Origin of the sequence: Ramlibacter tataouinensis (assembly GCF_001580455.1) — a bacterium.
GTDB classification, from domain to species: Bacteria; Pseudomonadota; Gammaproteobacteria; order Burkholderiales; family Burkholderiaceae_C; genus Ramlibacter; species Ramlibacter tataouinensis_B.
Genome location: NZ_CP010951.1, coordinates 2,218,512 through 2,441,407, shown reverse-complemented (window position 1 = coordinate 2,441,407; position 222,896 = coordinate 2,218,512). Strand labels below are relative to the sequence as shown.

Here is a 222,896-nt window from a genome sequence, read left to right as displayed (position 1 = left end):
GGCTGGGAAAGTACTTGAGGGCATCCTCGCTGTCGGTCGCGTTGATGGATTCCCCGATCTGCTCGCGCGAGATGCTCTCGGTGGTGGTGGGAATCTGCGTGGGCAGCGAAGTGGGCCGGTTGGCGACGATGGTGACGACGCCGAGCTCCTTGACCGGCGCAGGGGCGTTCTGCGCCGCCAGGCCGAGGGGAAAGGCCACGGCAATGGCCGCAGCGATGCGATGGATTCGCACGGGAAACTCCTGATGGGGACGACCGCCGGCCGCACGGAACGAACCCGAGGCAACCGGAGCGAAGCGGATCAGGAAAAGAGCGGGGGCCCGCGCGCCGGCAGCGGCGCACGCGTGAGGCTGGCCAGCTGGGCCGACACCAGCGGCCGCAGCGCATGGCCCAGGGCGGCGACGGCGGGAGGCCGCGCGTGGGTCGTGGCGGGGGGTGCCGAAACACCGGTGCACAGGAAGCACTTCAGCGTGTGGTCTGCCGCGTGGTGGTCCTGCTCGCCGCCGCCCTGCGGGTTGGTTTGAACCGGACCGCCATGGCTGGTGCAGATCGAGTCCATGCCGATGTCCATGGCCTGCGCGGACTGCATCCAGGGCGCGATGCCTGCGACGACGACGAAAGCGACGAACCAGACCAGCACGGCGCTGGTGATTCGTCGCTTCAACGGGCTCGCTTGCATGGAACCGATTATGCAAGGCCGTCCAAGGATGGCCTTGCGAAACATCAAGTCGCCGTCAGTACCAGCCGGCCGCGGCGAGCTGCTCCTTGACGAACTGGTTCTGCAATTGATGACCCAGGGGCGTCGGATGCACGGAGTCGGCGTACAGGAACCCGCTGGTGTCGCCCGGGATGGTGCTTGCCGTGGTGCAGGCGAGCGAGGAGCCCTGCAGCGGATTGGCCGGCGAGGTGGTGCTGCACGCCGGCGTGGTCACATTGCTGAGGCCGTATCTCGAAGGATTCGCGGTCTGGTCGCGGCCCCGCGCGTAGACATCCACCTGCACCACCGTCGTCGCGGTGCCCGCCAGGCCCGCGGCCAGCTGCGAATTGAAGGTCGTCACCATCTGGTTGACCAGCGCGCGGGTCTGCGCGTCGGCTGCCAATGCGAAGGGTGTCTGACTCACATCCGGCAGGTTCACCACGACGACGTACTTGGCGCCCTTGGCCAGGATCTGCGTCTTCACCAGCCCGGCCAGTTCGGCACCGGCCTGGCCCATGGCGGTGACGGCCGCGGTCGCCGCCGCGTTCACGGCCGCGGCGCCTCCGGCGGCCACGGCCTGCTGCGTGGCGGTGGGCCAGCCCGCCGCCACGGCGGCGCCGGCAGCAGCCGCGCCCCCGCCCGCGGCGGCCGAGACGCCGTTGATGTTCATGAATGTGTCGTTGCCGCCCGCCATGACGGTGACCAGCTCGCTGCCGTTGAAGCTGCCGCCGGTCTTGGCCAGGTGCGCGGCGATCTGCTGCGTCACCGGCACGGCCGTCAGGCCGATGTTGACCTGGTTGAACGGGGCCGCCTGCAGGGTCGCGCTGCTTGGCGCGAACACGTTGCTGACCCGCGCGCTGCCTTGTGCATAGTTGGTGCAGGCCGGTGTGTTGGTGACCGGCGCACCCGTGAAGCCCGGCACGTTGGGCAAGAGGCCGGTTTGCGCCGGGCAAGAAGCGGGCACCTTGATGTCCGACGCGAGCAATTCGGTCCAGATGCGCGCGCTGGCGCTGTTGACGGTGAACTTGCCGCCGCCCGCCGCCGCGACGGTGCCGACCTTGTAGGTCCCGACGTCGCTCAGGCTGTCGCCGAAGGACACCAGCGAAGTGAAAGGCACCCGCGGGCTGGGGACGATGTCCCCGCCACCGCCGCCGCAGGCAGCCAACACCACCGTCGCGGCCAGCGCTGCCCATCTCGTCCTGTTGAACGCCATCTGATGCTCCTTGTTAGGTTAAAGCAATGGTTCACAGCTAGAACGCAGCATCGTAGCGGCACGGCAGCAGGCGTGTTAGAGGAATTCGTCCTGGACGCGGGGCGGCAGTTCGTTATGAGCTGGCCGCCCATGAGAAAAGCGGCCGCGCGGGCCGCTTTGTCGTTGCGAAAAAGGCGGCCCCGCGGGCCGCCGTTGGCGCTTACTGGAAGGGGGTCCACCAGTTGCCGGACGCGACCACCAGGCTCAGCAGCTGGATCTCGCAGTCGTAGTAGCCGGTGGTCAGGTTCTTGGCGTTCCAGCCCCACATGGCGTCCAGGAAGCCCTGGAAGCGCGCGTCCACACAGGCGCCGGCGCAGATCGGGCCGTTGTAGGCCGCGCTGTTGCCGCTCGTCAGCTTGGTGCCGTCCAGCGCGTAGCCGGTACCGATGTTCGTCGGGTCCCCGCCGGAAGAGCGGTTGAAGAAGTCGATCATCTTGCCGGTGACCTGGCCGAAGCGCGTATCGCCGGACAGCACAAAGTCCGAGGAGAAGCGCCACGGGTTACGACAGGCGTTCCACCAGTAGTAGCCTTCCTTGTCGTTGCCGTCGCCGATGTAGCCGGTCGAGGGTTGCGGCGCGGCTGAGTTCGTGTTCATCACGAAGTCGGGCATCAGGCCGGCCGACGGTGAGTACACCGTCTGCATGCGGTTGAGCAGCTCGTAGGCCTTGTCGACCGCGCGGTCCCACAGGGCATCGCCGGTGGCGGCCTTGTAGGCACGGAAGTGGCCGATCATGTAGTCCGACGTGCGGTTGTTGGTCGGCGACGGCAGTCCGCGGGTCGAGCCGTCCTCGTTCATGTTGAAGAACTTCATGGCGTTGACCGTCGCCTTGCCTTCTTCCAGGTAGTTCCACTTGCCGCTGGAGCCCCACTGGCGGTGGGCCATCAGCAGAGCCATGGCGATGTCCTGGTCGCCGTCCATCGCGTTCCAGCCTTCGCCGCCCGAGCTGCCGTCGGCGTTGAGGCGCCAGTCCATCAGGTACTTGGCGGACGCGTCGCGCGCCGCCAGCCCATAGGCGGGGCGGGCACGCACCACGGCCAGCAGGCCGTCGAAGATCTTCTGCGCTTCGGGGTCGTGACCGTGGAACACGACCGTGAGCAGCATGCCGTAGCCCATGCCCTCGGACACGGTCAGGAACTGCCGGTTCGAGAACTGCACGGCGTAGCCGCCGGCCACCACCGAGTCAGCGCGCACCACGTTGGCCGCCTTCCAGGCGTCGTAGTGCTTGGTCAGCATGGCGTCCATCGTGGCGTCGCTCTGCGACGGCTTGATGCCGGCGACGTACTTGTTCAGGCGCGAGCCGAACGGATAGCCGGTCGCCGGGGCGGCCTGCGCAGGTGCTGCAGCGGCAGCGCTTGCCGCGGCCGTCGGGGTCGAGACCGACACCGGAAGATCCGTTGCTGCGGCAGCGGCAGCGCCAGTCGTGGTCGAGCCCGTCGAGCCTCCTCCGCCACCACCGCAACCGGTCAGGAAAGCGGCAACTGCAGCAGAACCAGAGGAAAGAAAGAGACGTCTTCTCATTTGTTCAACACCTGTAAGCAAATGGCCTCCATGCCGGCGCGAACGCCAGCCCTTTGGGCCTGTTGAAGATGAGCTGTGGCTTGACGGGCCGGACTTGAAATACCGTTGCTGCCCCGTCTGGCAGCGATGGCGGTGTGCCGGCTAACCTCAGCGCGATGACTAGACTGTAGTAGGAGACGTCCGACAGCACACCCCTCACGGCGCCTACAAACGTAAGGAATTGCTGAGAATGTTCGACCACAAGAGCCCGAGCTCAAGGCCGCGGTAAAGGGCAGGCAAGCTCAGTTGTGCCGCCCGAAAACGGGCCATGTAGGCCGCGGCTGACAAGGGTTTCCCCTTGAGCATGAGCTCCCTGCGGAAGAGCTGGGAAGGTGCCGCCGGCCGATGACCCACGGCCGAGCTGATTGTGACCAAGCTCAGCCGCAAAACTTACAAAATGGGGAGCTGGCTCAGCGGCAAATGGCTCTGCAGTGGGCCTCTACAGGCCGCAAAATCCGATTCGCCATGAAGGCTTGGACCAACACCGAACTCAGCTATGGCAGCGTCGCAGTGCTGCTGCACTGGGCCATGGCCGCGCTGCTGCTGCTGCTGTTGGCGATGGGCGTCTACATGGTTGGGCTGCCCGAGGTGGGCTTCGACCGGGAAAAGATCACGTTGATCCTGGTGCACAAGGCGCTGGGCCTGCTGGCGCTGGTCGCCGTGCTGTTGAGAATGGCCTGGCGCTCGGGCAATCCGATGCCTGAGCTTGCCGCAGGCCTGCCCGACTGGCAGCAGCTGAGCGCCCGTGTGGTTCACCTGCTCTTCTATGCGCTGATGCTGGCACTGCCCGTCACAGGCTGGCTGATGTCCTCGGCCGGCGGCTACCCGGTGTCGTTCTTCGGAGTCTTCGAATTGCCGGACTTCGTGGCGGTGAACCAGCGCAACTTCCAGATCTGGATCGTGGTGCACCGATGGCTGGGCTATGCGCTCGCGCTGTTGATCGTGGCTCACGCCGGCGCGGCGCTGCATCACGCCTGGGTGCGGCGCGACGACACGCTGCGCAGGATGCTCTGAATACTAGAGAGCGCCTGGGGCGAAGCTCATGCGCTAGTGCGCTCCCGCCATGTCCAGCGCAAAGCGCGCCACGTCACGCAGCACCTTCGCCGAGGCCTCGTTGGCCGCTTGCACTCCGGCGCCGGGCGTCTTCTGGCGCATCGGCTCGCGCTGCGCGATCTCGCGCGTCGCGAGCAGGTTGCCGCTGACCGCGTCCAGCCAGCGCACGCGCAGCGCGAGTCGCGCCTTCGGCGGCTCCTCGCTGAAATCCTGCGTGAGTTCAATCACTTCGGTGCGCAAGATGTAGGAGGCCGGGCCGCCATCCGGCGGCACGATCACGCGGATGCAGCCGGTGGCCTCCAGCGCGCGTACCAGCAGCGGGTGCAGCATCTGCGCCGGCCGCTCGGCCCACTCGTTGCTGCTGAAATAGGCGATCTGGTGCGGCTGCTGGGTGTAGGCCATGCGGGTGGTGTCGTACGCGGGCCGCGACTCGGGCCGCTCGACCCGCACGAGCGGTGCGCGGCAACTGGCGCGCGGGATGTCCTGCGGCAGGGTGTCCAGCATGGCGATCGCCAGCGGCGCTTCCGCCGCCGGCGCCAGCAGGGAGGAGCAGCCGGCCGCGAGCGCCGCCGCGCAGAGGGCGAGCCCGGTCCGCACGGCTGGCCCCCGGGTCATTGCGCCTCACCCGGGCCGGGCGTGCGGGCCTCGCCGCGCAGCAGGATGGCCGGATTGCGGCGAATCCGTGTCGCCGTGTCGTTCAGCGACGCGCTCAAGTCATCGAGCCGCGTGACGGTGCGCTGCGCCTGCGGCAGGGTTTGCGTCTGCAGAAAGCGCACGGTCTCGTCGGTGTTGGCGGTGAGCCGCTGGAGCTGGGCCACCGCCGACTGCGCTTCGGGCAGCAGCTGCGTCTGCAGCGTGCCCACCGTCGCGGTGCTCGATTGCAGCAGCGGCTGCAGCTGCGCGCTGGCGCGCTCGGCGTTCGCGATGATGGCGTTCATCTTCTCGTTGTTGGCCGCCAGCGTGCGCGTGACCTGCTGCATCGCAGCGAGCGACTCCTTCATCGAAGCCAGCGTCTGCGCATCCAGCGCCGACTGCAGCAGCGCCGTCACCACCTGCACGTTCTGGTTCAGCTGGGTCATGGCGGCGTCGAGGTTGACCAACTGCGCGGGCCCCGCGGCGATCACCGGATACGGCTGGCCGGGCGCCGCGGCCAGGGGCGCGCCGGCCGGCCCCGTGTCTTCCAGGTTCACATAGACATAGCCGGTGAAACCGCGCGCCGCGAGGCCCCGGCCGGTGATGGTCGCCACCGTCGCGGCGCTGACCGGCGTGCCCTTGCGCAGCTCGACGAGCACACGCACGTTGCGCGGATCCGAAAGCCGCACCTCGCTCACATGCCCGACCTCGACGCCGTGAAACTCCACCGGTGCGCCGGCGATCAGCCCGGAGACCGGTTCGCGCGAATGGATCTCGTAGCGCACGTAGCCGGTCGTGGAGAACACCCACCAGCCGACGACCGCCGCGGCGATCGCCAGAAGGATGACCGCGAACACGATCTTCGCGCGCGCCTCGACACTGTTGGCCATGCCGCATCCTCCATGGAGACCCTGAGGGTGAGGCGATCCAGTATAGAAGTAGCAGGCGACGCCTGCGCGAGGGAACCCGCCCATGGTTGAGCTCGTGCCAAGTCCGCAGCCCGGGCTAAGGGCTGTCCACACTAGCCGCATCGTCCAAGGGGCGGCAAGAATCCGCCGCACCCCCAAACGGAGAAATCGAATGACTGTCTGGACCCTTGCGCGGCGCATCCTTGCGGCGCTTTCACTCGTTGCCTTCGCAGGCACCGTCCCGGGCGCCCTGGCGCAGGCGGTGCCAAAGCGGACCGAGATCGGCGCCCGGCCCGAGTCGATCATGTGGGTCGGCAACAGCTTCTTCTACTACAACAACAGCATGCACGGCCACTTCGGCCAGCTCGCGAATTCGCTGAACGAGAAGCCGGCGCTGCGCAGCACCTCGGTCACCATCAGCGGCTCGGGCCTGGACTGGCACGACATGGAGTCGCTGGTGCGGCCGAACGGGCTGGGCCGCTATTCCTTCGTCGGCGACAACGAGATCCGCTTCAATCCGCCCGGCCGCATGTACGACACCGTCATCATGATGGACTGCAGCCAGTGCCCGGTGCATCCGCAGCTGCAGCAGGCGTTCCACGACACCGTCCGCAAGGATGCGGAGATCCTGCGCAAGCAGGGCATCCGGCCGGTGCTTTTCATGTCCTGGGCCTACAAGGACAAGCCTGAGATGACGCAGCAGCTGGCCGAGCAGTACACCAAGGCGGGCAACGACAACGACCTGCTGGTGATTCCCGCCGGCCTGGCCTTCGCCAAGGCGATCGCCCGCAAGCCGGACCTGGAGCTCTATGTGGCGGACAAGCGGCACCCGAGCTTGGCCGGCACCTACCTCGCCACCGCGACGGTGTATGCGTCGCTGCTGAAGAAGAGCCCGGTGGGCGCCAAGTACACGGCCGGCCTGAGTCCGGAAGTGGCCGCACTGCTGCAGCAGGCGGCCTGGGATGCGGTGCAGGAGTACTTCTCCGGGAAGTAGCGAGCTGAGGGCGACTCGGTCAAACAGCAGTCGCCGAGCGTGGTCGTCGCCTGATAGCCCGAAGGTCCCATTGCGCCGGCCCGCGCCCGGCAGGAGAGTGGGCTTTCCCAGCCAAGAACACAGCGCCATGGCGAAGAAGGTCAAGCGAGACAAGGCTGCCCGCGAGGACAGCGCCGTACCGACCCGCAAGTTGACGGCTGGTGACTACGAGGATGAGCTCTACCGGCTGCATGTGGAACTGGTAAAACTGCAGCAGTGGGTTCAGGCCAGCGGCAGCAAGATCTGCGTGGTGTTCGAAGGCCGCGACGGCGCCGGCAAGGGCGGCACCATCAAGGCAATCACCGAGCGGACGAGCCCGCGGGTCTTCCGGGTGGTGGCTCTGCCGGCTCCCACCAATCGCGAGAAGACGCAGATGTACCTGCAGCGTTACGTGCCCCACCTGCCTGCGGCCGGCGAGGTGGTGATCTTCGACCGCAGCTGGTACAACCGCGCCGGCGTCGAACGCGTGATGGGCTTCTGCACCGAAGAGCAGGTGCAGGACTTCCTGCAGGCCGTGCCCTTGGTGGAGCGAGCGATCGTCGACTCTGGCGTGCGGCTGTTCAAGTACTGGCTCGAGGTGAGTCCCCAGGAGCAGACGCGTCGGCTCACGGATCGCATCGAGGACGAGCGCAAGATCTGGAAGCTCTCGCCCATGGACCTGCAGTCCTATGGCCGCTGGTACGACTACTCGCGGGCACGCGACGACATGTTCAAGGCCACGGACACCGAGTTCGCCCCGTGGCTGGTGGCGCGTACCGATGACAAGCGGCGCGCACGCCTGAACATCATCAGCGACCTGCTCTCGCGCATCCCCTACCAGCCTGTCAAGCGCGACAAGGTGGTGCTGCCTAAGCGACAGAAGGCCGGCGACTACCGCGAGCCGGACTACCCCTACCGCTACATCGCGGAAAGGTTCTGACGGTGCCGGCGATGGAGCGCGACCTGTCGACACTGCTGGCGGGCACGCGAGGCGGACCCACGCTGCTGCAGTGGGTGCGCGCCTACCAGGCGCAATGGCTGGTGCCCGATCTCATTGCCGGGGCGACTGCAGCGGCGGTGGTGATTCCCAAGGCCCTGGGTTACGCGACGATCGCCAGCCTGCCAGTCCAAGTGGGCCTCTACACCTGCCTGGTTCCGATGGCGGTCTACGCCTTGCTCGGCACATCGCGGGTGCTGAGCGTAAGCACCACCACGACGATTGCCATCCTCACGGGCGCGGCCCTGTCGCAGGTGGCGCCGTCGCTGGAACCCGCGGGCCAAGTCGCTGCCCTGGCGACACTGGTTTTGTTGCCGGGCGCCATCTTGTTCGCCGCCGGATTGCTGCGACTGGGCTTCGTGGCCGATTTCATCTCCGAACCCGTGCTGGTTGGCTTCAAGGCCGGCGTCGGCATCGTCATCATCCTAGATCAGTTGCCCAAGCTGCTCGGGCTGCATTTCGACAAGGGCAGCTTCCTGCACAACGTCCTCGCGATCGTGCAGGGCCTGCCGGGAGCGTCAGTGCCCACGGTCGCGCTGGCCCTGGCCATGGTGGCCATCCTTGTGGGGTTCGAACGCTTCGTGCCGCGGGCACCGGCGCCGCTGGTTGCGGTGGTGATCGCCATCCTGGCCATGAAGTACCTGGAGCTCGGGCGCCTTGGCATCGAAGCGGTAGGCACCGTGCCGACGGGCCTGCCCGCGCCGACCGTGCCGGACTGGCACCTCGTGCAAGCCTTGTTGCCGGCCGCCGCGGGCATCGCGCTGATGAGTTTCACCGAGACGATCGCAGCGGCACGGGCATTTGCGGGCAGCGGCGAGCCCACGCCGGATCCGGACCGCGAACTGGTCGCCACGGGCGTGGCCAATGCGGCCGGGGCCCTGCTGGGCGCCATGCCCGGTGGCGGCGGCACTTCGCAGACGGCAGTGAACCGCCGTGCCGGCGCGCGCTCGCAGTTGGCCGGCCTGGTCACGGCGGTGCTCGCCCTGGGCGCCATCCTGTTGCTGGCCCCCTTCATCGCAGCCATGCCGCAGGCCACGCTGGCCACCGTGGTGATTGTCTATTCGGTTGGCCTCATCCGGCCATCTGAGTTCCGCGCGATCCGCAAGGTTCGCCGCACTGAATTCGCCTGGGCACTCGTCGCGCTCGCGGGCGTGGTGCTGCTGGGGACCTTGCAGGGAATCGTCGTGGCGATCGTCGTGTCACTGGCGGCGATGGCCTATCAGGTGTCCAACCCGGTGGTGCACTTGCTGGGGCGCAAGCCCGGGACCAACGTGTTTCGCCCGGCCGCCCCCGGCAACCCAGATGACCTGCGCTATCCGGGCCTGCTGCTGGTGCGCCCGGAGGGGCGCATCTTCTTCGCCAACGCCAGCCGCGTGGGCCAGCAGATCGTGCAACTGATCGCGCAAGAGCAACCGCAGGTGGTTGCGCTGCATCTGCGGGGCGTGTTCGACCTCGAGTACACCGCGCTCAAGATGTGGACCGAGGCCGAGCAGCGCTTGCGCGAGGCCGGCGTCACGGTGTGGCTCGTCGGCCTCAACCCCGGCGTGCTCGCGATGGTGCGCAATTCCCCGCTCGGCGAGGCACTCGGCGAGCACCGGATGTTCCACAACCTGGAGCAGGCCGTGGCGCACTACCAGGCGCACTACCTGAAGGCGGCATCGGCGACGGCCTGAGCTGTCTCCGGCGTGCCTGTCCTGGCGCGCTGCGCGGTCGATCGAGCAAAGCCTGCGTGCCCTGGAGCCTGGGTCAGGGTGACGCCGTCGCCGGAATCAAGCGCGAAGGACCCGCCCATTGGGCATCGCCGCAATGCGGCCGTCCTCCACCTTCAGTTCGCCGTTGACGAAAACGCTGCGGATGCCGCGTGATGGCCGGATCGGATTGGCGTAGTCCGCGCAGTCGATCACTTCGTCCGGCGAGAACAGAACGAGATCAGCATGCGCTCCCGGCTTCCGCACAGTCGCGATCGACTGCAGGGGCGTCGGCGCCTGCTCTTGAAAGGCCGCCAAAAGCCCTTATCATTAGCACTCGCCGCGGTTGAGTGCTAGCAGCAGAGCTAAGCAACCGCCCGATCAGTTAATAAGCGCTAACTTTCGTTGGCGCTTTTTGATGTCCTTCCGTTTCTGAACAAGGAGATGCAATGAAACTTCGCCCTCTGCACGATCGCGTGATCGTGAAGCGCCTGGAAAACGAAACCAAGACCGCTTCGGGCATCGTCATTCCCGATAACGCCGCCGAGAAGCCCGACCAGGGTGAAGTCCTGGCCGTGGGCCCGGGCCGCAAGAACGACAAGGGCGACCTGATCGCCCCGAACGTGAAGGTGGGCGACCGCGTGCTGTTCGGCAAGTACAGCGGCCAGACCGTGAAGGTCGAGGGCGACGAGCTGCTCGTCATGAAGGAAGACGACCTGTTCGCGGTCGTCGAGAAGTAATCAGGCACAGCATTTAGGAGCTAATAGAAATGGCAGCTAAAGACGTAGTTTTCGGCAGTGACGCCCGTCACCGCATGGTCGAGGGCGTGAACATCCTGGCCAACGCCGTGAAGATCACCCTGGGTCCCAAGGGCCGCAACGTGGTGCTCGAGCGCTCCTTCGGCGCCCCCACCGTCACCAAGGACGGCGTGTCGGTGGCCAAGGAAATCGAACTGAAGGACAAGCTCCAGAACATGGGCGCGCAGATGGTCAAGGAAGTCGCTTCCAAGACCAGCGACAACGCCGGTGACGGCACCACCACCGCCACCGTGCTGGCGCAGGCCATCGTGCGCGAAGGCATGAAATACGTGGCCGCCGGCATGAACCCGATGGACCTCAAGCGCGGCATCGACAAGGCCGTGACCGAGCTGGTCGAGCAGCTCAAGAAGCAGTCCAAGCCGACCACGACCTCCAAGGAGATCGCCCAGGTCGGTTCGATCTCGGCCAACAGCGACGAGTCGATCGGCAAGATCATCGCCGACGCGATGGACAAGGTCGGCAAGGAAGGCGTGATCACGGTCGAGGACGGCAAGTCGCTCAGCAACGAGCTGGACGTCGTCGAAGGCATGCAGTTCGACCGCGGCTACCTGTCGCCCTACTTCATCAACAACCCCGAGAAGCAGAGCGCGATCCTCGAGAACCCCTTCGTGCTGCTGTTCGACAAGAAGATCAGCAACATCCGTGAGCTGCTGCCCACGCTGGAGCAGGTCGCCAAGGCCAGCCGTCCGCTGCTGATCATTGCCGAGGAAGTCGAAGGCGAAGCGCTGGCCACGCTGGTGGTCAACACCATCCGCGGCATCCTGAAGGTCGTGGCCGTCAAGGCGCCCGGCTTCGGCGACCGCCGCAAGGCCATGCTGGAAGACATCGCCATCCTCACCGGCGGCAAGGTCATCGCTGAAGAAGTGGGCCTGACGCTGGAGAAGGTGACGCTGGCCGACCTGGGCCAGGCCAAGCGCATCGAAGTGGGCAAGGAAAACACGATCATCATCGATGGCGCCGGTGCCGCTGCCGACATCGAAGCGCGCGTCAAGCAGGTCCGCGTCCAGATCGAGGAAGCAACCAGCGATTACGACCGTGAGAAGCTGCAAGAGCGCGTGGCCAAGCTGGCCGGCGGCGTGGCAGTGATCAAGGTCGGCGCCGCGACCGAAGTCGAGATGAAGGAAAAGAAGGCCCGCGTCGAAGACGCCCTGCACGCCACGCGTGCGGCGGTGGAAGAAGGCGTGGTGGCCGGCGGCGGCGTGGCGCTGCTGCGCGCGCGCCAGGCGCTGGGCGACAAGGTCAAGGGCGACAACCATGACCAGGAAGCCGGCATCAAGCTGGTGCTCAAGGCCATCGAATCGCCGCTGCGCGAGATCGTCGCCAACGCCGGCGACGAGCCGAGCGTGGTGGTCAACGCGGTGCTGGGCGGCAAGGGCAACTACGGCTTCAATGCCCAGAACGGCCAGTATGGCGACATGATCGAGATGGGCATCCTGGACCCGACGAAGGTGACGCGCACCGCGCTGCAGAACGCCGCCTCGGTCGCTTCGCTGATGCTCACGACCGAAGCCATGGTCGCCGAGGCGCCCAAGGACGAGACCCCGATGCCTGCCGGCGGCGGCATGGGCGGCATGGGCGGCATGGGCATGGACATGTAATCAGGCAGAAGGCGCGCAAGCGCTTTCCTGCTGGCGTCCACGCCAGACAAAAAGCCGGTCGAAAGACCGGCTTTTTTCATGCGCGCCCGCGGCGCCTTGGGCAGTGCTTACTGCTGGCCGGGAGCGGATTGCGGCAGCGGCGGCACGTCAGCCGGCGGCTGGCCGTATTCGTTGGCGCCGGGCTGCCCGGGCTGGATGGCGAAGTAGATCAGGACCAGCCAGCCGATCACCGGGATCAATCCCAGCAGCATCCACCAGCCACTCTTGCCGATGTCGTGCAGGCGGCGCGCGCCCACGGCCAGGCTGGGAATCAGGAACACGAGGCTCGCCAGGCTTTGCAGCGTCCAGCTCACGATTCCGAGCACGAACAGCACCACGAACTGCGCGAGCGCGAAGTACCAGAACTCGGGTCGGTCGGCGCGGCCGCCGAACTCCGCGAATTTCTTGAAGCAGGTGATGACGGCCTTCTTGATGTCTTCCATTCCTCACTCCTCTCTGTACACGGGCAAATGCCCGGGCGCATGATACGAGGAATGGATTAGCGAGGCGAGCCCCCCGCAGCGCCCTAGCCGGCCCGGAGCCTGCGCAACAGGCCGGCCGTCGACGGGTCGAGCCCACTTTCATCGCCGTTTTCCAGCCGCGGCGCGATGTCCTTGGCCAGCACCTTGCCCAGCTCCACGCCCCATTGGTCGAAGCTGTTGATGCCCCAGATCGAGCCGCTGACGAACACGCGGTGCTCGTACAGGGCGATGAGCGCGCCCAGGCTCGCCGGCTCCAGCCGATCGAGGACGAAGAAGGTGCTGGGCCGGTTGCCCGGAAACTCGCGGTGCCCGCCCGCGTCGTGCTTGCCCTGCATCAGGGCCTGCGCCTGCGCCAGCGCGTTGGCCAGCAGCTGGCCGTGGTGGTCGGCCAGCGTGTGGGCGGCCTGCCGCACGGCGATGAACTCCACCGGCACCACGTCCGTGCCCTGGTGCAGCATCTGGAAGTAAGCGTGCTGGCCGTTGGTGCCGGGCTCGCCCCATAGCACCGGCGCGGTCGAGCAGCCCAGCGGCCGGCCCATGGCATCGACCCGCTTGCCGTTGCTTTCCATCTCGAGCTGCTGCAGGTAGGCCGGCAGGCGCCGCAGGCTGCTGTGGTAGGGCGCGATGCTGCGGCTGGCAAAGCCGTGGAAGTTGCGGTACCAGACGTCCATCAGGCCCAGGCGCACCGGCAGGTTGGCGGCCAGCGGCGCGCTGGCGAAATGCCGGTCCATCTCGTGGGCGCCGGCCAGCATGCGGCGGAAATGGTCGGCGCCGATGGCGATGGCGATCGGCAGGCCGATGGCCGACCACATCGAGTAGCGGCCGCCCACCCAGTCCCAGAAGCCGAAGGTGGTCTCGATGCCGAACTCGCGCGCGGCGCCGACGTTGGTGGTGAGAGCGGCGAAATGCCGGGCGATGTCCTGCCCGCCCTGCGCCTCGAACCAGGCCTTGGCCGAGCGCGCGTTGGTCATGGTCTCGATGGTGGTGAAGGTCTTCGATGCCACCAGGAACAGCGTGCTGCGCGGTTGGACCGCCGCGAGCACGGCGGCCAGTTCGTGCCCGTCCACGTTCGAGACGAAATGGAAGCGCTTGCCGGGCACGGCGAACTCGGCGAGCGCGGTCACGGCCATCTGCGGCCCCAGGTCGGAGCCGCCGATGCCGATGTTCACCACATCCGTGATCTGCGCGTCACCGCGCACCCGCTCGGCGTACGCCAGCATCGCCTCCAGCGTTTCGTGCACTTCGCGCAGGTCCGGGTCCAGGCTGGCGCCCCGGGGCGTGCGCAGCAGCCAGTGCTTGACCGCCCGCTGCTCGGTGTTGTTCACCTTGTGGCCGGCGAACATCGCATCGCGGTGCCGCTCGAGCATGCACTCGCGCGCCAGCTCCAGCAGCATCACGCGCGCGTGGGCATCGACCAGGTTCTTCGAGAGGTCGGCAAAGACATGCGGCGCCTGCTGGCTGTATTCCTCGAATCGGCCCGGGTCGGCCCGGAAGGCCTCGCGCAGGTCGAGGTGGCGAGCCTGCCTGTCGTAGTGGGCACGCAGCATGGCCCAGGCCAGCGTGCGATCGCAATGCGGGCGTGAAACGCCGCCGTCGGCATGATCCATGCGTGCATTATGGGCAAGGCCCGCGGGCATGTGCAGGCCCGCGCGGCTCGGCGGCGCACCTTGGCCGCCCCGAATCGTTAAAGTATGTGCTCCTCCTTCACGATAGGCACATGAGTTTCGACCTCGTCATCTTTGGCGGCACCGGCGACCTGGCCTGGCGGAAGCTGATGCCTGCGCTCTTCCAGGCGTTCCGGCATGGCTCGCTGCCCGAAGGCGGCCGCATCATCGGCCTGGCCCGCGACGACCTCTCGGACGACCAGTACCGCGCGCTGATCCGTGAGCGCTTCGACCAGGTGGACCTGGCCAAGCGCCCCAGCGCGCAGGAATTCGACCGTTTCGCCGCGCTGCTGCACTTTGTGCGCGTGGACCTGTCCCGGCCGGCGGACTTCGAGCGGCTGGCCGGCGTGCTGCGCGAGCGCGGCGCCGACACCGTGGTCATGTACCTCGCCACCGCACCCTCGCTGTTCACCGCCGCCTGCGAGCAACTGGCCGCCGCCGGGCTGAACACCGCCAACACCCGCCTGGTGCTGGAAAAGCCCCTGGGCCACGACCTCGAATCGAACCGGGCGATCAACCGCGCGGTGCGCGCGGTGCTGGCGGAGAACCAGATCTTCCGCATCGACCATTACCTGGGCAAGCCTTCGGTGCAGAACCTGTTCGCGCTGCGCTTCGGCAATGCGCTGTTCGAGCCGCTGTGGCGCCGCGATCACATCGCCAACATCCAGATCAGCATCGCGGAGTCACTGGGCGTGGAAAGCCGCGGCGCGTTCTACGACAACACCGGTGCGCTGCGCGACATGGTGCAGAACCACGCGCTGCAGCTGCTGTGCGCGATGGCGATGGAGCCGCCGATCAACTCGCATGCGGACGCGATCCGCGACGAGAAGCTCAAGGTGCTGCGGGCCCTGAAACGCTGGTCGCCCGAGTCGCTCGGCCAGCACGTGATCCGCGGCCAGTACGGCCCCGGCACCATCGCGGGCGACAAGGTGCGCGGCTACCGCGAGGAGCCGGGCGTGAACCCGCAGACCACCACCGAGACTTTCGTGGCCCTGCGCGCCGAGATCGCCAACTGGCGCTGGGCCGGCGTGCCGTTCTACATCCGCACCGGCAAGCGCCTGGCCGCCGGCGACGCGCGCATCGTGGTGAACTTCCAGCCCACGCCGCACCCGATCTACCACACCCCCATCGGCGCCGTGAACCGGCTGGTGATCCACCTGCAGCCCAAGGACGGCCTCGAGCTGCACTTGCTCGCGCAGGGGCAGGACGGGCGGCATGTCCGGCTCGGCGCGCAGGCGCTCACGCCGGTGCACCTGGACCTCGATTTCGACAAGCGCTTCGGCTCCGGGCGCGTGGGCGCCTATGAGCGGCTGCTGCTGGACGTGATCGACGGCCGGCTCAACCTGTTCGTGCGCGCGGACGAGCAGGAGGAGGCCTGGCGCTGGGTGGAGCCGGTGCTGCATCACTGGCGCCACGAGCATTCGGCGCCGCGCCCGTACGCGGCCGGCACCTGGGGACCGAGCGCGGCCAGCGCGATGATCGCGCGGGACGGCCATTGCTGGAGCGAGGAATGCTGATGCCGCCCGTGCCGGCTACTTGTCTGCCGGCATGAGGTAACGCACGCCGGGCTTGAGTTCCTCGTAGATCAGGTAGTGGGTCTGCGACATGCCCAGCGCCGCGTAGGTGGCGTGCGCGGTGGCGTTGTCCTTCTCGACATAGAGGCGGAAGCCGCATACACCCGGCTCGGACTGCGCCAGTTCGCGCACGTGCTCGTAGAGCCGGCGGTACACGCCCTGCCGGCGCCAGTCCGGCGCGACGTACACGCTCTGGATCCACCAGAACAGGCCGTTGCGCCAGTCGCTCCACTCATGGGTGACCAGGAGACAGGCGACCACGCGCCCTTCGTGCTCGGCGACGATGTAGAAGCCGAGCGAGGGCGTGGCGATCAGGCGGCGCACGCCGGCATCGATCACCTCGGGAATCAGCGCCCGGCCTTCGGTTTCCAGCGCCATGGCGGCGTTGAAGGCGGCAATCGCGCCGGCATCGCGCGGCTCGCCCTTGCGCAGGGTGAGCGTGGCCTCCTTCTTCACAGGCGCCCCTCCTCCACCGCATGGCAGGCCACGCGGATGCCGCGGATCTCCAGCAGCGCGGGCCGCTCGGCCTTGCAGCGCGCATTGGCGTGCGGGCAGCGCGGATGGAAGGCGCAGCCGGCCGGCGGATTGAGCGGATTGGGCACCTCGCCCTGCACCGGCGTGCGGGCGCGGCCGGTGTCGTGCATCTTCGGGATCGCGTCCAGCAGCATGCGGGTGTAAGGATGCCGCGGCTGGCTGAACAGCTGGTGCTTGCCGGCCAGCTCCACCAGGCGCCCCAGGTACATCACGCCGACCTCGTCGCTCACGTGGCGCACCACCGCCAGGTTGTGCGAGATGAAGAGGTAGGTCAGGCCCTGCTTGCGCTGCAGGTCCTTCATGATGTTGAGCACCTGCGCCTGCACGCTGACGTCGAGCGCCGAGGTCGGCTCGTCGCACACCAGGAAGTCCGGCTGCGTCGCCAGCGCCCGCGCGATCGAGATGCGCTGGCGCTGGCCGCCCGAGAACTGGTGCGGATACTTCTCCATGTCCTCGGGCGACAGGCCCACCGAGGCCAGCAGCTCGCCCACGCGCTGCCCCAGTTGCGGCTCGCCGGTGATGATGCCGTGCTCCTTCAGCGGCTCGCCGACGATGTCCTCCACCCGCCAGCGCGGGTTCAGGCTGGCGTAGGGGTCCTGGAAGATCATCTGGATGCGGCGGCGCAGCTGGCGCCCCTGCGCCGTGCGGTAGGCCGCGTGCGCATCCTGGCCATCGAAGACCACGCTGCCGCGCGAGGGCTCGTACAGGCCGACCAGCAGCTTGGCCACGGTGCTCTTGCCGCAGCCGGACTCGCCGACCAGGGCCAGCGTCTTGCCACGCTGGATCTCGAAGCTCACGCCGTCCACCGCCTGCAGCACCTGGCGCGGCTTGCCCTCCAGCACGCGGTTGAGCAGCGGCGGCGACACATCGAAGCTGCGCGCGAGATCGCGCGCCTGGACCAGGGGCTCGCCCATCGCGTTGCCTCGCACGCCGGTCACGTCATTGAAGGCCTTGCCCGCGGGCGCCTTGGCTTCCTGGGACAGCCCGGCGGCGCTCATGCCGTCACCTCCGCGCGGGCGTCGTGCAGCCAGCAGGCCGCGCGCGTGGCGCCGGCATCGAGCAGGTCGGGCCGCTCGCGGCTGCAGCGCTCGAAGGCGCGCGGGCAGCGCGGGTTGTAGGCACAGCCCGGCGGGATGGCGTTCAGGCGCGGCATCGCGCCGTCGATCTGGTGCAGGCGCTCGCGGTCCACCGTGATGTCCGGGATCGCCGCCATCAGGCCCATCGAATAGGGATGCGCGGGCTTGTTGATCACCTCGTGCACCGGGCCGATCTCGGCGATGCGCCCGGCATACATCACCGCCACCCGGTCGCAGGTCTCGGCGATCACGCCCATGTCGTGGGTGATCAGCATGACGGCGGCGCCGCGCTCGCGGCACACGCGCTTGAGCAGCGAGATGATCTGCGCCTGGATCGACACATCGAGCGCCGTGGTCGGCTCGTCGGCGATGACCAGCTTGGGCTCGGCGGCGAGCGCCAGCGCGATCACCACCCGCTGGCGCATGCCGCCGGAAAACTGGTGCGGGAAGTGGTCGATGCGCTCGCGCGCCGCCGGGATGCCGGTGTCTTCCAGCAGGCCGATCGCGCGCTGCCGCGCCTCCGCGGCACTCACCGGCAGGTGGGCCTGGATCGTCTCGATCAGCTGGCGCCCCACCGTGTAGAGCGGGTTCAGCGAGGTCAGCGGGTCCTGGAAGATCGCCCCGATCTTGCGCCCGCGGATCTGCCGCATCTGTTCCGCCGGCAGGGTGTCGATGCGCTGGCCCTCCAGCAGGACCTGGCCCGAGGCAATGCGGCCCGGCGGCTCCAGCAGGCCGATGATGGCCGCGCCGGTGAGCGACTTGCCGGCGCCGGATTCGCCCACCACGCCGAGGATCTCGCCCGGCGCGATCTCGAAGCTGATGTCGTCGAGCGCGCGCAGCGTGCCGCGCCGGTTCGGGAACTCGACGACCAGGTTGTCGACTTTGAGCAGCGTCATGTCACTCCGGGTGTCATCTCAGGCGCGGATTGAGCGCATCGCGCAGCCAGTCGCCCAGCAGGTTCACCGACAGCGCGATCAGCACCAGCATCGCGCCCGGGAACACGGTGATCCACCAGTTGCCGGAGAACAGGAACTTGTTGCCCACCTGGATCAGCGTGCCCAGCGAGGGCGAGTTGGGCGGCACGCCCACGCCGAGGAAGGACAGCGTCGCTTCGGTGATGATGGCGGTGGCGACCTGGATGGTGGCCAGCACCATCACCGGCCCCAGGATGTTGGGCAGCACGTGGCGGCGCATGATGCGAAGCGGCGCCACCCCGGTGACCCGCGCCGCCTGCACGTACTCGCGGTTGCGCTCGACCAGCGTCGAGCCGCGCACGGTGCGCGCGTACTGCACCCAGCCGCCGCCGCCGGCCAGCGAGATGGACAGGATCAGCACAATGAACACCACGATCTCGCTGGCATTCGGGAACAGCGCGCGCCCGACCCCGGCGATCAGCAGGGCGACCAGGATCGCCGGGAACGACAGGATGACGTCGCACAGGCGCATGAGGAAGGCATCCACCCGCCCGCCGGCGAAGCCCGCCAGCAGGCCCAGGCTGACTCCGATCAGCACCGAGACGACCACCGAGGCCAGCCCCACCAGCAGCGAGATGCGCGCGCCGTACATTAACGCCGACAGGATGTCGCGCCCCTGGTCGTCGGTGCCCAGGAAGTACTTGGGGTTGCCGCCCTCGGCCCAGCGCGGCGGCAGGAAGGCGTCCCCGAGCTCCAGCGTCGCCAGGTTGAAGGGCTCGTGCGGCGCCACCCAGTTGGCGAACACCGCTGCGAACAGGCAGACAAAGGCCACCAGCGCCGCCACCACCGCCACCGGCGAGGTGCGGAAGCTGTAGCCGATGTCGCTGTGCCAGGCCCGGCTGAGGAAACCCGGAGTCGAGGCCGGAGTCGTGGCCTGCGTCACTGCTGCGGATTGACGGTGACGAATCTCCACATCATCCCGTTGTCGGGCCATTGCACCAGTTCGATGTTCTTCTTGACGCCCCAGTTCAGCGCCTGCTGGTGCAGCGGGATGTGGCCGATGTCGTCCTGGTGCAGCTTGATCGCCTCATGGATCATGTCGTTGCGCTTCTTCTGGTCGGTTTCGGAGCCGATCTTTTCAGTCAGCTCGTCCAGCTTCGGGTTGCTGTAGGCGCCCAGGTTGAACTGGCCGCGGCCGCCCTCGCCCGGCGTGCTCATGATGGCGTACAGCACGTTGTGGGCATCCACCGTGCTGGAGGTCCAGCCCAGCATGTAGAAGCTGGTGTCGCGGCGCAGGATCTTCGGGAAGTAGGTGCCCTTGGTCTCGGCCTCGAGCTTGATCTTGACGCCGACGCGGGCCAGGTTGGCCGCCACCGCCTGGCAGATCGCCGCGTCGTTGACGTAGCGGTCGTTGGGGCAGTTCATCGTCACCTCGAAGCCCTGCGGGTAACCGGCTTCGGCCAGCAGCTTCTTGGAGGCCTCGGGGTCGTACGCAAAGCGCTTGTTGAGGTCGGGGGCATGACCGTTGACCTGCGCCGGGAACATCTGGGCGATCGGCGAGGAAGCGCCGCGCATCACGGTGCGCTTGATGCCCTCGACGTCGATGGCCTGGTAGAAGGCCTGGCGCACGCGCTTGTCCTTGAAGGGGTTCTTGCCCTTGACGCTGGAGAACTGCAGCTCGTCGCGCTTCTGGTCCATGCCCAGGAAGATCACGCGCAGCTCGGGGCCCTGCATCACTTTCAGGGTGGACGCGGTCTTGATGCGGTCGACGTCCTGCACCGGCACCGGCTCCATCACGTCGACCTCGCCCGAGACCAGGGCGGCGACACGGGTGGCGTCGTTGCCGATCACGTTGAAGATCACCTCGTCGACGTTGCCTTCGATCTTGCCCCAGTAGTTGCCGTTGCGAACGAAGGTGGTGCGCACGCCCGGCTGGCGTTCGCGCAGGCGGTAGGGACCGGTGCCGTTGGCGCGGAACGAGGCGGCGTTCTCGATGCCCTTGCGGCGGTCCACCGGCCGGGTGGCCTGGTTGGTCTCGCACCACTTCTTGCTCATGATGTCGAAGTGCGTGAACAGCTCCGGCAGGATCGGGAACGGCGTATTGGTGACGATGTCGATCGCATGGTCGTTGAGCTTCTTGATCTCCTTGATCGGCCCGACGTAGGTCTTCATGTCGGAACCGTCGGCCTTGGCCCGCTCGTAGCTGAAGATCACGTCGTCGGCCGTGAACGGCGTGCCGTCGTGGAACTGCACGCCCTTGCGCAGCTCGAAGTGCCACACCGTCGGCGAGGTCTGCTTCCAGGAGGTGGCCAGCGCGGGCGCCAGCTTGTAGTTGCGGTCGCGCGTGACCAGCGGCTCGTACACGTTCTCCGTCACGCTGAGCTGCAGCGACTCATTCAGCGAATGCGGGTCCATCGACAGGGCGTCGCCCTGGTTGCCGATCTTCAGGGTCACGGCACCGGCGGCGAAACTGGCGGCGCCGAGCGCGGCTGCCAGCGCGGCGGTCAGGAGGGATGGCATGTGCTTCATGGTTGTTTCCTCTTGCAGTGAGATGAATCGTGTCAGTTGGAAAGGGGCATGGACTGCTCGACCAGGCTGGCATGCAGCGCCGAACCCAGCGGCAGGATGTCGTCGTTGAAGTCGTAACGGCTGTTGTGCAGGAAGGAATTGCCTTCGCCGCCCTGCCCGATGCGCAGGTACGCGCCCGGCTTGGTCTGCAGCATGAAGGAGAAGTCTTCGGCGCCCATGCTCGGCTCCAGGTCGCGCACCACGTGCTCGGGGCCGACCAGGCTCTCGGCGACATCGGCCGCGAAGTTGGCCTCGTCCGAGGTATTGATGGTGGCCGGGTAGATGCGCTCGTACTTGACGGTGGCCGTCGCGCCCAGCCCGAGCGCCACCGCGCTGCAAAGCTCGCTGAGGCGCCTTTCCACTAGGGCCTGCACCTCGCTGTCGAAGGTCCGCACCGTCCCCACCAGGGTGGCGCTGCCGGGAATCACGCTCATGGCGTGCAGGTCTCCGGCCTGGATGCCGCACAGGCTGATCACGGCCTCGTCGATGGGCCGCACGTTGCGCGAGACGATGCTCTGGACCGCGGTGATGATGTGGGCCGCGACGACCACCGGATCGACCGCCAGGTGGGGGTGCGCCCCGTGCCCGCCCCGGCCAGTGATTTCGATGGTCAGGCGATCGGCCGCCGCCATCATCGCGCCGGGATTGATGCCGATGGTGCCGGGCTTGAGCGCCGGCCAGTTGTGCATGGCATAGACGGCCTCGACCGGAAAGCGTTCGAACAGGCCGTCCTCGATCATGTGGCGGGCGCCGGCAAAGCCTTCCTCGCCCGGCTGGAACACCAGCACCGCGGTGCCGTTGAAATTGCGCGTTTCGGCCAGGTAGCGCGCGGCGCCGACCAGCATGGCGGTGTGGCCGTCGTGGCCGCAGCCGTGCATCAGGCCGGCCTTGCACGACCTCCAGGGGAAGTCATTGTGTTCGGCCATGGCCAGCGCATCCATGTCGGCGCGCAGCCCCACCATGCGGCCGCTGGCGGTGTCGCGGCCCCGGATCACACCCACCACGCCGGTCTTGCCGATGCCGGTGTGGACCTCGTCCGCGCCGCACACCTTCAGTGCCTCGGCGACCCGCCCGGCGGTGTAGACCTCTTCGAAGCCCAGTTCCGGATGCGCGTGCAGGTCGCGGCGCAGCGCCACCAGATCCGGCAGGAACTGGGCGATCTGGGCGAAGGCACGCCCGTTGGCTTTCAGTCGGGGAGCGAGCATCAGTGTCCCCTGGCATCCGAGACGCGCAGGCGCGGGTCGACGGCGAAGTACAGCATGTCCACCACCAGGTTGATGATGACGAAGATCAGCGCGATGAGGCACAGGTAGGCAGCCATCACGGGAATGTCGGCGAAAGTCACGGCCTGGATGAACAGCAGCCCCATGCCCGGCCACTGGAACACGGTCTCGGTGATGATCGAGAACGCGATCAGCGTGCCCAGTTGCAGGCCGATGATGGTCATCACCGGCACCAGGGTGTTCTTCAGCGCGTGGCCGAAGTGGATGGCGCGGTCCGTCAACCCGCGCGCGCGGGCGAACTTGATGTAGTCGGTCCGCAGCACCTCCAGCATTTCGGCGCGCACCAGGCGCATGATCAAGGTGAGCTGGAAGATCGCCAGCGTGATGGCCGGCAGGATGATGTGGACCCAGCCGTCCCGCGTCATCAGGCCGGTGGACCACCAGCCGAGGCGCGTGACCTCGCCGCGGCCGAAGCTGGGCGCCCAGCCCAGGATCACCGCGAACACCAGGATCAGCAGGATCCCGATCAGGAAGGTCGGCAGCGACACCCCCAGCAGCGACAGCGTGAGGAACACCTGGCTCATGAAAGTGCCGCGCCGCAAGGCGGCGTACACGCCCATGGGAATGCCGATGACGACCGCCAGGGCGGCCGCCACCAGCGCGAGCTCGAGCGTGGCGGGGAAGCGCTCCCCGATCAGGCGCGAGACCTTGGCGCCCTGGCGCAGGCTGAGGCCGAACTCGCCTTGCGCCGCATTGATCAGGAAATGCCAGAACTGGACGAAGAAGGGCTGGTCCAGGCCGAGGTCGCGGCGCAACTGGGCGATCTGCTGCGGCGTCGCGTCCTGGCCCAGCAGGAAGACCACGGGGTCGCCCACGTACTGGAACAGCATGAACGCGATGAACGCCACTGCAACCATGACGATGGCAGCCTGGAACAACCGGCGCAGGATGAACGCAAACATCTTTCTCGCATGAGGAAGGCGAAAGGATGCTAGCAGAGCAAGTCCAGTGCCGGACAGAGGGGTTTACGCTTGGCGTCGTCCCGGGCCAAGGGGGTTACTACGCAGTCGAACGCCGATTGAGCTGGACGCCCTGGCCGGCACTGCCGGGCCGCCCAAGAAAAAAGCCGCCCGAAGGCGGCTTTCAAGTTTCTTCCTTGTCTGAAGCTGGCGCGAGGCCAGCGTCAGGATCAGAAGCTGTGACGGATGCCGATGTCGAAGCCGTCGGACTTCGTGTTGGCAGCGGTCGTGGCACCGTTCAGAGCCTGGGAAGCGCCACCCGAGTTGTCGAGGCGAGCGTACGTGGTGTACAGGGCCGTGCGCTTGGACAGGTTGTGGACGTAGCCGATGGCGAACTTCTTGATCTCCGGCTTGGTGCCGATGTCGTACTCGTAGGTGGAGTAGGACAGGCGGATTTCGCCGGCGCCCACCGGGATCAGGCCACCGATCAGCCAGCCCTTGCCGTCAACGTCACCGGCGGTGGCGGTGCCGATGCTGTCAAAGCTGTACTGGCCCATCAGCTTGGCGAAACCGAAGTCCCACTGGCCGCCGACGTTGTTCTGCTCGACGTCGCCAAACGCGTAGTTGGTCTTGCTCATCGAGAAGGCCACGTTGAACGGGCCAGCCGCGTAGCCGACGCGGAAGCCGCCGCCGGTGCCGTCGCTCTTGGTGTTGCGGGTGACGGTGCCAACGGTCAGGGTCGAGTTGTCGTTGTTCTCACCCATGTAGTACTGGGCTTGGCCATAGAAGCCGCCAATATTGCCGGGCAGGAAGTAGCCGATGCTGTTGGAAGCACGGACGGCCGTCGGAACGACGACCACGCCGGTGGGCTGCGCACCCGCAGAGCCGATGGAGTTCAGCGTCTGGGTGGTGCCGACGCCGTTCGTGCCGAACGGATCGAACACGGTCAAGTTGAAGAACTGCGGCGTGTAGTCACGACCCAGGCGCAGTTCACCCCAGCCGCCAGCCAGGCTGACCGTGGAACGGCGGTTGAAGGTCAGGCCCTGACCACCACCGATACCGGCAACGGCACCGCCGGTCGCCTGGTTGTTGGTGTTGGTCGCCGAGCCGGCGCCGTTGTCGTTGTTCACGCCGGCTTCCAGCCAGAACGAAGCGGACATGCCGCCACCCAGGTCTTCCGTGCCACGGAAGCCCAGACGCGAGCTGTTGTAGCCGGAGTTCGTCAGTTGGCTCTTCTTGCTGCCGCCAACGCCTTCGCCCTTGCCGTAGGCGTAGGTCGCGTCGACGATGCCGAACAGCGTCACGGACGATTGGGCGGAGGCCGCGCCAGCGGCAGCCAGCACCGCCAGTGCAATCAGGGACTTTTTCATGCAAGTTTCTCCAAGGTTAAACATAGGGCTCCGGTTTCGAGGGGTCACTGCTCACATAGACGGCTGCGCTCCCGCCGGATCCCCGGGCCAACCTCCTTTTCGGGAAGTTGCATGTATTCCAACAGAGCATCTTTTCTTTCGCAAAGTATTTGGCTGAGGTTGACTTGCTTTCGTTGCACACAGGCAACAGAGACTGAGCAGTGCGTGGAACTGCCGCAACAGTCCGGTTTGTCGTTCCGCATGGCGAAAAATGGGCTTGACGCCGCTCAGTCGCGGGCCGGCGCCGCAGTGCTTAAACTTTGCCGATGGATCTGCTTTTGACCGCCGCCGACAGCGCCCTCCGCACCCTGTTTTCCAAACCACGGGCGGCGCGGCCCTGTCCCGTGGTCCCGGGGGACGAGACGAACCTGGGGCCCAGCGAGCGGCGCCACGCCGCCGCCCTGATGCGCGTGAACCACGTGGGCGAAATCTGCGCGCAGGCCCTGTACACGGCGCAGGCGCTGTCCACGCGCAACCCGGCGCTGCGCCGGCATTTCGAGAAGGCCTCCGCCGAAGAGACCGATCATCTGGCCTGGACCGCGGAGCGGATCAAGGAGCTGGGCGACCGCACCTCGCTGCTCAATCCACTCTGGTATGCCGGCGCCTTCGGCATCGGCCTGCTGGCCGGCCGGATCGGCGACAAGGTCAGCCTCGGCTTCGTGATCGAGACCGAGCGCCAGGTCGAGGCCCACCTGGAAAGCCACCTGGACCGGCTGCCCGAGGGCGACCACGCCTCACGCGCGATCGTGGTGCAGATGAAGGAAGACGAGGCCGCGCACGCCGCCAACGCCCTGGACGCCGGCGGCATCGAACTGCCCGCGCCGGTCAAGGGCCTGATGCGGGCGGCCGCGAAAGTGATGACCTCGACCGCGCACTACATCTGAGTGCGCGTGGCTCTGCCGCCTAGGCGGCGAGGACGTCGAAACTGGTGGTGATCTCTGCGGTCTTTGCCAGCATGATGCTGGCCGAGCAGTACTTCTCGTGACTGAGGGCCACAGCGCGTTGCACCGCCTCTGCCGGCAAATCCCTTCCGGTCACTGTGAAGTGCATGTGGATCTTGGTGAATACCTTCGGTTCGGTCGGCGCGCGCTCGGCGGTGAGCTTGACCGAGCAGCCACGCACGTCGTGGCGGCCGCGCTTGAGAATCAGCACGACGTCGTAGGCCGTGCAGCCGCCGGTGCCGGCCAGCACAGTTTCCATCGGGCGCGGCGCCAGGTCCTGCCCGCCGTTCTCGGGCTTGGCCGCATCGGGCGCGCCATCCATCATCAGCACATGGCCGCTGCCGGTTTCGGCAACGAACCCCATCCCGGAGCGGGCGCCCGTCGTCGCCCCCGTCCAACTCACCGTGCACTCCATCACGCTCTCCAAATGAGGATTCTTGTCGGTGTGGCGTAGCCTCCACACCCGAACCCGGACTGCTGCAACGCAACAAATCTCGGGCTATACTGGTTTCGCAGCATAGCGATTCCGCTGTGCCCTGGTGGCCGGCAGCAGCACTGCCCGCGCACCGCAACGCTTGTCTCCTCCACCTCCCTTGGTGGATTTAGCCCCCGTGCCGCGAGGTCCGGGGGCTTTTTTACGGGCCACTATGATTCTTTCGTTATGAGAAAGCAGCTCCAGCCGGCCGACTACCTGAAAAAGATCCTCACCGCACGGGTGTACGACGTGGCGGTGGAGTCCGCGCTGGAACCGGCGCGCAACCTCAGCCGGCGGCTTCACAACAAGATCCTGCTCAAACGCGAGGACCAGCAGGCGGTCTTCAGCTTCAAGCTGCGCGGGGCCTACAACAAGATGGCGCACCTGGCGCCCGAACAGCTCAAACGCGGCGTGATCTGCGCCTCGGCCGGCAACCACGCGCAGGGCGTGGCCATGGCCGCCCACCGCATGGGGGTGCGCGCCGTCATCGTGATGCCGGTGACCACGCCGCAGCTGAAGGTGGAGGCGGTGAAGGCACTCGGCGGCGAGGTGGTGCTGCACGGCGACAGCTATTCCGATGCCTACGACCACGCGGTCGAGCTGGAGAAGCAGCAGGCCCTGACCTTCGTGCACCCCTTCGACGACCCCGACGTGATCGCCGGCCAGGGCACCATCGCGATGGAGATCCTGCGCCAGCACCAGGGCCCGCTCGATGCGGTGTTCGTCGCCATCGGCGGCGGCGGTCTGATCTCCGGCGTGGCGAGCTACATCAAGTCGGTGCGGCCCGAGGTCAAGGTGGTGGGCGTGCAGATGACCGACTCCGACGCGATGCTGCGTTCGGTGGCGGCGAACAAGCGCGTCACGCTGCCCGACGTGGGCCTGTTCGCCGACGGCACTGCCGTGAAGCTGGTGGGCGAGGAGACCTTTCGCATCGCCCGCCAGCTGGTCGACGAATTCATCACCGTGGACACCGACGCCGCCTGCGCGGCGATCAAGGACATCTTCGTCGACACGCGCAGCATCGTGGAGCCCTCGGGCGCCATGGCGGTGGCGGCGATCAAGGAGTACGTGGCCAAGCACAAGACGCGCGGCGAGACCTACGCGGCGATCCTGTGCGGTGCCAACATGAACTTCGACCGACTGCGTTTCGTGGCCGAACGCGCCGAGGTGGGTGAAGAGCGCGAAGCCCTGTTCGCCGTCACCATCCCCGAGGAGCGCGGCAGCTTCCGGCGCTTTTGCGAACTGATCGGCACCCTGCCCGGCGGACCGCGCAACGTGACCGAGTTCAACTACCGCATCAGCGACGAAAAGGTGGCGCACGTGTTCGTGGGGCTCACCACGCACGGCAAGGGCGAGTCGGGCCGGATCGCCGCCAGCTTCACCCGGCACGGGTTCGAGGCGCTGGACCTCACGCACGACGACCTGGCCAAGGAGCACATCCGCCACATGGTGGGCGGGCACTCACCCCTGGCGAAGGACGAGCGCCTGCTGCGCTTCATCTTCCCGGAGCGCCCCGGCGCCCTCATGAAGTTCCTCTCGCGCATGCGGCCGAGCTGGAACATCTCGCTGTTCCACTACCGCAACCAGGGCGCCGACTACGGCCGGATCCTGGTCGGCATGCAAGTGCCTCAGGCGGACGGAAAGGCCTTCCAGGCCTTCCTGGACGAGCTGGGCTACCCGTACGTAGAAGAGACCAGCAACCCGGTTTACCGCCTGTTCCTGCGCTCGTAGCGCCGGGAAGGCGCTAGTCTTTCTTGCGCAGCGGCAGCTCGAGGGTCAGCGCCGGCGGGCCGCCGGGGGTCGCGCCCAGCGCGACGCGGCGGGGCTCGACCGATTGCAGGACCAGCCCTTCGTCCACCTGCGCGCCCACGCGATAGGGCCGGGGCGGCCTGCCATCGACCGCGATCAGGGCGGCGGTGCCCTGCTGCGCGCGCCCCGCGACCACGCCCAGCAGGCTGAACCGGCTGGCCAGGCTCGGGGCTGCGGCGGCGGCCGGCGCTTCGGGGCTGGAGCCCAGCAAGCGCGCCACCGCGGCGGGATCCACCGGGGCCGAGGTGCGCGCGGCCGTGGCCGGAGGAACGACGGGGCCGCCATCGATCAGCTTCATCGCCCAGTACACGGCACTCGCCGCGACCAGGCCCCAAAGCATGAAGGTACCGCCCGCGACGGCCCACCTGTTGCCCCAGTTGCTCACCATGCGGCGATTATCATTGATGCGACTGTCCAGAACCTGTTGACATGAAGCAATTGCACACCTCATGGCGCCGCGCGGCGCAAGCCGGCTTCACCCTCATCGAACTGATGGTGGTGTTGGTCATCATCGGCGTCCTCGCGGCCCTCATCGTGCCCAATGTCCTCGACCGGGCCGACGACGCGCGGGTGACCGCGGCCAAAACCGACGTGAACAACCTGATGCAGGCGCTCAAGCTCTATCGCCTGGACAACCAGCGCTACCCGACCGGCGAGCAGGGACTGCAGGCACTGGTGGCCAAGCCCAGCGCCCAGCCGGCGCCGCCGAACTGGAAGCCCTATCTCGAGAAGCTGCCCAACGACCCCTGGGGGCGGCCCTACCAGTACCTCAACCCCGGCGTGAAGGGTGAGATCGACGTGATGTCGCTCGGCGCCGACGGCCAGCCCGGCGGCGAGGGCAAGAATGCCGACATCGGTTCCTGGCAATAGGGCTAGACATACGCCGCGCGCACGCGGCTTCACCCTGTTCGAACTCCTGATCGTGGTGGCGATCATCGCGATCGCCAGCGCGGGCGTGAGCTTTGCCTTGCGTGATTCGCAGGTCACGCTGCTGGATCGCGAAGCAAAGCGCCTGGCGGCGCTGCTGGAGTCGGCGCGCGCGCAATCGCGCGCCAGCGGGGTGCCGGTGCGCTGGCGCACGACCGGGGATGGCTTCCGTTTCGAGGGCGTGGTCGCCGGCACGCTGCCGGACCACTGGCTCGCGGAAGGCACGCACGCGCAGGGCCCGGCGGTGCTGGTGCTCGGCCCGGAGCCGATCATCGGCCCGCAGGCGGTGGTGCTGATGTCTGCGGCCGCCCCGGATGTCAGCGTCCGCATCGCCACCGACGGCCTGAGGCCCTTCGCCATCGAAACGCCGGGCGCCGCGCCATGATTCGCCACCGAGCGCCCTCCCGCGGCTTCACGCTGATCGAAGTCCTGGTCGCGCTCGCCATCGTCGCCATCGCGCTGGCCGCCGGCCTGCAGGCCACCAATGCGCTCACCAGCAACGCGCTGCGGCAATCGTCCGTGCTGCTGGCCCACATCTGCGCCGAGAACGAACTGACAAAGACCCGGCTCACGCGCCAGATCCCCAACATCGGCGATTCGACCGAGCCCTGCATCCAGGCGGATCGCGAGTTCACCGTCGGTGTGACGGTGCGGCCGACGCCCAACCCGAACTTCAGGCGCGTGGATGCCCAGGTGTTCGAGCAGGGTGCGCCGGTACTGCGGCTGTCCACCGTGGTCGGGAGGAACTGATGGCTCGCGCGCGCACCCGGGGCTTCACTCTGGTCGAACTGCTGATCGCGCTGTTCGCCATGGCCTTGCTGGCGATGCTGAGTTGGCGCGGGCTGGATGGCATGACGCGCGCGCAGACGCAGACCGAAGGGCGCGCCGATGAAGTCCTCACGCTGCAGGTGGGGCTGGCGCAATGGACGGCGGACCTCGATGCCATGACGCAGCTGCGCGGCCGGACGGCGCTGGACTGGAACGGCCAGGTGCTGCGGCTCACTCGGCGCAGCAGCGCCGGCCCGGCCGACGGGGTCGTCGTGGCCGCCTGGACCCACCGGCTCGTGAACGGCAGCGGCATGTGGCTGCGCTGGCAATCGGCGCCGGTCACCACCCAGGGCGAGCTGGACCAGGCCTGGTCGCGCGCCGACCTGTGGGCGCGCAACCCCGGGACCGAAGAGCGCGCGCGCGAAGTCGCGGTGACGCCGCTGGAAGACTGGCAGCTGTTCTATTTCCGCCAGAACGCCTGGACCAATCCGCTGTCGAGCGGCGACACCCAGGGCCCCGCCCCTTCCGCACCGCCACCGGGCGCCGCGGTGAGCCAAGCCGGGCCGGGACCGCTGCCCGAGGGCATCCGGCTCATCCTGGAGCTCGCGCCGGGCCAGGCTGTGACCGGCACCATCACGCGCGACTGGGCGCGGCCGGCATCATGACGATGAAACGCACGCAGGCCGGGGCCGCGCTGCTGATGGCGATGCTCACCGTGGCACTGGTCGCGACCTTCGCGGCGGCCGCGCTGTGGCAGCAATGGCGCAGCGTCGAAGTGGAAACGGCCGAACGCGCGCGCATTCAGGCGAGCTGGATCCTCACTGGCTCACTGGACTGGGCGCGGCTGGTGCTGCGCGAGGATGCGCGCTCCGGAAACGTGGACCACCTGGGCGAGCCCTGGGCGGTGCCCTTGGAGGAGGCGCGGCTGTCGAGTTTCCTGTCTGCCGACCAGGGCGTCAGCAACGCCGACATCGGCCCCGGGGTGATGGATGCCTTTCTTTCCGGCACCGTCACGGACCTGCAGTCGCACCTGAACGTCAACGACCTGGTCGAGTCCACCGGTACGCCGCGGGAGGCGTCCCACACCATCTTCGCGCGCCTGTTCGCGATCCTCAACCTGCCCCAATCCGAACTGGACAAGCTGGCGGAGAACCTGCGTTTTGCAGTGGTGGCCGCCAGCACCAGCCCGGGGGCGGCGCAGGCGCCGCTATTGCCGCAAGGGGTGGCCCAGCTGGCCTGGCTCGGCGTGAGCCCCGACACCGTGGCGGCGCTGTCGCCGTTCGTGACGATCCTGAACACGACGCAGCCGACCCCCGTGAACCTCAACACCGCGCCCGCCGAAGTGATCGCCGCGGCCGCCGGGGTGCCGCTGGCGCAGGCCCAGCAACTGGTGCGCGAGCGCGACGGCGCGCACTTGAAGAACTCTGCGGAAGCGCAGCGGGTCCTGGGCACGCTCACGCCGGATCGGCTCCAGGCCCTGGGCGTGAGTTCGAGTTTCTTCGAAGTGCGCGCTCGCCTGCGCCTGGACCAGCTGGTGGTGGAAGAGCGCGCCGTGCTCCAGCGCGTCAACCGGAACGACGTGCGCGTGATCCAGCGCGAGCGGGTCGTCGTGGATCCCAATGCGCCGGCGCAACTTGCTGCCGCGCGCCGCTAGCGCGCCAGCCTTTCTACAATCCCCACACATGAGCGCCCTCATCGTCGCCCTTCCAGCGCACCCGGTCAGCGGTGCGACCGAGTTCGAGTTCGCGCTCACGCACGACGGCAGCGCCGTCGCCAGCCACGGTGCCGCGCAGGCGTCGGTGCTGCCGGCGCCCACGCGCGCGGGCAGCGAAGTGGTGGCCCTCGTACCGGTGCGCATGCTGTCCTGGCACCGGGTCGAACTGCCCAAGGGCGTGAGCCTGCGCTCGCCCCGCCTGCGCAGCGTGCTCGAGGGCCTGCTCGAGGACCAGCTGCTCGACGAGCCCGAGGCGCTGCACTTCGCACTGCAACCCGAGGCGGCCGCGGACGCGCCGCTGTGGGTCGCCACCTGCGATCGCCAGTGGCTGCGCGGCGCGCTGCAGCTGCTCGAGGCGGCGGGCCGCCCGGTGTCGCGCATCGTCCCTGAATTCGCGCCCGAGGGCAGTCCGGCGCTCCATGCGATCGGCGAGCCCGAGGACGCCAGTCTGGTGCTGGCCGGCGCCGATGGCGTTGCGCTGCTGCCGCTCGCCACCACGGCGCTGGCGCTGCTGCCGCCCTCCCTGCCGGAAGACACGCCCTGCGTCGCCGAGCCGCCGGTAGCGGCGCTCGCGGAACAGGTGCTGCAGCACGCGCCCATCCTGCTGCAGCCGGCGCAGCGCTGGGTGCAGGCGGCGCAGTCCGCCTGGGACCTGGCCCAATTCGACCTGTCCAGTTCAGGACGCTCGCGCGCGCTCAAGCGGATGGGCACGGTCTGGGCCGACATGCTGGCCGCGCCGCAGTGGCGGCCGGCGCGCTGGGGCGCGGCGCTGCTGGTCGTCATCAACCTGGTGGGCCTGAACGCTTGGGCCTGGCGCGAGCGGGCGGCCCTGAACGACAAGCGCGAAGCCATGGGCCGGGCCCTGACGCAGACTTTCCCGAACGTGAAGCTGGTGGTCGATGCCCCGGCGCAGATGGAGCGTGAAGTGGCCGCCCTGCGCCAAGCCACCGGTGCGACCTCCGGACGCGACCTGGAGGCGATGCTGGCGGCCCTGGCCGGCACGCTGCCGCCGCAACGCACGCCGACGGCCCTCGACTACGCCAACGGCGAGCTGCGCACCAAGGGCATTTCGCTACAGCCCGATGAGATCAAGGCGGCCACCTCCGGCCTCAAGTCGCGCGGCTACGCGGCAGCCCAGAGCAGCGACGCCCTGGTTCTCACCTTCGAGGCGCAGCCATGAACGCGCGCCTCCAGGCCTTGCGCCGGCGCTGGGCCGCGCTGGCAAAGCGCGAGAAGACGATGGTGGTGGCGGCCGCCACGGTGGTCGGTGTCGCGCTGCTGTGGATGCTGGCGGTCGGTCCGGCCCTGTCCACGCTGCGGACTGCGGACGCGCAGCGGCGCACGCTCGACGCCCAGTTGCAGCGGATGATCGCGCTGCAGGCGCAGGCGCAATCGCTGCAGGCGCAGCCGAAACAGAACCACGACGAGGCCGTGCGGCAACTCGAGGCCGCGGTCCGCCAGGGGCTCGGGGCCTCGGGCCGGATGGCGATCCAGGGCGAACGCGCGACGATCACGCTGACCGGCGCGGCCCCGGACGCGCTCGCGCAGTGGCTGGCGCAGGCGCGCCTGAACGCGCGCGCGATACCAGCCGAAGCCCACCTGGTGCGCAACGCCGGCGGCGCGTGGGACGGCAGCCTGGTCCTGACCCTGCCGTCGAAGTGACCGCCCCTGCCACGACAGCGCCGGCACGCGCCTCCTGGACCTGGGCCTTCGCCGGGGCTGCGCTGGGCCTGGCGCTGGCGCTGCTGCTCTTCATTCCCGCGAGCTGGCTCGGCAGCCGCATCGACGAGGCGACCGCGGGGCGCCTGCAATTGAGCGACGCGCGCGGCACGCTGTGGACCGGCTCCGCGCAGCTGTTGCTGACCGGGGGCGCGGGCAGCAAGGCTGAGTTGGCACTGCCGGGCCGCATCGACTGGCACGTGCGGCCACGCTGGAACGGGCTCGCGGTCGAATTGAATGCCCCCTGCTGCACCATGCGACCGGTGGCCATGCGCCTGAAACCGGGATGGCGCGGCGTCGCCGTCGAAGTCGATGATGGGCAGACCCAATGGCCGGCCGCCTTGCTCGCCGGCCTGGGCACGCCCTGGAACACGCTTCAGCTTGACGGCGATTTAACTCTTTTAACGCAGAGCCTTTCAGTAGAATGGATCGAAGGCCGGATGGCCCTTGCCGGACGAGCCGAATTGCGGGCGCAACGCCTGTCGTCGCGCCTGTCCACCTTGAGGCCGATGGGCAGCTATCGCATCACCCTCGTGGGAGGCGCCACGCCGACACTGCAACTCGAAACGCTGGAAGGCAGCCTGCAACTGAGTGGCAGCGGCCAGTGGATCGGCTCGCGCCTGCGTTTTTCGGGCGAGGCCACCGCGGCCCCGGACCGGGAGGACGCGCTTTCGAACCTGCTCAATATCATCGGCCGGCGCAGCGGCGCGCGCTCCATCATCTCGATTGGGTAGGGCCCGTCAAAGTATGAAGAACCACCCCCGCTCCCCCTTCGCCCGTTCCACCGCGCTGTGCCTGGCCTGCGCCCTTGCCGCGAGCGGCCCGGGACTGGCGCAGCCCCAGCCACAGCAACAGCGCCAGCGCGCATCGCGCGAGCCCGTGACCCTGAACTTCGTCAACGCCGAGATCGAGGCGGTGGCGCGTACCATGGCGGCGATCACGGGCCGCAACATCGTGGTGGATCCGCGCGTGAAGGGCACGATCAACCTGAGCACCGACCGGCCGGTGCCGCCGAACGTCGCGTACAACCAGTTCCTCGCCGCCTTGCGGCTATCGGGCTTCACGGTGGTGGAGTCGCAGGGCCTGCTCAAGCTGGTGCCCGAGGCCGATGCGAAGCTGCAGACCGGCGCCGTGTCGGCCGGGCCGCCGGCCGGCGGCGCGCAGATCGCCACGCAGATCTTCCGTCTGAGCTACGAGTCGGCCAACAACCTGGTGCCCATCCTGCGCCCCTTGATCAGCCCGAACAACACGATCAACGTGAATCCGGGCAACAACTCGCTGGTCATCACCGACTACGCCGACAACCTGCAGCGCATCGGCCGCATCATCGCCGCGCTGGACGTGACCAATGCCACCGACGTCGACGTCATCCCGCTGCAGCACGTGCTGGCGGTCGACGTCGCTCCCGTGGTGCAGCGCCTGATCGATGCCAGCGGCGCTGCCCCGGCAGCGCCCGGGGCACCCGCGCCAGCGGTCGGTGGCGCCGACGGGACGCGCGCCACCATCATTCCGGAAGCGCGCAGCAACGCGCTGCTGGTGCGCGCGCCCAATCCCGCGCGCCTGACCCTGATCCGCTCGCTGGTGCAGAAGCTGGACCAGCCGGCGGGCCAGAGCGCCGCCGGCAACATCTGGGTGGTGTACCTGAAGAACGCGGACGCCACGCGCCTGGCCGTGACGCTGCGCGCCGCGCTGTCGGCCCTCGGCCCGAGCGGCACGGCGGGTGCGGCGGGCGGAGCGACGGCCGCGCCCACGGCCAGCGTGGTGCCGACCGCCGCCACCGCGGCCGGCGCCGCCACCGGGGCGGCCTCGCCGCAGGCCACGGCGCCCACGCAGCCGGTGGGCCAGGTGCAGACCGGCGGTCAGATCCAGGCCGACCCGGCCACCAACGCGCTGATCATCACGGCGGCGGAGCCGCAGTACCGGCAGATCCGCGCCGTGATCGACATGCTCGATTCGCGCCGCGCGCAGGTGTACGTGGAAAGCCTGGTTGCCGAGGTGAGCACCACCCGCGCCGGGCAGTTCGGCATCCAGTGGCTGACGACGGCCAACAGCGGCGGCGGCACGGTGGGCATCCTGGGCACCAACTTCACGCAGGGCGGCACCACCAACCTCCTGGACCTGAACATTCAGGCGGACGCCACGAACCCGACCAAGCCCCAGCCGGGCTTCAACATCGGCACGGCCCGCCAGATCGCGGGACGGTTCATCCTGACCTCGATCGCGAACTTCCTCCAGAGCACGGGCGACGGCAACGTGCTGGCCACGCCCAACCTGCTCACGCTGGACAACGAGGAAGCCAAGATCGTGGTCGGCCAGAACGTGCCCTTCGTCACCGGCCAGTTCACCAACACCGGGGCCGCCCAGGGTTCGGTGAATCCGTTCCAGACCATCGAGCGCCGCGACGTGGGCCTGACGCTGCGCGTGCGCCCGCAGATCAGCGAGAACGGCACCATCAAGATGCAGCTGTTCCAGGAGGTCTCCACCATCGACCAGACTTCGGTCGGTTCGCCCACGGGCCTCATCACGAACAAGCGCTCGCTCGAGTCGAGCATCCTTGTGGACGACGGTGCCATCGTGGTGCTCGGCGGCCTGCTGCAGGACCAATACTCCAACAACGACCAGAAGGTGCCCTTGCTCGGCGACGTGCCGATCGTGGGTGACCTGTTCAAGACCCAGACGCGGCAGCGCGTGAAGACCAACCTGATGGTCTTCCTGCGCCCGGTGGTGATCCGCGACAGCGTGCAAAGCGACGCGATCTCGCTGGACCGCTACGACCTGATGCGCGGCATGCAGATGCAGGCGCAGCCGCCGCAAAGCATCGTGATCCCGGTGAACGAGTCGGCGATCATGCCGCCGCCGCCGGCGCCGGCGCCCGCGCCGGGGACCGCGCCCGCCGCTCCCACCGCACCGGCTGCGCCTCCGATGCCGCTGCCCCCGAGCAGCACGGCCCCAGCCGCGGGGCGGCCTGTTACGCAGTCGGCGGTGCCGACGCCGCTCGGACGCTGATTTCGTCAGAATCGGCCTGATGCGATATCCGCTGCCCTACGCGTTCGCGCGCAGCCACCAGTTGCTGCTCGAAGAGGACGGCGCCCAGCTGGTGCTGTGGCATGCCGCCGCGCCGGCGACGCCGGCCCTCGGCGAGGTGATCCGCAAGTTCGGCGTGCGCGCCCTGCAGCCGCTCGACCCCGCCGAGCTGGCCCAGCGCATCAGCGTGGCCTACTCGCAGGGCGAATCGAGCGCCGCCACCATCGTCAGCGAGGTGCAGAACGACGCCGACCTCTCGCGCATGATGCAGGAACTGCCGGCGGTGGAGGACCTGCTGGAGACCAGCGATGACGCGCCCATCATCCGCATGCTCAACGCCCTGTTGACGCAGGCGGCGCGCGACGGCGCGAGCGACATCCACATCGAGCCGTACGAGCGGCATTCGAGTGTGCGTTTCCGGGTGGATGGCACCCTGCGCGAAGTGGTGCGGCCCAACCGGGCGCTGCACGCGGCGCTGATCTCGCGCCTGAAGATCATGGCCGAACTCGACATCGCCGAGAAGCGCCTGCCGCAGGACGGCCGCATCTCGCTGCGCATCGGCACGCGGGCTGTGGACGTGCGCGTGTCCACGCTGCCCAGCGCGCACGGCGAGCGCGCGGTGCTGCGCCTGCTGGACAAGAGCGAGTCCAAGCTCAGTCTCGAATCGGTCGGCATGACCGGCGACACGCTGCACCGCTTCCTGGCCCAGATCGCGCAGCCGCACGGAATCCTCCTGGTGACCGGCCCCACCGGCTCGGGCAAGACCACCACGCTCTATGCGGCGCTGAGCCGGCTGGATGCAACCAGCAGCAACATCATGACGGTGGAAGACCCGATCGAGTACGAACTGCCGGGCATCGGCCAGACGCAGGTCAACGCCAAGATCGACCTCGATTTCGCCAAGGCCCTGCGCGCCATCCTGCGCCAGGACCCGGACGTGATCATGATCGGCGAGATCCGCGACTTCGAAACCGCGCAGATCGCGATCCAGGCCTCGCTCACCGGCCACCTGGTGCTGGCGACCCTGCACACCAACGACGCCGCCAGCGCTGTCACGCGACTGACCGACATGGGCGTCGAGCCCTTCCTGCTCAGTTCTTCGCTGCTGGGCGTGCTGGCGCAGCGGCTGGTGCGCAAGCTCTGCCCGCACTGCCGTGTACAGACCAACGGCACCTGGACGGCCAAGGGCTGTCCAGAGTGCGGGCATACGGGCTACCATGGGCGCACCGGCGTGTTCGAATTGATGGTGGCCAGCGATGGGATTCGCGCGCAGATCCACAGCGGCGCGCCGGAAGCCGAGATCCGGAGCAAGGCGCTCGCGGCCGGCATGACGCTGATGCGTGACGACGGCGAGCGCCTGGTCCGCGAGGGCATGACCTCACGCGAGGAACTGGTCCGGGTCACGCGCGAATAGCCAACCGCGCCCTTGCACTGCGCAAGGAGAGAAAGGCCCCATGTTGGATCCGGTGAAGGCCTGGCACGAGGAACACATGTACTTCAGCCGGCTGCTGCGCCTGCTGCGCAAGGAAGTCGAGGTGTTCCACGGCGGCGACGCGCCGAACACCCAGCTGATGCTGGACATCATTTCCTACCTGCGCGAATACGCCGACCAGTACCACCACCCGCGCGAGGATGAGGCCTTCCGCCGCCTGGTCGCCTTGCGCCCGGACCGGCAGCTGCCGCTGGCGCGCCTGATGCAGGAACACCGCGTGATCGCCCGCGCCGGCGATGAGCTGGCGCGCATGCTCGAAGAGATCGATGCGGGCGCCATCATCCAGCGCGCCGACATCGAGGAGGCGGCGGCCATCTTCCTGGTCTATTACGGCAACCACATCGCCAGGGAAGAAGAAGACATCCTGCCGCTGGCCGGCCGCCTGCTGCAGGAGCCCGACTGGATCGCGGTCAAGGATGCCGCGCCGGCCGGCAACGACCCGCTGTTCGGCGCCGAGCCGCTGGAACGCTTTCGCGACCTGCGGCGCCGCATCGAGGCCGAGGCGGCCTAGCCGCTTCCTGTGGCGGAGCCGAGCGCTCGTTCGGGGGCGTGCGGCTGTCCCGGCAGATCGATCGGTATGTAGCGTCGCCCGGGCTCCTCATCGGGCGGCGGCGCCGTCGGCTTGGGATCGCCCGGCTGCGGATCAGGATTGTTCAGCGGCGGAACGTTCTCCGGCGCCGGGACATCGGGAGGCATCACTCAGCCCCGCTGCGTGCTCGGCCGCTTCGCGCCCAGGTCGCTGCGGTCGTCCGGAAGCTCAGGCTCGCCCTGCTCGTCGAAATCGATGGGATGGGCATGCTCCGGCAGGCCGGGACGGCGGCTGATGTCGGTCGCCTGTTCGAGCTCGGCCGCCTCCGGCGACCCTGGTTCGGGCTCGGGAATCTTCTGCTGGGGAAAGCGACGCGTCATCGCATCGCCCAACGGGGTGGAATCGTCTGGCATGTCCGCTCTCCTTTCAAGCCATTGTGGGGAGCGGCCGGCGGCGCATTGTTCAGCGAGCGCCGCGTGCGCTTGTCGGATCCGGCTGTCGGACTGAATAGCGCGAGCTCAGGGATTCCAGTCATCGCCGCCGGCATCACCGGCCGCAGCGCCGCCGGCGTCGTCCCAGCCGACGTCATCGGCGATGCCGAAGTTCTCGCCGCCCATTCCGGTGTTGAGCTTGCGCCGCATGCCTTCGTCGATGGCGTCGAGGTCGGGCGGAATGCTGCCCGTGCGCTGGCCCTCCGGCGCCGGCTGGCCTTCTTCCGCCAAGATGCGCCGCCCCAGCTCGTGCGCGGCCAGCGCGCCGGCGCCCACCGCCAAGCCGGCGCCCAGTCCCCGCATGATCGTCGGCCCTTGGCCCGGCGCATTCGCCGCTGCCCCTGGCCCGGTCGTGGGTCCGGTCTGCTCATGGGGAGCCGCCGGCCGGGTCGCTTCGCCGGCGCTGCCGCCTTCCAATGCCCGGACCGCCGCGCCGGCGCGGCGCATCACCAGGGCGACGACCACGACGGCCGCGACCAAACCGCCGAGGCCCCAGGCCAAGCCGGTGGCGGAACGGCCGGCACTGTGGCCGGGGTCGGCGCCGGCCGGCGCGGGCGAAGCGCCCCCTCCGGTCGAGCCCCCGCGCGGCGGCGCGTTGATCTGGTTCTGCAAGGCCTGCACCGACTCGGGCCTGGCGAAGGGCAGCCCCGGCGCGAGCCTTTCCGCGGCGGACAACTCGGCGCGTGCGAGGTTGAAGTCCTTGTCGCGCGCGGCCAGTTCCGCCTTGACGTAGTGCGCCCGCGCGCTATCCGGATGCGCCTTCAGCACCTGGTCGATCAGGCCCTGCGCCTTCTGCAGCTCGCCGCTGTTGGCTGCCTGGTAGATCTGCGCCAGCGTGGGCTCGCTGTCGGCCCGCTGCGCGCCGGCGCTGAGGGCGAACCACGAGAGCAGAAACACGCCCAGCAGCCCGATGAGCCTGGATGCGAACTTCATGTCGGCCTTCCTTTCGTCGAAAGGACAGGACCTTGATGCTCTGCGCCGCGCTGGCCCGGCCGCGTCAGGGTGGCGCGACAGCATTCGTAGGGAAAGGTCGGCTGAGCCGGGGCGATTTGACGCGTCCGGACCGTCCCGCTACCCTCCGCTGCCTGGACCACACCGCGCCCTCGCGGGCGAAAGGGGACTTGCCCATGCCCGCCACCTCCTCGGCGCTGCCTGCCCTGTTTGCCTCTTCCCGCCTGCACTACGCGTGGGTGATGCTGGCGCTGACCTTCCTGTATTCGGTCTTCATCACCTCGGCCCTGGGCGTGCCGGCGGTGCTGATCCTGCCGATGTCGCGTGAGCTCGGCTGGAGCATCGGCGAGCTGGCCGCGCCGCAGGGACTGCGCCTGGCGATCTTCGGGCTGTGCGCGCCGCTCGCGGGCGGCCTGATGCTGCGCTACGGGCCGCGGGTCATGACGGCGATCTCCGGGGCCCTGCTGCTGGCCGGCATGCTCATGTCGATCACCATGACCAGCAAGTGGGAGCTGTGGCTCGGCATGGGCATCCTGCTCGGGCTGGCCCCGGGCATCACCGCGATGCAGCTGACGGCGGTGGTGCCGACGCGCTGGTTCGTCACGCACCGCGGACTGGCGGTCGGGGTGCTCGGATCCGCGGTGGCGACCGGCACCCTGATCTTCATGCCGCTGGCGGCGTGGATCAGCGAGGCCTGGAGCTGGCGCGTTGCGCTGCTCGTGCCCACCATCGGCGCGACGCTGACCTGGTTGCTGTTCCTGTGGCTGGCGCGCAATCGCCCGCAGGAAGTCGGCCTTCAGCCGCTGGGCGCCGAAGCGCCGGTGGCGGTGCCCGCCGCTCCGACGGCGAACTTCCTGCACCTGAGCCTGCGCGCGCTGGCGGCGGGCGCGAAAAGCCGCATGTTCTGGCTGCTCGCGTTCACCTTCGGGATCTGCGGGGTCTCCAGTTTCGGACTCACGCAGGCGCACCTGGTGCCCTTCTGCAACGACATCGGCGTGCCGCTCGGCGTGTCGGCATGGCTGCTGGCGGTCATCGCGGTGTGCGACATGATCGGCACCATCGGCTCGGGCTGGCTGGCCGACCGCTACGACAACCGCTGGCTGCTGGCGGTCTACTACGGCCTGCGCGGCGTGGCGCTGGTGTGGCTGGTGTATGCCGACGTGTCCACCATCGCGCTGCTCACGTTCGCGGTGATCTACGGGCTGGACTTCATTGCCACCCTGCCGCCCACGGTGCGCCTGACGGTGCAGTCCTTCGGTCCGGACATGGGCCCCGCGGTGTTCGCCTGGGTGTTCGCATCGCACCACGTGGCGGCCGGCTTGATGGCGGTAGGCACGGGCATCAGCCGCGATGCGATCGGCACTTACGCGCCGGCCTTCCTGCTGGCGGGGGTGCTGTGCATCGTGGCGGCGGTGAGCTTCCTAGCGACGCGCAGGCCGCGATTGGCAGCGGCAGCCTGAAGCTGCGGCGAAGATCCGTGGAGCGGGAAAAGAGTCTCGAACTCTCGACCTCAACCTTGGCAAGGTTGCGCTCTACCAACTGAGCTATTCCCGCGGGGTCGAAGAAAAAGCCCGCGTGGGCTTTTTCTTGAATTGGTGGTGGCCTGGGGCGGAACCACCGACACGCGGATTTAGACGCGCCCGATCGACTGAGTGGACGCTGCCTGCAAGTGGACTACTTGTTAGCCACGCCCGCTGCGACCGGGGCCATCGAAGCAGACGCTGGCGTTGCGGGCGTTGCGGGCGTTGCGGGCGTTGCGGGCGCGAGGGTGCTCGTTTTGCCCATGAGCACCGTGATGAGAGACGGATAGTCGTACGCCGCTCCGGTACCGACATCCACCGCCGCGCCGATTACGCCTCCGAAGAGGAGGTTGCCGAAGGCCATCGCCTTGGTGCCGGACTTTGCCGAAACGAGACCAGGTTCATGGGCCTCTTTGGTACAGTGCACCGCCAAATCTTCATAGCTTCTTTGAACGGTGGTGGAGCCTGGTGTCGTCACGAACCAAGCACCCTTGTCGTTCGAAAGTTTGCAGGTCGCGCCCGAGACAACACCCGAATCGTTGCGGGTCTCGACGGAGACCGGTTGATTCTGGCCGTTAACGATTGAGGCGCAGCCGACCAGGTACACAGACGCGCCAAGCATGGCGCACATACAAATTCGCTGAAACACTAGCTCATCCTTAAAGTGTTGCAATTGTAGACGGGCGTCTGAGCGGTGCTTCAGTTGATATTCCCGATTGAGGCCTGAAATGAGGCCAGCTTTCCACACCTGCGCGACCAGAACTGAATGTCGGGGCGGAGATCTTGATTGCAGTTCGTTGCCCGCCAACAGGTCAGCCACCGCAGATCGACGCGGGCCGCGAGTACGACATGTGAGCGAACCGGACAAGGAAAAAGCCCCTGACCATTTCTGATCAGGGGCTTCCAACCTGGCGGCCTGGGGCGAAAACGAACCACCGAGACGCGGATCTGCAATCCCACAATGACGCGAGGTGGCGACTATGAGAAATAGAGATGGAGCGGGAAAAGAGTCTCGAACTCTCGACCTCAACCTTGGCAAGGTTGCGCTCTACCAACTGAGCTATTCCCGCGGGGTCGAAGAAAAAGCCCGCGTGGGCTTTTTCTTGAATGGTGGTGGCCTGGGGCGGAATCGAACCACCGACACGCGGATTTTCAATCCGCTGCTCTACCAACTGAGCTACCGGGCCAGAGCCAGAAATTATATCAGGCGCTGCGCTTGCCCCTCGAGAGGTCCACGCCCAGCTGCTTCAATTTGCGATAGAGGTGGGTGCGCTCCAGGCCGGTCTTTTCGGCCACGCGGGTCATGGAGCCGCCCTCCTTGGCCAAGTGGAACTCGAAGTAGGACTTCTCGAATTCGTCGCGCGCGTCGCGCAGCGGCTTGTCCAGCTCGAACAGCTGGCGCGCCTGCGGACCCATTTCCACCACCGGCGGCAGGCTCTGGCCGCCGGTCATGGCCGCTTCCACGGTGAGCTCCACTGCCGGCGGGGCGGCCATCATCACGGGGCCGGGCTTGCGCGCGGCGGCCGCGGCGGCGCTGGTAGTGCGCGTCAAGGCCGCTTCCACGGCCTTGAGCAGCTTCTGCATGGTGATCGGCTTTTCCAGGAAGGCCTGGGCGCCGATCTTGGTGGCCTCCACCGCCGTCTCGATGGTGGCGTGGCCGCTCATCATGATCACCGGCATGGACAGCAGGCCGGTGGTGGACCACTCCTTGAGCAGCGTCACGCCGTCGGTGTCGGGCATCCAGATATCCAGCAGGACCAGGTCGGGCCGGCCACGCTGGCGCGCGCTGCGCGCCTGAGCCGCGTTCTCAGCGAGCTCTACGTTGTGGCCTTCGTCGTTGAGGATTTCAGAGAGCAGGTCGCGAATGCCAAGTTCGTCGTCGACCACCAGGATGTTTGCCATGTTTTCGCAGCGTTCCGTCGCGGCAGGGATGTGTTGCTAAGCCGCAACTGCGAATGATAGCGACACTTGGGCACCCAAAATCGCCCCGTCCTGCTGGCGATTCTTGAGATCGACGCGCGCGCCGTGGTCATCCGCGATCTTTTTCACGACGGCGAGGCCAAGACCCGTCCCCTTGGCCTTGGTCGTGACGTAGGGCTCAAAAGCGCGCTTCAGCAGGTGATCGGCGAAGCCGGTGCCGGTATCCTGCACGATCAGGCGCACTCGCCGGGACTTCTCGTGCCATTCGGTCAGGACCTTGACCTCGCGCAGCGGGCGCCCCTCGGTGGCGTCCTGGGCGTTTTGCAACAGGTTGTGAATCACCTGCCGCAACTGGTGTTCGTCGCCCATGATTTTCGGGCAGTCGGGATCAAGCTGCAGGTGCACCGGCACGTGGGCCGGGTCGCCGTCGGCGCCCTCGCGCGCGTACAGCGCCAGCACGTCGCCGACCAGCCGGTTGAGGTCCATCGGCTTGAGTTCGGCGGCCGGCAGACGCGCATAGTCGCGGAACTCGTTGACCAGGCGCTTCATGGCATCGACCTGGTCGACGATGGTCCGGACCGACTTGGCCAGCACCGCCTGCTCGGCGGAGGCCAGCTTGCCGGTCAGTTTCATTTCAAGCCGCTCGGCCGACAGCTGGATCGGCGTCAGCGGATTCTTGATCTCGTGCGCCAGGCGGCGCGCCACTTCGCCCCAGGCCTGGGCGCGCTGCGCCGACACGATCTCGGAGATGTCGTCGAACACCAGCAGCCGCGCGTTGCCCGGCATCTCGGCGCCGCGGGCGACCAGGGTGACGGTGTCCGGCGTGCCCGCGTTCAACTCGAAGGATTGCTGCCAGTGGTCCAGCGCGTGCAGCTTGCGCTCGGCCATGTAGTCGTCGAACTGCTGCTGCACGGCCTGGCCGAAGCTCTCCAGGCCCTGCACCGCCGCCAGCGGCTGGCCCTCCCAGGCCGCCAGCGGCACGCGCAGGATGCGCGTCGCGCCGGGATTGGACGCCTGGATCTTGCCCTGCTCGTCGAGCACCACCACGCCGGCCGTCAGGTTGTCCAGGATGGTCTGCAGGTTGGCGCGCGCAGCGCTCACCTGCCCCATGCTCTTTTCGACCGCGGCGCGCGCGTCGGCGAGTTGCTGCGTCATCTGCGCAAACGACCGGGTGAGTCCGCCGAGTTCGTCCTTGCCCTGCAGCGCCGGCTTGGGACTGAGGTCGCCGGCGGCCACCTCGCGCACGCCCGCGGCCAGCAGCAGCAGCGGGCGCGCGAGCTGGTTGCCCAGCACGACCGCCAGCAGCACGGCGCCGATCACCGCCAGGATCAGGCTCAGGGTCAGCGTGCCGATGTACATGCGGCGCAGGCCCTCGCGCGCCAGCGCCCGCTCCTGGTACTCGCGGTTGGCCTCCTGCACCGCGATGGCGTTGGCCACCAGCCCGGCCGGCAGCGGCTGCGTGGCCTGCAGCACGCGCGGCTCGCCGAAGGAGCCCACGCCCGATGGCGCCACGACGGCCAGCGCCTTGATGCGGGCGTTCGATGCGGTGCCGGGCGCCGGCTCGTCCAGGCCCTCGATCACGGCCATCGTGCGTTGCGAGCGCACGCTGCGCAGCTGCTGCTGCGTGATGCGCTCCGGATTGACCAGGAACCGCGTTTGGCCGGCGCTGGCGATCAGCTGGCCATTGCCGCTCCACAGGATCAGGTCGCTGGCCGACAGCTGCTCGCGCAGCCGCTCCAGCGCCAGCGGCACCGAGGTGTCCGGCGTCTCAGCCAGTTGCAGCGCGGCGTTGCGGGTCTTGCCGGCCAGGTCGTTGGCCAGGGTGTCGAGGGTGACCCGCCCGAGGTTCAGGCCGGCGTCGAGCGCGCCTTCCACCTTGACGTCGAACCAGCTCTCGATCGAGCGCGACACGAACTGGTAGGACACCACGTAGATCAGCAGGCCGGGCATGAACCCGACCAGGGCGAAGATCGCGGCCAGCTTGACCAGCAGGCGGCTGCCGAACTTGCCGCGCCGCAGGCGCGTGAGCAGGCGCAGCGCGATCCAGCCGATCACCAGCAGCAGGATGCCGGCCACCACCACGTTGATGACGAACAGGCGGCCGTAGTTGCGCTCGTACAGCTCGCGGTTGTTGGTGGCCTGCGTGAGCAGGAACATCAGCACGATGGCGATCGCCACCATGATGGCCGCGCCCACCCCCACCGCCCAGCGGAACGCGCGCGAGCTGCGCAGCGCGGTCCGGGAGGACGCCGGGGTCGCCACGCCGTTCACCGCGGGGTTTCGAGGGCCAGGCGCTGGTTGCGCGAGGCCACGATGGTCCAGTCCGACTGGCCGACGGCGCCGATCTGGAAGGGGCGCGGCAGCTGCGACACGTCGAGCCGGAAGCGGAAATCCACGTTGTAGCGCGCGTCCGGGTCGACCTCGGACGCATCGGCGATCTTCCAGTGCGAGATCCGCTGCACCAGGGCGAGCGCCTCGTCGCGCGTGTCGAAGTTCTGACCCAGCGCCAGCCCGGAGCTGCCGATCTGCGTGGGCGAGACGACCAGGCGCCAGCGGCGCGTCAGCGGCTGGTAGGACAGCCGCATGTGGCGCGTGGCGGTCGCCACCTGCTTGTCGTACCAGTACCAGCGGTCGCGCAGCAGCACGGCCTCGGCCACGAAGTACATGGGGATGCCCTTCTGCAGGGCATCGTCGACGGCCTGCGGCAGCTCGAACTGGACATTGGCCGACAGCAGCAGCCCGTCTTCGGTGCGATCCAGGCGCAGGTGCGCGATTTCGGCGCCCGAACTTTCGGCCCGCGCCGCGCCTGCCAGCAGCAGGGCCAGGCACATCAGCACACACAGGCATGCGCGCTCAAGCGGCTTTTTCCAGCAGCGCGTAATAGAAACCGTCGTGATCACTTCCCCGATTGTCCCGGAGGCCATTGTCCATATCCCCGGATTCGGGCAGCAATTGGCCGGGCGCAGGCCGCAAAAGCGCCTCTTTGTTGTGCGCAAGAAACGTTTCAAGCTGGCCATTTCCCTCGGCGCGGAACACCGAACAGGTGCAGTACAGAAGCCGTCCGCCGGGAGCCAGCAGCGGCCACAGCGTGGCCAGCAAGCGCGCCTGGATCGCCGCCAGTTGCCCGATGTCGCTGGCCCGGCGCAGCCAGCGCACGTCGGGGTGGCGGCGCACGATGCCCGACGCACTGCAGGGCGCATCCAGCAAGATGGCGTCGAACAGCTGCCCGTCCCACCAGGCGTGCGGCTGGCCGGCATCGGCAGCGATGACTTGCGCGCGCAGCTGCAGTCGCGCCAGTGTTTGCCCGATCCGCTCGCAGCGTTCGGGCGAGATGTCCAGTGCCGTCACGTCGGCGTCGGCCAGTTCGAGCAGGTGCGCGGTCTTGCCGCCCGGGGCGGCGCAGGCATCGAGGATGCGCAGCGACCGGCCCGCCGGCGCCAGTTCGCGCAGCAGCAGGGGCGCGGCGAGCTGGGCGGCGGCATCCTGAACCGACACCAGGCCCTCGTCGAAGCCGGGGACCTCGTGCACGCCGCGCGGCTGCGCGAGGATCACGCCGTGCTCGCCCACCGCACTGGCGACGATGCCCTGCGCTTGCAGCGACCGCAGGTAGTCCTCCCGGCTGGTGCGGCGCAGGTTGACGCGCAGCGTCATGGGCGCGCGCGCGTTGTTGGCGTCGATGATGCGCTGCCACTGCGACGGGTGGTCCTGGCGCAGCAGGTCGATCCACCACTTCGGGTGGTTCCAGACGGCCACCGGATCGCGCTCGCTCGCCGCCGTCAGGGCGGCGCGCTCGCGCAGGAAGCGGCGCAGGCAGGCATTGATGAAGCTGGCCTGGCCGCGCGCGTCGCCGCGCTTGGCCGCCTCCACCGCCTGGTCCACCAGCGTGAAGGCCTCGAACGGCGCCTCCTCGTCGCGCCAGCACAGGGCCAGCGCGGTGCAGAGCAGCGCATCCGCGCCGGCCGGCGGCGGCCGGCGGGCCAGCTGACGGCGCAGGGCCTCGGCCCGGCCCAGGTGGCGCAGTGCATGAAAAGCGAGCGCTTGCGCACCGGGCCGTGCTGCGGGCGCCAGGCGGTCGAGGGCCGGGGTGGCCGACTGTCCGGCGCGCACCGCCGCCACCACTTGCGAGGCGGCCTGCAGGAGCCGCCAGAGCGGCAGGGAAGAAGGTGTCTGCACCATGGGCTCAGGCTGGCCGCGAGATCGGCGCCGGCGTCAACGCGCGCGCCGGCTTGAACCCGAACAGCCAGGCCAGCATGATGGCGGGAAACTGGGCGATCGCCTGGTTGTAGCGTTCCACCGCCTGGTTGAACTGGCCGGTGGCGGCGCGCGCCTGCGCCGCCAGCTGCGCGCGCCGCGACAACACCGTGTCCGGGAGGCGCGCGCCGGCCAGGTCGTGCGCTTCATCGTGCTGCGCGTGCTCCCAGGCCGTGGCCAGCGCATCCTGCGCGGTGCCCAGCGCCGCCACGCGCGCGGGATCGAGCGGCTTGTGGCGTGCAGCGGACAGGCTCACCGCCAGCTGCGCGGCCGCGGCCTGCAGGGAAGTCCAGATGGAGGTGAGGCCTTCCAGCGGCGCCGGCTGCGTGCCCTGCGGCAGCTGCGCCTGCACCAGCTCGATCTGCTGGCCCAATTCGGCATCCACCGCCGCGAAGGCGGCGATCGCCGCGGCGCGCAGTCGCACCAGCCGGTTGTACGCGCCGACGGCCCAGAACAAGAGGACGGCGGCGGCACTCCAGAGGACGATGGTTTCGGTCATCATCGCATCGAAAAAAAAAGCGCCCCGGCCTTTGCAGGACCGGGGCACCAGTTTAGAGCCTGTCCAGGCTTACTCGGTGGGGGCGCCTTCGCTCGCCTCGGGCGCGGTGGCCTCGGCGGTCGCGGCCGCACCGGCCAGTTCCGCGGCTTCGGCATCGGCGATGGCGCGGCGCTCGGCCTCGTCCATCTGGTCCTTGACCTTGCGCGCCTGGTGGTACGCCATGCCGGTGCCCGCGGGGATCAGGCGGCCGACGATGACGTTTTCCTTCAGGCCGCGCAGTTCGTCGCGCTTGCCCATGATCGCCGCCTCGGTCAGCACGCGCGTCGTTTCCTGGAAGGAAGCCGCGGAGATGAACGAGTCGGTCGACAGCGAGGCCTTGGTGATGCCCAGCAGCAGGTTGCTGTAGGTGGCAGGCACCTTGTTGTCGGCGCGCAGCGCGTCGTTGGTGTCCAGCATCTCGGAACGCTCGACCTGTTCGCCGGCGATGTAGCTCGACTCGCCGACGTTCTCGACCACGACACGGCGCAGCATCTGGCGAACGATCACCTCGATGTGCTTGTCGTTGATCTTCACACCCTGCAGGCGGTAGACGTCCTGCACTTCGTCGACGATGTAGCGCGCCAGTTCCTCGGCACCCAGCAGGCGCAGGATGTCCTGCGGGTCGGCCGGGCCGTCCACCACGGATTCGCCCTTGTTCACCACCTGGCCTTCGTGCACCAGGATGTTCTTTTCCTTGGGCACCAGCTCTTCCCAGACCTTGCCGTCCGGGTCGGTGATCTGCAAGCGGATCTTGCCCTTGGTCTCCTTGCCGAACGACACGGTGCCGGTGATCTCGGCCAGCACGCCCTTGTCCTTGGGCGAGCGCGCTTCGAACAACTCCGCCACGCGCGGCAGACCGCCGGTGATGTCACGGGTCTTCTGGCCTTCGATCGGGATGCGCGCCAGCACTTCGCCGGGGTTCACGTCCTGGCCGTCGCGCACCTGGATCAGCGAGCCCACCGGAAAGCCGATCGTCACCGAGTGGTCGGTGCCGGGGATCTTCACCTCGTTGCCCGCGATGTCGATCAGCTTGACCTGCGGGCGCAGGGCCTTGGCCGAGCGCTTCGGGTCGAACTTGATGACCACCAAGGTGGACAGGCCGGTCACTTCGTCGACCTGCTTGGCGACCGTGAGGCCCTCTTCCACGCCCTCGAACTTCACCTTGCCGGCGAATTCCGTGATGATGGGTCGCGTCAGCGGGTCCCAGGTGGCCAGCGGCGTGCCGGCCTTGACCTGCTGGTCGGCCTTGACGCTCAGGGTCGCGCCGTACGGCACCTTGTGGCGCTCGCGCTCGCGGCCGTGCTCGTCGTGGATGATGATCTCGCCGGAACGCGCGATCACCACCAGTTCGCCCTTGCTGTTGGTCACGTAGCGCATCGTGCTGTTGAAGCCGATCACGCCGGTGGACTTGGCTTCCACGCTGGAGGCGATGGCCGCGCGCGAGGCGGCGCCGCCGATGTGGAAGGTACGCATCGTCAACTGCGTGCCGGGCTCGCCGATCGACTGGGCGGCGATCACGCCGACCGCCTCGCCGACGTTGACCAGGCCACCGCGGCCGAGGTCGCGGCCGTAGCACTTGGCGCACAGGCCGAAGCGCGTCGCGCAGGTGAGCGCCGTGCGCACGCGCACTTCGTCCACGCCCGCGGTCTCGAGCTCTTCGATCGCGTCCTCGTCCAGCATCTCGCCGGCCTTGACGATCACCTCGCGGCTTTCCGGATGCAGCACGTCCTCGGCGGCGACGCGGCCCAGGATCCGGTCGCGCAGTGATTCGATCACTTCACCGCCCTCGACGATGGCGCGCATCAGCGAGCCGTCGCGGGTGTCGCAATCTTCCTCGGTCACGACCAAATCCTGCGTCACGTCGACCAGGCGGCGCGTCAGGTAGCCGGAGTTCGCGGTCTTCAGCGCCGTGTCGGCCAGGCCCTTTCGGGCGCCGTGCGTGGAGATGAAGTACTGGAGCACGTTCAGGCCTTCGCGGAAGTTGGCCGTGATCGGAGTCTCGATGATCGAGCCGTCCGGCTTGGCCATCAGGCCGCGCATGCCCGCCAGCTGGCGGATCTGGGCGGCCGAGCCGCGGGCGCCGGAGTCGGCCATCATGTAGATGGAGTTGAAGGACTCCTGGTCCACTTCCTTGCCGTTGCGGTCGGTGACCTTTTCCTTGGCCAGCTGGGCCATCATGACCTTGGACACTTCGTCGCCGGCCTTGCCCCAGATGTCGACCACCTTGTTGTAGCGCTCGCCGGCGGTGACCAGGCCCGAGACGTACTGCTGCTCGATCTCCTTCACTTCCTTCTCGGCGCGGCCGATGATGTCGGCCTTCTGCGGCGGCACCAGCATGTCGTCCACCGCGATCGAGATGCCGGCCTTGGTCGCCAGCCGGAAGCCGTTCTGCAGCAGCTTGTCGGCGAAGACCACCGTCTCCTTCAGGCCGCACTTGCGGAACGAAGCGTTGATCAGCTTGGAGATTTCCTTCTTCTTCAGCGCCTTGTTGATGTTGGAGAAGGGCAGGCCCTTGGGCAGGATCTCCGACAGCAGCGCGCGGCCCACGGTGGTGTCGACCAGCGAGGTCGTGGCCACGAATTCGCCGGAGGCCTTGTCGCGGTTCCACTCGGTCAGGCGCACCGCCACCTTGGAGGTGAGCTCGACCTGGCCGGCGTCCAGCGCGCGCTGCACTTCACCGACGTCGGCGAACATCATGCCCTCGCCCTTGGCGTTGATGCGCTCGCGCGTCGTGTAGTACAGGCCCAGCACCACGTCCTGCGAGGGCACGATGGAGGGCTCGCCGTTGGCGGGGAACAGCACGTTGTTGGAGGCCAGCATCAGCGTGCGGGCTTCCATCTGCGCTTCCACCGACAGCGGCACGTGCACGGCCATCTGGTCGCCGTCGAAGTCGGCGTTGAAAGCCGCGCACACCAGCGGGTGCAGCTGGATCGCCTTGCCTTCGATCAGGATCGGCTCGAAGGCCTGGATGCCCAGGCGGTGCAGCGTCGGCGCGCGGTTCAGCAGCACCGGGTGCTCCTTGATCACCTCTTCGAGGATGTCCCACACCACCGGCGTGCCGGATTCGACTTCCTTCTTCGCCGCCTTGATGGTGGTGGCGATGCCCATCGCCTCCAGGCGCGAGAAGATGAAGGGCTTGAACAGCTCCAGCGCCATCAGCTTGGGCAGGCCGCACTGGTGCAGCTTGAGCGTCGGGCCCACGGTGATGACCGAACGGCCCGAGTAGTCGACGCGCTTGCCCAGCAGGTTCTGGCGGAAGCGGCCGCTCTTGCCCTTGATCATGTCGGCCAGCGACTTCAGCGCGCGCTTGTTCGCGCCGGTCATGGCCTTGCCACGGCGGCCGTTGTCCAGCAGCGAGTCCACCGCTTCCTGCAGCATGCGCTTCTCGTTGCGCGCGATGATCTCCGGCGCCTTCAGCTCCAGCAGGCGGCGCAGGCGGCTGTTGCGGTTGATGACGCGGCGGTACAGGTCGTTCAGGTCGGAGGTCGCGAAGCGGCCGCCGTCCAGCGGCACCAGCGGACGCAGGTCCGGCGGCAGCACCGGCAGCACGTCCATCACCATCCAGTTCGGCTTGATGCCGGACTTCTTGAAGGCTTCCAGCACCTTCAGGCGCTTGGCGTTCTTCTTGACCTTGACCTCGGAGCCGGTCAGGTCGCCGCGCAGCTTCTCGATCTCGAGTTCGATGTCGATGCCTTCGAGCAGGTCCTTGATGCCCTCGGCGCCCATCTTGGCGATGAACTCGTCACCGTATTCCTTGCGCTTGGCCTCGTAGTCGTCCTCGGACATGATGCTGAACTTCTTCAGCGGCGTCATCCCGGGGTCGGTGACCACATAGGCTTCGAAGTACAGCACGCGTTCGATGTCGCGCAGCGTCATGTCCAGCACCAGGCCCAGGCGCGACGGCAGCGACTTCAGGAACCAGATGTGCGCGCAGGGCGCGGCCAAGTCGATGTGGCCCATGCGCTCGCGGCGCACCTTGGTCTGCGTGACTTCGACGCCGCACTTCTCGCAGATGACGCCGCGGTGCTTCAGGCGCTTGTACTTGCCGCACAGGCACTCGTAGTCCTTGATCGGGCCGAAGATCTTGGCGCAGAACAGGCCGTCGCGCTCCGGCTTGAAGGTGCGGTAGTTGATGGTTTCCGGCTTCTTGACTTCACCGAAGGACCAGGAACGGATCTTCTCGGGCGACGCCATGCCGATGCGGATGGCATCGAAATGCTCGTCCGGCGTGAATTGCTTGAACAGGTCGAGTAGCGATTTCATGTGATCTGTCCCTTTGAATTAAGAACGCTCGAGTTCCATGTCGATGCCCAGCGAGCGGATTTCCTTCACCAGCACGTTGAAGGATTCCGGCATGCCGGCTTCGATGGCGTGCTCGCCCTTGACGATGGACTCGTACACCTTGGTGCGGCCCTGCACGTCGTCGGACTTCACGGTTAGCATTTCCTGCAGCGTGTACGAGGCGCCATAGGCCTCCAGCGCCCACACTTCCATTTCGCCGAAGCGCTGGCCGCCGAACTGGGCCTTGCCGCCCAGCGGTTGTTGCGTGACGAGGCTGTACGGGCCGGTGGAACGCGCGTGCATCTTGTCGTCCACCAGGTGGTGCAGCTTGAGCACGTGCATGTAGCCCACGGTGACCGGGCGCTCGAATTGCTCGCCGGTGCGGCCGTCGTACAGGTGCGCCTGCGTGCGCGTGGCCGTCAGGCCCTTCAGCCGGGCGATCTCTTCCGGATAGGCCAGCTGCAGCATGCCGCGGATTTCCTGCTCGGAGGCGCCGTCGAACACCGGGGTCGCGAAGGGCACGCCCTTGGCCAACTCGCCGGCCATCTCCAGCACTTCCTCGTCGGACAGCTTGGCCAGGTCTTCCTTGCGGCCCGAGCTGTTGTACAGCTGATCCATGAAGCTGCGCAGTTCGGCCGCGCGGGCCTGCTGCTGCAGCATGTCGCCGAGGCGCTGGCCGATGCCCTTGCCGGCCCAGCCCAGGTGGACTTCCAGCACCTGGCCCACGTTCATGCGCGAGGGCACGCCCAGCGGGTTGAGCACGATGTCGCACGGCGTGCCGTCGGCCATGTAGGGCATGTCCTCGACCGGGACGATCTTGGAGACCACGCCCTTGTTGCCGTGGCGGCCGGCCATCTTGTCGCCGGGCTGCAGGCGGCGCTTGACGGCCAGGTAGACCTTGACCATCTTCAGCACGCCAGCCGGCAGCTCGTCGCCCTGGGTCAGCTTCTTGCGCTTTTCCTCGAAGGCGAGGTCGAAGCTGTGGCGCGTCTGCTCCAGCGAGTTCTTGATCGACTCGAGCTGGGTCGCCACGTCGTCGTCCGCCGGGCGGATGTCGAACCAGTGGAACTTCTCGACCGACTGCAGGTAGTCCTTGTCGATCTTGGTGCCCTTGGCCAGCTTCTGCGGGCCGCCGTTGGCGACCTTGCCGGTCAGCAGCTTCTCGATCCGGTCGAAAGCGTCGGCTTCCACGATGCGCAGCTGGTCGTTCAGGTCCAGGCGGAAGCGCTTGAGTTCATCGTCGATGATCTGCTGCGCCCGCTTGTCGCGCTGGATGCCCTCGCGGGTGAAGACCTGCACGTCGATCACGGTGCCCTGCGAGCCCTGGTCGACGCGCAGCGAGGTGTCCTTCACGTCGGAGGCCTTCTCGCCGAAGATCGCGCGCAGCAGCTTCTCTTCCGGGGTCAGCGTGGTCTCGCCCTTGGGCGTCACCTTGCCCACCAGCGTGTCGCCGGGCATGACCTCGGCGCCCACGTAGATGATGCCGGACTCGTCCAGGCGGTTGAGCTGCTGCTCCGACAGGTTCGGGATGTCGCGGGTGATTTCCTCGGCGCCCAGCTTGGTGTCGCGCGCCATCACCACCAGTTCCTCGATGTGGATCGAGGTGTAGCGGTCGTCGGCGACCACGCGCTCGGAAATGAGGATCGAGTCCTCGAAGTTGTAGCCGTTCCAGGGCATGAACGCCACCAGCATGTTCTGGCCGAGCGCGAGCTCGCCCAGGTCGGTGGAGGCGCCGTCGGCCACCACGTCACCCTTGGCGATGCGGTCGCCGCGCTTGACGATCGGACGCTGGTGGATGTTGGTGTTCTGGTTGGAACGCTGGTACTTGATCAGGTTGTAGATGTCCACGCCGACTTCACCGGCGGCGGCTTCGTCATCGTTGACGCGCACCACGATGCGGGTGGCATCGACATAGTCGACCACGCCGCCGCGGTTGGCGGTGACCACCGTACCGGAGTCGACCGCGGAGACGCGCTCGATGCCGGTGCCGACGAAGGCCTTTTCCGGACGCAGCACCGGCACCGCCTGGCGCTGCATGTTGGCGCCCATCAGCGCGCGGTTGGCGTCGTCATGCTCCAGGAAGGGCACCAGCGAGGCCGCCACCGACACGATCTGCGCCGGCGAGACGTCCATGTACTGGATGCGGTCGGCGCTGACCAGCACCGATTCGCCGTGTTCACGCGCCGACACCAGGTCGCCGGTGAGGTGGCCTTCCTTGTCCAGCACCGCGTTGGCCTGGGCGATGACGTACTTGCCTTCCTCGATGGCCGACAGGTAGTCGATCTGGTTGGTGACCTTGCCGTCCACCACGCGGCGGTACGGCGTCTCGATGAAGCCGTACTCGTTCAGGCGCGCGTACAGCGCCAGCGAGTTGATCAGGCCGATGTTCGGGCCTTCCGGCGTCTCGATCGGGCACACCCGGCCGTAGTGCGTGACGTGCACGTCGCGCACTTCGAAGCCGGCGCGCTCGCGCGTCAGGCCGCCCGGGCCCAGGGCCGAGACGCGGCGCTTGTGGGTGATCTCCGACAGCGGGTTGGTCTGGTCCATGAACTGCGACAGCTGCGACGCGCCGAAGAACTCCTTCAGGGCCGCGGAAATCGGTTTGGAGTTGATCAGGTCGTGCGGCATCAGCGGCTCTTGCTCGGCCTGGCCCAGACGCTCCTTGACGGCCTTCTCGATGCGGGCCAGGCCCGTGCGGTACTGGTTCTCGGCCAGCTCGCCGACGCAGCGCACGCGGCGGTTGCCCAGGTGGTCGATGTCGTCCACTTCGCCGCGGCCGTTGCGCAGGTCCACCAGGATCTTGACCACCGCGAGGATGTCCTCGTTGGTCAGGACCATCGGGCCGGTGCTTTCGTTGCGGCCGATCTTGGCGTTGAACTTCATGCGGCCGACGCGCGACAGGTCGTAGGTGTCGGGGTTGTAGAACAGGCGCTGGAACAGGGCCTGCACCGCGTCCTCCGTCGGCGGCTCGCCGGGGCGCATCATGCGGTAGATGGCGACGCGGGCGGCGAATTCGTCCACGGTCTCGTCGATGCGCAGGGTCTGCGACATGTACGCGCCCTGGTCGAGCTCGTTGGTGTAGATGACCTGCAGGTCCTGGATGCCGGCCTGGCGCAGCTTCTTGAGCAGCGATTCGGTCAGCTCATCGTTGGCCTTGGCGATGATCTCGCCGGTGTCGGGGTCGATGATGTTGCGGGCGACGACGCGGCCGACCAGGTAGTCCTCGGGCACGCTGATGTGGGTGGTGCCGGACTGCTCCAGGTCGCGCGTGTGGCGGGCCGTGACGCGCTTGTCCTTGGCCACTACCACCTTGCCGCTCTTGTCGGTGATGTCGAAGCGCGCCACTTCGCCGCGCAGGCGCTCGGGCACGAACTCCATCTGCGCGCCGCTGTCCATCAGGCGGAAGTTGTCGTTGACGAAGAAGTTCGCCAGGATCGACTCCGGCGTGAGGCCGATCGCCTTGAGCAGGATCGTGACCGGCATCTTGCGGCGGCGGTCGACGCGGAAGTACAGGATGTCCTTGGGGTCGAACTCGAAGTCGAGCCAGGAGCCGCGGTAGGGGATGATGCGGGCCGAGAACAGCAGCTTGCCCGAGCTGTGCGTCTTGCCCTTGTCATGCTCGAAAAACACGCCCGGCGAGCGGTGCAGCTGCGACACGATCACGCGCTCGGTGCCGTTGATGATGAACGAGCCCTTGTCCGTCATGAGCGGCACTTCGCCCATGTAGACCTCCTGCTCCTTCACCTCCTTGACCACCTTGGACTGCGGGGTGGAGGACTCGCGGTCGTAGATGATCAGTTGCACGCGCGCGCGCACCGCCGACGCGAAGGTCAGGCCCCGGGTCTGGCACTCGCGCACGTCGAAGGCGGGCTTGGCCAGGTTGTATTCCAGGAACTTCATCTCGACGAAGCCGTTGTGCGAGACGATCGGGAAGGCGGCGTCGAAGGCGGCCTGCAGGCCCTCGATCGTGCGTTTTTGCGGATGGGCGTCGGCTTGCAGGAAAGCCGTGTACGCGTCCTTCTGCATTTGCAACAGGTACGGGATTTCCAGCACACTGTCGCGGCTGCCGAAGCTTTTGCGGATGCGCTTGCGTTCGGTGTAAGAATAGGCCATGAGATCTCCGGGCTAATGAGCTCTTGCGCAACTGGCGCCGGGTTTCCGGTGTCTCCGGGGCCCGGCGTTCTTGGTGGGTTGGCCACTACCAACCATGGCGGACAGCGATGCATTGCACATCGCCCGAACCAAGGCGTCTTCTGCAGTCGGTATCAGAAGACACTCGAAAAAACTAGGGGAAACCTCGTATTCTCCCAGTTTTTTCGAGTGCGCTCTTGCCGCACTCCATAAAGCACCAAAGGCTGGAGGCCCTTTCGGGACTCCAGCCTCGGCAGCCGGGTCGAATTACTTGAGCTCGACCTTGGCGCCGGCTTCTTCCAGCTTCTTCTTGGCCGCTTCGGCGTCAGCCTTGGCAATGCCTTCCTTGACGGCCTTGGGCGCGCCGTCCACCAGGTCCTTGGCCTCCTTCAGGCCCAGGCCGGTGATTTCGCGCACGGCCTTGATGACCGACACCTTGTTCGCGCCGGCTTCCATCAGCTGGACCGTGAACTCGGTCTTCTCTTCCGCGGCCGGTGCAGCGGCGCCGCCGCCAGCGGCAGCCGGGGCGGCCATGGCCGCGGCGGACACGCCGAACTTCTCTTCAATGGCCTTGACCAGGTCATTGAGTTCCATGACGGTCATGCTGTCCAGCGCCGTCAGAAATGCGTCTTTATCGAATGCCATTTCAAATTTCCTTCAGATAGGTTGGGTTCGTTGCCGCGCTCATCAAGCCGCCGCGGGAGCGGCTTCTTCGCCGCCGCCCTTCTTGGCGGACAGGGCGCCCAGCACCACGGCCGTGCGCGAGATGGGCGACATGAGCAAGCCGCAAAGCTGAGCCAGCAGAACTTCCTTGGAGGGAATGTTTGCCAGCTGCTTCACGCCGTTGACGTCCAGGGCCTTGCCCGCGAACGCGCCGCCGCGAATGACCAACTTGTCGTTGGTCTTCGCGAAGTCGGCCACCACCTTGGCGGCGGCGACTGCGTCCACAGAAAAGCCGTAGATCAGCGGGCCGGTCATCTGCTCGCCGACCACTTCGAACGCGCTGCCCGCCACAGCACGGCGCGCCAGGGTGTTCTTCAGAACACTCAAGGTCACGCCCTTGCTGCGCGCATCGTTGCGCAGTTTCGTCATGTCGGCGACCGTGATGCCGCGGTATTCCGCCATCACCAGCGTTTGAGCTTTAGCGGCGAGACCGGTCACCTCGTCGATGACCGCTTGCTTCTCACTGCGATTCAGACTCAAGGTCTACTCCTTCAAATGGGCCGTCGGTTGCCACCTTCGGCCCGCCTTCGTTGCAGCGACCAACTTCAGAAAGAAACTTCAATTCCATCTTCAGCGGGATCGCCATCTGCGTTGGCTTTCGATCGATTAAGGGGACTCGCGCCCCCGCCAACGGTCCTGGATGGCCTGCCGGTTTCACCTTCCGATGAGCCCGGCAGCCCACCACACCCAGCCGCACCTGCCCGCGCGGCCGGGAATTCCTTTACGCGATTACGCCGAGAGGGTCTGCAGGTCCACGCGGACACCCAGACCCATGGTCGACGACACCGCCACTTTCCTCAGGTACACACCCTTGCTGGTGGCCGGCTTGGCCTTGTTCAGCGCCTCGATCAGCGCCGACAGGTTGCCTTGCAGCTTGTCCGATTCGAACGAGCGGCGGCCGATGGTGGCGTGGATGATCCCCGCCTTGTCGGCGCGGAACTGCACCTGGCCGGCCTTGGCGTTCTTCACCGCGGTCGCGACGTCGGGGGTGACCGTGCCGACCTTGGGGTTCGGCATCATGCCGCGCGGGCCCAGGATCTGGCCCAGCGCACCGACCACGCGCATCGCGTCGGGCGCGGCGATCACCACGTCGAAGGGCATGTCGCCGGCCTTCACACGGGCCGCCAGGTCGTCCATGCCGACCACGTCGGCGCCGGCTGCCTTGGCTTCCTCAGCCTTGGCGCCCTGGGCGAACACCGCCACGCGCTTGGTCTTGCCGGTGCCGTTGGGCATCACGACCGCGCCGCGCACCACCTGGTCGGACTTCTTCGGGTCGATGCCCAGCTGAACGGCCACGTCGATGGATTCATCGAACTTGGCGGTCGCCGCATCCTTGACCATGCCGAGCGCCTCGCCCAGCGCGTACAGCTTGGTGCTGTCGACCTTGCCCTGCAGGGCTTTCTGCTTCTTGGTCAGCTTTGCCATGATTTACAGGCCCTCCACCGTGACGCCCATGGAACGGGCCGAGCCAGCCAGCGTACGGACGGCGGCGTCCACGGACGCGGCGTTCATGTCCTTCATCTTGGTCTTGGCGATCTCCTCGAGCTGGGCGCGGGTGATCTTGCCGACCTTGTCGCTGTGCGGCTTGGACGAGCCCTTGTCGAGCTTGATCGCCTTCTTGATCAGCGTGGTCGCCGGCGGCGTCTTGATGATGAAGGTGAAGCTCTTGTCCGCGAAGGCCGTGATCACGACCGGCAGCGGCAGACCGGGCTCGACGCCCTGGGTCTGGGCGTTGAACGCCTTGCAGAACTCCATGATGTTCAGACCGCGCTGACCGAGCGCAGGCCCGATCGGCGGCGACGGGTTGGCCTTTCCAGCCGGCACTTGCAGCTTGATAAAACCGACGATCTTCTTCGCCATGTTTTTTACTCCTTGCGGGTGATGACGCCTTGGCCTTCCGGCTTCGGCTCCCCGGGGGTTAACGACTCTGTCTCTTCAACCTTGCGCGGAGTCGGTGCGCGCAGGGCGATCGTCAGGTCTTTTCGACCTGGCTGAATTCCAGTTCCACCGGCGTCGCACGTCCGAAGATCGTGACCGACACGCGGACCTTGTTCTTCTCGTAGTTGACTTCCTCGACCGTGCCGTTGAAGTCGGTGAACGGGCCGTCCTTGACGCGCACGTACTCGCCGACCACGAATTCGACCTTGTGGCGCGGCTTTTCGGTGCCCTCTTCCATCTGGCCGAAAATCTTGGCCACTTCGCCCTCGGAAATCGGCGCCGGGCGGTTCTTCGCGCCGCCGACGAAGCCGGTGACCTTGTTGGTGTGCTTGACCAGGTGCCAGGTGTCGTCGTTCATGACCATCTGCACCAGCACATAGCCCGGGTAGAAGCGGCGCTCGGAAGTGCGCTTCTGGCCGTTCTTGATCTCGACGACTTCCTCGGTGGGCACCAGGATCTGGCCGAACATGTCCTGCATGCCGGCGCGGTTGATGCGCTCGCGGATGTTGCGCTCCACCGCCTTTTCCATGCCGGAATAGGCGTGCACGACATACCAGTGCATGTCGGGACGCGTCGGCTTGGCCGGCGCATCGGGCTGGGCGCTCGGCTCACCGGCCTGTGTATCGATCTCGCTCATCACTTCTTCCACCCCAGGATCAGGTCATAGAGGACCCATTCGAGGGTCTTGTCGGTCGTCCAGAGGAACACGGCCATGATGGCGCAGAAGGCGATCACGTAGCCCGTCATCTGGATCGACTCCTTGCGGGTGGGCCAGACGACCTTCTTGACTTCCTTCCAGGAGTCGCGGCCGAAGGCCACGAAGATCTTGCCGGTTTCGGAGGTCATGAACACCGCGAATGCCGCGGCCAACCCCACCAGCAGGGCGCCCCACTGCGCCCACTGGCCCTGGCGCCCCAGCAGGTAGAACGCCACCACGCCGGCGATCACCAGCGCGACGGCGGCTCCCAGCTTGGCCTTGTCGGCGCCGGTCGTCACGGTTTCAACTTGAGAAGTGGCCATGTTTGGCGCGATTTCCTGCTAATCCATCAAGACGCTCAAGCCCGACACACGGCCGGGCTTGGTTTTTTCGGGTGCCACTCAGGTGGCAGGGGCAGTAGGAATCGAACCTACAACCTTCGGTTTTGGAGACCGACGCTCTGCCAATTGAGCTATACCCCTCCGCCGCTCGTCTCATCGTCCTACGGTCCTTGGCATCTTGACCTTCGCTCGCTCGCGGTACTGAAGTACCGGTCGCTCGTCTCAGGCCAACCTGCCTGCGGCCCGCTTACGGACGCTGAGCCGTGCGTTTCTGCAATTACTCCATGATCTTGGCCACGACGCCGGCGCCGACGGTCTTGCCGCCCTCGCGGATGGCGAAGCGCAGGCCTTCTTCCATGGCGATCGGGGCGATCAGCTTCACGGTGATCGTCACGTTGTCGCCGGGCATGACCATTTCCTTGTCCTTGGGCAGCTCGATCGCACCGGTCACGTCGGTGGTGCGGAAGTAGAACTGCGGACGGTAGTTGTTGAAGAACGGCGTGTGGCGCCCGCCCTCGTCCTTGCTCAGCACGTACACCTCGGCGGTGAAGTGCGTGTGCGGCTTGATCGAGCCGGGCTTGGCCAGCACCTGGCCGCGCTCGACTTCTTCGCGCTTGGTGCCGCGCAGCAAGATACCGACGTTGTCGCCGGCCTGGCCCTGGTCCAGCAGCTTGCGGAACATTTCCACGCCGGTGCAGGTGGTCTTGACGGTGGGCTTGATGCCCACGATCTCGATTTCCTCGCCGACCTTGACCACGCCGCGCTCGACGCGCCCGGTGACCACGGTGCCACGGCCGGAGATGGAGAACACGTCTTCCACCGGCATCAGGAAGGCGCCGTCGATGGCGCGCTCGGGTGTGGGGATGTAGCTGTCCAGCGCGTCGGCCAGCTTCATGATGGCCTGCTCGCCCAGCTCGCCCTTGTCGCCTTCCATGGCCAGCTTGGCCGAGCCGTGGATGATCGGGGTGTCGTCGCCGGGGAACTCGTACTTGGACAGCAGCTCGCGCACTTCCATCTCGACGAGCTCGAGCAGCTCGGCGTCATCGACCATGTCGCACTTGTTCAGGAACACGATGATGTAGGGCACGCCCACCTGGCGGGCCAGCAGGATGTGCTCGCGCGTTTGCGGCATCGGGCCGTCGGCGGCCGACACCACCAGCACCGCGCCGTCCATCTGGGCGGCGCCGGTGATCATGTTCTTGACGTAGTCGGCGTGGCCGGGGCAGTCCACGTGCGCGTAGTGGCGGTTGGCCGTCTCGTACTCGACGTGGGCGGTGTTGATGGTGATGCCGCGCGCCTTTTCTTCGGGAGCCGCGTCGATCTGGTCATAGGCCTTGGCTTCGCCGCCGAACTTGGTCGACAGCACCGTGGTGATGGCCGCCGTCAGCGTGGTCTTGCCATGGTCCACGTGGCCGATCGTGCCGACGTTGACGTGCGGCTTGGTCCGCTCGAACTTACCCTTTGCCATTTTTCGACTCTCCGAAAAGTAACGTTCAACTCATCCGGCGCTGCCGCGCCTTCTTGCTCTGGTGCCCTTGGCGGGAATCGGACCCGCGACCTCTCCCTTACCAAGGGAGTGCTCTACCACTGAGCCACAAGGGCTGAATTCTTCCGTGTTGCGCGACGCCTTTCGTGGAGCGGGAGACGGGAATCGAACCCGCGTCATTAGCTTGGAAGGCTAGGGTTCTACCATTGAACTACTCCCGCCTTCGGACCGGCTTCCCGATCCCCGCAGGCGATGTTCAGGCCCTACACAAACCGCATCGCACAACAACACTTTCACTCGCCGGTCACCCGCTGAACTTCAGCTGGTGGAGGAGGCTGGATTCGAACCAGCGTAGGCGTAAGCCAACAGATTTACAGTCTGCCCCCTTTAGCCACTCGGGCACCCCTCCGGCGAACCTCGAAATATAGCATGAATTCGGGCGCCCAGCCGCAGCCGCTGCTGCGATTCACAGCACGCTGTCGCAACCGCGCCGCGCCAGCCACTCCCGCGCCTGGCGGAAGTGCCCGCAGCCGAGGAAGGGCACGGGCGGGCGGCGGGCCGACAGCGGCGACGGGTGGTTGGCCTGCAGCACCAGGGCCTCGCGCCCGTGCGCCGCGGCGGTTGTCTCGATCAGGCTGGCCTTGGCCTGGGCATGCGCGCCCCACAGCAGGTACACGCAGGGTGACGCCTGAGCCGCCACATCGGCCAGAAGCGCATCGGTGAGCTCCTCCCAGCCCTTCTTGGCGTGACTTCCGGGCTGCCCTTCCTCGACCGTGAGCACCGTGTTGAGCAGCAGCACGCCGCGCCGCGCCCAATCGATGAGGCATCCGTGCGCCGGCTCGGGCGCTTCTGTGCCGGCACGCAGCTCCTTGAAGATGTTGCGCAGCGACGGCGGCAGCCGCACGCCCGGCGGCACTGAGAAAGCCAGGCCCTCGGCTTGGCCGGGGCCGTGGTAGGGGTCCTGCCCCAGGATCACGGCGTGCACCTGCGCCAAGGGCGTGCTTTCCAGCGCCCGCAAGGGACGCGGCGGATAGATCACCGCGCCGCTGTCCAGTCGCTCGCGGATGAATTCGGCCAGGCGCAGGCCCGCGCCGCTGGCCAGGAAGGCATCGAGCGCCGGCTGCCAGCCGGGCGCGAGTGCCCATTCCTCGGGCGCCCAGCGCCTGAGGCGAGGGGTATCGAGCTCATCGATGGGCAACTGCCGGGCTTGAGCCACGTCGCTCAGCGGCTGAACAGCGCCGCCAGCGCCTCGCCCGGATCCTCGGCGCGCATGAAGGCCTCGCCCACCAGGAAGGCATCGACGCCCGCCTGGCGCATGGTCTTGACGTCGGCGCGGGTGGCGATGCCGGACTCGGTCACGACCAGCCGTCCTTCGGGCACGTCCGGGAGCATCTCGATCGTGGTCGCGAGCGACACCTCGAAGCTGCGCAGGTTGCGGTTGTTGATGCCCACCAGCCGGGTCCTGAGCTTGAGGGCGCGCTCCAGTTCGGCGCGATCGTGCACCTCCACCAGCACCGCCATGTCCAGGCTGCGCGCCACGGCTTCGAGCTCCTGCATGCGCGCGTCGTCCAGGCAGGCGGCGATCAGCAGCACGCAGTCGGCCCCCATCGCCCGCGATTCATAGATCTGGTAGGGGTCGATCATGAAGTCCTTGCGCAGCACCGGCAGGTCGCAGGAGGCGCGCGCCTGCTTCAGGTAGTCGGGCCGGCCCTGGAAGAACTGCCGGTCGGTCAGCACCGACAGGCAGGCCGCGCCGGCCTGCGCGTAGCTCTGCGCGATGTCGGCGGGCACGAAGTCCGCGCGCAGCACGCCCTTGCTGGGGCTGGCCTTCTTGACCTCGGCGATCACCGCGCTGGCGCCGGCGGCGATCTTGGCGCGCATCGCGCCTTCGAAGTCGCGCGTGAGCACCCGGCTCTCGGCGTCGGCACGCACGGCCTCCAACGGCAGCTTCTTCTGTGCCGCGGCGATTTCCTCGCGCTTGACGGCGACGATCTTGTCCAGGATGTCCGCCGCCATGTCAGCCTGCGAGCTTCTGCGTGAGCGCTGCCAGCTGGTCGAGCTTGGCCTTGCCCGCGCCCGATTCCAGCGCGGCGCGGGCGCGGGCGATGCCCTCCGGAATCGTCGCCGAGACGTTGGCGGCGTAGAGCGCAACGCCGGTGTTGAAGACCACGATGTCGCGCGCCGGACCGGGCTGGTTGTCCAGCACGGCCGTGAGCATCGCGCGCGACTGCTCGGGGCTCTCGACCCGCAGGTTGCGGCTGCTCGCCATCGGCAGGCCGAAGTCCTCGGGATGGATCTCGTACTCGGAGATCTCGCCGCCCTTGAGTTCCCCCACCATGGTGGCCGCGCCCAGGCTCACTTCGTCCATGCCGTCGCGCCCGTACACCACCAGGGCGTGCTCGGCGCCCAGGCGCTGCAGCGCGCGCACCTGGATGCCGACCAGGTCCGGATGGAACACGCCCATCAGGATGTTGGGCGCGCCCGCGGGGTTGGTCAGCGGCCCCAGGATGTTGAAGATGGTGCGCACGCCCAGCTCCTTGCGGATCGGCGCCACGTTCTTCATGGCCGGGTGGTGGTTGGGGGCGAACATGAAGCCCACGCCCGCCTCCTCGATGCAGCGCGCGATCGCCTCGGGCTTGAGGTTGATGTTCAGGCCCAGGCTTTCGAGCACGTCCGCGCTGCCGCTCTTGCTGGACACGCCGCGTCCGCCGTGCTTGCTCACCTTGGCGCCGGCCGCGGCGGCCACGAACATCGAGCAGGTCGAGATGTTGAAGGTGTGCGAGCCGTCGCCGCCCGTGCCCACGATGTCGACCAGGTTCGTCTTGTCGGCCACCTCGACCTTGGTGGCGAACTCGCGCATGACCTGCGCCGCGGCGGTGATCTCGCCGATGGTTTCCTTCTTCACGCGCAGGCCGGTGATCAGCGCCGCCATCATCACCGGCGACAGCTCGCCGCTCATGATCAGCCGCACGATCTTGAGCATCTCGTCGTGGAAGATCTCGCGGTGCTCGATGGTTCGCTGCAGCGCTTCCTGGGGGGTGATGGACATGGCGGCTCCTTACGTGGATGGATTGTCGGACAGGGCCAGCTTCAGCCCGAAAGCGATGAACATGGCGCCGGCCACGCGGTCGAGGACATGCATGCCGCGTTGCACCGCGTTGCGCCGCGCCATCCAGGCCGCGGCCAGCGCCCAGCCGCTGTTGACCGGGATGCTGTTGATGTTGAACAGCGCGCCGAGCAGCACGAAGGCCAGCGCCTTGTTGCCGGCATCCGGCGCGATGAACTGCGGCACGAAGGCCAGGAAGAAGATCGCGACCTTGGGATTGAGCACATTGGTCCAGAAGCCGCCGAGGAACACCGCGCGCAGGCTGGCGTCCGGCCGCGCCTGCGCCAGCGCCGCGAGGTCCTGCGGGGCCGCGGGCGCGCGCGCCATGAGCAGCCGCACCCCAATCCACAGCAGGTAGGCGGCGCCGGCCCACTTCAACACGGTGAAGGCGGTGGCCGAGGCGGCCAGCAGCGCGCTCACGCCCAGCGCCGCCGCGAACACATGGACGAAGCAGCCGGCGGTGATGCCCAGCCCGGCGATCACGCCGGCCCGGGCGCCCGAGCGCAGCGAGTTGGTGACGATGTAGAGGACGTCGGGACCGGGCGTGAGGTTCAACAGCAGGCCGGCGGCGACGAACAGCAGCAGGTGTTGCGCGTCGGGCATGGCCTCAGCCCTGGAAGAAGCCGCGCACCGCCGCCACCGCGCGGTCGACGCCGGCAGCGTCGACGTCCAGGTGCGTCACGAAGCGCAGGCGGTACAGGCCGGTGGCGAGCACGCCCTGTGTCTTCAGGTGATCCAGCAGCGCCTGCGAGCGGTCACGCGCCGCGCCCAGCAGGTCGACGAACACGATGTTGGTCTCGGGCGGCTCCACCCGCAGCGCCTCGAGGCCGGCCAGGCCGTCGGCCAGCCGCCGGGCCAGCGCGTGGTCCTCGGCCAGGCGCTCGACGTGGTGGTCCAGCGCGTACGCGGCGGCCGCGGCCAGCAGGCCGGCCTGCCGCATCGCGCCGCCAGCCATCTTGCGCACCCGGCGCGCCCGCGCGATCAGCTCGCGCGAACCGCACAGGGCCGAGCCCGCCGGCGTGCCCAGGCCCTTGCTGAAGCACACCGACACCGTGTCGAACAGGCCGGCGATCCGGCGCGCTTCGGCCGCGGCCGGCCGCCCGGCCGCCTGCGCCACCGCCGCGTTGAACAGGCGCGCGCCATCCAGGTGGGTGCCCAGGCCATGCCGGCGCGCCAGCGCCGTCGCCTGCTCCAGGTAGGGCAGCGGCATCAGCCGCCCGCCCAGCGTGTTCTCCAGCGCCAGCAAGCGGGTGCGGGCGAAATGCGGGTCGTCCGGCTTGATCGCCGCCTCGATGTCGGCCAGCCCCAGCGTGCCGTCCGGCTGGTGCGCCAACGGCTGCGGCTGCACGCTGCCGAACACTGCGGCGCCGCCGCCTTCCCAGCGGTAGCAGTGCTGCATCTGGCCGACGATGTATTCGTCGCCGCGCTGGCAATGCGCCAGCACCGCGCACAGGTTGCTTTGCGTGCCGGTCGGCACGAACAGCGCCGCCTCGAAGCCCAGCAGGCCGGCGATCTTGTCCTGCAGCGCGTTCACGCTCGGGTCGTCGCCGAACACGTCGTCGCCCAGTGGCGCGTCGAACATGGCGGCGCGCATGCCGGGCGCGGGCCGGGTCACCGTGTCGCTGCGCAGGTCGATGGGCTTCACTTGGGGAGCTCCAGGAAGTTCTTGAGCATGGCGTGCCCGTGCTCGGTCAGGATGGACTCGGGGTGGAACTGCACGCCCTCGATGGCGAGCGACCGGTGGCGCACGCCCATGATCTCGCCGTCGTCGGTCCAGGCGGTCACTTGCAGCTCGGGCGGGCAGCTGGCGCGCTCGATCGCCAGCGAGTGGTAGCGGTTCACCGTGAACTGCTCCGGCAAGCCGGCGAACACGCCTTCGCGCGTGGTGGTGATCACGCTGGTCTTGCCGTGCATCAGCTGCCGCGCGCGGATGATGTTGCCGCCGAACGCCGCGCCGATGGACTGGTGCCCCAGGCACACGCCCAGGATCGGCAGCCTGCCGGCGAAATGCCGGATCGCCGCCACCGAAATCCCTGCTTCGGCCGGCGAGCAGGGACCGGGCGAGATCACCAGCCGGTCCGGCCGCCGCTCGGCGATGCCCTCGAGGGTAATCTCGTCGTTGCGGAACACCTCCACCTCGGCGCCCAGCTCGCCGAAGTACTGGACGAGGTTGTAGGTGAAGCTGTCGTAGTTGTCGACCATCAGGAGTTTCATGACGGCGCTCATTCCAGTCCCTCCTCCACCAATTCGGACGCCCGCAGCAGCGCGCGCGCCTTGACCTCGGTTTCCTTCCATTCCAGCTCCGGCACCGAATCGGCGACCACCCCGGCGGCGGCCTGCACGTACAGGGTCTGGTCCTTGACGATGCCGGTGCGGATGGCGATCGCCACGTCCATGTCGCCGGCATAACTGAGGTAGCCGCAGGCGCCGCCGTACAGGCCGCGCTTGTTCGGCTCGAGCTGGTCGATCAGCTCCATCGCATGCACCTTGGGCGCGCCGGTGAGGGTGCCGGCCGGGAAGGTGGCCTTGAGCACGTCGATGCTGGTCATGCCGTCCTTCAGCAGGCCTTCCACGTTGCTCACGATGTGCATGACGTGGCTGTAGCGCTCCACCGCGAAGGCCTCGGTCACCTTGACGGTGCCGGTCTTGGCGATGCGGCCGATGTCGTTGCGCGCCAGGTCGATCAGCATCACGTGCTCGGCGCGCTCCTTGGGGTCGGCGACCAGTTCCTGCTCCACGGCCTGGTCGGCTTCGGGGGTGGCGCCGCGCGGGCGCGTGCCGGCGAGCGGACGGATGGTCACCTTCTGTCCCTGCGGCGTCTGCTCCTGGCGCACCAGGATCTCGGGCGAGGCCCCCACCACATGGAAGTCGCCGAAGTGGTAGTAGTACATGTAGGGGCTCGGATTGAGCGAGCGCAGCGCCCGGTACAGCGACAGCGGCGACTCCGTGAAGCGCTTCTTCAGGCGCTGACCGACCTGCACCTGCATGAAATCGCCCGCGGCGATCAGCTCCTTGGCGCGCTCGACCGCCGCCAGGTAGTCGGCCTTCGCGAACTCGCGCTCGACCGGATGGCCCTGCGTCTGCCGCACCACCGGCGCGCTGACCGAATACTTGAGCAGCTCCTTCAGCTCGCGCAGCCGCCGCTTGCCGGTGGCATAGGCCTCGGGCTGGCCGGGGTCGGCGTAAACGATGAGGTAGAGCTTGCCCGAGAGGTTGTCGATGACGGCCAGCTCCTCGCACTGCAGCAGCAGGATGTCCGGGCAGTGGAGGGTATCCGGCGGGCAGCTCTTTTCCAGCTTGGGCTCGATGTAGCGCACCGTGTCGTAGCCGAAATAGCCGGCCAGCCCGCCGCAAAAGCGCGGCAGGCCCGGGCGCAGCGCGACCTTGAAGCGCTGCTGGTAGCTGGCGACGAAGTCCAGCGGGTTGCCGTGCGCGGTCTCGACCACCTTGCCGTCGGTCACCACCTCGGTCGCGGCGTCGGCCCCGAAGCCGCGGGCGCGCAGCATCGTCCGCGCCGGCAGGCCGATGAAGCTGTAGCGGCCGAAGCGTTCGCCGCCGACCACCGATTCGAGCAGGAAGCTGTAGGCACCGGAGCCCTTGGCGTGCGCCAGCTTCAGGTACAGCGACAGCGGGGTTTCAAGATCCGCGAACGCCTCGGCGATCAGCGGAATGCGGTTATAGCCCTGCAGGGCCAGGCTTTTGAATTCGAGTTCGGTGATCACGGGGTGAGCCTCCACAAGCTCGTGCGGCGCGGGCCGCTGGATTTGATCGATGCCCCGGGAGGGGCGCGGGGGCACGGGCAGCCCCGTGCGAATCAGGAACGCTCGAACGTTGGCTTACGCCAGGGCCAGGCTCCCCTGCCCCTGAAAACCACGATGCTCGTGCGGTGGATGGACATGGGCGGCAGTGTAGCAAAGCACCCTCGTGTCCTCCAAGTGCCCTGCCCTGTCCCTGACGAGACATGGGGCCGCCCCTCTAGGGAGCCGCCCCAAGAAAACCCTCTTGTACTGCCACGTACCAAGCTGAACAATCACCCGGCACGTCTGCTTGTCCGAAGGCCGAAGATGAATTCGATGAAGCCCTGGCTGCTTGCGGCAGCCCTCATGATCGCCATGCCCGCGGCGCTGGCGCAGTCCGTCAACCTGGGCGGCGTCAAATACGAGGAAGCCACCGAATTGCGCGGCGCCAGGGTGCTGCTCAATGGCGCGGGGATCCGCTACAAGCTGGTGGTCAAGGTCTACGCCGCCGGCCTCTACCTCACGCGCAAGGCCGGCACGGTCGACGAAGTGCTCGCCGCCCCCGGCCCCAAGCGCATGCAGATCACGATGCTGCGCGACATCGAGTCGGCTGAACTCGGCAAGCTGTTCACCCGCGGTGTCGAGGACAACATGGACAAGGGCGCCTTTTCCAAGCTGGTGCCCGGCCTCATGCGCATGAGCCAGCTGTTCACAGACATCAAGAAACTCAACGCCGGCGACAGCTTCGCGATCGACTGGGTGCCCGGCACTGGCACGGTGATCTCGGTCAAGGGCGTGCCCCAGGGCGAGCCGTTCAAGGAGCCCGAGTTCTTCAACGCGCTGATGCGCATCTGGCTGGGCCCGGTGCCGGCCGACTACAAGCTCAAGGACGCGTTGCTCGGCCACTCGGGCTGAGCCAGTTCCGCAGCTGGGCGAGCGAGTCGAGGAAGGCGTCCGCGTCCTCCTCGTGGACCGGCTCCCCGTGGTTGTAGCCGTAGGTCACCAGCACCACCGGGCAGCCGGCGGCGCGCGCGGCCTGCGCATCGTTGCGCGAGTCGCCCACCATGAGGGTGCGACCCGGCCGTGAACCCAGCGCCTCGCAGGCCCGAAGCAGGGGCAGCGGATCGGGCTTCTTGCGCTCGAACGCATCGCCGCCGAACACGAAGTCGAAGTGCTTGAGCAAGCCCTTGGCCTGCAGCAGCGGCCGCGCGAAGGCGCCGGGCTTGTTGGTCAGGCAGGCCAGCCGCAACCCGGCTTCGCGCAAGGCGCCGAGGCCGTCCGCCGCGCCCTCGAAGACCGCCGAGTGCCGCCCGTTGATGGCCAGGTAGTGCCTCTGGTAGGCCGCCCAGGCCGGCTCGTACAGCCCGGGCGGGGCGCCCACATGGTCCAGCACCGTCTGGATGAGATGCTCGGAGCCGCGCCCGACGCGGGGTGCCACATCCTCGGCGGCGATGCAGGGCAAACCCAACTCGCGCAGCACCGCGTTCAGTGCGGCGCTGAAGTCGCCCAGCGTGTCCACCAGGGTGCCGTCAAGGTCGACGATGGCGGCGTCGAAGTCTTGAGATCGTGCGTGCAAGCCGCTCATTGTCGCGCATGAAAAAGGGTGCGCGGGGGCACCCTTTTCCGGCAAGTCGGGGGGCTCAGCGCTTCTGGCCGCTCTGGTTCCCACCTTGACCCGCGCCTTGGGCCCCGCCTTGGCCGCTGCCGTGGCCGCCGCCATGGCTGGCCTGCCCGCCCTTGCGGCCCGCCTCCCGGGCCTCCTCGGAGTTGAACTCGTGGGCGGTGCCTTTCTGGTGCGCCGCCTGTCCGCCCTTGCTGCCGGCCTGCCGCGCCTCTTCCGAGGTGAACTCATGCGCGGTGCCCTTTTCATGCGCTGCCTTGCCGCCTTCGCTGGCGATCTCGCGCTGCCGTTGCGGATCCATGGAAGCGAATCCACGACTGGATGAGCCGCCTTGCTTTCCGCCCGGGTTGCCTTGATTGCTGGATGCCATGGTGACCTCCTGGGTCTCGTGAACCGATCGAACAATTCAGCGGCCGGCGCGCGCCGACCACAAGCTCTTATTTGGGTCCAGTGCCCGTCACGGCGCAGTCAGAGGCCGTGCGTAGGAAACGTAGGAAGGCTCCGATGCGGCGCGCGTCCTACAGGATGAGCAAGGCATGTCCTACCTCACGCGCCCGCGGCCGGGGCACCATCGGCATGAAAGGGCCCCAAGCGTATGCACTACCGCATGACCAGCCGGCGGCGCAAGCCGCGCGGAAGCACGGCGTCCCAGCAGGGCGAGGCACCGGCGCGCGCGCCGCGCACGCCGCACGAGCGCGACGAGTCGGCCGACAGCCAGCAGCCCGGCGAGGCCTCGCAGGGCCGCATGGCCACGGCCGCCCGGGAAGACGTCGAGCGGGGCCTGGTCGACACCGACAAGGGCCCGGTGCTGGACGAAACCTACGAGCGGGTGCGCAGCAACGACACGGAGAAGAAGTTCAGCCCTTGAGCGCCGCGCGCATCGCGCCGACCACCGCGCGGTAGTCGCTCTGGCCGAAGATCGCGCTGCCGGCCACGAAGGTGTCCGCGCCGGCCGCGGCAACGCGCGCGATGTTGTCCACCTTGATGCCGCCATCGACCTCGAGGCGCACGTCCCGTCCGCTGGCGTCGATGCGCTTTCGCACCTGTTCGATCTTGCGCAGCGCCGAGTCGATGAAGCCCTGGCCGCCGAAGCCCGGGTTGACGCTCATGATCAGCACCAGGTCGATGTCGTCCAGCACCCAGTCCAGCACGTCGATCGGCGCCGCCGGATTGAACACCAGGCCCGGCTTGCAGCCGGCCGCCCGGATCGCCTGCACGCTGCGGTGCACGTGCGTCGAGGCGTCGGGGTGGAAGGTGATGTAGTCGGCGCCGGCCTGCGCGAAGGCCTGGGCGAGCGCGTCCACCGGCTGCACCATCAGGTGCACGTCGATCGGCACCGGTCGGCCCTGGGCGTCCTTGGCATGGGGCTTGAGGGCGGAACAGATCATGGGGCCGAACGTGAGGTTGGGCACGTAGTGGTTGTCCATCACGTCAAAATGGATCCAGTCGGCGCCTGCCGCGATGACGTTGGCGACCTCCTCGCCGAGGCGCGCGAAGTCGGCGGAAAGGATGGAAGGCGCGATCCGGTAGGTTCTGCTCATGCGCGGATTCTCGCAAAATCACAGCGCGGCAGCGCAAAGCGTACGATGGCGCCATGGCCACGTACCAGTTTCGAGTCGAGGTGCAGCCGCGCTACCTGGCGGAGCAATCAGAACCACAGGAGCACCTCTATACCTTTGCCTACACCATCACCATCACGAACACCGGGCAGACGACCTCGCAGCTGATTTCCCGCCATTGGGTGATCACTGACGCCGCCGGGGGGATCGAGGAAGTGAACGGCCTGGGCGTGGTCGGGCAGCAGCCGCTGCTCAAGCCCGGCGAGTCCTTCCAGTACACCAGCGGCTGCCGGCTGCGCACGCCCAGCGGCACCATGGAGGGCAACTACTTCTTCGTGGCCGAGGACGGCGAGCGTTTCGAGGTGGAGATTCCCGCCTTTCAATTGAGCGACGGCGGGGCCCGCATCCTGCACTGACCGAAGAGCAGCGCCGCGCAGCGCGAAGGGCACGGCCGCGCAGCGCGCGCGGTCGGGCTGGCTCGACCCTCGCGACGCTGTCCTACAGGCCCGGCGAGGCCTGCCGAGATACATTGCGCGCGGGGAACCCCGCATGAACGAAGTCATGGCCGTTTGGGCCGCTTGGCTCAGGCCATCGGCCGGGCTGCCCACGCTCCAGTGGTCGGTGCTGCTCGCGGTGGCCGCGGCGGCCGGTCATCTGCTGCAGCGGCACACCGGCCTGCCCAAGGTGGTGGGTTACTCGTTCGCCGGCACCTTCGCCGGCCTGGCGGGCTTTTCCGGCGGCGCCTGGCCCTTGCAGGGCATCGCGCTGTTCCTGCTCGAACTCGGTGTCTCGGTGGTGCTGTTCGAAGCCGGCGGCCGCCTGGCGCTGCGCTGGTTCCGGCACAACCCCATGGTGCTGCTGCAAAGCCTGCTGGGGTCGCTGCTCACGGGCCTGTGCGTGTTCTATGCGCTGCGCTACCTCGGGGTGCGCGCGACCGTGGCCGAATCGCTGGCCGTGATCTCCATGGCCGCTTCGCCCGCGGTGCTGTCGCGGGTGGTGGTGGACACGCGCGCCTCCGGGCCGGTCACCGAGCGCGCGATGACGCTGTCCACCCTGAGCGCGCTGTATGCGCTGACGCTGGTGAACGCGCGCACCGGCGTGCTCACTCGCCAGGGGGGCGACGTCGGCGACAAGCTGTTCCCGGTGCTGGTGGTGCTCGGCGTCTCCTTCGTCGTGGGCGCCGTGCTCGCCCTGCTGCTGCGCATGGCCTTGCGGGTCATGAGCCCGACCAGTGAAAACACCTCGATGCTGCTGGTCGCGCTGATTGCCGCCGGCACCGCGGTGGCGTCGCACTTCGGCGGCTCCGCGCCGCTGGCGGCGCTGATCGGCGGACTGCTGCTCAAGCAGATGAACCCGCGGCCCTGGGCCTGGCCGCGCCAGCTGGGCACCGTCTCGTCGCTGCTGACCATGCTGATGTTCGTGCTGGTGGCGGTGGTGGCGGCGACCGCCCCCTGGAACCCTGCGGTGGCGGGGCTGGTCGCGGCGCTGGTGCTGGCCCGCGGCGCCGGGACCATCGTCGGCGTGTGGCTGGCCAACTGGCGCAGCGGCACCAGTTGGCGCCAGGCGATCTGGACCGGCTGCGCGATGTCGCCCATGTCTTCGGTCGCCTTGCTGATGGTGTCGCAGTTCGCCACCGCCTCGGCCGGGCTGGGTGCGGAGGTCGCCGGCATCGCGCTGCCGGCGATCCTGCTGATGGGAGTGCTGGGCGCGATCGCCGCCACCTTCGCGCTGCACCGCGCGCGCGAGACCTCGCGCAGCGATGAGGCCGAAGGCGCGGACCTGGCCGGGGAGCCGCTGCGTGGCAAGGGTTCTTAAGCACGTCGAGGTGCCCGTCGCCACGCCCGGCGAAGCGCCGGCGCTCGGACCCTTTGGCGAGTCGGCGCCGCTGTCGCTCGGCGTGGAGCTCGAACTGCAGCTGGTGAACACCCACGACTACGACCTGGCGCCCTATTCCGACGAGATGCTGCGGCTGATGTCCCGCTTCCGGCTGCCCGGCTCGGTCGTTCCCGAAATGACCTCCAGCATGATCGAGGTGTCCACCGGCATCTGCCGCTCGGCGGTGCAGGTGCACGACGAGCTGTCGGCCATCCGCGATGCGCTCGTCAAGTGCGCCGACCGCCTCAACATCGCCGTGGTGGGCGGGGGCACGCACCCCTTCCAGCAGTGGCACGAGCAGCGCATCTACGACAAGCCGCGCTTTCGCGAGCTGTCCGAGCTGTACGGCTACCTGTCCAAGCAGTTCACCATCTTCGGCCAGCACGTGCACGTCGGCTGCCCCGACGCCGATTCCGCGCTGCTGATGCTGCATCGCATGTCGCGCTACATCCCGCACTTCATCGCGCTGTCGGCCAGCTCGCCCTACGTGCAGGGCCAGGACACGCAATTCGACTCGGCGCGCCTGAACTCGGTGTTCGCCTTCCCGATGTCGGGCCGCGCCCCGTTCACGCTGCGCTGGTGCGAGTTCGAGAAGTTCTTCAACAAGACCACGCGCACCGGCGTGGTCAAGAGCATGAAGGACTTCTACTGGGACATCCGTCCCAAGCCGGAATACGGCACCATCGAAATCCGGGTGTTCGACACGCCGCTCACCATCGACCGGGCGGCGGCGCTGGCCGGCCTGGTGCAGTCGCTGGCGGCCTGGTTCCTGCAGGAGCAGCCCTTCATGCCGGAGGAGGACGACTACATGGTCTACACCTACAACCGCTTCCAGGCCTGCCGCTTCGGGCTGGACGCGGTGTACGTGGACCCGGTCAGCGGCCAGCACATGCCGCTGCGCGAGCACATTGGCCTCACGCTGCGCCAGGTCATGCCGCACGCGCGGCGCGTGGGTGCGGCCTACGGCGTGCAGATGCTGTGGGAAGACGCCGAGCACGGCACCAACGACGCGCGCTGGCTGCGCGAGAAGCAGGGGCGCGAACGCCTGCTGGCCGAGGTCGTGCGCCAGGGCGCGCTGCGGTTTCGCGAGGCACGTTAGCGCGATGCGTCCCGCCTTTGGCGCGACAATGGCGCGATGGGTGAATTCGACCTCATCGAACGCTTCTTCAAGCGCCCGGCGCGCCGCAATGCGCTGGGCGTGGGCGACGACTGCGCGCTGCTGGCGCCGGCCGCGGGCATGCAGCTGGCAGTGTCCAGCGACATGCTGGTCGAAGGCCGCCATTTCCTTCCGGCCGTCGACCCGGCCCGGCTCGGCCACAAGGCCCTGGCCGTCAACCTGAGCGACCTGGCGGCCTGCGGCGCGCAGCCGCTCGCATTCACGCTGGCCTTGTCGCTGCCGCAGGCCGACGAAGCCTGGCTGGCGCCGTTCGCGCGCGGCCTGTTCGCGCTGGCCGAGGCCCACGAGTGCGAGCTGGTCGGCGGCGACACCACGCGCGGCCCGCTGAACATCTGCATCACGGTGTTCGGCGAAGTCCCGGCCGGACAGGCCCTGCTGCGATCGGGCGCCCGGGCCGGCGACGACCTCTATGTCAGCGGCAGCCTGGGCGACGCCCGGCTCGCGCTCGAAGTGTCCCGGGGTGCGCTGTCGGTGCCGGCCGATGCCCTGGAGCGGGCGCGCGCCCGCCTGGACCTGCCGACGCCGCGCGTGGCGCTCGGGCAGGCGCTGCGCGGCCTGGCCACGGCCTGCATCGATGTGAGCGACGGACTGCTCGGCGACCTGCGCCACGTGCTGCGGGCCAGCGCCGTGGGGGCGGCGATCGACGCCGGCGCCTGCCTGGCGCTGATGGACTGCGCGGTGCAGCTCGATCCGGACACCCGGCTGGAGTGGGTGCTGGCGGGCGGTGACGACTATGAGCTGCTATTCACCGCGGCGGCGGACCGCCGGCAGCAGGTCGAAGCCGCCGCCCGCGCGGCGGGCACGCGCGTCACGCGCATCGGCCGCATCGAGGCGGCGCCGGGCCTGCGGCTGTTCGACGCAACGGGTCATCGCATCGCGCGGCAGTTCGCGTCGTTCGACCACTTCGCCTGATGCCGCCACGCCTGCCGCGCCTGGCGCTGGCCCTCGCCGTCTGCCTCGCGTCCTGGCAGGCCTGCGCCGGGACCTTCGAAGGCATCGTCACCCACGTCAGCGACGGCGACACCCTCTCGGTGCGGCCGCTGGACGGCCGCGCGCCGCAGCGCATCCGCATCCACGGCATCGACGCGCCGGAGATCTGCCAGCCGCTCGGCCCCCAGGGCCGCGATGCGCTGGCGGCCAAGGCCCTCGGCAAGCGGGTGGTGGTGATCGCGCAAGCCAGGGACGACTACCAGCGCACCGTCGCACGCGTGCGGCTCGGGCGCGAGGACCTGGGGGCCTGGATGGTTGGCCGCGGCTACGCCTGGTCGTACCGCTACCAGCGCAGCCGCGGCCCCTACTGGGAGCAGGAAGCGCGCGCGCGCCGCGAGCGCCTGGGCCTGTGGCAGTCGTCCCGGCCGCAATCGCCGCGCGAGTTCCGGCAGCGGCACGGCAGTTGTTACTAGTCGGGGCTTGGCGCGACACTCGGCGGCCTTACCAGCACGGTCAGCCCTCCACCACCGGCCTGCGCGAGCGGACATGGCGCGCGAACGCGGCGGCCAGGCGCTTGGCCGGACGAAGCCGGTCGCGCGCCATCCGCGTGCCGGCGCTCCAGTAGGCCTCCCAGTCCTCGCGGCGCAGCTCCTGGGCGCGCCGGCGGGCCAGGGCCATCAGGCGCAGGTTGTCTTCGTGCTTGGACATGGCGGCCTCCTTTTCGGTTGGGTGAGGCCACTGTAGGGACGCGCGGGCGGCGCGGAAACGGCACCGCCGGCAAATCGGCTTTGCGCGCCATGCAACACCGGCCTTACCATTGCCGCATGCGCGACCTCCAGTTCGACGACATGCATCTGTTCACGCGCGTGGTGGAACTGGGCACGCTGTCGGCGGTGGCCCGCGAGCGCGACGTGCCGGTGAGCCAGGTCTCGCGCGCGCTGGTGCGCATCGAGCAGGCCTGCGGCGCGCGCCTGATCCATCGCTCGACGCACGGGCTGTCCCCGACGGCGGAGGGGCAGACCTTCCGCGACTACTGCCGGCGCATGATCGGCACGCTCGACGAGCTCGAGGGCGAGTTCGCCACCCGCAGCCGCGAGCCGCGCGGCACCGTGCGCGTGGCCGCGAGCACCGTGATCGCGCAGTACCAGCTGGTGCCCAGCCTGCCCAGCCTGGCCGCGCGCCACCCGCTGCTGCGCGTCGACCTGCAGGTGGGCGACAGCATCGTGGACATGGCGCGCGAAGGCATCGACATCGCGATCCGCACCGCCAACACGCTGCCCGAGACGGTGGTGGCGCGGCAGATCGGCACGCTGGGGCGCGGGCTCTACGCGGCGCCCTCGTATGTGGCCGCGCACGGCCTGCCGCGGAACCCGGGCGAGCTGGCCGGCCACACGCTCATCACCAACAACAACGTGACCATGCTGAACCAGTGGCCCTTCCGCATCCGCGGCAAGGCGAGCGTGTATGCCGCCGAAGGGCGCTGGCGAACCAACGACACCAACATGGGCGCGACCATGGTGCTGCAGGGCCTGGGCATCGGGCGGCTGGCCACCCTGGTGGGCGACGCCCTCGTGCGGCAGCAGCTGCTGGTGCCGGTGCTCGAGAAGTACGTGGACGCGAAGCCGGTGGCGGTGTACGCGGTCACCGCCGGCGCCCGCCATCGCCTGCCGAAGATCAAGGCCTGCATCGAACACTGGGCCGAGTGGTTCCGCCAGCCGCCGGCCGCGCCCGCAGCACCATGAGCGATGCCTTGAACCCGCCCCTGGAATCCGCGCCGCGCCGTCCGAGCGTGCGCTTCATGCTGTCGCACCCGGCGCACTTCATCGCCCTGGGCTTCGGTTCGGGCCTGTCCCCGGTGGCACCCGGCACCGCCGGCACCTTGTGGGCCTGGCTCGCCTGGTGGCTGCTCCAGCCCCTGTGGGGCGCCGCCGGCCTCGGCCTGCTCATCGCCGTCTCGCTGGCGCTGGGCTGGTGGGCCTGCACGGTGACCGCATCGCACATGCGCGTGCTCGACCCCGGCAGCATCGTGTGGGACGAGGTCGTCGCCTTCTGGATCGTGCTGTGGCTGGTGACGCCGGCCAGCTTCACCGCGCAGCTGGCCGCGTTCCTGCTGTTCCGCCTGTTCGACGCGGTCAAGCCCGGCCCGGTCGCCTGGGCCGACGGCCTGTTCCAGGGCTTTGGCTGGCGCGGCGGATTCGGCATCCTGTTCGACGACCTGGTGGCGGCGTTCTGCACGCTCCTGGTGATCGCCGCCTGGAGGTTCTGGTGACGCCGGTGGAGCAGCTCGCGGCCTTGCTGCGCGAGCGCGGCTGGATGCTGGCCACCGCCGAGAGCTGTACCGGCGGGCTGGTCGCAGGCGCCTGCACCGAGCTGTCCGGTTCCAGCGACTGGTTCGACCGCGGCTTCGTGAGCTACTCGAACGCGGCCAAGACCGAGATGCTCGGTGTGGACGCGGCGCTGATCGCGGCGCATGGCGCGGTCAGCGAGCCGGTGGCCCGGGCGCTGGCGGTCGGGGCGGTGCAGCGTTCGAAGGCGCAGGTCGGCGTGGGCATCACCGGCATCGCCGGTCCGACCGGCGGCAGCCCGGAGAAGCCGGTGGGCCTGGTCTGGTTCGGCTTTTCGGTGGATGGCCAGCTGTCCAGCGAAATGCGCCGGTTCGGCGGCGACCGCGCCGCGGTGCGCGCAGCCGCGGTGCGCCACGCGCTGGAGGGCTTGATCGCGCGCATCGCGCCCGGGGGAAAGACTTCGCCATGAGTTCGAGCTGGTTCGACGGATTCGAGACGCGCCGCTTCGCCGTCAACGACACGGAAATCTTCGCCCGCTTCGGCGGCCGCCGGGACGGCCCGCCGCTGCTGCTGCAGCATGGATTCCCGCAGACGCACGCCATGTGGCACCGGGTGGCGCGGCTGCTGGCGGACCGCTATTTCCTGGTGATGCCCGACTTGCGCGGCTACGGCGACTCCGGCAAGGCCCCGGGCCTGCCCGACCACGCCAACTACAGCAAGCGCGCCATGGCCCGCGACCTGGTGGAGCTGATGCGCGCGCTGGGGCATGAGCGCTTCTTCCTGTGCGGGCACGACCGCGGCGGGCGCGCGGCGCACCGGCTGGCGCTGGACCACCCGCGGGCCGTCGCGAAGCTGTGCCTGATCGACATCGCGCCGACGCTGGACATGTACGAAGCGACGGACATGCGCCTGGCGCGCGCCTATTACCACTGGTTCCACCTGATCCAGCCGGCGCCGCTGCCCGAGGCCATGATTGGCGGCAACAGCCGCCTGTACCTGCACACCAAGCTGGGCGGCTGGGGCGGCCAGGGACTGGCCCACATCGAGCCGCAGGCCCTGGCCGAGTACGAGCGCTGCTTCTGCCGGGCCGAGTCGATCCACGCCGCGTGCGAGGACTACCGCGCCAGCGCCGGCATCGACCTGGAGCACGACCGCGAAAGCCGGGCGCGCGGCGACAAGATCCCCTGCGACACACTGGTGCTGTGGGGCGAGCGCGGCATCATCGGCAAGCTGTTCGAGCCACGGGAGCTCTGGCAGGCGCAATGCGCGGGCCGGGTGCAGGGCCGCGCCATGGACGGCGGCCACTTCTTTCCGGAGGAACTGCCGGAGGCGACGGCCGACGCGCTGCGCGCCTTCTTCGGCTAGTTCAAAAGCGAAAGCGCGGGCGCCACGCCCACGTCCAGCGCCACCAGGCGCTTGCGCAGCTTCAGCACCGCCGCATCCTTGGACAGCAGCGTGGCGCGGTGCGCCACCGCCAGGTCGATGAACTTCTGGTCGTCGCCATCCGTGCAGGCGACCGGGGCGGCTTGCGGCGCCTCGGCCAGGCACGCGAAGCGGTCGAACTGCGCGAGCACGCCCTCGGCGCCGAGTCCGCCGGCCGCCAGCCGCGCCGCGATCTGCGGATAGACCAGCACGCGGGCGAGCTCCTCGCGCATGGCGGCGGTGGCCAGCCATTTCACTTCGCCCGCATGCAGGCGCTGGTGCAGCGCGCGCGCCGCCTGGTCGTCGAAGACGAACAGGTCCAGCACCACGTTGGTGTCAAGAACCAGCTGGCGCATCCGCATCCTGCCGCCGGGCCGAACCCCGGACCATGTCGAAACGGAACAGCCGGCACTCGATCGGGCCGTTCCACATCGGCACCCGGCGCGACTCCTTCAGGCGCATGCGCGACGGCAGCTTGAGGTCGGGTGTAAGCACCCAGGCGGTCCAGCCGGCATAGTGCTTCTTCCAGTGCGCGGCCAGCTGGGCGAAGAAGTCCGCACCGTCCTCCACCTGCGCGCGCTCGCGCCCGCCCTGGCTGCGCCCCGCCACGCCGGCGGTCTCGATGCGCTCACCGTACGGCGGATTCACCAGCATCACGCCGGGCGTGTCCCCGGGCGGCAGGCGCTGCAGGGCGTCGCCGCCGCGCAGCTGGACCGCGTGCGTCACGCCGGCGCGCTCCGCGTTGCGGGCCGCGAAGTCGACCATGCGAAAGGCCACGTCGCTGCCGAACACCGGCGCCTGGGGCGCGCGCTGCTGCGCCTTCGCCTCTTCGCGCAGCCCCTGCCAGACGTGCGGCTGGTGCGGCAGCAGGCGCTCGAAGCCGAAGCGGCGGCCCTGGCCGGGCGCGATGTTGCACGCCACCTGGGCCGCTTCGATGGCGATGGTGCCGCTGCCGCAGCACGGGTCGTACAGCGGCACGGCCGCATCCCAGCCGCTGGCCGCGATCATGGCGGCCGCCAGCGTTTCCTTCAGCGGCGCCTCGCCCTTGTCCTCGCGCCAGCCGCGCTTGAACAGCGGCTCGCCCGAGGTGTCGATGTACAGCGAGACCTGCTCGCTGGTGAGGTGCGCGTAGATGCGCACCGTGGGCCGCTGCGTGTCCACGTCGGGGCGCGCGCCCTGCTTGTCGCGAAAACGATCGGCGATCGCGTCCTTGATCTTCAGGGCGGCGAAGTTCAGACTTTTGAGCGGGCTGTGCTGCGCCGTGATCTCGACCTTGAAGCTGTCGCGGGTGCTGAACCACAGCTCCCAGGCCACGCCGGCGGCCGCCGCGTAGAGATCGGCTTCGCTGCGGTAGGGCGCATGCGCCAGCTGCACGAGCACGCGCTGCGCCAGCCGGCTGTGCAGGTTCAGCCGCAGCACGTCGCGCCAGGCCGCGCGCAGCAGCACGCCGCCGCGGCCGGTGAGCAGGTCGTCACCCGCCAGGCCCGTGAGCCGGTGCACCTCGTCGGCGAGGAAGCCTTCGACGCCGGCGGCGCAAGGCAGGAACAGTTGCAGGGAATTCATGGCGGCGACGGCGCTCAGAGCGCCTTGCGCAGGTTGGCGGGGGCGATGCGCAGCGCCTCGCGGTACTTGGCCACGGTGCGGCGCGCGCATTCGATGCCCTGCTCCTTCAGCATCTCGGAGATCTGGTTGTCCGACAGGGGCTTTTGCGGGCTCTCGGAGGCGATGAACTGCTTGATCAGCGCCCGCACCGCCGTGCTCGAGGCGTTGCCCCCGGTCTCGGTCCCCAGGGCCGAGCCGAAGAAGTACTTCAGCTCGAAGGTGCCGAAGGGCGTGGACATGTACTTGGCCGTGGTGACGCGGCTGATGGTCGACTCGTGCAGGCCCAGCTCGTCGGCGATCTCGCGCAGCACCAATGGCCGCATCGCCAGCTCGCCGTGCATGAAGAAGTTCTTCTGGCGCTCCACGATGGCATTGGACACGCGCAGGATGGTGTCGAAGCGCTGCTGGATGTTCTTGATGAACCAGCGCGCCTCCTGCAGCCGCTGCTGCAGCGCCTGGTGGCCCTCGCCCTTGTGCGCCTTGAGCGCGCCGGCATAGACGTCGTGCACGCGCAGGCGCGGCATCACGTCGGGGTTGAGCTGCACGCGAAAGCGCGCCTGCGCCCCGCGTCCCACCTTGGTGACGAGCACGTCGGGCACGATCACGTTGCGCTCCACGTCGACGAAGCGCCGCCCCGGCTTGGGATCGAGCCGTGCGACCAGGGCGATGGCGGCGCGAACCTGCGCGTCCGTCTCGCCGCACAGCTGGGCCAGGCGCTTGATGTCGCGGCGCGCCAGCAGCTCCATCGGCTGCGCGCAGATGCGCAGCGCCGCGGCGCAGGCCTCGGACGCGTCGCCGGCCGCCTGCCTGGCCTGCAGCTGCAGCGTGAGGCACTCGCCCAGCGTGCGCGCGCCCACCCCCGGCGGGTCCAGGTGCTGCAGCAGGCGCAGGGCCACGGTGAAGCGGTGGACCAGCTCTTCGCGCTGCTCCAGGTCGTCGGGCGCCAGGCTCTCGGCCAGCGCCTCGAGCGGCTCCTCCAGGTAGCCGTCGTCGTTCAGCGATTCGATCAGGAAGCGCAGCGCGCAGCGGTCTTCCTCGCCCAGGCGCAGCGCCAGCGCCTGGCGGTGCAGGTGCGCCGGCAGCGATTCGTGGCTGCGCGCCAGCTCGGTGGCGTCGGTCTCGTCGTCGGCGCTCCCGTTGGCCTGGCGCGGCGTCGCGTCGCCGCCCCACTCGTTGTCGTCCGGCGCCAGCTCGGTGCTGCCGTCGCCCTCCCAGCTGGGCGCCTCCGGCTCGCCGGCAATCTCACTGTCCACGGCCGGCTGGCTGTCGGCCGCGCCATTGACATGGAATTCGCCGGCGTCGTCGTCCGCCGCCGGCACGTCGCTGTGCGACAGGCCGAACTCCTCGCGCGGCAGCTCGTCCTCGTTCAACTCCAGGAAAGGGTTGTCGTCGAGCATCTGCTCGACTTCCTGCGACAGCTCCAGGGTGGACAGCTGCAGCAGGCGGATGGACTGTTGCAGCTGCGGCGTCAAGGCCAGGTGCTGCGACACGCGAAGGGACAAGCCCTGTTTCATAACTGCGGCACTTACATGCGGAAGTGTTCGCCGAGATACACGCGGCGCACGTCCGCGTTGTTCACGATGTCCGAGGGCGTGCCCTGGGCGAGCACGGCGCCTTCGCTGATGATGTAGGCGTGGTCGCAGATGCCCAGCGTCTCGCGCACGTTGTGGTCGGTGATCAGCACGCCGATGCCGCGCGACTTCAGGAAGCCGATGATGCGCTGGATCTCGATGACGGCGATCGGGTCGATCCCGGCGAAGGGCTCGTCCAGCAGGATGAAGCGCGGCTGCGTGGCCAGCGCGCGCGCGATCTCCACCCGCCGGCGCTCGCCGCCGGACAGCGCCAGCGCCGGCGAATCGCGCAGGTGGTCCACCCGCAGGTCCTGCAGCAGCGTCGTCAGGCGCTTTTCGATTTCGGCCTTGTCCAGCGGCGCGCCGCCTTCGCCGCGCTGCAGCTCCAGCACCGCGCGAACGTTGTCCTCGACGTTGAGCTTGCGGAAGATCGACGCTTCCTGCGGCAGGTAGGACAGCCCCAGGCGCGAACGCCGGTGGATCGGCATGTGCTCGACCGAGCGGCCGTCGATGGTGATCTCGCCGGCGTCGGCCCGCACCAGGCCGACGATCATGTAGAAGGAGGTGGTTTTGCCGGCGCCGTTGGGGCCGAGCAGGCCCACCACCTCGCCCTTGTCGACGGCCAGCGACACGTCCTTGACCACCTTGCGGCTGCCGTACGACTTCTGCAGGTGCATGGCCTGCAGGCGGCTGGTGTCGGCAGCCGGCGCCGCGTGGCGTCCGGCTGCGGAGACTTCGATCACTTACGCCCCCCGTCCAGCGTGGTGCTCGGCCGCAAGGCGGCCGGCGCCGAACTCGCGGCGGCGGGCGCCGAGGCGGCCGACTTGGGCGTGAGCACCGCGCGCACGCGTCCGCCGGTGGCCGGGCTGGCGGGCCCGCCATCGACGCTGAACACGTCGTTGGCGCTGTCGTAGGTGATCAGGCTGCCCGCCATCTCGTCGCTCAGCGAGCCGCCGCGAAAGCGCCGCAGCTCGGCGCGCTTGATGAACTTCACACGGTCGAGCTTGCCGTCGTATTCGATGCTTTCGGCCTCGCCCTCGATGAACTCATCCAGGCCCTCGCGCTTTTGCCGGTAGAAGGCCAGCTTGCCCGGCTCGGCCGTGACCACGCCGTGCTGGTAGCCCTCGGGGTCCTGGCGCACGTCGATGCGCGCGCCCCGGATCACGATCGAGCCCTTGGTCACCACCACCTTGCCGGTGAAGACCGTGGTCTGCTTGAGCTCGTCATAGCGCAGCGCGTCCGCCTCGACGTTCATGGGCCGGGCCCGGTCCGCCTTCTCGGCCATGACGGGGCCGGCGGACAGCGCCAGCCAGAACGCGAGGCCAAGGGAGAGGTAAACGTGCTTCATAGAGGCATGAAACTTGCTGGGCGATTGTAGCCAGCGAAAAAGCAAAAGCCCGCTCGCGCGGGCCTTTTTGTTGAGCTGCTGGTGCTTCCTGCGGCCTGAGGGGCGGTGGCCCTCAGGCTTGGCGCGCCTGGGCAATCAGGTGATCGGTCACCTGCAGCGCGCGCGTCATGTTGCCGGCGAGCGAGCCATCGGTGTACCAGCGTCCCGCGATGCCCAGCGCCGGGACCCCGTCGACCTGGTACATGTCCTGGACCTCGACGGCGCGGCGCGCCTTGCTCGACACCGCAAAGGAGCGATACAGCTCCTGGAACTTTTGCGCATCCAGCCCCTGCTTGGCCACCCACTCCAGGATGCCCTGCTCACGGGTGAGGTCCAGCTGCTCCTTGTGGATGGCGTCGAACACCTTGCCATGCAAGGCGTCGACCTTGCCCATGGCCTCGAGCGTGTAAAACAGGCGCTGCTGCGGCACCATGCTGTCGCGGAAGGCCACCGGGACGCGCCGCAGCGACACATGCGAGGGCAGCCGCTTGATCCAGTCCTGGAGCAGGGGCTCGAAGGCGTTGCAATGCGGGCAGCTGTACCAGAAGAACTCGATCACTTCGATCTTGCCCTGCGGCGCCTCCACCGGCGCGCGCTTGTTCAGCGTCACGTATTCGATGCCGTCCTGGGGCGCCTTCATCTGCGCGGACGCCAGCCCGGGCACGCCCAGGGTCGCCAGCGCGGCCGCGCCGAGCGAAAAATCACGTCTTCTCATCACGGTTCCTGTCCCTCGGTATCAGCGCTGCACCCGCACCAGCGCCGTCTCGACGCCGCCGGCCTCGAGCTTCTGTTTTTGCCGGTCGGCGTCATCCTTCTTCTCGAAGGGCCCTACCCGCACCCGGAAGACCTGCCGGCCCGACTGCTCGCGCTCGGTGACCTTGGCATCGAACCCCATGAGGGACAGCCGGGCACGCTGGGCCTCGGCCTCTTCCTGCGTGCGGAACGCGCCGGCCTGCACGAAATAGAGGAAGGGATCGACCCCGGCCGCCATGCGCGCGGCGGCGAAGTCGCCCAGCGGGTCGGTCGACGGCGGCCGGCCGGCGACGGCCGGCGGCGTCGGGTCCTGGGCCGCAGCCGGCGCGGCGGGACGCGCGGCCGCCGGGCCGGACGGCTGCGGCGCGGCGGCGGCCGACGCCGGCGACACCGGCCGGGCCGGGTTCTTGCCGTACAGCGGGGCGTTGGGGTCCCAGTCGCGGTTCTTGCGGGTCTCGGCCGCATCCTGTTCGGCGGTGCGGCTCTGGCCCTTGTTCAGGAATGGCACCGGCACCTTGGTCACATAGACGGCCACGGCCAGGGCTGCGGCCAGCCCCAGCACCATCCCGATGATGATGCCGACGATGACGTTGCCGCGTTGAAGTTTCTTCACGTGCGAAAAATTCCAGTCACATCTTGCGCGGGGCGCTCACCCCCAGCACAGCCAGGCCATTGTGCAACACCTGCGCGCAGGCAGCCACGAGCGCGAGCCGGGCATGCCTCACCGTTTCATCGTCCACCAGGATGCGCTCGCTGTCGTAGTAGCTGTGGTAGGCCGCCGCCAGCTCGCGCAGGTAGAAGGTGACGTCGTGCGGCGCGAAATCCTGCGCCGCGGCCGTGAGCATCTCCGGGTACTTGGCCAGCTGCAGCATCAGCGCCTGGGCCTGCGGGCCGGTGAGCGCCGACAGGTCGGCGCCGGACAGGGCCGCCGCGTCGCCGCCCCACATCGCGAGCACCGAGCAGATGCGCGCATGGGCATATTGCACGTAGTACACGGGGTTGTCGTTGTTCTGTGCCAACGCCAGGTCGACATCGAAGGTGTATTCGGTGTCGGGCTTGCGCGACAGCAGGAAGAAGCGCACCGCGTCCTTGCTGGTCCACTCGATCAGGTCGCGCAACGTCACGTAGCTCCCGGCGCGCTTGGAGATCTTCACCTCCTCGCCGCCGCGCATCACGCGCACCATGGTGTGCAGCACGTAGTCGGGATAGCCGGCCGGGATGCCGGCGCCCACCGCCTGCAGGCCGGCGCGCACCCGCGCGATCGTGCCGTGGTGGTCGGTGCCCTGGATGTTCACGGCCCGCGCGAAGCCGCGCTCCCACTTGGTGACGTGGTAGGCGACATCCGGCACGAAGTAGGTGTAGCTGCCGTCGGACTTGCGCATCACGCGGTCCTTGTCGTCACCCCACTCCGTGGTGCGCAGCCACAGGGCCCCGTCCTGCTCGTAGGTCTTGCCGGCCGCCTGCAGGCGCCGCACCGTGTCCTCGACCTTGCCGCTGGTGTAGAGGCTGGACTCGAGGTAGTAGTGGTCGAACCGGACCGCGAAGGCCTTGAGGTCCAGGTCCTGCTCGTGCCGCAGGTAGGCGACGGCGAACTGGCGGATCGAGTCCAGGTCCTCGACGTCGCCCGAGGCGGTGAACTGGCGATCGTCGGCCTTCACCGTCGCCCCGGCGAGGAAGTCGCGCGCGATGTCGGCGATGTAGTCGCCGTTGTAGGCGGCCTCGGGCCACTGCGCATCCCCGGGCTTCAGGCCCCGGGCGCGCGCCTGCACCGAGGTGGCCAGGGTGGCAATCTGCACGCCGGCGTCGTTGTAGTAGAACTCGCGGTGCACGTCCCAGCCCTGGGTGGCCCACAGGTTGCAGATGGCATCGCCCAGCGCCGCCTGCCGGCCGTGGCCGACGTGCAGCGGGCCGGTGGGATTGGCCGAGACGAACTCCACCATCATGCGGCGGCTGCCGGCCGGCTGCCGGCCGAAGCCCTTGCCCGCCGCCAGCACCTCGCGCACCACCTGCTGCTTGGCCTCCGGCTTGAGCCGGATGTTGAGGAAGCCCGGCCCGGCGATGTCGATGCCCTCGACCCAGCGCTGGTAGGCCGGCGTGCTCAGCAGTTCGGCGCGCAGCGTCTCGGCGAGCTGGCGCGGATTCTGTTTCAGCGGCTTGGCCAGCTGCATGGCCGCGGTGGAAGCGAAGTCGCCATGGGCGGCGACCTTGGGCGACTCGAACGCGGCCTTGTCGCCCGCGCCGGGAAAGAGCTTCTCCAGCCCGGCAGCCAGGCCACCGAGCAATTCTTGTTTGACCAGGAGCATCGGCGGATTTTACGAGGCGGCCCTGGGCCGGCCCGCAGGGCCCGGTCCGGGCGGCGCTGCGCTCAGCCTTTCGCCCCGAACCCGCGGGCCAGGAACACTGCCGCCAGGGGGATGAAGGGGATGATGTGGGCCTGCAGCATCACCAGCTTGCGCGCCTGGCGCACTTCCTCCGGCGCGGGCAGGGCGCCCGTCTGCTGCAGCGCCTTGTTCCAGCGGATGAAGCGCCGCGTGGGCGCGATCGAGATCAGCCCGACCACGATGAACATCCCCAGCTTGGCGTGCAGCAGCCAGTTGCCCCAGTAGTAGCCGGAGCCCTTGACCCCCAGATAGATGCGGGCGAAGCCGGTGGCGAGCACCGCGAGTGCGGCGATGCCGTAGATGCGGTCCACCGTCGTCAGCCGCTTGACGATCGTCGGGTTCATCCATTCCGCGCGGCACAGCGCCGCCTCGCTGGAGATGAACACGACCAGCGCGAGAATGGCGGAGATGTGCAGGTAGGCGAGGATGGCTTCGAGGGTCATGGGCGCTCCTTCCAGAAATCGGGCCGACCGTAGTTGTCCTTGAGGAAATCGATCCACAGCCGCACCCGCAGGGGCAGGTGCTTGCGCTGGGGAAACACGGCGTAGATCCCGCTCGGCGGCGCGGCGAAATCCGCCAGCACCTCCACCAGCCGGCCGGCGGCGATTTCGCCGTCCACTTCCCAGGTGCTGCGCCAGGCAATGCCGTAGCCGGCCAGGCACCAGTCGTGCAGCACCTGGCCGTCCGTGCAGTCGAGCGGCCCCCCCGGTTTGAGGTGCGTCACTTCGCTGCCGCCGCCATTCTTCCTGGGCATGCGAAAGGCCCAGCCGCGCGTCTGCGAGGCGTCGCTGGAAAGCGTCAGGCACTGGAACCGCACCAGGTCGGCGGGCTGCCGCGGCGTGCCATGACGTGCCAGGTACGCGGGTGTGGCCACGCACATGCGCCGGTTGTCCGCGAGCCGCACGCTCACCAGCGAGGAGTCGGGCAAGTCGCCCACCCGCACCGCGCAGTCGTAGCCTTCGGCGGCAATGTCGACGACGCGGTCACTCAGGTTCAGGGAGATCGTGACGTCGGCATGCAGCGCGCGGAACTTCGGCACCAGCGGCGCCACGTTGCGCCGCCCGAAGCCGGCCGGCGCGGTGATGCGCAGGTGCCCGCTGGCCTTGACGCCGCCGGCACTGACGCTGGCTTCGGCGTTCGCCAGCTCCGTCAGCAGCCGCTGACAGTCTTCCAGGAAGGCGCTGCCCTCGTGGGTGAGTGCGATGCGGCGCGTGGTCCGCACCAGCAGCTTGACGCCCAGGCGCTCCTCCAGCGCATCGAGGCGCCGCCCCATGATCGCCGGCGCGACGCCCTCGGCCCGGGCCGCGGCCGTCAGGCTGCCGCGGGTGGCGACCGAGACGAAGGACTCCAGCTGCTTGAGTTTGTCCATGCAGCGCGGATTATCCGCACAGCCGGGACGGACTCAGCGGTCGCTGGCGACGGCCCGTCGGCGCGCCAGCAGCTCGCCGATCTGCGCGGGCGTGTAAGCCAGCGCTTCCAGCAGCTCCACCGTGTGCTCCCCCAGGCGCGGTGGCGACAGGCGCACACCGGGCCGCTGCCCGCCCAGCACCAGCGGCAGCAGCGGCACCCGGGCGGGCCGCCCGTCCGGCAGCGTCAGCGGCGCGAGCCCGCCGGTGGCTTCCAGGTGCGGGTCCTCGAACAGCTCCTCCGGCCGCGCGATCGGCGCAAAGGGCAGCGCGTGGCGCTCGAAGGTCGCGCCCAGTTCTGCGGCGGTGTGGCCGGCCAGCCGCTCGCGCAGCATCGGGATCAGCCAATCGCGCGCCTGCACCCGGTCGTTGTTGCTGGCCAGCCGCAGGTCGGCGCGCAGGTCGTCGAAGCGGAACGCCTCGCAGAACACCGCCCACTGGGTGTCGCTGACCACCGCCAGGAAAATCTGTCCGCCGTCCCTGACGGTGAAGACGTCGTACACGCCCCAGGCCGAGATGCGCCCCGGCATCGGCGCGGCCGGCTGGCCGGTGACGGCGAACTGCATCATGTGCTGCGCCACCAGGAACACGTTGTTCTCGAACAGGGCGCTCTGCACTTCCTGGCCGCGCCCGGTCTGGGCCCGCTGCATCAGGGCGGCCATCACCCCCAGCGCGCCGAACATGCCGCCCATGATGTCGTTGACGCTGGCGCCGGCGCGCAGCGGATCGCCCGGGCGCCCGGTCATGTAGGCCAGGCCGCCCATCATCTGCACCACTTCGTCGAGCGCCGTGCGGTGGTCATAGGGCCCGGGCAGGAAGCCCTTGTGGCTCACGTACACCAGGCGCTCGTTCAGGCGGGCGAGCGAGGCGTAGTCGAGGCCCAGCCGGGCCATGGTGCCGGGCTTGAAGTTCTCGCTGACCACGTCGGCGGTAGCCACCAGGCGCAGCGCCGCCTCCCGCCCTTCCGGGCTTTGCAAGTCGAGGGCGATGCTCTTCTTGTTGCGGTTGAACAGCGGAAAAAAACCCGCTCCCGACCCCAGCAGCCGGCGCGTGCTGTCGCCCGCGATCGGCTCGACCTTGATCACCTCGGCCCCCAGGTCGGCCAGCACCAGGCCGCAGGTCGGCCCCATCACCATGTGCGTGAATTCGACGACGCGGATGCCGGCCAGCGGCAGGGAAGAGTCGGGCATGCGTGAATTCTGGCACCCCCCGCAGGGGCACCAGAACCGCGCGGAGTAACACGCAGCGCGGTTCCCTTTGTGAAGAGGATCTGGCTTTGCCAGTCCTCTTCACACCGATCAGACCACTGAGAAATCGCGCAAGCGATTTCTCAGTGAATCACTCTGCCTTGAACCCAGAAGACTTGATCGGCTGCTCCCAGCGCTTCAGGTGCGCGACCTGCGTGGCCATCAGGTCCGCTGACGGCGCGTGGTTGGGCACCAGGCCGAAGGTGTAGACCTTCTCCTGCACCTCGGGCGCCTTCAGCGCCTCGGCCACGGCGCGGTCGATGCGGGCGGTCACGTCGGCCGGCAGCCCCGCCGGACCGTACAGGCCGAAGAAGGCGTCGGCGGACATGTTGATGCCGGCCTCCTTCAGCGTCGGCACGTCCGGCAGCGCCTTGTTGCGCTGCTCACCGGTCACGGCGAGGATGCGCACCTTGCCGGCCTTGTGGTGCTCGATGGTCTCCGAGGCGGTGTCCACCATCAGCGGCACATGGCCGCCGATCAGGTCCTGGGCGGCCGGTGCGCCGCCGCGGTAGGCCACGTGCGTCATCGGCACGCCGGCCGCCTGCGACAGCAGCTGGCCGGCGAAGTGCGGCACGGTGCCCGCGCCCGAGGTTGCGTACTGGGCCTTGGACGGGTTGGCCTTCATCCACGCCAGCACCGCCTTGATGTCGCCGGCGGGCGCGCCGGGGCCAGCCGTCACCGCGAAGTCGAAGGTGCACACGCGCGAGACCGGCGTGAAATCCTTGACCGGGTCATAGCCCAGGTTGCTGTACAGCCAGGGGGCGATCACCAGCGCGCCCGAGGGCGAGAGCACCAGCGTCTGGCCGTCGGCCGGCGCCCGCTTGAGCTCGCCGAGCACCAGGCGGCCGGCCGCGCCCGGCTTGTTGTCGACGATCACGTTCTGGCCCAGCGAGACGCGCAGCTTGTCGGCCAGCAGGCGCGCGATCACGTCCGCGGAGCCGCCGGGCGGGAATCCCACCAGGATCTTCATGGTGCGCTCCTGCGCGAAAGCGGCGGGCAGCGCCAAGGTGCTGGCGGCCAGGGCGGCAAATTGTCGGCGTTTCATGAGACTCCTTCTGTGAACGAGCTAAATTTAGCCGTTTGCGCGGGCCGCCACCATCCGGTAGCACCAGCACAACAGTATCAACCCAGGAGCAGTCCCCCATGACCGTCATCGACGTCCATACCCATATGTTCACCACGAAGTGGCTCGAACTGTTGAAGCAGCACGGCGGCCAGTACAACATCAAGACACGCCCCGACGGACAGCACGAAATCTTCCGCGGCGACACCCCGGTGGTCCTTCCGCAGAAGGGGCATTTCGACTGGGACTTGCGAATCCAGCACATGGACCAGGCCGGCATCGACATCTCGGTGGTCTCGCTGACCTGCCCCAACGTCTACTGGGGGGGCGAGGAAGTCAGTTGCGCCGCGGCACGAGAGGCCAACGACAACGTCGCCGACGCGCAGTCCCGTTTTCCCGACCGCATCCGCTGGTTCGCCTCGCTGCCCTGGGAGTATCCGCAGCGCGCGATCCAGGAACTGGAGCGCAGCTGCGCCAAGGGCGCCGTCGGCGTGATGGTGCTGGCCAACGTCGCCGGCCGCAGCCTCACCGATCCGATGTTCGACCCGATCTGGGCCGAGATCGACCGGCGCGGGCTGCCGGTGCTGGTGCACCCGACCGACCCGCCCGGCGTGGACGCCATGGACATGACCAAGTTCGACCTGAGCTGGTCGGTGGGCTTCATGTTCGACACCACGCTGGCCATCACGCGCATGATCTTCGAGGGCTTCTTCGACCGCTATGCCAAGCTGAAGATCATCGCCTCGCACGGCGGCGGCACCCTGCCCTACCTGGTCGGCCGGTTCGAGAAGGGCGACGAGGTGGAACTGCCCTCGCGCCGGCAGATGAAGCGCAAGCCGACCGACTACCTGCGCCACATCTATTACGACAGCATCACCTACAACCTGGGCGCGCTGCAGTACCTGATCTCGGTGGTCGGCCCCGAGCACGTGATGCTCGGCACCGACTGGCCGCACTGGGTGCACGACACCAAGGGCGCGTTCGCCAACACCGCGGCGCTGGCGCAGGGGCACATGCGGGCGATCCGCGGCGAAAACGCCAAGCGCGTGTTCGGCTTCTAGGCATCCGGGCTCCGGGGGCCGATTACCTCCGCCAGGGTCATCAATAAAGCGCCCCGGAGCCACATAATGTTCCTCCAAGTGTGCAATACAGTAGCGGAATCAGCGCGAAACCGGCGGGTGGGCGCGGCTTGCCGCGTTGCGGCGACCCGGCTCGCCCCGGCGCTCCGGCGCACGGCGCGCTCGCATTCCTGAATTTCCGATTCCGCTCGAGGAGAGACACATGACCGCACGCACCCGCCTTCACGGCCTGGAAGTGGCGACCGACCTGTTCCGGTTCATCGAAGACAAGGCGCTGCCCGGCACGGGCATCGACAGCACCCGCTTCTGGAAAGGCTTCGACGCCATCGTCAAGGACCTGGCGCCCAAGAACGCCGGCCTGCTGGCCGAGCGCGACCGCCTGCAGAAGGAACTGGACGTGTGGCACAAGTCCAACCCGGGCCCGATCCGCGACCTGGCGGGCTACCGCGCCTTCCTCGAGCAGATCGGCTACCTGGTGCCGCCGCCGGAAGGCGCGCAGGCCACCACGGCCAACGTGGACGCCGAACTGGCGGTGCAGGCCGGGCCGCAGCTGGTGGTGCCGATCCTCAATGCCCGCTACGCACTGAACGCGGCCAACGCGCGCTGGGGCTCGCTGTACGACGCGCTGTACGGCACCGACGTGATCCCGGAAACCGGCGGCTGCGAAAAGGGCCGTGCCTACAACCCGGCGCGCGGCGCCAAGGTGATCGCCTTCGCTCGCGACATCCTCGACCAGTGCGCGCCGCTGGCGCATGGCTCGCACAAGGACGCCGCCGGCTACCGCGCCGAGGGCGGCAATGTGTCGGTGCACCTGAAGGACGGCTCGACCACCGGCCTGCGCAGCCCCTTCCAGTTCGTGGGCTACCAGGGTGACGCCGCCTCGCCCTCGTCCATCCTGCTGCTGCACAACGGCGTGCACCTCGACATCCGCATCGACCGCAGCACCCCGATCGGCGCGGCCGACGCCGCCGGCATCAGCGACGTGGTGGTGGAAGCGGCGCTGTCCACCATCCTCGACCTGGAAGACTCGGTGGCCGTGGTCGACGCCGAAGACAAGGTGCTGGCCTACGGCAACTGGCTGGGCATCCTGCAGGGCACGCTCACCGAGCAGGTCGCCAAGGGCGGCAAGACCTTCACCCGCGGCCTCAACCCCGACCGCCGCTACCACGGGCCGATGGGCGGCGAAGTGGTGCTGCACGGCCGCTCGCTGCTGTTCGTGCGCAACGTCGGCCACCTGATGGGCAACCCGGCGATCCTGTGGGGCGGCGGCAAGGAGATTCCGGAAGGGATCATGGACGCGGTGATCACCACGCTGATCGCCATGCACGACCTCCTGGGCCGCGCCGCCAACGGCATCCGCAACTCGCGCACCGGCTCGGTCTACATCGTCAAGCCGAAGATGCACGGGCCGGCGGAAGTGGCCTTCGCCAGCGAGCTGTTCACCCGCGTCGAGCAGCTGCTGGGCCTGCCGGCCCACACCGTCAAGCTCGGCATCATGGACGAGGAGCGCCGCACCAGCGTCAACCTCAAGGCCTGCATCGCGCAGGCGGCCGAGCGCGTGGCCTTCATCAACACCGGCTTCCTGGACCGCACCGGCGACGAGATGCACACGGCGATGTACGCCGGCCCGATGTTCCGCAAGGGCGACATGAAGTCCAGCACCTGGATCCAGGCCTACGAGCACAGCAACGTGCTGGTCGGCCTGGGCTGCGGGCTGCGCGGCCGCGCCCAGATCGGCAAGGGCATGTGGGCCATGCCCGACCTGATGGCGGCCATGCTGGAACAGAAGATCGTCCATCCCAAGGCCGGCGCCAACACCGCCTGGGTGCCCTCGCCCACCGCCGCCACGCTGCACGCGCTGCACTACCACCAGGTCAACGTCGCCGAAGTGCAGAAGGAGCTGGAAAAGATCGACGCCGACGCCGAGCACGAGAACCTGCTGACCGGCCTGCTGCAGGTGCCGGTGGTGGCGCAGGCGAAGTGGTCGGCCGAGGAGCGCCAGCAGGAGCTGGACAACAACTGCCAGGGCATCCTGGGCTACGTGGTGCGCTGGATCGACCAGGGGGTGGGCTGCTCCAAGGTGCCCGACATCCACAACGTCGGCCTGATGGAAGACCGTGCCACGCTGCGCATCTCGAGCCAGCACATCGCCAACTGGCTGTACCACGGCGTGGTCACCCGGGAGCAGGTCGCCGAGACGCTGCGGCGGATGGCGGCGGTGGTGGACCAGCAGAACGCGGGCGATCCGCTCTACAAGCCGATGGCCGGCCACTTTGACAGCTCCGCCGCCTTCAAGGCAGCCAGCGACCTGGTCTTCAAGGGCCGCGAGCAGCCCAGCGGCTACACCGAGCCGCTGCTGCACGCCTGGCGCCTGAAAGTCAAAGCCGGCACTGCGTAGAAAGCCACAGGTGGCCGCCATGGCTGAGCGGGCGGCCGGCGCAGTGCGTACACTCAGCCGGGTGGAGGAAAGAACATCATGCCCGGTTGGCCCACGAGTGTCGCTCGCTGCATAGAAGAAGCAGTCGCACTTTCGCCACGCCTGGTCGAGCACGCGATAGACCAGGCGTGCACGGCGCTCGAGGAAGAGTCGCGCCGCTCGGCCGATGCCGCGACGCGCCAGGAACTGGCGCTGGCCTCCTTCGAGCTCGCGCACCAGCGGCTGCAGTGGCGCGTGGCGTTCGCCGGGGCGCTGCGCAAGGCCGCCGAGTCGCAGGACAGCGAGCCGCGCGCGCGCATGATGGTCAACCCCTCGACGCTGACCTTCACCCTGGTCGATGACAACCAGGTCGCCGAGTCGATCGAGTCCTCGCGGCTGGCGCAGCAGCTGGAGAGCCTGGTCGACAAGGCGCTCGCCGAACTCGACCGTTACATGAGCTCCGCGCTCGGGCTGGACGGCATCCAGCCCGAACAGAACCCACTGCGTCCCAAGGTCATCGCCCAGGCCTTGCGCGGCCTGATGAACGATCCGGCGCCCAAGCCGGGACGCCCGGCGCTGTGGATGCGGCACATGGCCGAACCGATCGCCGCCGACCTGCGCACGCTCTACCAGAACTGCTGCCAGGCACTGGCGCGCGCCAACGTGCAGCAGGCGGACTACCGGGTGCTGACCAATGCGGCGCCCCTGGGGATGCGCAACACCGAGGCCGCGGCCACCGGTTCCGGCGTGGTGCCGCTGCGCGGCGGCGCCGACGGCCGCGGGCGGTCCGCCGTCTCGAGCTGGATCGAGCTGGCCAGCCAGCGCATCGGCGGCCCGGCCCTGCGCGACTTCCTGTTCGGGCCGGCGCGCGAGGCCCAGGAGCCGCTCGCGCCGGCGTACTACCGCCAGATCGACGAGGAAATCGCCGCGCTCGAAGCGCGCGGTGACGAAGCGTCGCAGGAGCCGTGGGTCGCGGGGCAGTACCAGCACATGCCCGCGGTGGACCGGCCGGTGCGCGAGGTCGGCACGGCGATGGCACTCAGCCGCGAGGCCTGGGGCGACTATGCCGCGCCGCGCCAGCGCTCCCTGGTGCGCACGCGCCTGCGCAAGCAGGCCCAGCAGATGGGGCAGGTCATCGGCCTGGACCTGGTGCGCCAGCTGGTCGACCAGGTGGCGCAGGACCCGCGCCTGCTGGCGCCGGTGCGCGAGGCCATCGTGGCGCTCGAACCCGCGCTGGCGCGGCTGGCCCTGAACGCCCCGCGCTTCTTCGGCGAAGAGGACAACCCCGCGCGGCGCCTGCTGGAGGGCGTGGCGCAGCGCAGCTTCCGCTACAACGACGAGTTCTCGTCCGAGTTCAGCGAGTTTTTCGAAGGGGTCCGGGAGCGCTTCAACGGCCTCAACCAGCTGGACGACGTGCCGGATGCGGCGCCTTTCGAGGAGGCGCTGGCCGGCCTGGCGCGCGCCTGGGCGGAACGCGACCAGGACGAGGAGCGCCGGCGTGCCCAGGTCGTGGAAGCGGTGCAGTTCGCCGAGCGCCGCCAGGCCGAGGCCGACCAGATCGCCTGGGACCTGAGCCAGCGCAGCGACCTGGACGGCACCCCCGCCGTGGTGCAGGAGTTCGTGTTCGGCCCCTGGGCCCTGGTGATCGCGCACGCGCGGCTGCACAACCAGAAGTCGGCGATCGACCCGGGCGGCTACATCGGCGTCATCGCCGACCTGCTGTGGAGCGTCAAGCGCGAGCAGACGCTGCGCGACCCGGCGCGCGCCTTCGACGTGATCCCGCGCGTGCTGGTCAAGCTGCGTGCCGGCCTCGACCTGCTGGGCCATGCGCCCTCGCAGACGCAGGTGTTCTTCCAGGCGCTCGAGCGCCTGCACCGGCCGGTCCTCAAGCTGCGCGCCCGGCACCGGAAGCAGGCGTTCGACCTGGACTCGGCCGTCGTGCCGATCGACGACGACCTGCGCCCCGCCCCCGCCCAGAAGCCGCAGGCCGGCGAAGACCTGTGGCTGGACGAAGGCGAATTGCGCGAGTTCGGCTTCGAAGACACGATGCCCAGCGACTACGCCGACCTGGAGCCGCCTTCGGTGCCGGCGCCGATGGCGACCGCGGCCCCGACGGCGGCGCCGGTGGCCGCCGGCGGGGCCCGCGGCGCTGCCGGGGTCGCCGGGGTCATCCCGGTCAGGACGGTGGCCGGGGTCGCGCTGGCGCCGGAGCAGGCCGATGCGCTGATCGGCGCGCTGCAGGAAGGCTCCTGGGTCGACCTGTTCAGCAAGCAGCGCTGGCGTCGCGCGCAGCTCACCTGGGCCAGTGCCAAGCGCACCCTGTTCATGTTCGTGAGCCATGGCGGACAGCCCCACTCGATGACCAAGCGCAGCCTGCAGCAGCTGGTGATCAATCGCATGGTGCGGCCGGTCGACTCCGGCGAGGTGGTGCAGCAGGCGCTGGAGGCGCTGGTGCAGGAGCGCAGCGAGCCGCTGGCCGCCTGAACCTCAGGCGATCGCGCGCATCGCGGCGGGCGGGCGCCGCCGCGTCACTTCAGGCCTTCGGCTTCGAGCGCCGCGCGCACCTGGCTGCGCGAACGCACGCGGTCCATGTACGCCGCCAGGGCGGGATAGGCCTTCAGGCTCAAGCCGACCCAGGGCGCCCAGTTCACGATCGCGAACAGGTAGGCGTCGGCGACGCTGAAAGTGCCGCCCAACAGCCACTCGCGGCGTGCCAGCCGGGCATCGAGCTCGGCCAGGCGGGCGGCGATCTTGTCCTGCACTGCCTTGCGGGTCGTGTCGGCCGTCTCCTTGTGGAACAGCCAGGGGCTGAACTGCTTGTGCAGCTCGCTCGAGATGAAGGTCAGCCACTGCAGCGCCTCGAAGCGCGCGCGGCTGCCGGCGGCCGGCATCAGCCCCTTGCCCGGCGCGAGGTCGCCGACGTACTGCAGCAACGCGGCCGCTTCGGTGTGGCGGCTGCCGTCGTCCAGTTCCAGCACCGGGACGTAGCCGCGCGGGTTGATCGCGCGGAATTCGGGCGAGGCGGTGTCGACCTTTTCCAGCGCGAACTCGGCGCCCGCCTCGCGCAGCGCGATGTGCACGGCGAGCGAGCAATAGCCGGGGGTGTAGTACAGCTTCATGGGGATTCCTTTCGTTCGGGTGGATGGAAGGCCCGGACTGTAGGATTGCGTCATCGCAAAGAAAATAAGCAGCGATGAAATCTTTGATTGCACAAGCGCAATACCGGCTGACGGCCGCCGACCTCGAGGCCCTGCTGGCGCTCGCCCGTGCCGGCACGCTCGCCGAAGCTGCCGCGCGCCTGCAGGCCGACGCCTCGACGGTGTTTCGCACCGTGCAACGTGTCGAGAAAAATCTGGGGCAGCGCTTGTTCGAACGCAGCCGCGGCGGCTATCTCGCCAGCGACACCATGCTCGAGATCGCGCGCCATGCCGAACGCATCGAAAGCGAGCTGGAGGCCGCGCGCGCCGCCGCCGCCGGCTCGCAGCGCGAGCTGGCCGGCCGCGTGCGGATCACCACCACCGACTCGGTGCTGCGCGGGCTGGTGCTGCCCGCGCTCCGGCCGCTGGCTGCCGAACACCCGCGCCTGCAGCTCGAGGTCACCTCGACCAATGAACTGATGAGCCTGACGCGGCGCGACGCGGACATCGCCCTGCGCGCAACACCCAAGCCGCCCGGCCACCTGGTCGGCCGCAACATCGGGACGATCCGCTTCGCGATCTGCGCGGCGCGCTCCATGCCCGCGTCGCAACGCCGCAAGGCTTTCGACGCCCTGGCGTGGATCGCGCCCGACGACGCGATGCCCGAGCATCCATCCGTGCGCTGGCGCCGCAAGCAATGGCCCCGGCTCGCGCCGGCGCTGCTGGTTGACGGCATCGTCGGCGTGGTCGACGCGATCGGCGCCGGGCTGGGGATCGGGATCGTGCCGCTGTTCATGCTGGCGAACCAGCGCGAGCTGGTCGCGCTGTCGCCGCCGCTGGAATCCTGCGAATCGCAGCTGTGGCTGCTGGCGCATCCCGAGTCGCGCCACCTGCGCCGCATCGCGGCGACCTACCAGCACCTCGCCGCGACGCTGCGCCTGCCGGATAAACTGGCCGGGTGAGCGCCGTGCCCGAGCTCGATCCCAGCCGCTGCCCCCTTTGCGGGCAGCTCAATCGATGCGCCATGGAAGTCGAGCGCCTGACGGGCGAGAAGCAGCCGCCGTGCTGGTGCACGCAGGTCGACTTCAGCACCGGGCTGCTGGCGCGCGTGCCGGCCGAAGCCCAGCGGCTGGCCTGCATCTGTCCCGCCTGCGCGAGGCCGCGTTGAGCGGGTCGGCGACCGTCGCCGAACTCACCGCCCGCTGGGGGCCGCGCTATCGCTGGCTGCTGCTGCTCTCCGTCATGGTCGGCACGATGGCATCGATCATGTCGTCGACCATCGTGAACGTGGCGATCCCGGGGATGAGCCACGAGTTCACGCTAGGACAGGAGGCGGCGCAATGGGTGAGTTCGGGCTTCATGGTGGCGACCACCGTCTCGATGTTGGCCACGCCGTGGCTGCTCGGCCGGTTCGGCTATCGCCGCCTCTATGTGGGCACCATGCTGCTGCTGGCAGCCGGCGGCATCGTCGGCGGCCTGGCCGGCTTCTTCTCGCTGGTGCTGGCCGCGCGCGTGGCCGAGGGACTTGCCGCCGGCGCCGTCCAGCCGATCCCTGCCATCATCATCTTGCGCGCCTTCGAGCCGCATGAGCAGGGCCGCGCCAACGGCATCTTCGGCATGGGGGTGGTGCTGGCGCCGGCGATCGGCCCGAGCATCGGCGGCGTGCTGGTCGACTGGTTCGGCTGGCGATCGATCTTCTTCATGGTCGTGCCGTTCTGCCTGGCGTCGATCTGGCTGGCGTTCACCTTCGTGCCCGACACCGCGCCCGGCGGCATCGCGGCGGGCCGTGGCAAGAAACTCGACTGGCTGGGCCTGGTGATCGGCACCGCAGGAACACTCTGCCTGCTCAACGGTCTCATCGAGCTGCATCGCGGCGGCGCGCTGGCCTGGCCCCTGCTCGCCGGGGCGGCGTTCGCGCTCGTGGCATTCGTGGCCTGGCAGCGGCGCCTGATCGCGACCGGGGGCGAGCCGCTGATGGACCTCCGCCTGTTCGGCTACCGCAACTTCGCGCTCGGCAGCCTGGTGGCCTTCATCTACGGCACGGCCCTGTTCGGCTCGACCTACCTGCTGCCCGTCTTCATGCAGCTGGGGCTGCAGCTGTCGGCGTCCTACGTCGGCGCGATCCTGATGCCTGCCGGCCTGGTGCTCGCGCTGACGATCGCGGTCGTCGGCCGCCTGGCCGACCGGTATCCCACGCACGTGCTGGTGACCACCGGCCTGGCCCTGCTCGCGGCATCGTTCGCGCTGATGTTCACCGTGCCCGCCACGCATCCCATCGTGCTGCTGGTGGTGTGGGCCATCCTCGGCCGCATCGGCCTGGGCTTCATCCTTCCCTCGCTCAACCTCGGGTCGATGCGCGCGCTGGACCCGAAGTTCATTGCGCAAGGATCGAGCACGATCAACTTCCTGCGCATGGTGGGCGGCGCCACCGGCGTGAGCCTGTGCGGCATCGTGCTGGAATGGCGCATCGCGGCGCACGGCGACCTGCTGTCCAATCCAGGGATCCGGCCCGCGCGCATCGCCGCCTTCCACGAATCGTTCTGGCTGCTGGCGGCCCTGTGCGGCCTCGCCATGGTCGCGGCCTGGCAGCTTCGTCCACCTGCCCGGCCGCCTGAAAACAGGCCAGAATAAACGCATGTGCCAGCTGCTCGGGATGAACTGCAACACGCCCACGGACGTGACGTTCAGCTTCTCCGGGTTCGCGCAGCGCGGCGGCCGCACCGACCATCACACCGACGGCTGGGGCATCGCCTTCTTCGAAGGCGCCGGCCTGCGGCATTTCGTCGACCACCAGCCCAGCAGCGAATCGCCGGTCGCCGACCTGATCCGCCGCTACCCGATCAAGAGCCGCAACGTGATCGCGCACATCCGCAAGGCCACGCAGGGCGCGATCGCGCTGGAGAACTGCCACCCCTTCGTGCGCGAGCTGTGGGGCCGCTACTGGGTGTTCGCGCACAACGGCAACCTCGAGAACTTCCATCCGCGGCTGCATGCGGCCTTCCACCCGGTCGGCGCGACCGACAGCGAGCGCGCCTTCTGCTGGCTGATGCAGGAGATGGCGAAGTCGCACGCGGGTGTGCCCGACGTGCGCGAGCTGACGCTGACGCTGCGCGAGCTCACGCCGATGATCGCGCGCCACGGCACCTTCAACTTCCTGCTATCCAACGGGCAGGCGCTGTGGGCGCACTGCTCGAGCAGCCTGTTCTTCGTGGAACGCAAGCATCCCTTCGCCCATGCGCAGCTCAAGGACGAGGACCTGTCGGTCAATTTCGCCCGCAACACCACGCCCGACGACCGCGTGGCGGTGGTCGTCACCTCGCCGCTGACGGTGAACGAGGACTGGACCGCGTTCGCGCCCGGTGAGCTGCGGGTGTTCGCGGACGGCCGGGCGCTGGCTTGAGTCGCTAGCGCGCCATCGCCGCTTCGAGCGCGTCGATGAACATGGCCGGCACGTCGAAGCCGGTCTGCTGGGTGATTTCCTGGAAGCAGGTCGGGCTGGTGACGTTGATCTCGGTGAGCCAGTCGCCGATCACGTCCAGGCCGATCAGCAGCAGGCCGCGCTGCGCCAGCGCCGGGCCGATGGCCTCGGCGATCTCGCGGTCGCGCGCCGAGATCGGCTGGGCCACGCCCTTGCCGCCGGCGGCGAGGTTGCCGCGGATCTCGCTGCCTTGCGGGATGCGCGCCAGGCAAAACGGCACCGGCTGGCCGCCGATCACCAGCACGCGCTTGTCGCCCTGCGCGATCTCGGGCACGAAGCGCTGCACCATGATCGTGGTCGCGCCATGCCGGTTCAGCGTCTCGATGATGGAGCCCAGGTTCAGCCCGTCCGGGCCGACCCGGAAGATGCCCATGCCGCCCATGCCGTCCAGCGGCTTGAGGATGATCTCGCCGTGCCGCTGGTGGAAGCGCCTGACCTCCTCTTCGCTGCGGGTGACCAGCGTGGGCGCGGTGAACTGGGAGAACTCCATCACCGCGAGCTTTTCCGGGTGGTCGCGCAGCGCCGCCGGCTTGTTGAACACCCGCGCGCCCTCGCGCTCGGCCTGCTCCAGCAGGTGGGTGGCGTAGAAGTACTCGCTGTCGAACGGCGGGTCCTTGCGCATGATCACGGCGTCGAATTCGTGCAGCGCCGCATCACGCGCGCCGGTTTCGCGAAACCACGCGTGCCCATCGCCGGTGAGTTCGATGTCGCGCACCGCCGCGCGCACTTGTCCGCCGGACTCCCAGGCCAGGTGGCGCGGCTCGCAGGCGCTCACGCGGTGGCCGCGGCGCTGCGCCTCGCGCATCATCGAGAAGGTGGTGTCCTTGTAGGTCTTGAAGGCTTCCAGCGGATCGGCGACAAACAGGATATTCATGGGCAACTGGTCTTTCCTCACCCCGACTGTTGCACAAATCGTCCCCCCGCGCAGCGGCACCGGATCGGGCGAAACAACGTGCAGCCGATCTCACCTGTGAAGGGGAACCGGCTTTGCCGGGCCCCTTCACACTGATCAAGCCACTTGAAATTCGCGCCAGCGAATTTCAAGTGAACCTAGATTTCGATTTTCGAGCCGAGCTCCACCACCGAGTTGTTCGGCAGGTTCAGGAAGTCGGCCGCGGCGCTGGCGTTGTGGTGCATCTGCGCGAACAGCTTTTCGCGCCAGGGCGCCATGCCGCTGCCGATGGTCGGGATCACCGTGTCGCGCGACAGGAAGTAGCTGGTCGTCATGCGCTCGATGTCGCAGCCATGGCCGCGGATCTGTTCCAGCGCGCGCGGCACGTCGGGGTCGTTCTTGAACCCGTAGTGCAGGATCACCTGCCAGCAGCTGTGGCCCAGGGATTCGATCTCCGCGCGCTTGTTGATGCCGATCCAGGGCACCTCGTGGTTGCGCACCGTGACGAACAGGTTGTGTTCATGCAGCACCTTGTTGTGCTTGAGGTTGTGCAGCATCGCGTTCGGCACGGTCCCCGGTTCGGCGGTGAGGAAGACCGCGGTGCCTTCGACCCGGGTGGGCGGGTTGACGAACACGGCTTCGAGGAACTCCCGCAGCGGGATCGCGTCGGCGCGCAGCTTGTCGTTCAGCAGGCGGCGGCCGTGCTTCCAGGTCGTCATCAAGGTGAAGATCGCGCCGCCGATCATCAGCGGGAACCAGCCGCCGTCGATCAGCTTGAGCATGTTGGAGGCGAAGAAGGTGACGTCGATGACGAAGAACCAGCCGGTCGCCGCGATGCACAGGGCCAGCGGGTACTTCCAGCCATAGCGGATCACGAAGAAGGTCAGCACCGTCGTGATCAGCATGTCCAGCGTGACGGCGATGCCGTAGGCGGCGCCCAGGGCGGTGGACGTGCGGAACAGCACCACCGCCAGCACGATGGCGGCGAACAGGCCCCAGTTCACCGCCGGGATGTAGATCTGGCCGGTGTCGCGCACGCTGGTGTGCATGATGTTCAGGCGCGGCAGGTATCCAAGCTGGATCACCTGCTTGGTGACGCTGAACGCGCCGGTGATCAGCGCCTGCGAGGCCACCACCGTGGCGGCAGTGGCCAGCAGCACCATGGGCAGTTGCGCCCACTCGGGCGACATCATGAAGAAGGGGTTCTTGACCGCCTCGGGGTTGGCCAGCAGCAGCGCGCCCTGGCCGAAATAGTTCAGCGTCAGCGCCGGCATCACGACGGAGAACCAGGCCAGGCGGATCGGCCGCTTGCCGAAGTGGCCCAGGTCCGCATACAGCGCCTCGGCCCCGGTCACACACAGCACGACGGCGCCGAGGATGATGAAGCTGGTGCCGGGCTGGCGCGCCATGAAGCGCAGGGCATGCCAGGGGTTCAGTGCCTGCAGGATCTCCGGGTGGTTCACGATGTGCGACACGCCCAGGGCCGCGATCGCGATGAACCAGATCAGCGTGATCGGCCCGAAGAAGCGGCCGATGCCGGCGGTGCCGCGCTTTTGCACCGCGAACAGGCAGAACAGCACCACGAGGGTGAGCGGGATCACCCACTCCTTGAAGCGCGGCGACACCACTTCCAGGCCTTCGACCGCGGACAGCACCGAGATGGCCGGGGTGATCACGCCGTCGCCATAGAACAGCGAAGTGCCGAACATGCCGATGCCCAGCAGGACGGTGCGCAGCTTCGGCTTGTCCTTCACCGCCTGCGAGGCCAGCGCCAGCATCGCCACCAGGCCGCCCTCGCCGTTGTTGTCGGCCCGCAGCACCAGCACCACGTACTTGACGGAGACGATGACGGTGAGCGTCCAGAACAGGACGGACAGCACGCCATACACGTTGTCGGGCGCGAACGAGATGTGGCCGGTCTCGAACACCGCCTTCATCGCATACAGCACGCTGGTGCCGATGTCGCCGTACACGACGCCGATGGCGCCCAGGGTGAGCGCGGCAAGCGATGATTTCGAGTTCTGCACTTGTGGCCCCGCTTGGCCCCCAACGGCCGGCGGGGTTCTGACTGTAGGGATCGCTATTGTGCGCCGCTGAGACCGCGCCGGCGCGGCCTCATGTTGCAGCGCAGCAACGGCTAATCGTACACCTCGGCTTCGGGGTCCGTGGCCTCGAGCTCGTAGCTGGCGGCCAGCATCGCCAGCCGCCCGATGACGCCGTACATGTAGAAGCGGTTGGGCGCGCTGGCGCCGGGTTTCTCGCCCGGCTGAGGTAAGCGCGTACTCTCGGCGAAGGCCAGGGGCACAAAGGCCGAGCCGGGGGCATTGAGATTCTCATCGGTGCCGCGGTCGGCATGGACGCGGTAGAAGCCCCCGACCACGTAACGATCCATCATGTAGACCACCGGCTCGGCCACGGCGTCGTTGATGCGCTCGTTGGTGAGCACGCCTTCCTGGATGATCACCTGGCGGACCTCCTGCCCGTCCTGGATCACGTTCATCTTGTCCTTGGCTTTGCGCGAAAGCCCGTCCAGGTCGCGGACGTCGCGCACGGTCATGATGCCCATGCCGCAGGTGCCGTTGTCCGCCTTCACCACCACGAAGGGCTTCTCGTTGATCCCGTATTCCTTGTACTTCTTGCGGATCTTGGTCAGCAGGGCGTCGACGTTGGTCGCCAGGCATTCCATGCCCTCGCCCTGGCTGAAGTCGACCTCGCCGCACATGTTGAACATGGGATTGATCAGCCAGGGGTCGATGCCCAGCATCTTGCCGAAGCGCTTGGCCACTTCCTCGTAGCTCTTGAAGTGGTTGCTCTTGCGCCGCACCGACCAGCCCGCGTGCAGGGGCGGCAGCAGGTACTGCTCATGGAGGTCCTCGACGATGCCGGGCGCGCCCAAGGACAGGTCGTTATTGAGCAGGATGGTGCAGGGGTCGAAGTCCTTCAGGCCCAGGCGGCGGCGGCTGCGCACCACCGGCTCCACCGTGACGCGCTCGCCCCCCGGAACCTCGAAGGTCTTCGGCTCCTTCAGCTCGGGGTCGATCGAGCCGATGCGCACGTTCAGCCCGGCCATGTGGAAGATGCGCTTGAGCTGGGCCAGGTTGGCCAGGTAGAAGGTGTTGCGGGTGTCGTTTTCCGGAATGACCAGCAGGTTCTTGGCGTCCGGGCAGATCTTCTCGATCGCCGCCATGGCCGACTGCACCGCCAGCGGCAGCATCTCCGGTGTCAGGTTGCTCCAGCGCGCCGGGAACAGGTTGGTGTCGACCGGCGCCAGCTTGAAGCCGGCGTTGCGCAGGTCCACCGAGGTGTAGAACGGCGGCGTGTGCTCCATCCACTCGAGCCGGAACCAGCGCTCGATCGCCGGCATGGACTCGAGCACGCGTTGCTCGAGCTCGTTGATGGGCCCGGTCAGGGCGGTGATGAGATGCGGAACCATGCGGCCCTTGGCGCTTTCTTGCTGAGAAGATTGTAGGGATTTGGGGGCGGCTGCGGCCCCTGCAAGACCCGGCCGGGCCCTCGCCTGCCCTCAGCTGCGCAACTCGCCGTTGCCGAGCACCACCCACTTGAGCGAGGTGAGCCCTTCGATGCCCACCGGCCCGCGGGCGTGGAACTTGTCGGTGCTGATGCCGATTTCGGCGCCCAGCCCGTACTCGAAGCCGTCGGCAAAGCGCGGGCTGGTGTTGACCATCACGCTGGCCGAGTCGACCTCGCGCAGGAAGCGCTGGGCGTGCATGTGGTCGCGCGTGAGGATGGCGTCGGTGTGGTGGCTGCCGTAGTGGTTGATGTGGGCAATCGCCTCGTCCAGGCCGGCCACCACCTTGATGCTGATGATGGGCGCCAGGTATTCCTCCGACCAGTCCTGCTCGGTCGCCGCCCGGGTGCGCGCCTCGCCGATGATCGTGCGGGCGTCGGCGTCGCAGCGCATCTCGACCCCCTTGGCCTCGAACACCGCGGCGATCCGGGGCAGGAACTGCGGCGCGACCGCGCGCGCCACCAGCAGGCCCTCGATCGCGTTGCAGGGGCTGTACTTCTGGGTCTTGGCGTTGTCGGTGACCTTCACCGCCATCTCGAGGTCGCAGGGCGCGTCGACGTACACATGGCAGTTGCCGTCCAGGTGCTTGATCACCGGCACCTTGGCGTCCCGGCTGATGCGTTCGATCAGGCCCTTGCCGCCGCGCGGGATGATGACATCCACGAACGCCGGCATGGCGATCAGCTGGCCGACCGCCTCGCGGTCGGTGGTCTGCACCAGCTGCACCGCCTCGGCCGGCAGGCCGGCCGAGGCCAGCGCCTGCCGCACCAGCTGCGCCAGCGCCTTGTTGGAATCGATCGCCTCCGAACCGCCGCGCAGGATGCAGGCGTTGCCGCTCTTGATCGACAGGCTGGCGGCCTCGATCGTGACGTTGGGCCGGCTCTCGTAGATCATGCCGAACACGCCGATCGGCACGCGCATCTGCCCGACGCGGATGCCGCTGGGCTGCTGGCGCATGCCGACGATGTCACCGATGACGTCGGCCATGGCCGCGAGCTGCTCGCAGCCCTGCGCCACGGTTTCGATCACCTTGGGCGTGAGCTTGAGCCGGTCGACCATGGGCGCCGCCAGGCCGGCCGCGACCGCGCGATCGATGTCGCGCGCGTTGGCCGCCTGCAGGTCCGCCGTGCTGGCGCGCAGCAGCGCGGCCAGCGCGCGCAACGCCTGGTTGCGGGTGGCGGCCTCGGCGCGCGCCATGGCGGCGGACGCCTGGCGTGCCTGCAGGCCCAGCGTCTGCATGTATTCGGCGACATTGAGCGCGTTCATGCGCCAATTATCGCGCGGGCTGGACCGCGCACTCCCGGCACAGCGCCATGGCCAGCCGGTGCAGCGCCTGCCAGCCGTCGGCCGGCCAGCCCGGCGCCTTCAGGCCCTTGACGATGCCGTCCACCTGGTGCGCGGCCTGCAACAGCTGGTCGAGCGCGGCGGGCGACAGGCGGGGCAGCACGCGCTCGAACAGGCGCTCCTTGAGGCCCCACACCCGCTGTTCGCGCAGCGCCACCGGCAGCGGCCGGCCGGCCGCCATCGCATCCTTCACGCGCTTGAGGGCGCGGATGTCCTCGGCCAGGGTGTAGTGCACCAGCACCTCGGCTTCGCCTTCGGCCTTCAGCCCGTCGAGCATGCGCGCCACGCGCGCCGCCTGCCCGGCCAGCACCGCCTCGGACAGCTTGAACACGTCGTAGCGCGCGACGTTCAGCACCGCGCCCTCGACCTGGTCGAAGCCCAGCTCGCCCGGCGCATACAGCAGGGCCAGCTTCTGGATTTCCTGATGGGCTGCCAGCAGGTTGCCTTCCACCCGGTCGGCGAAGAACTGCAGCGTGCGCTGGCCCTCGTCGCCGGCGGCCACGCGCTGACCCTGGCGCGCCAGGCGCTGCGCGATCCATTGCGGCAGGGCGGCGCGCTCGACCGGGTCGAGCGAGAGGGTCACGCCATGGCTGTCGAGCGCGGTGAACCAGGCGCCGCTTTTGGTCTGCCGGTCCAGCCGCGGCAGCGTGACCAGGGTCAGCGTGCTGTCGTTGCCCGGCGCGCCTTCGGCCAGCTGGGCCAGGGCAGCGCCGCCGTCCTTGCCGGGCTTGCCCGAGGGGATGCGGATCTCGACGATCTGCCGCTCGGCGAACAGGCTGAGCGAGCCGCCCGCCGCCAGCACCTCGCTCCAGTCGAAGTGCGCGCCGGCCACGGTGTGCACGGTGCGTTCGGTGTAGCCCTGGGCGCGCGCCGCGGCGCGGATCGCGTCAGCCGCCTCCTGCACCAGCAGCGGCTCGTCGCCGTACAGGGTGTAGAGCGAACGCAAGCCCTTGCCCAGGTGCTGCGCCAATTGGGCGGCCGCTATCTGCATGGCCCGAGTTTAGGGCCTGTGAACAGGCGCCCGGCCCCGCCGGGGGGCCCGGCGCCGGCGCCTACGCGGCCAGCTTCTCGCCGCGCGGCTCGCGGACGTCCAGCCCGAGCTCGCGGCACTTCGTACGCACGATCTCGCGGAAGCGCTCCACCGCCTCGTCGATCAGGCTGCGGGTGATCGTCAGGGGCGGCGCGAAGCGGATCACCGTCTCGTGCGTTTCCTTGGACAGCACGCCGCGCGCCGCCAGCTGCAGGACCAGGTCGCGCGCCGGCGCCAGTTTCGGCTCGATGTCCACGCCGACCCACAGGCCGCGGCCCCGCACCTCGCGGATCAGGCCGCCGCTTTCGCGCATCACGGCCGAAAGCCGCTGGTGCAGGTGCGCCCCGAGCACCGCGCTGCGCGCCACCAGGTCCTCGTCCTCGATCACGTTCAGCGCCTCCAGCGCCACCGCCGCCCCCAGCGCATTGCCGCCGAAGGTGGAGCCGTGGCTGCCGGGGTTGAAGACGTCCATCACGCGGGCATCGGCGAGGAAGGCGCTGACCGGCAGCAGGCCCCCGCCCAGCGCCTTGCCCAGGATCAGCCCGTCTGGCCGGATGCCCTCGTGCTCGAAGGCGAACCAGCGCCCGGTGCGGCCGAGCCCGGCTTGCACCTCGTCGATGATCAGCAGGATGTCGTTGCGGTCGCACCAGGCGCGCAGCTGCGCGAAGAAGCCCGGCGGCGGCACGATCACGCCGGCCTCGCCCTGGATCGGCTCGACCAGCACCGCGCAGGTGTTCGCGCTGGTGGCCTCGCGCACGCTGGCCATGTCGCCGTAGTCGAAGTGCACGAAGCCGGGCGCGAACGGACCGAAGCCGGCGCGGTAGTCCGGCTCGCTCGACAGTCCGACCAGGGTGGTGGTGCGGCCGTGGAAGTTGCCGCGCGCCACCAGGATTTCCGCCTCGCCCTCCGGGATGCCCTTTTGCCAGTGGCCCCAGCGGCGCGCGCATTTGATCGCGGTCTCCACCGCTTCCGCGCCGGTGTTGATCGGCAGCGCGCGCTCGAAACCCGAGACCCGGCACAGCTTTTCGAGGAAAGGCCCCAGGGTGTTGCTGTGGTAGGCGCGCGAGGTCAGCGACACGCGCTCGAGCTGGCGCTTGGCCGCCGCGACCAGCCGGGGGTGCAGGTGGCCGTGGCTGACTGCCGAATACGCACTCATCATGTCGATGTACTCGCGGCCCTCCACGTCCCACACGAGGCAGTCGCGCGCGCGTTCCACCACCACCGGCAGCGGCGCGTAGTTGCGCGCCCCGAAACGGTCTTCCTTGCGAATGAAATCCTGGGTGTCGTGGCTCTTGGCGCTCATGATGGATGCTCCCGATGACAAGCATCCACTCTAGGCCTGGTAGCGCTGCCGCTGGCGTGATTCGGCGGGGCCGCCGCGGCGGGAACGGCCGAGGCCGGGTTCACGGACTTCCGAATCGGAAGTCCGCCTGCCGAAGCGCTACCTCGGCACGGGGAAGCCCTGGAATTCCTTGATCGTCTGCAGTTCGACGTTGGTGACGATCTTCTCGACACCGAGCGCGGCTTCGTCCAGCCAGGCGTTGATCAGCCGGTGGTAATCGGCCAGGTGGGGGCAGGCGATGCGGACCAGGTAGTCGTAGCGCCCGCTCACCACCCAGCAGCCGACCACCTCGGGCGTCGCGGCCATGCGCCGCTCGAAGCGCTGCACCACGGCTTGCCGCTGGTCCTTCAGGGCGATCTCGGCAAACACGACCACCTGCTCGCCCAGCGCCGCGCGCTGCAGCATGGCCCGGTAGCTTTGGATCACGCCGGCGGCCTCCAGCTTGCGCACCCGGTTCAGGGTGGCGCGCGCCGACAGGTTGATCGCTTCCGACAGTGCCTGCACCGTCGCGCGGCCGTCGCGCTGGAGCAGCTCCAGCAGCTTCAGGTCGGCGCGGTCCAGTTGCACTGAACGCCGGGTCCTAGATCGACTTGACGGCGGCCAGCCGCCGCATCAACTGCTGCACGAGGTCGGTCTGCATGTCGCGGTACAGCAGCCCCTCTTCGGCTTCCTTGGCCAGTGCGGCGGATTCGTTGTAGCTGATGTCCCGCTGCTGCAGCAGTTCGGTCTCCGGGATCAGTTCCTTGCCCTGCGGCGTGCGCAGCTTGAAGCGCATGCGCGTGCGCAGCTGGAATTCGCGCACCTGGCCGGCGGCGCTGAGGCCGACCACGACCTTCTCCCGCTGGTCCGCCGTGATGTCGAGGATCACCTGGGCCAATTCGGGCGTGGGCGCGCTCACCACCTTCACCGACTCATTGGACGCGATGCTGCGCTTGAGCTCGTTGCCGAGCGAAGAGCCCGGGGCGGCCCCGATGTAGATCGTGGAAAAGGCAAAGCTCGGGGCCTGCCGCAGCTGGAATCCGCAGCCGGCCAGGGCCAGGGCGGACGAGGCGAGCAGGAGGGTGCGGCGACGCCATGCCGACGGGCCGCCCCTAGGCATGGCAGCCCCCTCGGGGGGCAGCGAAGTACACGAAGTGACGAGCGTGGGGGCTTTCATATCGGGGTCAGACCACGACGTTGACCAGGCGACCGGGCACCACGATGACCTTGCGGACCGGCGCGCCGCCGCCGAACTGCTCGACCGCCTCGTGCTGCACCGCCACGGCCTCGATTTCCTGCCGGCTGGCGCCGGCCGGCACGCGCACCGAGCCGCGGTGCTTGCCGTTCACCTGCAGCACCAGCTCGATCTCGTCCTGGATCAGCGCCTCCTCGTCGACATGCGGCCAGGGCGCGTCCAGCAGTTCGCCCATGCGCCCGCCGTAGCCCAGGGCCTGCCACAACTCGTGCGCGATGTGCGGGGTGACCGGGTACAGCACGCGCAGCAGCACGCCGAAGCCCTCGCGAACCGCAGCGTCCGAACTGGCCTCGGCCGCGCCCTTGAAGTCCTCCAGGGCGTTGAGCAGCTTCATCGCGCCGGAGACCACCGTGTTGTACTGCATGCGCTGGTAGTCGTAATCGACCTGCCGCAGCACGGTGTGGATCTCGCGGCGCAGCGCCTTGCTTTGCGGGCCCAGGGCGGAAGCCGCCGGCGCGGCGCTGCCGGCTCCCAGCTTGTTGCCGAAGGCCCAGACGCGGCGCAGGAAGCGGTAGGAGCCTTCCAGCGCGGCGTCGTTCCACTCCAGCGTGGCCTCGGGCGGCGCCGTGAACATGGTGTACAGGCGCGCGGTGTCGGCGCCGTACTTCTCGATCAGGTCCTGCGGATCGACACCGTTGTTCTTGGACTTGGACATGGTGGTCCAGCCCTCGTAGGTCACCGGCAGGCCGTCGGCCCTGGCCACGGCGGAGATCACCTTGGCGTGCTCGTCGCGCACGATGTCCAGCTCGTGCGCCCAGTAGTAGTGCTTGCCGGCCTTCTCGCCGGTGCGCACGAAGGCCTCGTTGAGCACCATGCCCTGGGTGAGCAGCCGGGTGAAGGGCTCGTCCACATTCACCAGCCCCAGGTCGCGCATCACCTTGGTCCAGAAGCGCGCGTACAGCAGGTGCAGGATGGCGTGTTCGATGCCGCCGATGTACTGGTCCATCGGCATCCAGTACTGCGCGCCCTCGGCCACCATGGCCTGCTCGTTCTTCGGGTCGCAATAGCGCATGAAATACCAGGCCGAATCCACGAAGGTGTCCATGGTGTCGGTCTCGCGGCGCGCGGGCTTGCCGCACACCGGGCAGTTGCAGGCCAGGAAGTCCTCGCGCTTGGCCAGCGGGTTGCCGCTGCCGTCAGGCACGCAGTCCTGCGGCAGGATCACCGGCAGGTCGGTCTCCGGCACCGGCACCGCGCCATGCACCTCGCAGTGGATGATCGGGATCGGCGTACCCCAGTAGCGCTGGCGGCTGACGCCCCAGTCGCGCAAGCGCCAGGTGGTCTTCTTCTCGCCCAGGCCCTTCTGCTGCAGCGCATGCGCCACCGCGTTGACCGCGTCCTGGTAGCCGAAGCCGCTGAAGATGTCGGAGTTGATGGTGACGCCGCGCGCCTTGTCGGCGTACCAGTCCTGCCAGTGCTTGTAGTCGTAGCGCTCGCCGTCCACGTGCACCACCTCGAGGATCGTCAGGCCGTACTTCAGGGCGAAGGCGAAGTCGCGCTCGTCGTGCCCGGGCACGCCCATCACGGCGCCATCGCCATAGCCCATGAGCACGTAGTTGCCGACCCAGAGCTCCACCGGTTCGTCGGTGAGCGGATGCTGCACCTGCAGTCCCGTGGGCACGCCCTCCTTTTCGCGCAGCGCGAGTTCGGCCTCGGTGGTGCCGCCCTTCTTGCACTCTTCGATGAACTGCTCGACCTTCGGATTGGACCGGGCCGCGTGCAGCGCCAGCGGATGCTCGGGCGCCACCGCGCAGAAGGTCACGCCCATGATGGTGTCGGCGCGGGTGGTGAACACGTACATGCGGCCGCCGCCGATCAATTCGCCACGCTCGTCGCGAATGTCGTGCGGGAAGGCGAAGCGCACGCCCTCGCTCTTGCCGATCCAGTTCTCCTGCATCAGCTTGACGCGTTCGGGCCAGCCGGGCAGCCGGTGCTCGACGTGCTCCAGCAGTTCCTCGGCGTAGTCGGTGATCTTCAGGTAGTAGCCCGGGATCTCGCGCTTCTCGACCACCGCGCCGGTGCGCCAGCCCTTGCCGTCGATCACCTGCTCGTTGGCCAGCACCGTCTGGTCGACCGGGTCCCAGTTCACCACCTGGGTCTTGCGGTAGGCAACGCCCTTTTCCAGCATCTTCAGGAACAGCCACTGGTTCCACTTGTAGTAACTGGGGTCGCAAGTGGCGATCTCGCGCGACCAGTCGATCGCCAGCCCCATCGCCTGCATCTGCTTCTTCATGTAGGCGATGTTGTCGTAGGTCCACTGCGCCGGCGGCACGCCGTTCTTCATGGCCGCGTTCTCGGCGGGCAGCCCGAACGCGTCCCAGCCCATGGGCATCAGGACGTTGTAGCCCTTCATGCGCAGGTAGCGCGTGAGCATGTCGTTGATGGTGTAGTTGCGCACGTGCCCCATATGCAGCTTGCCGCTGGGATAGGGCAGCATGGAGCAGGCGTAGAACTTCTTCCTGCGCGCGTCTTCCGTGACGCGGTAGGCATCGCGCGCGGTCCAATGCGCCTGCGCCGAGCGTTCGACCTCGGTAGGGATGTACTTGTCCTGCATGCGGAAATTGTAGAGGGCGCGGACGCCATCACCCTCGGCCGTTCCAGCCCCGGCGGTTCCCGGCCGGGCGGCGGTCGTCAGCGGATCACTTGGCCGGGTCGGCGACGAAGCCGATGCGGTTCAGGCCCGCCTTTTGCGCCGCGCCCATGACCTCGACCACCCGCCCGTAGGCCACGCCGCTGTCGGCGCGCAGCTGGATCTCGGTGTCCGGATTGGCCTTGGCCGCCTGCGCCAGCCGCTCGGCCAGCTGCTCGTTGCTGGCCGGCTTGTCATCGAGGAAGGCCTGGCCGCTCTTGTCCAGGACCACGGTGACCGACTGCGGCGCATCGTTGGGCTTGGCGCCCTGCGCCTTGGGCAGGTCCAGGTGGATGGAGCTGGCCAGCAGCGGCGCGGTGATGATCAGGATCACCACCAGCACCAGCATGACGTCCACCAGCGGCGTCATGTTGATGTCGCTCATGGGCTGCGGGCCCGTGGTGCGTTCGAGCCGCCCGAAGGCCATCGGATCAGGCCCCCACGCTCGGCACTTCGTGTCCTGCGCTGCCCCCCGAGGGGGCCCTCGCGCCTTGGGGCGGCGCGGCGGCGCTCAAGGCTCCCACACGCGTCATTTCGGTGCCCCCATCGTGGGTCAGCAATTCGCGCAGATCGCGCGCGAAGCCTTCGAGGTCCGCTTCGATGCGGCCGATCAGGCGGCCGTAGATGTTGTAGCCCAGCACGGCCGGGATGGCCACGGCCAGCCCCGCGGCGGTCATGATCAGCGCCTCGCCGACCGGGCCGGCCACCTTGTCGATGGTGATCTGGGCGGCCACCGCGATGCCGGACAGCGCGTGGTAGATGCCCCAGACGGTGCCCAGCAGGCCGACGAAGGGCGCGGTGGACCCCACGGTCGCCAGCAGCACCTGGCCGAACTGCAACTTGTCGATCACGCCGTGCAGCGCGTCGCGCAGCACCCGGGTGAGCTGCTGCGAGCGGTCGCCGGCGGCGGCCAGCGAGCCCGGGGCCTCGGCCTGGGTGGCGGCGATCAGGGGCAGCACCAGCGCCTCGCGATCGAAGGCGCCGACTTTCTGCTGGGCTTCGGCCACCGAAGGTGACTGCCAGAAGGCGGCGGTGCTGCGGCCGACGTCGCGCACGGCGCGCCGCAGCAGCCAGCCCTTCCACAGGATCACCACCCAACTGGCCACCGACATGGCCAGCAGCACGACGGTCACCAGCCGGGTGACGGCGTCGCCCTGGGTGAACAGGTCAGCCAGGCTCACCGCAGGCCCAGCACGTCGAACATGTCGAACATGCCCTGGCGCTTGCCGGCCAGGAAGCGCACCGCCCGGAGGCTGCCCTCCGCGTAGGTGGCGCGGCTGGCCGACTTGTGCGTGATCTCGATGCGCTCGCCGGTGCCGGCGAACAGCACGGTGTGGTCGCCCACGATGTCGCCGCCGCGGATGCTGGAAAAGCCGATGGTCTGCGGGTCGCGCTCGCCGGTCACGCCTTCGCGCGCGAACACGCCGCACTTGTCGAGGTCGCGGCCCAGCGCCCTGGCGATCACCTCGCCCATCTTGAGCGCGGTGCCCGAGGGCGCGTCGACCTTGTGGCGATGGTGCGCCTCGATCACCTCGATGTCGTAGCCGGTGGACAGCGACTTGGCCGCCATTTCCAGCAGCTTGAGGGTGACGTTCACGCCCACGCTCATGTTCGGCGCCATCACGATGGCGATGTCGCGCGCCGCCGCCTCGACCTGGTCCTTCTGCAGCGAAGTGAAGCCGGTGGTGCCGATCACCGCGTTGACGCCGAGCTCACGGCAGACCTTCAGGTGGGCCAGGGTGCCTTCCGGCCGGGTGAAATCGATCAGCACCTGCGCCTGGGCCAGGCCGGTGCGCAGGTCGGCCGTCACCGGCACGCCGCTCGCCAAGCCCAGGAAGGCCGCCGAGTCGTTGCCGATCGCCGGGCTCGACGGGACATCGAGCGCGCCGGCGAGCTGGCAATCGGCGCAAGCGCGGATCGCCTCGATCAGCATGTGGCCCATGCGCCCGCTGGCGCCGGCCACCGCGATCCTGTGCAGGTTGGGTGCGGTCGCCATGGGGATTTAGCGGGCCGGGGCTTCCAGTGGCGGGTAGTTGGCCGTCACCGGCGCCGGCTCGGCCGCGGCGGCCGGCTTGGGCGCGGGCGCCTTGCGCTCCTGCGCGAAGCGCTTCAGGCTCTCCTCGCTGGCTTCGAGCGGCGGCACCTTGGCGCCCTGGCGCTTGTTGTCCAGGGTGGCCACGAACTCGGACTCGCTGGGCATGGTGTCGCCGTCGAAGCGCTCGAGCGCCTCGCCGTTGAAGAACACGGCCAGCTTGCGCTGCTGCGGCGGCACGCCCTGGCGCTTGATGGTGAACACGTAGTCCCAGCGGCTGGAGTGGAACACGCTCGCGACCAGCGGCGTGCCCAGAATGTCACGCACCTGCTGGCGGCTCATGCCGGGCTTGAGGGCCTCGACCTGCTCGCGCGAGACAAAATTGCCCTGCACCACCTCGATCTTGTAGGGCGTGACCACGCCGGCGATCTGCCGGGAAGCGCTGTCGAAACTGCTGCATCCGGCGGCAGCCAGGACGGCGACGACGGCGGCCAGGGCCGGTCGCGCTGCGCGAAGGGAGAATGCGGGCATGGGCTAAGCCGTGGCGATATGATCGATTGATTGTAGCGGCAGGCCCCGGAGGCCCTGCCGAGGGAAGCGCATGTCCAACATCGACGAACTCAAGAGCACCGGCCTGAAGGCCACATTGCCGCGGCTGAAGATCCTGGACGTCTTCCAGAAGGGCGGCCAGCGGCACATGACGGCCGAAGACGTGTTCCGCGTGCTGCTGCAGGACCACGCGGACATCGGCCTGGCCACCGTGTACCGGGTGCTGACGCAGTTCGAGCAGGCCGGCATCCTCACGCGCAGCCACTTCGAAAGCGGCAAGGCGGTGTACGAGCTGAATGAGGGCACGCACCACGACCACATGGTGTGCCTGGACTGCGGCCGCGTGGAGGAGTTCTACGACGCCGAGATCGAGCGCCGACAGAACGCCGTGGCCGAGGCCAAGGGCTTCCGCATCGCCGACCATGCGCTGAGCCTGTACGCCCACTGCACCAAGGAGTCCTGCCCCAACAGGCCCAAGTGACGCCGGCCGTAGCAGGCTGCCGAAAAGCGTAGCGAGCGGGCCGAGGTTGGGGTCGAGGAGCGGAAGCGTACGAGGGTACGCTGAGCACCGCAGGCCCCAAGATCGCCCCGCGCAGTAGCTTTGCGGCCGCCTGCTACCCGCCTTGCTCCATGGCGCGGCGGTGCCGCTCCACGAATTCCTGGTAGGTATCGACGCCGCGCAGCTGCAGGATGGTGTTGCGCACCGCCGCCTCCACCAGCACGGCAATGTTGCGGCCGGCCACCACCTGGATCACGGCCTTGCGCACCGGCACGCCCAGCACGTCCTGGGTGAGCGGCTCGTAGGGCAGGCGCTCGTATTCGCGCTCCAGCGTTTCGCGCCGCACCAGGTGCACGATCAGCTTCAGGCGCATCTTGCGCCGCACCGCCGTCTCGCCAAAGATGGCGCGGATGTCCAGCAGGCCGATGCCGCGCACCTCGAGCAGGTTCTGCAGCAGTTCCGGACAGCGCCCTTCGATCGTGGTCTGGTTGATGCGGTAGAGGTCCACCGCGTCGTCGGCCACCAGCCCGTTGCCGCGCGAAATCAGTTCCAGGCCGAGTTCGCTCTTTCCCAGGCCCGACTCGCCGGTGATCAGCACGCCCAGCCCCAGGATGTCCATGAACACGCCGTGCATCGAGGTGCGCTCGGCGAAGTGCTTGGACAGGTAGGCGCGCAGCACGTCGATCACGAAAGCCGAAGGCTCGCGCGTCGCGAACATGGGGATCTGCGCCCGCTCGCACATGGACAGCAGCGCGTCGGGCGGGGTCTGGCCGTCAGTGAGCACCAACACCGGCGGCTCCAGGGTGACGATGCGGGCGATCCGGCGGGCGCAATCGTCGGCGGTCGAATTGGTCAGGTAGGCGACTTCCCGCTCACCCAGGATCTGGACCCGGTAGGGGTGGATGTAGTTGAGGTAGCCGACCAGGTCGGCGCCGGAGCGCGCGGCACGCACGGCGACCTCATCGAACCGACGCTCGGAAGCCCCCAGCCCCGCCACCCATTCCCACTTGAGCTGGGCCCGGTGGTCTTCGAACAGGACGTCCGCGCTGACGACGGTTGGTTTCATCCGATCAACACCAGAGCTTCAACTTGGGCGCTACCTCGAGCGGCGACGGGCCGCCCCTAGCCGCGAGGGCCCCCTTGGGGGGCAGCGACCCACACGAAGTGGGGGAGCGTGGGGGCAACATGCTCACGGTTGGGCGGATTGCCAGGTGGCGATGAGGCGGTGCAGCTCGGCCGCATCGCTGCAGGCCTTGATCTTTTCGCGCAGCGGCGCGTCGCTGAGCAGCTCGGCGATCTCCGACAGGATTTCCAGGTGTTTCTGCGTCGCCGCCTCCGGCACCAGCAGGAAGATCAGCAGCACGACGGGCTGTTCGTCCGGCGCGTCGAAGCCGATCGGCTGGGCCAGCTGGAACAGCGCCGCCATCGGCGCCTTCAGGCCCTTGATGCGCCCGTGCGGGATCGCCACGCCATGGCCCAGCCCGGTCGAGCCCAGGCGTTCGCGGGCGAACAGGCTGTCGGTGATCAGGGCGCGCGAGAGGCCGTGGAGATTCTCGAACAGGAGGCCGGCTTCCTCGAAAGCCCGCTTCTTGCTGGTGGCATCGACGCTCACGAGGACCTGAGCGGCGGGCAGGATGGACGCAAGACGGTTCATGGTTCGGGCATAACGATTATGCACCTCGGCCGGTGCACGCCCGGGAACGCCCGCCCCAAAAACAAGAGGCGCCCGGAGGGCGCCTCTGGCGGGAAAACTACACCCACATTACATCAAACGTTTCGGTGCTTCCCGGTGGTGGTCCTGGACCCGGGTCTTGTGCTTGCCGACCTGCCGGTCGAGCTTGTCGACCAGCTCATCCAGGGCGGCGTAGAGGTCTTCATGCGAACTCTCGGCGAACATGTCGTTGCCCTTGACGTGGATCTTGCATTCGGCGCGCTGTCGTCGCTCCTTTTCCTTGAGTTTGTCGACCGTCAGCAGCACCCTGATGTCGACGACCTGATCGAAGTGCCGAGTGATGCGATCAAGCTTGGTGGTCACGTAATTGCGAAGCGCGGGAGTGACTTCGAGGTGGTGACCGCTGATCGTCAAGTTCATGAATGAGCCTCCTGTTACGTCGAGGGGGGGAATGAGGCCGCCGCGTCCGCCGGCGGCCGGGTGATGCTTGTTATCGGTGCTGCCTGATGGTCAAACCACTATGCGCCGGGCGATTCGGAAAAGCAATTGTTCTGGGTCAAGGTCCCACGCCGTGTCGGGGACGCCACGGGCCGTCGTGACAAGCACGGATTTCGGGAATATTCTTCCTGGGTTCGCGCGCCGCAAAAACGAAGCGGCCCTCACGGGCCGCTGGTCATTTGCCGCAGGCGCGCATGTCAGCGCAGGCGCCAGGCCGAAACGGGCTGCAGGTACTCGCGCCAGTCGCGGGCGGCACGCGGGTGGGCCTGCGCGCCCGGGCGATCCAGGTTGGCATGTTCGGTGCGCTCGGCGATCGGCTTGTCGCGCGGGGTGTCGACCCAACGCTCCTGGTGCTTCGAATCGTTAGCCATGGTCCAGTCTTTCTCCGTGCTTTCAGCTGCCGCTGTCGTTGGCCGCGGGCTTGCGCAGGTCCTGCTGCGCCGGTCGTGCCGCATAGCGGCTCGGGAACGGCCAAGTGGAGGCGGCGCGGCCAGGTTTCATATCGGGAGGGGTCTTCCTGTTCTCGCCAGCGGCCGTGGCGCGCCAGCCCCCAGGGGGGCTCGCCTTCGGGTCATTCGCCAGCTCGATCATTCAGATCTCCTTCATTGCCCCCGGTGCGGCATTACCGATGGGACAGGACCGACTGTAGGTGGCGCAGATGAGCGGGTATGTCGGACAGCTCGGCCGCTGCCTGTAGGAATAGTCCTGCCTCAGCTCGCCGCCGGGCCGGCGCCGGCGGCCCCGCCACCGCCCAACCCCCGGCACGCCCGCTTCCGGCGCCCGTACGAGAAGGCCGGGCCGCCTGCACCGGGGGCGCGCCGGGGCTTGGCCAGGAGTTGCCGCCCGGCAGCACCTGCCTGGCCTGACCGGCCGCCCCAAGCAGCCGGACGAGCCCTGGCGCTGCGCGGGCACCCCGCGCCGGGCGCCGGCCCCTTCCGCGCTTCATGAAACCGTCATCCGGCGCGCGCTGCGGGCCCTCGATACCGGCCCGCCCGCCGTCGCGGCGGGCTGCGCCGGACAGCTGTAGCGCGGCATAATCGCGCATCCCAACTTTCGGAGATGGTTCCTTGGAAACCTACCCTAGTCGGTAGCTTTCAACGTCCGTGCCCCTTGCGGCGTTGAAAGCAGACCTTTGCCCCCAACGCCGATAACTACAGCAAGTCACGGAGTGAGCCATGCTCAATGTCTTCACGCTCGCCAACGGGCGCCTGTTCCAGGAAGAGATCGAATCGCTCGAGGAACTGTCCCGGTTCCAGCCGATCTGGGTGGACCTGGAATCGCCCACGCTCGAGGAAAAGCGCTGGGTCAAGCAATACTTCGGGCTGTCCATTCCCGAGGACGCGATGGACGAGGACATCGAGGAGTCCGCGCGCTTCTATGAAGAGGACAACGGCGAGCTGCACATCCGCAGCGACTTCCTGATCGCCGACGACGAGGAGCCGCGCACGGTGCGCGCCGCCTTCATCCTGAACGAGATGAACGACGCGCTGCGCAGCAAGGGGGTGCTGTTCTCCATCCATGACGAGGACATCCCGGTGTTCCGGCTGCTGCGCCTGCGGGCGCGCCGCGCCCCGGGCCTGATCGAGGACGCCAAGGACGTGCTGCTCAAGCTGTTCGACGGCGACGCGGAATACTCGGCAGACACCCTCGAAGGCATCTACGACGAGCTGGAGAAAGTCAGCAAGCAGGTGCTTTCCGGCGACGTGACTGACACGCTGGCCGGCGAGGTGCTGGGCGACATCGCGCGCCAGGAGGACTTGAACGGCCGCATCCGGCGCAACGTGATGGACACGCGCCGCGCCCTCAGCTTCATGATGCGCAGCCGCATGCTCAACTCCGGGCAGTTCGAGGACGCGCGCCAGATCCTGCGCGACATCGAGTCGCTGGACAACCACACCGCGTTCCTGTTCGACAAGATCAACTTCCTGATGGATGCCACCGTCGGCTTCATCAACATCAACCAGAACAAGATCATCAAGATCTTCTCGGTGGCCAGCGTCGCCCTGCTGCCGCCGACGCTGATCGCCAGCATCTACGGCATGAACCTGCAGTTCCCCGAGCTTGCCTTCCTGGGCTCCGGCGCGAGCTACACCTACATCCTGGTGCTGATGGCCGCCAGCGCGCTGGTGCCAATGTGGTACTTCCGCAAGCGCGGCTGGCTGAAGTGAAGGACTGCGCGCGCGCCGTGCTGCTGGCCGCCGCCGCCCTGGCCGGCGCGCCGCTGTGGGCGGCGGGCGGGCATCATGCGGTGGACGACGCCATCATCCTCGGCCCCGGCGAGTGCGAAATCGAGAGCTGGATCACGCGCAGCGATCGCGGCAACCAGGCGCTGCGCCTCGGCGGGCAGTGCGGGGTCGCCGGGCTCGAGATCGGCATCGCGGCCGAGCCGGTGCGCGAAGCCGGCCGGACGAATACCTTCTATGGCGCCCAGCTGAAATTGGCCCGCGAGTTCGCGCCGGGGTGGCATGCGGGACTGTCCGTGTCGCCCGTCGGGCAGACGCGGGAGCCGCCGCGCTACGCGGGCACCGGCGTGTCCGCGCTGCTCACCTGGATGCCGATGGAGGCACTCGCGTTCCACCTGAACGCCGGCCGCGACCTGCTGCACGGACAGGCCGACCAGGCCCGCCACGGCGCGGCGCTCGACTGGACCCCGGTCAGGGCCTGGTCATTCACCGTCGAGCGCTACCTGCTGGACGCCACGCATTTCGTCCGCGCCGGCGCGCGCTGGTTCGCCAGCGAGCAGTGGGCCTTCGACCTGAGCCGCGCCCAGCAGCTGCACGGTGAGCGCGCATCGAACTGGACGCTCGGCCTGACGGTCAGCCTGCGCTGAGCAAGGCCTCCACGATCGCCGCCGAATGGCGGCTGGCGACCTCGCGGATGAAGCTCACGAAGTCGCCGTGGGCCTCGTCGTCGGCGCGGTCGGACACGGTGCGCACCGCGGCGAAGGGCACGCGGAAATCGTGGCAGGCCTGCGCGATCGCGGCCCCCTCCATCTCGACCGCCAGCGCATCGGGCAAGGCCGCCTGCAGCGCCAGGCTCTCGGCGGTGGTGGAGACGAAACGGTCGCCGCTGGCCACCAGCCCGCGGTGCAGCCGCGTGCCCGGCAGGGCCCGCCGCACGGCGGCCTCGAGTTCGGCCGTGAGCCGGGCGTCGGTGGCGAAGCGCTCCAGGCCGTAGAGCGGCACCTCGTACTTGGGGAAGATGGGCGAGGCGTCCAGGTCGTGCTGCAGGAAGGCCTCGGCAACCACCACGTCGCCGCGGTTCACGCCGGGCGCCAGCCCGCCGGCCACCCCGGTGAACACGATGCGGTCGACCCGGAAGCGCTCGATGAGCACCGCCGCGGTGGTGGCCGCCGCCACCTTGCCGATCCGCGACAGCACGGCGACCACGTCCTGCCCGTGCAGGTGCCCCACCCAGAACTCCCGCCCGGCCGCTTCCTGCCGCTGCTCGTCGGGCATCAGGTCCAGGACCGCCGAAAGTTCCTCGTGCATCGCGGAGACGATTGCCGTGCGCATATCAGCCTTTCCAAAGAAAAGAAGCCCGGCTCTCGCCGGGCTTCTTGACCTATCCCAACAAGGAACGGTCGCAGAAGTTTATTCCTTGATGTCGACGCCGTAGAAGCTGTGGCGGCCGAACGGCGACAGCTTGAAGTCGACCACGTCCTTGCGCACCGGCTTGAGCTGCACCGCGTGGGCGATGGTGAACCAGGGCGCCTGCTCCTTGAAGATCACCTGCGCCTGCTTGTAGAGCTTGTCGCGCTCCGCCGGCTTGGATTCGCTCTTGGCCTTCTGGATCAGGTCCTCGAAGGGTTGGTGGCAGAACTTGGCCACGTTCGAGCCATTGGTCCTGGACGACTCGCAGCCCAGCAGCACGGCCAGGAAGTTGTCCGGGTCGCCGTTGTCGCCGGTCCAGCCCAGCATGCCCATCTGGTGCTCGCCGGCCTGCATGCGCTTGCGGTACTCGCCCCACTCGAAGGTCTTGATCTCGGCCTTGATGCCGACCTTGGCCAGGTCGGCCTGCATCAGCTCGGCGATGCGCTTGGCGTTCGGGTTGTAGGGGCGCTGCACCGGCATGGCCCACAGGTCGGTGGTGAAGCCGTTGGGATGGCCGGCCTGGGCCAGCAGCTTCTTGGCGCCTTCCGGATCGTACGGGTCGTCCTTGATCGCGTCGTTGTAGGCCGACATGGACGGCGGCAGCGGGTTCTTGGCGGCGATGCCGGATCCCAGGTAGACGCCGTCGAGGATCGCCTTCTTGTTGATTGCCATGTTCACGGCCTTGCGCACGCGCACGTCGTCGAACGGCTTCTTGGTCACGTTGTAGGCGAGGTAGCCGACGTTCAGGCCCGGCTGGTCCAGGATCTGCACTTTCGGGTCCTTCATCATCGCCTCCAGGTCAGCCGGGTTCGGGTACGGCATGACATGGCACTCGCCCTTTTGCAGCTTGGCCCAGCGCACCGAGGCGTCCGGCGTGATCGAGTACACCAGGTCGTCGATCTTGGCCTTGCCGCCCCAGTATTGCGGGAAGGACTTGTAGCGGATCACCGCGTCCTTCTGGTACTGCACCTGGTAGAACGGGCCGGTGCCGATCGGCTCCTGGTCGATCTTCTCGGGCGTTCCCGCCTTGAGCATCGCGTCCGCGTATTCCTTGGACTGGATCGCCGCGAACGGCATCGCCAGGTTCGCCAGGAACGGCGCCTCGGGCGAGTTCAGGGTGATGCGCACGGTGTAGTCGTCCACCTTCTCGATGGCCTTCACCAGGCGCGGCATGCCCGTGTCGTTCCAGTACGAATGGTTGGAGCTGGTGACCTTGAAGAAGGGGTGGCTCTCCTTGCCCTGGCGATCCATCGAGAAGATGATGTCGTCGGCGTTGAAGTCACGCGTGGGCTTGAAGGCGCGGTGGCTGTGCCACTTCACGCCCTTCCGCAGGGTGAAGGTGTAGACCTTGCCGTCGGCGGAGATGTCCCACTTCTCGGCCAGCCCCGGCGTGACTTTGGTGCCGCCGCGCTCGAACTCGACGATGCGGTTGTAGATCGGCTCGGCGGCGTCGAACGAGGTGCCGGTGGTGTTGACACCGGGATAGAAGTTTTCGGGGCTGCCTTCCGAGCAGAACACCAGCGTCTTGGCGCCGGCGCCCGCGGCCGCGGCGAGCGCCAAGGCAGCGATCGCGAAGTGTTTGCGATAGCGGGTCAGTTTCATCACGTGTCTCCTTGTGGGATGTTGCTATTGATATTGGTATGGCGGTTAGCCGGGGAGAACAGCATTATCGGCAGTGGCTGATGCCGGTAAAGGCGCAGCAGCCCGAACATCGGGAAAGCCCGAGTCCAGGAACTGCTCGGAAAAGTGGCAGGCGGCGAGCCGGGTGCCGCCCACGACGCGCTCCAGCGGTCGCTCCGCCCTGCAGCGCTCCACCGCGTACGGGCAGCGGCTGGAGAACACGCAGCCGCTGGGCGGATTCAGCGGAGACGGCAGTTCGCCGCGAAGCACGATGCGCTTGGTGTCGCGTGGCCCGACGCCGGGCGTGGAGGCCAGCAGCGCCTGTGTGTAGGGATGCGCCGGCCGCTCGAATATTTCGGCCTTGGGCCCCTGCTCCATCACATGGCCCAGGTACATGACCAGCACCTCGTGGGCGATGTGCCTGACCACCGACAGGTCGTGCGAAATGAAGAGGTAGGCGAGACGGAACTGCTGCTGCAGGTCGGCCAGCAGGTTGAGCACTTGGGCCTGGATCGACACATCCAGGGCCGACACCGGCTCGTCGGCGACCAGCAGCTTGGGGTTGAGCATGAGCGCGCGGGCGATCGCGATGCGCTGGCGCTGGCCGCCCGAGAACATGTGCGGGTAGCGGTTAGCATATTCGGGCCGCAAGCCCACCTGCGCCAGCATCGCCCGGGCGCGCTCGGCGCGCTCGGCCTTCGACAGGCTGGTGTTGATCTCCAGCGGCGCTTCGAGCACCGCACTGATTTTCTTGCGCGGATTGAGCGACCCGTAAGGGTTCTGGAACACGAGTTGCACCGCCTGGCGCAGGCGACGCCGGTCGGCCATCGGCGTGTGCACCGCATCCGTGCCGTCGAGGATGAGCTCGCCGCCGACGGGCTTCTCGATCAGCGACACCATGCGCGCCAGCGTCGACTTGCCGCAGCCCGACTCACCCACCACCGCCAGCGTCTTGCCGGCTTCGATCGCAAACGAGACGCCGCCAACGGCCTGCAATTGCGCCGGCTCGCGGAACATGCCACGCCGTATCTTGTAGACCTGCCGCAGCCCATTGGCTTGGACAACCGGTTTCATTCGATAGCCTCCGCCCTGCGGGCTGCGGCGCCATGAGCCTTCGGAGCGGCCGTACAGCTCATGCGAGCGTCTCCAGTTGCACCGGCCCGTCGCGCTCGATCGCTTCGTGCCGCTCGGCGTCGCCGAGGGGATAGTGACAGCGCACCTGGCCGCCACGCCAGTCGCGCAGCTCCGGACGCACGTCCTTCGAATGGCGCGTCGCATAGGCGCAGCGCGGAGCGAACAGGCAGCCGCCCGGCCGGTCGAACACCCCGGGCACCACGCCGGGAATCGTCGCCAGCCGGTGGCCCGCCGGCCCGCGCTCGGGCAATGCCGCCAGCAGCGCCTCGGTGTAGGGATGCTGCGGGTCGGCAAACAGCTCGGCCACCGGGCGCTGCTCCATCACCTGCCCGGCGTACATCACCGCCACGCGCCCGGCCATTTCGCTGACCACGCCCATGTTGTGGGTGATCAGCACCAGCGCCATGCCCCGCTCCTTCTGCAGGTTGCGCAGCAGGTCCAGGATCTGCGCCTGGATGGTCACGTCCAGCGCCGTGGTGGGCTCGTCGGCGATCAGCAGGCGCGGGTTGCAGGAGATCGCCATGGCGATCATCACCCGCTGGTTCATGCCGCCCGACATCTGGTGCGGGAAATCGTCCAGCCGGGTGTGCGCGGCCGGGATGCCGACCTGCTCCAGCAGTTCGATGGCGCGGCGCCGCGCGCCCGCCTTGTCCAGCGGCGAATGCAGCCGCAGCGCCTCCATCAGCTGGTAGCCGATGGTGAAGCAGGGGTTCAGGCTGGTGGTGGGCTCCTGGAAAATCATCGCCATGTCCTTGCCCACCAGGCGCCGGCGCTCCTTGTCGCTGATGCCCAGCAGGTCGTGGCCGGCGAAACGCAGCTTCTTCGCGCGCACCTGGCCCGGGAAGCCGATCAGCCCCATCAGCGCCATCATGGTGACGCTCTTGCCCGAGCCGGACTCGCCGACGATGCCCAGCACTTCGCCTTCCTCGACGGTGAGGCTCAGGCCCTCGACGGCATGCATCACGGCGCCCTGCGAAGGGAACTCGACGTGGAGGTCTTCGATTTCAAGCAATGCCATGATCAAGCCTCCGACGAGCCGCCTCTAGGAGGCTTGCGCCCCCTCGGGGGGCAGAGAGCTACACGCAGTGGGCGAACGTGGGGGCACATTTTCATCGCTTGAGCTTGGGATCGAGCGCGTCGCGCAGCCCGTCGCCCATCAGGTTGAAGGCCAGCACCGCGACCAGGATCATCAGGCCGGGGAAGGTGACGACCCACCAGGCGCGCAGGACGAACTCGCGCGCGTCGGCCAGCATGGTGCCCCACTCGGGCGAGGGCGGCTGCGCGCCCAGGCCCAGGAAGCCCAGCGCCGCGGCGTCCAGGATGGCGGTGGAGATGCCCAGCGAGGCCTGCACGATCAGCGGCGCCGCGCAGTTGGGCAGCACCTCGCTGAACATCAGCCGCAGGGTGCCGGCGCCGCTGACGCGCGCGGCGGTCACGTAGTCCTTGGACACCTCGGCCACGACCGAGGCGCGGGTGATGCGCACGTAGTGCGGCAGCAGCACCACGGCCACCGCCAGCATCGCGTTCACCAGCCCGGGGCCGAGGATGGCCACGATGACGATGGCCAGCAGCAGGCTGGGCAGGGTCAGGACGATGTCCATCATCCGCATGATCGCGATCTCGACCACGCCGCGCGCGAAGCCCGCGACCAGGCCCAGCGCGATGCCGACGACCACCGAGATCGCCACCACGCCCAGGCCGATCGACAGCGACAGGCGCGCGCCCCAGATCAGGCGCGACAGGATGTCGCGGCCGATCGCATCGGTGCCCAGCAGGTACTGCGCCGAGCCGCCGGCCTGCCATGCCGGCGGCCTGAGGAAGGCCGCGCTGTTGGTCTCGTGCGGCGCATGCGGGGCGATCCAGGGCGCCAGCAGCGCCAGCAGCAGCAGGCCCAGCACCACCAGCATGCCCATCACGGCACCGCGGTTGGCGCGGAAGGAAATCCAGAACTCGCGCAGCGGCCCGGGCGGGACGGCCGGCAGGGTCACGGGGGAAGGAATCGCGGCCATGATGCGGGTGCTTTTAGTGGCGGATGCGCGGGTTGATGACGCCGTAGGCCACGTCGACCAGCAGGTTGACCAGCATCACCACCGCGCCCAGCAGCAGCATGCCGCCCTGCAGCACGGGATAGTCGCGGCGCTGGATGGCCTCGATCAGCCACTTGCCGACGCCGGGCCAGGAGAAGATGGTCTCGGTCAGGATGGCGCCGGTGAACAGCACGCCCACCTGCAGGCCGATCACCGTCACCACCGGGATCAGCGCGTTGCGCAGCGCGTGCACGCCCACCACCTTCAGCGGCGGCAGGCCCTTGGCGCGCGCGGTGCGGATGTAGTCCTCGCCCAGCACCTCGAGCATGGCCGAGCGCGTCATGCGCGCCACCACCGCCAGCGGGTTGGTGCCCAGCACAATGGCCGGCAGGATCAGGTGCTGCAGCGCCGAGCGGAAGGCGCCCTTGTCGTCCGACAGCAGTGAGTCGATCAACAGGAAACCGGTGTGCGGCTCGATGAAGTACTGCACCGACAGCCGGCCCGACACCGGCGTCCAGCCCAGTTGCACCGAGAACAGCAGGATCAGCAGCAGGCCCCACCAGAAGATCGGCATCGAGTAGCCGGTGAGCGAGGTCGCCATCACGCCGTGGTCGAACACCGAGTTGCGCCGCACCGCCGCGATGATGCCGGCCGGAATGCCCAGCAGCAGCGCAAACAGGATGGCGCACACCGCCAGTTCCACCGTGGCCGGGAACAGGGCGATGAACTCGCGGATCACCGGCTCCTGCGTGATGATGGACTTGCCCAGGTCGCCGTGCAGCACGCGGCCGATGTAGATGCCGTACTGCACCAGGATCGGCCGGTCCAGCCCGTATTCCTTGACCAGCTGCGCGTGGCGCGCGGCGTCGATGCCGCGTTCGCCCGCCATGGTCTCGATCGGGTCGCCCGGCACCAGCCGCACCAGGAAGAAGGCGAGCAGCGTCATCCCGAAGAAGGTCGGGATGATCAGCGAGAACCGCGTGAGCAGGAATCGGAGCATCGAGGCAGATTGTCACCGCGGACGAGCCCGCGGAAGCTGAAGTTGCGGGCTATTTGCCGTTGCGCAGCTCGCGCCGCAGGATCTTGCCCACCGGGGTCTTGGGCAGTTCGGTGCGGAACTCGATCACCCGCGGCTGCTTGTAGGCGGTGAGGTTGGCTCGGCAGTGTTCGCGGATCTGCTCTTCCGTCAGCTGCGGATCGCGCTTGACGACGACCAGCTTTACCGCCTCGCCGGTGTTCTCATCCGGCACGCCGACCACGCCGCACTCCAGCACGCCCGGCAGCATGGCGACCACGTCCTCGACCTCGTTCGGATAGACGTTGAAGCCCGACACCACCACCATGTCCTTCTTGCGGTCGACGATCTTGAAGTAGCCGCGCTCGTTCATGGTGCCGATGTCGCCGGTCTTGAAGTAGCCGTCGGTGGTCATGACCTTGGCCGTCTCGTCCGGGCGCTGCCAGTAGCCCGCCATCACCTGCGGCCCCTTGATCGCGATCTCCCCGCGCTCGCCGACCGGCACTTCCCGGCCCTCGTCGTCGATGCACTTCATCCAGGTCGAGGGCAGCGGCAAGCCGACGGTGCCGCTGAATTCGGTGCTGGTCACCGGATTGCAGCTGGCCGAGGGCGCGGTCTCCGACAGCCCATAGCCTTCGCAGATCGGGCAGCCGGTCTTTTCCAGCCAGCGCTGGGCCACCGCGCCCTGCACCGCCATGCCGCCGCCGACCGAGACCTTGAGGTGGCTCCAGTCGACCTTGCTGAAATCGGGATGGTTGGCCAGCCCGTTGAACAGGGTGTTCACCGCCGGGAAGCTGTGGAAGGTCTGCTTCGACAGCTCCGTGAGCACCGCCGGCAGGTCGCGCGGGTTCGGGATCAGGATCAGTTTCCCGCCGGTGCGCATCGACAGCATCATGCCGACGGTGAAGGCGAAGATGTGATACAGCGGAAGCGCGCACACGCCGGTGGGCTGCTCGCCGGCCGGCACCTTGGCCATCACCGGCTGGTTCCAGGCTTCGGACTGCAGCACGTTGGCGATCACGTTGCGGTGCAGCAGCACCGCGCCCTTGGACACGCCGGTGGTGCCGCCGGTGTATTGCAGCACCGCGACGTCGTCGCTGTTGATCTCGGGCTTGCGGAAGGTGGCGCGCCGGCCCTGCGCCAGCGCGTCGTTGAAGCGGACCGCGCCCGGCAGGGTGAAGGCGGGCACCAGTTTCTTGACCTTGCGCACCACGTAGTTCACCAGCCCGCCCTTCAGCGTCCCGAGGCGGTCGCCCATCGCCGCCAGCACCACATGCTTGACCGGCGTGTGGGCGATGCACTTCTCCAGCGTGCCGGCGAAGTTCTCGATGATGATGATGGCCTTGGCGCCCGAGTCCTTGAGCTGGTGCTCCAGTTCGCGTGGGGTGTACAGCGGGTTGACGTTCACCACCACGCAGCCGGCGCGCAGGATGCCGGCGACCGCCACCGGGTACTGCGGCACATTGGGCATCATGATCGCCACGCGGTCACCCTTGGCCAGCCCCAGGCCCTGCAGGTAGGCCGCGAAGGCGGCGCTTTGGGCGTCGGTGTCGCGGTAGCTGAACTCCTTGCCCATGAAGCTGTACGCGGTGCGGTCGGCGTACTTCTGGAAGCCCTCCTCGATCAGCTGGATCAGCGACCCATACCCGGACGGGTCGATGTCGGCAGGCACGCCGGGGGAATAAAAGGCCAGCCACGGGCGTGCGTTCAGATCGCTCATTGTTGCTTGCATCCGTCTCGAGGAACAAAAAAAAACAGCGCACGGATTGTGCGCTGCCTGGACCGGGGGTTTCCCCTTGGATTTCCCCTAAGGATGCTAGAGGCTGTCCCCTATTCGACAGCCTTCATCCTGTTTTCGGCACGAACACGAACACGGTGGATCAGTCCTTCAGCGCGCCCATGACCTCGTCCAGCATCTTCTTCGCGTCGCCGAACAGCATGCGGTTGTTGTCCTTGTAGAACAGCGGGTTGTCCACGCCGGCATAGCCCGAAGCCATGCTGCGCTTCATGACGATGGAGTGCCTGGCCTTCCACACCTCCAGCACCGGCATGCCGGCGATCGGGCTCGTCGGGTCCTCCTGCGCCGCCGGATTCACGATGTCGTTCGCGCCGATCACCATGGCCACGTCGGTTTCCGGGAAGTCCTCGTTGATCTCGTCCATCTCCATCACGATGTCGTAGGGCACCTTCGCCTCGGCGAGCAGCACGTTCATGTGGCCGGGCATGCGGCCGGCCACCGGATGGATGCCGAAGCGCACGTTGACGCCGTGCTCGCGCAGCAGCTTGGTGATGTCGCAGACGGTATGCTGGGCCTGCGCCACCGCCATGCCGTAGCCGGGCACGATGATCACGTTCTTGGCCTCGCGCAGCATCTCCGCGGTTTCCACCGCGCTGATCGGCACCACCTCGCCCGCCGGCTGCGCACCGGCCGCCGCCGCCGCGGGCGCGCCGCCGCCGGTGCCGAAGCCGCCGGCGATGACGCTGAGGAAGTTGCGGTTCATCGCGCGGCACATGATGTACGACAGGATCGCGCCGGAGGAGCCGACCAGCGCGCCGACCACGATCAGCAGGTCGTTGCTCAGCATGAAGCCGGTGGCGGCCGCGGCCCAGCCCGAGTAGCTGTTGAGCATCGAGACCACCACCGGCATGTCGGCGCCACCGATGGCCATCACCATGTGAATCCCGAACAGCAGCGCAATCACGGTCATCACGATGAGCGGCGTCATGCCCGCCTGGATGCTGTCGGCCTGCAGGAAGGCGCGGCCGAACCAGATCACGACCAGCAGGCCGAGCAGGTTGATCCAGTGGCGGCCCGGCAGCAGGACCGGCTTGCCGCCGATCCGGGCCGACAGCTTGCCGAAGGCGATGATCGAACCGGAGAAGGTCACGGCGCCGATCAGGATGCCGATGTAGATCTCCATTTCGTGGATCGACTTCTCGGCCGGCGTCGCGAACACGGTCGACGTGTCGACGTAGCTGGCGAAGCCCACGAGGCAGGCGGCCAGGCCCACCAGGCTGTGCATCAGCGCGACGAGCTCCGGCATCTGCGTCATCTGCACCTTCTTCGCGGCGAGCAGGCCGATGGCGCCGCCAACGACGAGCGCCGCGATGATCCAGGCGTAGCCGCCGGCCGTCACCCGCGGGCCGAACACGGTGGCCAGCACGGCCACGGTCATCCCGATGATGCCGAACAGGTTGCCGCGGCGCGCGGTCTCGGGGCTCGACAGCCCGCCCAGGCTGAGGATGAACAGGATGGTGGAGCCGATGTAGGCGACGGTGGAAAGGCTTGCGTTCATGTCCGTCTCCTTTTTAGTGCTTGCGGAACATCGCCAGCATGCGCCGCGTGACCGCGAAGCCGCCGAACATGTTGATGGCCGTGAGCGCCAGCGCCAGGACGGCCATGCCGAGGATCCACAGCGTCGGCCGGTCCGTCGTGGCGCCGGTGAGCGGCGGCGCCACCTGGATCAGCGCGCCGATGGCGATGATCGAGGAGATGGCGTTGGTGACGCTCATCAGGGGGGTGTGCAGCGAGGGTGTCACGTTCCAGATCACCATGTAGCCGACGAAGCAGGCCAGCACGAACACGGTGAAGTGCGACAGGAAGCTGGCCGGCGCGTACATCCCGACCAGCAGGAAGGCGAGCGCGCCGACCCCGAACACGATGGCCAGGGATTTGGCCGACATCGGCTCGCTGCTGCCGTGGCCGTGCCCCTTGGACGCCGCTGCCAGCGCGGCGGCGGGCTTGGCCTGCGGCGCGGCCGCCGGGATCTTGGGCGGCGGCGGCGGCCAGGTGACGCTGCCTTCCTTGATGACGGTCAGGCCGCGGATGGCGTCGTCGTCCATGTTGACGTTGATGACCCCGTCCTTGGTCTTGCACAGTTCCTCGGCCACCCGGAACAGGTTGGTGGCGTACAGCGTCGAGGACTGCTTGGCCAGGCGGCTGACCAGGTCGGTGTAGCCGATGATGGTCACGCCGTGCTTGACCACGGCCTGATTGGGCTCGGTCAACTCGCAGTTGCCGCCCTGCTCGGCCGCCATGTCGACGATGACACTGCCCGGCTTCATGCTCCTGACCATCTCGGCGGTGATGAGCTTCGGCGCGGGCTTGCCCGGGATCAGGGCGGTCGTGATGATGATGTCCGACTCCCTGGCCTGCTTCGCGTACATCTCGCGCTGCGCCTGCTGGAAGCCCTCGCTCATCACCTTGGCGTAGCCGCCGCCGCCCGAGCCTTCTTCCTCGTAGTCGACCTTCACGAATTCGCCGCCCAGGGACACCACCTGGTCGGCCACCTCGGCGCGCGTGTCGTTGGCACGCACGATGGCGCCCAGGTTGGCGGCGGTGCCGATCGCCGCCAGGCCGGCCACACCGGCGCCGGCGATGAAGACCTTGGCCGGCGGAATCTTGCCGGCGGCGGTGACCTGGCCGTTGAAGAAGCGCCCGAAGGCGTTGGCGGCCTCGATGACGGCGCGGTAGCCGCTGATGCCGGCCATCGAGGTCAGTGCGTCCATCTTCTGGGCGCGCGAGAGTTGGCGCGGCAGCGAATCGATGGCCAGCACGGTGGCCTTCTTGGCCGCCAGCTGCGTCATCAGCTCGGGGTTCTGCGCCGGCCAGATGAAGCCGATCAGCGTCCCGCCTTCGCGCAGCAGCCCCACTTCCTCGGCCGTCGGGCCGCGCACCTTGAAAACGATGTCGGAGCTGGCCCACAGGCTGGCGGCGCTGTCGACGATCGCGGCGCCGGCCGCACGATAGGTCTCATCGCCGAAGTTCGCGGCATCGCCGGCGCCGGACTGCACCTGCACCCGGAAGCCGAGCTTGATCAGCTTCTCGACGACCTCGGGGACGGTCGCGACGCGCTTCTCGCCCGCCGCCGTTTCCTTGGGAACGCCGATCAGCAAAGGCTTCGTGGCCGTGTCGGGTGTGCCGGCAACACGGGTTTCAACCGCCGTGGCTTCGGCGGGAACACCAGTTTGCATGGACGTGTCTCCTCGTTAGTCGAAATGGTTGCAACTGCGGACCGCGAGCTTACCTGATGCGACCACGGCTGAACCCACCCCCTGAAGGGAGGGTTGCGCTTTGCAACGGCTGACCGTGCACTGAAAGTCACCCGGGCCCGACGTCGCGCCGACGTTGCGGCAATGCTGCCGGCCAGCTCCCTCTGTCTCAAGTCATTGTCCATTCCGCTCCGGCCCTGGCGAGCCGATGAAACCGCGGGCCGACGGTTTGATCAAGCTGATCAAGATGAGTGCGCGTCCCGGGCGGCTAATGTCCAACTAAGAGCACGCCCCCAGATCCGAAGTAGCCTTGCGCACCCCACCCCCGTATGTCGCTCATCATCCTTCTCGGCCTGTCGGCCGCCCTGCACCTGTACATCGGCCTGCGCATCGTTCCGGCGCTGGACAGCCCCTGGGGCGCCGTCCTGTTCGCGCTGCTGCTGGCGCTGTCGGCGCTGCTGGTGCCTGCGGGCATGTTCGCGCGCCGCATCGCGCGCGGCCGGCTGGCCGACACCGTGGCCGCCGTCGGCCTGTTCTTCATGGGGCTGTTCTCGTCGCTGCTGGTGGCCACCTTGCTGCGCGACCTCGCGCTGCTGCTGGCGACGCTGTTGCAGGCGCTGGCGCCGGGGGCCTGGCCGCTGGCACCGCTCGCGCGTTGGTCGGCGCGGGCGGCGGTGCTGGCCGCCGGGGCGGTGACGCTGCTGGGCCTGTGGAACGCACGCCGGATCGCGCGGGTCGTCACGGTGGACGTCCCGGTGAAGGGCCTGCCCGCCGCACTGCGCGGCTTCACCATCGTGCAGATCAGCGACGTGCACGTCGGGCCGACGATCCGCCAGCGCTATGTCGAGGGCATTGTCGAGGCCGTCAACCGGCTGCAGCCCGATGTGGTCGCCATCACCGGGGACCTGGTCGACGGCAGCGTTGCCGAGCTCGGCGGCCATGTGGCGCCGCTGGCTCAGCTGGCCGCGCGCGACGGCAGCTTCTTCGTCACCGGCAATCACGAGTACTACAGCGGTGCCGGGCCGTGGATCGCCGAGCTGTCGCGGCTGGGCATCCGCGTGCTGCACAACGAGCATGTGGTCATCCAGCGCAGCGGCGCCAAGCTGGTGCTGGCCGGGGTGCCGGACTACAGCGGCGGCCACTTCGACGAGGCGCACCGCAGCGACCCACTGGCCGCCTTGGCCGGGGCGCCGGCCGACGCCGGGGTGAAGGTGCTGCTGGCCCACCAGCCGCGCTCGGCACCGGCGGCGCAGCGCGCGGGCTTCGACCTGCAACTGTCGGGGCATACCCACGGCGGCCAGTTCCTGCCCTGGAACTTCTTTGTGCGCCTGCAGCAGCCGTTCACGGCCGGGCTGCACCGCCTGGAACAGCTGTGGGTCTATGTCAGCCGTGGCACCGGCTACTGGGGTCCGCCCAAGCGCTTTGGCGCGCCTTCTGAGATCACCCGGCTGCGCTTGATGCCGTCCGTCTAAGTCCTACACGGAGCCGGGCGTTCTTCCGACAAGGCTGAGCTTGGGCCCGACCAAAAACTGCTCGACATGGCAGGCCTCGCATCACTCACCTATCCACTCTCCGGCGCACGCGCCAGCAACGTCAACTACCTCGGGGCCGCGCGGTGCCGCCGCAAGTTCGAGTTGTTCTACCCCGACGGCTTTCAGGACGAGACCTATCAGGTCGCCGAGCGTTCCTACAAGGAGCGCGCGCACCTCGAGTGGCAGGGCCAGCTCGGCCCGGTGGCGTTCCGCAAGCTGCTCGCGCGCGGCGAGTTCCGGCAGATCGCCGATACGGCCGTGCGCGTCGAATCGCGCACCAACCTGCTGTTCTCCTTCGAGAAGATGGCCCTGCGCGATGCGGTCAAGAGCCAGGCCGGCGCGCGGCTGTTCGCCACCGAGCTCTATGGCTTCCTGTGGGGCCGCGGCTCGCCGCAGCGCCGCTTCCAGGACTGGCTGCAGGCCGTGGCCGAACTGCCGCGCCGCGAGGCGCCGGTGCTCACCTGGCCGATCGTCACCGTGTTCGGCTTCCTCGCGCGGCCGGACAAGCACCTGTTCCTCAAGCCCATGGTGACGCGCCGCGCCGCGCACGCCTACGGCTTCGATTTCCAGTACCGCCCACAACCGGCCTGGCCGGTCTACCAGTCGCTGCAGACGTTCGCCGCGATCATCCGGCGCGACCTGGAGCGGCGTCCCGGCTTCAAGGCGCGCGACATGATCGACCTGCAGTCCTTCATTTGGGTGCAGGGCTCGCAGGAGTACGAGCCGTAGGCGGGGGCGTAGGCTGCGGCCGTGGCGGTGGCGGCGGATCGAGCCGCGGCTCCAGGCGCGGCTCGACGCGAGGGTCCAGCTGGGGTTCCACGCGTGGCGGCCGGCCCCCCGGTGGCGCCGGCGTCCTGGAGGCGCGCGGCGGGCTCGGCGCCTGCGCCGGATCCGGTGAGGGCGCCGGCGTGACCGGCTTCTTGCGCCGCCGCGGCGGCCTCGCGCGCAGGCAGGACCGGGTCTCCTGCATGAGCGGCAGCACGTTGAACACCACGATCGCCGCCAGCGCCACCGCCAGGTAGGGCTGCGGCAGCAGCTGCGCGCGCGGGCGCAGCACCCAGTCGGCCATTTCGTCGCCGAGCCGCACCATCGCGAGCGCCTGCGGCCAGGCCAGCAGCGCCAGCAGCGCCAGCGACAGCAGCGGCAGCAGTTCGAGGAAGCTGTGCACCATCTGCTCCCACGGCCCGACGTCGCGGCGGATCGTGCTGTAGCGCAGGTCCCAGTACACCGTGGCCTCGTGGACCAGGAACACGCCCGCGACCACGCCCAGCACCGCCGCGTTCAGCTCGAAACAGGCCACCACCGCCATCGCTGCGCCGATTTCCGCCAGCATCAGCCAGTGCAGCAGGTTCTCCCCCAGCCCGCTGGTGACCGCGATGCCGGTGCGGCGATGGCAGTGCCAGTCGGCCAGGCCGGCCGCGATCCACAGCGGCAGGACCAGGTTCATCAGGATGAAGCCGGCTGCCGCTTGCATGCGGGTCCCCTAACGGGAGAACTGCTCCGCGCCCACCAGGCCGATCTTGGCCAGCCCCAGCCGCTGCGCCGCCGCCAGCGCCGCGGCCACGCTCTCGTACTTGGCGCGCCGGTCGGGCCGCAGGTGGATTTCGGGCTGATCGGGCAGCGCGGCGGCTTCGCGCAGGCGGGCTTCCAGTTCCTCGCGGCTGCCCAAGGCCTGGCCGTCCCACAGGAAGGCGCCTCCCGGCGTGACGTCCAGCCGCACGATGCGCGGCTCCACCGGCGGCGGGGGCGCTTGCGTGCTGGGCATCTCGAGGTTGACCGCATGGAGCTGGACCGGAATGGAGATGACCAGCATCACCAGCAGCACCAGCAGCACGTCCACCAGCGGCGTGGTGTTGATCTCGGCCATCACGTCGGCGTCGGTGTCCGGGTCGTCGATCGGGATCATCGGCCGGGCTCCGTCAGGAAGCCAATGCGCGCCATGCCCGCCTGCTGGGCGGCGTACACCACCTGGCCGATGGCCTCGTAGTCGGCGCGCGCGTCGGCACGGATGTGCAGTTCCGGCTGCGGCTGCTGCTGCGCCACGCGCCCAAGGCGCTCCTGCAGCGCCGCCGGATCGGCCAGCGGCGCGTCGAACCAGTAGACCGCGCCGCGCGCATCGACGGTGACGATGATGTTGCCCGGTTGCTGCTGCACGGCCTGGATCGGCTCGTGCGGCAAGGCCACCGCGATCGAGCTGTTCACCACCGGGATGGTGATCAGGAAGATGATGAGCAGCACCAGCATCACGTCCACCAGCGGCGTGGTGTTGATGCCCGCCATCAGCGCGTCTTCACTCTCCGGGGCCTGGTGCGGGAATCGAATGCCCACGCTTGCCTCGACGCGGTTTTACTTGCCGGCGCCCGCCAGCAGCACCGTGTGCAGGTCGGAGCCGAAGGCGCGCACCATGTCCATGCCGACCTTGTTGCGGCGTACCAGCCAGTTGTAGCCCAGCACCGCCGGCACGGCCACCGCCAGCCCCAGCGCGGTCATGATCAGCGCCTCGCCCACCGGGCCGGCGACCTTGTCGATCGAGGCCTGGCCAGTCGCCCCGATCTTGACCAGCGCGTTGTAGATGCCCCAGACGGTGCCGAACAGGCCCACGAACGGCGCGGTCGAGCCCACCGTGGCCAGTACCGCGAGGCCTTCCTGGGTGCGGCTGTGCACCGTGGCAATCGCGCGCTCGATGCTTTGCGCCACCCAGGTGTTGAGGTCCACCTGCCCGATCAGCCCGCCGTGCTTGCGGGTGGCCTCCAGCGCCGATTCGGCGATGAAACGATAGGGGCTGCCTTTTTGCAGGGCTTCGGCGCCCTGCCGCACCGTGTCGGCCTTCCAGAAACTGGCGTTGGCGGCGCGCGCCTGTCCGCCCATGCGCGACTGCGCCACCAGCTTGCTGATCAGGACATACCAGCTGGCCAGCGACATCACGGCCAGGATCAGCAAGGTGATGCGCGCCACCCAATCGCCCTGCGCCCACAGCGCCTGCAGGCCGTAGGGATTGGCCACCGCGGCGGCGGGCGCCTGGATCGGCGGCAGCGCGCCGCTTGCCGGGGCGGCCGCCACCGAGGCGGGCGCGACCGCCATGGGCGGCTGCTGCGCGTGGGCCAGCCAGGCGCCGGACAGCAGGAACAAGGCGACGACGGCGCGTGCCAGCAGGTCGTGGAGAAGTCGCATCGTAAGCAGGAAGCCCTAGCCGTGACAGCGCATTGTGTCCTATCAGGCTCAAGCGCCGCCAGGAGCCGTTCGAAGTCGCTCTGTCGCGCAGACGCCCCGGGCCGACCCTCGCGCATGCCCCGACCATAATCGGGCATGCCTTCGCAGTGGAAACCCAGCGTCACCGTCGCCGCCGTCATCGAGCAGGACGGCCGCTTCCTGCTGGTCGAGGAGGAAACCAAGCTCGGCCTCAGGCTCAACAACCCGGCGGGGCACCTGGAGCCGGGCGAGACCCCGGCGCAGGGCTGCGCCCGCGAGGCGCTGGAGGAAACGGCGCACGAGTTCGAGCCCACCGCCCTGCTCGGCGTCTACCTGGCGCGCTCGCGCAAGCGATCGACCGGCGAGGACCAGACCTACCTGCGGCTGGCCTTCTGCGGCAAGCTCGGCGCGCACCATCCGCAGCGTCCCCTCGACGAGGGCATCGTGCGAACGGTGTGGATGACCCTCGCCGAGGTGCGCGAGAGCGCGGCGCGCCATCGCAGCCCGCTGGTGCTCCGCTGCATCGAGGACTACCTGGCCGGCAAGCGCTATCCGCTGGACGCGGTGCATGCCGACCCCAGCGTCTTGAGCGGCCGCTGAAGCGGCGCCTTACTTGGCGCAGCGGCCCGTCAGGGCGCGCGCCGCCAGCACCGGGGCGTTGAGCAGGCCCGTCAGCGCGGAGGGCTTGTCCGAGGCGCGCATGCAATCCTCGACCGCGGCATCCTCCACGTCGGCGGCCAGCGGGTCCTTCTTCTCGCGCCGCAGCTGTGCGTTGGCCATGTCGCTCACGCTGCGCTGGGGCGCCACCCGGTACGGTCCCGGATGTGGCGGGATCGCCGGCGCCAGCACCGGGGCCGGTGGCAGCGCGGGCGGCGGCGGCGCCGCCACGGGCGCGCCCCAGCCACCGCCGGGCGCGGGCACCGGAACCGGCGTGGCGCCGCCCGCGCCGGGTGATCCGGGGGCCACGGGCACGTCGATGACCGGACCTTGCAGGCGCTGCGGCGGTGCCGGTGGGGCCGGGGGGGCCGGGGGGGCTGGTGCGGGCGCCGGCGCCGGGGGGGCGGGCACCGGCGCGGCGACCGGCGGCTCGGCCGGCAACGGTACGGGCGCGGGCGCTGGAACCGGCACCGGTTCGGGCACAGGCACCGGCGCGGGTGCGGGCACCGGGGCCGGTACGGGCACGGGCGCCGGAGCGGGTGCTGGCACGGGTGCAGGGATGGGCGCTGGCGCGGGCTCGGGCGGTGGCACGGGAACCGGCACGGGCTCCGGCGGCGGCGCGATCGGCGGCACCGGCACCGGCGGCATGGGGACCGGCGGCGCCGGCGCGGCCGGCAGCGGCTCGGGTGCCCGCTGGGGCGCGGCTTCGGTCCGTCGCTTGGGGACGGGCCGGGGCTCGGCGCGCTTTTGCAGCGGCGCCTTCTGCTGGGGCTGCAGCGACTCCGGCAATTGCGCCGTCGCCTGCATCGGCAGGCTGGATTCGGGGGTATTGGAGAACAGCGCCGGCGCTTCGGCGGGGCTGGCCGCTGCCCGGGGCCGGGTGGTGATCGCCCGGCTCGGCGGAGGCGGCGGGCTGATCGGCTTGACGTACTGGTACACCACATAGCGCACCGTGGGCACCAGCGGCGAATACTGCAGCAGCAGCCACAGCAGGCCGGCGTGGATCACCGCGGCCGTCGCGATTGCGCCGGGCGACATGCGCTGGCGCGGGAACGGCGGAACAGTGGGCCGGTAGAGCATGGGCAATGTCTTGCGGGCGCTGGGGCAAATCTGGCGCTGGGATAATCTCACATCATGAGTCGCAAGCCCCGTGTCGTCATCGGCCTCAGCGGCGGGGTGGACTCCGCGGTGAGCGCGCACCTGCTCAAGCAGCAGGGCTATGAGGTCGTCGCCATCTTCATGAAGAACTGGGAAGACGATGACGACGACGAATACTGCTCGTCGCGCCAGGACTTCCTCGACGCCGCCAGCGTCGCCGATGTGCTCGGCATCGAGATCGAGCACGTCAATTTCGCCGCCGAATACCGCGACCGGGTGTTCGCCGAGTTCCTGCGCGAATACCAGGCGGGCCGCACGCCCAACCCGGACGTGCTGTGCAACGCCGAGATCAAGTTCAAGGCCTTCCTCGACCATGCGATGCGACTGGGCGCCGAGAAGATCGCGACCGGGCATTACGCCAGGGTTCGTTGCTGCCCAGCGGACCCTGGCGAGCCCGATGGACCGAACCAGGAGCCGCACGCGACCGCGCGCGGCGGCCGCTTCGAGCTGCTCAAGGGCCTGGACGAGACCAAGGACCAGAGCTACTTCCTGCATCGCCTGAACCAGGCGCAGCTGTCGCGCACGCTGTTCCCGGTCGGCGAGCTGCGCAAGACCGAGGTGCGGCGCATCGCCCACGAGCTGGGCTTGCCGAATGCGAAGAAGAAGGATTCGACCGGCATTTGCTTCATCGGCGAGCGGCCGTTCCGCGAGTTCCTCAACCGCTACATCAGCAAGGAGCCGGGCCCGATCAAGGACGAGCGCGGCCGCGTGATCGGCGAGCACCAGGGCCTGTCGTTCTACACGCTGGGGCAGCGCCAGGGCCTGGGCATCGGCGGCATCAAGGCCAAGGGCGCGCAGCGCGGCGGCGGCGAGCACGCGCCCTGGTTCGTCGCCCGCAAGGACCTCGAGCGCAACGTCCTCTGGGTGGTACAGGGCCACGACCATCCCTGGCTGCAGTCGCAGGCGCTCGATGCCGGTGAGGCCAGCTGGGTGGCCGGCGATGCCCCGGCCGCCGGCGCCTATGCGTCCAAGACGCGCTACCGCCAGGCGGACGCCCCCTGCACGCTGGCGCCCGGCGCGAACGGCGCGTTCCACCTGCATTTCCCGCAGGCGCAATGGGCGGTGACGCCCGGGCAGTCGGCTGTGCTGTACGACGGCGAGGTCTGCCTGGGCGGCGGCGTGATCAGCGCGCAGCAAGCCTCCTGAGCTCTGCGGCGGCACCGCCTGATCGACCGGCTGTTCCTCGTCTCTTTCCGGCCGACTGCCGGCGCTTCAAGCGCTCGAATCCGCTGTTCTATCGCGCCGGCGCGATTCGCTTTCATCGTCTGGCTCGAAAGCCCGTGCGCCGGCTCGCCCATCGCGCGCCCTGTATGCTCGCGCCAGTGGAAGAGCGCATGCACCGATATCACCTGAGCCGCAACGGCAAGGTCCTGGGCATCTACCCCGAGGACCGGATGAAGGAGTACTTTGACGAAGGCCGGGTCGGCCCGAACGACCTGGTGTGGCGCGAAGGCCTGGACAGCTGGCAACCGGCGTGGCAGGTGTTCGGCGGCGAGGACCCGCAGGCCGCCGCGGCGCCGCCGCCGCTGCCGCCGGAGCCAGAACGCGCCCCGGCCATTCAGGCGCCCGCCGAAGGGCTGCCTGCCCTCCAGCCTGCCATCCCCTCCGCGGTCCAACCCGATACGGCCGTGCCGCCGCCACCCAGACTGCACTGGGCCCTGGTGCTGCTGCTGTCCTTCGTCACCTTCGGCCTGTTCTTCGTCATCTGGATGTTCGTGCAGGCGCGCTGGGTGCGCCGCATCGACCCCGCGTCGGACGCCATTCCGTTGACGTTGGTGTATCTGGCGCTGGTCATCGCCGGCCAGTGGATGGGGGCCGGCACCGCCGAGGATTCCGCGTCGGCCGCCACCGGGGCCTTGCTGGTGCTGGCCGGCTGGATCGTGTCCTTCTTCGCGTTCTTCTCGATGCGGCGCTCCATGCTGGACCACTACAACCGCCGCGAGCCGATCGGCCTGCGCCTGTCGGCCTTCATGACCTTCGTCTTCAACGTGTTCTATTTCCAGCACCACATGACACGCATCGCGCGCTGGAAGGCGACCGGCGTGCTGTCGCCGTAGGCGCCGGCCGCAGGCACGAAGGGGCTGCCGGAAGCAGCCCCTTCGATCCGCAACGCAGGCGACGCGGGCGCGTCGCAAAGATCACTGGGCGTTGGAGGGCGTGCCCGCCAGGTGCATGCTGTCGGCGCGCGGCTTGCGCGCAGCGAGGTAAGCCGAGCCGCTGTCCTCGCCGGTCATCGCCGCGACCCCTTCGCGGCTGTCCAGGAACTCGGCACGCACCTGCTCGCGCGTCAGCTGGCTGCTGAAGTTCGTGAGCGGGTTGTAGCTGCTGGAGTACACGTTGGGCTCCCGGCGCGACTGCTCGAGCCCGGCCTGCACCTGTGCGCGCGTCAGGGTGCTCTCGAACGGAATGCCGGAGCGGAACATCCAGCTGTCGTCCGCATGGGCGGCCAAGGCGGCGGCGGACAGGGCGGCGACGAGGGCGAGACGGGCGGTCTTCATGGGGACTTCCTTGATGTGTGTTGACGATGAGTTGACTGTAGGGATCGCGCGCGGCTTGAAAAATCACCGCCGCCGCACTCGTGCATTGCTGATTCGGCAACAATCGCCCGGGCAACCAGGGCCAGCCGCAATGGACAGACTGCAATCGATGAGGGTGTTCGAGCAGGTGGTGACCGAGCGCGGCTTCGCCGCCGCCGCGCGCAAGCTCGAACTCGCTCCTGCCGTGGTCACCCGGCTGGTGGGCGACCTCGAAAAACACCTCGGCGTGCGGCTGCTCAATCGGACGACGCGGCAAATTTCGCTCACGCCGGCCGGGGAGGCTTACCTGGGCCGCCTGCGCGACATCCTCAGCGACATCGACGAGGCCGATGCGCTGGCGCATGCGCACACCCTGGAGATGACTGGCGTGGTGCGGGTTCTGGCGTTGCCCACCCTGGCGACGCACCTGGTCGCGCCCGCCATCGCCGGCTTCCAGCGCCAGTTTCCGAAGGTGCAGATCGAGCTGCACGCGGTCGACACGCCTCGGCCCAACCTGCAGGACTACGACCTCGCGCTGCTGTCGGACATCGACCACCTCGACGGCAGCGCCGTGGTGCGCAGGATCCGGGACACCTCGGCGATCATCTGCGCCTCACCCGACTACCTGCGCCGGCACGGCGAGCCGTCGTCGCCATCGGAACTGGCGAACCACCGCTGGCTGCGCCGGCGCCTGGCCGGCAAGCGCATGCAAGCGGTGATGCTGATCGACCCGTCGGGCCGCGAGGGCCCGGTCAAGGTGGACGTGCCGGCCGCCTTCGTCGCCAACCACCAGGACACGCTGCTGCGTGCCACCGTCGACGGTGCCGGCATCAGCAGCCAGTCGATGCACGTAGTCGCGCCGCTGCTCAAGAGCGGGCAGCTCACGCGCGTGCTGCGCCCCTGGATCACCGAGCGCTTCAGCGTGGTGGCGGCGCTGCCCAGCCGCAAGTTCATGCCGGCGCGCACCCGCGCCTTCCTCGAGCACATCATCGAGCAGGCCCGGCGCGCCGCGGCCGGCGTGGATGAGGACGCAGCGTTCGACAGCCCACCCCCTTTGCGAAAGACAAGACCATGACCCAGGCTTTGTGGTGGACCCTCAGCATCGCGCTGATCGTGATCGGCCTGGCGGGGATCGTGCTGCCCGCGCTGCCGGGCACCGTATTCGTGTTCGCCGGCATCCTGCTGGGCGCCTGGATCGACGACTTCACCCGGGTCGGCGGTTTCGCCGTGGGTGCGGTGGCCGTGCTGGCCGCGCTGGCCTGGCTGATGGACTATGTGGCGGCCGTGCTGGGTGCCAAGCGCGCCGGGGCCAGCCGCCTGGCCATCATCGGCGCCGCGCTGGGCACCGTCGCCGGCCTGTTCATGGGCCTGGTGGGCGTGCTGTTCATGCCGCTGGTGGGCGCCGCGATCGGGGAATTCATCGCACGCCGGGAACATGGCCAGGCGGTGCGCGTGGGCATCGCGACCTGGCTGGGCCTGCTGGCCGGCATGCTCGCCAAGTTCGTGCTGGCCTTCATGATGATCGGGATCTTCGTCGTTGCGCTGCTGTGGTGAGGGAGCGCCCGGGCGCCGCCTGCGTCAGGCCGGGAAGAACGACAGCACGCCCGCCAGCGAGTCGCCGCTGCGTTCGGGCGCGCCGTCCAGCGTCTCGAACGGCAGCTGCTGCCGGTTGACCCAGAAAGTCCGATAGCCGCACCAGCCCGCCCCGAGCACGTCCCAGCCATTGCTGCTCACGAACAGGATGTCCTGCGCGGCCAGGCCGGTGGCGCGCGGCCCCAGCGCGTAGGCTTCGGGCGCGGTCTTGAACTTGCGCACGGCATCGACGCTGATCAGGTGCGCCAGCAGGCCTTCGAGGCCGGCGCTGCGCACGGCCGCTTCCAGCATCGGCGGGTCGGCGTTGGACAGGATGCCGGTGACGACGCCGCGCTGGCGCAGCCGCGCCAGGGTGTCGCGCACGTCGGCAAAGGGCTGGAGGCGGCGGTACTCGTCCAGCAGGACGCGCTCGGCTTCCCCGGAAAGGTCGAGGCCCAAGCCCGGCATAGCGCAGGGCGGCACCCGTGAGTTCCCAAAAGGGCCGATAGCGGGCGTCGTCGCCGCTCAGAGTGACCAGCCGCGTGTATTCGATCTGCTTGTCACGCCAAAGCGCCGCCAGGGCGCTGCCGTGGCCGGGGAACAGCCGCTCTCCGGCTGCGGCGACGCTGTAGACGTCGAACAGCGTGCCGTAGGCGTCGAAGAGCACGGCGGCGGGCGTGGACATGCCGCCACTCTAGCCCGCCTGGGGCCGGGGCGCCTGGCGGGCCGAACGCGGCAGGTCCGCAGCCGCCGGCGGCAATCAGAACGGGATGTCGTCGTCCATGTCGTCGAAGCCGGTGGACGGCTTCGACGCGGGCTTGGAGGCCGCAGGAGCGCTGCGCGCGGCGGGTTGGGCACGGCGCATGCCGCCGTCGCCCTCATCCGGGGCGGGGCCGCCCATGCCCTGGCGGCTGCCCAGCATCTGCATGGTGTCGGCGCGGATTTCGGTGGTGTATTTCTCGACGCCCTGCTGGTCGGTCCACTTGCGGGTGCGCAGGCTGCCTTCCACGTACACCTGCGAGCCCTTGCGCAGGTACTCGCCGGCGATCTCGGCCAGGCGGCCGTTGAACACCACGCGGTGCCACTCGGTGGCTTCCTTCATCTCGCCGGTCTGCTTGTCCTTCCACTTGTCGGTGGTGGCAATGGTGACGTTGGCGACGCGGTCGCCGCTGGGGAAGGAGCGCATCTCGGGGTCGCGCCCGAGGTTGCCGACGATGATGACCTTGTTGACCGATGCCATGGGAGGTTCCTCCTGCAATTGGATGATTATCGCTATGTCGCCTGGGCGTCCGCGTCGTCCGCCAGCACTTGCTCCACGCTCTGGCGCGGCGCCGGCGCCTGCATGGGCCAGGCGGCCAGCAGCCAGAACAGCGTCAGCCCGGCGCAGGCCGCGAACAGGCCCTGGCTTCCAACGTTCTTGACCAGCCATCCGCCGACCGCCCCACCCGCGAAGAAACCCAGGGACTGGAGGGTGTTGTACACGCCCAGGGCGGCGCCGCGCGCCTGCGGCGGCGCCAGGCGCGAAGCCATGCTGGGCTGGCTGGCCTCCAGCACGTTGAAGGCGCAGAAGAAGACGAACAGCAGCAGCGCCAGCGGGGCGACGGCGGGCTGCCGCGCCGCCCACAGCAGGCCGACCTGGACCAGGGCGATCAGCGCCACCGAGCCGAGGAACACCGCGCGCAGGTAGCCGCGGCGCTCCAGCGGGAACAAGGTCATCGACATGACGACGAAGGAGCCGAGCACGGCCGGCAGGTACACGTGCCAGTGCTGCTGCTTGGCCAGGCCGGCCTGCACCAGCAGCGCGGGGATGGCCACCCACATGGCGACCTGCACCGCGTGCAGCACGAACACCCCCACGTCCAGCCGCAGCAGGCCGCCGTCGCGCAGCACGTCGGCCAGCTTGCCGCGCGGCAGGTTCTTGTGCTGCCCAGGCTCCGGCGGCGTCCACCACAGCACCACCGCGATGCAGCCGAGCGCCAGCGCGCCGGTCACGCCGAACAGGCCGGACAGTCCGATGGCGCCGGCCAGCAAGGGCGCAGCCACCAGCGACAGCGCGAACATGAGCCCAATGCTCGCGCCCACCAGCGCCATGGCCTTGGTGCGGACCTCGTCGCGGGTCTGGTCGGCCAGCAGCGCCGTCACCGCCGCCGACACGGCGCCGGCGCCCTGCAGGGCGCGCCCGGCGATCAGCCAGCCCAGCGTGGGCGCCGCCGCGGCCAGGAAGCTGCCGGCGGCGAACACCAGCAGGCCCAGCACGATCACGCGCTTGCGCCCGAAGCGGTCGGACGCCAGCCCGAAGGGAATCTGCAGCACGCCTTGGGTGAGGCCGTAGATGCCCATCGCCAGGCCGACCCAGGCCGGGTCGTTGCCGCCGGGGTAGCGCGCCGCCTCCAGCGCGAACACCGGCAGCACCAAGAACAGGCCCAGCATGCGCGCGGCGAAGATCATGGCCAGCGAGCCGCTGGCGCGGCGCTCCAGCGGGGTCATGGTCGAGGCGGCAGGGGAAGCAGGCACGGGGCGGCAGGTAAAAAATGCGCCCCGCGGGCGCAAGCCGGGCATTGTCGCCGATGCCTGCCGTGCCGGCTGGCGCCGGCGCTTTCAGGCCAGGGCCACGGCGCCGCGGGCCGCGGCGGCCGGGCGGCCCCGGGTCCTTTCGACCCACACGGAGTCCCCGAACTCGTGCGTGAGGTAAGCGCCGCGCTCCAGTTCGACGCTGGCGCGCCGCAGCAACTCATCGCACGCGAATGCGCGCAGCAGTTGGTAGTGGCTGGTGCCGGGCTCGTGCGTGCCGCTGACGATGACGTCGACCACGCGCAGGGGCGTTCCTGCGGCGATGCGCTGGTCGGCCAGCCCCGGCCCGGCGCGCAGCGGCCCGAGCGCGGCGGCATGCTCGAGCGCGCGCGTGACGGTGGTGCCCAGCGCGATCACCCGGCCGCCGTGGCGCTGCGCCGCGGCGACCGCGGCCACGGTGGCGGCAGGAAGGTGGTAGGGCTCGGGCAGGGGCAGGCGCGCGTCGAGCGCGGGATCGCCGGTGGACGACAAGCCGGCCGCGTGCGTCAGGGTCGCAAAGCCGACGCCACGGCGGCGGAGCGCGGCCAGCAGCGCCCAGTCGAGCAGGAAGCCGGCGGAAGGCGGTTCGAACGCCACCGGCAGCGCGGCCACGCGGGTCCAGACGTCCCACAGCGCCAACGGCTCGCGCAGATGGGCGTACTGCACCGGCTTGCCATGCCGCGCGATGCCGGCCCACACCGCATCGACCGGGCCCTCGAAGCGCACGGCCAGCAGGCGCGGATGGCCTTCAAGGCGCAGCACGGTCGCGCGCAGCGGCCCGAGCAGCAGCGCGTCGCCCGGCGCCACCGCCGGCGGCAACGGCCGCAGCTCGGTCGGTGTGCGGTGGTCGCCCTCGCCGAACAGCACGGCCGTGAACTCGCGCACGTCGTCCGCGGCCAGCGAACGGCGGCCGGCCAGCCGCAGCTCGACCTCCCGCCCGCTGCGCTGGTGCGCGCCGCGCAGGGAGGCCGGCAGCGTGGCCGCGTCGTTCGCGATGAGGACGTCGCCCGGCCGCGCCAGCTCGGCCAGCTGCGCCCGCGGCGCATGCCGGATGCGGCCTTGCGCGTCGAGCACCAGCAGCTTCGCTTCGCGCGGCCGCTGGACGGGGGCCGCGGCCGCCTTCATGCCGGCAGCGACGCGCGCTGCGCGCGCGCCAGCGGGGCGAGGCGCTCCAGCAGTTCGCGCGCGGCCTGCGCGGGCGGCTTCAGCGTGGCCGGGTCGGCCTCTGGCAGCGCCGCCGCGTGCATCGGCGTGTCCATGTCGCCCGGCTCGTGCTCGATGACGCGAATGCCGTGGCCGCGCAGCTCCAGGTCCCAGATCCGGCTCATGTGCGCGAGGGCCGCCTTGCTCGCGCCGTAGGCGCCCCAATTCGGGTAGGCGTTGACGGCCGCGTCGCTGCTGATGTTGACCACGATGGCCGGCCGCCCCTGCCGCGCCGAGGACGCCAGCATGCCGAGCAGGGCCTTGGTCAGGCGGAACGGACCCAACAGGTTGGCTTCCAGCGCCGCCTCGAAGTCTTCGCATTCGGTGTCGGCCAGCGGCGCCAGTGGCACCGGGCCGAGCACCGACGCGTTGTTGACCAGGATGTCCAGGCCGCCCAGGGCCGCGCTCACCTGCAGCGCCAGCGGATGGGCCGAGGCCTTGTCGGCGACGTCGCCGGCGATCCCGTGCGTGCCGGGGCAGCGCTGCGCCACGGCGCTCACGCGCTGCGGGTCGCGGGCGATGAAGGCCACCCGCGCGCCCGCCGCCTGGAACTGCTGGACCAGCGCCAGCCCCAGTCCCGAGGTACCGCCGGTGACCGCCACCCGCAGGTCGCGCCAAGGGAATGCCTGCCTGTCCGTGCCGTTCATGTCGCTCTCCTGTCGTGTGCCTTCACGATAGGCGCCGGCCGCCGGATCGCCGAACGCCCTGTCCAACGGATTGGCAAAAGTTCATCGGCGCGCACAAGTTCGACAGCGCGCACAATCCTGAGCCATGGAAGACCACCACGCCGCCGCCCACCTGGCGCGCAACCTGGTGAACCTGCGCCGCACCCGCGGGCTCACGCAGGACATGCTGGCGCGCGACGCCGGCGTGCCGCGCTCGACCATCGCGAACCTGGAGTCCGGCGAGGGCAATCCCTCGCTGGCGGTGCTGGTCAAGGTGGCGCTGGCGCTGGCGGTGCCGATCGACGAGCTGCTGGCCTCGCCGCGCGCCATGGTGCGGCACTGGGGGGCCGACGAAGTGGAACTGCGGACCAAGGGCCGCGACGTGACGCTGCGGCCGCTGGTGCCCGAGCCGGTGCCCGACTCGCTGATGGACCTGATGGACCTGGCGCCCGGCGCGATCATGGGCGGCACGCCGCACCTGCCGGGCACGCGGGAGTTCTTCACCTGCCTCGCCGGCAAGGTGCGCATCACGGTGGCCGGCGACGCCTTCGAGCTGGCGGCCGGCGAGGTGCTGGCCTTCCCGGGCAACCTGCCCCACTCCTACCAGAACGCCGACGGCGTGGCACCCGCGCGCGGCGTCTCGATCGTGATCCTGGCCAAGGCCGGCGTCTAGGGCCGGTGCTGGCGCGGCAAGGCCGCGCGGCAGTAACATGTTGGGTTTTCCCGCGCGCACCGACCCTTGAACGACACCACCGACGGCAGGTACCTCGGCAGCATCACCGCCCAGCGGATCAGCATCCGCGGGGCGCGCACGCACAACCTCAAGAACGTCGACCTCGACATCCCGCGCAACCAGCTGGTGGTGATCACCGGGCTGTCGGGTTCGGGCAAGTCCTCGCTCGCCTTCGACACGCTGTACGCCGAGGGCCAGCGGCGCTACGTCGAGAGCCTGTCCGCCTACGCCCGGCAGTTCCTGCAGCTGATGGACAAGCCAGACGTGGACCTGATCGAGGGCCTGTCGCCGGCGATCTCGATCGAGCAGAAGGCCACCTCGCACAACCCGCGCTCCACCGTGGGCACGGTGACCGAGATCCACGACTACCTGCGCCTGCTGTTCGCGCGCGCCGGCACGCCCTACTGCCCCGACCACGACGTCGCGCTGCAGTCGCAGACCGTGTCGCAGATGGTCGATGCGGTGGCCGCGCTGCCCGAGGACACGCGGCTGATGATCCTGGCGCCGGTGGCGCGCGAGCGCAAGGGCGAATTCGGCGAGCTGTTCGTGCAGATGCAGGCGCACGGCTTCGTGCGCTTTCGCGTCGACGGCCAGATCCACGAAGTCGAGGCGCTGCCTAAGCTGAAGAAGGCGGAGAAGCACGACATCGATGTGGTGATCGACCGCCTCAAGGTGCGCCACGACGCCGGCCCCGGCGGCTTCAAGCAGCGCCTGGCCGAGAGCTTCGAGACCGCCCTGCGCCTGGCCGAGGGCCGCGCCGTGGCGCTCGAAATGGACAGCGGCCGCGAGCACCTGTTCAATGCCAAGTTCGCCTGCCCGGTCTGCGGCTACTCGATCGCCGAACTGGAGCCGCGCCTGTTCTCGTTCAACTCGCCGGTGGGCGCCTGCCCGTCCTGCGACGGCCTCGGTGCCGCCGAGGTTTTCGATCCGGCGCGGGTCGTGGCCTTTCCCTCGCTGTCGCTGGCCAGCGGCGCGGTCAAGGGCTGGGACCGGCGCAACGGCTACAGCTTCAGCATGATCGAAAGCGTGGCCAAGCACTACGGCTTCGATGTCGACACGCCCTTCGAGCAGCTTGACCCCGCGGTGCGCCAGGTCATCTTGCAGGGTTCGGGCGAGGAAGAGATCCGCTTCAGCTACACCATGGAGTCGGGCAACTCCAAGGGCAGGAAGCTCACCCGCAAGCACCCCTTCGAGGGCATCATCCCGAGCATGGCGCGGCGCTACCGCGAGACCGACTCGGCCGCGGTGCGCGAGGAGCTGGCCCGCTACCGCGGCCTGCAGCCCTGCCCCGACTGCGGCGGCACGCGGCTGCGGCGCGAGGCGCGCCACGTGAAGCTGGGCGAAGGCGCGGCGGCGCGCACCATCTTCCAGATCAGCCATGTCACCCTGCGCGAGAGCCAGGACTACTTCGAGCAGCTGCACCTGCACGGCGCCAAGGCCGAGATCGCCGACAAGGTGGTGCGCGAGATCGGCCTGCGCCTGAAGTTCCTGAACGACGTCGGCCTGAACTACCTGACGCTGGACCGCAGCGCCGAGACCCTGTCGGGTGGCGAGGCGCAGCGCATCCGCCTCGCCTCGCAGATCGGCTCGGGCCTGACCGGCGTGATGTACGTGCTGGACGAGCCCAGCATCGGGCTGCACCAGCGCGACAACGACCGCCTGATCGGCACGCTGCGCCATCTGCGCGACATCGGCAACAGCGTGATCGTGGTCGAGCACGACGAGGACATGATCCACGCCGCCGACCACCTGATCGACATGGGGCCGGGCGCCGGCATCCACGGCGGCCGCGTGATGGCGCAAGGAAGCTTCGACGACATCGCGGCGGCGTCCGAGTCGCTCACCGGCCAGTACCTGTCGGGCAAGAAGGTCATTCCCGTGCCGCACCGGCGCACGCCCTGGCTGCCGGCCGATGTACCGAACCAGTTGCAGGCGCTGCGGGTGGTCGGCGCCAGCGGCAACAACCTGAAGAACGTGACGGTGGCCTTCCCGGTCGGCCTGTTCACCTGCGTGACCGGCGTCTCCGGCTCGGGCAAGTCCACGCTGGTCAACGACACGCTGTACGCGGCGGTGGCGCGCACGATCTACCGCGCGCACGAGGAACCGGCGCCGCACGAGGAGGTCGAGGGCATCGAGGGCTTCGACAAGGTGATCAACGTCGACCAGTCGCCGATCGGCCGCACGCCGCGCAGCAACCCGGCCACCTACACCGGCCTGTTCACGCCGATCCGGGAACTGATGGCCGAGACCGCCACCGCCAAGGAACGCGGCTACGGCCCCGGGCGCTTCTCCTTCAACGTGGCCGGCGGGCGCTGCGAAGCCTGCCAGGGCGACGGCGTGGTCAAGGTCGAGATGCACTTCCTGCCCGACGTGTACGTGGCCTGCGACGTCTGCAAGGGCGCGCGCTACAACCGCGAGACGCTGGAAGTGCAGTGGAAGGGCCGCAACATCGCCCAGCTCCTGGACATGACGGTGGAGGACGCCTACGAGTTCCTCAAGCCGGTGCCGGCGATCGCGCGCAAGCTGCAGACGCTGCTGGACGTCGGCCTGTCGTACGTCAAGCTCGGCCAGTCGGCCACCACGCTGTCGGGCGGCGAGGCGCAGCGCGTGAAGCTGGCGCTGGAGCTGTCCAAGCGCGACACCGGCCGCACGCTCTATATCCTGGACGAGCCCACCACCGGCCTGCACTTCGCCGACATCGCCCTCCTGCTGCGCGTGCTGCACCAGCTGCGCGACGCCGGCAACACCATCGTGGTGATCGAGCACAACCTCGACGTCATCAAGACCGCCGACTGGATCGTCGACATGGGGCCGGAAGGCGGCGCCGGCGGCGGCCAGGTGGTGGGTGTCGGCACGCCGGAGGAGATCGCGGCCAACCCGGCGAGCCACACCGGGCGCTATCTCGGGCGGCTGCTCGACTGAGCGGCCCGGCTTTCAGGCGCTGACGTCGACCACGACGTTGCCGCCGGCGCTCCCGCTTTCGACCAGCTGGTGCGCCTTCACGATGTCGGACAGCGGCACGCGATGGGTGATGTTGTGCGACAGGCGCCCGGCCGACAGCAGTTCGGTCAGCTTGGCCGTTGCCGCCGCGCGCTCGGCCGGCGGCAGGTGGTAGACGATGAAGAAGCGCGCCGTCACGTTCTTGGCGATCAGCGGGAAGAAGTCGAGCGAGAAGCGCGCCGCGCTGCTGCCGTACACCACCCAGTCGCCGTTGGCCGCAATGGCCGCCGTGTCCAGGGCGCCGTTGGCGGCGATGTCCAGTTCGACCACCCGGTCGACCCCGCTGCCGCCGGTGGCCTTCAGCACCGCGGCCGCGGCATCGTCCCGCTTGTAGTCGATCACCTCGTCGGCGCCGGCGGCGCTCGCCAGGCGCCCCTTTTCCGCGCTGCTGACCGTCGCCAGCACCTGGCGCGCGCCGAGCAGGCGGGCGAACTGCACCGCGTAGTGGCCGACGGCGCCGGCGCCGCCGGCGACCAGCACGCGCTTGCCCTGCACGCCGCCGCCGGCCATCACCGCATGGATCGCGGTGAGCGCGGGAATGCCCAGGCAGGCGCCCGCTTCGTCGGGCGTGTTGGCCGGCAGCGGCACGGCCTGCGCCTGCGGCAGCGTCACGTAGCCGGCGGCGGTGCCGTCGGGGCGGCCCCAGGCGGCGTTCCACACCCAGACCCGTTCGCCGAGGCGGCGCGCGTCCACGCCCTCGCCCACGCCGTCGATCACGCCCATGCCGTCGCTGTGCGGCACGATGCGCGCGAACGGCAGCGTGCTGGTGCGCAGGCCGGCGCGCGACTTCACGTCCGAGGGATTGACGCCCGACCAGGCGAGCTTGACCCGGAGTTCGCCGGCGCCCGGGACGGGGTCGGGCAGCTCCGCCAGCCGCAGCACCTCGGCGGCGGGACCGGTGCGTTCATAGCAGGCAGCGCGCATGGCAGGCTCCCCAGGAGTGGAGCGCGCCATCTTAGCCCGCAGAACTCGAGCTGAGCCGGCCCTCCGATGCGAACGTGCCATCATTGCGCTTGACCGCAAGGAGCATTGCCCTATGGAACACGAACACCCCGAGAACGAAGCGGCGCCCTCGACCGCCGAGCCGCGCAATTCCTTCCTGGAGGAAAAGGCTTTCAAGTCGCGCACCGTGCTGGTGTTCGGCGAGATTTCGGACAAGTCGGCCGCCGACGTGGTGCGCCGGCTGGTCGCGCTGGACGCCGACTCGGCCGCGGCGATCGACATGCTGGTGAGTTCGCCGGGCGGCCACCTGGAATCGGGCGATGCCATCCACGACATGCTGCGCTACATCACCGCGCCGGTGAACATGATCGGCACCGGCTGGGTGGGCAGCGCCGCCGTGCACATGTACCTGGCGGTGCCCAAGGAGCGGCGCTTCTGCACGCCGAACACGCGCTTCCTGATCCACCAGCCCAGCGGCGGCGCCGGTGGCCAGGCCACCGACATCGCGATCCACGCGCAGGAGATCATCAAGGCCCGCGAGCGCGTGGCCCGCACCATCTCGCGCGAAACCGGCAAGCCGCTGGACACGGTGCTGCAGGACATCGAGCGCGACCGCTGGCTGTCGGCCGAGGAAGCGGTGGAATACGGCCTGGTCGGCCGCATCGTCGCCCACAAGTCCGAGCTCAAGCGCTAGCGCGCCGCTCGCGCCAGACGTCAGGCGTCATCCGCAGCCCGGCGGGCGGGCGGCGGCTGCGTACGGCAGCCTCAAGCGTAGTGCGCGACGCCATTGCCCAGGGACCAGTTCTCTTTGGCGACTTCGACCAGGCTCACGAACACGTCCTCCGGCCGGAGGCCGGGCTTGTCGCCAAGCAGTTCCGCGATCCGCCGGAACAGCGCCTTCTTTTGGTCCAGGGTGCGGGTGTCGTTGGCGGTGATCTGGATGAAGACGAGGTCGTCGCTGCGGGCGACGCCGAGGTAGGAGGCGCCGTAGCGGAAGTTGGCCGCCTCATGCTCGGTGGCAGCCATGAACTGGTCGTCTTCGGGCACGTTGAAGGTTTCGCGCATCGCGCGGTACAGGCCGTCGAAGATGGCCTGCCGGTAGGCTTCCGGCTTTCCGGCGCGCAGTGAGATGTGAAGCAGCGGCATTCGAGCGTCCTTTCCTGGCTGTGCTGGCCAAGGCATTGAAATGCCGCCTGTCCATTTTCACAAGCTATGGAAAGAGATATCAAAGATAATCATTCGAAATGAACGATCGCCCGCTCGACCTGGATGCCGTCCAGGCATTCGTCCGCATTGCCGAGTTGGGCAGTTTCACCCGCGCGGCCGAAGCGATGCGGACGACGCAGGCCGCGGTCAGCCTGAAGCTGAAGCGGCTCGAAGACAGGCTCGGCTGGCGGCTCCTGGAGCGCACGCCGCGCTATGTGCAGCTGTCGGCGCGCGGCGCCGCCTTTCTCGACCACGCCCGCGAGCTGCTGGAGGCCCACGACCGCGCGCTCGCCGAAGTGGCCGGCGCGCGGCAGCGCCTCACCATCGGCATCAGCGACCATGTGGCGGGACCGGAGCTCCCGGCGCTGATCGCGCGCATGAACGCGCAGGACCCGCAGCTGTTGATCGAGATCCGGATCGGCTCGTCGGGCGAGCTGCTGCAATGCTTCGACCGGCGCGAATTCGACACGGTGATCGTGCGCCTGCATGCCGGGCGCAGCGACGGCGAACTGCTGGCCGAAGAGAGGTTCGGCTGGTTCGCGGCGCCGGCCTGGCAGCATCGCGCCGGCGAGCCCTTGCCGATTTGCACCCTGGCCGAGCCCTGCGGCGTGCGGGTGATGGCCGGGCAGCTGCTCGATGCGGCGCGCGTGCCCTGGACGGAAATCTTCGTCGGCGGCGGCGTGGCGGCCGTCGCTGCGGCCGTCATGGCGGGGCTCGGCGTGGCGGCCCTGGCGCCGCGCATGCTGCCCTTTGGCGCGATGGACGTCGGCTCCCGGCTGGGACTTCCCGAGCTGCCGCGCCTGCCGGTGCTGCTGCACTCGCGGGTCAAGGACGGCCGGCCGCGCGCCGCGCTGGCTGCGCTGTCGGCGGCCTTCCGCGGCGCGGTTCGGGCTTAGAACGCTAGCCGGCGGCCCGCGCGGCCTGCAGCTGCTCGCGCGTGCGCTGCGCCTCGCGCCGGGCCGCATCGGCGAAATCGTCGCCGGCGCTGGCGTAAAGAATGGCGCGCGAGGAGTTCACCACGATGGGCGCGTCGGTGCGCCAGCCCGCCTTCACCGTGGCCGCGGCATCCCCACCCTGGGCGCCGACGCCGGGAATCAGCAGCGGCAGCGTGGGCGCCAGCTGCCGGACGCGTTCGATTTCCGCCGGGTAGGTGGCGCCCACCACCAGCCCGAGCTGGCCATTGAGGTTCCACGGGCCCTGCGCCAGCCGGGCGATGTGTTCGTACAGCAGCGGCTGGCCGTCGACCCCGGCCAGCCGCTGGTTCTGCAGGTCGTCGCCGCCGGGGTTGGAGGTGCGGCACAGGAGGAATGCGCCCTTGCCTTCGTATTTCAGGTAGGGCTGCACCGAGTCGAACCCCATGAAGGGCGAGAGCGTGACGGCGTCGGCGCCGTAGCGCTCGAAGGCCTCCTTGGCGTACTGCTCCGCGGTCGAGCCGATGTCGCCGCGCTTGGCGTCCAGGATCACGGGCACGTGCGGCGCGGCACTGCGCATGTGGCGCATCAGCCGGTCCAGCTGCAGTTCGGCGCCGTGCGCCGCGAAATAGGCGATCTGCGGCTTGAAGGCGATCACCAGGTCGGCGGTCGCGTCGACGATGCGCGCGCAGAAGTCGAAGATGCGGGAGGGGTCGCCTTTGAGGGCGGCGGGGAAACGGGCGGGGTCGGGATCGAGTCCCACGCACAGCATGGAGCCGTTGCGTTGCTGCGCCGCCTGCAGCATCTGCATGAAAGTCATGAACCGTCATTCTATCGGGCGCACCCGGTGTCCTGTCCCACCGGACACCCCGCCGCGGCGACAATGCGCACCCATGCAGCGCCTGAGTTCCCGACAGCTCGCCACCCTGGTCCTTCTCACGCTGGCGTGGGGCATCAACTGGCCGGTGATGAAAGTCGGCGTCAGCCACTGGCCGCCGCTGACGTTCCGCGCGGCCTCGATCGTGCTGGGCGTGCCGGTGCTGGCGCTGGCGCTGGTGGTGCTCAAGGTGCCGTTCCGGCTGCCCCGGCGCCATTGGCCCGAGTTCGCCTGGCTCACGCTCACCAACATGCTGGTCTGGCACGTGTGCATCATCCTGGCGGTGCGTTCGCTCTCCAGCGGCCGCGCCGCCATCCTGGGCTACACCATGCCGATCTTCTCCGCGGTGATCGGCGCGCTGCTGTTCGGCACGGCCCTGAGCCGCCGCGGCTGGCTGGGCGTGGGCGCCGCGGCGCTCGGCGTGGCCCTGCTGCTCTGGCACGAGTTCACCAACCTGGCCGGGCGGCCGGCCGGCGTGGCGCTCGCCCTGTTCGCCGCCGGCGTCTGGGCGCTGGGCACGCAGGCGCTGCGCCGCAGCCGCATCGACGTGCCGACCCTCACCCTGTCGTTCTGGATGACGGTGATCACCGGCGTGGTGCTGAGCACGGGGGCCGCCGCCTTCGAAAGCAGCCAATGGACGCGACCCGCGCCGGCGGTGGGCTGGGCCATCGCCTACAACGCCGTCCTGATCTTCGGCTATGCGCACGCGGCCTGGTTCTCCCTGGCGCGTTCGCTGCCGCCGGTGGCCTCGACCCTGAGCGTGATGTTCATCCCCGTGCTGGGCGTGTTCAGCGGCGCGCTGTGGCTGGGCGAGCGCCTGCACTGGCAGGACTGGGCCGCCGTCGCCTTGATGGTGGTGGCAATCGCCTCGGTGTTGTGGCCGGCCCGCTCCGTCGCGGCAAGCCGGGCCACCGCCTGAGCGCCTGCCCCTAGCGAGCCACTGTCGCCGGGGTGGCGGTCGCCGGTGCCACCGGGGTGGCCGGCGGCATGCCGGTCCCGGTCGCCGCCGGCGTCCCCGCGATCGCCTGCTGGTACAGCCCACGCACGCGCGGCACGTTGTCGCGCAGGCGCGCCATGCGGTCCGGGCCGGTCGGGTGCGTCGACAGGAAGGCCGGCCCGCCCTCGCCCTGCACGGCCCCCATCTTCTGCCACAGGGCGATCGAAGCGTCGGGATTGAAGCCGGCCCGCGCGGCGAGTTCCAGGCCCACCAGGTCGGCGTCGGTTTCGTCGCTGCGGCTGTACTTCAGCGTGAGCAGCTGGGTGCCGACGTTGGCGGCCAGGTCGCCGATGTTGCCCAGGCCGAGCAGCGCGGCGCCGATCGACAGGGCCGCGCCGGTGCCCTGGCTCTTGACGATACGGGCCCGCGCATGCTCGCGCAGTGCATGCGCGATCTCGTGGCCCAGGACCATGGCGGTCTCGTCATCGGTGAGCTGAAGCTGGTCGATCAGGCCGGTGAACACGGCGATCTTGCCGCCCGGCATGCAAAAGGCATTGACCTGCTTGCTGCCGATCAGGTTCACCTCCCACTGCCACTGGCGCGCGCGATCGTTCCAGCGCGCGCTGTGCGCGACCATGCGCGTGGTCATGGTGCGCAGTTTCTGCAGCTGCGGGTGGTTCTCGGGCGCCAGCGCGCGCTTCTGGCGTGCCATGTCGATCAGCTCGGCGTACTGCTGGGAGGCGGCCGCTTCCAGCTCGCCGGCCGGCACCAGGTTGCGCAGGCTCGACGCCTCGCCGACATTCACCTGCGCGAACGCAGGCATCGCGGCGGACGCGCCGATCGCCCCCAGCGCCACCAGCAACCCGCGGCGTTGCAGGGCCCAGGGACCGAGGGAATGGCAGTGGCTGCACATGCATTCGACAATAATGACCCACGCCCATCAGTCATGTCGGACAACTCCATTACCCAGCCTCAGACCGAACGCCCCGCCACCTGGGGTGAAACCTTTCGCGTATATGCGGAACCCGCTACGCTGCGCATGCTGTTCCTCGGCTTTTCCGCCGGGCTGCCGCTGCTGCTGGTGCTGGGCACGCTCAGCTTCTGGCTGCGCGAGGCGGGCATCGATCGCACCACCATCGGCTACCTGTCCTGGGTCGGGCTGGCCTATGCCTTCAAGTGGGCCTGGGCGCCGCTGGTCGACCGCCTGCCGATCCCGCTGCTGACACGCTGGCTGGGGCGGCGCCGCGCCTGGCTGCTGCTGGCGCAGGCCGTGATCATCGGCGGCCTGGTCGGCATGGCCGGCAGCGATCCCCGGGCCTCGCTCCAGGCGGTCGTGTGGTGCGCTTTGGTGGTGGCCTTCGGCTCGGCCACCCAGGACATCGCGCTCGACGCCTTCCGCATCGAGTCGGCCGATGCCCGGCGGCAGGGCGCGCTGGCCGCGGCCTACCAGACCGGCTACCGGCTGGCCATGATCTGGGCCGGCGCCGGCGTGCTGTGGATCGCAGCCCGCGCCGAAGTGCCCAACGCGGCCGCCTACCAGCACGCGGCCTGGCACACCGCCTACCTGGCGATGGCCGCTTCGATGCTGGTGGGCGTGTTCACCGTGCTGCTGTCGCCCGAGCCGAAGCGCGCCCCGCCGGCGCCGCCGCGCGATCCGGCGGCCTGGCTGCGCGACGTGCTGATCGGGCCCTTCGCCGACTTCCTGCGGCGCTACCGTTGGCAGGCCGTCCTCATCCTGGCGCTGATCGCGGTGTACCGGATCAGCGACGTGGTGATGGGCATCATGGCCAACCCGTTCTACGTGGACATGGGCTACACCAAGGACGAGGTGGCGGCCGTCAGCAAGGTGTTCGGCGTGATCATGACGCTGGTGGGCGCCTTCGTCGGCGGCGCCATGGCCGTGCGCATGGGCGTGATGCGGGTGCTGATGCTGGGCGCCGTGCTGAGCGCGGCCAGCAACCTGCTGTTCGCCTGGCTCGGCTCGCGCGGGCACGACCTGCAGGGGCTCATCCTGGTGGTCTCGGCCGACAACCTGTCCTCGGGCATCGCCTCGGCCGCCTTCATCGCCTATCTCTCCAGCCTCACCAACGTCAACTACTCGGCCACGCAGTACGCGCTGTTCAGCTCGATCATGCTGCTGCTGCCCAAGTGGCTGGCGGGCTTCTCCGGCCAGTACGTCGATGCCTACGGCTATGCCAGCTTCTTCTCGGCCACCGCGCTGCTGGGCGTGCCGGTGCTGGTGCTGGTCTGGCTGGCGTCGCGCCTCCAAGGCCCCGAATGAGGCCGCAACAATAGGATTACTCCTACCGCCGGGGACAGCCCGCCCCTACAAGGTGCACGGAAGCGCGCCCATAGAGTCGTCAGGCAACAACCGTCAGGTGAGTGGTGGAGCAACCCAGCGACAAGCCGACAGGCGAAGCCCAAGCCCAAGCGAAGGACGCCCCGCGCCGCGAGCGCCGCGCCAGCTATCGCGTGGACGACGACCAAAAGTCGGGCGAGGGTTCGCTCACCGCGCTGTCCAAGCTCAAGATGATCGAGCGCAAGCTGGCGGCATGGCGCGCCATGCGCAAGGATTCTTCCTGACCCCTCGCCGCTGATCGCCGGGGCGGTGCGCGCCGTCGACAGACTCGGGCACGGCCGTTTACCTAACTTTACGCCCGCTTCAAGCGCCGGTGATCGGCGCTCGCCACCATGGCTTCGAGAAGTTCTCTCGGAGCCACCATGGACGACACCGCAAGTAACCGCAAGACTGCCAACACCTCGCGCCGGCGCTGGTTCGCCGGCCTGGCGGCGCTGGGCGCACTGGGCGCGGCCGGCGCCGCCGCCGCGCAGGGCTGGCGCGGCGCCATCGATCCGGCCGAACGCGCGCGCCGCATGGAGTGGCGCATCGACCGCATGGTGCAGGAACTCGGGGGCACGCCGGAACAGAAGGAGCGGCTGACCGCCATCGCCCGCGCCGCCATGGCGGACCTGCAGCCGCTGCGCGAGCAGGCGCGCGAGGCGCGCCGCCAGGGCATGGCGCTGCTGGCCGCGCCGACGATCGACCGCGCCGGGCTGGAGCGGGCGCGCGCCGCGCACGTGCAGGCCGCCGAGGCGAGCAGCCGCCGCATCGTCCAGGCCATGGCCGATGCCGCCGAAGTGCTCACGCCCGAACAGCGCACCCAAATGGCCGAACGCATGAAGTCGCGCATGGATCGCTGGCGCCGCTGAAGGGCGGCGATGCCCTTCCCCACTCATTGATTACCATGGACGCATGCAGCAACTGCTGATGATCGAAGACGATGCCCGCCTCGCGCAGATGGTGGGCGAGTACCTGGAGCGATCGGGCTTCGGCGTGACGCACGCCTTGGACGCCAAGGCCGGACTGGCGCTGCTGCAGGACCCGCCGGCGGCCACGCCCGAGCTCGTGATCCTGGACTTGATGCTGCCCGACCTGGATGGCCTGGAGGTGTGCCGGCGGCTGCGCGCGCTGCCGGGCCCGGCCGGCCAGGTGCCGATCCTGATGCTGACCGCCAAGGGCGACCCCATGGACCGCATCGTCGGCCTGGAGCTCGGGGCCGACGACTACCTGCCCAAGCCCTTCGAGCCGCGCGAGCTGCTGGCCCGCATCCGCGCCATCCTGCGCCGCCGCGGCGAAGGCGCGCCGCCGCCGGCCCAGCTGATGCGCTTCGGCTCGCTGGAGATCGACCGCGACGGGCGCACCGTCACCGTCGCCGGCAAGCCCTGCGAGCTGACCTCCTACCAGTTCGACCTGCTGGTCGCGCTGGCCGAACGCGCCGGCCGCGTGCTCACGCGCGACCAGATCATGGAAGCCGTGCGCGGGCGCGAGCTGGAGGCCTTCGACCGCTCGATCGACGTGCACATGGGGCGCATCCGCGCCGCCATCGAGCCCGACCCGAAGAACCCCAAGCGGATCCTCACGGTGCGCGGCGTTGGCTATGTCTTCGCCAAGCAGCAGGACTAGGGGCGTGAACACCATGTCCGGCACGCGATGACTCCCTGGCAGGCGCGCTTTCGCTTCCCCCTGTACCTGCGCATCTGGATCGCGGTGGTGGCCGCGGTGGCGGTGCTGTCGCTCGCGTTCGGCTGGCTGCTGCGGGTGTCCAACGAGCAGGTGCCCGAGCGCGAGGTGATCATCCGCAACCAGGCCGGCGAGGTACTGGGCCAGGACCGCACCCGGCCCATGCGCGACCCGGTGCGCGGCGTGGAGTTCCAGGTCGACATGAAGGACGGCAGCACCCTGTTCGTGCAGTTGCCGCGGCGCCCGCGCGCGCCGGGTGAGCCGCCGCCGGCCCGCAGCTGGTGGCGCGGCCCCGGCGGGCTGCTGTGGATGCTGGCGGTGGTGGCCGTCGCCGTGGCCATCGGCACCTATCCGATCATCCGGCGGCTCACGCAGCGCCTGGAGGACCTGCGCAAGGGCGTGGAGCGCTGGGGCGAGGGCGACCTGTCGGTGCGCATCAAGGAATCCGGCTCGGACGAGCTGGCCTTCTTGGCGCAACGCTTCAACCACGCCGCGGAGCGCGTGGAAGCGCTGCTCAAGGCGCACAAGTCGCTGCTGGCCAACGCCTCGCATGAGCTGCGCTCGCCGCTGGCGCGCATCCGCATGGGCCTGGAGCTGATGGGACCGGGCGCCTCGCAGGCTTCGCAGGACGAGATCCGGCGCAACATCGGCGAGCTCGACCAACTCATCGACGAGATCCTGCTGGCCAGCCGCCTCGATGCGCGCGAAACCGAGCTGGGAACGGTCGAAGCGGTGGACCTCACCGGGCTGGCGGCCGAGGAATGCGCGCGCGCCGATGCGGAGCTGGCCCCGGGCGGCGACGGCCGCGCGCTGGTGGTGCAGGGCGTCGCCAAGCTGCTGCGGCGCGCCGTGCGCAACCTGCTCGAGAACGCCAGGCGCTACAGCACGGGACCCGTCGAGGTGGAGCTGCGCCGCGAAGGCGCAGAGGCGGTGCTTCGGGTGCGCGACCATGGGCCGGGCGTGCCATCGGCAGAGCAGGAGCGCATCTTCGAGCCCTTCTACCGACTGCCCGGCGCGAGCGAGCGCCACGGTGGCGTCGGGCTGGGCCTGGCCCTGGTGCGCTCGATCGCACAGCGCCATCACGGTTCGGTTCGCTGCGAAAGCCCCTTGGGCGGCGGCGCCTGTTTCGTGCTCCGCATTCCATGTCACCAGATGTAATGCGATGTAAAAGACTTCAACGTCTTTGTGTCTTCGTGAAGAAGATCACGACAATCGCAACCAAGGTGAGCTCTTGAGTGCACATCTCCCTCAGTTAGGGGATGCACAAATTTCACGCGACGCTTAAAGTTCTCTCACCGCTGTCACGCTGGCACCCCAAACATAGATCGATTAAGTCTCCCAACGACGTCCTTCCAAAGGACTTGATACAGCCACCGCCTCAGGTGGCTGTTTTTTTTGCCTCGGCAGTTGCGTGACCGCCTGGCCCGCAGGCTCAACAGAGCGCCCTGACGCGCTCGGGCTGGATGTCGACCAGGCAGCGTGTGTGCCCCAGCGGGCACTCGCGCTCGAAGCAGGGCGAGCAATCCAGCGGCGGCTGGTAGGCGGGGTCGTCGCGCAACCAGATCACCGTGGCCCGGTCATTGAGCGGCGGGGTGTGCCTGGGGCTGGACGAGCCGAACAGCGCCACCTGGGGCACGCCGAAGGCGGCGGCGACATGCATCAGCCCCGAGTCGTTGCTGACCGCTGCCTTCGCACCCGCGATCAGGGCGAACGCATCGAGCAGCGAGGTCTTGCCGGCCAGGTTGAGGCAGCGCCCGGCGCCGGCCTCGTGCGCGATCTCCTCGCACAGCGGCGCCTCCTTGCCCGAGCCGAGCAGCGCCACCGGCAGCGGCAGCGTGCGCGCCAGTTCGGCGTAGTGGATCGCCGGCCAGCGCTTGGCCGGCCCGTACTCGGCGCCCGGCGCGAACACGTAGTAGCCGCCGCGCGCCAGCCCGGCCGCGGCGATGGCCGCCTCGATCTGCGCGGACGGGAGCTGCAGGTGCGGGCGGTCGCCTTCCAGGCCCTGGGTGTCGCCGCTCAGCGCCGAGTAGAACGCCACCATCGGCGGCTTGTCCTTGGGGTTCTTGAGGCGGTGCGTCAGCAGGCCCACCCGCGCTTCCCCGAGGTAGCCGACGCGCCGGGGGATGCTGGCCAGGAACGGCAGCAGCGCGCTTTTCAGCGAGTTCGGCAGCACGTAGGCGGCGTCGAAGCGCCCTTGCACCTGTTGGGCGATGGCGCGGCGCGCCCGCCATTGCAGGCCGCCGTGCTGGAACGGGAACTCGATGACCTCGTCGACCTGCGGCATGGCCCGGTAGACCGGCGCCACCCAGGGCAGCGCGCCCACGGCCAGCGCCTCGCCGCGCGCGCGCAGCCGCCGCAGCAGCGGCTCGGTCATCACCGCATCGCCGATCCATTGCGGGGCAACGACCAGCGATCGCGTCATCGGTTCAGGGCCCGTGCAGGGGGCCTCAGTGGTGCCCGCCGAATTGCTCGCCGGCCTTGAGCTTGTAGACGGTGCCGCAGTAGGCGCACTTGGCTTCGCCGGTGCGGGCCACATCGAGGTAGATGCGCGGATGGTTGTTCCACAGCTTCATGCCGGCCGTGGGGCTGGGGCAGAACACGCCGCCGTTGGCGTTGAGGTCCTTGGCCAGCAGTTCGACCACCGCTTCCTTGCGCTTTTCCATTGCCTTCAGACCTTCGTCAGCCAGTGGGCGTATTTGGGATTGCGGCCGTTCACGATGTCGAAGAAGGCCGACTGGATGCGCTCGGTGACCGGCCCGCGGGCGCCGGCGCCGATCTGCACGCGATCGAGTTCGCGAATCGGCGTGACTTCGGCGGCGGTGCCGGTGAAGAAGGCCTCGTCGGCGATGTAGATCTCGTCGCGCGTGATGCGCTTCTGGATGATTTCCAGACCCAGGTCCTTGGCGATGTGGAACACCGTGTTGCGGGTGATGCCGTTGAGCGCGCCGGCCGACAGGTCGGGCGTGTAGATCACGCCGTCCTTGATCACGAAGATGTTCTCGCCGGCGCCTTCGCTCACGAAGCCCGAGCTGTCCAGCAGCAGGGCCTCGTCGTAGCCGTCGTCCAGCGCTTCCATGTTGGCCAGGATCGAGTTGCTGTAGTTGCTTACCGCCTTGGCCTGCGTCATGGTGATGTTGACGTGGTGGCGCGTGTAGCTGGAGGTCTTGACGCGGATGCCTTTCTTGAGGCCTTCCTCGCCCAGGTAGGCGCCCCAGGCCCAGGCCGCCACCATCAGGTGGATGCGGTTGCCCTTGGGGCTGACGCCGAGCTTCTGCGAGCCGATCCAGGTGAGCGGCCGGATGTAGCAGCTCTCGAGCTTGTTGGCGCGCACCACCTGCTTCTGCGCTTCATTCACCTGCTCCTTGGTGAAGGGCATCTGCATGCGCAGGATCTTGGCGCTGTTGAACAGGCGGTCGGTGTGCTCCTGCAGGCGGAAGATCGCCGTGCCGTTCTGGGTGTTGTAGGCGCGAACGCCCTCGAACGCGCCGCAGCCGTAGTGCAGCGTGTGGGTCAGCACGTGGATCTTGGCGTCGCGCCACTCCACCAGCTCGCCGTCCATCCAGATCTTGCCGTCGCGGTCGGCCATTGACGGTAACGCACTCATTCTTGGGTCCTTGGTTCGCTTGAGCCCGTGATTTTAAGGCGACGCCTAGGGCGCGGCCGCCTCGTCACCCGGCGGCCGGTACAGCGTCCATTTCACCAGTTTGCCGCGGGCGAACTCGCAGGTGACGCTGGATTGCGAGCGGTCGGTCCAGCGGAAGATCTCGGGCTGCGCGCCCTCGGGAGTGAGCGGCTCGCCGAGCGACTCGGTCAGCGCCATCACGTGCATCAGGTTCACACCGGGTTTCAACTTGGCGTTGAGCATGACGGCACTGCCGACGTAGCCCTTGGGCCGGTCCGCCGCCTTCTTGATGACGTGCATCAGCCGGTTGAAGTGCAGCAGCAGGTACATCACGATGGCGCCGCCGACCAGCGCCACGCCGCCCCAGCCGTAGCCCTGCCAGGCGGCCACCAGCGCCACCCCGGCCAGGATGGGAAACAGGATCTTCTGCCAGTTCATGCGCCGATTGTGGCCGCGGGGGCCGGCACCCGGCCTGTGGCGAGTGCGTAGGCCCGCGTCATTGCAGCGCCCGCACCACTTCCATCGCCTCTTCGATGCGGTCGACCGCGTGGATCGTCAGGCCTTCGATCTCGCGGCTGCCCTTCTTGGGCGCGTTGGCCTTGGGCACCACCGCCACCGAAAAGCCGAGCTTGGCGGCCTCGCGCAGCCGCTCCTGGCCGCGCGGCGCCGGCCGCACTTCACCCGCCAGCCCGACCTCGCCGAAGGCGATGAAGCCGCGCGGCAGCGGCTTGCCGCGCAGGCTGGAGGTGATCGCCAGCATCACCGACAGGTCGGCCGCCGGCTCGCCGATGCGCACGCCGCCGACCGCGTTGACGAACACGTCCTGGTCCATGCAGGCCACGCCGGCATGCCGGTGCAGCACCGCCAGCAGCATCGCCAGCCGGTCGCGGTCCAGGCCGACGGACAGGCGCCGCGGGCTGGGCCCGCCCGAGTCCACCAGCGCCTGGATCTCCACCAGCATGGGCCGCGTGCCCTCCAGCGTGACCAGCACGCAGCTGCCGGGCACCGGCTCGCTGTGCTGCGACAGGAAGATGGCGCTGGGGTTGGCCACGCCCTTGAGGCCCTTCTCGGTCATGGCGAACACGCCGATCTCGTTGACCGCGCCGAAGCGGTTCTTGATCGCGCGCACCAGCCGGAAGCTCGAGTGCGTGTCGCCCTCGAAGTAGAGCACCGTGTCCACCATGTGTTCCAGCACGCGCGGACCGGCCAGCGCCCCCTCCTTGGTCACATGGCCCACCAGCACCACCGCCGTGCCGCTGGCCTTGGCCGCGCGCGTGAGGTGGGCCGCGCATTCGCGCACCTGCGCCACCGAGCCGGGCGCCGAGGTGAGCTGGTCCGAGTACACGGTCTGGATCGAGTCGATCACCGCCACCGCCGGCCGCGCCGCGCTCAGGGTGGCCAGGATCTTTTCCAGCTGGATTTCGGCCAGCACCTTGACCTGCGAGCTGTCGAGGCCGAGTCGGCGCGAGCGCAGTGCCACCTGCGCGCCGCTTTCCTCGCCGGTCACGTAGAGCGTGGGCACCTGCGCGCGCTGCAGGCCGTCCAGCGCCTGCAGCAGCAGCGTCGACTTGCCGATGCCGGGGTCGCCGCCGATCAGCACCACGCCGCCTTCGACGATGCCGCCGCCCAGCACGCGGTCGAGCTCGCCGATGCCGGTGGGCGTGCGCTCTTCCTCGCTCGCCTCGATGTCGGCCAGCACCGCCACCTCGGCCGTCTTCGCCAGGGCCGCGAACCGGTTCCTGGTGCCGGCGGCCGCTTGTGGCACGGTCTCGATCAGCGTGTTCCAGGCCTCGCAGTGCGGGCATTTGCCCAGCCAGCGCGGGCTGGCGCCGCCGCATTCGGAGCAGGTGTAGACGGTTTTTTCCTTGGCCATGACCGGCGCACTATAGCCGGAGGAACTGGAACTCCATCCAGTGCTTGCCCCGGGCCGCGCAGACATTTAACATGTTAACTAATCGCATGGCCACCTCCTTCAAGCACCGCAACCTGCCGCGCCTGCTGCTGCAGGCCCGTGAGGCCGTGATGGCGCACACGCGGCCCAGCCTGCGCGAGCACGGCCTGTCGGACCAGCAGTGGCGGGTGCTGCGAGTGCTGGGCGAGCACGGCCTGGTGGAGACCGGGCGCATCGCGCGCGAGGCCTACATCCTGGGGCCCAGCCTCACCGGCGTGCTGGCGCGGATGGAACGCGACGGCCTGGTGCGGCGCGCCCGCGACCCGGCCGACCAGCGCCGCACCGTGGTCGAGGCCACGCCGAAGGGCATGAAGCTGGTGGAAAAGCTCTCGCGCACCATCGAGGCCCACTACAGCTGGATGGAAGGCAAGCTGGGCAAGCGCCAGCTGGCCGAGCTGTACCAGTTGCTCGACCAGGTGATCGCGATGGAGCAGCAGCCATGACGGGCCTGCCGGCGATGCGCACGGTCTATGGCGTGCTGCTGAACTCCCGGGCGGAGTTCGAGGCCTGGGCGCCGCGGATGCGCGAGGCGCCGTACAAGGCGCCGCCGGCGGCGCCGGTGCTTTACATCAAGCCGGCCAACACCTGGAGCGCCAGCGAAGCGCGGGTCCCGGTGCCGCCGGGCGTGCCGCAGGTCGAGATCGGCGCGACCGTCGGCATGCTGATCGACCCGGCCGGCGAGGCCGGCGGCTTCCTGCTGGTGAATGACCTGTCGACGCCGCAGGCGAGCTACTTCCGCCCGCCCGTCCGGGCCAACTGCCTGGACGGCTTCCTCGGCCTGGGCGCGGTGGTACCGGCCCAAGGGCAGGATCCGGCGCGCTTCGCGCTCGAAGTGCGGGTGAACGGCGAGCTGAAGCAGAGCGTGCGCTTCGACGCGCTGGTCCGTCCGCCGCACCGGCTGCTGGCCGACGTCGCCGAGTTCATGACGCTGGGCGCCGGCGACGTGCTGATGCTGGGACTGGCACCCAACCGGCCGCTGGCACGCGCCGGCGACACCATCGAGATCCGGGCGCCGGCGCTGGGCCGCCTCGTCACCCACCTGGTCGCGGAGGGCGCATGAAGCACGCCCGCGTCGTGTACCAGGGCCGCGCGCAGCACGCGATCGAAAGCGAGGGCCGGATGCTGCTGGACGACGGCTCGCGGGTGGCGCTCGAGGACGTGCGCTGGCTGCCGCCGCTGGCACCGACGGAGCGTCCCCGCACCATCCTCGCGCTGGGCCTGAACTATGCCGACCACGCGCGCGAGCTGGCCTTCAAGGCGCCCGAGGAGCCGCTGGTGTTCCTCAAGGGCGAGCGGGCGCTGAACGGCCACCGCCGGCAGACCCGGCGTCCGCCCGGCGTGGAGTTCATGCACTACGAGTGCGAGCTCGCGGTGGTGATCGGCCGCAGCGCTAAAAGGGTGCGCCGCGAAGACGCCTATGCGCACATCGCCGGCTACAGCGTGGCCAACGACTACGCGATCCGCGACTACCTGGAGAACTGGTACCGGCCCAACCTGCGGGTGAAGAACCGCGACGGCGCCACGCCGCTGGGGCCCTGGCTGGTCGACGCCGCGGACATCGCCGATCCCATGGCGCTGGCGCTGCGCACCTCGGTCAACGGCCGGCTCACGCAATCGGGCAACACGCGCGACATGATCTTCGACGTGCCATTCCTGATCGAATGGTTCAGCAGCTTCATGACGCTGGCACCGGGCGACCTGATCCTGACCGGCACGCCTGACGGCGTGGTCGATTGCCGCCCGGGCGATGTGGTGGTCACCGAGATCGAGGGCATAGGCGCCCTCATGAACACGGTCGCATGAGCGCCGCGCAGAACCGCTTCACACATGAGATGCGAATCGAACACCTGATCAATGGCAAGCGCGTCACCGGGCGCGACTACTTCGAGACCGTCAATCCTGCGACACAGGAGGTGCTGGCCGAGGTCGCCGGCGGCGGCGAAGAAGAAGTGCAGGCGGCGGTGGCCGCCGCGAAGGCGGCGTTTCCGCCATGGGCCGCCACGCCGGCGCCGCAGCGCGCCCGCCTGATGCGCCGCCTGGGCGAGCTGATCGCGGCGGACGTCGCACAGCTCTCCCACACCGAAACCCAGGACACCGGACAGCCGATCGCGCAGACCGGCAAGCAGCTGGTGCCGCGCGCCGCCGACAACTTCCACTACTTCGCCGAGATGTGCGTGCGGGTCGACGGCCACACCTACCCGACCGAGACGCACCTGAACTACACGCTGTTCCATCCGGTCGGCGTGTGCGCGCTGATCTCGCCGTGGAACGTGCCCTTCATGACGGCCACCTGGAAGGTCGCCCCCTGCCTGGCCTTCGGCAACACCGCGGTGCTCAAGATGAGCGAGCTGTCGCCGCTGACGGCGGCGCGCCTGGGCGAACTGGCATTGGAAGCGGGCATCCCGCCGGGCGTGCTCAATGTCGTGCACGGCTTCGGCCGGCAGGCCGGCGAGCCGCTGGTGCGCCATCCGGATGTGCGGGCGATCTCGTTCACCGGCTCCACCGCCACCGGCAACCGCATCGTCCGCGAGGCCGGGCTGAAGAAGTTCAGCATGGAACTGGGCGGCAAGTCGCCCTTCGTCATCTTCGAGGACGCCGACTTCGAGCGCGCGCTCGACGCCGCGGTGTTCATGATCTTCTCCAACAACGGCGAGCGCTGCACCGCCGGCAGCCGCATCCTGGTGCAGCAGTCGATCTATCGCGAGTTCGCGCGGCGCTTCGTCGAGCGGGCGAACAGGCTCAGCTTGGGTGACCCGCTCGATGACAAAACCATCATCGGCCCGATGATCTCGCCGGCCCACCTGGCCAAGGTGCGCGGCTACATCGAGCTGGGCGCCCGGGAAGGCGCCACGCTGCTGTGCGGCGGGCTGGAGGCGCCGGCCGTTCCCGAACGCGTGCGCAAGGGCAACTACGTGGCGCCGACCGTGTTCGGCGACGTCGACAACCGCATGAAGATCGCGCAGGACGAGATCTTCGGGCCGGTGGCCTGCCTGATCCCGTTCACCGACGAGCCGGAGGCGATCCGCATCGCCAACGACACCGCCTACGGCCTGTCCAGCTACGTGTGGACCGAGAACATCGGCCGCGCGCACCGCGTGGCCGCGGCGATCGAGGCCGGCATGTGCTTCGTCAACAGCCAGAACGTGCGCGACCTGCGCCAGCCCTTCGGCGGCACCAAGGCCTCGGGCACCGGGCGCGAGGGCGGCACCTGGAGCTACGAGGTATTCCTAGAGCCGAAGAACGTCGCGCTCTCGCTGGGCTCCCACCACATTCCACACTGGGGAGGCTGACATGGGCAAGCTGGCACTCGCCGCCAAGATCACCCACGTTCCCTCGCTCTACCTGAGCGAGCTGGACGGCCCGCGCAAGGGCACCCGCGCCGATGCGATCGCCGGCCACCAGGAGATCGGCCGGCGCTGCCGCGAGCTCGGGGTGGACACCATCGTGGTGTTCGACACCCACTGGCTGGTCAACGCCAACTACCACATCAACTGCGCGCCGCAGTTCCAGGGCCTGTACACCAGCAACGAGCTGCCGCACTTCATCAGCAACATGCCGTTCGAGTTCCCGGGCAATCCGACGCTCGGCAAGCTCATCGCGAAGGCGGCCAATGCCTGGGGCGTGGAGACCCTGGCGCACGACGCCACCACGCTGTCCCCGGAGTACGGCACGCTGGTGCCCATGCGCTACATGAACGCCGACCGGCACTTCAAGGTGGTGTCGGTGTCGGCCCTGTGCATGGCGCATTACCTCGACGACAGCGCGCGGCTGGGCTGGGCGATCCGCCGGGCAATCGAGGACGAGTACGAGGGCACGGTGGCCGTCTTCGCCAGCGGCTCGCTGTCGCATCGCTTCGCCCAGAACGGGCTGGCGCCGGAGTTCGCGTTCCGGATCTGGAGCCCCTTCCTCGAAGCGTTGGACCGCGAGGTGCTGCGCATGTGGCAAGGCGGCGAGTGGCAGGCCTTCTGCGGCATGCTGCCGGAGTACGCGGCCAAGGGCCACGGCGAAGGCTTCATGCACGACACCGCCATGCTGCTGGGCGCGCTCGGCTGGTCCGGCTACGACGGCCAGGCCGAGATCGTCACCGCCTACTTCGGCGCCTCCGGCACCGGGCAGCTCAACGCGGTGTTCCCGGTCACGCCGCAATCGGGCGCGGCCATCCCGAAGGCGCAGGCTTCCGCGGCCGAGGGTTACACCGCCGTGAGCCGCCGGCTCTGAGAATCGGAACATGCCGCACCTCGTCATCCTCTACACGCCCAACATCGAGCAGCAGGCCCACATGGGGCGCCTGTGCCGCGCGCTGGCCGACTGCATGCTCACGATCAGGGACGAGGCCGGCGCGCAGGTCTTTCCCACCGGCGGCACGCGCGTGCTGGCCTATCCGGCCGCCCACTCCGCGGTGGCCGACGGCCAGCGCGACTACGCCTTCGTCTACCTCAACCTGCGCATCGGCGCCGGGCGCAGCGCCGCGGTGAAGCAGCAGGTGGGCGACCGGCTGCTGGCGGTCGCGAAGTCGCATTTCGCGCCTTTGCTGGCGCAACGGCTGCTGGGCATCACCTTGCAGGTCGACGAAAGCCCCGGGCAGGTCTACGACGGCAAGCACGGCAACCTCCACCCCTTGTTCCAGCCCTGATGTTTTCCCAGGACCTCATCGCCCGGCTGGCGCGCGAACTGCACGAGAGCGAAAAGTCGCGCGTGCAGCTCGAGCATTTTTCCAGGCGCTTCCCCGGCATGACCATCGAGGACGGCTACGCCATCTCGCGCGCCTGGGTGCAGATGAAGCTCGCCGAAGGCCGGCGCGCGATCGGCCACAAGATCGGGCTCACCTCGCGCGCGATGCAGCAGGCCAGCCAGATCGACGAACCGGACTACGGCACGCTGCTGGACGACATGCTGTTCGCGCCGGGCGCCGTCCCCGCCGACCGTTTCATCGCGCCGCGGGTCGAGGTGGAGCTGGCCTTCGTGCTGAAGCACCGCCTGGCTGGCGAACAGGTCGGCATGGAGGAAGTGCTGCGCGCCACCGACTGCATCCAGCCGGCCATCGAGATCATCGATGCCCGCATCGAGCAGTTCGACCGCCACACCCGGGTGATGCGCAAAGTGCAGGACACCATCAGCGACAACGCCGCCAACGCCGGCCTCGTGCTGGGCGGCCGGAAGATGGATCCGAAGGCGCTCGACCTGCCCTGGTGCGGCGCCATCCTGCGCTGCAACGGGGTCGTCGAGGAGACCGGCCTGGCCGCCGGCGTGCAGGGGCATCCGGCCATCGGCGTGGCCTGGCTGGCGCGCAAGCTCGCGCCCTGGGGCGAGTGCCTGGAGGCCGGAGAGATCGTGCTGGCCGGCTCCTTCACCCGGCCGGTGGCGGCGAAAGAAGGCGACGTCTTCGACGCCGATTACGGGCCGCTCGGCCGTTTCGAATTCACCTTCACCTGAGAGGCACGCGCCATGCAAACACCGGTCAATCCCTTCAAGACAGCGCTGGCGGAGAACCGCCCGCAGATCGGCCTGTGGATGGGGCTGGCCTCGGCCTATACCGCGGAGATCTGCGCCGGCGCCGGTTTCGACTGGCTGCTGATCGACGGCGAGCACGCCCCGAACGACCTGCGCAGCATCCTGGCGCAGGCGCAGGTGATCGCCGGCTACCCCGGCACCCACGCCATCGCGCGGGTGCCGGTGGGCCACGGCAACGTCGGCATCGCGCTGATCAAGCAGTACCTGGACCTGGGCATCCAGACCCTGCTGGTGCCGATGGTCGATACCGCGGCGCAGGCGGCGCAGCTGGTGCGCGCCATGCGCTATCCGCCCGGCGGCATCCGCGGCATGGGCGGCGCGCGCGCCTCGCGCTGGGGCCGCTATCCGCAGTACGCCAGGGAAGCCAATGCGCAGGTCTGCCTGCTGGTGCAGGCCGAGACCAGCGAGGCCATGGCCAACCTGGACGCGATCGCCGGCACCGAAGGCGTGGACGGCGTGTTCATCGGCCCGGCCGACCTGTCGGCGGCCATGGGCCATGTCGGCGACCCGATGCACCCCGAGGTGCAGGCCACCATCGCAGACGCCCTCGCGCGCATCCGCAAGGCGGGCAAGGGCGCCGGCATCCTGACCCCCAACGAGGCGGTGGCGCGCAAGTACCTGGAACTGGGCGCGACCTTCATCGCCGTCGGCCTGGACAACAACCTGCTGGCGACCGCGACCAGCGCGCTGGCGGCCAAGTTCAAGGACGCCGGCGCGCCGGCGCCGCTGCCCGCCAGCAAGACCTATTGAGAACTGGAGAAGCGACCATGAGCGCAGTTCCGCAGGCCGCGGCCCGCATGCACCCCGACGAGTGGCGCTCGCGCGTGCAGCTGGCCGCCGCCTACCGCATCTTCGATCTGCTCGGCTGGACCGAGATGATCTACAACCACATCACGCTGCGCCTGCCCGGCAGCGTGAGCGGCGGCGACCAGCAGTTCCTGATCAACCCGTTCGGACTGCACTACAGCGAGGTCACCGCCAGCAACCTGCTCAAGATCGACCAGGCAGGGCGCAAGCTGGACGACAGCCCCTGGCCGGTGAACCCGGCCGGCTTCACGCTGCATTCGACCATCCACGGCCAGGTCGAGGGCGCCCATTGCGTGATGCACACGCACACCACCGCCGGCCTGGCGGTGGCCTGCACGCGCAGCGGCCTGGCGCAAAACAACTTCTACTCGGCGCAGCTGCACGACATGGTGGCCTACCACGACTTCGAGGGCATCACGGTGCACGCCGAGGAAGGCCCGCGGGTGCTGCGCAGCATGGGCGGCAAGCCGCTGCTGATCCTGCGCAACCACGGGCTGGTGAGCTGGGCGCCCACGCTGCCGCTGGCGCTGGCGCGCCTGTGGACCCTGCAGCGCGCGTGCGAAGTCCAGCTGGCGCAGGCCGCCCTCGGCCCGGCCATCCCGGTGAGCGAGGCCATTGCGATCAGGACCACCACCGAGTCCTTTCAGTTCGACCAGCAGTTCGGCGCCGGACAGGACGTGTTCGACGCACTGGTGCGACGCGTCGATCGCATCGATCCGGGCTACCGGCAATGAAGGCCTGCATCTACGGCGCCGGCGCAATCGGCGGATGGATGGGCGCCCGGCTCGCGCAGGCCGGCTGCGAACTGAGTGCGGTGGCGCGCGGCGCGACACTGGAAGCCTTGCAGCGCGACGGCCTGCGGCTGCATCAGGACGGGCACCTGGTGAGCGCGGCGGTGCGGGCCAGCGAGGTCCCCTCGCAGCTCGGGCCGCAGGACCTGGTGATCGTCGCCGTCAAGGCGCCGGCGATGGTCGAGGTGGCGCAGGCGATGGCGCCGCTGCTCAAGCCGGAGACCATCGTTCTCACGGCCATGAACGGCGTGCCCTGGTGGTTTTTCGAGGGCTTCGGCGGCGCCCTGCAAGGCACGCGGCTGAAGTCGGTGGACCCGGCGGGCCGCATCGCCGCCGCGGTGCCGGCCGCGCACATCGTCGGCTGCGTGGTGCACGCCAGCTGCGCGCTGGAGGCGCCGGGCCGGGTGCGCCATCACTTCGGCAACCGTCTCATCATCGGCGAGCCCTCGGGCGTGAAGACCCCGCGCGTGAACGAACTGGCGGCACTGCTGGCACGCGCCGGCTTCGAGGCCGTGGTGTCCGAGCAGATCCAGAAGGACGCCTGGTACAAGCTCTGGGGCAACATGACGGTGAACCCGATCAGCGCGATCACCGGCGCCACCACCGACCGCCTGCTGGACGATGAGCTGGTGCTCGGCCTGATCAATGCAGTGATGCTGGAGGCCAGGGAGATCGGGGCGCGCATCGGCATCCCGATCGCGCAGCAGCCGCAGGATCGGCACGCCATCACGCGCAAGCTGGGCGCCTTCAAGACCTCGATGCTGCAGGACGTGGAAGCCGGCAAGCCGGTGGAGCTGGACGCGCTGGTCAGCGTGGTGCGCGAGCTCGGCCAGCTCACGGCCGTGCCCACGCCCTTCACCGACGCGCTGCTGGGCCTGGCCCGTCTGCACGCGCGTGTGCGCGGACTCTATTGAACAAGAACAGGAACAAGCCCCCTTGAGCGCAACCCTTCCCGCCGGCAAGGCGATCAGCGGCGCGGCCTTTGCCACCCTGCTGCTGATCGCGCTGATGATGGGCGCCAACCACGTCGCCGCCCGCATCGCCTTCAACCACGGGGTCGACGTCGCCACCGCGGTGGTGTTCCGCAGCACCGTCACCGCCGGGGTGCTGGGCGTCATCCTCGCCGCCCAGGGCGTGCGACTGGCCTTCACCTCGCGGCACCGGTTCGCGCTGCCCGCCATCGGCCTGCTGATCGGGGTGCAGAGCCTGTGCCTGTATTCGGCGGTGGCGCGGCTGCCGGTGGCGCTGGCGCTGCTGGCGTTCAACACCTACCCGATCTGGACCGCGCTGTGGGCGCGGCTGGTGTACCGCCAGCGGCCCGAGCGCGCCATGCTGCTGGCCATGCCGGTGATCCTGTTCGGCCTGGCGCTGGCCCTCGACGTGCTGGGCGCCGCCTCCGGACTGGGCGCGGCGGGCCAGTGGGCCAGCATCGGCGCCGGCGTCGGCTTCGCGCTGGCGGCGGCCGGCACCTTCGGCCTGGCGCTGGTGATCACGCAGCACGAAGCGGCCGACGTCGACGGGCGCGTGCGCACCGCCACCACCATGTCGATGGCGGCGCTGGTGGCCCTCGCCAGCATCGTGGCGCAAGGTGGCCTGCACCTGCCCAACGCCGCCGCAGGCTGGGGCGGCCTGGCCGCGCTCACCTTCCTCTACGGCACCGCGTTCACCATCATGTTCACGGTGCTGCCGCGCCTGGGCGTGGTCGGCAACTCGGCGATCATGAACGTGGAGCCGGTGTTCGCCCTGGTGCTCGCCTGGCTGGTGCTGGGCCAGGCGATCGCGCCGGTGCAGGTGATGGGCGCGCTGATCGTGGTCGGGGCGGTGATGATGCTGGGAATGCGCAAGCGCTGAGCGCGCTCACCGGAACCGGATGGGCAAGCTGTGCAAACCCATCCCGCGCAGCAGCCAGCTGCTGAGCCAGCCCACCGACCCGATGACGGCGAAGATCAGGGAGGCCTCGAACTAGGCCGAGCGATGCCGCCGCCGGCTTTCGATGAACCCGCGCTTGCGCCGCTCGTACGCCTGCGCGCTCCAGTCCTCGCTCATTCGACGGACACGGGCACCCGCAGCGCCAGCGCGCACATCAGCTCGTAGCCGACCGTGCCGGCGGCGCGGGCGACTTCGTCGATGGCGAGCACGGCGCCGCCCGCAGCCCGGCCCCACAGCGTGACTTCGCTGCCGGTGCCGGCATCGGGCAGGCCGCTGAGATCCACCGTGAGCATGTCCATGCTGACGCGGCCCACCAGCCGCGTGCGCCTGCCATTCACCAGCACCGGTGTGCCGGTGCTGCAATGGCGCGGGTAGCCGTCGGCGTAGCCGCAGGCCACCACGCCGATGCGCAGCGGCGCATCGGCGGTGAAGCTGGAGCCGTAGCCGACCGTGTCGCCCGGCTGCAGTTCCTGGGTGGCGATGATGCGGGCCGCCAGCGTCATCGCCGGCTGCAGCTCCCAGTGCGCAATGTCGTGATCGGGAAAGTCGGGCGAACTGCCGTAGGCCGCGATGCCCGGCCGGATCCAGTCGCCGCGCACCTCGGCATCGCCGCCGAAGCGCAGCGCGGCGGCGCTGTTGGCCAGCGAGCGCTCGCCCGGCAGGTCGCGCGTGACGTCCCGGAACACCTGCAGCTGCGCCGCCACGCCCTTGGGTCCGTCGGCGTCGCTGAAGTGCGTCATCAAGGTGATTTCGTCGACCTGCGGCAGCGCCTCCAGGCGCGTCCAGGCACTGCGGAAGTGCGCCGGCGCGAAACCGAGCCGGTTCATGCCCGAATTCATCTTCAGGAACACCCGGTGCGGCGACTGCGTCTTGTGCATCGCCAGCATGTCGATCTGCTCCGCGCAGTGGACCGTGTGCCAGAGCCCCAGGCGCGAGCACAGTTCCAGGTCGCGCGGCTCGAACACGCCCTCGAGCAGCAGGATCGGCCCGCGCCAGCCGAGGGCGCGCACGCGCCCGGCTTCGGCCAGGTCCAGCAGCGCGAAGCCGTCGGCGCCGCGCAGCCCCTCGAACACGCGCTCGATGCCGTGGCCGTAGGCATTGGCCTTGACCACGCCCCAGACCCGCGCGTCGGGTGCGGCGCGGCGCAGGCGGGCCAGGTTGTGGCGCAGCGCCTCGAGGTGGATGGTGGCGGCGATCGGACGGGGCATGGGGCTGGAAGGCCCGCCAGTGGGCCCTTCCCGGGGATTTTGTCATCAACCCCCGTGATATAAACCCCAATCGCCTGGAGACAGCCCCAAAAGAATGACCGGCCGCGCTGCGGACGGATGCGCCCCAGCCCATGAAGCGCGGTTTTTACACCCTGATGTCCGCCCAGTTCTTTTCGTCGCTGGCGGACCAGGCGCTTTTCGTGGGCGCTGTGGAATTGATCAAGTCCGGTGGCGGCCCCGAATGGCAGCGCGCCGCCCTGGTGCCGATCTTCGCGCTGTTCTACGTCGTGCTGGCGCCCTGGCTGGGCGCCAGCGCCGACGCCTACCCCAAACGGACGGTGATGTTCGCGAGCAATGCGATCAAGATCGTCGGCTGCCTCATGATGCTGTTCGGATCGCACCCGCTGCTGGCGTATGCGGTGGTGGGCCTGGGCGCGGCGGCGTACTCGCCGGCCAAGTACGGCATCCTCACCGAACTGCTGCCGCCTTCGCAGTTGGTCAAGGCCAATGGCTGGATCGAGGGCCTGACCATCGCCTCGATCATCCTGGGCATCGTGCTGGGGGGGCAGCTGATTGGCCATGCGGTGTCGGCGCGCCTGCTGAACATCGACCTGCCGGTGCTCGACACCGGCATCGACACGCCGCCGGAAGCGGCCATCTCGGTGCTGATCTTCATCTACGTGCTGGCCGCCTGGTTCAACCTGCGCATTCCACACACCGGTGTGGAGATGCGGCCGCTGCCGAAGAACCCGCTCGACTTGGTGCCTGACTTCTGGACCTGCAATTCGCGCCTGTGGCGCGACAAGCTGGGGCAGATCTCGCTGGCGACGACGACGCTGTTCTGGGGCGTCAGCGGCAACCTGCGCTACATCATCCTGGCGTGGAGCGCGGCTGCCCTGGGCTACAGCACCACGCAGGCTTCGTCTCTCGGCGGCGTGGTGGCGATCGGCACCGCCGTCGGCGCGATCATCGCGTCGATGCGGATGCGCCTGGACATCGCCACCAAGGTGATCCCGATGGGCATCCTGATGGGGGTGCTGATCATCGTGATGAACTTCATCGACAACGTGTGGGTGGCCGCGCCCTTCCTGATCCTGCTGGGCGGCCTGGGCGGCTTCCTGGTGGTGCCGATGAATGCGCTGCTGCAGCACCGCGGCCACAACCTGATGGGCGCGGGCCGCTCGATCGCGGTGCAGAATTTCAACGAGCAGGCCTGCATCCTGGGCCTCGGCGCCTTCTACAGCCTGTCCACCGGCCTGGGGCTGACGGCCTTCGGCGCGATCACCGCCTTCGGCCTTGTGGTCGCCGGCATCATGCTGGTGATCATGCGCTGGCACCAGAACAACTGCGTCAAGTACCCCGAGGAGATCGAGCACCTGTTGCAGGTCGCGCGTCACGACAAGGTGCATGGTTGAGCGCGGCGGCAGGCTGTGGCCTGCCCTGGCCCTGACGCTCAACGCCTTCGTCTGGGGCGTGTCGTGGTGGCCCTTCCGTGAGCTGCAGCGCCTGGGGCTGCATCCCTTGTGGGCGACGGCGCTGATCTACCTCGTCTCGCTGTCGCTGCTGCTGCTCGCGCGCCCCGATGCCTGGCGCGCCCTGGCCCGCGAGCCGATGCTGTGGCTGCTGATGCTCGCGGCGGGCCTGACCAATGTCGGCTTCAACTGGGGCGTGACCGTTGGCGACGTGGTGCGCGTGGTGCTCCTGTTCTACCTGATGCCGGCCTGGACGGTGGTGCTGGCCTGGCCGATGCTGGGCGAGCAGCCGAGCGGCGCCTCGCTGCTGCGGCTGCTGCTGGCGATGACCGGCGTCTTCGTCGTGCTCAAGGGGCCGGACACGCCGTGGCCGGTGCCCGAATCGCTGGCCGACTGGCTGGCGCTGGCCGCCGGCTTCAGCTTCGCGCTGACCAACATCGTCCTGCGCAAGCTCCGGCATGTGGCGCCGGCCCCGCGCATCCTCGCCATGTTCCTGGGCGGCGCCGGGCTGGCCGCGGCGGCCGCCCTGGCCGGGACGGCGCTCGGCGTGGTGACCGCCCTGCCGGTGCCGCGCGCCGACTGGGCCGGCGTCGGCCTGGCCTTGAGCCTGGGCTTCCTGGTGAGCAACATGGCGCTGCAGTACGGCGCATCGCGGCTGCCCGCCCACACCTCCGCGCTCATCATGCTGTCGGAGATCGTGTTCGCCAGCGTCACGTCGGTGGCGCTGGGCGCGTCGACGCTGGAGCCGCGCACCTGGCTCGGCGGCGCGCTGATCCTGGTGGCGGCGGTCTGGTCGGCCTGGCCGGACCAGGAGTCCTGAGGCCGGTTCAGCGTCGGCTAGGCCGCCAGCGCCTTCTCGATGTCCTTGCCCAGCGACTCGGGCGCATCGTTGGGCGCGAATCGCTTCAGCACCTGGCCGTCCTTGCCGACCAGGAACTTGGTGAAGTTCCATTTGATCGCGGTGCTGCCGAGTAGGCCGGGCGCCTCCTGGGTGAGCCACTTGTACAGCGGATCGGCCGCGTCGCCGTTGACGTCGATCTTGGCCATCATCGGAAAGCTCACGCCGAAGTTCAACTGGCAGAACTGCGCGATCTCCTCGTTGCTGCCCGGGTCCTGGGCGCCGAACTGGTTGCACGGAAAGCCCAACACGACCAGTCCCTGCTCGCCGTAGGTCTTGTGCAGCGCCTCCAGCCCGCCGAACTGCGGCGTGAAGCCGCAGGCGCTGGCGGTGTTGACGATCAGCATCACCTGGCCGCGGTACTTCGACAGCGGCGCCAGCTTGCCGTCCATCTGCTTCGCCTTGAAATCGTAGATGCTGCTCATACGGGCCTCCGCGCTGTGATCCGGCCGATTGTGCGCCACCGGCATGGTGGCCGCAGGGATCGGCGCTCAGCGCGCAGTCCGCTGAAACATTGGCGGTTTCAGTGATTCAGTGGACCAGGCCCGCATCCAGCACCTCCACCCAGTGCTTGACGGGCGTGTCGGTGCCGCTTTGCAGGTGCGTGATGCAGCCGATGTTGGCCGACAGGATGGCGGCCGGTTGCAGCGCCCCCAGTTGGCCCAGCTTGCGGTCGCGCAGCTGCGTCGCCATGGCCGGCTGCAGCAGCGAGTAGGTGCCCGCCGAGCCGCAGCACAGGTGCGACTCGCCGGGCGCCAGGCGCAGCGTGAAGCCCAGTTCCGCGAGGTGGCGCTCCACGCCGCCGCGCAGCTGCTGGCCGTGCTGCAGCGTGCAGGGCGGGTGGAAGGCCAGCGTGCCGGCCGGCGCGCGCACCCGGCCGCGCAGGGCGGGCACCAGCTCGGGCAGCAGCTCGCTCAGGTCGCGCGTGAGCTCGCTCACCCGCCGCGCCTTGGCCGCATAGGCCGGGTCGCCGGCCAGCGCGTGGCCGTACTCCTTGACGGTCACGCCGCAGCCGGAGGCGTTCATCACGATCGCCTCGACCTGACCGCCCTCGATGAAGGGCCACCAGGCGTCGATGTTGGCGCGCATCTGCGCGCGGCCGCCGTCCTGGTCGTTCAGGTGGTAGCGGATGGCGCCGCAGCAGCCGGTGCCGGGCGCGACCACCGCCTGGATCTGCGCGGCGTCCAGCACGCGCGCGGTGGCGCTGTTGATGTTGGGCATCATGGCCGGCTGCACGCAGCCGGGCAGCAGCAGCATCTTGCGCGCGTGCACCCGCTGCGGCCAGCGGCCGGCGTCCTGCCGGGGCGGCACCTTGGCGCGCAGCGCCCGCGGCAGCAGCGCGCGCACGCCCTGCCCCAGCTTCATCGCCGGCGCGAACAGCGGCGAAGTCAGGCCTTCCTTCAGCAGCCAGCGCAGCGCCCGGCTGCCGGCCGGCCGCGGCACCTTCTCGTCGACCACCTGGCGGCCGATGTCCACCAGGTGCCCGTACTGCACGCCGCTGGGACAGGTGCTCTCGCAGTTGCGGCAGGTCAGGCAGCGGTCCAGGTGCAGCTGGGTCTGGCGCGTGGGCGGCGCGCCTTCGAGCACCTGCTTGATCAGGTAGATGCGGCCGCGCGGCCCATCGAGCTCGTCGCCCAGGATCTGGTAGGTGGGGCAGGTCGCCGTGCAGAAGCCGCAGTGCACGCAGGCGCGCAGGATCGCATCCGCCTCGCGGCCCCGGGGCGTGTCCTTGAACTCCGCGGACAGGTGGGTTTGCATTAGGGCCTGTTAACGCTATAGGAGGGCTCGCGCCGGTAGCTGGCAGGCTGCAGGGCTAGGCGCGGCCGAGGCCGTGTGCTCGCGCACACAGCGAGGTCGCAACGACGCCATGCGGCCTGCCAGCCACCGGCCCGAAGGGTGACCCAGGAAACGGGCTCCCTCCGCGTTGCAAATGCTCGCCGGGGCCCCACCCCGGCTGTGCTTTGCGCCTTGATGGCGCCCGTTTCCTGGGTCACGCGAGTCCTCCTATAGCGTTAACAGGCCCTTGACCTTCAGAACGCCGCGTACAGGCGGCCCGGGTTGAAGATGCCAGCCGGATCGAACTGGCGCTTGAGCTCGCGATGGATGCGGTCCAGCGGCGGCGCCAGCGGCGCGAAGCGCGGCACCGCCGCGCCGCTCTCCCCGCCCGCCGCGAACAGCGTGGCGTGGCCGCCGGCGCGCTGCGCCACCTCGCGGATGCGCAGGGCTTCGCCGGCGCCCGCCAGCAACCAGCGCTGCGCCCCATGCCACTCGACGAGCGGCGCCGGCGGCAGCTCGAGCACCGGCGCGGTCTGCGGCACCGACAGGCGCCACAGCGCGCGACCGGCGCGCGCGGCGAACCAGGGCAGCCGCTGGTCGCGGCAGGCCAGCCAGTGCGCCGCCGCTTCGTCCTCGCGCACCCGTTCGCCGCCGAGCGTGCGGCCGGCGGCCTCCACCGCCGCCACCGCGCCGCGCAGGCGCAGCCAGAGCGTGCCGCCCTCCCCATCCTGCATCCAGCAGCTGGCATTGAGCGGCAGCGGCCGGCCACCCCATTCGTTCAGCGCCTGCAGGGCCTGGGCCTGCGTCATCGTGAAGCGCAAGGTGGCCTCGGCAGGCGCCACCGGCAGCACCTTGAGGCTGACCTCGCTGATCAGCCCGAGCGTGCCGAGCGCGCCGGCCATCAGGCGCGAGAGGTCGTAGCCGGCGACGTTCTTCATCACCTGGCCGCCGAAGCTCAGGCATTCGCCGCGGCCGTTGATCATCGACAGGCCCAGCACGAAGTCGCGCACCGACCCCGCGCTGGCGCGCGCCGGCCCCGCCAGGCCCGCCGCCACCATCCCGCCGACGGTGGCGCCGCCGGCGAAGTGTGGCGGCTCGAAGGGCAAGCACTGGCCCTGCGCGGCCAACGCCGCCTCGAGTTCCGCCAGTGGCGTGCCCGCGCGCACCGTGACCACCAGTTCGCTCGGCTCGTAATTGGTGATGCCGGCGAAGGCCAGGGTCGACAGCAGTTCGCCCTGCGGCGCCTCGCCATAGAAGTCCTTGCTGCCGCCGCCGCGGATGCGCAGCGGCGTGCCCGCTTCGGCGGCGAGGCGCACGCGCGCGATCAGTGACTCGAGCCCGGAATCCATCGCTGAGATGGTAATGGCCCGGCTGCGCCGCGGCCGCGCCCCCGCCTTTGAAATTTCCGGCGTCAGCCGCTGACGAAATTCACCGGCAGCCCGGGCACGTCGGCGCGGGCGGCGATCACGTGGCCCGACCAGGGCATGGCCTGCAGTTCCTCGGCCGGGCGTTTCTCGCGGCCGCTGGTCAGGTACAGGGTGCGCAGGTCTTCGCCGCCGAAACAGGGCATGGTGGGGCAGCGCAGCGGCAGCTCGATCTCGGCCAGCGTCCGGCCCTCCGGCGAGAGCTTGAGCAGCCGGGCGCCCTCGAACATCGCGCACCAGTAGTTGCCCTGCTGGTCGACGGCGGCGCCGTCGGGTCGGCCGCCGTAGCCGGGCTGGCCCGGCGTCCAGCCGGCCGGCTTGGGCGCGAACTCGCGCAGCACGCGGTGGCGGCGCATGGCATTGCTGCGCGCATCCCAGTCCCAGGCCTGGATCAGGTGCCGGGTGGTGTCGGTCCAGTACAAGACACTGGCGTCCGGCGACCAGGCCAGGCCATTGGCCACGGTGGCGTTGATCGCCTTCAGTTGCACCAGCGGCCGCTGGCCGCCGCGCAGGTCGATGCTGTACAGCTCGGCCTTGCGCGCATCACGCGGCTCGTACAGCGTGCCGGCCCAGAAGCGCCCTTCGGGATCGGCCTTGCCGTCGTTGAAGCGGATGAGGGCCGGGTCGTGGCTGAACCGGGCGACGCAGGTCAAGGCTGACTGCCAGGCACGGGCCCGGTAGATGCCGTCGCGCAAGGCGACCACCAGGCCGCCGCCGCGCACCGGCGCGATGCAGCCGGGCTCGCTGGGCATGGGCCAGCTCTCGGTGGCGCCGCCGGGGCCGAGCCGCCGGATCTGGCACTGCGGGATGTCGACCCAGTACAGGGCGCGCTCTGCCGGATGCCAGAACGGCGACTCGCCCAGCGCGTCCGGCTGCGCAGTGACCCGCTCCCACTGCAGTTTCATGCGAGGCCCTCCACTGCAACGCTGCCCAGCCGCGCGTCGGGCCGCGACGGGATCGCGCCGGTGAGCGGGCTGGACGGCTTCATACCGGTTCATTGTGCCGCCCCGCGCCGGGCCCGGCCGCAGCGGAATTTCCTGCGATTCCCTAACATCGGGTCTGGCCTCGACATGCAAGCTGAACCGAACCCACCTGCCGCCAGCGCGCCGGAACGGCGCGCCGAAGCCGCGCGCTATGCGCTGCTGCGCCGGCTGGCCTTCGCCATGCGCCACCAGATGGTGGTCCACCTGCAGCCCATCGGCATGATCACGGACGTGATGGAACGCCGGCTGCAATCGGGCGCGCCCGACCTGGAGCAGATCCACCAGAGCATGTCCAAGGTGAACGGCCATGCGCGCGCCGCCGTGCAGTCCAGCCTGGACGTGGTCAGCTGGCTGGCGCCCGAGGGCGACGTGCGCGTGGCGGTCGATGCCGGCGTGCGCGAGACCCTGGGCCTGATGCGCAGCCGGTTCAACTTCCGCGGCTTCAGCATCAAGGACGAAATGGGCGCGCAGGCGCGCGAGGTCTCGCGCGCCGCGATGCGCAGCGTGCTGCCAGCCAGCCTGCTGGCGCTGACCGACCGGGCGGCCTCGCCGGCCGAACTGGTGGTGGCGGCGCACGACGCCGGCTCCGGGCTGGAACTCACCCTGGAACTGCGCCCCACCGAGGGAACGCCGGGCTACGCCGGCGACACGCCCTACCGCGCGCTCGACTGGCAGGACGTGGAGGCGCTGGCGCGGGCCGAGGGCGTGGGCCTCGAGCTTGACGGCCCGCGCGTGCGTCTGCGCTTCGCCTGAGGGCGGCGGCCCTCGGTAAGAAAAAGGCCCGCGGAGCCGAAGCTCGCGCGGGCCAAGTCCAAAGGAGGATTGCTTGCTCTTGCCTGATCCGGGTCAGCGGCTGTAGGCCGTCTCACCGTGGCTGGAGATGTCCAGCCCTTCGCGTTCCTCTTCCTCGGTGACGCGCAGTCCGATCACCAGGTCGACCACCTTGTAGGCGATGAAGGCCACCACGCCGGACCACACGATGGTGGTCAGCACGCCGGTCGCCTGGGTCAGCACCTGGGCGCCGATGCCGGGCCAGTCGGCGGCGTCGCCGCACTTGTTGGTCACGTAGTTGCAGATGCCCGTGCCGCCCAGCGAGGGCGCGGCGAACACGCCCGTCAGCAGCGCGCCCAGGATGCCGCCCACGCCGTGCACGCCGAACACATCGAGCGAGTCGTCGGCGCCGAGCAGGCGCTTCAGGCCGTTGACGCCCCACAGGCAGACCAGGCCGGCCAGCAGGCCGATCACGATCGCGCCCTTGACGCCGACGAAGCCGCAGGCCGGCGTGATCGCCACCAGGCCGGCCACCGCGCCGGAGGCGGCACCCAGCATCGAGGCCTTGCCCTTGGACAGGGCCTCACCGGCGATCCAGGACAGCGTGGCGGCGGCGGTGGCCAACAGCGTGTTGGTGAATGCCAGGGCGGCCAGGCCGTTGGCTTCCAGGTTGGAGCCGGCGTTGAAGCCGAACCAGCCGACCCACAGCATCGCCGCGCCGACCATCGTGAGGGTCAGGCTGTGCGGCGCCAGCGCTTCCTTGCCGTAGCCGATGCGCTTGCCCACCACATAGGCGCCCACCAGGCCCGCCACGCCGGCGTTGATGTGCACCACGGTGCCGCCCGCGAAGTCGAGCGCGCCCTTGGCCCACAGCCAGCCGGCCGCGGCCGTGACCTTCTCGAGCGAGGCCGCGTCGGTGATCGCGTCGGGGCCGTCCCAGTACCAGACCATATGCGCGATCGGCAGGTAGCTGAAGGTGAACCACAGCACCACGAACAGCAGCACCGCCGAGAACTTGATGCGCTCGGCGAAGGCGCCCACGATCAGCGCACAGGTGATGGCGGCGAAGGTGGCCTGGAAGGCGACGAAGGTCAACTCCGGAATCACCACGCCCTTGCTGAAGGTCGCGGCCACCGAGTCCGGAGTGATGCCGCCCAGGAACAGCTTGTCGAACGATCCCATGAAGGGGTTGTTGGCGGTGAAGGCCACGCTGTAGCCGTACAGCGCCCACAGCACGTAGATCAGCGAGGTGACCACGAACACCTGCATCAGCACCGACAGCATGTTCTTGCTGCGCACCAGGCCGCCGTAGAACAGCGCCAGGCCGGGGATGGTCATGAAGATCACGAGCGCGGTGGCCACCGTCATCCAGGCGGTGTCGCCCTTGTTGGGCACGAGCGCGGGCGCCGAAGCGGCGGCGGCCGGGGCCGATGCGGCAGCCGCGGCGGCGGGAGCCGCCGCCGGCGTGGCCTCGGTGGCTGCAGCCGCGGGCGCGGCGGAAGCGGCCGCCGCCGGCGCCGCGGCCGGGGCCTGGGCGATGGCGCCGGCGCTGCCGGCGAGCAGCCCCAGGCCCAGGACGATGGAAGCAATGAACGATTTCATGGTGAGCTCTCCTTCTGCTCGGTGCGCTTACAGCGCTTCCTTGCCGGTTTCGCCGGTACGGATGCGGACGACCTGCTCCAGGTCGTACACGAAAACCTTGCCGTCGCCGATCTTGCCGGTGCGGGCGGCGCCTTCGACGGTTTCGATGACGCGGTCGACCAGATCGTCGGCCACCGCCGCTTCGATCTTGACCTTGGGCAGGAAGTCGACCACGTACTCCGCGCCGCGGTACAGCTCGGTGTGGCCCTTCTGCCGGCCGAAGCCCTTGACCTCGGTGACGGTGATGCCCTGCACCCCGATGCCGGACAGCGCTTCGCGCACCTCGTCCAGCTTGAAGGGTTTGATGATGGCGGTGACGAGTTTCATGCTTGCTCCTTTGAAAGGGCCGTGATCAGAAGCTGTGGGTGTACTTGACGCCCGCGACCAGGCCGCTCTTGCCCATGAACTTGCCGTTCACCGGGCTGGCGTAGAACGACTTGTCGGCATCCGTGCCCACGCCGGCGAGCGAGACCGACAGGCCGTTGCCGAAGTCCTTGCCGAGCGTCAGCGAGTAGTCGGTGTAGCTGGCGACGTCCAGGTTGTTGACCCACTGATGGCCGACGTGCGGCGTCAGCGTCAGGCCCCAGACGCCCAGGTCGAAGGTGCCGCTCAGGTCGAGGTAGCCGCTGCCCTTGGTGTTTTCGTTGGTTGCGAAGTTGTAGTTGCCGAACAGGTTGGTCAGCGCATACGAGTACTTCAGCGTCGCCGGGCCCCAAGTGCCGGCGGCGTAGACCTCGGTGGTGTTGGCGTTCTTGAAGATGCCACCGCCGCCCGCGTCCTGCAGGTTGTTGCTGATGTACTCGTAGCGCAGCACGCCGAGGTCGATGCCGAAGTCGCCGACGCTGAACTTGTAGCCGCCGTAGAGGTCCAGTTCGACCGGGCCGTCGATATTGGTGCGCGGGGCAATGTCGCCGGTGTCCTCGATCCAGCGGATGCTGGACGCCCAGGCGCCCACATAGAAGCCGCTCTTGTGCGCGAAGTCCGCGCCACCCTGCAGCGCCGGCTTCAGGCGCGTCTGGGAGATGCCGCGGTAGCGGTAGTCGGTGACCGCCCCGACGTTGACGGAGGCGGTGTAGTCGGGCTCGGGCGCGGCCGGGGTGGTTTGCGCGAATGCGGCGCCGGACAGGGTCACCGCTGCAAGGACCATCCGCCGGGCGATCTTCTGGGAATCCACTGAGTCTCTCCTGTTGTGAAAAGGGGTTGAACTCAGCCTAGCAGGGAGCGTGCCATGCGCTTTTGGCTATGCAGTGCACGACACCAATGGTTGGGGCGTTAATGACTCAGAACGGTGCTGCACGAGGCTGCTGCACGATGCTGGTGCGCGGATGAGGCGCTGCCGGCACGTGACAGGGGCTGGATGCACCCGAATGGGGAGGAATGCCGATGAGCTTGTCTCTTGTGCAAAGCCGCGCGCAGCTCGGCCTGCAGGCCGCCGCCGTCACGGTCGAGGTGCACCTGGCCAACGGGCTGCCCAGCTTCACGCTGGTCGGCCTGGCCGACGTCGAAGTGAAGGAAGCGCGCGAGCGGGTGCGCTCGGCGCTGCAGAACTGCGGCCTGGAGTTCCCGCACAACAAGCGCATCACGGTGAATCTGGCGCCGGCCGACCTGCCCAAGGACTCCGGCCGCTTCGACCTGCCGATCGCGCTGGGCATCCTGGCGGCCAGCGGCCAGGTCGATGCAGCCAAGCTGGCAGGCTGGGAGTTCGCCGGCGAGCTCTCGCTGTCGGGCGAGCTGCGGCCGGTGCGCGGCGCCCTGGCCATGAGCCTGGCGCTGCACGCCGCCGGCGCCAGCGCCAGGCTGGTGCTGCCGCCCGGCAGCGCCGAGGACGCCGCGCTGGTGCCGCAGGCCCAGGTGTACCGGGCCGACCACCTGCTCGACGTCGTGCGGCAGTTCCTGCCCGGTCCGCCCAGCCACGATGCAGGACCGGGATGGCGCCAGGTGGTGCCGCAGCCGGCACTGGGCGCGGCGTCGCACCCGGACCTCGCTGACGTCAAGGGCCAGGCCGCCGCCCGGCGGGCTTTGGAGATCGCCGCGGCCGGCGGGCACAGCCTGCTGCTGCTCGGCCCGCCGGGGTCGGGCAAGTCCATGCTGGCGCAGCGCTTCGCCGGACTGCTGCCGCCGCTGTCGGTGGACGAAGCGCTGCAGACCGCGGCCATCGCCAGCCTCGCCGGGCGCTTCTCGCAGTCGGAATGGGGGCTGCGGCCGACACGCAGCCCGCATCACAGTGCCAGCGCCGTCGCCTTGGTCGGTGGCGGTTCGCCGCCGCGGCCCGGCGAAATCTCGCTGGCGCACAACGGCGTGCTGTTCCTCGATGAACTGCCGGAGTTTCCGCGCGCCGCCCTCGAAGCGCTGCGCGAACCCCTGGAAACCGGCCACATCACCATCTCGCGCGCGGCGCACCGCGCCGAATTCCCGGCGCGCTTCCAGTTCGTCGGCGCCATGAATCCCTGTCCCTGCGGCTGGCTGGGCGCGGCGCACCGCCACTGCCGCTGCACGCCGGACCAGGTCGCGCGCTACCAGGCCCGCTTGAGCGGGCCGCTGCTCGATCGCATCGACCTGCATGTCGAGGTGCCGGCGCTCGGCGCCGAGGAACTGCTGCAGGCGCCGGAAGGCGAAGCGTCGCAGGCGGTACGCGAGCGCTGCCAGGCGGCGCACGTGCGCTCCCTGCAGCGCCAGGGCAAGCCGAACCAGGCCTTGCAAGGCAAGGAGCTCGATGCGCACGCGCAGCTCGATGCGGCGGCGCTGAAGTTCCTCCACCTGGCCGCGTCGCGCCTGGGCTGGAGCGCGCGCGCCACGCACCGCGCGATGAAGGTGGCGCGAACCATCGCCGACCTGGCCGGCGCGGGCAGCATCGAGGTCGCCCACATCGCGGAGGCGGTGCAGTACCGGCGGGCGCTGGCGACGACAATCGCCGCATGAGTTCGCCGTCCGCTTCGCCGGCGCACGATCGCCGGCTGGTGGGCTGGCTGTCGCTCGCGCAACTGATTTCCTGGGGCAGCCTGTTCTACACCTTCGCGCTGCTGCTGGAACCGGTGGAGCGCGAGTTGGGCATGAGTCGCGCGCAGGCCTCGCTGGCGTTCAGCCTGGCGCTGCTGGCCGAAGGCATCGCCGCCTATCCGGTGGGCCGCTGGATCGACCGCGGGCACGAACGGGCGGTGGTCACCGGCAGCTCGCTGCTGGCCGGCGCCTGCCTGCTGGCGCACAGCGCGATCCAGGGCCCGTGGGGCTTCTACGCGGTGTGGATCGGACTGGGGATCGCCATGGCCGGGACCCTGTACACGCCGGTGTTCGCGGTGGTGACCCGGCGCTTTCCGCAGGACTTCCGGCGCGCGATCATCACCATCACGTTCCTGGGCGGGCTCGCCAGCACGGTGTTCATCCCGCTCACCGCCTGGCTGATCGCCGCCCTGGGCTGGCGCCACGCGCTGTGGGTGCTGGCCGGGCTGCATCTGCTCGTTTGCGCGCCGCTGCATGCGCGCCTGCTGCGCGACGCGCCCACGCCGGCGGTGCCCGCACCCGCGGCGGCGCGCGCGCCCGCCGCGGCCCACATGCGCGAGGCGCCGTTCCTGTTGATCGGTGTCTTCGTGGTCGCGATGATGGCAGTGACCGCCGCCCTGCCGCCGCACATGATCAGCCTGCTGCGCGGCAGCGGCCTCGACGAGCGCTGGGTGATCGCGATTCCCGCCAGCATCGGGCTGATGCAGGTGGCCGGGCGGGTGCTGCTGTTCCTGTTCGAGCACCGCTTCGACGTGCACCTGGCCAACCGCGTCATCCCGACCCTGGTGCCGATCGGCCTGGTGCTGCTGATCGCCGGCGCCGGCTACCCCTGGGCAGCGCTGCTCTTCGTCGCGCTCTACGGGCTGGGCAACGGAATGATCACCATCGTGAAGGGCACGGCGATCGCCCAGTACGTCAGCCGCGAGCACGTCGCCTCGCTCAATGGCGCACTGGGACTGCCCTCGGCCCTGGCGCGCGCAGCCACACCCTGGTTGCTGGGCGCCTTGTGGACCGCGCAGGCCGGCTATGCGCACGGGCTCTGGCTGTTGCTGGCGTTGAGCCTTTCGGCGGTCGCGGCGCTCATGCTGGCGCAGCGCATCGCGCTCAAGCGCGCGCGCTGACCTCGCCCCGGCGGGCGCCGGTCAGATCTGGACCAGCCCCTTGCTGGTGAACTTGACCACGGTGCCCGCCTTCCATGCCGGCTTGGCTTCCTGCTCGAAATTGCGCACCGTGCCGTCCTTCATCTTGACCTTGGTCACCCACACGTCCTTGCTGGTCGCAGCCTTCTGCACTTCGTTGCCCGCATAGCCGCCCGCGACCGCGCCGGCGGCGGTGGCCAGCGTCTTGCCGTTGCCCTTGCCGACCTGGTTGCCGAGCAGGCCGCCGACCACGGCGCCGCCCACGATGCCGACGGCGCCGCCTTCGCCTTTGCGGCGTTCCGGATGCACGTCCTGCACCGTGCCGCAATCCTGGCAGGACGCCAGCTTCTTCGCGATCCCGGGAGGCACGCCGTGCGGGTTGCCTTGTGCGCTGGCTGCGGCAGCGGCAGCGACGGCCAGGAGGGCGATGGCGAGTTTCTTCATGATGGGCTTCCCTTCATACAGCTGAGTTCAGCGCCATAGCCTAGCGCCAAGCCCAGCCATTGCCGGAGCCCCTCAGAGATTTGGTGCAAGCAAACGTTGCAGCTCGGCCAGTTGCGCGCCGCGGCGGCGCGCCTGGTCCTGCAGCTGGTCGTCGCCGACCCGGCCGACGTTGAAATAGGTGCTGTCGGGATGCGACAGGTAGAAGCCGCTGACGCTCGCCGCCGGCGTCATCGCCATGCTCTCGGTCAGGCCCATGCCCACTTCATGCGCTTCCAGCAGCTCGAACAGCGCGCGCTTGACGCTGTGGTCCGGGCAGGCCGGGTAGCCGGGGGCCGGCCGGATGCCGCGGTATTTCTCGGCGATCAGCGCCTCGTTGTCCAGCGACTCGCCGCCGGCATAGCCCCAAAGGTCCTTGCGTACCCGCTCGTGCATCGCTTCAGCCAGCGCCTCGGCCAGCCGGTCGGCCAGTGCCTTCAGCATGATCGCCGAGTAGTCGTCCAGGTCGTCCAGGAAGTACTTTTCCTTCTGCTCGACGCCGAGCCCGGCCGTCACCGCGAAGGCGCCGACATAGTCCTTGGCCGCCCCGCGCGGGGCGACGAAATCGGCCAGCGCGCGGCTCGGCCGCATCCGGCCTTCCACCGCCTGCTTCTCGGTCTGCTGGCGCAAGCCCCACCAGGTCAGCGCCACCTGCTGGCGCGACTCGTCGGTGTAGAGCTGGATGTCGTCGTCGTTCACGGCGTTGGCCGGCCAGAAGCCCACCACCGCGTTGGCGGTGAGCCAGCGACCCTCGATCAGGCGCTTGAGCATGCGCTGGCCGTCGCCATAGACGCGCACCGCCTCGGCGCCCACCACCTCATCCTTGAGGATGGCGGGGAACGGCCCGGCCAGGTCCCAGGTCTGGAAGAACGGGCCCCAGTCGATGTAGCGGGCCAGCTGCGCCAGGTCGAAGTTGCGGAACACCCGCCGGCCCAGGAACTTGGGCTGCGGCGGCGTGTAGCGGCTCCAGTCGACCGGCGTCTTGTTGGCGCGCGCCTGCGCCAGCGGCCACAGAGGAGTCTGCTTCTTGCCGGCGTGCAGCTGGCGCACCTTCTCGTAGTCGGCTTCGACTTCGGCGATGTAGCGGGCCGCCTGGTCCGACAGCAGGCCCTGGGCCACGCTGACGCTGCGCGAGGCGTCCGGCACGTAGACCACCGGTCCCTCGTAGTGCGGCGCGATCTTCACCGCCGTGTGCACCCGGCTGGTGGTGGCGCCGCCGATCAGCAGCGGAATCTTGCGGATGCGGAAGTGCTCGTCCTTCTGCATCTCGCCGGCGACGTACTGCATCTCCTCCAGCGAGGGCGTGATCAGGCCCGACAGGCCGACGATGTCCGCGCCCTCCACCTTGGCCTTCGCCAGGATCTCGTGGCAGGGCACCATCACGCCCATGTTCACGACCTCGAAGTTGTTGCACTGGAGGACCACGGTGACGATGTTCTTGCCGATGTCGTGCACGTCGCCCTTGACGGTGGCGATCACGATCTTGCCCTTGGCCTTGACCTCCTCGCCGGCGGCCGCCTGCTGGCGCTTTTCTTCCTCGATGTAGGGCACCAGGTGGGCAACGGCCTGCTTCATCACGCGCGCCGACTTCACCACCTGCGGCAGGAACATCTTGCCCTGCCCGAACAGCTCGCCGACGACGTTCATGCCGTCCATCAGCGGGCCCTCGATCACGTGCAGCGGGCGGCCGCCGCGCGCCAGGATGGCGCGATAGGCTTCCTCCGTGTCCTGCACGATGAAGTCGGTGATGCCCGCCACCAAAGCGTGCGACAGGCGCTGCTCGACGGTGCCGGCGCGCCACTCGTTCTTCCTGGCATCGTCCTTGGCCGCGCCCTTGGCATCCTCGGCGATCTCGACCAGCCGCTCGCCGGCGTCCGGCCGGCGGTTGAGCACCACGTCCTCGACCCGCTCGCGCAGCTGCGGCTCGACCTCGTCGTAGACGCCGACCATGCCGGCGTTGACGATGCCCATGTCCATGCCGGCCTTGATCGCGTGGTACAGGAACACGGTGTGGATCGCTTCGCGCACCGGGTCGTTGCCGCGGAACGAGAAGCTCACGTTGGACACGCCGCCGGAGACCTTGGCGCCGGGCAGGTTCTGCTTGATCCAGCGCGTGGCCTCGATGAAGTCCACTGCGTAGTTGTTGTGCTCCTCGATGCCGGTGGCGATCGCGAAGATGTTGGGGTCGAAGATGATGTCCTCGGGCGGCAGGCCGACCTCGTCCACCAGGATGCGGTAGGCCCGCGCGCAGATCTCGGTCTTGCGCTCGTAGCTGTCGGCCTGGCCCTTCTCGTCGAAGGCCATCACCACCGCCGCGGCGCCGTAGCGCCGCACCAGCCCGGCCTGGCGCTTGAACTCGGCCTCGCCTTCCTTGAGCGAGATCGAGTTGACGATGCCCTTGCCCTGGATGCAGCGCAGGCCCGCCTCGATCACCTCCCACTTGGAGGAATCGACCATCACCGGCACCTTGGCGATGTCGGGCTCGCCGGCCATCAGGTTGAGGAAGCGCACCATGGCGGCCTTGCTGTCGAGCATGGCTTCGTCCATGTTGACGTCGATCACCTGGGCGCCGTTCTCGACCTGCTGGCGCGCCACGGCCAGCGCCTGCTCGAACTGGCCGGCCAGGATCATGCGGGCGAAGGCCTTGGAGCCGGTGACGTTGGTGCGCTCGCCGATGTTGACGAACAGGCTGCCGGACCCGATCGCGACGGGCTCCAGGCCGGACAGTTTCATGGAGGGAACGGGGGTTTCGCGCATCTCTCACCTCATACGTGCAGGTGAGCGCGGTTGGAAATCTCAAGCCTGACGCCGGGCCTCATGCCCGGTCGCTGCAGCGCTCCTTGAGGAAGGCCGATTCTAATCGCTGCTCCCCGTTGAGCTCGGCGAACGGCCGGCATGCCTATCATCCCGGGCATCGAACGGAACGCCGAAGGACCGACACCGTGCAACTGCAGCTGTGTACCTGGGCCGAAGTCGAGGCCTATCTCCACAAAGGCCCGAAGGCCATCCTCATGCCGATCGGCTCGACCGAGCAGCACGGGCCCAATGGCCTCATCGGCACCGACGCCATTTGCGCGGAGGTGATCGCGAAGGCGATCGGCGCCGCCGACGGCGCGATGGTCGCGCCGACCATCGCGGTCGGCATGGCTGTGCACCACATGGAGTTTGCCGGCTCCATGACGCTGCGGCCCTCGACGCTGATCGCGGTGATCCGCGACTGCGTCATGTCCCTGGCCGAGCACGGGTTCGAGCGCTTCTTCTTCATCAACGGGCACGGCGGCAACATCCCCAGCATCCGCGCGGCGTTTTACGAGGTCCATGCGGAGAACCGCGCCTGCAGGGGCGGGAACGCGCCGGACTTGCGCTGCGCCCTGGCGAACTGGTGGGAGAACGAAGCGGTCGGCCGCCTGTCCAAGGAGCTGTTCCCCGGCGTGGAGGGATCGCACGCCACGCCATCCGAAGTCTCCTTGACCCAGTACGCCTATCCCGAGGCCATCAAGCACGTCAGCATGTCGCCGCAGGTCGCGCCCGGCGGCGGTTTCCACGACGCCCGCGATTTCAGGCGCCGCTTCCCGGACGGCCGGATCGGCTCCGATCCGTCGCTGGCCCGGCCGGAGCACGGTCAGCGGCTGCTGGAGGCCGCCGCCCGGTCCATCGCCGGTCAGTTCAAGGAATTCGTCGCCGAGGCTTGAGGCCCGGCGGCCAATGACGCAAAAAAATCCCCCGGAACGGCCGCGCTCCGGGGGATGCGAGGGGTCGGGCGGAAGAAACTTGCGAACAACGCCCAACCGAGGAGATGTCAGCAGGGTCCAAGCACTTCCCGTGCCTGCGCCGGCTCGGCGCCCGGGCCGGTTCAGGCTTTAGGCCGCTTCCTTGTAGAAATACTCGCGCTTGAGGCCGCGCGCCGCCAGCGGCTGCACCGCCTCGCGGATCGCCGCGATGTGGTCCGGCGTGGTGCCACAGCAGCCGCCGACGATGTTCACCAGCCCCTCGGCCGCGAACTCGCGCAGCAGGCGCGCCGTGACCTCGGGCGTCTCGTCGAAGCCGGTCTCGCTCATCGGGTTGGGCAGGCCGGCGTTGGGGTAGCAGCTGATGAACGTGTCGGGGGCGACGCGCGCCAGTTCCTGGATGTAGGGGCGCATCAGGGCGGCGCCGAGCGCGCAGTTCAGGCCGACCGCCAGCGGGCGGGCATGGCGCACGCTGTACCAGAAGGCGGTGACGGTCTGGCCGCTGAGGATGCGCCCGGAGGCATCGGTCACGGTGCCGCTGATGATCACCGGCAGGCGCTCGCCCGAGTGCTCGAAGTACTCGTCGATGGCGAACAGCGCTGCCTTGGCGTTGAGCGTGTCGAAGATGGTTTCCACCAGCAGCAGGTCGGCGCCGCCTTCGGTCAGCCCCTGCACCTGCTCGTAGTACGACTGGCGCAGCTGCTCGAAGTCGACGTTGCGCGCGCCGGGGTCGTTCACGTCGGGGCTGATGCTGGCGGTGCGCGGCGTCGGGCCGAGCGCACCGGCGACGAAGCGCGGCTTGTCGGTGGTGGAGAACTTGTCGGCCGCGGCGCGCGCCAGCCTGGCCGACTCACGGTTCATCTCCAGCGCCAGTTCGCCCAGGCCGTAGTCGTCCTGCGCGATGCGGGTGGCGCCGAAGGTGTTGGTCTCGATGATGTCGACGCCGGCGGCCAGGTAGGCCTCGTGGATGTCGCGTACCACCTCCGGCTTGGTGAGCGACAGCAGGTCGCCGTTGTTGCGCAGGTCCTTGGGGTGGTCCTTGAAGCGCTCGCCGCGGTAGTCGGCTTCCGTGAGGCGGAACCGCTGCAGCATGGTGCCCATGGCGCCGTCGAGGATCGCGATGCGTTGCTCGAGGATGGCGGGCAGGGCCTGGCCGCGGGTGTAGGCGATTTGTCTCATGGTGCGTTGATTGTAGGAATTGTCGGGAAAATACGCGCCCTGTGCCTTCACCCCAATCCATTCTCCAGGAAGTTTTTGGCTACGAGCGGTTTCGTGGCCCCCAGGCGGACATCGTCGACCACGTGATCGCCGGCGGCGACGCGCTGGTGCTGATGCCCACCGGCGGCGGCAAGTCGCTGTGCTACCAGGTGCCGGCGATCGCGCGCGAGCGCGCCGGCCAGGGCCTGACGGTGGTGGTCTCGCCGCTGATCGCCCTGATGCACGACCAGGTCGGCGCGCTGCACGAGGCCGGGGTCGAGGCGGCGTTCCTGAACTCCACGCTGACCAGCCAGGAGGCCTGGGCGATCGAGAAGCGCCTGGCGCGCGGCGAGCTCACGCTGCTGTACGCGGCGCCGGAGCGCGTCACCACGCCGCGCTTCCTGGCGCTGCTGGACGAGCTGCGCGAGCGCGGCAAGCTCAGCCTGTTCGCGATCGACGAGGCGCATTGCGTGAGCCAGTGGGGCCACGACTTCCGCCCGGAGTACCGTGCGCTCACCGTGCTGCACGAGCGCTACCCGCAGGTGCCGCGGATCGCCCTCACCGCCACCGCCGACGCGATCACCCGCGAGGACATCACCCAGCGCCTGCAGCTGGAGGAGGCGCGCCAGTTCATCAGCAGCTTCGACCGGCCCAACATCTCCTACACCATCGTCGAAAAGAAGGACGGCGCGTCCCAGCTGCTGCGCTTCATCGAGGGCGAGCACGAGGGGGAGGCCGGCATCGTCTACTGCCAGTCGCGCAAGCGGGTCGAGGAGATCGCGGCGCTGCTGCGCGAGCACGGCGCAAATGCCCTGCCCTACCACGCCGGGCTGGAGGCCGAAGTGCGCCAGGCGCACCAGGACCGCTTCCTGCGCGAGGACGGCATCGTGATGGTGGCCACCATCGCCTTCGGCATGGGCATCGACAAGCCGGACGTGCGCTTCGTGGCCCACCTGGACATGCCCAAGAACATCGAGGGCTACTACCAGGAGACCGGGCGCGCCGGGCGCGACGGCCTGCCGGCCGCCGCGTGGATGGTTTACGGCCTGCAGGACGTGGTGAACCAACGCCGCATGATCGACGAAAGCCCCTCGGCCGAGGAGTTCAAGCAGGTGATGCGCGGCAAGCTCGACGCCCTGCTGGCGCTGGCCGAGGCGACCGACTGCCGGCGGGTGCGGCTGTTGCGCTACTTTGGGGAGAATCTCGCCGACGCCGGGCCGCCCCAAGGCGGCGAGGGCCCCCTCGGGGGGCAGCGAGGACACGAGGTGCCGAGCGTGGGGGCTCGCTACTCTTGTGGCAACTGCGACAACTGCGTGGCGCCGCCGCGGGTGTGGGACGGCACCGATGCGGCGCGCAAGCTGCTGTCCACCGTCTATCGCGTGCAGCAGCACAGCGGCATCGGCTTCGGCGCCGGACACGTCATGGACGTGCTGCGCGGGCGCCAGACCGAGAAGGTCGCGCAGTACGGGCACGAGCGCCTGAGCACCTTCGGCATCGGCGCCGAGTTCAGCGAGGCGCAGCTGCGCGGCGTGCTGCGCCAGCTGATCGCACTGGGCGCGCTCAGCGTCGACAGCGCCGCCTTCAACACCCTCAAACTGACCGAAGGCTCGCGCGCGGTGCTGCGCGGCGAAGTGGACGTGCAGCTGCGCGAGGCGGTGTCGCAGGCCGGCCGCGCGCGCAAGCGCAAGTCCGTCACCGCGCCGCCGGCGGCCGCCGCCGGCCTCACCCAGGACGGCCTGATGCGCTTCGCGGCGCTGAAGGCGTGGCGCGCGGAAGTCGCGCGCGAGCACAACCTGCCGGCCTACGTGATCTTCCACGACGCCACGCTGGCCGCCATCGCGGCGCTCGCGCCGCGCACGCTGGACGACCTGCAGGGCATCAGCGGCATCGGCGCGAAGAAGCTGGAGGCCTACGGCGACGAGGTGCTGCGCGTGGTTCAGTCCGCGTAGTCCAGCGGCAAAGCGGTGGTGGACTTGAGCACCTCCATCGCGAAGCTCGAGCTGACGTCCTGCAGTTCCACCGCGCGGATCAGGCGCTTGTAGACGGCGTCGTAGCCCGCGATGTCGGGCGCCACCACCTTGAGCAGGTAGTCGACGTCCCCGCTCATGCGGTAGATCTCCACGATCTCGGGAATGTCGCGCGTGCCCTGCACGAAGCGCTTGGTCCAGGCATCGCTGTGCTGGCTGGCGCGGATGGCGACGAACACGGTGACCGGCAGGTTCAGCCGAGCCGGGTCGCACAGCACGACCTGGCCGCGGATCACGCCGCTCTCCTGCAGCTTCTGCACCCGGCGCCAGCACGGCGTGGGCGACAGGTGCACGGCTTTGGCGAGCACGGCGAGCGGCGTTGTGCCATCGCGCTGGAGAATAGAAAGAATTTCCCTGTCTTTCTTGTCCATGGGAAGCATTTTCTACTCAGCGGCTGTTTTGCGCCAGTGATTTGCAACCCGTTTGCGCGGCCCGCCCCCTAGACTTGGTCGCCATGAACACGATCACGCAGGCGTTCACGCGCCACCCAAGCAATGTCGGCGAAAGCTACTGGCAGCACATGGGCATGGCGCTGTCGTTCGCGGGCGTGCTCGCGCTGGCGACACTGGCGTGCCTGGCGCACGCGATCTTTCCCTTCCTGTGCGAGCGCACCGGCAGCCGGCTGGTGCGGCAATTGAACGATCGCCTCAGCAACCGGGGCGGCCCTGCCCAGTCCCAGAACTAGTTGGCCACTAGGGCATGAAGCCGATGCGCCGCGCCTCACGGACTTCGGGCTTGATGCGGTGCTCCGCCTCGAGTTGGCCGAGGAATTCCTCGGCGCTGAACTGCGTCGCCAGGATATCGACCTGGCGCTTGACCGCCGCGAAGTCGCCGAGGCACAGCTGATCCAGCTGCGCCAGCCGCGTGCGGGCCCCGGCATCCAGCTGCGCCGCCTCGCCGCCCAGGGCTTCGGTGACGAACATGCGCTCGCGCTGCGCCGGCGTGAGCGGCTTGAAGCGGATCTTGAAAGTGAAGCGCCGCAGCGCCGCCTGGTCGATGCGGTCCATCAGGTTGGTGGTGCACACGAAGATGCCGCGGAAGCGCTCCATGCCCTGCAGCATCTCGTTGACTTCAGTCACCTCGTAGGTGCGCTGCGCGCCGCGGCGGTCCTGCAGGAAGCTGTCGGCCTCGTCGAGCAGCAGGATCGCCTTCTCGCTTTCGCCCTCGCGGAACATCGCCGCCATGTTCTGCTCGGTCTCACCCACGAACTTGCTCATGAGGTCGCTGGCCTGCTTGACCAGCAGCGGCATTTCCAGGCTTTGGGCGAGGTGCTCGGCCAGCGCCGTCTTGCCGGTGCCGGGCGCGCCGTGGAAGCACAGCGTGCCGTGGCCGCGCGCCTTCAGCGCCGCGATGATGCGCGGCACCTCGAAGCGCGATTCGATGTTCAGCATCTCCAGGTCGTAGCGGGTGACGCTGTGGCGCATCGCCCCGCCCGGGTCGCGGCTGCCCAGTGCCTGGTCCGAGTTGCGCAGCTGCCGTTCGATCAGGCTTTCCATGGTCGCGCCCTCGAAGCCGGCCAGGCCGGCGAAGCGCACCGCGGTGCGGATCTGCGCCGGCGTCAGCCCCCGCCGCTCGGTGAGCTTGGCCACGAAGGCGTCCGACACCACCGCGCCCTCCAGCGTCTTGCGCACCAGCGCCTCGCGCGCGCCGGGCGGCGGCGACTTCAGTTCCAGGTGGTAGGCGAAGCGCCGCCGGAACGCCGGGTCGATCTGCTCGATGCGGTTGGTGACCCAGATCGTCGGCACGGTGTTGGACTCCAGAATCTGGTTCACCCAGGCCTTGCCGTTGACGCTGGCGCCGGCCGGTGCCACCACCTGGTCGGCGCGCGCCATCAACTGCGCCGCCTCGCTGGAGATCGGCGGAAACACGTCTTCCACCTCGTCGAACAGCAGCGCCGCCTGCGCGCTGCCCTTGAGGAACACCTGCGCGATCTGCAGCGAGCGGTAGCGGTCGCGGCCGGACAGCGAATTGCCGTCGCGGTCGGCGTATTCGACTTCGAACAGGTCCAGGCCGGCCGACTGCGCCACCACCTTGGCCAGCTCGGTCTTGCCGGTGCCGGGCGGCCCGTACAGCAGCACGTTCACGCCCGGCTCCTTGCGCGCCACCGCATTGCGCAGCAGCGCCGACATCACCTGCGCGTCCTCGGCCACGAAGCTGAAGTCCGACAGCCTGAGCTCGCTCTTGGCCGAGGGCCGCGTGAACACCGCCATCAGCTCGCTCTGGTCGCGGTACTCGCGCATCAGCACCGGCGGCAGCTTCTCGCTGACCTTCATCAGGTCGGCCAGGTCGGTGATGTTGTGCTCGGAGATCAGGTTCTCCACCAGCCCGATGCGCTCCAGGCGCGAGCCGTTGCGCAGCGCCTCGCCCACGTCGCTGGCGTTCACGCCGGCGATCTCGGCAATGGCGGCATAGGCTTCCGGCGCATTGTTGACCTTGAACTCGACCAGCAGGCTGCGCAAGTCGCGCTGGTAGCGCGCCAGCGTGCCGTACAGCAGCAGCGCCCGCTCTGCATTGTTCAGCTGCAGCAGCCCGGACAGCGCATCGATGTTCTTTTCGACCAGGGTGGACTGCTTCTTCAGGGCGTGCGAGAGCCAGTCGCCGGTGACCGCCAGCACCGACAACAGGTCCTTGGGCTGGTCCTTGGCGTACTCGTCGAGGTAGAAGAACAGCGTGCCCTCCTCGTAGGGCCCGCGCCACAGGCCGTGGCGCGCCAGGAACTCGCGGGTGGGCAGCTCTTCGTGGCCGCGCCAGAACTCGTTGTCCTTGCAGCGCCGCGCCAGGAACTCGCGCAGCCGCACCAGGGCCGGCGCCGGCCACACGAGGTGGCGGCCGGCCAGTGAGAGCAGCCCGTTCAGGTCCCGCCGCACGTTGAACTTGCCGCCCTGCTTGGCGGCCAGCGTCAGGACGAAGTGTGAGCACATCAGGTCCAGCACCGGCGCGTCCTTCAATCCCGGTGAGGGAAGCAGCTGCACATCCGCCGCGCGCTTGACCATGGCCAGGCCTCCAGGCCCCGTTGGGGGGTGTCCGACAATAACGCGGGTCCATCCTAAATGGAAGCCGCTGCCAAAGCCCCTGCGCGGGGCTGCTCGTTTGCCGTGGACAATCGCCCCTGACATGATCGAACTCGCCGACATCCAGGCCGCCGCCGCCCGCTTGCACGGGCAGGTGATGGACACGCCCTGCGTGGAATCGCGCACGCTCTCGCACATCACTGGTGCGCAGGTGTTCCTGAAGTTCGAGAACCTGCAGTTCACTGCATCCTTCAAGGAGCGCGGCGCCTGCAACAAGCTGGCGCAACTGAGCGATGAGGAGAAGCGGCGCGGCGTCATCGCGATGAGCGCCGGCAACCACGCCCAGGGCGTGGCCTACCATGCGCAGCGCCTCGGCCTGCGCGCCGTGATCGTGATGCCGCGCTTCACGCCGGGCGTGAAGGTGGAGCGCACCCGCAGCTTCGGCGCCGAGGTGCTGCTGCACGGCGACACCCTGGACGAGGCGCGCAGCCATGCCTTGCAGCTGGCCGCGGCGCAGGAACTCACCTTCGTGCACCCCTATGACGATGAGGCGATCGTCGCCGGCCAGGGAACGGTGGGCATCGAGATGCTGCGGGCGGTGCCGCAGCTGGACACGCTGGTGGTGGCGGTCGGCGGCGGCGGCCTGATCTCGGGCATCGCGGTGGCGGCCAAGGCGATCAAGCCCTCGATCGAGGTGGTGGGCGTGCAGGCGCTGCGCTTTCCCAACATGTTCAACGCGGTCAAGCATGCGGCGCTGCCGCAGGGCGCCAGCACCATCGCCGAAGGCATCGCCGTCGGCACGCCCGGGCACATCACGCGGGCGGTGATCGAGCGCCATGTCGACGACCTGTTGCTGGTGGACGAGGGCGACATCGAGCAGGCGATCGTGATGCTGCTGGAGATCGAGAAGACGCTGGTCGAGGGCGCCGGCGCCGCCGGACTGGCGGCCCTGCTCAAGGAGCCCGGGCGCTTCCGCGGCCGCACCGTCGGCCTGGTGCTGGGCGGCGGCAACATCGACCCCATGCTGCTGGCGGCGATCATCGAGCGCGGCATGGTGCGGGCCGGCCGGCTGGCGCGGGTGCTGGTGAGCGCGCGCGACGTGCCGGGCTCGTTGGCGCGCATCACCGCCATCGTCGGCGAGGCCGGTGCCAACATCGACGAGGTGCACCACCAGCGCGCGTTCACGCTGCTGGCGGCCCAGAATGTGGAGATCGAGCTGGTGCTGCAGACGCGCGGGCGCGACCACATCCAGTCGGTGCTCGAGGCGCTGCACCGCGGCGGATTCCAGGCGAGGGAGCAATGATGGACAAGGAAAAACTGCAGGGGGCGCTGCCCGAGTACTTCGCCCCCTGGGTGCAGGAGCTGGGGCTGGCGGTCGAAAGCTTCGACGGCGACGGCGTGACGCTGAGGTTGCCGCAAGGCGAGCGGCTGTCGCGAGTGGGCGGCATGCTGTGCGGCCAGGCCATGATGGCGGCCGCCGACACCGCCATGGTGCTGGCCCTGATCAACCATTTCGGCGAGTTCCGGCCCTGCACCACCGTGCAGATGAACACCAGCTTCCTCAAGCCCCTGTCCAACCAGGATGCGCTGGTGCAGGCGCGGGTGCTGCGCGCCGGCAAGTCGCTGGCGTTCGGCGAGATCGACCTGCGCGGCGCCGCCGACGGCAAGAGCGTGTGCCGCGCCAGCGTGACCTACGCGCTGCTCTAGGGTGGGCCAGCAGCCCTGGGCTAGAATTCCCGCCAGCTCGACATCCAAGCAGGAACTGACACACATGGCCACCCCCACAACGACGACTGAGCAGACCCCGGCGCATGACGGCGTCGAGTCCGTGGTGCACCTGATGCCCGTGGTGCTGCCCGTCATGGGCGGCGTGCTGATGTTCCTGCTGGCCTTCATCGCCGTCTACATGGCCTGACGGCGCGTCGCGCGTTCGCCCCCGGCTTTTCCCGTTTTCCCCTTCCGCCGCGCAGCTTTGCAGGCCGCGCGGCCGTGCCTTTTGTCACGCCCGGCGCTGGCACGAATGGTCGCGCTTCAAGCTCGCATAACCTCATGCAAGTTCTGCATGAAAATCAGATTGGGCGACAGCCGAGGCCCCGGCTGCTTCCCTAAAATTGGCCTCCCAGCCGACCCGCGGGAAGCGAGACACCCCTCGCGCCCAGCCACTGCCGACCCCGCAGTCCCGCCCGTTGACTGAGCCGAGCCCGATTTCAAAAAGGCAGCGCTCGTCACCTTCCCGAGCTCCGCCTTTCTGAGATCAGGTTTTATTTTCAGGAGCTTTTGGATGAACTCTCCCGTGATGCAAGGCTTGAACTTGCAGACCCCGGCCTTTGTGAAGAACGCGAAGCTGATCGCGTGGGTCGCCGACATGGCGGCACTGTGCAAGCCCGAACGCATCCATTGGTGCGACGGCAGCCAGGAAGAGTACGACGCGCTCTGCCAGCAGCTGGTGGACGCCGGCACCTTCAAGAAGCTCAACGCGGCCAAGCGGCCGAACTCCTACCTGGCCTGGTCCGACCCGAGCGACGTGGCGCGGGTCGAAGACCGCACCTTCATCTGCTCGGCCAAGAAGGAAGACGCCGGCCCGACCAACAACTGGGTCGCTCCGGCCGAGATGCGCGCCACGCTGCAGCCGCTGTTCGATGGCTGCATGCGCGGCCGCACCATGTACGTGGTGCCCTTCTCCATGGGCCCGCTGGGCTCGCCGATCGCCCACATCGGCATCGAGCTGTCCGACAGCCCCTACGTCGCGGTCAACATGAAGATCATGACCCGCATGGGCCGCGCGGTGTACGACGTGCTCGGCGTCAACGGCGAGTTCGTGCCCTGCGTCCACACCGTGGGCGCGCCGCTGCAGCCGGGCGAGAAGGACCAGACCGCCTGGCCCTGCAACAAGACCAAGTACATCGTCCACTACCCGGAAACCCGCGAGATCTGGTCGTACGGCTCGGGCTACGGCGGCAATGCGCTGCTGGGCAAGAAGTGCTTCGCGCTGCGCATCGCCTCGACCATGGGCCGCGACGAAGGCTGGCTGGCCGAGCACATGCTCATCCTGGGCGTGACCAACCCGAAGGGCCGCAAGTACCACGTCGCCGCCGCCTTCCCGTCGGCCTGCGGCAAGACCAACTTCGCGATGCTGATCCCGCCCAAGGGCTTCGAGGGCTGGAAGGTCACGACCATCGGCGACGACATCGCCTGGATCAAGCCCGGCACCGACGGCCGCCTGTACGCGATCAACCCCGAAGCCGGCTATTTCGGCGTGGCGCCCGGCACCAACTTCAAGACGAATCCCAACTGCATGGATTCGCTGAAGCGGGACGTGATCTACACCAACGTCGCGCTGACCGACGACGGCGACGTCTGGTGGGAAGGCATGGACGGTGAGGCCCCGGCCCACGCCATCGACTGGCAGGGCAAGGACTGGACGCCGCAACTGGCCAAGGAGACCGGCGCCAAGGCCGCGCACCCGAACGCCCGCTTCACCGTGGCTGCCACCAACAACCCGGCGCTGGACCCGGCCTGGGACGATCCGGCCGGCGTGCCGATCGACGCCTTCATCTTCGGCGGCCGCCGCTCCACCACGGTGCCGCTGGTGACCGAGGCCAACGACTGGGTGGAAGGCGTGTACATGGCCGCCACCATGGGCTCGGAAACCACCGCCGCCATCATCGGCCAGCAGGGCGTTGTGCGCCGCGATCCGTTCGCCATGCTGCCCTTCGCCGGCTACAACATGAGCGACTACTTCCAGCACTGGCTCAACCTGGGCCGCAAGCTGGAGGCCACCGGCGCCAAGCTGCCCCGGATCTTCACCACCAACTGGTTCCGCAAGGGCGAGGACGGCAAGTTCGTCTGGCCGGGCTACGGCGAGAACATGCGCGTGCTGAAGTGGATGATCGACCGCGTCGAAGGCCAGGCCCGAGGCAACCAACACCCCTTCGGCATCAGCCCGAGCTACGAGGAACTGAACTGGGAAGGCCTGCCCTTCAGCAAGGAGCAGTTCCAGCAGGTGATCGGCATCGACCTGCCCGCCTGGGAGAAAGAGCTGCAGTTACATCACGAGCTGTTCCAGCAGCTGCAGCACCGCCTGCCGCAGGAGCTGAAGGACACCAAGGCCGAGATCGAGCGCCGTCTCGCCGCCTGACGACTTTCCGCACTGATCGGCTGGACCCCAGAGTCCAGCACCGCCGGGTAAGGACGACCTTGCCCGGCTTTTTTCTTGCGGGGACGACCCCGGCTGAGTGGGCGCTCGCTCGCCCCGGGAGTTCGATATGGCCTGGATTGTTCTGGTGGTCGCCGGTCTCTTTGAAGTGGCCTGGGCGATCGGGCTGAAATACACCGACGGCTTTTCCCGCTTCTGGCCCAGCGCCGCCACGCTGGCCGCCATGGTGGTCAGCGTGGTGCTTTTGGGCTGGACGATGCGCACCCTGCCGGTGGGTACCGCCTACGCCGTGTGGACCGGGATCGGCGCGGCCGGGACCGTGCTTCTGGGGGTTATGCTGTTCAACGAGCCGGCCACCCTGGCCCGGCTCGGCTGTGTGGCCCTGATCGTGGCCGGCATCGTGGGCCTGAAGCTCACCGCCTAGGCTGCGCCTTTTGCGAGCTCAAGACAATGCCAGACGTCACCATCTTTCACAACCCGAGCTGCGGCACCAGTCGCAACACGCTGGCCCTCATCCGGCACGCCGGGATCGAACCCCGGGTGGTGGAGTACCTGAAGACCCCGCCGTCCCGCGATGAGCTGCGGGCGCTGCTGAGCGAGATGGGGATCGGTGCGCGCGAACTGCTGCGCGAGAAGGGCACGCCGTACGGCGAGCTGGGCCTGTCGGATCCCAAATGGACCGACGAGCAATTGCTGGACTTCATCCAGCAGCACCCGATCCTGATGAACCGCCCCATCGTCCGCACGCCGCTGGGCACCCGGCTGTGCCGGCCCTCCGAGGCCGTGCTGGAGCTGCTGCCCGTCCCGAAGCTGGCACCCTTCAAAAAAGAGGACGGCGAACTGGTCCAGGACAGCGGGTTGCGGCGCCAGCGCTGACGCTGACGCCACGGCCAATGAAAAAGCCGTTCCTCGGCAAGAGGAACGGCCTTTTTGTTCAGGCGGGGTCGCTGTCTACTTGGCGTGGGCGGCGCTGCGCGCGCTGGCCTGGAACCTTCGCTCCCGGCGCCTGCGCGCCACGCGCAGGGACCAGGCGTCAAGCGCCCGGTGCAAGGGGCCCGGCAGCAGGCGGACGGCGCCGCCCGCCAGTCGCATCAGCAAGAGGGCGGCCATTGCATGCTCTCAGTAGTAGGCGCGGATGTCGCGCACCGCGGCGGCGCTCATCGCGCGGCTGATGTCAGCCATGATGCGGGCATCGGCCAGCGCGGCTTGCCAGTACTGCGCGTCCGCGGCGGCCTGGCGGCGTGCCGCATTCCACGCCTTCACCGCGCCGCGCGCCAGGGCGGCCGCATGGCGTGCCGGCGCGGCCAGCAGGGCCAGCGCGGCAAAGGCCACCGTCCACATGGCGATCCAGGCCACCAGCAGATGGCCCTCGGTCCAGGTGTCCACGACCTGGTTCGCGACCACCAGCAGCGCCGCCACGATGGCCGACAGCAGCAGGGTGGCGGCGGTGCGTGCGCCGTCGAAGCCGCGCGCGAGCTGCTTGACGCTGCCCACGACACGTTCGGCACGCTCGACGCCCGGATGCTGGGCGGGATAGTCGACATGGGCAAAGCTGGTCATGGTTTTCTCCTTGGTATCGCGGGGCAAGATGCCTCGCCGCTTGTCCAAATACTAGGGTTTGCACTGATATATTTCCAATTTAGATTGGTGATGCATATCATTCATGGCAATGATGAAAGTGCTCAACTTCCGCACCCTCGACCTGAACCTCCTGCGCGTGTTCGACCAGGTGATGGCCGAGCGCAACCTGACGCGGGCGGCGCGCAACCTGGCCATGACCCAGCCGGCGGTCAGCAACGCGCTCAACCGCCTGCGCGAGACCCTGGGCGACAAGCTGGTGGTGCGTAGCGGCTACGGCGTGGAGCCGACCCCGCGCGCGCTGGCGCTGTGGCCGGCGGTCGCCGATGCGCTGCGTCAGCTGGAGACCTCGCTCACGCCGGGTCAGTTCGTGGCCTCGCAGGCCGTCACCAGCTTCGTGTTGGCGATGGCGGATGCGACCGCCGCGGAGCTGATGCCGGGCCTGGTCGAGATCATCGAGCGCGACGCACCCGGCGTATCGGTGCGCGTGTTGCCGCTCACCACCCGCGATCCGCGGCGCCTGCTCGACGAGGGCCAGGTGGATCTGGCGGCGGGGTTTTTTCCTGCGGTGCTGGCCGACCTCACCGCCCAGGAGCAGCAGGCCGGGCTGGCGCCCTTCGCTCACGAGCGGCTGTACGACGGCCGTTATGTCTGCGTGATGCGCAAGGGCCACCCGCTGGCCCGGGGGCCGCTCACGGTGGAGCGCTACTGCAAGGCGCATCACCTGCTGGTGAGCTTCTCGGGGCGGCCATTCGGCCTGGTGGACGAGGCGCTGGCCTCGCTCGGCAAGAAGCGGCGCGTGGTGCTGACGGTGAATCAGTTCTTCACGGCGGGACGGGTGGTCGCCAACTCGGACCTGCTGACGGTCCTGCCCAGCCACTTCATCAACGTCACTGGCATCGCCGACCAGCTGATGCTGCGCGAACTGCCGTTCGAGGTCCCGCCGGTGCACGTGGATTCGCTGTGGCACCGGCGGCAGGGCCAGCGCAGCGACCACGCCTGGCTGCGGCTGGCCGTGGCCGCCGCCTCCAGGAAGGCTTTCGCCTGAAACGCGTCAGCGCACGACGCGCAGGTAGGCCAGCGCGGCCCCCCGCAGCTCGGCCGCCTGGCGCGGGTTGTTGCCGGCCCGGGCTTCGGCCCGCTCCAGCAGCAGTCGGGGAATCGCGGCATGGCCGAGGCGACCCCGCGTGGGAGCCATCAGCCGGAAGATCTGGGCAAACAGGGCGTACATAGGTTTTTCTCGGGGAAGTCTGGCGCTAGTCCAGGATGACTTAAGCATAAGGGTTTTCCCTAGGAATGCAAGCCACGACCGGGCTCGGCCCGATGCCGTTGCGGCATGAGGGCTTGCGCAGCCCACATCGGCACCCCGCGAGCTCTGCCGCGGCGCCTCGCACAATAGGCGCCGTGAAGATCCAGCTGCTGTCCGACCTGCACCTCGAAGTCCAGCCGGACGTGCGGCCTACGCCGGCGCCCGGCGCCGAGCTGCTGGTGCTGGCCGGGGACATCGGCTCCTACCAGGGCGGCAGCCGGCTGAGCGGCGACGACTTTGGCCTGGCGCGCTTTTCCCCGCGCCACGGCTGGCCCACGCCGGTACTGTTCGTGCCGGGCAACCACGAGTACGACTGCTTCGATTTCGACGAAGCGCATGCGCGCTTGCGCGAAACCTGCGAGCGCCTGGGGATGATCTGGCTGGAGCGCGAGACGCTGATGCTCGACGGCGTGCGCTTCATCGGCACCACGCTATGGACCGACTTCGATGCGCTGGCGACGGCCGAGGACCGGGCGGCCCAGAGCCCGGCGCAGTTGCTGCGAAAGCGCGAGAAAGCCTTCCGGGCCGCCAACTACTACCTGCGCAAGGCCGGCACCACGCGCCGGGGGGAAGCCTGGCTGGCCGAAGGTTGGCGCGAACAGGCCCTGCTGTGTCAGGACTGGCTGCGCGAGGCGCTGGTGGCACCGTTCGACGGCTGCACCGTGGTGGTGACGCACTTTGCACCGAGCCTGCGCAGCGCCGATCCCCGTTATGGGCTGACGCCCGGCACGGCCGGCTTCTGCAATGCGCTGCCGGCGTTCCTGGCCCAGGCGCAATGGTGGCTGCACGGCCATCTGCACTGCCAGCAGAACTACATCGAAGCCGGGTGCCGGGTGGTCGCCAACACGCTGGGGTATGCCGCCAAGGGCGAGCAGGACGGCTTTCGCCCCCACCTCGTACTGGACTTGGGCGCGCCTCATCGCTGACCGAAGGCGCGCATCTTGCGTGCAGCACACCCGGTACGGGTTACTTTCATCTACACCTTGCCTTGTGGTCTTTACACAAGCGATGAGATGCAGCTGAACCCCGTGTGGAACACTGCACTGCGTGGAGGCCACGATGAGAAGAACGATCTGGACCCCGACGCTGTCATGGCTGGCCGCCGTGAGTGTGGCCCTGGCCCTGGCACTGGCAGCGCCCAGCGAAACCAACGTGATGGGGCGGCTGCCGACGCTCTTCGCCAAGCGGCTGGACCAGCAGCAGGTGGTGCTGCCGCACCAGCTCCCGGCGGAGCGCACGCTTGCGCTTGTCGCCTTCACGCGCCACCAGCGCGCCGAGATCGACAGCTGGATCCAGGGCCTGCGCCTGGATCAGGACACCAGCATCCCGTGGTTCCGGATGTCGGTGGTGAACGACCCGGGCAGCGAGAGCGCGCGCACTGCGATCGAGAACAAACTGCTCGCACGCCATCCGTCGGAGTCCGAGCGTTCGCGGCTGGTGCCGGTCTTCACCGACCGCCAGGCCTTCGCGCGCGCGGCCGGCATCTCCGGCACCGAGCGCGCCTCGATCCTGGTGCTGGATCGCCAGGGCAAGGTGCTGGCGCGGGCCGAAGGCAAGTACGACGAGGCCAAGGCGCAGGCCCTGCGCGAGACGCTGCTCGCGCGCAACGACTGATCCTCGGGCGGCGCTCCGCGCCCGCGCCGCCGGCGCCGCGTTTTGCCTTACAGTGTGATGTCGCCCCTGCCCACGAGGCCTGGGGCGTTCCTACCTGTCGCATGAGAGTTCTTGTCCTCGGCGCCGGCATCATCGGCATCAGCAGCGCCTGGCACTTGCAGGAGCGCGGCCATGACGTCACTGTCGTGGACCGCCAGCCCGATGCCGCGCGCGAAACCAGCTTCGCCAATGCAGCGCAGATCTCGGTGAGCTATTGCGAGCCCTGGGCCAACCGGCATGCGCCGGCCAAGCTGCTCAAGTGGATGTTTCGCAGCGACGCGCCGCTGCTGTTCCGGCCGCGCCTGGACTGGCGGCAGTGGCGCTGGGGCCTGAAGTTCCTGGCCCAGTGCAACGACACCGCGTTCGAGCGCAACGTGCGGCAGCTGGTGGCGCTGGGCGCCTACAGCCACGCGGCGCTGAAGGACATCGTGCGCGCGACCGGCATCGAGTACCAGCGCCTGGAGCGCGGCATCGCGCACTACTTCACCGATCCGCGCTCGTTCGAGGACGCCGCCCGCGCGGCGCAGCTCATGCAGAAGTTCGGCGTGGAGCGCAAGGTCGTGACGCGCGAGGAGCTGCTCGCCATCGAGCCGGCCTTCCGGCCCTTCGCGCACGCGATCGTCGGCGGCACCTACACCGCCAGCGACGAGAGCGGCGACGCGCGCCTGTTCACCGAGCAGCTCGCCCGGCTGTGCGCGGCGCGCGGGGTGCAGTTTCTCTACGAACACGATGTGCTGCGCCTGGACCAGCGCGGCGGCGAGCTGGCCGCGGTGGAGACGCGCGACCGCCGCAGCGGCGAGGTGCAGCGCCTGTCGGCCGAGGCGGTCGTAGTGGCTTCCGGCTCCCACAGCGCCGGGCTGCTGCGCGGCGCGGGCGTCGACCTGCCGATCTATCCGGGCAAGGGCTACAGCGCGACGTTCCGGCTGCTCAAGCCGGAACTCGCGCCTTACGTCAGCACCATCGACGACGAGGTGAAGTGCGCGATCAGCCGGCTGGGCGACGAATTGCGGGTGGCCGGCACCATCGAGCTGTCGGGCTATGACCTGTCGCTGGACACGCCGCTGGCGAAGGCGCGCTGCCGCATGCTGGCCGACCGCGTCGAGAAAGTGTTGCCGGGCGTCTGCGACACCCGCGGCGAGAGCGAGGGCGGCAACCCGCGCTACTGGGCGGGCCTGCGCCCGGCCACGCCCACCAACATCCCCTACATCGGGCGCACGCGGGTCGCGCGGCTGTGGGTCAACGCGGGGCACGGCACGCTGGGCTGGACGCACGGCGCCGGTTCCGGCAAGGCCATCGCCGAACTCATCAGCGGCCGCCAGCCGCAGATGGCTTTCCATTTCTACGGCTTCGGCGCGCCCGGCGACAAGTGGTCGCCGCAGGCCGCCTGAGGCCCCGCATGGCCATGAGCCCGCCCATCAAAGCCACGCCGCCCGGCTTCTCGGCGCTGGAGTTCCGCACCGCCCTCGGCATGTTCGCCACCGGGGTGACCATCGTGACCGCGCGCGCCGCCGACGGCCAGGTGATCGGCCTGACCGCCAACTCCTTCAATTCGGTGTCGCTCGCGCCGCCGCTGGTGCTCTGGAGCCTGGCGCAGGCGGCGGCGTCGCTGGCGGTGTTCCGTGCCGGCTCGCACTACGCGATCAACGTGCTGGCCCGCGAGCAGAAGGCGCTGGCGGAGCGCTTTGCCTCGCGCGGCAACGACCGCTGGAGCGGCGTGAGCTTCATCGAAGGCAACGGCGGCGCGCCGCTGCTCGAAGGCGCGGCCGCGACCTTCGAGTGCTTCAACCGCAGCCGCTATGAGGAAGGCGACCACGTGATCTTCGTCGGCGAAGTGGAGCGCTGCAGCTGGCGCGCCGGGGCCTCGCCGCTGCTGTTCCACGGCGGACGCTACTACACCGAGCACCCGCTCTGAGTCCGGGAGACTCCTAGCCGACAGCGCGTTTCGGGCGCCGTCGCTAACATCGCTCGATGACCGCAAGAAAGGCGCACCTCGATTCACTCGCGATCTCACTGCTGCTGGCGTGCTGCCTGTTCTGGGGCTTCCAGCAAATCCTGATCAAGACCACCGTCGGTGAAGTGCCGCCGCTATGGCAGGCGGCGATCCGCTTCGCCGGCGCCACCCTGTTGCTGTGGCTCTGGTGCCTGGCGCGCCGGGTCCCGCTGTTCGCGCGCGACGGCACCCTGGGCCCCGGCCTGCTGGCCGGCCTGCTGTTCGCCGCCGAATTCAGCTGCATCTACCTGGGGCTGCGCGAGACCACCGCCTCGCGCCTGACGGTCTTCCTCTACACCTCGCCCTTCGTGGTGGCGGCGCTGCTGCCGCGGCTGGTGCCTTCGGAGACCTTGCGCGCAGTGCAGTGGACGGGGCTGCTGATCGCATTCGCCGCCGTCGCCGTCGCCTTCAGCGAGGGCTTCGCCGGCGGCGCCACGGCGCGCCACCTGCGCGGCGACGCGCTGGCGCTGGCGGCGGGCGTGCTGTGGGGCCTGACGACCCTGGTGATCCGCGCGAGCGCCATGGCCACGGCGAGCGCCGAGAAGACCCTGTTCTACCAGGTGGCGGTGACCGCGGCGGTGGCGCCGCTGCTGTCGCTGGCGCTGGGCGAAAGCTGGTCGCTGCAGTATTCGGCCTACGCCTGGAGCTCGCTGGCGGTGCAGACCGTGATCGGCGCCTTCGCCAGCTACCTGGCCTGGATGTGGCTGCTGCGGCACTACCCGGCCACGCAGATGTCCTCGTTCACCTTCCTCACGCCGGTGTTCGCGCTGGTGTTCGGCGTCGCCCTGCTGCGCGAGCCGCTGACGGCGCAACTGGTGCTGGCGCTGGCGGGCGTGGCGCTGGGCATCGTGCTGGTGAACCGCCGGCCCGCCACCACGCGCTAGTGTCAGCTGGCGCTGCGCTCGCGCGCCAGCTCGACATACCAGGCCAGGCATTCCGGATTGGCCATCGCGTCCTGGTTGAGCACCTTTTCGATCGGCTGGCCGAGCAGCAGCTTCTTGATCGGCAGCTCCTGCTTCTTGCCGGACAGGGTGCGCGGAATCTGGGCGACCGCATAGACCTGGTCGGGCAGGAAGCGCGGCGAGAGCGCGTCGCGGATCGCGCCGTTGATCTTCGCTTTCATCGCCGCGTCCAGGGCCTGGCCCTCGCGCAGCACCACGAACAGCGGCATCCAGCTGGGGCGTCCCAGGTACTCGAGGTCGACCACCATCGAGTCCAGCACCTCGGGCAGCGCCTCGACCGCCCGATACAGCTCGCTGGTGCCCATGCGCAGGCCGTGGCGGTTGATGGTGGCGTCGCTGCGGCCATAGATGATGCAGCCGCCGGCCGGCGTGACCTTGAGCCAGTCGCCGTGGCGCCAGACGCCGGGGTAGGTGTCGAAATAGCTGCCGAGGTAGCGCCGGCCGCCCTCGTCGCCCCAGAAGAACAGCGGCATCGAGGGGATCGGCTTGGTGCACACCAGCTCGCCCACTTCATCGACCACCGGCTGGCCCGCCTCGTTCCAGGCTTCGACCGCGCAACCGAGCAGGCGGCATTGCATCTCGCCGGGCAACTGCGGCAGCTCGCGGTTGCCGCCGATGAACGCGCCGGCGAAGTCGGTGCCGCCGGAGATGTTGCACCACCAGATGTCGGGGGTGCCGAGGCCGCGGAACTGGGCGCTGCCCCAGTGCTGCACGTCGGCACTGAGCGGCGAGCCGGTGGTGCCGAGCGCGCGCACGCGCCGCAGGTCACCGCAGGCCGCCAACTCCAGGCCCGCCTTCATGCAGTTGGCGAAGAACGCGGCGCCGGCGCCGAAGAAGGTGGCGCCCACCTCGGCGGCGAAGCGCCACAGCACGCCCCAGTCCGGCTTGTCCTTGGGGCCGCTCGGGCTGCCGTCGTAGATGCAGATCGTGGTGCCGTTGAGCAGGCCCGCGACCTGGGCGTTCCACATCACCCAGCCGGTGGAGCTGTACCAGTGGTAGCGCTCGCCGAAGCTGTTCGCCTGGTAGCTGCAGCCGATGTCGTCATGCAGCACCGTCAGCACGAGCGCGACCAGCACCGTGCCGCCGTGGCCGTGCACGATGGGCTCGGGCAATCCGGTGGTGCCGCTGGAATACACGATCCACAGCGGATGGTCGAACGGCAGCCAGACCGGCTCGAAGGCGTCGACCTCGGCGCCTCGTTGCGCGGCGGCCTGGGTGAAGTCGGCGCAGGGCGCGAGCGCCGCGGCATCGGCGCCCAGGGCCTCGAGCAACACCAGGTGCGTGACGCTGGGCAGGCCGGCGCGCAACTGCGCCACCACCTCGACCCGGTCGATCGCCTTGCCGGCGTAGCGCACGCCGTCGCAGGCGATCAGCACCTTGGGCTCGATCTGCTTGAAGCGGTCGAGCACCGCGTTCGTTCCCATGTCGGGGGCGCACAGGCTCCACACGCCGCCGATGCTGACGGTCGCCAGGAAGGCCACCACGGTTTCCGGGACGTTCGGCAGGTAGGCCGCCACGCGATCACCCGGCTGCACGCCCTGCGCCCGCAGGTGCAGCGCCAGCGCGGCGACCTGCGCGCGAAGCTCGCGCCAGCCGACCTCGCGCTGCTCGCCGGCTTCGTTGCGCGCCACGACGGCCGGCAGGCCCGCCGCATCCGCGGCGTCCACGTGCCGCAGCAGCTGGTGGACGTAGTTGAAGCTTGCGCCCTCGAACCAGCGTGTGTCCGGCATCTTCTCCTCGGCCAGTACCGACTGCGCGGGGGTCGGCGAGTGCAGCTCGAAATAGTCCCACACCGATTGCCAGAAGGCGGACAGGTCCGAGGTCGACCAGCGCCACAGCTCGTCGTACGAAGCGAACGCGAGGCCGCGCTGCTCGCGCAGCCAATGTTGGTAGAGCCTGAGCTGTGGAACGTAAGGGGCGCCCATGCCCCAAGCTTAAGTCACGCCCAGCGGCGATGTGAACGGGACTGCGCGGGTTGACGGACGCGCACTCGGGCAGCGCGGGACGTGCCCGGGCCGGGCGGGCCTTGGTCGCACTTCTTCCCCGCGCTCAAGGGCAGGTCGTGGGTCCCCAGTAGCTGGGGGTCCACTCGGGCGCCGAATTCACATTCCACACCGACGCCCCCACCACCTTCGCAACGTAGTAGTTGCCCAGCCTCGTTACTTTCTCGCCGCCCACATAGCGCAGGTTCGCGTCCCAGTTGGGATAAGGCACACAGGCCTGCCCCGGTGCTGGTGCTGGTGCTGGTGCTGGTGCTGGTGCTGGCGCTGGTGCCGGTGCCGGTGCCGGTGCCGGCCCGGTCGGCGGGCAGGTCGTGACGTCCCAGTAGCTGGGTGTCCACTCCGGCGGTGAGCCCACGTTCCACACCGAGGCACCCACCGCCCTGGCAATGTAGTAGTTGCCCAGCCTCGTCACCCGTTCGCCGCCCACATAGCGCCTGTTCGGGTCCCAGTTGGGATAGGGCACACAGGCCTGCCCCGGTGCAGGTGCAGGTGCAGGTGCAGGTGCAGGTGCAGGTGCAGGTGCAGGGGCAGGGGCAGGTGCCGGTGCCGGCGCGGGCGTCGTGCAAGTCGCGGGGTCCCAGTAAGCAGGGGTCCATTCCGGCGGCGAGCCCACATTCCACACCGAGTCACTCACCACCCTGGCAATGTAGGTCTTGCCCAGCCTGGTCACCCTCTCGCCGCCCACATAGCGCGTGCTTGGATTCCATTCGGGCCCACAGCCGGTGCCAGGCCCCGGTGGCGGAGCAGGCGGCGGCGGCGGAGGTGGTGGCGGCGGTGGCGCCGTGCCGCTGATCCGCACAATGCTGCCGACGGACGGCACGCCGCTGCCGTTGACGATGAACAGCATGTAGTGCCCGGGCGGCGCCAGATTGGCATTGGCCGGGGTGGTGACGCTCACCGTGCCCGCCCCACGCGTGAACGGCAGCACGTTCAAGCGCTGGTTCATGTCGAACGCGTGGGTGGGAGACCCCAGCCGGATCAGCGTCACCTTGGCGATGCTGGCCGCATCCGGGCTCTGCACCGTGAATTGCTGGCCCCAGCCGATGGACGCCGGCACGCCACTCATCGTCGGGCGTGCGCCCTTGAACAGGTACGGCGGCGAGAACACTTCGACCTCCGCCATGCGATCGCTGCTGGTCCTCTCGCCACCATTCGTCACCACTCGGCCGTCGGGCAGGAGCATGGCCGAAGAGTGGTAGAGCCGTGGCACCGATGCGCTGGCCAGCGTGGTCCAGGTCTCGGTGGCAGGGTTCCACAATTCCGCCGCGAAGACGGGTGATGTCGCGTCGTTGTGCCCGAAGCCGGATGTGCCGCCGGTCACCAGCACCGTGCCATCGGGCAAGAGCGTGCTGTTCAGGTGGCGTCGGCGAATGCTCATGGGCGCCACCGAACGCCACGACGGCGACGCCGCGTTCAGGTCGATGACCTCCGCCGTGGCCGTCGGCGGATCGGAAGCTCCCCCCGTCACCAGGATCTTGCCGTCCGCGTACATGGCGGCGGTGCCGTAGTCGCGCCAGCCGAAATTGCGGAAGGCCACCAAGGACCATGTGCCAGCGCCGGCCGTGTCCAGCCAGCGGGTGACGTTGGTCGGGCCGACGTCGATCACCCTGCCGTTCGGCGCGAGGAACATCATGGGGTACAGCCCCTGGTTCAGCTGCGCGCCAGTCAGGTTGCGCCAGGTGTTCGTCGCCGCCTGGTACACCTGCGGAAGCGGGTTCACGCCAATGGATGTATCGATCTGTCCGGAGACCACCAGCACGTCGCCGTTTGGCAGAGTGGTCAAGGTCGGGTACCAGCGACCGGCATTCATGTCGGGCACCGCGGTCCAGCTGTTGGTGGCCGGGTTGTAGATGCTGGTCTTCGCCAGCCCGACGAAGTCCGCGATATGGCCGCCGGCGATGAGCACCCGTCCATCGTGCAAGAGCGTGTGCCCTGCACAGAACAGGTCGTAGCCGGCATGGGGCGGGATGGTGATCGCCTGGGTGATCGGGTCCCAAATCCGCTCGACCCTGTCGCGGCCGAAGATCAGGACCCTGCCGTTGGGCAGCACGACATTGTGGACGGCGGACTCGGGAAGATTCTGCAGTCTGGTCCATTGGCCCGTGACGCTGGGCTGTGCGTTCGCGGCGCCCGGCGACATGAAACAGGTTGCGACCAGCAGGCCTGGCAGGGCGGCCACGAGGCAATGGCGCGAGTTCACGGGCCGCCTCCCGAACGAATGAGCAGGAACACCCGCACGGGGAGATCATGCTCATCCTCGTGCGCGTGTTCCGCTCCATGCCCGGCGGGGATGTCGTGCCCGGTCGCGATGATCGTGCCGTTGTTGTTAATGCCGACTGCCTTGGTCAGCCTGAATGCCGATGGCGGGATGAGGCTGTTCAGGTCCTGGATGCCACCGCTGCCCGGCCACAGCACGGCCCGGCTGTTGGAGGTACCCACGATGTCCCCGGAGCCATTGATGCCGAAGGCCTGGCTGAAATCACCGCCCGCCAGCGTGCCGAGATCGACGGCCGCGGCATTCGAACGCCACACCGTCGCGCGGCGCGTGCCGGACGCGTTGGCCGAATAGCCGGCCACATCACCGCGCGCATTGATCGCGCTGGCTTCACCGGTGGCGTCGCCCGCCAGCAGTGGCAACTCGGTGGGCGGCTGGCCCTTGGGCCACAAGATGGGCCGTTGCCCTGCCGCAGTGCTCGCGCTTCCCACGACATCGCCGCGCTCGTTGATGTCGATCGCGCGAGTGCCTGAGACATTCGGTACCCCGGGCAATGCGCTTGGCGTGCCGCTGGCATCCCACACCACGGCGCGCTGGCCGCCCGCCCCGCTGGAGAAGCCAACGGCCTGGCCCTGTTTGTCGACCCCATAGGCCGCGCTCGAGGTGTCGCCGCTGAGGGGTGGCAGTTCCCTGACCGCCCCGGCCTGGGTACCGGCGAACGCCCGAAGGGCTGATTCGGTATTGGAGCTGCCCACAAGAGCGCCGCCATCGTTCTGCCCGTAGACGATCGTGTCGTCGGTGTTGCCCAGCCCGGAAATCTGCCGCACCGCCCCGGCGGCCAACAGCAGTCCTTTTCGCTGGCCGCCCGCGCTGCTGCCGGTGCCCGCCAGCGTGCCGCCTCCCACACCTTCGTTCTTCAAGTTGGGTCCGCGGACAACCGCCGCGTTGCCTTGCGCCAACGTGGCAACGTCGACCACCCTGTAGCTTTGCGCGGTGGCGCCGCCGCCCACCAGCAGCAGCATCGCGGGGATGAGCCGCGAGGTCCACTTGTGTGAACCCATACGTCCCCTCATTGAACTCTCGAGGCCTGTTTAGACTTTGTTTCCCTGGCCGGCGTTCGGACATGTAGCCGGCTTTACGCACGGTCACTGATGCAGCGCGGCTCGCCGGACGGCGCAAATCCTGCCAAGCCTGATCTTTGGGATGCACGAGCGCCATGACCCCAAGGCCGGCGCAGTCTTGCTATTTCGCACGTGCGTGCTATTATGTGCCGCATGGATGCCAAGACCCAGAAGAGCGAGCTCACCCGCGCTGCCATCGTCGGCGCGGCGCTGGACCTCGCGGCTTCGGACGGGCTGGAAGCGATCAGCCTGCAAGAAGTGGCCGACCGCATCGGGCTGTCCAAGAGCGGTGTCTTCTCGCGGGTGGGCTCGCGCGAGGCCCTGCAGAAGGCGGTCATCGACGAGTTCAGCCGGCGCTTCATCGCCGACGTGTTCGTCCCGGCCATGCAGCAGCCCAAGGGGCTGCCGCGGCTGGAGGCGATCATGCAGCGCTGGTTGCTGCGCACCCGCGATGACGAGGCAGAGACCGGCTGCATCTTCTCGGCCGGCGCCTTCGAACTCGACGACCGCGAGGGGCCGCTGCGCGACCACTTGCACGGCGAGGTGGTCCGCTGGCGCGCGGCGCTGCGGCGCACCATCCTGCAGGCGATGGATGCGCGCCACCTCAAGCCCGACACCGACCCCGACCAGCTGGCCAGCGAGTTGTATTCGCTGATGCTGGGCATGATTCACGACGTGCGCTTCATGCGCGACGGCCGCGCCTTCGAGCGCACGCAGGCGACCCTGCAGCGCCTGCTCGCCACCTACAAGACCTAGAAGACGGAGACATGCAGTCCCTCGCTCATTTCACCCGGCCATATTTCGCACAGTCGTGCGAAGAAAGGATCCTGCCATGCTGACCCTTGTCCTGATCGCGGCCCTGTACGGGCTGGTGCGCGGCGCCATCGCCGCCGTCGCGTCGTGGCGCGCGCTGCCGCACCGCAACGACGACATGGTGTTTTTTTGAACCGGGAGTTGAGATGACCCGCACCGCTGTCCAGGCCACCTCCGAGTTCTACCAGGCCAGTCCCGCCGTGCGCCTGTTCCGCCTGGCGATCACGGCGTCGCAGCGCGTCTGGCCCGCGCTGGCCGTGCGCGCCGCCTGCCGGCTGTTCCTCACGCCGCTGCCGCCGAAATGGATGCATCGGCGCAAACGCTGGGATGCGCAGTGGCGGATTGAACGCTGGCCGTTCGAGGACGCCAGCCTCACCCTCTATTCACCGGCCGCGGCACCGCACGGCCCGGTCGTGCTGCTGGTGCACGGCTGGGGCGGCCATGCCGGCCAGCTGCTGCCCCTGGCCGAGACGCTGGCCGCGCAGGGCCTGCGGCCGGTGCTGGTGGAGATGCCGGCGCACGGCCGCAGCGCCGGCGCGACCAGCACGCTGCCGCAGTTCACCCGCGCCATCGACTATGTGGCCGCGCGCCTGCGGCAGCAGGGCTTCCAGCTGCGCGCGCTGGTCGGGCACTCGCTGGGCGCCAGCGCCGGCGCCCTGGTCGCCAGCCGCGGCCTGCCGGTCGACCGGCTGGTGCTGCTGGCGCCGCCGGCCTCGCCGCCGGAATACACGCGGCTGTTCGCCCATGTGTTCGGGCTGACCGAGGCGACGCGCGCGGCGATGCAGCGCCGCATCGAGGCGCGCGAGGGCCTGCTGATGCCGCAGTTCGAGCCGGACGCCGTCGGCCCGCGCATCCACATGCCGACGCTGGTGGTGCACGACCGCCAGGACAGCATCAACCGTTTCGCCGACGGTCAGGCCTACGCGCATGCGGTGCGCGGCGCCCAGTTGCTGGCCACCGAGGGCCTGGGGCACCGGAAGATCCTGAAGGACGCCCAGGTGCTCGGGCGGGTGGCGATCTTTCTCGCGTGAGCTGAGGGGCCCCTCCCCCCTCCCCCGGGCGTGCCGCTTGCGCGCGCCCGGGGCAGCCCCTAGCATCGCTCCACCTTCCAACAACAAAGGAGCGAGAGATGGGACTGTTCCAATGGCAGGAGAAGCCCGCGGACGTGCTGCAGCAAGGCGGCGTGATCGCGCCGGACGAGCGGCTGCCGTGGCCGCAGACCGCCGCGATGGGCGTGCAGCACGTGATCGCGATGTTCGGCGCCACCGTGCTCGCGCCCATCCTCATGGGGTTCGATCCGAACATCGCCATCCTCATGAGCGGCATCGGCACCCTGGTGTTCTTCCTGATCACCGGCGGCAAGGTGCCCAGCTACCTGGGCTCGAGCTTCGCCTTCATCGGCGTGGTGATCGCGGCCACCGCCTACGCGGGCAAGGGCCCGAACGCCAACATCGGCGTCGCGCTGGGCGGCATCATCGCCTGCGGCGTGCTGTACGCGATCATCGGCGCGATCGTGCACGCCGTCGGCACCGGCTGGATCGAGCGGCTGATGCCGCCGGTGGTCACCGGCGCCGTGGTGGCGGTGATCGGCCTGAACCTGGCGAGCATCCCGGTGAAAAACATGGCCGCGAGCAACTTCGACTCGTGGATGCAGGCGGTCACCTTCACCAGCGTGGGGCTGGTGGCGGTATTCACCCGCGGCATGCTGCAGCGCCTGCTGATCCTGGTGGGCCTGCTGATCGCCAGCGTCATCTACGCCGTGCTCGCCAACGGCCTGGGGCTAGGCAAGCCGATCGACTTCTCGGGCATCGCCAACGCCGCCTGGATCGGCGCGCCCTCCTTCGCCGCGCCGGTGTTCGATGCCGGCGCGATGCTGCTGATCGCGCCGGTGGCGGTGATCCTGGTGGCCGAGAACCTGGGCCACATCAAGGCCGTGACGGCGATGACCGGGCGCAACCTCGACCAGTACATGGGGCGTGCCTTCATCGGTGACGGCGTGGCCACGGTGATCAGCGGCGGCGTCGGCGGCACCGGCGTCACCACCTACGCCGAGAACATCGGCGTGATGGCGGCCACCAAGATCTATTCCACCGCGGTCTTCGTGTTCGCCGCGCTGGTCGCGGTGGTGCTGGGCTTCTCGCCGAAGTTCGGCGCCGTGATCCAGGCCATCCCGCTGCCGGTGATGGGCGGCGTGTCCATCGTGGTGTTCGGGCTGATCGCCGCGGCGGGCGCCAAGATCTGGGTCGACAACCGGGTGGACTTCTCGCAGAACCGCAACCTGATCGTCGCCGCCATCACGCTGGTGCTGGGCACCGGCGACTTCACGTTGAAGTTCGGCGGCTTCGCGCTCGGCGGCATCGGCACCGCCACCTTCGGCGCCATCCTGCTGTATGCGCTGCTGAATCGCGAGCCGCAGGCCCAGGCCGCCGGCAAAGTGGTCTAGTCGGCCGAGCGGGCCAGCCGCTCGCTCTTCCAGTAGACGTCGTCGCCGCCGTCCATGCGGTTGAGCACGCGGGCCAGCACGAACAGGAGGTCGCTCAAACGGTTGAGGTATTGGCGCGGCGTCTCACGCAGGGTCTCGGCCGCGCCCAACGCCACCACCGCGCGCTCGGCGCGCCGCGCCACGGTGCGGCAGACATGGGCCTGCGCCGCGGCACGCTTGCCGGCCGGCAGGATGAACTCCTGCAGCCTGGGCAGCTGCGCGTTGTAGCGTTCGAGCGCCGCATCCAGGGCCAGCACCGCATCGGCCTTGAGCAGCTCGAAGCCGGGAATCGACAGCTCACCGCCGAGATTGAAGAGCTGGTGCTGCACATCCACCAGCAGCTCGCGCACGTCCGCCGGCAACTGCTCGCAGAGCAGCAGGCCGATGTGCGAATTCAGCTCGTCCACATCGCCCATGGCGTGCACACGCAGGCTGTCCTTGGACACCCGGGTGTTGTCCCCCAGGCCGGTGGTTCCATCGTCGCCGGTGCGGGTGGCGATTTGCGTGAGGCGCTTGCCCATGGTGATCTCTCCTGATCCTTGGATTGTGCGCTGCAGCCGTTCACCCCTGCCACAACAAGTTTTGCATTTGCAGACCCCCCTCCGGTGTGCCGCGCGCGAGCATCTGGCGCATGAAGCCACGCGTCCATGTGATCTGCCTGTGCGCCGCCTTGCTTGCCTTGGCGGCGGGTCATGCCGGTGCCGCGGGTCCGGCGCACCTGCCTGCTCCCACGCCGAAGAGCCCGCTGCAGATCGGCGTCACGCCGGCTCCGCCACCGCCGACGAACGCGCAGGTCCAGGCCTTCGCCGGCCCGAACCCCACCGGCCTGCAGTCGGCATTCCCGGCCGGCTTGCCCCCGCCGGGCACGCCGCAGCCCACCGCGCCCGGTCGCTTCCGGCCGATCGGCGGACCGGGCTATGGCGGGGTGGCCCCGGGCGGCGCCTATGCCGCGGGCGGCTACGCCGTGGGCGCGCCGGCGTCGCCGCGGCTGTCGGCCGGCAGCGGCTATCCGTACTCCGTGGTCGACGTCGCGCGCTCTTTCATCCAGGCCGACGGCAACCGGGACGGCGAGCTGACACGCGCCGAAGCGCAGCGACTGACCATCGCGCCCTACAGCTTCGAGGAAATGGACCGCAACCACGACGGCATCATCACGCGCTTCGAATACGAAGACGCGACACGATGACCTGAGGTCTCACCGCAGGCTACGCGCTCGCGCTGCCGGCCTGCTCTCAGCGAACGAATGCGGGGCCACGTCCGGTGCTGGACGGTAGCCCGCCTGGCTGCGCGGGAGGCCTTACACTGGACGATTCCAGGAGGCAACATGAACGCGCCCACCGAGTTCAACCACCTTGTGCCCGAAGTCCACCAGCGCGAGGTACCCGCCGCCTTGCTCGATGCGCTGGCGCGGCGCTTCGGGGCCCAATGCTCGACGGCCATGGCGATCCGCGAGCAGCACGGCCGCGACGAGTCCTCGTTCCAGGTGCCGCCGCCGGCAGCAGTGGTGTTCGCCGAATCGACGCAGGACGTTGCCGACGCCGTGAAGCTGGCGGCGCAACACGGCACACCGGTGATCCCGTTCGGCGTGGGCACTTCGCTGGAAGGCCATCTGCTGGCGGTGCAGGGCGGCATCAGCATCGACGTCAGCCGCATGAACAAGGTGCTGTCGGTCGACGCCGATGACCTCACGGTGACCGCGCAGCCGGGTGTCACGCGCAAGCAGCTGAACGAAGAGGTCAAGAGCACGGGCCTGTTCTTCCCGATCGACCCGGGCGCCGACGCGACCGTCGGCGGCATGAGCGCCACCCGCGCCAGCGGTACCAACGCCGTGCGCTACGGCACCATGCGCGAGAACGTGCTGGCGCTGGAAGTCGTCACCGCCAGTGGCGAGGTGATTCGCACCGGCACCCGCGCCAAGAAGTCCGCCGCCGGCTACGACCTCACGCGCCTGTTGGTCGGCAGCGAGGGCACGCTGGGCGTGATCACCGAAGTGACGCTGCGCCTGTACCCGCTGCCCGAGGCGGTGTCGGCGGCGATCTGCTCCTTCCCCAGCATCGAGGCCGCCGTGCGCACGGTGATCCAGGTCATCCAGCTTGGTGTGCCGATCGCCCGCGTCGAATTGATCGACAGCAACACGGTGCGCATGGTGAACGCGCACAGCAAGCTGGCGCTGCGCGAGCAGCCCATGCTGTTGATGGAGTTCCACGGCTCGCCGGCCGGCGTCAAGGAACAGGCCGAGACCGTGCAGGAGATCGCCGGCGAGCACGGCGGCGAGGCCTTCGAATGGGCCACCACGCCGGAGGAGCGCACGCGGCTGTGGACCGCGCGGCACAACGCCTACTTCGCGGCGATCCAGTCGCGGCCCGGCTGCCGCGCGATCTCCACCGACACCTGCGTGCCGATCTCGCGCCTGGCCGACTGCCTGCTCGATTCGGTCGAGGAAGCCGACGACAGCGGCCTGCCCTACTTCCTGGTCGGCCATGTGGGCGACGGCAACTTCCACTTCGGCTACCTGCTCGATCCCAACGACCCGAAGGAACGCGAACTGGCCGAGGGACTGAACCACAAGCTGGTGGCGCGCGCGCTCGCCCTGGGCGGCACCTGCACCGGCGAGCACGGCGTCGGCCTGCACAAGATGGATTTCCTGGTCACCGAGACCGGCGCCGGCGCGGTGGACATGATGCGGTCGATCAAGCGCGCGCTCGATCCGAAGAACATCATGAATCCGGGGAAGATCTTTTCGATCTGATCGCGTCGCACGCAAGAAAAAGCCCGGGCTCGCCGGGCTTTTTTGTTGCCGCGCTGCGCGCTCACCGGCCAAAGAGGCCCTTGAGCACACCCGCAGGATTGGGCAGCGGAATGAGCGATCCCGAGGACCCCTGTTCCTGTTCCGGGGCGGGTCCCGGTTGCGGATTCGGGCGGCTGGCCGAAGGCCCGCGACCGCTGCTTTCAGCGCCCAGCATCGCCATGGTCTGCGACTTCACGCGCACGCGCACGGCCCAATCCGGTTCCCACACGGCCTTGGGGTCGGCGGGACGCGGCGGATGGGCGAAATTGCTCTCGCCGCCATACGCCATCATGCGCAGCATGCCACCCTCGCCGGACTTGCCGTCGGCGGTGGTGAAGATGCCCTTGGGGATCGCGCAGCGTGTCGTGTCGGGCTGCAGCAGCACCCGCTCCTTCAGCCAGCGTTCGATGGTGGCATTGGACAGGTAGTCGAACAGGCCCATGCTGGTATCGCCGGTTTCGGAACTGGACCACATCACCATGTCGTTGTTGCCCAGCATGCCCATCGCGTGCAGGTAGTAGGCGCGGGCATTGGCCACGTTGCCCCAGCTCGCGACGATGCTGTCCTTCAGGCTGCCGCTGGTCTGCAGGTCGATGGCGGGCATGATGTC

Annotated in this window: 221 protein-coding genes, 7 tRNA genes, 1 pseudogene and 1 riboswitch (2 of these 230 cut by a window edge); of the genes and pseudogenes, 95 read left to right on the top strand and 134 right to left on the bottom strand. The window is 69.0% G+C overall.

Going from position 1 to position 222,896, the window contains the following annotated elements; genetic code table 11:
- The 4 genes from UC35_RS11840 to UC35_RS11825 all read right to left on the bottom strand — a co-directional run.
- Positions 1-232: the beginning of a TonB-dependent receptor gene (locus UC35_RS11840; protein ID WP_061499733.1), read on the bottom strand. The gene continues 2,084 nt to the left of window position 1, outside the view; 232 of the gene's 2,316 nt are visible here — the first part of the coding sequence; it begins with the start codon at positions 230-232; the stop codon falls past the left edge of the window.
- A gap of 68 nt (positions 233-300) precedes the next feature.
- A complete protein-coding gene (locus UC35_RS11835) occupies positions 301-678 on the bottom strand; it encodes a DUF2946 family protein (RefSeq protein ID WP_082793078.1) in 378 nt (125 codons plus the stop codon).
- 55 nt (positions 679-733) lie between these two features.
- Positions 734-1,909: an SGNH/GDSL hydrolase family protein gene (locus UC35_RS11830; RefSeq protein ID WP_061499727.1), complete on the bottom strand. Its 1,176-nt coding sequence runs from the start codon at positions 1,907-1,909 to the stop codon at positions 734-736.
- A 199-nt stretch (positions 1,910-2,108) separates the two neighbouring features.
- Entirely contained in the window at positions 2,109-3,332 is a 1,224-nt protein-coding gene (locus UC35_RS11825) for a glycosyl hydrolase family 8 (protein ID WP_061499724.1), read from the bottom strand.
- 639 nt (positions 3,333-3,971) lie between these two features.
- On the opposite strand from UC35_RS11825, the gene UC35_RS11815 reads away from it, so the two are divergent.
- Entirely contained in the window at positions 3,972-4,520 is a 549-nt protein-coding gene (locus tag UC35_RS11815; RefSeq protein ID WP_061499718.1) for a cytochrome b, read from the top strand.
- 33 nt (positions 4,521-4,553) lie between these two features.
- On the opposite strand, the gene UC35_RS11810 is transcribed toward UC35_RS11815, so the two are convergent.
- The gene (locus UC35_RS11810) at positions 4,554-5,174 is read right to left on the bottom strand and encodes an ABC-type transport auxiliary lipoprotein family protein (protein WP_082793074.1); all 621 of its coding nucleotides are present in this window, start codon (positions 5,172-5,174) and stop codon (positions 4,554-4,556) included.
- Positions 5,171-6,082: an MlaD family protein gene (locus UC35_RS23525; RefSeq protein ID WP_061499712.1), complete on the bottom strand. Its 912-nt coding sequence runs from the start codon at positions 6,080-6,082 to the stop codon at positions 5,171-5,173. The genes UC35_RS11810 and UC35_RS23525 overlap by 4 nt, the downstream gene beginning before the upstream one ends.
- A gap of 190 nt (positions 6,083-6,272) precedes the next feature.
- Here UC35_RS23525 and UC35_RS11800 point away from each other — a divergent pair, with 190 nt between their 5' ends.
- The 3 genes from UC35_RS11800 to UC35_RS11790 all read left to right on the top strand — a co-directional run bounded on the left by UC35_RS11800 (position 6,273) and on the right by UC35_RS11790 (position 9,782).
- Complete coding sequence (locus tag UC35_RS11800; RefSeq protein ID WP_061499709.1) at positions 6,273-7,094, top strand: DUF4886 domain-containing protein; 822 nt, start codon at positions 6,273-6,275, stop codon at positions 7,092-7,094.
- A gap of 127 nt (positions 7,095-7,221) precedes the next feature.
- Positions 7,222-8,052, top strand: a complete 831-nt coding sequence (ppk2, locus tag UC35_RS11795; RefSeq protein ID WP_061499706.1) for a polyphosphate kinase 2 — start codon at positions 7,222-7,224, stop codon at positions 8,050-8,052.
- Between the two features lie 11 nt (positions 8,053-8,063).
- Positions 8,064-9,782, top strand: a complete 1,719-nt coding sequence (locus UC35_RS11790; protein ID WP_061499704.1) for a SulP family inorganic anion transporter — start codon at positions 8,064-8,066, stop codon at positions 9,780-9,782.
- Between the two features lie 96 nt (positions 9,783-9,878).
- Here the strand turns inward: UC35_RS11790 and UC35_RS11785 are convergent, their stop codons facing one another.
- Entirely contained in the window at positions 9,879-10,115 is a 237-nt protein-coding gene (locus tag UC35_RS11785; RefSeq protein ID WP_061499701.1) for a hypothetical protein, read from the bottom strand.
- A gap of 131 nt (positions 10,116-10,246) precedes the next feature.
- Between UC35_RS11785 and groES the strand changes: the two genes are divergently transcribed.
- Both groES and groL read left to right on the top strand, forming a co-directional pair.
- Positions 10,247-10,537 (top strand): co-chaperone GroES, encoded by a 291-nt coding sequence (gene groES, locus UC35_RS11780; protein ID WP_061499698.1) that lies wholly within the window; start codon positions 10,247-10,249, stop codon positions 10,535-10,537.
- 29 nt (positions 10,538-10,566) lie between these two features.
- A complete protein-coding gene (gene groL, locus UC35_RS11775; RefSeq protein ID WP_061499693.1) occupies positions 10,567-12,213 on the top strand; it encodes a chaperonin GroEL in 1,647 nt (548 codons plus the stop codon).
- A gap of 107 nt (positions 12,214-12,320) precedes the next feature.
- Here the strand turns inward: groL and UC35_RS11770 are convergent, their stop codons facing one another.
- Together UC35_RS11770 and pgi are read right to left on the bottom strand one after the other, a co-directional pair.
- A complete protein-coding gene (locus UC35_RS11770) occupies positions 12,321-12,695 on the bottom strand; it encodes a DUF805 domain-containing protein (RefSeq protein ID WP_061499690.1) in 375 nt (124 codons plus the stop codon).
- A gap of 83 nt (positions 12,696-12,778) precedes the next feature.
- Positions 12,779-14,341: a glucose-6-phosphate isomerase gene (gene pgi / locus UC35_RS11765; protein WP_061499687.1), complete on the bottom strand. Its 1,563-nt coding sequence runs from the start codon at positions 14,339-14,341 to the stop codon at positions 12,779-12,781.
- Positions 14,342-14,451: 110 nt separating this feature from the next.
- On the opposite strand from pgi, the gene zwf reads away from it, so the two are divergent.
- Positions 14,452-15,915, top strand: coding sequence for a glucose-6-phosphate dehydrogenase (gene zwf, locus UC35_RS11760; RefSeq protein ID WP_061499684.1), 1,464 nt, complete (start codon positions 14,452-14,454; stop codon positions 15,913-15,915).
- A gap of 15 nt (positions 15,916-15,930) precedes the next feature.
- On the opposite strand, the gene UC35_RS11755 is transcribed toward zwf, so the two are convergent.
- The 8 genes from UC35_RS11755 to UC35_RS11720 all read right to left on the bottom strand — a co-directional run bounded on the left by UC35_RS11755 (position 15,931) and on the right by UC35_RS11720 (position 24,616).
- Complete coding sequence (locus UC35_RS11755) at positions 15,931-16,428, bottom strand: GNAT family N-acetyltransferase (RefSeq protein ID WP_061499681.1); 498 nt, start codon at positions 16,426-16,428, stop codon at positions 15,931-15,933.
- Positions 16,425-17,420, bottom strand: a complete 996-nt coding sequence (locus UC35_RS11750) for an ABC transporter ATP-binding protein (RefSeq protein WP_061503805.1) — start codon at positions 17,418-17,420, stop codon at positions 16,425-16,427. The genes UC35_RS11755 and UC35_RS11750 overlap by 4 nt, the downstream gene beginning before the upstream one ends.
- Before the next feature lie 80 nt (positions 17,421-17,500).
- Positions 17,501-18,478 carry an ABC transporter ATP-binding protein gene (locus UC35_RS11745; RefSeq protein WP_061499678.1) on the bottom strand — a complete coding sequence of 326 codons (978 nt, stop codon included), beginning with the start codon at positions 18,476-18,478 and terminating at the stop codon, positions 17,501-17,503.
- A 13-nt stretch (positions 18,479-18,491) separates the two neighbouring features.
- Positions 18,492-19,439, bottom strand: coding sequence for an ABC transporter permease (locus UC35_RS11740; protein ID WP_061499676.1), 948 nt, complete (start codon positions 19,437-19,439; stop codon positions 18,492-18,494).
- Positions 19,436-21,025 (bottom strand): ABC transporter substrate-binding protein, encoded by a 1,590-nt coding sequence (locus UC35_RS11735; RefSeq protein ID WP_061499673.1) that lies wholly within the window; start codon positions 21,023-21,025, stop codon positions 19,436-19,438. The genes UC35_RS11740 and UC35_RS11735 overlap by 4 nt, the downstream gene beginning before the upstream one ends.
- Before the next feature lie 32 nt (positions 21,026-21,057).
- Positions 21,058-22,269 carry a M20 aminoacylase family protein gene (locus UC35_RS11730; protein WP_061499671.1) on the bottom strand — a complete coding sequence of 404 codons (1,212 nt, stop codon included), beginning with the start codon at positions 22,267-22,269 and terminating at the stop codon, positions 21,058-21,060.
- Positions 22,269-23,249, bottom strand: a complete 981-nt coding sequence (locus UC35_RS11725) for an ABC transporter permease (protein WP_061499669.1) — start codon at positions 23,247-23,249, stop codon at positions 22,269-22,271. Before UC35_RS11725 ends, UC35_RS11730 begins: the two co-directional genes overlap by 1 nt.
- Before the next feature lie 227 nt (positions 23,250-23,476).
- Complete coding sequence (locus UC35_RS11720; protein WP_061499666.1) at positions 23,477-24,616, bottom strand: porin; 1,140 nt, start codon at positions 24,614-24,616, stop codon at positions 23,477-23,479.
- Between the two features lie 305 nt (positions 24,617-24,921).
- On the opposite strand from UC35_RS11720, the gene coq7 reads away from it, so the two are divergent.
- Entirely contained in the window at positions 24,922-25,539 is a 618-nt protein-coding gene (gene coq7 / locus UC35_RS11715; protein WP_061499663.1) for a 2-polyprenyl-3-methyl-6-methoxy-1,4-benzoquinone monooxygenase, read from the top strand.
- 19 nt (positions 25,540-25,558) lie between these two features.
- Here the strand turns inward: coq7 and UC35_RS11710 are convergent, their stop codons facing one another.
- Positions 25,559-26,011 carry an OsmC family protein gene (locus UC35_RS11710; RefSeq protein WP_061503804.1) on the bottom strand — a complete coding sequence of 151 codons (453 nt, stop codon included), beginning with the start codon at positions 26,009-26,011 and terminating at the stop codon, positions 25,559-25,561.
- A 246-nt stretch (positions 26,012-26,257) separates the two neighbouring features.
- On the opposite strand from UC35_RS11710, the gene ilvA reads away from it, so the two are divergent.
- Positions 26,258-27,802: a threonine ammonia-lyase, biosynthetic gene (ilvA, locus tag UC35_RS11705; RefSeq protein ID WP_061499659.1), complete on the top strand. Its 1,545-nt coding sequence runs from the start codon at positions 26,258-26,260 to the stop codon at positions 27,800-27,802.
- A 13-nt stretch (positions 27,803-27,815) separates the two neighbouring features.
- On the opposite strand, the gene UC35_RS11700 is transcribed toward ilvA, so the two are convergent.
- Positions 27,816-28,268, bottom strand: a complete 453-nt coding sequence (locus UC35_RS11700) for a type II secretion system protein N (protein ID WP_061499656.1) — start codon at positions 28,266-28,268, stop codon at positions 27,816-27,818.
- Between the two features lie 41 nt (positions 28,269-28,309).
- Here UC35_RS11700 and gspG point away from each other — a divergent pair, with 41 nt between their 5' ends.
- From gspG to UC35_RS11645, 11 genes are read left to right on the top strand one after another with little or no spacing between them, the layout of a single operon-like run.
- The gene (gene gspG / locus UC35_RS11695; protein WP_061499654.1) at positions 28,310-28,750 is read left to right on the top strand and encodes a type II secretion system major pseudopilin GspG; all 441 of its coding nucleotides are present in this window, start codon (positions 28,310-28,312) and stop codon (positions 28,748-28,750) included.
- Positions 28,725-29,192 (top strand): prepilin-type N-terminal cleavage/methylation domain-containing protein, encoded by a 468-nt coding sequence (locus UC35_RS11690; protein WP_061499650.1) that lies wholly within the window; start codon positions 28,725-28,727, stop codon positions 29,190-29,192. Before gspG ends, UC35_RS11690 begins: the two co-directional genes overlap by 26 nt.
- Positions 29,189-29,557 (top strand): type II secretion system minor pseudopilin GspI, encoded by a 369-nt coding sequence (gene gspI / locus UC35_RS11685; protein ID WP_061499647.1) that lies wholly within the window; start codon positions 29,189-29,191, stop codon positions 29,555-29,557. Before UC35_RS11690 ends, gspI begins: the two co-directional genes overlap by 4 nt.
- The gene (locus UC35_RS11680) at positions 29,557-30,240 is read left to right on the top strand and encodes a type II secretion system protein J (protein WP_061499644.1); all 684 of its coding nucleotides are present in this window, start codon (positions 29,557-29,559) and stop codon (positions 30,238-30,240) included. Before gspI ends, UC35_RS11680 begins: the two co-directional genes overlap by 1 nt.
- 2 nt (positions 30,241-30,242) lie before the next feature.
- Positions 30,243-31,229 (top strand): type II secretion system minor pseudopilin GspK, encoded by a 987-nt coding sequence (gspK, locus tag UC35_RS11675; protein WP_227820530.1) that lies wholly within the window; start codon positions 30,243-30,245, stop codon positions 31,227-31,229.
- A 28-nt stretch (positions 31,230-31,257) separates the two neighbouring features.
- Complete coding sequence (gene gspL, locus UC35_RS11670; protein ID WP_061499638.1) at positions 31,258-32,469, top strand: type II secretion system protein GspL; 1,212 nt, start codon at positions 31,258-31,260, stop codon at positions 32,467-32,469.
- The gene (gspM, locus tag UC35_RS24240; RefSeq protein ID WP_061499634.1) at positions 32,466-32,951 is read left to right on the top strand and encodes a type II secretion system protein GspM; all 486 of its coding nucleotides are present in this window, start codon (positions 32,466-32,468) and stop codon (positions 32,949-32,951) included. Before gspL ends, gspM begins: the two co-directional genes overlap by 4 nt.
- Positions 32,948-33,742, top strand: a complete 795-nt coding sequence (gene gspN / locus UC35_RS24235; RefSeq protein ID WP_061499631.1) for a type II secretion system protein N — start codon at positions 32,948-32,950, stop codon at positions 33,740-33,742. Before gspM ends, gspN begins: the two co-directional genes overlap by 4 nt.
- Positions 33,743-33,755: 13 nt before the next feature.
- The gene (gene gspD / locus UC35_RS11655; protein ID WP_061499628.1) at positions 33,756-36,014 is read left to right on the top strand and encodes a type II secretion system secretin GspD; all 2,259 of its coding nucleotides are present in this window, start codon (positions 33,756-33,758) and stop codon (positions 36,012-36,014) included.
- A gap of 19 nt (positions 36,015-36,033) precedes the next feature.
- Positions 36,034-37,446, top strand: coding sequence for a type II secretion system ATPase GspE (gspE, locus tag UC35_RS11650; protein WP_061499626.1), 1,413 nt, complete (start codon positions 36,034-36,036; stop codon positions 37,444-37,446).
- A gap of 40 nt (positions 37,447-37,486) precedes the next feature.
- Positions 37,487-38,035, top strand: a complete 549-nt coding sequence (locus UC35_RS11645; protein ID WP_061499623.1) for a hemerythrin domain-containing protein — start codon at positions 37,487-37,489, stop codon at positions 38,033-38,035.
- Positions 38,036-38,223: 188 nt separating this feature from the next.
- Here UC35_RS11645 and UC35_RS11640 read toward each other — a convergent pair whose 3' ends face one another.
- Together UC35_RS11640 and UC35_RS23925 are read right to left on the bottom strand one after the other, a co-directional pair.
- Positions 38,224-38,466, bottom strand: a complete 243-nt coding sequence (locus tag UC35_RS11640; RefSeq protein ID WP_145979405.1) for a hypothetical protein — start codon at positions 38,464-38,466, stop codon at positions 38,224-38,226.
- Between the two features lie 105 nt (positions 38,467-38,571).
- Positions 38,572-39,477, bottom strand: coding sequence for a tetratricopeptide repeat protein (locus UC35_RS23925; protein WP_061499617.1), 906 nt, complete (start codon positions 39,475-39,477; stop codon positions 38,572-38,574).
- A 194-nt stretch (positions 39,478-39,671) separates the two neighbouring features.
- On the opposite strand from UC35_RS23925, the gene UC35_RS11630 reads away from it, so the two are divergent.
- Positions 39,672-40,955 carry an MFS transporter gene (locus UC35_RS11630; RefSeq protein WP_227820529.1) on the top strand — a complete coding sequence of 428 codons (1,284 nt, stop codon included), beginning with the start codon at positions 39,672-39,674 and terminating at the stop codon, positions 40,953-40,955.
- 18 nt (positions 40,956-40,973) lie between these two features.
- Here the strand turns inward: UC35_RS11630 and UC35_RS11625 are convergent.
- The 29 genes from UC35_RS11625 to trpE all read right to left on the bottom strand — a co-directional run bounded on the left by UC35_RS11625 (position 40,974) and on the right by trpE (position 68,149).
- Positions 40,974-41,049, bottom strand: a tRNA-Gly gene (locus UC35_RS11625).
- A 120-nt stretch (positions 41,050-41,169) separates the two neighbouring features.
- Complete coding sequence (locus UC35_RS24115; protein ID WP_193788640.1) at positions 41,170-41,835, bottom strand: hypothetical protein; 666 nt, start codon at positions 41,833-41,835, stop codon at positions 41,170-41,172.
- Positions 41,836-42,009: 174 nt separating this feature from the next.
- A tRNA-Gly gene (locus UC35_RS11620) sits at positions 42,010-42,085 on the bottom strand.
- 41 nt (positions 42,086-42,126) lie between these two features.
- A tRNA-Phe gene (locus tag UC35_RS11615) sits at positions 42,127-42,202 on the bottom strand.
- Positions 42,203-42,218: 16 nt separating this feature from the next.
- Entirely contained in the window at positions 42,219-42,917 is a 699-nt protein-coding gene (locus tag UC35_RS11610) for a response regulator (RefSeq protein ID WP_061499614.1), read from the bottom strand.
- Between the two features lie 36 nt (positions 42,918-42,953).
- On the bottom strand, positions 42,954-45,206 hold the full coding sequence (locus UC35_RS11605; RefSeq protein WP_415752698.1) for an ATP-binding protein: 2,253 nt from the start codon (positions 45,204-45,206) through the stop codon (positions 42,954-42,956).
- Complete coding sequence (locus UC35_RS23515) at positions 45,203-45,766, bottom strand: DUF4390 domain-containing protein (protein WP_061499612.1); 564 nt, start codon at positions 45,764-45,766, stop codon at positions 45,203-45,205. The genes UC35_RS11605 and UC35_RS23515 overlap by 4 nt, the downstream gene beginning before the upstream one ends.
- A 22-nt stretch (positions 45,767-45,788) precedes the next feature.
- On the bottom strand, positions 45,789-47,111 hold the full coding sequence (gene rsmB / locus UC35_RS11595; protein ID WP_061499609.1) for a 16S rRNA (cytosine(967)-C(5))-methyltransferase RsmB: 1,323 nt from the start codon (positions 47,109-47,111) through the stop codon (positions 45,789-45,791).
- Between the two features lie 4 nt (positions 47,112-47,115).
- On the bottom strand, positions 47,116-47,685 hold the full coding sequence (locus tag UC35_RS11590) for a hypothetical protein (protein WP_082793563.1): 570 nt from the start codon (positions 47,683-47,685) through the stop codon (positions 47,116-47,118).
- A gap of 69 nt (positions 47,686-47,754) precedes the next feature.
- Positions 47,755-51,987, bottom strand: coding sequence for a DNA-directed RNA polymerase subunit beta' (rpoC, locus tag UC35_RS11585; RefSeq protein WP_061499603.1), 4,233 nt, complete (start codon positions 51,985-51,987; stop codon positions 47,755-47,757).
- Positions 51,988-52,005: 18 nt separating this feature from the next.
- Complete coding sequence (gene rpoB / locus UC35_RS11580) at positions 52,006-56,118, bottom strand: DNA-directed RNA polymerase subunit beta (protein ID WP_061499601.1); 4,113 nt, start codon at positions 56,116-56,118, stop codon at positions 52,006-52,008.
- Positions 56,119-56,403: 285 nt separating this feature from the next.
- Positions 56,404-56,781 carry a 50S ribosomal protein L7/L12 gene (gene rplL / locus UC35_RS11575; RefSeq protein ID WP_061499598.1) on the bottom strand — a complete coding sequence of 126 codons (378 nt, stop codon included), beginning with the start codon at positions 56,779-56,781 and terminating at the stop codon, positions 56,404-56,406.
- Between the two features lie 42 nt (positions 56,782-56,823).
- The gene (rplJ, locus tag UC35_RS11570) at positions 56,824-57,339 is read right to left on the bottom strand and encodes a 50S ribosomal protein L10 (RefSeq protein WP_061499595.1); all 516 of its coding nucleotides are present in this window, start codon (positions 57,337-57,339) and stop codon (positions 56,824-56,826) included.
- Between the two features lie 249 nt (positions 57,340-57,588).
- Positions 57,589-58,284: a 50S ribosomal protein L1 gene (gene rplA / locus UC35_RS11565; RefSeq protein WP_061499593.1), complete on the bottom strand. Its 696-nt coding sequence runs from the start codon at positions 58,282-58,284 to the stop codon at positions 57,589-57,591.
- A 3-nt stretch (positions 58,285-58,287) separates the two neighbouring features.
- Entirely contained in the window at positions 58,288-58,719 is a 432-nt protein-coding gene (gene rplK, locus UC35_RS11560; protein WP_061499589.1) for a 50S ribosomal protein L11, read from the bottom strand.
- A 112-nt stretch (positions 58,720-58,831) separates the two neighbouring features.
- On the bottom strand, positions 58,832-59,359 hold the full coding sequence (gene nusG / locus UC35_RS11555) for a transcription termination/antitermination protein NusG (protein ID WP_227820560.1): 528 nt from the start codon (positions 59,357-59,359) through the stop codon (positions 58,832-58,834).
- 74 nt (positions 59,360-59,433) lie between these two features.
- A complete protein-coding gene (secE, locus tag UC35_RS11550) occupies positions 59,434-59,817 on the bottom strand; it encodes a preprotein translocase subunit SecE (protein ID WP_061499583.1) in 384 nt (127 codons plus the stop codon).
- Between the two features lie 83 nt (positions 59,818-59,900).
- A tRNA-Trp gene (locus UC35_RS11545) sits at positions 59,901-59,976 on the bottom strand.
- A gap of 136 nt (positions 59,977-60,112) precedes the next feature.
- Positions 60,113-61,303, bottom strand: a complete 1,191-nt coding sequence (gene tuf / locus UC35_RS11540) for an elongation factor Tu (protein WP_061498189.1) — start codon at positions 61,301-61,303, stop codon at positions 60,113-60,115.
- Positions 61,304-61,362: 59 nt separating this feature from the next.
- A tRNA-Thr gene (locus tag UC35_RS11535) sits at positions 61,363-61,437 on the bottom strand.
- Between the two features lie 31 nt (positions 61,438-61,468).
- Positions 61,469-61,542 (bottom strand) — tRNA-Gly (locus tag UC35_RS11530).
- Positions 61,543-61,644: 102 nt separating this feature from the next.
- Positions 61,645-61,730: transfer RNA gene (locus UC35_RS11525), tRNA-Tyr, on the bottom strand.
- Between the two features lie 57 nt (positions 61,731-61,787).
- Positions 61,788-62,513, bottom strand: coding sequence for a uracil-DNA glycosylase (locus UC35_RS11520; RefSeq protein WP_145979615.1), 726 nt, complete (start codon positions 62,511-62,513; stop codon positions 61,788-61,790).
- 29 nt (positions 62,514-62,542) lie between these two features.
- A complete protein-coding gene (trpC, locus tag UC35_RS11515; RefSeq protein ID WP_061499578.1) occupies positions 62,543-63,337 on the bottom strand; it encodes an indole-3-glycerol phosphate synthase TrpC in 795 nt (264 codons plus the stop codon).
- Position 63,338: 1 nt separating this feature from the next.
- Positions 63,339-64,370 carry an anthranilate phosphoribosyltransferase gene (trpD, locus tag UC35_RS11510; protein WP_061499575.1) on the bottom strand — a complete coding sequence of 344 codons (1,032 nt, stop codon included), beginning with the start codon at positions 64,368-64,370 and terminating at the stop codon, positions 63,339-63,341.
- Positions 64,371-64,379: 9 nt separating this feature from the next.
- Positions 64,380-65,030: a LysE family translocator gene (locus UC35_RS11505; protein ID WP_061499572.1), complete on the bottom strand. Its 651-nt coding sequence runs from the start codon at positions 65,028-65,030 to the stop codon at positions 64,380-64,382.
- Between the two features lie 4 nt (positions 65,031-65,034).
- Positions 65,035-66,072, bottom strand: a complete 1,038-nt coding sequence (ltaE, locus tag UC35_RS11500; RefSeq protein ID WP_061499569.1) for a low-specificity L-threonine aldolase — start codon at positions 66,070-66,072, stop codon at positions 65,035-65,037.
- Positions 66,069-66,641, bottom strand: a complete 573-nt coding sequence (locus tag UC35_RS11495) for an anthranilate synthase component II (RefSeq protein ID WP_173861285.1) — start codon at positions 66,639-66,641, stop codon at positions 66,069-66,071. The genes ltaE and UC35_RS11495 overlap by 4 nt, the downstream gene beginning before the upstream one ends.
- A gap of 8 nt (positions 66,642-66,649) precedes the next feature.
- Positions 66,650-68,149 carry an anthranilate synthase component I gene (trpE, locus tag UC35_RS11490; protein ID WP_061499565.1) on the bottom strand — a complete coding sequence of 500 codons (1,500 nt, stop codon included), beginning with the start codon at positions 68,147-68,149 and terminating at the stop codon, positions 66,650-66,652.
- Between the two features lie 342 nt (positions 68,150-68,491).
- Here trpE and UC35_RS11485 point away from each other — a divergent pair, with 342 nt between their 5' ends.
- Positions 68,492-69,079, top strand: coding sequence for a chalcone isomerase family protein (locus tag UC35_RS11485; RefSeq protein ID WP_061499554.1), 588 nt, complete (start codon positions 68,492-68,494; stop codon positions 69,077-69,079).
- On the opposite strand, the gene gph is transcribed toward UC35_RS11485, so the two are convergent.
- On the bottom strand, positions 69,048-69,749 hold the full coding sequence (gph, locus tag UC35_RS11480) for a phosphoglycolate phosphatase (RefSeq protein WP_061499552.1): 702 nt from the start codon (positions 69,747-69,749) through the stop codon (positions 69,048-69,050). The genes UC35_RS11485 and gph overlap by 32 nt on opposite strands.
- A gap of 55 nt (positions 69,750-69,804) precedes the next feature.
- A complete protein-coding gene (locus tag UC35_RS11475) occupies positions 69,805-70,086 on the bottom strand; it encodes a KGG domain-containing protein (RefSeq protein WP_415752697.1) in 282 nt (93 codons plus the stop codon).
- 294 nt (positions 70,087-70,380) lie between these two features.
- On the opposite strand from UC35_RS11475, the gene UC35_RS11470 reads away from it, so the two are divergent.
- Positions 70,381-70,653, top strand: coding sequence for a hypothetical protein (locus tag UC35_RS11470; RefSeq protein ID WP_061499546.1), 273 nt, complete (start codon positions 70,381-70,383; stop codon positions 70,651-70,653).
- On the opposite strand, the gene rpe is transcribed toward UC35_RS11470, so the two are convergent.
- Positions 70,643-71,326, bottom strand: coding sequence for a ribulose-phosphate 3-epimerase (rpe, locus tag UC35_RS11465; RefSeq protein ID WP_061499542.1), 684 nt, complete (start codon positions 71,324-71,326; stop codon positions 70,643-70,645). The genes UC35_RS11470 and rpe overlap by 11 nt on opposite strands.
- A gap of 53 nt (positions 71,327-71,379) precedes the next feature.
- On the opposite strand from rpe, the gene apaG reads away from it, so the two are divergent.
- The 5 genes from apaG (at position 71,380) to UC35_RS11440 (ending at position 75,799) form a co-directional block, all read left to right on the top strand.
- The gene (apaG, locus tag UC35_RS11460) at positions 71,380-71,760 is read left to right on the top strand and encodes a Co2+/Mg2+ efflux protein ApaG (protein WP_061499539.1); all 381 of its coding nucleotides are present in this window, start codon (positions 71,380-71,382) and stop codon (positions 71,758-71,760) included.
- Positions 71,761-71,893: 133 nt separating this feature from the next.
- On the top strand, positions 71,894-73,159 hold the full coding sequence (locus UC35_RS11455) for a cation:proton antiporter (RefSeq protein WP_061499536.1): 1,266 nt from the start codon (positions 71,894-71,896) through the stop codon (positions 73,157-73,159).
- 10 nt (positions 73,160-73,169) lie between these two features.
- Positions 73,170-74,318 carry a YbdK family carboxylate-amine ligase gene (locus tag UC35_RS11450; RefSeq protein ID WP_227820559.1) on the top strand — a complete coding sequence of 383 codons (1,149 nt, stop codon included), beginning with the start codon at positions 73,170-73,172 and terminating at the stop codon, positions 74,316-74,318.
- Between the two features lie 36 nt (positions 74,319-74,354).
- The gene (gene thiL / locus UC35_RS11445; protein WP_061499533.1) at positions 74,355-75,308 is read left to right on the top strand and encodes a thiamine-phosphate kinase; all 954 of its coding nucleotides are present in this window, start codon (positions 74,355-74,357) and stop codon (positions 75,306-75,308) included.
- Positions 75,308-75,799, top strand: coding sequence for a thermonuclease family protein (locus tag UC35_RS11440; RefSeq protein ID WP_061499530.1), 492 nt, complete (start codon positions 75,308-75,310; stop codon positions 75,797-75,799). Before thiL ends, UC35_RS11440 begins: the two co-directional genes overlap by 1 nt.
- 40 nt (positions 75,800-75,839) lie before the next feature.
- On the opposite strand, the gene UC35_RS11435 is transcribed toward UC35_RS11440, so the two are convergent.
- Positions 75,840-76,034: a hypothetical protein gene (locus UC35_RS11435; protein ID WP_061499527.1), complete on the bottom strand. Its 195-nt coding sequence runs from the start codon at positions 76,032-76,034 to the stop codon at positions 75,840-75,842.
- A gap of 116 nt (positions 76,035-76,150) precedes the next feature.
- Here UC35_RS11435 and UC35_RS11430 point away from each other — a divergent pair, with 116 nt between their 5' ends.
- From UC35_RS11430 to UC35_RS11415, 4 genes are read left to right on the top strand one after another with little or no spacing between them, the layout of a single operon-like run.
- On the top strand, positions 76,151-77,068 hold the full coding sequence (locus UC35_RS11430; protein ID WP_061499524.1) for a LysR family transcriptional regulator: 918 nt from the start codon (positions 76,151-76,153) through the stop codon (positions 77,066-77,068).
- Positions 77,065-77,595, top strand: coding sequence for a phosphatidylglycerophosphatase A (locus tag UC35_RS23510; protein WP_061503799.1), 531 nt, complete (start codon positions 77,065-77,067; stop codon positions 77,593-77,595). Before UC35_RS11430 ends, UC35_RS23510 begins: the two co-directional genes overlap by 4 nt.
- Positions 77,592-78,080, top strand: a complete 489-nt coding sequence (locus UC35_RS23505) for a CinA family protein (RefSeq protein WP_227820528.1) — start codon at positions 77,592-77,594, stop codon at positions 78,078-78,080. The genes UC35_RS23510 and UC35_RS23505 overlap by 4 nt, the downstream gene beginning before the upstream one ends.
- Positions 78,077-78,976 (top strand): alpha/beta fold hydrolase, encoded by a 900-nt coding sequence (locus UC35_RS11415; protein ID WP_061499521.1) that lies wholly within the window; start codon positions 78,077-78,079, stop codon positions 78,974-78,976. The genes UC35_RS23505 and UC35_RS11415 overlap by 4 nt, the downstream gene beginning before the upstream one ends.
- Here UC35_RS11415 and UC35_RS11410 read toward each other — a convergent pair.
- The 12 genes from UC35_RS11410 to UC35_RS11355 form a co-directional block, all read right to left on the bottom strand.
- Positions 78,973-79,389 carry a putative toxin-antitoxin system toxin component, PIN family gene (locus UC35_RS11410; protein WP_082793055.1) on the bottom strand — a complete coding sequence of 139 codons (417 nt, stop codon included), beginning with the start codon at positions 79,387-79,389 and terminating at the stop codon, positions 78,973-78,975. The two genes, UC35_RS11415 and UC35_RS11410, sit on opposite strands and share 4 nt — an antisense overlap.
- Complete coding sequence (locus UC35_RS11405; protein WP_061499517.1) at positions 79,370-80,596, bottom strand: THUMP domain-containing class I SAM-dependent RNA methyltransferase; 1,227 nt, start codon at positions 80,594-80,596, stop codon at positions 79,370-79,372. The genes UC35_RS11410 and UC35_RS11405 overlap by 20 nt, the downstream gene beginning before the upstream one ends.
- Before the next feature lie 14 nt (positions 80,597-80,610).
- Positions 80,611-82,149, bottom strand: coding sequence for an RNA polymerase factor sigma-54 (locus UC35_RS11400; protein ID WP_061499514.1), 1,539 nt, complete (start codon positions 82,147-82,149; stop codon positions 80,611-80,613).
- An 11-nt stretch (positions 82,150-82,160) separates the two neighbouring features.
- On the bottom strand, positions 82,161-82,883 hold the full coding sequence (gene lptB, locus UC35_RS11395; RefSeq protein WP_082793559.1) for an LPS export ABC transporter ATP-binding protein: 723 nt from the start codon (positions 82,881-82,883) through the stop codon (positions 82,161-82,163).
- Between the two features lie 62 nt (positions 82,884-82,945).
- Positions 82,946-83,554, bottom strand: a complete 609-nt coding sequence (gene lptA / locus UC35_RS11390) for a lipopolysaccharide transport periplasmic protein LptA (protein ID WP_061499508.1) — start codon at positions 83,552-83,554, stop codon at positions 82,946-82,948.
- Between the two features lie 112 nt (positions 83,555-83,666).
- Positions 83,667-84,308: a thiol:disulfide interchange protein DsbA/DsbL gene (locus tag UC35_RS11385; RefSeq protein WP_061499506.1), complete on the bottom strand. Its 642-nt coding sequence runs from the start codon at positions 84,306-84,308 to the stop codon at positions 83,667-83,669.
- Positions 84,309-84,329: 21 nt separating this feature from the next.
- Positions 84,330-84,959, bottom strand: coding sequence for an SPOR domain-containing protein (locus UC35_RS11380; protein WP_061499503.1), 630 nt, complete (start codon positions 84,957-84,959; stop codon positions 84,330-84,332).
- A 16-nt stretch (positions 84,960-84,975) separates the two neighbouring features.
- Complete coding sequence (gene argS / locus UC35_RS11375; RefSeq protein ID WP_061499500.1) at positions 84,976-86,649, bottom strand: arginine--tRNA ligase; 1,674 nt, start codon at positions 86,647-86,649, stop codon at positions 84,976-84,978.
- 62 nt (positions 86,650-86,711) lie between these two features.
- A complete protein-coding gene (locus UC35_RS11370; RefSeq protein ID WP_061499497.1) occupies positions 86,712-87,170 on the bottom strand; it encodes a DUF2214 family protein in 459 nt (152 codons plus the stop codon).
- Positions 87,167-88,096, bottom strand: a complete 930-nt coding sequence (locus UC35_RS11365; RefSeq protein WP_061499494.1) for a LysR family transcriptional regulator — start codon at positions 88,094-88,096, stop codon at positions 87,167-87,169. Before UC35_RS11365 ends, UC35_RS11370 begins: the two co-directional genes overlap by 4 nt.
- 33 nt (positions 88,097-88,129) lie before the next feature.
- The gene (locus UC35_RS11360; RefSeq protein WP_061499490.1) at positions 88,130-89,323 is read right to left on the bottom strand and encodes a CaiB/BaiF CoA transferase family protein; all 1,194 of its coding nucleotides are present in this window, start codon (positions 89,321-89,323) and stop codon (positions 88,130-88,132) included.
- 148 nt (positions 89,324-89,471) lie between these two features.
- Positions 89,472-90,425, bottom strand: a complete 954-nt coding sequence (locus UC35_RS11355) for a Bug family tripartite tricarboxylate transporter substrate binding protein (RefSeq protein ID WP_061499487.1) — start codon at positions 90,423-90,425, stop codon at positions 89,472-89,474.
- Positions 90,426-90,523: 98 nt separating this feature from the next.
- Here UC35_RS11355 and UC35_RS11350 point away from each other — a divergent pair, with 98 nt between their 5' ends.
- From UC35_RS11350 to UC35_RS11340, 3 genes are all read left to right on the top strand, one after another.
- The gene (locus tag UC35_RS11350; RefSeq protein WP_061499484.1) at positions 90,524-91,504 is read left to right on the top strand and encodes an amidohydrolase family protein; all 981 of its coding nucleotides are present in this window, start codon (positions 90,524-90,526) and stop codon (positions 91,502-91,504) included.
- Positions 91,505-91,724: 220 nt separating this feature from the next.
- Positions 91,725-93,920 (top strand): malate synthase G, encoded by a 2,196-nt coding sequence (locus UC35_RS11345; RefSeq protein WP_061499481.1) that lies wholly within the window; start codon positions 91,725-91,727, stop codon positions 93,918-93,920.
- A gap of 78 nt (positions 93,921-93,998) precedes the next feature.
- Entirely contained in the window at positions 93,999-96,422 is a 2,424-nt protein-coding gene (locus UC35_RS11340) for a DUF1631 family protein (protein WP_061499477.1), read from the top strand.
- 44 nt (positions 96,423-96,466) lie between these two features.
- Here the strand turns inward: UC35_RS11340 and gstA are convergent, their stop codons facing one another.
- On the bottom strand, positions 96,467-97,057 hold the full coding sequence (gstA, locus tag UC35_RS11335; protein WP_061499474.1) for a glutathione transferase GstA: 591 nt from the start codon (positions 97,055-97,057) through the stop codon (positions 96,467-96,469).
- A gap of 74 nt (positions 97,058-97,131) precedes the next feature.
- Here gstA and UC35_RS11330 point away from each other — a divergent pair, with 74 nt between their 5' ends.
- The 4 genes from UC35_RS11330 to UC35_RS11315 are packed head-to-tail and all read left to right on the top strand — an operon-like array spanning position 97,132 to position 100,475.
- A complete protein-coding gene (locus tag UC35_RS11330; RefSeq protein ID WP_227820527.1) occupies positions 97,132-98,037 on the top strand; it encodes a LysR family transcriptional regulator in 906 nt (301 codons plus the stop codon).
- Positions 98,034-98,243 carry a cysteine-rich CWC family protein gene (locus UC35_RS24230; protein WP_061499472.1) on the top strand — a complete coding sequence of 70 codons (210 nt, stop codon included), beginning with the start codon at positions 98,034-98,036 and terminating at the stop codon, positions 98,241-98,243. Before UC35_RS11330 ends, UC35_RS24230 begins: the two co-directional genes overlap by 4 nt.
- The gene (locus UC35_RS11320) at positions 98,240-99,706 is read left to right on the top strand and encodes a DHA2 family efflux MFS transporter permease subunit (RefSeq protein WP_227820526.1); all 1,467 of its coding nucleotides are present in this window, start codon (positions 98,240-98,242) and stop codon (positions 99,704-99,706) included. Before UC35_RS24230 ends, UC35_RS11320 begins: the two co-directional genes overlap by 4 nt.
- Positions 99,707-99,710: 4 nt before the next feature.
- Positions 99,711-100,475: a class II glutamine amidotransferase gene (locus tag UC35_RS11315; RefSeq protein ID WP_061499469.1), complete on the top strand. Its 765-nt coding sequence runs from the start codon at positions 99,711-99,713 to the stop codon at positions 100,473-100,475.
- A 4-nt stretch (positions 100,476-100,479) separates the two neighbouring features.
- On the opposite strand, the gene gshB is transcribed toward UC35_RS11315, so the two are convergent.
- From gshB to UC35_RS11250, 13 genes are all read right to left on the bottom strand, one after another.
- Positions 100,480-101,427 (bottom strand): glutathione synthase, encoded by a 948-nt coding sequence (gene gshB, locus UC35_RS11310; RefSeq protein WP_061499453.1) that lies wholly within the window; start codon positions 101,425-101,427, stop codon positions 100,480-100,482.
- A gap of 176 nt (positions 101,428-101,603) precedes the next feature.
- Positions 101,604-103,472 carry a potassium transporter Kup gene (locus UC35_RS11305; protein WP_061499450.1) on the bottom strand — a complete coding sequence of 623 codons (1,869 nt, stop codon included), beginning with the start codon at positions 103,470-103,472 and terminating at the stop codon, positions 101,604-101,606.
- A 110-nt stretch (positions 103,473-103,582) separates the two neighbouring features.
- On the bottom strand, positions 103,583-104,878 hold the full coding sequence (gene gshA, locus UC35_RS11300; protein ID WP_061499448.1) for a glutamate--cysteine ligase: 1,296 nt from the start codon (positions 104,876-104,878) through the stop codon (positions 103,583-103,585).
- 90 nt (positions 104,879-104,968) lie between these two features.
- Positions 104,969-106,240 (bottom strand): glutamate-5-semialdehyde dehydrogenase, encoded by a 1,272-nt coding sequence (locus tag UC35_RS11295; RefSeq protein WP_061499445.1) that lies wholly within the window; start codon positions 106,238-106,240, stop codon positions 104,969-104,971.
- Between the two features lie 7 nt (positions 106,241-106,247).
- Positions 106,248-107,309, bottom strand: a complete 1,062-nt coding sequence (gene holA, locus UC35_RS11290; RefSeq protein WP_061499442.1) for a DNA polymerase III subunit delta — start codon at positions 107,307-107,309, stop codon at positions 106,248-106,250.
- A gap of 61 nt (positions 107,310-107,370) precedes the next feature.
- Positions 107,371-108,651: an ornithine--oxo-acid transaminase gene (gene rocD, locus UC35_RS11285; protein WP_061499439.1), complete on the bottom strand. Its 1,281-nt coding sequence runs from the start codon at positions 108,649-108,651 to the stop codon at positions 107,371-107,373.
- Positions 108,652-108,789: 138 nt separating this feature from the next.
- Positions 108,790-109,257, bottom strand: a complete 468-nt coding sequence (locus UC35_RS11280; RefSeq protein ID WP_061499437.1) for an Lrp/AsnC family transcriptional regulator — start codon at positions 109,255-109,257, stop codon at positions 108,790-108,792.
- Positions 109,258-109,270: 13 nt separating this feature from the next.
- Positions 109,271-109,789, bottom strand: coding sequence for an LPS assembly lipoprotein LptE (gene lptE / locus UC35_RS11275; protein WP_061499434.1), 519 nt, complete (start codon positions 109,787-109,789; stop codon positions 109,271-109,273).
- Between the two features lie 64 nt (positions 109,790-109,853).
- Positions 109,854-112,478: a leucine--tRNA ligase gene (gene leuS / locus UC35_RS11270; RefSeq protein WP_061499432.1), complete on the bottom strand. Its 2,625-nt coding sequence runs from the start codon at positions 112,476-112,478 to the stop codon at positions 109,854-109,856.
- A gap of 85 nt (positions 112,479-112,563) precedes the next feature.
- Positions 112,564-112,980, bottom strand: coding sequence for an ExbD/TolR family protein (locus UC35_RS11265; RefSeq protein ID WP_061499428.1), 417 nt, complete (start codon positions 112,978-112,980; stop codon positions 112,564-112,566).
- A 4-nt stretch (positions 112,981-112,984) separates the two neighbouring features.
- Positions 112,985-113,734, bottom strand: coding sequence for a MotA/TolQ/ExbB proton channel family protein (locus tag UC35_RS11260; RefSeq protein ID WP_061499425.1), 750 nt, complete (start codon positions 113,732-113,734; stop codon positions 112,985-112,987).
- On the bottom strand, positions 113,731-114,549 hold the full coding sequence (gene dapB, locus UC35_RS11255) for a 4-hydroxy-tetrahydrodipicolinate reductase (RefSeq protein ID WP_082793051.1): 819 nt from the start codon (positions 114,547-114,549) through the stop codon (positions 113,731-113,733). Before dapB ends, UC35_RS11260 begins: the two co-directional genes overlap by 4 nt.
- A 6-nt stretch (positions 114,550-114,555) precedes the next feature.
- Positions 114,556-115,116 (bottom strand): outer membrane protein assembly factor BamE, encoded by a 561-nt coding sequence (locus UC35_RS11250; protein ID WP_061499422.1) that lies wholly within the window; start codon positions 115,114-115,116, stop codon positions 114,556-114,558.
- A gap of 70 nt (positions 115,117-115,186) precedes the next feature.
- Here UC35_RS11250 and fur point away from each other — a divergent pair, with 70 nt between their 5' ends.
- Positions 115,187-115,615 (top strand): ferric iron uptake transcriptional regulator, encoded by a 429-nt coding sequence (fur, locus tag UC35_RS11245; protein WP_061499420.1) that lies wholly within the window; start codon positions 115,187-115,189, stop codon positions 115,613-115,615.
- A 133-nt stretch (positions 115,616-115,748) separates the two neighbouring features.
- Here fur and hprK read toward each other — a convergent pair whose 3' ends face one another.
- The 4 genes from hprK to UC35_RS23920 all read right to left on the bottom strand — a co-directional run bounded on the left by hprK (position 115,749) and on the right by UC35_RS23920 (position 118,174).
- Positions 115,749-116,699, bottom strand: coding sequence for an HPr(Ser) kinase/phosphatase (gene hprK / locus UC35_RS11240; protein WP_061499416.1), 951 nt, complete (start codon positions 116,697-116,699; stop codon positions 115,749-115,751).
- A gap of 123 nt (positions 116,700-116,822) precedes the next feature.
- Positions 116,823-117,287: a PTS sugar transporter subunit IIA gene (locus tag UC35_RS11235; RefSeq protein WP_061499413.1), complete on the bottom strand. Its 465-nt coding sequence runs from the start codon at positions 117,285-117,287 to the stop codon at positions 116,823-116,825.
- 108 nt (positions 117,288-117,395) lie between these two features.
- Complete coding sequence (hpf, locus tag UC35_RS11230; protein ID WP_061499410.1) at positions 117,396-117,725, bottom strand: ribosome hibernation-promoting factor, HPF/YfiA family; 330 nt, start codon at positions 117,723-117,725, stop codon at positions 117,396-117,398.
- Positions 117,726-118,000: 275 nt separating this feature from the next.
- The gene (locus UC35_RS23920) at positions 118,001-118,174 is read right to left on the bottom strand and encodes a hypothetical protein (protein WP_158513887.1); all 174 of its coding nucleotides are present in this window, start codon (positions 118,172-118,174) and stop codon (positions 118,001-118,003) included.
- An 804-nt stretch (positions 118,175-118,978) separates the two neighbouring features.
- Here UC35_RS23920 and UC35_RS11225 point away from each other — a divergent pair.
- Both UC35_RS11225 and UC35_RS11220 read left to right on the top strand, forming a co-directional pair.
- Positions 118,979-119,971, top strand: a complete 993-nt coding sequence (locus UC35_RS11225; RefSeq protein ID WP_061499406.1) for a magnesium and cobalt transport protein CorA — start codon at positions 118,979-118,981, stop codon at positions 119,969-119,971.
- Entirely contained in the window at positions 119,938-120,633 is a 696-nt protein-coding gene (locus UC35_RS11220; RefSeq protein ID WP_145979403.1) for a transporter, read from the top strand. Before UC35_RS11225 ends, UC35_RS11220 begins: the two co-directional genes overlap by 34 nt.
- Here the strand turns inward: UC35_RS11220 and UC35_RS11215 are convergent.
- From UC35_RS11215 to UC35_RS11175, 9 genes are all read right to left on the bottom strand, one after another.
- Positions 120,620-121,318, bottom strand: coding sequence for a 5'-methylthioadenosine/adenosylhomocysteine nucleosidase (locus tag UC35_RS11215; protein ID WP_061499399.1), 699 nt, complete (start codon positions 121,316-121,318; stop codon positions 120,620-120,622). The two genes, UC35_RS11220 and UC35_RS11215, sit on opposite strands and share 14 nt — an antisense overlap.
- 78 nt (positions 121,319-121,396) lie before the next feature.
- Entirely contained in the window at positions 121,397-122,998 is a 1,602-nt protein-coding gene (locus UC35_RS11210) for an ABC transporter substrate-binding protein (RefSeq protein WP_061499396.1), read from the bottom strand.
- Between the two features lie 45 nt (positions 122,999-123,043).
- Entirely contained in the window at positions 123,044-124,090 is a 1,047-nt protein-coding gene (locus UC35_RS11205; protein ID WP_061499393.1) for a dipeptide ABC transporter ATP-binding protein, read from the bottom strand.
- Positions 124,091-124,148: 58 nt separating this feature from the next.
- Complete coding sequence (locus UC35_RS11200; protein ID WP_061503795.1) at positions 124,149-125,168, bottom strand: ABC transporter ATP-binding protein; 1,020 nt, start codon at positions 125,166-125,168, stop codon at positions 124,149-124,151.
- A gap of 91 nt (positions 125,169-125,259) precedes the next feature.
- Complete coding sequence (locus UC35_RS11195) at positions 125,260-126,159, bottom strand: ABC transporter permease subunit (RefSeq protein WP_061499390.1); 900 nt, start codon at positions 126,157-126,159, stop codon at positions 125,260-125,262.
- Between the two features lie 13 nt (positions 126,160-126,172).
- On the bottom strand, positions 126,173-127,177 hold the full coding sequence (locus tag UC35_RS11190) for an ABC transporter permease subunit (protein ID WP_061499387.1): 1,005 nt from the start codon (positions 127,175-127,177) through the stop codon (positions 126,173-126,175).
- A 49-nt stretch (positions 127,178-127,226) separates the two neighbouring features.
- On the bottom strand, positions 127,227-128,903 hold the full coding sequence (locus tag UC35_RS11185; RefSeq protein WP_145979613.1) for a long-chain-fatty-acid--CoA ligase: 1,677 nt from the start codon (positions 128,901-128,903) through the stop codon (positions 127,227-127,229).
- A gap of 169 nt (positions 128,904-129,072) precedes the next feature.
- Positions 129,073-130,488, bottom strand: a complete 1,416-nt coding sequence (gene pntB, locus UC35_RS11180) for a Re/Si-specific NAD(P)(+) transhydrogenase subunit beta (protein ID WP_061499383.1) — start codon at positions 130,486-130,488, stop codon at positions 129,073-129,075.
- 13 nt (positions 130,489-130,501) lie between these two features.
- Positions 130,502-132,166: a Re/Si-specific NAD(P)(+) transhydrogenase subunit alpha gene (locus UC35_RS11175; protein WP_082793049.1), complete on the bottom strand. Its 1,665-nt coding sequence runs from the start codon at positions 132,164-132,166 to the stop codon at positions 130,502-130,504.
- A gap of 347 nt (positions 132,167-132,513) precedes the next feature.
- Between UC35_RS11175 and UC35_RS11170 the strand changes: the two genes are divergently transcribed.
- Both UC35_RS11170 and UC35_RS11165 read left to right on the top strand, forming a co-directional pair.
- Complete coding sequence (locus UC35_RS11170) at positions 132,514-133,656, top strand: metallophosphoesterase (protein ID WP_061499380.1); 1,143 nt, start codon at positions 132,514-132,516, stop codon at positions 133,654-133,656.
- 66 nt (positions 133,657-133,722) lie between these two features.
- The gene (locus UC35_RS11165) at positions 133,723-134,445 is read left to right on the top strand and encodes a hypothetical protein (RefSeq protein ID WP_061499377.1); all 723 of its coding nucleotides are present in this window, start codon (positions 133,723-133,725) and stop codon (positions 134,443-134,445) included.
- Here the strand turns inward: UC35_RS11165 and UC35_RS11160 are convergent.
- From UC35_RS11160 to UC35_RS11145, 4 genes are read right to left on the bottom strand one after another with little or no spacing between them, the layout of a single operon-like run.
- Positions 134,408-135,190: a hypothetical protein gene (locus UC35_RS11160; protein ID WP_061499374.1), complete on the bottom strand. Its 783-nt coding sequence runs from the start codon at positions 135,188-135,190 to the stop codon at positions 134,408-134,410. The two genes, UC35_RS11165 and UC35_RS11160, sit on opposite strands and share 38 nt — an antisense overlap.
- Before the next feature lie 9 nt (positions 135,191-135,199).
- A complete protein-coding gene (locus tag UC35_RS11155) occupies positions 135,200-135,622 on the bottom strand; it encodes an ExbD/TolR family protein (RefSeq protein ID WP_061499371.1) in 423 nt (140 codons plus the stop codon).
- On the bottom strand, positions 135,619-136,044 hold the full coding sequence (locus UC35_RS11150) for an ExbD/TolR family protein (RefSeq protein ID WP_227820525.1): 426 nt from the start codon (positions 136,042-136,044) through the stop codon (positions 135,619-135,621). Before UC35_RS11150 ends, UC35_RS11155 begins: the two co-directional genes overlap by 4 nt.
- 18 nt (positions 136,045-136,062) lie before the next feature.
- Positions 136,063-136,887: a MotA/TolQ/ExbB proton channel family protein gene (locus UC35_RS11145; protein WP_061499368.1), complete on the bottom strand. Its 825-nt coding sequence runs from the start codon at positions 136,885-136,887 to the stop codon at positions 136,063-136,065.
- Between the two features lie 135 nt (positions 136,888-137,022).
- On the opposite strand from UC35_RS11145, the gene UC35_RS11140 reads away from it, so the two are divergent.
- Entirely contained in the window at positions 137,023-137,505 is a 483-nt protein-coding gene (locus UC35_RS11140) for an NUDIX hydrolase (RefSeq protein ID WP_061499365.1), read from the top strand.
- Positions 137,506-137,514: 9 nt separating this feature from the next.
- Here UC35_RS11140 and UC35_RS11135 read toward each other — a convergent pair whose 3' ends face one another.
- Positions 137,515-138,642 carry a hypothetical protein gene (locus UC35_RS11135; RefSeq protein WP_061499362.1) on the bottom strand — a complete coding sequence of 376 codons (1,128 nt, stop codon included), beginning with the start codon at positions 138,640-138,642 and terminating at the stop codon, positions 137,515-137,517.
- A 54-nt stretch (positions 138,643-138,696) separates the two neighbouring features.
- On the opposite strand from UC35_RS11135, the gene mnmA reads away from it, so the two are divergent.
- A complete protein-coding gene (gene mnmA, locus UC35_RS11130; protein WP_061499360.1) occupies positions 138,697-139,866 on the top strand; it encodes a tRNA 2-thiouridine(34) synthase MnmA in 1,170 nt (389 codons plus the stop codon).
- Positions 139,867-140,054: 188 nt separating this feature from the next.
- On the top strand, positions 140,055-140,777 hold the full coding sequence (locus tag UC35_RS11125; protein WP_158513886.1) for a DUF4339 domain-containing protein: 723 nt from the start codon (positions 140,055-140,057) through the stop codon (positions 140,775-140,777).
- Between the two features lie 81 nt (positions 140,778-140,858).
- Here UC35_RS11125 and UC35_RS11120 read toward each other — a convergent pair whose 3' ends face one another.
- Positions 140,859-141,218, bottom strand: a complete 360-nt coding sequence (locus UC35_RS11120) for a DUF4148 domain-containing protein (RefSeq protein ID WP_061499354.1) — start codon at positions 141,216-141,218, stop codon at positions 140,859-140,861.
- A 130-nt stretch (positions 141,219-141,348) separates the two neighbouring features.
- Here UC35_RS11120 and UC35_RS11115 point away from each other — a divergent pair, with 130 nt between their 5' ends.
- The gene (locus UC35_RS11115) at positions 141,349-142,311 is read left to right on the top strand and encodes a LysR family transcriptional regulator (RefSeq protein WP_082793045.1); all 963 of its coding nucleotides are present in this window, start codon (positions 141,349-141,351) and stop codon (positions 142,309-142,311) included.
- Entirely contained in the window at positions 142,308-142,790 is a 483-nt protein-coding gene (locus tag UC35_RS11110; RefSeq protein WP_061499350.1) for a DUF456 domain-containing protein, read from the top strand. The genes UC35_RS11115 and UC35_RS11110 overlap by 4 nt, the downstream gene beginning before the upstream one ends.
- Positions 142,791-142,814: 24 nt before the next feature.
- On the opposite strand, the pseudogene UC35_RS11105 reads toward UC35_RS11110, so the two are convergent.
- The 5 genes and pseudogenes from UC35_RS11105 to UC35_RS11085 all read right to left on the bottom strand — a co-directional run bounded on the left by UC35_RS11105 (position 142,815) and on the right by UC35_RS11085 (position 147,208).
- Positions 142,815-143,493, bottom strand: a pseudogene (locus UC35_RS11105) (haloacid dehalogenase type II).
- A gap of 75 nt (positions 143,494-143,568) precedes the next feature.
- Complete coding sequence (ssb, locus tag UC35_RS11100; protein ID WP_061499347.1) at positions 143,569-144,048, bottom strand: single-stranded DNA-binding protein; 480 nt, start codon at positions 144,046-144,048, stop codon at positions 143,569-143,571.
- 32 nt (positions 144,049-144,080) lie between these two features.
- Entirely contained in the window at positions 144,081-145,295 is a 1,215-nt protein-coding gene (locus tag UC35_RS11095) for an MFS transporter (protein ID WP_061499346.1), read from the bottom strand.
- Between the two features lie 111 nt (positions 145,296-145,406).
- On the bottom strand, positions 145,407-146,483 hold the full coding sequence (locus tag UC35_RS11090; protein WP_061499343.1) for an S-adenosylmethionine:tRNA ribosyltransferase-isomerase: 1,077 nt from the start codon (positions 146,481-146,483) through the stop codon (positions 145,407-145,409).
- Positions 146,480-147,208 carry an SDR family NAD(P)-dependent oxidoreductase gene (locus tag UC35_RS11085; RefSeq protein ID WP_061503793.1) on the bottom strand — a complete coding sequence of 243 codons (729 nt, stop codon included), beginning with the start codon at positions 147,206-147,208 and terminating at the stop codon, positions 146,480-146,482. The genes UC35_RS11090 and UC35_RS11085 overlap by 4 nt, the downstream gene beginning before the upstream one ends.
- A gap of 124 nt (positions 147,209-147,332) precedes the next feature.
- Between UC35_RS11085 and UC35_RS11080 the strand changes: the two genes are divergently transcribed.
- A complete protein-coding gene (locus UC35_RS11080) occupies positions 147,333-147,899 on the top strand; it encodes a helix-turn-helix transcriptional regulator (protein WP_061499340.1) in 567 nt (188 codons plus the stop codon).
- 66 nt (positions 147,900-147,965) lie between these two features.
- Positions 147,966-150,881: an excinuclease ABC subunit UvrA gene (uvrA, locus tag UC35_RS11075; RefSeq protein WP_061499337.1), complete on the top strand. Its 2,916-nt coding sequence runs from the start codon at positions 147,966-147,968 to the stop codon at positions 150,879-150,881.
- Between the two features lie 12 nt (positions 150,882-150,893).
- Here uvrA and UC35_RS11070 read toward each other — a convergent pair whose 3' ends face one another.
- Entirely contained in the window at positions 150,894-151,883 is a 990-nt protein-coding gene (locus tag UC35_RS11070) for an NADPH:quinone reductase (protein WP_061499334.1), read from the bottom strand.
- A 112-nt stretch (positions 151,884-151,995) separates the two neighbouring features.
- Between UC35_RS11070 and UC35_RS11065 the strand changes: the two genes are divergently transcribed.
- Positions 151,996-152,595 (top strand): ATP-dependent Clp protease proteolytic subunit, encoded by a 600-nt coding sequence (locus tag UC35_RS11065; RefSeq protein WP_061499331.1) that lies wholly within the window; start codon positions 151,996-151,998, stop codon positions 152,593-152,595.
- Positions 152,596-152,666: 71 nt separating this feature from the next.
- Here UC35_RS11065 and UC35_RS11060 read toward each other — a convergent pair whose 3' ends face one another.
- On the bottom strand, positions 152,667-153,047 hold the full coding sequence (locus tag UC35_RS11060) for a tautomerase family protein (RefSeq protein ID WP_061499328.1): 381 nt from the start codon (positions 153,045-153,047) through the stop codon (positions 152,667-152,669).
- 98 nt (positions 153,048-153,145) lie between these two features.
- Between UC35_RS11060 and UC35_RS11055 the strand changes: the two genes are divergently transcribed.
- Entirely contained in the window at positions 153,146-154,003 is an 858-nt protein-coding gene (locus UC35_RS11055) for a LysR family transcriptional regulator (RefSeq protein WP_061499324.1), read from the top strand.
- Positions 154,004-154,007: 4 nt separating this feature from the next.
- On the opposite strand, the gene pyrF is transcribed toward UC35_RS11055, so the two are convergent.
- Complete coding sequence (pyrF, locus tag UC35_RS11050; protein ID WP_061499321.1) at positions 154,008-154,838, bottom strand: orotidine-5'-phosphate decarboxylase; 831 nt, start codon at positions 154,836-154,838, stop codon at positions 154,008-154,010.
- A gap of 73 nt (positions 154,839-154,911) precedes the next feature.
- On the opposite strand from pyrF, the gene UC35_RS11045 reads away from it, so the two are divergent.
- On the top strand, positions 154,912-155,814 hold the full coding sequence (locus tag UC35_RS11045) for a DMT family transporter (RefSeq protein ID WP_061499318.1): 903 nt from the start codon (positions 154,912-154,914) through the stop codon (positions 155,812-155,814).
- Positions 155,815-155,824: 10 nt separating this feature from the next.
- Here UC35_RS11045 and UC35_RS11040 read toward each other — a convergent pair whose 3' ends face one another.
- Positions 155,825-156,745, bottom strand: coding sequence for a M48 family metallopeptidase (locus UC35_RS11040; RefSeq protein ID WP_082793043.1), 921 nt, complete (start codon positions 156,743-156,745; stop codon positions 155,825-155,827).
- 33 nt (positions 156,746-156,778) lie between these two features.
- On the opposite strand from UC35_RS11040, the gene UC35_RS11035 reads away from it, so the two are divergent.
- From UC35_RS11035 to UC35_RS11015, 5 genes are all read left to right on the top strand, one after another.
- A complete protein-coding gene (locus tag UC35_RS11035; protein WP_061499314.1) occupies positions 156,779-158,113 on the top strand; it encodes an AmpG family muropeptide MFS transporter in 1,335 nt (444 codons plus the stop codon).
- A gap of 104 nt (positions 158,114-158,217) precedes the next feature.
- Positions 158,218-158,415, top strand: a complete 198-nt coding sequence (locus tag UC35_RS11030; RefSeq protein ID WP_145979402.1) for a hypothetical protein — start codon at positions 158,218-158,220, stop codon at positions 158,413-158,415.
- A 138-nt stretch (positions 158,416-158,553) separates the two neighbouring features.
- Positions 158,554-159,042, top strand: a complete 489-nt coding sequence (locus UC35_RS11025; RefSeq protein ID WP_061499306.1) for a Spy/CpxP family protein refolding chaperone — start codon at positions 158,554-158,556, stop codon at positions 159,040-159,042.
- Positions 159,043-159,085: 43 nt separating this feature from the next.
- A complete protein-coding gene (locus UC35_RS11020; protein WP_061499303.1) occupies positions 159,086-159,796 on the top strand; it encodes a response regulator in 711 nt (236 codons plus the stop codon).
- Between the two features lie 27 nt (positions 159,797-159,823).
- Entirely contained in the window at positions 159,824-161,011 is a 1,188-nt protein-coding gene (locus UC35_RS11015; RefSeq protein WP_061499300.1) for an ATP-binding protein, read from the top strand.
- A 274-nt stretch (positions 161,012-161,285) separates the two neighbouring features.
- On the opposite strand, the gene waaF is transcribed toward UC35_RS11015, so the two are convergent.
- The 5 genes from waaF to radA are packed head-to-tail and all read right to left on the bottom strand — an operon-like array spanning position 161,286 to position 165,348.
- Complete coding sequence (gene waaF, locus UC35_RS11010) at positions 161,286-162,275, bottom strand: lipopolysaccharide heptosyltransferase II (RefSeq protein WP_061499298.1); 990 nt, start codon at positions 162,273-162,275, stop codon at positions 161,286-161,288.
- A 25-nt stretch (positions 162,276-162,300) separates the two neighbouring features.
- Positions 162,301-162,516, bottom strand: a complete 216-nt coding sequence (locus tag UC35_RS11005) for a zinc-finger domain-containing protein (RefSeq protein WP_061499294.1) — start codon at positions 162,514-162,516, stop codon at positions 162,301-162,303.
- Positions 162,517-162,521: 5 nt separating this feature from the next.
- Positions 162,522-163,457, bottom strand: coding sequence for a branched-chain amino acid transaminase (locus UC35_RS11000; RefSeq protein ID WP_061499292.1), 936 nt, complete (start codon positions 163,455-163,457; stop codon positions 162,522-162,524).
- Positions 163,458-163,502: 45 nt separating this feature from the next.
- Positions 163,503-163,913: a hypothetical protein gene (locus tag UC35_RS10995; protein ID WP_061499288.1), complete on the bottom strand. Its 411-nt coding sequence runs from the start codon at positions 163,911-163,913 to the stop codon at positions 163,503-163,505.
- Between the two features lie 58 nt (positions 163,914-163,971).
- A complete protein-coding gene (gene radA, locus UC35_RS10990) occupies positions 163,972-165,348 on the bottom strand; it encodes a DNA repair protein RadA (RefSeq protein ID WP_061499285.1) in 1,377 nt (458 codons plus the stop codon).
- 86 nt (positions 165,349-165,434) lie between these two features.
- Between radA and hpaR the strand changes: the two genes are divergently transcribed.
- From hpaR to UC35_RS10935, 11 genes are read left to right on the top strand one after another with little or no spacing between them, the layout of a single operon-like run.
- Positions 165,435-165,869 (top strand): homoprotocatechuate degradation operon regulator HpaR, encoded by a 435-nt coding sequence (hpaR, locus tag UC35_RS10985; RefSeq protein WP_061499283.1) that lies wholly within the window; start codon positions 165,435-165,437, stop codon positions 165,867-165,869.
- A complete protein-coding gene (locus UC35_RS10980; RefSeq protein WP_061499281.1) occupies positions 165,866-166,486 on the top strand; it encodes a fumarylacetoacetate hydrolase family protein in 621 nt (206 codons plus the stop codon). The genes hpaR and UC35_RS10980 overlap by 4 nt, the downstream gene beginning before the upstream one ends.
- Positions 166,483-167,229: a fumarylacetoacetate hydrolase family protein gene (locus UC35_RS10975; protein WP_061499279.1), complete on the top strand. Its 747-nt coding sequence runs from the start codon at positions 166,483-166,485 to the stop codon at positions 167,227-167,229. The genes UC35_RS10980 and UC35_RS10975 overlap by 4 nt, the downstream gene beginning before the upstream one ends.
- Before the next feature lie 29 nt (positions 167,230-167,258).
- Positions 167,259-168,716: a 5-carboxymethyl-2-hydroxymuconate semialdehyde dehydrogenase gene (gene hpaE / locus UC35_RS10970; protein WP_061503792.1), complete on the top strand. Its 1,458-nt coding sequence runs from the start codon at positions 167,259-167,261 to the stop codon at positions 168,714-168,716.
- Position 168,717: 1 nt separating this feature from the next.
- Complete coding sequence (gene hpaD / locus UC35_RS10965) at positions 168,718-169,644, top strand: 3,4-dihydroxyphenylacetate 2,3-dioxygenase (RefSeq protein WP_061499276.1); 927 nt, start codon at positions 168,718-168,720, stop codon at positions 169,642-169,644.
- A gap of 10 nt (positions 169,645-169,654) precedes the next feature.
- Positions 169,655-170,059: a 5-carboxymethyl-2-hydroxymuconate Delta-isomerase gene (locus UC35_RS10960; protein WP_061499272.1), complete on the top strand. Its 405-nt coding sequence runs from the start codon at positions 169,655-169,657 to the stop codon at positions 170,057-170,059.
- Positions 170,059-170,859, top strand: coding sequence for a 2-oxo-hept-4-ene-1,7-dioate hydratase (gene hpaH, locus UC35_RS10955; protein ID WP_061499269.1), 801 nt, complete (start codon positions 170,059-170,061; stop codon positions 170,857-170,859). Before UC35_RS10960 ends, hpaH begins: the two co-directional genes overlap by 1 nt.
- 12 nt (positions 170,860-170,871) lie before the next feature.
- A complete protein-coding gene (locus UC35_RS10950; protein WP_061499266.1) occupies positions 170,872-171,687 on the top strand; it encodes an HpcH/HpaI aldolase family protein in 816 nt (271 codons plus the stop codon).
- Positions 171,688-171,704: 17 nt separating this feature from the next.
- The gene (locus tag UC35_RS10945; protein ID WP_061499263.1) at positions 171,705-172,478 is read left to right on the top strand and encodes a class II aldolase/adducin family protein; all 774 of its coding nucleotides are present in this window, start codon (positions 171,705-171,707) and stop codon (positions 172,476-172,478) included.
- Positions 172,475-173,449 (top strand): 2-dehydropantoate 2-reductase, encoded by a 975-nt coding sequence (locus UC35_RS10940; RefSeq protein ID WP_061499260.1) that lies wholly within the window; start codon positions 172,475-172,477, stop codon positions 173,447-173,449. Before UC35_RS10945 ends, UC35_RS10940 begins: the two co-directional genes overlap by 4 nt.
- Positions 173,450-173,471: 22 nt before the next feature.
- Positions 173,472-174,386 (top strand): EamA family transporter, encoded by a 915-nt coding sequence (locus UC35_RS10935; protein ID WP_061499257.1) that lies wholly within the window; start codon positions 173,472-173,474, stop codon positions 174,384-174,386.
- Between the two features lie 191 nt (positions 174,387-174,577).
- Here UC35_RS10935 and alr read toward each other — a convergent pair whose 3' ends face one another.
- On the bottom strand, positions 174,578-175,672 hold the full coding sequence (gene alr / locus UC35_RS10930; RefSeq protein ID WP_061499253.1) for an alanine racemase: 1,095 nt from the start codon (positions 175,670-175,672) through the stop codon (positions 174,578-174,580).
- A 131-nt stretch (positions 175,673-175,803) separates the two neighbouring features.
- On the opposite strand from alr, the gene lplT reads away from it, so the two are divergent.
- Both lplT and UC35_RS10920 read left to right on the top strand, forming a co-directional pair.
- Entirely contained in the window at positions 175,804-177,087 is a 1,284-nt protein-coding gene (gene lplT, locus UC35_RS10925) for a lysophospholipid transporter LplT (RefSeq protein ID WP_061499250.1), read from the top strand.
- Positions 177,080-177,964, top strand: a complete 885-nt coding sequence (locus UC35_RS10920; protein ID WP_061499249.1) for a DMT family transporter — start codon at positions 177,080-177,082, stop codon at positions 177,962-177,964. Before lplT ends, UC35_RS10920 begins: the two co-directional genes overlap by 8 nt.
- 17 nt (positions 177,965-177,981) lie before the next feature.
- Here UC35_RS10920 and UC35_RS10915 read toward each other — a convergent pair whose 3' ends face one another.
- The 4 genes from UC35_RS10915 to UC35_RS10900 form a co-directional block, all read right to left on the bottom strand.
- A complete protein-coding gene (locus tag UC35_RS10915; RefSeq protein ID WP_061499246.1) occupies positions 177,982-178,467 on the bottom strand; it encodes a glutathione peroxidase in 486 nt (161 codons plus the stop codon).
- 106 nt (positions 178,468-178,573) lie between these two features.
- Positions 178,574-179,800, bottom strand: a complete 1,227-nt coding sequence (glcF, locus tag UC35_RS10910; protein WP_061499244.1) for a glycolate oxidase subunit GlcF — start codon at positions 179,798-179,800, stop codon at positions 178,574-178,576.
- Positions 179,801-180,072: 272 nt separating this feature from the next.
- Positions 180,073-181,167 (bottom strand): glycolate oxidase subunit GlcE, encoded by a 1,095-nt coding sequence (gene glcE / locus UC35_RS10905; RefSeq protein WP_061499242.1) that lies wholly within the window; start codon positions 181,165-181,167, stop codon positions 180,073-180,075.
- Between the two features lie 62 nt (positions 181,168-181,229).
- The gene (locus UC35_RS10900) at positions 181,230-182,147 is read right to left on the bottom strand and encodes an SMP-30/gluconolactonase/LRE family protein (protein ID WP_061499239.1); all 918 of its coding nucleotides are present in this window, start codon (positions 182,145-182,147) and stop codon (positions 181,230-181,232) included.
- 165 nt (positions 182,148-182,312) lie between these two features.
- Between UC35_RS10900 and UC35_RS10895 the strand changes: the two genes are divergently transcribed.
- Positions 182,313-182,978: a hypothetical protein gene (locus tag UC35_RS10895; RefSeq protein ID WP_061499233.1), complete on the top strand. Its 666-nt coding sequence runs from the start codon at positions 182,313-182,315 to the stop codon at positions 182,976-182,978.
- Positions 182,979-183,071: 93 nt separating this feature from the next.
- Here the strand turns inward: UC35_RS10895 and UC35_RS10890 are convergent, their stop codons facing one another.
- The 3 genes from UC35_RS10890 to UC35_RS10880 are packed head-to-tail and all read right to left on the bottom strand — an operon-like array spanning position 183,072 to position 185,811.
- Positions 183,072-184,598, bottom strand: a complete 1,527-nt coding sequence (locus tag UC35_RS10890; protein ID WP_061499229.1) for an ammonium transporter — start codon at positions 184,596-184,598, stop codon at positions 183,072-183,074.
- Positions 184,599-184,625: 27 nt separating this feature from the next.
- Positions 184,626-184,964, bottom strand: coding sequence for a P-II family nitrogen regulator (gene glnK / locus UC35_RS10885; RefSeq protein WP_061499227.1), 339 nt, complete (start codon positions 184,962-184,964; stop codon positions 184,626-184,628).
- A 25-nt stretch (positions 184,965-184,989) separates the two neighbouring features.
- Positions 184,990-185,811 carry a TorF family putative porin gene (locus UC35_RS10880; RefSeq protein WP_227820524.1) on the bottom strand — a complete coding sequence of 274 codons (822 nt, stop codon included), beginning with the start codon at positions 185,809-185,811 and terminating at the stop codon, positions 184,990-184,992.
- Between the two features lie 209 nt (positions 185,812-186,020).
- Here UC35_RS10880 and UC35_RS10875 point away from each other — a divergent pair, with 209 nt between their 5' ends.
- The gene (locus UC35_RS10875) at positions 186,021-187,556 is read left to right on the top strand and encodes a YifB family Mg chelatase-like AAA ATPase (protein WP_061499221.1); all 1,536 of its coding nucleotides are present in this window, start codon (positions 186,021-186,023) and stop codon (positions 187,554-187,556) included.
- Positions 187,553-188,755 carry an MFS transporter gene (locus UC35_RS10870; RefSeq protein WP_061499218.1) on the top strand — a complete coding sequence of 401 codons (1,203 nt, stop codon included), beginning with the start codon at positions 187,553-187,555 and terminating at the stop codon, positions 188,753-188,755. The genes UC35_RS10875 and UC35_RS10870 overlap by 4 nt, the downstream gene beginning before the upstream one ends.
- Before the next feature lie 21 nt (positions 188,756-188,776).
- Here the strand turns inward: UC35_RS10870 and UC35_RS10865 are convergent, their stop codons facing one another.
- Together UC35_RS10865 and metH are read right to left on the bottom strand one after the other, a co-directional pair.
- Complete coding sequence (locus tag UC35_RS10865; protein ID WP_061499215.1) at positions 188,777-189,217, bottom strand: glycine zipper 2TM domain-containing protein; 441 nt, start codon at positions 189,215-189,217, stop codon at positions 188,777-188,779.
- A gap of 72 nt (positions 189,218-189,289) precedes the next feature.
- Complete coding sequence (gene metH / locus UC35_RS10860; RefSeq protein ID WP_145979612.1) at positions 189,290-191,986, bottom strand: methionine synthase; 2,697 nt, start codon at positions 191,984-191,986, stop codon at positions 189,290-189,292.
- A gap of 39 nt (positions 191,987-192,025) precedes the next feature.
- A riboswitch (S-adenosyl-L-homocysteine riboswitch) is annotated at positions 192,026-192,101 on the bottom strand.
- Between the two features lie 94 nt (positions 192,102-192,195).
- Here metH and UC35_RS10855 point away from each other — a divergent pair.
- Entirely contained in the window at positions 192,196-192,945 is a 750-nt protein-coding gene (locus tag UC35_RS10855; RefSeq protein WP_061499213.1) for a creatininase family protein, read from the top strand.
- 168 nt (positions 192,946-193,113) lie between these two features.
- Here UC35_RS10855 and UC35_RS10850 read toward each other — a convergent pair whose 3' ends face one another.
- Positions 193,114-194,160, bottom strand: coding sequence for a homocysteine S-methyltransferase family protein (locus UC35_RS10850; RefSeq protein ID WP_061499210.1), 1,047 nt, complete (start codon positions 194,158-194,160; stop codon positions 193,114-193,116).
- 41 nt (positions 194,161-194,201) lie between these two features.
- On the opposite strand from UC35_RS10850, the gene UC35_RS10845 reads away from it, so the two are divergent.
- Positions 194,202-196,127 (top strand): RecQ family ATP-dependent DNA helicase, encoded by a 1,926-nt coding sequence (locus UC35_RS10845; protein WP_061499207.1) that lies wholly within the window; start codon positions 194,202-194,204, stop codon positions 196,125-196,127.
- Here UC35_RS10845 and UC35_RS10840 read toward each other — a convergent pair.
- Positions 196,115-196,576 carry an Lrp/AsnC family transcriptional regulator gene (locus UC35_RS10840; RefSeq protein ID WP_061499204.1) on the bottom strand — a complete coding sequence of 154 codons (462 nt, stop codon included), beginning with the start codon at positions 196,574-196,576 and terminating at the stop codon, positions 196,115-196,117. The genes UC35_RS10845 and UC35_RS10840 overlap by 13 nt on opposite strands.
- Positions 196,577-196,659: 83 nt before the next feature.
- Here UC35_RS10840 and UC35_RS10835 point away from each other — a divergent pair, with 83 nt between their 5' ends.
- Positions 196,660-196,890: a DUF6356 family protein gene (locus tag UC35_RS10835; protein WP_061503791.1), complete on the top strand. Its 231-nt coding sequence runs from the start codon at positions 196,660-196,662 to the stop codon at positions 196,888-196,890.
- Between the two features lie 7 nt (positions 196,891-196,897).
- On the opposite strand, the gene UC35_RS10830 is transcribed toward UC35_RS10835, so the two are convergent.
- Positions 196,898-199,198, bottom strand: coding sequence for an ATP-binding protein (locus tag UC35_RS10830; protein ID WP_061499200.1), 2,301 nt, complete (start codon positions 199,196-199,198; stop codon positions 196,898-196,900).
- A gap of 121 nt (positions 199,199-199,319) precedes the next feature.
- Here UC35_RS10830 and UC35_RS10825 point away from each other — a divergent pair, with 121 nt between their 5' ends.
- The 6 genes from UC35_RS10825 to arsC all read left to right on the top strand — a co-directional run bounded on the left by UC35_RS10825 (position 199,320) and on the right by arsC (position 204,248).
- Complete coding sequence (locus UC35_RS10825) at positions 199,320-200,519, top strand: threonine ammonia-lyase (RefSeq protein WP_061499197.1); 1,200 nt, start codon at positions 199,320-199,322, stop codon at positions 200,517-200,519.
- Positions 200,519-200,923 (top strand): PaaI family thioesterase, encoded by a 405-nt coding sequence (locus UC35_RS10820; RefSeq protein ID WP_061499195.1) that lies wholly within the window; start codon positions 200,519-200,521, stop codon positions 200,921-200,923. The genes UC35_RS10825 and UC35_RS10820 overlap by 1 nt, the downstream gene beginning before the upstream one ends.
- 64 nt (positions 200,924-200,987) lie before the next feature.
- Positions 200,988-201,131, top strand: a complete 144-nt coding sequence (locus UC35_RS24070; protein ID WP_173861254.1) for a hypothetical protein — start codon at positions 200,988-200,990, stop codon at positions 201,129-201,131.
- A gap of 366 nt (positions 201,132-201,497) precedes the next feature.
- Positions 201,498-203,354, top strand: a complete 1,857-nt coding sequence (locus tag UC35_RS10815; RefSeq protein ID WP_061499191.1) for a phosphoenolpyruvate carboxykinase (GTP) — start codon at positions 201,498-201,500, stop codon at positions 203,352-203,354.
- A gap of 127 nt (positions 203,355-203,481) precedes the next feature.
- Positions 203,482-203,796 (top strand): quaternary ammonium compound efflux SMR transporter SugE, encoded by a 315-nt coding sequence (gene sugE, locus UC35_RS10810; protein ID WP_061499188.1) that lies wholly within the window; start codon positions 203,482-203,484, stop codon positions 203,794-203,796.
- 26 nt (positions 203,797-203,822) lie between these two features.
- Positions 203,823-204,248: an arsenate reductase (glutaredoxin) gene (gene arsC / locus UC35_RS10805; protein WP_061499185.1), complete on the top strand. Its 426-nt coding sequence runs from the start codon at positions 203,823-203,825 to the stop codon at positions 204,246-204,248.
- A 75-nt stretch (positions 204,249-204,323) separates the two neighbouring features.
- Here arsC and UC35_RS23915 read toward each other — a convergent pair whose 3' ends face one another.
- The gene (locus tag UC35_RS23915) at positions 204,324-204,482 is read right to left on the bottom strand and encodes a hypothetical protein (protein ID WP_158513885.1); all 159 of its coding nucleotides are present in this window, start codon (positions 204,480-204,482) and stop codon (positions 204,324-204,326) included.
- A gap of 9 nt (positions 204,483-204,491) precedes the next feature.
- A complete protein-coding gene (locus UC35_RS10800; protein WP_061503790.1) occupies positions 204,492-204,932 on the bottom strand; it encodes a hypothetical protein in 441 nt (146 codons plus the stop codon).
- 112 nt (positions 204,933-205,044) lie between these two features.
- Here UC35_RS10800 and UC35_RS10795 point away from each other — a divergent pair, with 112 nt between their 5' ends.
- A complete protein-coding gene (locus UC35_RS10795; protein ID WP_061503789.1) occupies positions 205,045-205,998 on the top strand; it encodes a LysR family transcriptional regulator in 954 nt (317 codons plus the stop codon).
- A 6-nt stretch (positions 205,999-206,004) separates the two neighbouring features.
- Here the strand turns inward: UC35_RS10795 and UC35_RS23910 are convergent, their stop codons facing one another.
- Positions 206,005-206,181, bottom strand: coding sequence for a hypothetical protein (locus UC35_RS23910; RefSeq protein ID WP_158513884.1), 177 nt, complete (start codon positions 206,179-206,181; stop codon positions 206,005-206,007).
- A gap of 173 nt (positions 206,182-206,354) precedes the next feature.
- On the opposite strand from UC35_RS23910, the gene UC35_RS10790 reads away from it, so the two are divergent.
- The 5 genes from UC35_RS10790 (at position 206,355) to UC35_RS10770 (ending at position 210,786) form a co-directional block, all read left to right on the top strand.
- Positions 206,355-207,185, top strand: coding sequence for a metallophosphoesterase (locus tag UC35_RS10790; RefSeq protein ID WP_061499183.1), 831 nt, complete (start codon positions 206,355-206,357; stop codon positions 207,183-207,185).
- Between the two features lie 133 nt (positions 207,186-207,318).
- Entirely contained in the window at positions 207,319-207,873 is a 555-nt protein-coding gene (locus UC35_RS10785) for a hypothetical protein (RefSeq protein ID WP_061503788.1), read from the top strand.
- Between the two features lie 101 nt (positions 207,874-207,974).
- Positions 207,975-209,300 carry a D-amino acid dehydrogenase gene (locus UC35_RS10780; protein ID WP_061499180.1) on the top strand — a complete coding sequence of 442 codons (1,326 nt, stop codon included), beginning with the start codon at positions 207,975-207,977 and terminating at the stop codon, positions 209,298-209,300.
- Positions 209,301-209,314: 14 nt separating this feature from the next.
- The gene (locus UC35_RS10775; RefSeq protein ID WP_061503787.1) at positions 209,315-209,824 is read left to right on the top strand and encodes a flavin reductase family protein; all 510 of its coding nucleotides are present in this window, start codon (positions 209,315-209,317) and stop codon (positions 209,822-209,824) included.
- Positions 209,825-209,880: 56 nt separating this feature from the next.
- Entirely contained in the window at positions 209,881-210,786 is a 906-nt protein-coding gene (locus UC35_RS10770; protein ID WP_061499177.1) for a DMT family transporter, read from the top strand.
- 2 nt (positions 210,787-210,788) lie between these two features.
- Here the strand turns inward: UC35_RS10770 and UC35_RS10765 are convergent, their stop codons facing one another.
- The 3 genes from UC35_RS10765 to UC35_RS10755 form a co-directional block, all read right to left on the bottom strand.
- Positions 210,789-212,789, bottom strand: a complete 2,001-nt coding sequence (locus UC35_RS10765) for an acetoacetate--CoA ligase (protein WP_061499174.1) — start codon at positions 212,787-212,789, stop codon at positions 210,789-210,791.
- A 124-nt stretch (positions 212,790-212,913) separates the two neighbouring features.
- Positions 212,914-215,067, bottom strand: coding sequence for a galactose oxidase-like domain-containing protein (locus UC35_RS10760; protein WP_061499171.1), 2,154 nt, complete (start codon positions 215,065-215,067; stop codon positions 212,914-212,916).
- A complete protein-coding gene (locus tag UC35_RS10755; protein WP_061499167.1) occupies positions 215,064-216,143 on the bottom strand; it encodes an HAF repeat-containing protein in 1,080 nt (359 codons plus the stop codon). Before UC35_RS10755 ends, UC35_RS10760 begins: the two co-directional genes overlap by 4 nt.
- 213 nt (positions 216,144-216,356) lie before the next feature.
- Here UC35_RS10755 and UC35_RS10750 point away from each other — a divergent pair, with 213 nt between their 5' ends.
- From UC35_RS10750 to UC35_RS10740, 3 genes are all read left to right on the top strand, one after another.
- A complete protein-coding gene (locus UC35_RS10750) occupies positions 216,357-216,959 on the top strand; it encodes a TetR/AcrR family transcriptional regulator (protein WP_061499164.1) in 603 nt (200 codons plus the stop codon).
- Positions 216,960-217,162: 203 nt separating this feature from the next.
- Positions 217,163-218,047, top strand: a complete 885-nt coding sequence (locus UC35_RS10745; RefSeq protein WP_061499161.1) for an alpha/beta hydrolase — start codon at positions 217,163-217,165, stop codon at positions 218,045-218,047.
- A gap of 98 nt (positions 218,048-218,145) precedes the next feature.
- Positions 218,146-219,459 (top strand): solute carrier family 23 protein, encoded by a 1,314-nt coding sequence (locus UC35_RS10740; protein ID WP_061499158.1) that lies wholly within the window; start codon positions 218,146-218,148, stop codon positions 219,457-219,459.
- Here the strand turns inward: UC35_RS10740 and UC35_RS10735 are convergent.
- On the bottom strand, positions 219,456-220,019 hold the full coding sequence (locus tag UC35_RS10735; RefSeq protein ID WP_061499156.1) for a cob(I)yrinic acid a,c-diamide adenosyltransferase: 564 nt from the start codon (positions 220,017-220,019) through the stop codon (positions 219,456-219,458). The genes UC35_RS10740 and UC35_RS10735 overlap by 4 nt on opposite strands.
- Positions 220,020-220,129: 110 nt before the next feature.
- Between UC35_RS10735 and UC35_RS10730 the strand changes: the two genes are divergently transcribed.
- A complete protein-coding gene (locus tag UC35_RS10730) occupies positions 220,130-220,684 on the top strand; it encodes an EF-hand domain-containing protein (protein WP_061499153.1) in 555 nt (184 codons plus the stop codon).
- 138 nt (positions 220,685-220,822) lie between these two features.
- A complete protein-coding gene (locus UC35_RS10725; protein ID WP_061499150.1) occupies positions 220,823-222,247 on the top strand; it encodes an FAD-binding oxidoreductase in 1,425 nt (474 codons plus the stop codon).
- Positions 222,248-222,308: 61 nt separating this feature from the next.
- Here the strand turns inward: UC35_RS10725 and UC35_RS10720 are convergent, their stop codons facing one another.
- Positions 222,309-222,896 carry the 3' portion of a hypothetical protein gene (locus UC35_RS10720; protein ID WP_061499147.1) on the bottom strand. It continues 699 nt past the right edge of the window, so only the last 588 of its 1,287 coding nucleotides appear in the window; its start codon lies off the right edge, out of view; its stop codon occupies positions 222,309-222,311.

Coding starts and splice junctions, on each gene's coding strand:
- UC35_RS11835 (WP_082793078.1), bottom strand. CDS start 678: ATGCAAGCGAGCCCGTTGAAGCGACGAATCACCAGCGCCGTGCTGGTC.
- UC35_RS11830 (WP_061499727.1), bottom strand. CDS start 1,909: ATGGCGTTCAACAGGACGAGATGGGCAGCGCTGGCCGCGACGGTGGTG.
- UC35_RS11815 (WP_061499718.1), top strand. CDS start 3,972: ATGAAGGCTTGGACCAACACCGAACTCAGCTATGGCAGCGTCGCAGTG.
- UC35_RS11810 (WP_082793074.1), bottom strand. CDS start 5,174: ATGACCCGGGGGCCAGCCGTGCGGACCGGGCTCGCCCTCTGCGCGGCG.
- UC35_RS23525 (WP_061499712.1), bottom strand. CDS start 6,082: ATGGCCAACAGTGTCGAGGCGCGCGCGAAGATCGTGTTCGCGGTCATC.
- UC35_RS11800 (WP_061499709.1), top strand. CDS start 6,273: ATGACTGTCTGGACCCTTGCGCGGCGCATCCTTGCGGCGCTTTCACTC.
- ppk2 (WP_061499706.1), top strand. CDS start 7,222: ATGGCGAAGAAGGTCAAGCGAGACAAGGCTGCCCGCGAGGACAGCGCC.
- UC35_RS11790 (WP_061499704.1), top strand. CDS start 8,064: ATGGAGCGCGACCTGTCGACACTGCTGGCGGGCACGCGAGGCGGACCC.
- groES (WP_061499698.1), top strand. CDS start 10,247: ATGAAACTTCGCCCTCTGCACGATCGCGTGATCGTGAAGCGCCTGGAA.
- groL (WP_061499693.1), top strand. CDS start 10,567: ATGGCAGCTAAAGACGTAGTTTTCGGCAGTGACGCCCGTCACCGCATG.
- UC35_RS11770 (WP_061499690.1), bottom strand. CDS start 12,695: ATGGAAGACATCAAGAAGGCCGTCATCACCTGCTTCAAGAAATTCGCG.
- pgi (WP_061499687.1), bottom strand. CDS start 14,341: ATGGATCATGCCGACGGCGGCGTTTCACGCCCGCATTGCGATCGCACG.
- zwf (WP_061499684.1), top strand. CDS start 14,452: ATGAGTTTCGACCTCGTCATCTTTGGCGGCACCGGCGACCTGGCCTGG.
- UC35_RS11750 (WP_061503805.1), bottom strand. CDS start 17,420: ATGGGCGAGCCCCTGGTCCAGGCGCGCGATCTCGCGCGCAGCTTCGAT.
- UC35_RS11745 (WP_061499678.1), bottom strand. CDS start 18,478: ATGACGCTGCTCAAAGTCGACAACCTGGTCGTCGAGTTCCCGAACCGG.
- UC35_RS11735 (WP_061499673.1), bottom strand. CDS start 21,025: ATGAAGCACATGCCATCCCTCCTGACCGCCGCGCTGGCAGCCGCGCTC.
- UC35_RS11730 (WP_061499671.1), bottom strand. CDS start 22,269: ATGCTCGCTCCCCGACTGAAAGCCAACGGGCGTGCCTTCGCCCAGATC.
- UC35_RS11725 (WP_061499669.1), bottom strand. CDS start 23,249: ATGTTTGCGTTCATCCTGCGCCGGTTGTTCCAGGCTGCCATCGTCATG.
- UC35_RS11720 (WP_061499666.1), bottom strand. CDS start 24,616: ATGAAAAAGTCCCTGATTGCACTGGCGGTGCTGGCTGCCGCTGGCGCG.
- coq7 (WP_061499663.1), top strand. CDS start 24,922: ATGGATCTGCTTTTGACCGCCGCCGACAGCGCCCTCCGCACCCTGTTT.
- UC35_RS11710 (WP_061503804.1), bottom strand. CDS start 26,011: ATGGAGTGCACGGTGAGTTGGACGGGGGCGACGACGGGCGCCCGCTCC.
- ilvA (WP_061499659.1), top strand. CDS start 26,258: ATGAGAAAGCAGCTCCAGCCGGCCGACTACCTGAAAAAGATCCTCACC.
- UC35_RS11700 (WP_061499656.1), bottom strand. CDS start 28,268: ATGGTGAGCAACTGGGGCAACAGGTGGGCCGTCGCGGGCGGTACCTTC.
- gspG (WP_061499654.1), top strand. CDS start 28,310: ATGAAGCAATTGCACACCTCATGGCGCCGCGCGGCGCAAGCCGGCTTC.
- UC35_RS11690 (WP_061499650.1), top strand. CDS start 28,725: ATGCCGACATCGGTTCCTGGCAATAGGGCTAGACATACGCCGCGCGCA.
- gspI (WP_061499647.1), top strand. CDS start 29,189: ATGATTCGCCACCGAGCGCCCTCCCGCGGCTTCACGCTGATCGAAGTC.
- UC35_RS11680 (WP_061499644.1), top strand. CDS start 29,557: ATGGCTCGCGCGCGCACCCGGGGCTTCACTCTGGTCGAACTGCTGATC.
- gspK (WP_227820530.1), top strand. CDS start 30,243: ATGAAACGCACGCAGGCCGGGGCCGCGCTGCTGATGGCGATGCTCACC.
- gspL (WP_061499638.1), top strand. CDS start 31,258: ATGAGCGCCCTCATCGTCGCCCTTCCAGCGCACCCGGTCAGCGGTGCG.
- gspM (WP_061499634.1), top strand. CDS start 32,466: ATGAACGCGCGCCTCCAGGCCTTGCGCCGGCGCTGGGCCGCGCTGGCA.
- gspD (WP_061499628.1), top strand. CDS start 33,756: ATGAAGAACCACCCCCGCTCCCCCTTCGCCCGTTCCACCGCGCTGTGC.
- gspE (WP_061499626.1), top strand. CDS start 36,034: ATGCGATATCCGCTGCCCTACGCGTTCGCGCGCAGCCACCAGTTGCTG.
- UC35_RS11645 (WP_061499623.1), top strand. CDS start 37,487: ATGTTGGATCCGGTGAAGGCCTGGCACGAGGAACACATGTACTTCAGC.
- UC35_RS11640 (WP_145979405.1), bottom strand. CDS start 38,466: ATGCCAGACGATTCCACCCCGTTGGGCGATGCGATGACGCGTCGCTTT.
- UC35_RS23925 (WP_061499617.1), bottom strand. CDS start 39,477: ATGAAGTTCGCATCCAGGCTCATCGGGCTGCTGGGCGTGTTTCTGCTC.
- UC35_RS11630 (WP_227820529.1), top strand. CDS start 39,672: ATGCCCGCCACCTCCTCGGCGCTGCCTGCCCTGTTTGCCTCTTCCCGC.
- UC35_RS11610 (WP_061499614.1), bottom strand. CDS start 42,917: ATGGCAAACATCCTGGTGGTCGACGACGAACTTGGCATTCGCGACCTG.
- UC35_RS23515 (WP_061499612.1), bottom strand. CDS start 45,766: ATGTGCCTGGCCCTGCTGCTGGCAGGCGCGGCGCGGGCCGAAAGTTCG.
- rsmB (WP_061499609.1), bottom strand. CDS start 47,111: ATGGTGCAGACACCTTCTTCCCTGCCGCTCTGGCGGCTCCTGCAGGCC.
- UC35_RS11590 (WP_082793563.1), bottom strand. CDS start 47,685: ATGACCGAAACCATCGTCCTCTGGAGTGCCGCCGCCGTCCTCTTGTTC.
- rpoC (WP_061499603.1), bottom strand. CDS start 51,987: ATGAAATCGCTACTCGACCTGTTCAAGCAATTCACGCCGGACGAGCAT.
- rpoB (WP_061499601.1), bottom strand. CDS start 56,118: ATGGCCTATTCTTACACCGAACGCAAGCGCATCCGCAAAAGCTTCGGC.
- rplL (WP_061499598.1), bottom strand. CDS start 56,781: ATGGCATTCGATAAAGACGCATTTCTGACGGCGCTGGACAGCATGACC.
- rplA (WP_061499593.1), bottom strand. CDS start 58,284: ATGGCAAAGCTGACCAAGAAGCAGAAAGCCCTGCAGGGCAAGGTCGAC.
- rplK (WP_061499589.1), bottom strand. CDS start 58,719: ATGGCGAAGAAGATCGTCGGTTTTATCAAGCTGCAAGTGCCGGCTGGA.
- nusG (WP_227820560.1), bottom strand. CDS start 59,359: ATGCACTGGTATGTCGTGCACGCCTATTCCGGCATGGAAAAGGCGGTG.
- secE (WP_061499583.1), bottom strand. CDS start 59,817: ATGGCCACTTCTCAAGTTGAAACCGTGACGACCGGCGCCGACAAGGCC.
- tuf (WP_061498189.1), bottom strand. CDS start 61,303: ATGGCAAAGGGTAAGTTCGAGCGGACCAAGCCGCACGTCAACGTCGGC.
- trpC (WP_061499578.1), bottom strand. CDS start 63,337: ATGGCGGCGGACATCCTGGACAAGATCGTCGCCGTCAAGCGCGAGGAA.
- trpD (WP_061499575.1), bottom strand. CDS start 64,370: ATGTCCATCACCCCCCAGGAAGCGCTGCAGCGAACCATCGAGCACCGC.
- UC35_RS11505 (WP_061499572.1), bottom strand. CDS start 65,030: ATGCCCGACGCGCAACACCTGCTGCTGTTCGTCGCCGCCGGCCTGCTG.
- UC35_RS11495 (WP_173861285.1), bottom strand. CDS start 66,641: ATGAAACTCCTGATGGTCGACAACTACGACAGCTTCACCTACAACCTC.
- UC35_RS11485 (WP_061499554.1), top strand. CDS start 68,492: ATGAATTCGATGAAGCCCTGGCTGCTTGCGGCAGCCCTCATGATCGCC.
- gph (WP_061499552.1), bottom strand. CDS start 69,749: ATGAGCGGCTTGCACGCACGATCTCAAGACTTCGACGCCGCCATCGTC.
- UC35_RS11475 (WP_415752697.1), bottom strand. CDS start 70,086: ATGGATCCGCAACGGCAGCGCGAGATCGCCAGCGAAGGCGGCAAGGCA.
- UC35_RS11470 (WP_061499546.1), top strand. CDS start 70,381: ATGCACTACCGCATGACCAGCCGGCGGCGCAAGCCGCGCGGAAGCACG.
- rpe (WP_061499542.1), bottom strand. CDS start 71,326: ATGAGCAGAACCTACCGGATCGCGCCTTCCATCCTTTCCGCCGACTTC.
- apaG (WP_061499539.1), top strand. CDS start 71,380: ATGGCCACGTACCAGTTTCGAGTCGAGGTGCAGCCGCGCTACCTGGCG.
- UC35_RS11455 (WP_061499536.1), top strand. CDS start 71,894: ATGAACGAAGTCATGGCCGTTTGGGCCGCTTGGCTCAGGCCATCGGCC.
- thiL (WP_061499533.1), top strand. CDS start 74,355: ATGGGTGAATTCGACCTCATCGAACGCTTCTTCAAGCGCCCGGCGCGC.
- UC35_RS11440 (WP_061499530.1), top strand. CDS start 75,308: ATGCCGCCACGCCTGCCGCGCCTGGCGCTGGCCCTCGCCGTCTGCCTC.
- UC35_RS11435 (WP_061499527.1), bottom strand. CDS start 76,034: ATGTCCAAGCACGAAGACAACCTGCGCCTGATGGCCCTGGCCCGCCGG.
- UC35_RS11430 (WP_061499524.1), top strand. CDS start 76,151: ATGCGCGACCTCCAGTTCGACGACATGCATCTGTTCACGCGCGTGGTG.
- UC35_RS23510 (WP_061503799.1), top strand. CDS start 77,065: ATGAGCGATGCCTTGAACCCGCCCCTGGAATCCGCGCCGCGCCGTCCG.
- UC35_RS11415 (WP_061499521.1), top strand. CDS start 78,077: ATGAGTTCGAGCTGGTTCGACGGATTCGAGACGCGCCGCTTCGCCGTC.
- UC35_RS11410 (WP_082793055.1), bottom strand. CDS start 79,389: ATGCGCCAGCTGGTTCTTGACACCAACGTGGTGCTGGACCTGTTCGTC.
- UC35_RS11405 (WP_061499517.1), bottom strand. CDS start 80,596: ATGAATTCCCTGCAACTGTTCCTGCCTTGCGCCGCCGGCGTCGAAGGC.
- UC35_RS11400 (WP_061499514.1), bottom strand. CDS start 82,149: ATGAAACAGGGCTTGTCCCTTCGCGTGTCGCAGCACCTGGCCTTGACG.
- lptB (WP_082793559.1), bottom strand. CDS start 82,883: ATGCACCTGCAGAAGTCGTACGGCAGCCGCAAGGTGGTCAAGGACGTG.
- lptA (WP_061499508.1), bottom strand. CDS start 83,554: ATGAAGCACGTTTACCTCTCCCTTGGCCTCGCGTTCTGGCTGGCGCTG.
- UC35_RS11385 (WP_061499506.1), bottom strand. CDS start 84,308: ATGAGAAGACGTGATTTTTCGCTCGGCGCGGCCGCGCTGGCGACCCTG.
- argS (WP_061499500.1), bottom strand. CDS start 86,649: ATGCTCCTGGTCAAACAAGAATTGCTCGGTGGCCTGGCTGCCGGGCTG.
- UC35_RS11370 (WP_061499497.1), bottom strand. CDS start 87,170: ATGACCCTCGAAGCCATCCTCGCCTACCTGCACATCTCCGCCATTCTC.
- UC35_RS11365 (WP_061499494.1), bottom strand. CDS start 88,096: ATGGACAAACTCAAGCAGCTGGAGTCCTTCGTCTCGGTCGCCACCCGC.
- UC35_RS11360 (WP_061499490.1), bottom strand. CDS start 89,323: ATGCCCGACTCTTCCCTGCCGCTGGCCGGCATCCGCGTCGTCGAATTC.
- UC35_RS11355 (WP_061499487.1), bottom strand. CDS start 90,425: ATGAAACGCCGACAATTTGCCGCCCTGGCCGCCAGCACCTTGGCGCTG.
- UC35_RS11350 (WP_061499484.1), top strand. CDS start 90,524: ATGACCGTCATCGACGTCCATACCCATATGTTCACCACGAAGTGGCTC.
- UC35_RS11345 (WP_061499481.1), top strand. CDS start 91,725: ATGACCGCACGCACCCGCCTTCACGGCCTGGAAGTGGCGACCGACCTG.
- UC35_RS11340 (WP_061499477.1), top strand. CDS start 93,999: ATGCCCGGTTGGCCCACGAGTGTCGCTCGCTGCATAGAAGAAGCAGTC.
- gstA (WP_061499474.1), bottom strand. CDS start 97,057: ATGAAGCTGTACTACACCCCCGGCTATTGCTCGCTCGCCGTGCACATC.
- UC35_RS11330 (WP_227820527.1), top strand. CDS start 97,132: ATGAAATCTTTGATTGCACAAGCGCAATACCGGCTGACGGCCGCCGAC.
- UC35_RS11315 (WP_061499469.1), top strand. CDS start 99,711: ATGTGCCAGCTGCTCGGGATGAACTGCAACACGCCCACGGACGTGACG.
- gshB (WP_061499453.1), bottom strand. CDS start 101,427: ATGAATATCCTGTTTGTCGCCGATCCGCTGGAAGCCTTCAAGACCTAC.
- gshA (WP_061499448.1), bottom strand. CDS start 104,878: ATGGTTCCGCATCTCATCACCGCCCTGACCGGGCCCATCAACGAGCTC.
- UC35_RS11295 (WP_061499445.1), bottom strand. CDS start 106,240: ATGAACGCGCTCAATGTCGCCGAATACATGCAGACGCTGGGCCTGCAG.
- holA (WP_061499442.1), bottom strand. CDS start 107,309: ATGCAGATAGCGGCCGCCCAATTGGCGCAGCACCTGGGCAAGGGCTTG.
- rocD (WP_061499439.1), bottom strand. CDS start 108,651: ATGAGCGCCAAGAGCCACGACACCCAGGATTTCATTCGCAAGGAAGAC.
- lptE (WP_061499434.1), bottom strand. CDS start 109,789: ATGCCTAGGGGCGGCCCGTCGGCATGGCGTCGCCGCACCCTCCTGCTC.
- leuS (WP_061499432.1), bottom strand. CDS start 112,478: ATGCAGGACAAGTACATCCCTACCGAGGTCGAACGCTCGGCGCAGGCG.
- UC35_RS11265 (WP_061499428.1), bottom strand. CDS start 112,980: ATGGCCTTCGGGCGGCTCGAACGCACCACGGGCCCGCAGCCCATGAGC.
- dapB (WP_082793051.1), bottom strand. CDS start 114,549: ATGGCGACCGCACCCAACCTGCACAGGATCGCGGTGGCCGGCGCCAGC.
- UC35_RS11250 (WP_061499422.1), bottom strand. CDS start 115,116: ATGCCCGCATTCTCCCTTCGCGCAGCGCGACCGGCCCTGGCCGCCGTC.
- fur (WP_061499420.1), top strand. CDS start 115,187: ATGTCCAACATCGACGAACTCAAGAGCACCGGCCTGAAGGCCACATTG.
- hprK (WP_061499416.1), bottom strand. CDS start 116,699: ATGAAACCAACCGTCGTCAGCGCGGACGTCCTGTTCGAAGACCACCGG.
- UC35_RS11235 (WP_061499413.1), bottom strand. CDS start 117,287: ATGAACCGTCTTGCGTCCATCCTGCCCGCCGCTCAGGTCCTCGTGAGC.
- hpf (WP_061499410.1), bottom strand. CDS start 117,725: ATGAACTTGACGATCAGCGGTCACCACCTCGAAGTCACTCCCGCGCTT.
- UC35_RS23920 (WP_158513887.1), bottom strand. CDS start 118,174: ATGGCTAACGATTCGAAGCACCAGGAGCGTTGGGTCGACACCCCGCGC.
- UC35_RS11225 (WP_061499406.1), top strand. CDS start 118,979: ATGCTCAATGTCTTCACGCTCGCCAACGGGCGCCTGTTCCAGGAAGAG.
- UC35_RS11215 (WP_061499399.1), bottom strand. CDS start 121,318: ATGCGCACGGCAATCGTCTCCGCGATGCACGAGGAACTTTCGGCGGTC.
- UC35_RS11210 (WP_061499396.1), bottom strand. CDS start 122,998: ATGAAACTGACCCGCTATCGCAAACACTTCGCGATCGCTGCCTTGGCG.
- UC35_RS11205 (WP_061499393.1), bottom strand. CDS start 124,090: ATGAAACCGGTTGTCCAAGCCAATGGGCTGCGGCAGGTCTACAAGATA.
- UC35_RS11200 (WP_061503795.1), bottom strand. CDS start 125,168: ATGGCATTGCTTGAAATCGAAGACCTCCACGTCGAGTTCCCTTCGCAG.
- UC35_RS11195 (WP_061499390.1), bottom strand. CDS start 126,159: ATGGCCGCGATTCCTTCCCCCGTGACCCTGCCGGCCGTCCCGCCCGGG.
- UC35_RS11190 (WP_061499387.1), bottom strand. CDS start 127,177: ATGCTCCGATTCCTGCTCACGCGGTTCTCGCTGATCATCCCGACCTTC.
- pntB (WP_061499383.1), bottom strand. CDS start 130,488: ATGAACGCAAGCCTTTCCACCGTCGCCTACATCGGCTCCACCATCCTG.
- UC35_RS11175 (WP_082793049.1), bottom strand. CDS start 132,166: ATGCAAACTGGTGTTCCCGCCGAAGCCACGGCGGTTGAAACCCGTGTT.
- UC35_RS11170 (WP_061499380.1), top strand. CDS start 132,514: ATGTCGCTCATCATCCTTCTCGGCCTGTCGGCCGCCCTGCACCTGTAC.
- UC35_RS11165 (WP_061499377.1), top strand. CDS start 133,723: ATGGCAGGCCTCGCATCACTCACCTATCCACTCTCCGGCGCACGCGCC.
- UC35_RS11160 (WP_061499374.1), bottom strand. CDS start 135,190: ATGCAAGCGGCAGCCGGCTTCATCCTGATGAACCTGGTCCTGCCGCTG.
- UC35_RS11155 (WP_061499371.1), bottom strand. CDS start 135,622: ATGATCCCGATCGACGACCCGGACACCGACGCCGACGTGATGGCCGAG.
- UC35_RS11145 (WP_061499368.1), bottom strand. CDS start 136,887: ATGCGACTTCTCCACGACCTGCTGGCACGCGCCGTCGTCGCCTTGTTC.
- UC35_RS11140 (WP_061499365.1), top strand. CDS start 137,023: ATGCCTTCGCAGTGGAAACCCAGCGTCACCGTCGCCGCCGTCATCGAG.
- UC35_RS11135 (WP_061499362.1), bottom strand. CDS start 138,642: ATGCTCTACCGGCCCACTGTTCCGCCGTTCCCGCGCCAGCGCATGTCG.
- mnmA (WP_061499360.1), top strand. CDS start 138,697: ATGAGTCGCAAGCCCCGTGTCGTCATCGGCCTCAGCGGCGGGGTGGAC.
- UC35_RS11125 (WP_158513886.1), top strand. CDS start 140,055: ATGCACCGATATCACCTGAGCCGCAACGGCAAGGTCCTGGGCATCTAC.
- UC35_RS11120 (WP_061499354.1), bottom strand. CDS start 141,218: ATGAAGACCGCCCGTCTCGCCCTCGTCGCCGCCCTGTCCGCCGCCGCC.
- UC35_RS11115 (WP_082793045.1), top strand. CDS start 141,349: ATGGACAGACTGCAATCGATGAGGGTGTTCGAGCAGGTGGTGACCGAG.
- UC35_RS11110 (WP_061499350.1), top strand. CDS start 142,308: ATGACCCAGGCTTTGTGGTGGACCCTCAGCATCGCGCTGATCGTGATC.
- ssb (WP_061499347.1), bottom strand. CDS start 144,048: ATGGCATCGGTCAACAAGGTCATCATCGTCGGCAACCTCGGGCGCGAC.
- UC35_RS11095 (WP_061499346.1), bottom strand. CDS start 145,295: ATGACCCCGCTGGAGCGCCGCGCCAGCGGCTCGCTGGCCATGATCTTC.
- UC35_RS11090 (WP_061499343.1), bottom strand. CDS start 146,483: ATGAAGGCGGCCGCGGCCCCCGTCCAGCGGCCGCGCGAAGCGAAGCTG.
- UC35_RS11085 (WP_061503793.1), bottom strand. CDS start 147,208: ATGAACGGCACGGACAGGCAGGCATTCCCTTGGCGCGACCTGCGGGTG.
- UC35_RS11080 (WP_061499340.1), top strand. CDS start 147,333: ATGGAAGACCACCACGCCGCCGCCCACCTGGCGCGCAACCTGGTGAAC.
- UC35_RS11070 (WP_061499334.1), bottom strand. CDS start 151,883: ATGCGCGCTGCCTGCTATGAACGCACCGGTCCCGCCGCCGAGGTGCTG.
- UC35_RS11065 (WP_061499331.1), top strand. CDS start 151,996: ATGGAACACGAACACCCCGAGAACGAAGCGGCGCCCTCGACCGCCGAG.
- UC35_RS11060 (WP_061499328.1), bottom strand. CDS start 153,047: ATGCCGCTGCTTCACATCTCACTGCGCGCCGGAAAGCCGGAAGCCTAC.
- UC35_RS11055 (WP_061499324.1), top strand. CDS start 153,146: ATGAACGATCGCCCGCTCGACCTGGATGCCGTCCAGGCATTCGTCCGC.
- pyrF (WP_061499321.1), bottom strand. CDS start 154,838: ATGACTTTCATGCAGATGCTGCAGGCGGCGCAGCAACGCAACGGCTCC.
- UC35_RS11045 (WP_061499318.1), top strand. CDS start 154,912: ATGCAGCGCCTGAGTTCCCGACAGCTCGCCACCCTGGTCCTTCTCACG.
- UC35_RS11040 (WP_082793043.1), bottom strand. CDS start 156,745: ATGTGCAGCCACTGCCATTCCCTCGGTCCCTGGGCCCTGCAACGCCGC.
- UC35_RS11035 (WP_061499314.1), top strand. CDS start 156,779: ATGTCGGACAACTCCATTACCCAGCCTCAGACCGAACGCCCCGCCACC.
- UC35_RS11025 (WP_061499306.1), top strand. CDS start 158,554: ATGGACGACACCGCAAGTAACCGCAAGACTGCCAACACCTCGCGCCGG.
- UC35_RS11020 (WP_061499303.1), top strand. CDS start 159,086: ATGCAGCAACTGCTGATGATCGAAGACGATGCCCGCCTCGCGCAGATG.
- UC35_RS11015 (WP_061499300.1), top strand. CDS start 159,824: ATGACTCCCTGGCAGGCGCGCTTTCGCTTCCCCCTGTACCTGCGCATC.
- waaF (WP_061499298.1), bottom strand. CDS start 162,275: ATGACGCGATCGCTGGTCGTTGCCCCGCAATGGATCGGCGATGCGGTG.
- UC35_RS11005 (WP_061499294.1), bottom strand. CDS start 162,516: ATGGAAAAGCGCAAGGAAGCGGTGGTCGAACTGCTGGCCAAGGACCTC.
- UC35_RS11000 (WP_061499292.1), bottom strand. CDS start 163,457: ATGAGTGCGTTACCGTCAATGGCCGACCGCGACGGCAAGATCTGGATG.
- UC35_RS10995 (WP_061499288.1), bottom strand. CDS start 163,913: ATGAACTGGCAGAAGATCCTGTTTCCCATCCTGGCCGGGGTGGCGCTG.
- radA (WP_061499285.1), bottom strand. CDS start 165,348: ATGGCCAAGGAAAAAACCGTCTACACCTGCTCCGAATGCGGCGGCGCC.
- hpaR (WP_061499283.1), top strand. CDS start 165,435: ATGGCCACCTCCTTCAAGCACCGCAACCTGCCGCGCCTGCTGCTGCAG.
- UC35_RS10980 (WP_061499281.1), top strand. CDS start 165,866: ATGACGGGCCTGCCGGCGATGCGCACGGTCTATGGCGTGCTGCTGAAC.
- UC35_RS10975 (WP_061499279.1), top strand. CDS start 166,483: ATGAAGCACGCCCGCGTCGTGTACCAGGGCCGCGCGCAGCACGCGATC.
- hpaE (WP_061503792.1), top strand. CDS start 167,259: ATGCGAATCGAACACCTGATCAATGGCAAGCGCGTCACCGGGCGCGAC.
- hpaD (WP_061499276.1), top strand. CDS start 168,718: ATGGGCAAGCTGGCACTCGCCGCCAAGATCACCCACGTTCCCTCGCTC.
- UC35_RS10960 (WP_061499272.1), top strand. CDS start 169,655: ATGCCGCACCTCGTCATCCTCTACACGCCCAACATCGAGCAGCAGGCC.
- hpaH (WP_061499269.1), top strand. CDS start 170,059: ATGTTTTCCCAGGACCTCATCGCCCGGCTGGCGCGCGAACTGCACGAG.
- UC35_RS10950 (WP_061499266.1), top strand. CDS start 170,872: ATGCAAACACCGGTCAATCCCTTCAAGACAGCGCTGGCGGAGAACCGC.
- UC35_RS10945 (WP_061499263.1), top strand. CDS start 171,705: ATGAGCGCAGTTCCGCAGGCCGCGGCCCGCATGCACCCCGACGAGTGG.
- UC35_RS10940 (WP_061499260.1), top strand. CDS start 172,475: ATGAAGGCCTGCATCTACGGCGCCGGCGCAATCGGCGGATGGATGGGC.
- alr (WP_061499253.1), bottom strand. CDS start 175,672: ATGCCCCGTCCGATCGCCGCCACCATCCACCTCGAGGCGCTGCGCCAC.
- lplT (WP_061499250.1), top strand. CDS start 175,804: ATGAAGCGCGGTTTTTACACCCTGATGTCCGCCCAGTTCTTTTCGTCG.
- UC35_RS10920 (WP_061499249.1), top strand. CDS start 177,080: ATGGTTGAGCGCGGCGGCAGGCTGTGGCCTGCCCTGGCCCTGACGCTC.
- UC35_RS10915 (WP_061499246.1), bottom strand. CDS start 178,467: ATGAGCAGCATCTACGATTTCAAGGCGAAGCAGATGGACGGCAAGCTG.
- glcF (WP_061499244.1), bottom strand. CDS start 179,800: ATGCAAACCCACCTGTCCGCGGAGTTCAAGGACACGCCCCGGGGCCGC.
- glcE (WP_061499242.1), bottom strand. CDS start 181,167: ATGGATTCCGGGCTCGAGTCACTGATCGCGCGCGTGCGCCTCGCCGCC.
- UC35_RS10900 (WP_061499239.1), bottom strand. CDS start 182,147: ATGAAACTGCAGTGGGAGCGGGTCACTGCGCAGCCGGACGCGCTGGGC.
- UC35_RS10895 (WP_061499233.1), top strand. CDS start 182,313: ATGCAAGCTGAACCGAACCCACCTGCCGCCAGCGCGCCGGAACGGCGC.
- UC35_RS10890 (WP_061499229.1), bottom strand. CDS start 184,598: ATGAAATCGTTCATTGCTTCCATCGTCCTGGGCCTGGGGCTGCTCGCC.
- glnK (WP_061499227.1), bottom strand. CDS start 184,964: ATGAAACTCGTCACCGCCATCATCAAACCCTTCAAGCTGGACGAGGTG.
- UC35_RS10875 (WP_061499221.1), top strand. CDS start 186,021: ATGAGCTTGTCTCTTGTGCAAAGCCGCGCGCAGCTCGGCCTGCAGGCC.
- UC35_RS10870 (WP_061499218.1), top strand. CDS start 187,553: ATGAGTTCGCCGTCCGCTTCGCCGGCGCACGATCGCCGGCTGGTGGGC.
- UC35_RS10865 (WP_061499215.1), bottom strand. CDS start 189,217: ATGAAGAAACTCGCCATCGCCCTCCTGGCCGTCGCTGCCGCTGCCGCA.
- metH (WP_145979612.1), bottom strand. CDS start 191,986: ATGAAACTGTCCGGCCTGGAGCCCGTCGCGATCGGGTCCGGCAGCCTG.
- UC35_RS10850 (WP_061499210.1), bottom strand. CDS start 194,160: ATGAGACAAATCGCCTACACCCGCGGCCAGGCCCTGCCCGCCATCCTC.
- UC35_RS10840 (WP_061499204.1), bottom strand. CDS start 196,576: ATGGACAAGAAAGACAGGGAAATTCTTTCTATTCTCCAGCGCGATGGC.
- UC35_RS10835 (WP_061503791.1), top strand. CDS start 196,660: ATGAACACGATCACGCAGGCGTTCACGCGCCACCCAAGCAATGTCGGC.
- UC35_RS10830 (WP_061499200.1), bottom strand. CDS start 199,198: ATGGTCAAGCGCGCGGCGGATGTGCAGCTGCTTCCCTCACCGGGATTG.
- UC35_RS10825 (WP_061499197.1), top strand. CDS start 199,320: ATGATCGAACTCGCCGACATCCAGGCCGCCGCCGCCCGCTTGCACGGG.
- UC35_RS10820 (WP_061499195.1), top strand. CDS start 200,519: ATGGACAAGGAAAAACTGCAGGGGGCGCTGCCCGAGTACTTCGCCCCC.
- UC35_RS24070 (WP_173861254.1), top strand. CDS start 200,988: ATGGCCACCCCCACAACGACGACTGAGCAGACCCCGGCGCATGACGGC.
- UC35_RS10815 (WP_061499191.1), top strand. CDS start 201,498: ATGAACTCTCCCGTGATGCAAGGCTTGAACTTGCAGACCCCGGCCTTT.
- sugE (WP_061499188.1), top strand. CDS start 203,482: ATGGCCTGGATTGTTCTGGTGGTCGCCGGTCTCTTTGAAGTGGCCTGG.
- arsC (WP_061499185.1), top strand. CDS start 203,823: ATGCCAGACGTCACCATCTTTCACAACCCGAGCTGCGGCACCAGTCGC.
- UC35_RS23915 (WP_158513885.1), bottom strand. CDS start 204,482: ATGGCCGCCCTCTTGCTGATGCGACTGGCGGGCGGCGCCGTCCGCCTG.
- UC35_RS10800 (WP_061503790.1), bottom strand. CDS start 204,932: ATGACCAGCTTTGCCCATGTCGACTATCCCGCCCAGCATCCGGGCGTC.
- UC35_RS10795 (WP_061503789.1), top strand. CDS start 205,045: ATGAAAGTGCTCAACTTCCGCACCCTCGACCTGAACCTCCTGCGCGTG.
- UC35_RS23910 (WP_158513884.1), bottom strand. CDS start 206,181: ATGTACGCCCTGTTTGCCCAGATCTTCCGGCTGATGGCTCCCACGCGG.
- UC35_RS10785 (WP_061503788.1), top strand. CDS start 207,319: ATGAGAAGAACGATCTGGACCCCGACGCTGTCATGGCTGGCCGCCGTG.
- UC35_RS10780 (WP_061499180.1), top strand. CDS start 207,975: ATGAGAGTTCTTGTCCTCGGCGCCGGCATCATCGGCATCAGCAGCGCC.
- UC35_RS10775 (WP_061503787.1), top strand. CDS start 209,315: ATGAGCCCGCCCATCAAAGCCACGCCGCCCGGCTTCTCGGCGCTGGAG.
- UC35_RS10770 (WP_061499177.1), top strand. CDS start 209,881: ATGACCGCAAGAAAGGCGCACCTCGATTCACTCGCGATCTCACTGCTG.
- UC35_RS10765 (WP_061499174.1), bottom strand. CDS start 212,789: ATGGGCGCCCCTTACGTTCCACAGCTCAGGCTCTACCAACATTGGCTG.
- UC35_RS10755 (WP_061499167.1), bottom strand. CDS start 216,143: ATGGGTTCACACAAGTGGACCTCGCGGCTCATCCCCGCGATGCTGCTG.
- UC35_RS10750 (WP_061499164.1), top strand. CDS start 216,357: ATGGATGCCAAGACCCAGAAGAGCGAGCTCACCCGCGCTGCCATCGTC.
- UC35_RS10745 (WP_061499161.1), top strand. CDS start 217,163: ATGACCCGCACCGCTGTCCAGGCCACCTCCGAGTTCTACCAGGCCAGT.
- UC35_RS10740 (WP_061499158.1), top strand. CDS start 218,146: ATGGGACTGTTCCAATGGCAGGAGAAGCCCGCGGACGTGCTGCAGCAA.
- UC35_RS10735 (WP_061499156.1), bottom strand. CDS start 220,019: ATGGGCAAGCGCCTCACGCAAATCGCCACCCGCACCGGCGACGATGGA.
- UC35_RS10730 (WP_061499153.1), top strand. CDS start 220,130: ATGAAGCCACGCGTCCATGTGATCTGCCTGTGCGCCGCCTTGCTTGCC.
- UC35_RS10725 (WP_061499150.1), top strand. CDS start 220,823: ATGAACGCGCCCACCGAGTTCAACCACCTTGTGCCCGAAGTCCACCAG.